A 221,905-nucleotide genomic window follows, 5' to 3' on the forward strand; every position below is an offset into this window, starting at 1 on the left:
ATGAATTTTCATTTACAGACATTATCTTTCCTTTAGAGATTGTTCTAAAACTTTGGTAATAGGTTCAAAGAAATAGGAAATGAGACGCCGTTTTGAGGTAATGACATCCGTTGCCACAGTCATGCCAGGGATAAATTTAAGATGTTTGTTATTCAAAGTGATGTGATCTTGGTCAATTTTGATTAAAACAGCATAGACACCATTAATTTCTTTATTATAGCGCGCTGTAGCGCCTACATTAACGACTGTACCGTGGATAACACCGAAACGTTCAGGTGGAAAGGCAGAAAATTTGATGTAAGCACGTTGACCCTTTTCTAAAAAACCAATATCTCGATTATCAAAAAACGCTTCAACAATGAGACCACCTGCATCAGGGACAATACGCATAAGCGTTTTACCAGCTTCTACAAAGCCGCCCAAAGTATGGATACTTAAATCATCGATACGTCCATCAACAGGCGCATAGAGTGATAAGTGGTCAAGATGGTATTGAGTACTATCAAGCTTTGCTTTTAATCCTTGAAGATTCAGTTCTGTTTCACGCGAAAGTTGCCGATAGCGGGCGATTTCATCGGAAATGAGACTTTTCCGTTGTTGGCGGAGGGTGTTTATTTCGGCGGCATTTTCTTCCAAACGTCTTTGATTGGTTAAAATTTCATGCTCGACATTTTTAAAATCATGTAAACGCTCTAAATAAACCGCTTGGCTGATGACTTTTGTTTCCATTAGGCTTTTTGCAGCCTTTAATTTTCCTTGGCTTAATTGACGATCATCTTCCAACCTATCTAATTGCGCATGTTGTGTTGCACCGCTGCGCTCGACGCGGTCCGCTTGTGCTTTTAGCGCTCTTAATTTATCTTGGAGAGATTGAAGGGTAGCGCTAATGAGTTTTTCCCCTTCTATTCTTGCAGTCGCGTTGCCAGAAGGAGGAGCTGGCAGATAGGCAAGCCCTTTGGTCACAAAATCTTTATCCAAAGGATCACTTTCATGCAAAGCTGTTAAAATAGCTGTTGCGATTTGTGCTTGAAGGGTTTGTTGCGCGATATCTGCTTGAACACGTGCGCACTCATTGAGGGCTTCACGGGGATCTAATTGAATAAGGAGATCCCCTTGATGAACAAATTGCCCTTCTTTTACAAGGATTTTCTCAATGCGTCCTGTATTTTGCGCTTGGACCAGCTGAACGTAAGCGGTGGGAATAACACTTCCTTGCCCCCGTGCAACAATCTCTGTTTTTGCGATAAAGCTGCCGATCACAATAAAGAGAAATAAAGCAATCAAAACAGCAAGCACCATATGAAGCGTTGGTGACAAAGGGCGCAAATAAGGAGTTTTATCTGCCATTTTTTGCCTCCAAATCAGTAAAGTTTAAGACGGTTGCATGTTGAGGAAAGAGGTCACTTTTGTGGGTAATAACAAGAACAATACGATCTTGCGAAAGTTTATATAAATGCTCAACAATTTGTGCACTGACAGCGTCATCTAATGCGGAAGTAGGTTCATCTAAAATAAGCAGGCTTGGGTTTATCAGAAAGAAACAAGCCAAAGCCAAGCGTTGGCGCTGACCACCCGATAAAAAACCACCTTGCTCTCCTACTTGAGTATGGAGTCCTAGAGGCAACTGAGCAATCAAATCATGGCAAGCACTAACATATAGTGCAGCGTCAATTTCATCTTTAGTGGCATCTGGTTTAGCAAGAAGCATATTCTCAAGAATGGTTCCGGAAAAAAGGCAAGGATTTTGAGGAAAGTACGCGATTGTTTCACGCACGCTACGGACATCAAAATTCTGTAAAGGTTGGGCGTTAATCAATATCTTCCCGCTTGTTGGGGGGTAGAGTCCACAAAGGAGCTTCGCCAAGGTTGTTTTTCCGCACCCTGAAGGACCAAGTAACATAATTGGTTGCCCAGGTTGTAAACAGACATCAAGATGATTGATAATGGATTTATCTCCATAAGAAAAACAGAGATCGTTGGCTTCAAGATGAGGAGGAGCGCTGAGTTGAAGAGGCGGCTTTTCTTCTTCCCATTCTGAAGGGGAGTTAAGAATATCGCCCAAACGAAGACGAGAGATTTTCAAATGCTGCCATTCTTCCCATAGGGATGCAAGGCTTAAGATAGGACCAGAAACATTTCCAGCGAGGAGATGAAAGGCAATAAGTTGCCCTAGCGTAATCTGGTTTTGAAGAACTGCCTGAGCACCAAAAAAGATAATAAAAATAGTGAAAAGATCACCAAAAATATGGCTCATGGCTCCATTGAGAAGATGCAATTTACTGGTTGTAAGGCTTTGATCTAAACTACGAGCTAAAGTTTCTTGCATGCGTATCGTATGAGCAGATTCTTTTACATGTGCTTTAATGGCTTCAAGATTGGTAAAACTTTCAATAAGGCGCGATTTATGGACAGCTTGCAGAGTGAAAGAACGGCGTAATTGGCGGCGCAAGAAGGGACCGACCAACGCTAAAGAACCCATTTGTAAAGGTAAAATGATAAGGACAATGAAGGTCAGTTTCGGACTAATGGAAAAGAGTGCAACAATATAAATAATGGCAAAGAGAACATTTAGCACAGTTGTGGCGATGGTTCCTGTTAAAAAACCGCGAATTGTATCAACTTCTCCAATACGTGAAAACAATTCTCCTACTTGCCAACGGCGTAAAGTGGGCAAGGAAAGACTTAACAGATGGCTGTAAATACGCCGCCCAAATTCTAATGTAAGCCGATTGGCTAAATAAGCACCTAAGTAGCCTGATAGAGTGCTAAGAGCCGTGCTAAACAGCATAATAGCAACCATCAAGACAACGATAGCATAGAGACTTTCAATACGTTGAAAAGGGAGAATACGGTCGATAATCGCTTGAAAAATAAAAGGATTCACCAAGCCAAGTAAGCGCAAAACAACAGCAACGCAACTGAGTTCGATGACATAATAAATATATTTCTTTGTTGTTCTTGTAAACCAAGAGAATGATACAGGTTTTTCTTGTGAATGACTCATTTGAATTTATGATTTTGTTTAAGAGAAAGAGCGATGGATGTCGCATATTTAAACAGTATTGTAAATAGTATTATATTTATACAAAATATACATTTTGTATGTATGCAATACAAACAAAATGTATATTTTATTTATACAGTATTTTTATTGTTATTTATACAAATTATATTTGATATTTGCTAAAATGAACAATAATGAAATTCCCACTGTATCGTTATGATACAGTTATTTTTAATAATAAAAGGAGGATTTAAATGGGTAGTTCAAGCTCATCAAATGATTCAAGTAGTAACTCACATCCAAAAAGTTGGCTTTTTCCAGAAGAAGATGATTGTAGCGCAGGCGCTCATGCCCAAGCAGCAGGTGCAGGTGGCATCGTAGGAGAATTAATAGGAGGTATTGCTGGTGCAGTTGGAGGTCTTTTTTCTGGACCGGGAGGTGTCGGTTCTGGCTTTGTCAATGGAGCAATAGGAGGTGGACTAGCAGGAGCTGGTGACGCTGTGGTAGATAAATACAATGCATGCTATACGGCACCAAGTTGTGAAACAAGCGATTATGTTGAAGCAGCTGCCATACACGGAGGCATAGGACTAGCATCTGGTGCATTATTTGGTCCGGAAGGAGCAGCAATAGGCGGATTAGGAGGAGCGGCTGACGGTTTTATAGATAAGTACAATGAATGCCATCCGAATCCAAGTTGTGAAGTAAGCGATTATGTCGAAACAGCGGCCATAAAGGGAGGCGCAGGAGCATTAATTGGTTTATTAGGTGGTCCGGAAACAGCAGTAGCAGGCGGATTAGGAGGAGCTATTAGTGGTTTTATAGATAAGTACAATCAATGTCATCCGTAAAGTGGAGGGACACTGTTTCTAATTTATTTAGAAAATAGCTAGTAAGATATTTCTGAGATCAGTGATATTGTAAACATACTTTAAAGCTACGGCTAAACTGATTTCAGGGATATTTTTGTGTGTGATAATAGATATTTTATTTTGGATTTTTTGTTATGGATACTTTTACTGGCTCCTTAGTAACAGCAATTGGATTTGGATTTTGCATGTTTTTTTACAATAGATTTAAAGGTAAGAACTGGAGTATAAAAAGGACAATATTATCAACAATTATGTTTTTTATATTATATTATGCTGGAAATTCATTAGTTAAATATATGGGAATTTTATAAAGATTGCTTATATATAAAATTATAATTATTTGAATTATAATCTATTGCTCTCTCTTAAATCATTCATAAAGTAGATGAAATTTCAGTCTGGATTTTTTGTTATGCATACTTTTACTGGCTCCTTATTGGCAACGTTTATATATGGATTTTTAATGTTTTCTTACAATAGATTTAAAGGTAAGAACTGGAGTATAAAAATGGAAATATTATCAACAATTAGGTTTTTTATACTATATTATGCTGCAAATTTATTAATTGAATATACGGGAATTTTAAAATAATATAGAATTACGTTATTATCAGCATTTTATTATTTATCATAATTTATACATTTTACAAATTATATTTGATTTTTTTGCTAAATAGCATGCATCATCAGATGATTAAAGTAGTAACTCACATCCCAAAAGTTGGCTTTTTCCAGAATAAGATGGTTGTAGCGCAGGCTCTTATGCTCAAACAGTAGGCACAGGCGGTCTCGTGGGAGCCCTTTATTAGGAGGAGGGGCTGGGTGCAGTAGCTGGTCTACCTAGAGTAGTAGGAGGCGGATTATTAGGAGCTGCCTATCGGTTTGATAGATAAGTACAATCAATGCCATCCGTAAAGTGGAAGAACACTGTTTCTAATTTATTTAGAAAATAACGATAAAGATATTTCTGAGATCAGTGATATCGTAAACATACTTTAAAGCTATGGCTAAACTGATTTCAGGGATATTTTTGTTTAAGACAATAGATATTTTATTTTGGATTTTTTTGTTATGAATAATTTTACTGGCGCCTTATTGGTAACGTTTATATATGGATTTTCAATTTTTTTTTTACAATAGATCTAAAGGTAAGAACTGGAGTATAAAAAGGAAAATATTATCAACAATTATGTTTTTTATATTATATTATTTTGGAATTTTATTAGTTAAATATATGGGAATTTTATAAAGATTGTTTATATATAAAATTATATTTAATTAAGTTAAGTTTATTATTTGAATTATACTCTATTGCTCTCTCTCTTAAATCATTCATAAAGTAGATGAAATTTCAGTCTGGATTTTTTGTTATGCATACTTTTACTAGCTCCTTAATGACAGCAATTGGATTTGGACTTTGCATGTTTTTTTACAATAGATTTAAAGGTAAGAACTGGAGTATAAAAAGGACAATATTAACAACAATTAGGTTTTTTATATTATATTATGCTGCAAATTTATTAATTGAATATATGGGAATTTTTAAATAATATAAAATCAAGTTGTTATATTATTTTAAAAATATAATTATAAGGTGTTATTTGTAGAGTTATTTATAAAAAATAAGTTATTATTTTTATATAATATTAAACTTTAAAAAATATTTACTGATTACAGTTAGACAGAGACTTTAATATTATTATCAATATTTCTGTTTTTTATTTCCTATTTTTTTAATCTTTTTCATTATTTCAAGCATGGGTTGTTTTGAGATTATTATCTTTTGTATAAGGATTATCAATTTATAGTTTTTGAAAAGTGATTGTTTGCTTATGTATCATGATTTATTGAAAAATAGGCAACTTTTATGAAATAAAATGCCTTATTTCTCTTAGATTGTTATTCATCGTCTTGTGAGAGAGGAAGTGAGGCGATTTCTGTATCAAGGGCATCCATAAAATCGATAATAAAAGCAGCATTTGTCCCCAAATCTCTTGGCAAATAACGAGAAGCAGAACGCATATCAACAAAAGTTGTATCCCCTTCATTGGTTAAGCGTATCACAATGTCTGAAATAAAACCAAGGTAAAAAGTTTTTGCCATTGTTTCAATATAAAGCGCATTTTCTTCACCTTTAAACTCTCGTTGAGCCACAACAGGCCAATCATAGGCTGCTAAAACATTAAGAACGGATTCGCGAATACGGTCAGGTGAGCCATCATAACGGCGCCCCGATATTTCTGGCCATTGTGACATCTGTATTGCTGCTTGTTCAGTCAAAACACTTTTGAGCGGTAAAGCATCGCTGGGACGTATTGTGCGAAAAAAAGCCGGCGGGCTTTGTGTATCGGTAGAAACGTCGTAAAGAGCCGGTAAGGTAAACCAAAGTCCAAAAAAGAGCATCAATGGTGTGGCTGTTATCAACGAATAAATTATCCCTTTTAAAGCTTTCATTCCCCCTAGAGCACCATAGACCCACAAACTATGAAGTGCTTTAATAGCCAGAAAAAGAGAAATAATTACACAGCCAGTAGAGATACCTATCAAAATTATGAAGTCGCTTATGTTAATGACGGAAAAACGTTGTAAAATGACTGAAAATAATAAAATAAAGAAGGCTAAACCACCAAATCGAGGGGACCATACTGCTGCTCTTGAAATTAACCGAACATATCTCTTCTTCATGAAGTTTTTCCCCTCAATTGTAAACTATAAGCCAAGTTTTTTCAGAGTGCTATCTTACAAAAAGCTTATGCTCATAAAACAAAAATAAAGCACTTATTTTTGAGGTCAAGGATGCGTAATGTCTTATAAGTTTCCAGCGATTGTTTTGGCACTTCATTGAAGGTAAACAGTATTTCTTCTATAGTTTATCATGTTATTGATGCGAATTTTATGGGAATGTTTGTAAATAAAAAGAAATAAACTCAAATAACAAGTTTTACAATTGTTAGCAGCATATTTTTTAGAGCTTTACTCTTGATTTTTCTCTTCTGATTGCGGGGAGTTTTTTCTGTCAGATAATGCGTATCAAATAGGATATGATGATGTGCAATAGAGATTTCATTATATCTCAATAAAAAATTGAGGGATTTATAATCAGATAAATTTGAATATTCAATTAATAGAGAAAAAAGATAACCATTTTGATAGGCTTCATGTATTTTGTATAGAAAGGAAGGTGTTGTACAAATGAGAGGTTAGTCGGTTTTTATTCATAAAATATACGGCAGGTCGCAGATGAAAGGAAAGCTTCACTTTCTTTTCCCGCAAGGGAAGAAGGGACAAAAGTACGTAAAATAACAAACCCTTCATTCAAATTTTTAGCAACCAAAACTGAATTGGTATTTTTTTTAGGTTTTGATTTTTTGAGTTCTATGATTTGTATTGGTTTTCCAATGATAAGATCGAGTGTCGCATCAGGGGCTGTTCGGTCATTAAGGCTATAGAAAATAATTCCGTTGTGTGTGTAGGCTGCTAGTGACCAAAATTGTCGTGTTTTCAAAGCTTTTAAATGAACAGGTCCATTTTCAAGGTTAAATCTGCAGACTTTAAGAAGAAAGAGGGGATCAGCAGATTGTTGAATAGGATTATCGGGAGTAAAATCGACAAATTGATAAGAGGTTCCAGATTTTTTTAGTGCTGTCCATATATTATCTTGTGCCCAATAGGGGATGAGAAAGAGAACGCAAATATGAACGATAATAGCGCCAATGATTGCAAGAAGTGCGATATAAATAAATCTAGTCACAATTTATTTGTCCTGATGGGATTTGTTCTATTGATGGCATTGTAAGCGTTTGTAATGCCGTTGCTGAGATGATTGGGGTATCGTATAAAGTAAGAATAAGCCCGAATTCTTTTTGACTAACTGTTGCAAGCCAATTGCCGGTTTGCGGTGTGGGTGAAATATTAATGCGCAATGAGCCATCATGCTCATAGATAATATTGTCAGTGTGGAGTTCAAAAGGTATTTCTTTGGATGAAGTATAGGGTTTTAGGGATTTGTCAGCTGTATAAAGGGTAAAAAGACGGGTTTCAGGGATGGTGCCTTTGAGTAAATAATGACAGTGATGATGAAGTGGACGCCCTTGGTTATCTTGCCAAATCTGGAATTGAATACCTTCAGTTCGTCCGATTGAAACAATGCCTCGTTTGGTCGTGCGGGCGCGGGTATAAGGATCCATATTGGCGGTTCCCATTTTTGGATAAGCACTCCATTTTCCAATTCTAAAGCGTTCAAAATGAGGAAAGGAATTGAGCACATAATCGACACTCAGTGTTCCACATAAAATGGAAAAAGCGAAGATAAAAAAGAAAATGGTGATATTAAAAAACATCAGTGAATATCTTGAATTCAAAATGTTGAATCTCCAGTTGTTTTCATCTTCAAAGAAATTGCAGATGGTTTTTTCAGATCTTTGTTAATCAATCGCACAATATTTAATGTTTCAGGAGAAAGCGTAGAGGGTATTGGAGGAGGAACTTCAGAATCTGCATGGGAAGAAAGTACTGGGGGCTGATAAGGAAGGAGAGAATCTTTAACACCATAGAGCTGTTTGAGCATGATATTTTGATGTGCAGCAAGCATGATGCGATGCCATATCATGGCAGGAACGCCACCCCCAAAAGCACGATTCATCGGTGAAAAGTTATCATTTCCCATCCATACGGCTCCCGTATAATTGCCTGTAAAGCCAACAAACCAAGCATCACGATAAGATTGTGATGTTCCAGTTTTCCCTGAGACGAGAGTCATGGGCAGAGCAGCACGCTTACCAGATCCTCGTGTCGTGACACCCACCATCATTTGGTTCATATAAGCTGTTGATTGTTCACTCAGAACTCGGTGTAGTTTTTTTCCGTTATGTTCGAAATTCCACACGACACGACCATCAATTGTTTTGATTTGCGTAAACCCATGACGATTACCCGCTATTCCTCCATTGGCAAAGACATTAAAGCCTGTAGCTTGATCCATGGGGGTCATATTGGAAGTGCCAAGAACCATTGTTTTGTGTGATAAAATATGCGCGTTAATCCCCATATTTTTAATGAGATCTATGATAGGTTGGGTATCGCGGTGAAGATATTGGTAGGTGAGATAAACAGGGACTGTATTAATAGAAAAAGCTAAAGCTGTTGCTAAATCAATTTTCCCCAAATAACGGCCAGAATTATTTTTTGGTGTCCAACCTCCCCAATTGATCGGAGCATCTAAAACGATTGTCGAGGGAGAAAGTCCGTGTTCCAGTGCGGTTGCGTAAACATAAGGTTTGAATGAAGAACCAGTTTGCCGTCCGCCTTGTGTTGCTCTGTTAAATTGACTCTTTTTATAATCTAGTCCTCCAACAATTGCACATACGGCACCATTATTATCGAGTATAACGGTGGCAGCTTGGGTTACGCGATATTGTTGACCATATTGATGTAAATGATATGCGATTGATTCTTCTGCTGCTTTTTGAATATTCGGATCAAGGGTTGTTTGAATAATTAAACTATGGCTTGGAAGTTGATTGCGCATTTTTTTGACTTCCTCGAATGCCCAATCAAGAAAATAATCTGGCTGATTATTTTCTATTTGGGGAAGTGCCTTAGCAGGGTGGCGATGCGCATTGATAATTTGGCTCTTTGTCATAAAGCCACTATTAACAAGATTAGAAAGGACGACATTGGCACGTGTTTGAGCAGCAAAGAGATGACTATGAGGAGCATATTTTGTTGGAGCTTTAAAGAGTCCTGCTAACATAGCAGATTCACTTAAAGATACATGACGTATGTTTTTTCCAAAATAAAATTTTGCCGCTGCGGCAATACCAAAATTGTTTCCTCCCATATAGGCTCGGTCAAGATAAAGTTGTAAAATCTGCTTTTTGCTAAAATTTGCTTCTAGCCAAAGAGCAAGATAAGCTTCTTTGATTTTACGTGTTATGGTTCTCTCGTTTGTTAAGAATAAATTTTTAGCCAATTGTTGTGTGAGAGTTGAACCACCTTGCACCACACCTTTAGCTTGCATATTTTGTGAAATTGCCCGTGTAAGTCCTTGAAAATCAATACCCCAATGATCAAAAAAACGACGGTCTTCTGTAGCGAGAACCGCTTTAATGACAGTGTCAGGCATTTCTTCAACGGGGACAGAGATTGCCGGCAGTGCACCACGGTGCCCAATGGAATTTCCATAGCGATCTAGAAAAAGAATGGAAAAGTTTTTAGGAGAAGACCAATCTGTTTTGGTCAGTTCAAAAACAGAAATGCCAAAAATGGTAAAAAGAGTAAATCCCATCAACCCTAATGTTAGTATTTCATCGAGAACTTCAACGATAAAACGTTTCCATCCTTGAAGATGAAAATTTTGTGAGACGATTTTTGCCTTTTTCCAGAAAAAACTGTTAGCAGAACGAATGTGATAAAGCGCTGTGTCTAATCGTGCGTCTAATTCAATGAGAGCAGGACTGTGAAATGGCTTACGATGTTGCCTTTTCTTTTTTTTAAAAAAATCAAACATTTAAAGAGAGCCTATGGCAAAGAAATACAACCAAACAAATCTACAATAATTATATGGAGTAGAAGTATTTTTTTGCTATAGTGCTAACAGAGAAAGAGTTTATTTTAGAATTATTCATTTTTCATAAGATAGTGTATTAAGATTTTATTATTTTATTGAATAAATTTTATTCTCATTATTAAAAATATTTTATTTTGAGTTTTTAAAAATTTGGAATAATATTAATGTGTTCTTCTGTAAGATAGAGGATAAATTATTTCCATTTGTGATTTTTAAGTCGACCCAAAAAAACCATTATTTCTTTTATCCTTTATCAAGGAAAAGAAGAGATGGGTTATTGAAATATTTATGATGAAAAAAAAATTCTTGTTCGTAATAATAGCAGCTTTTTTAGGAGCAGATTCTGTTCTAGCTTCTGGGTGTGCTGAAGTAGGTAAGAAGGCTGCCGCACAAGAGAGCGGGGTTCTCGTCCGTTCAAAACCGGTTGTTCAGGATGGAAAGAACATGTGTGCAATTGTGGTTGTTGTACCAGCCCGTAATGGTGAAAAGTTACGTCGTGTTGAATTTTTTGTTCCTGCTGATTAGTTTTTGGCAGATGGTGTTGTGATGCGTATCTTAATCGTTGAAGATGATCGGAATCTTCACCATCAATTAGCAGAAGCTGTAAGACGTGCAGGATATGTTTCCGATAGTGCTTTCGATGGTGAAGAGGCTTATTTTTTAGGGAGCACAGAGTCTTACGACGCGGTGATACTTGATATAGGTTTACCGCAGATTGATGGTATTAGTGTTGTTGAAAAGTGGCGTCAAGAAGGGCTCTCCATGCCTGTTTTAATGCTAACGGCGCGAGACCGTTGGTCTGATAAGGTGCAAGGTATTGATGCTGGAGCTGACGATTATGTTGTGAAGCCATTTCATTTGGAGGAAGTGATGGCGCGCTTGCGAGCATTAATTCGTCGCACTACGGGACATGCGACAAGTGCATTATGTTGCGGAAATGTTTTGTTGGATACAAAGACGTCTCGTGTTTTTGTAGATGGTCAATTGATTAAACTAACATCTTATGAATTCAGACTGCTTTCGTATCTCATGCATCATTGTGACAGGGTCATTTCAAGAACAGAGCTTACAGAACATCTTTATGATCAGGATTTTGATAAGGACTCGAATACGGTGGAAGTCTTTGTAGGTCGGTTACGGAAAAAGCTTGGAGTGGATTTGATTGAAACTATTCGAGGAATGGGGTATCGCGTGAGAATGCTAGGTGATTAATGAATGTTTTTGAAGAGAATAATTGGTGTAGGAGGTTCTTTTTTGTAATTACTCGATCTCTCAGTTTACGTGTTATGATCTTATCAACATTATGGGTTGTTATTTCTCTTTTATCGATTTCTGCAGTAAGTATTTTATTTTATAAGCGTTCAACTGAACAAAGCCTAGAGCGTATCCTTTCTGCTCAACTCTACAGTCTTATTGCAACAGTGACGGTGTCATCGGAAGGTACTTTGATAGGAGGGGCTGGGATTGATGATATTCGTTATTCTGATCCAACAACAGGATGGTATTGGGAAGTTGTTGCGATATCCCATAATTTAAAAGGAAGATTGACATCTCCCTCATTGGGAACAGGCGAGATATTTACACCAAGTGATGTTGATATACCTTTTGACAATAAATTCTTTCGCTCTTATCGGATAACGGGGAACAATGGTCAAAAGCTACAAGTGATTGAGAGTGATGTTGTTCTTGATAATAAAAATCATATTGCACGTTTTCGGCTTGTTGGGAATATCGATGAAGCTCATGCCCAGGTAAAGGAATTTAAGCGAACTTTGCAAATTTTTCTTTGGAGTTTCGGTATCGGGAGTGTTCTTATTAATATTGCTATTATTTTCTTTAGTTTTCAACCGTTGAAGCTTATTCGATGTGCATTGAATGATATTCGCGAAGGAAGAGTTCATTATGTGAATACGGATTTAGTAAGCGAAGTGATGCCGCTTGTACAAGAGATGAATGCTCTCATTAATAATAATCAGCGTATTATCGAGCGATTTCGCACACAGGTTGGTAATCTCGCGCATTCATTGAAGACGCCTCTATCCGTGATTATGAATGAGACAGATAAGATGCGCGGAGAAAAGGCTAGTTTGTTGAGAGAGCAAACGCAAATAATGCAAGCTCAAATCAATCATTATCTTCAGCGTGCGCGGATTGCAGCACAATGCGATAGTGTTGTCTATCATACGTCTGTTCGCAGTGTGCTTGAACGCTTGGTGCGGGTTATGAAAAAGCTTAATCCTGAAAAACAAATTCAATTTATTATGGATGTTGATGATATTGTTTTTTCTGGAGAGAAGGAAGATTTAGAAGAAATTATAGGGAATTTGATTGAAAATGCTACTCAGTGGTCTCGCGCAAAGGTTTTGATCTCTTGTTGTTTAGAAGAAAATGCTGAAGAAACAGAATATTTTAGCATCTTTGTAGAAGATGATGGTCCTGGTTTAACAGAAGACAAAATTGATGAAGCATTAAAAAGAGGGCGGCGGTTTAATGAAAGTAAACTAGGGTCAGGCTTAGGGTTAGCAATTGTTTCAGATATGGTCAGTGAATATGGTGGCAATCTCTTTTTATCACGTTCTGATTTGGGTGGGTTGTATGCAAAAGTTTTATTACCTAAGATGGGAGAATAACATATTTTCTCCTTAAGCAAGAAATGTCTATAAAGTTTGTAAAGCAGTATTTTCAGATAATACATCAAAGAGTAGGGAAACATTGTTTTTAGTTTCTTTGTTTAATTGATATATATAATAGATTTTATAATATTCTCCATGAAAAAATGAATTTTTATTAATTCACATCACTTTTCTCATGAAGAGGATAAAATGTAAGCGAGTTATTCTCTGTTCGTATTGGAAAAAAACGATATGCTCTTATTGATTTTTGCAGCATTTTTTCTGATTTTTCTGGCAAGTGTTCTTTTTCTTTCACTACGTTTTGACGATGAGATAAAAAAAGAATGGAAAGTTCAAACCGTGGGTGGTTATAGAAGCCATAAGCGTATGATTGAGTTTAACAAGCTTTATATGCATTATAAAAAAAGAAATATTCTTAAGGCTTTAAGTATCTTGTTTGTTCTCCTTATGACATGGAATATTTATGGGCTGACAGGCAATCCAGAAGTGAAAAGTTATTTTTTTAGCGAATTAATGGATAAGGATCCTCAAACTCTTAGTAAGCAAGAAAAGCTTATTCGTTTACAAGTGCTTTTTTTCCGTGCACCTCATGATGGCAAGCTAGCAGATGCGTTAGCGGTAGGGTATCTCGAAGAAAGCCTTTTTCAAGAAGCAGTGAATACTTATTTAGATGCACTTCGTTTGAATGGAGAAACAGCTCCAAGGCTTGTAGGATACGGTTTAGCATTGGTTGGTTATGAAGGGGGAGTGATAACGCAAGAAGCGCAAAATGCTTTTCAAAAAGCAGCAGATTTAGCGCCAACAGATTTTTATCCACGTTTATTGTTAGCCGATGCATTGCATCAAGCAGGAAAAACTGCACAGGCAGTGCAATTTTTACAAAGCTTTCTTGATACAATGCCTGAAAATTTTTCAGGACAATCACGTGTTAAAAAAATGATGATTCAGTTACGTGATTTATCGAGTAAGCATACAAAGAAAAGAAATCTTGCACCTATGTAGAAGATGTGCAAAGCTCTTAAAAAATAAAATATTGATACTTAATTATAACGTATTTAAAATTTTTTCGCAGAGTGTCTATGAACAGTCAATCTTTAAAGAATTCTGCCTCATGGAAGGTTATTTTAGAGCAGCGAAAAAAAAAGCGCTTACTGATCATATTATTATGTTGTTTGGTTATGACAATTGCAGCAAGTCTCATAGTGTATGCAATGCGTCATGCGGTCAGTTTTTTTAGAATGCCCTCTGAAATTACAAGAGAAGATATTTTAACGGAGCGCCCTTTGCGTTTGGGTGGCTTTGTTGAAAAGGGAACTGTTCAATATGTTGGAGAGAGAGGCGTTGTTTTTTTTGTAACGGATAACAAAAAACATGAAAAAGTAGTTTTCAATGGTGCCTTACCGGATCTTTTTCGTGAAGGTCAGGGGGTGATCGTAGAAGGGCATTTCGATAAACAGGGCTTTTTTATAGGGATGCGTATTTTAGCAAAACATGATGAAACTTATATGCCTAAAGAAACAGCTGATCGTTTGAAAAAACATTACATTATGGAGAAATAATTCGATTGTGCTTGTCGAACTGGGTCATATTTTTTTAGCTGCAGCATTTTCAGTAAGCTTATTAGGGGCATTTTTACCTGCTTTAGGTTTTTGGTGGAGAGAGCGTTTGTTAATGCAAACAGTTGTTCCTCTAACATATATCACTTTTACATTACTGCTTTTATCTTTTTTAGTGATAATTTATGCTTATGTCGTATCTGATTTTTCTGTTTTGAACGTTGTTGAGAATTCTCATTCAGAAAAACCGATGCTCTATAAAATTACAGGTGTTTGGGGCAACCACGAAGGCTCTATGTTGTTATGGGTTTTAAGTCTTGCTTTTTTTAGCGCATTGATGGCTTTTTTTAGCCAACATTTGCCAGAAGATTTTAAGACGCTTGTTTTAATTTGCCAAAGTTGGATTACAACTGCTTTTCTTTTATTTATTCTTTTTGTATCCAATCCATTTTTACGCGTGAATCCACCAGCATTGCAGGGAAATGGTCTCAATCCTCTTTTACAAGATATCGCATTAGCAATTCATCCACCGCTACTTTATTTAGGTTATGTCGGTTTTTCACTTTGTTTTTCTTTTGCCGTTGCGGCATTGATTATGGGACAGGTTGATAGAATTTGGGCGCGTGGGATTCGTCCGTGGCTTTTACTTGCTTGGTGTTTTTTGACATTGGGTATTATGGTTGGCTCTTATTGGGCTTATTATGAGCTAGGATGGGGGGGGTATTGGTTTTGGGATCCTGTTGAAAATGTTTCGTTTATGCCGTGGCTTTCAGGAACGGCTCTTTTACATTCTGCTCTTGTTCTCGAAAAACGAGAAATATTGAAAAGTTGGACTCTGTTTTTAGCGCTGCTTACTTTTTCCCTTTCTCTGATGGGAACTTTTCTTGTGCGTTCTGGGCTTTTAGTTTCTGTTCATAGTTTTGCTGTTGATCCAGCACGCGGGCAAGCAATTCTTGCTCTTTTATTTTTTTTTACGGGAGCTGCTTTTCTTCTTTTTGCTTTGCGTACCCCTATTTTAAAAACAGAAAGATTTTTTCAACCAATTTCACGTGAAGGGTTTATTGTTTTAAATAACTTGTTACTGACAACAATAACAGCAACAGTATTGATTGGTACGCTTTATCCTTATTTTATTGAGATATTAACAGGGCAAAAAATTTCTGTAGGGGCTGCTTTTTTTAATCTTACCTGTGGACCGCTAATGGTTTTGCTGTTGTTGTTTGTTCCATTTGGGACAATGATGGCATGGAAACGCGGTGATTTTCTTGCAGTTTTTGAACGCTTGTGGTTTGTTTTTGTATTGGTTGGTATCGTCTGTTTTATAATATTCTATGCGACATCTGTGCGTGATATTTTTGCAGTTTTAGGGATTGGGCTTTCAGCGTTTGTTTTTTTAGGCAGTTTAGCGGATCTATGGGGAAAGAGTGGATATGGCAAGAGAGCTTTTTCAGTACGCGTTAAGAGATTTCTTGGATTGCCATGGTCTACTTTTGGTGCAGCAATAGCACATATGGGATTAGGCGTTACATTATTTGGTATTGTTTGCGTAGCAAGTTTTGGGCAAGAACGTATTTTAATCATGAACGTAGGGGATAGGGTGACGATAGCGGATAAAACGCTTCATTTTGATGCAGTGTATGATGGTGTTGGTTCGAATTATTCGACAATGGAGTTTTATTTTAAAATATATGAAAATAAAAACATTGTAGGTCATGTAACAGCCTCAAAGCGATTTTATTCAAGCCAAAATACATCAATAACAGAAGTTGGTCTTAAAAATCATGGCTTATCACAGCTATATATTGTACCGGGACATATTGATAATCGGGGTCTCGTTGTGCACGTATGGTGGAAGCCTTATGTAATATGTATTTGGTTAGGGGCATTCATGATGGCTATGGGGGGATGTCTTTCTCTTTTGGGGTATTGGTTTCGCATTGGCATGTACAATAGGGTAGTGCTTGCTTTAAATTTTTGGAAAAGACATTGAGATGAAAAAAATTCTTTGGATTGTATTTTTTTTAATTGCAACGTTTCCTTTTCGATTAGCAATAGCAGTAGAGCCGGATGAGATTTTAAAGAATAAGATTCTTGAAGCGCGAGCACGCCATATTTCATCGCATTTACGTTGTCCTGTTTGTCAAAATCAATCAATTGATGATTCAGATTCTGCTTTAGCACGTGATTTACGGCTTTTAATTCGGGAAAGGCTAAAAATGGGCTATAGTAATCAGCAAGTCACTGACTTTCTTGTTGAGCGATATGGTGAATTTATTCTCTTGAAACCACCATTGAATAAGATAACTTGGTTTTTATGGTTCTCGCCTTTGATCATTATTATCATTGGCGTAAGTATCATATTTTTCCACTTCAAACGGAATAATCATGCGTTATGTGAATGAAAAAGAACAGTCAAAAATGTCATTGCATTAAAAAAATGTTACATAAAAGAAAAAATCAGATCATCTGCAATGAGCAGACAATCTTATTGTAATTATATTAGGGAATACTGAAACCTTACAAAACTTTAATAATTTAGACAGAAAATGGTAAGGTCTGGTATTTTATAAGTGATCGGAATTGAAATAAAGGTATGATTGAATAGGAGCATAGAATAAATGGTTAAAAAGGCTTTCTTTAAAACATTTGTCGCAGTGAGTTTTTCTGCGATATTGGAAAGTGCACTGTTTTTTAGTGGATGTACATCAAGCTTGTGGATGACAAAGGCTCATGCAAGTTCTGTATTTACTTCGTTAATGCAACAACAGGGATTTGCCGATATTGTTGCTCAAGTGAAACCAGCCGTTGTGGCAGTACAAGTAAAGAGCAATAAAAAGAAAGAAGATAGGTTCTTTAGCAACTTTTTTAGTGGTCCAGGACTTGATCAATTACCAGATCAGCATCCTTTAAAAAGATTTTTTAAAGAGTTTTATGATTTTGATAAACCTAAAAATAAATTTCCGCACCAATCGCAGAGACTCCGTCCTGTTGCTTTTGGATCGGGTTTTTTTATTTCATCTGATGGTTACATTGTGACCAATGATCATGTGATTTCTGACGGAACAAGTTATACTGTTGTTCTTGATGATGGTACAGAATTGAACGCAAAGCTCATTGGGAAAGACCCCAAAACCGACCTTGCCGTATTAAAAGTGAATGATAAAAGAAAATTTTCTTATGTTGATTTTGGTGATGATTCAAAGCTTCGTGTTGGGGATTGGGTTGTTGCCATTGGGAATCCATTTGGTCTTGGTGGAACTGTGACAGCAGGTATTGTTTCTGCACGTGGACGTGATATTGGCACTGGTGTGTACGATGATTTTATTCAGATTGATGCTGCTGTTAATAGAGGAAACTCTGGTGGTCCAACGTTTGATCTTAATGGAAAGGTTGTTGGGGTTAATACAGCAATTTTTTCTCCTTCTGGAGGAAATGTTGGGATTGCTTTTGCTATTCCAGCAGCGACTGTAAAACAGGTTGTACAACAACTTATTGAAAAAGGTTCAGTTCAACGTGGTTGGTTAGGTGTTCAGATTCAGCCGGTAACAAAGGAGATTTCCGATTCAATAGGATTGAAAGAAGCCAAAGGTGCTTTGGTTACTGATCCGTTAAAAGGACCGGCAGAAAAGGCTGGTATTAAAGCGGGTGATGTAATTATTTCAGTGAATAATGAAAAAGTTGCTGATGCGCGTGAGCTGGCGAAACGTATTGCAAATATTAAACCAGGAGAAATGGTAACCATAGGGATTTGGAGATCAGGTAAGGAGGAGAGTATAAAGGTTAAACTCGCTTCAATGTCTGAAGATGAAAGTAAGAAAGAGACTTCAAAATATTCAAATGGACAGAGTGATTTAGATGAAACATTGGAAGATTATGGTTTGATTGTTATGCCTTCTGATGATGGTGTAGGGGTTGTCGTAACGGATGTCGATACCGATTCAGATGCTGCAGATAAAGGGATACGCCCTGGTGATATCATTGTGACAGTAAATAATAAACCAGTTAAACGAGTCTCTGATATTATTAACACAATCAAAAATGCTCAGCAGTTAGGACGAAAGGCTATACTCTTACAAGTGCGAACAAATGATCAAAATCGTTTTGTTGCTCTTCCAATTTTCAAAAAATAAGGCTTTAGTTGTAGGACAAATGTTTATTAAACATTTGTCCTACAACATAATAAAATAATGGAGATACGTTTTATGAAGATACTCGTTATTGAAGATGATCATGAGACGGGGCATTATCTCGAAAAAGCATTTTTGGAAGTAGGGCATTCTGTTGATGTTGCTTATGATGGAGATACGGGATACGCTTTAGCAACCACGGAAAATTATGACGTTATGGTTGTTGACCGAATGCTTTTGCATCGTGATGGTCTTTCTATTATTGCTGAATTGCGCGCTAAAGGCAATGAAACACCGGTTCTTATTCTGTCTGCTTTAGGGCAAGTTAATGATCGTGTAACGGGGCTGCGTGCAGGGGGAGATGATTATTTAACAAAGCCTTATGCTTTTTCTGAACTTCTTGCGCGTGTTGAAGTTTTACAACGGCGGAAAAATCCTAAAGAAGCAGAAACTGTTTACTGTGTAGGTAATCTTGAGCTTGATCGGTTAGCACATACGGTAAAACGAGGTGATAGAAACATTCTATTGCAACCACGAGAGTTTCGTTTACTTGAATATTTGATGCGTTATGCGGGGCAGGTTGTTACACGCACTATGCTTTTGGAAAACGTTTGGAATTACCATTTTGATCCACAAACGAATGTCATTGATGTCCATATCTCTCGTTTGAGAGCCAAAATTGAAAAAGATTTTGATGTTCCCCTTCTCCATACAGTGCGTGGAGCTGGATATATGCTGAAAGCACCAGATAACAAAGCATGAATCGTTTGATTAATATAATGCGCACGACGGCGCTAAGGCTTTCAGCACTTTACATTTTATTGTTTGGATTGGTGGCAACAGGACTTTCTATTTATATGACGGCATTTTCTGCTTCATTGTTAACAGAGCAAACTGAACAGGCTTTACATGAAGAATTAAAGTATATTGAAAATGCTTATAATTATGGGGGATTATCCTTATTAATGCGCACTATTGATTATCGTTCAAGACAACCAGGAGCATTTCTTTATCTTGTTACAGATTCTATGGGGCGTATTTTAGCTGGAAATGTAGCACGTATTGAATTAGGTCTTTTGAATCAGAGTGGTTTTATTTCTACCTCTTTTTTGTATTCCCGTTTTGGAGAACATGGCAAAACAAGTGAACATCGCGCTTTGGCGGTTATTGTTGATTTACCTAATGCTATGAAGATTCTTATAGGACGTGATTTGGATGAGCCAGAACGTTTTGCTGTTGTTATTCGCAAAGCTGTGATCATTGCACTTGCTGCAATGGTTGGAGGCGCTTTACTCATATGGTTTTTTGTTGGCAGGAGAGCTTTACAAAGGATTGATCATGTAACGGCTGCATCACAGCGCTTGATGGATGGTGATTTCAGTGGGCGTTTACCTGTTTCTGGAGTAGGGGATGAGTTTGATCGATTGTCAACCAATCTTAATGTTATGTTAGACCGCATTGAAGAGTTAAATATTGGTTTACGTCAAGTATCAGATAATATTGCTCATGATCTGAAAACGCCGTTAACGCGTCTTAGAAATCGCGCTGAAGAAGCGCTTTCAGGAAATAAGACAAAGCTTGAATATCGTCAGGTCCTTGATAGGGTTATTGCAGAATCAGATCAACTTATTTGTACGTTCAATGCGATTTTAATGATTTCACGTATTGAGGCCAGCAGTGCAATTGAACATCTTGAAATGATTAATATGAAACTGATCCTTGAGGATGCTGTTGAGCTTTACGAACCTTTTGCTGAAGAGTCAGGTGTTTTACTTCAGTTGGGAGATATATTTGATAAAGAGCTAAAATTGAATCGTGAGCTTGTTGCGCAATCAATTTTTAATCTTATAGATAATGCAATTAAATATGCGCCTAAAGGTGGAAGGCAAGCGAAGGTTTGCTTATCAATGGAATATCGTGATGAACATTTATTAGTTGTTGTGAGCGATAATGGACCAGGAATAGCAGAGGATAAACGTGAAAAAGTGACAGAACGATTTGTTCGTCTTGAAGAAAGCCGCACACAACCTGGGTTTGGGATTGGTTTAAGTATAGCAAAAGCGGTTATGAAGCTTCACGGGGGTGAATTGTTACTTGAAAATGCAAATCCAGGGCTTAGGGCTGTTTTGTTATTTCCTTAAAGATATTTTTCTTCACTTTTCACTTTTCATACGTAACAACTATTTTAAAAGTATAAAGCAATAGAAAGGAAAGCAAAATGCTTTTCAAGGGAGCACAGATGAAACAAGCTTTTTTAAAAACACAGCTTCTCCCTTTATGTCCTCTCGATAAAAGTGGTTCCCAATGGTTAAAAGATATGGAAGAACAAGCAAGGAAAGAAGGTTTAGAATCGCTTGTTTCCATCATTTCAGAGAGTGGAACGCAGATTGATTTTATCAGTTCGGTTATGACCTTATCTCCTTTTTTGCGTGAGGTTTTAATTGCCAACCCATCATATCTTAGTGCTTTATTAAATGTTGATATAGAAACAAGGCTGAGCGAAATTATAGATGATATTACAGCTATTGATAAGGATGAAGCTATAAATGAAACTTCATTGATGGCTGCTTTAAGGCGCAAAAAACGAGAAGCGCATGTTCTTATTGCTTTAGCTGATTTGGGTGGTGTTTTTACTTACGAAGTTTCATGTGCTTGGTTGACACGTTTGGGCGAAGCAGCATTAAGTGTAGCACTACGTTTTCTATTAAGAGAAGCGCATGATCATGGTAAGATCAATTTATTAAGCCGTGAGAATCCAGAAAAAGACTGTGGTTTAATTATTTTAGGGATGGGAAAGTTAGGAGCAGGGGAACTTAATTATTCTTCTGATATTGATCTTATTGTTTTCATTGATGAAACATCACCTCATATTGGTAATCTTTCTGAAAGTGTTGACGTATTTTCTAAAATGGTACGCCGATTAATCCGTATCATTCAAGAACGCACTGCGGAAGGATATGTTTTTCGTCTTGATTTTCGTCTTCGTCCAGATCCAGGTTCAACCCCTTTGGCCTTACCAGTAAGGACTGCATTGCGTTATTACGAAGGGCGTGGGCAAAATTGGGAACGAGCAGCCATGATTAAAGCACGTCCAGTTGCTGGTGATAAGAGGGCAGGTTTTAACTTTCTCAAAGAGCTTTTTCCCTATGTGTGGCGGAAATATTTAGATTATGCTGCTATTGCTGATATTCATTCGATCAAACGTCAAATTCATGCGCATAAAAATTACGGTCAAATTGCAGCTTATGGGCATAATATAAAGTTAGGTCGTGGTGGTATTCGTGAGATTGAGTTTTTTGTTCAGACACAGCAGCTCATTGCTGGTGGACGTTTTCCTCAATTACGTGGACGTCAGACAGTTGCAATGTTAGCAGAACTTCACACGCTTGGTTGGATCAGTGAGAAAACGAGAAATAGCCTTATAAAAAGTTATGCTTTTCTTCGAAATGTGGAACATCGTATTCAAATGCTTTTCGATGAACAAACACATCTTCTTCCAAATGATACTGCTCAATTCACAAGTGTTGCCTATTTAATGGGTTATCAAGACAGTAGCAGTTTTATCCGTGATTTATTAAAAACACTTCAGGTTGTTGAAAAACATTATGCAGCACTGTTTGAGAATGAGCAAGAACTTGGTTTAGAAATTGGTAATTTAGTTTTTACCGGTGAAGAAGATGATCCGGAGACATTAATAACGTTAAGCCGTTTAGGCTTCGAAAGAGCAAGTGATATTTGTCGTATTATGCGCACGCTCCATTTTGGTCGTTATAAAGCAACGCAATCAGCCGAAGCACGCGAGAGATTAACGGAATTAACACCAGCTCTTTTGAAAGCTTTTGGTGGGACAAAACGAGCTGATGAGGCGATGTTGCGTTTTGATGGTTTTTTACAGGGCTTACCTTCAGGAATTCAGCTTTTTAGTCTTTTGCAGTCTAATCCCTCTCTTTTGGATATGCTTGTCCTTATTATGGGTGCTGCTCCACGTCTTGCAGAAATTATTACACGCAGATCCCATGTTTTTGATGGAATGTTAGATCCGAATATTCTTTCAGAATTACCGACCAAAACGTACTTAGAAAAACGGCTTGAATATTTTCTTGAAAATGTTCTTTCTTATGAGGAAATTCTTGACCATTTAAGGATTTTTGCAGATGAACAACGTTTTTTGATTGGTATTCGAATTTTAAACGGTACAATTACAGGAGAAAGAGCGGGTTTTGCTTTTACTGCGCTTGCTGATCTTATGATTACAAAAACATTTGCTACCGTTCAAGAGGAATTTTCTCGTCTTCATGGTCGTATTAAAGGGGGGCGTGTTGGCATATTGGGTATGGGGAAGCTTGGAAGTCGCGAATTAACAGCAGATTCCGATGTTGACCTCGTTTTGCTTTATGAACACGATGATGATGCAGAAATATCTGATGGAGAAAAGCCTCTTTATATCTCTCAATATTATACGCGTTTAGCACAACGCCTCGTTTCTGCTTTATCCACTCTTACAAGCCAAGGTATTCTTTATGTCGTTGATTTAAGGTTACGGCCATTAGGCAATAAAGGACCTATTGCTGTTTCTTTTCCATTTTTTAAAAAGTATTATCGCCAAGAAGCATGGATATGGGAATATCTTGCTTTAACAAGGGCTCGAGGCATTGCAGGAGACCCTGATTTTTTACAAAAACTAGAAAATGAAGTGTGTGCAATTATTGCTATTTCTCGTGATAAGAAGGAAGTTGCAAAAGAAGTATGTGAAATGCGTGCCTTGATTGCAAAAGAAAAGCCGCCAAAAAATCAATGGGATTTAAAAACGATGTCTGGTGGCATTATGGATTTGGAGTTTATTGCTCAATTTTCTCTTATTACGCATGTCATGGAGTTTCAAATTGGAGCGACGACAGCGGATATTTTAGATCACTTACCAAACAGTTTTCTTAATCAGTCATGTATTGCTGATTTACATTATGCCTATCGTCTTTATACAAATTTGAGTCAAATTATACGGCTTTGCTTAAATGATTCTCTTGATCCCAATGACATGCCACCTGGATTAAGTGATCTTTTGTTGAATAGTGTTGGGGAACCTGATTTGCTTCGTGTGGAAAAATTAATTGCAGAAACTGGGCAATTGGTCTGTTCAGTTTTTACAAAAATCATGAAATATTAAAATAATTCTATAAGAATAAATAAAAATTATTAATTCCATTTTTATATATTAATTTTTGTCTTTCATTTCATAGACGCTTGAGAGGGTTAGAGTGAAGTTCTCTACTGTTTTTTCAAGTGTGATGAAAAAATTCTCCATTCTAGGTATCATTCTTTATACAAAAAGCGATGAGTGATTAATTTAGTGAATCATATTTTTTATGAGCGTTATCTCATTTTTTCAAAAAATTGACATTATAATTATTTATATAATTTCAGATAATAATGATCAATATGAAGCTATAAAAGATGCTATAGATTAATAGCTTCTGGAAATTATAAATAATATTTAAGCTTTATTTAAAACTAATTTTAATTTTTTAACTGTGTCATTTTTGCTATAGATTTTTTCAAAAAATTGTGAAACGATTTACCATTATTTATGTATCACATTAGCTTTTAGGGGAGCAATTATGATTACAAAGTATTTAGCCTCAACATCTATATTTTCTTTAATTTTAATTTCTGTAGTACAGGCGTCGGATATCGTTATTCCTGAACAACCTGTTCCTGTTATTCCAGCACCTGCTTTGTCTTGGACAGGATTTTATCTTGGAGGACAGATTGGTAACTTTTCAGGTAAAACGACTGCAAGTTATTTAAAACATGAGACAGGGATATGGAATCCAATTGGAAAGGAGAATTTACCTAAACTTTCTGGTTTTATCGGGGGAGTTTATGCAGGTTCCAATATTGATATCGATAATAGTTTTATTATAGGTATTGATACAGATATTATGTGGTTTGGTAAAAAGGATTCTAAAGATGTCAATCTACCGAAAAAAAGTCCAACTGAAGAAACACCAAAACTTGTAGAAAAAACAAGTCTAACAAGAGATTTGCATGAGGAGGATTCGACAACACCTATTAAAGCTGTACGTCATACTTTAAAACAAAAATGGGCTGGTGCTACACGGGTGAGAGTTGGTTTTGCGATTGAGCGTATGATGCCTTATATTTCTGGAGGGATTGCTTATACGCAGCTTCAGAATATTTTTGCGGCAGTAGCTGATAGCAAAAATGGAGAAGTTGATTTTTCTGATTGGTTGCATGATGAAAAAAAGACCATGATTGGTTATACCCTTGGAGGTGGTATTGATTTTGCAATGACTGATAATATTATTGTACGTGCAGAATATCGTTATTCAGATTTTGGCAAAAAGAAGTTCATACAGGATAAATTTGAAATGGGTTACAAGACAAATGATTTTCGTGTGGGTGTAGCTTATAAATTTTAATTTTTGCAGAATTAAACACTTCAAAAGTCTCATTTTCGAATGAGGCTTTTATTTTTCAGATATGTTCTAGTAAATATCCTTACTCAAAAGAGCTACTATTTTATTCGAACAATACTTTGATTTGTAAACATAAATTACTTTTTGTCATGTTGAGTGAGAGACCCAAGTGTCATAAGATTTTCTCATTTTAAACCTATACCATATTGAACCGATCAAAACCATGTCTTTTGCACGTCAAAAAGAGGGGGCGTCGTGAGATAAAAACATTAAAGAAAGAATAAAAATGCTTCTTATGAACCATTTTAAGTGCTAAAGGCTGTCGCTACATTAGGGGGTGGCAAAGTGTGAGATTTTGATACTAGCTTGCTTTTCCATAAACGTGAAGATGGTGTTGCTAAATGGACTTAACATTACATCATTCATAGGTACCGTCGGGAAATGGGTTTGGGTGCTTTAAAAGATGCTTTTTAAAACCAACATGTGAATTGGCAAGCTAATGGCATTTTATTTTATTTAAAAGATCTTTCATACAATCAACTTTTCTGTTTTGCGGTATCGTAAAATATTTTATTTAATAACAAAAAGCTCGCAAAAAATTCTAAAGAACGTAAAATTACATCCGCAATATAACTCAATAATAAAATAATTATAAAGAGTATTATAAAGTTATTTATAGGAAAAAATAGAGAGAAAATTAGGAATTTATTGAGACATAAAAAACATTATTACCTATGTCTGTTATCGAAATATAATCTATTATTCTCCTAATTTTTTAATGTACGATAATAAATTTTGAGTGAAATAGTAATGGTCATTTCAAATCTATTTACGATAAATCAATCAACATCATTTGTTTATGAATCACAAGTAGGTTGGGTTATTTAAATTATATACTTTAGTTATTATTTGGCTTTTTTAGCCATTGATTTTCAGGTATAGAAGCTGAATGAGCGTCTCTATTATTCTATAAAATATCATCATTGTAATAATATAAAGATTTTACGCATTAGATGCTTTTGGAGGAGTGGATGATGAAATTCAAAGCAGGGTTTATGTGTAGAGCTTTGTGAAGTAAATCACATGCGCAATTAGCAGCTGGAACCCGTGAGACAAGAATCCGAATTATTTATAAATCAGATGTGGTAGAATTTTCGTCCTTTAGAGCGGGAAGGAAGAAAACCGATAAGTTTGTAAAAAGCTAGTCACATAAGTGGGGCAGCAGATGGAACTGTCTGAGAAAAATTGATCTATTGACAGAGAAGGTGAAACTTTATCTTTTAAGGAGAAAAAGGGAAATAAGAATTATGATTTCCAAAGGGATATGAAATAAAAATATTTTTATTTTTTGTTGTTTGGGCAACTATGAAGGTGTTTAAAGATTAATTGTTTCAGTACATGCAATCTCGTTTTTGGGGTTGATAATGCTATAACGTTTTAATTGGCAATGCCATTGATTTTGTAAGCGTTCAATGGAAAATAAATTAAAGCCTGCGGGCGGTTTTTTATCACCAAAAGCTTGTGATGCGGAAGGAACACCAACAATAGGAATTTTTTTAATTGGTCCTTCAATGTAATTCAATGTGGGTAAATGAGTATGTCCGTGAAGAATAAGCTCACAACCGTGGTATTTGATAACGTCTAGAAAACGTTTTATATCCCGTAGTTTTTTATGCCAAGACGTGGCCTTTGGAAAGGGGGGGTGGTGAATCATGACGACACGAAAAAGGTTGCGCTGTGCTGCTTCCTTTAAAAAGAGCGGTAAAGTTTGCGCTTGCATTTTACCAAAATAGCCAGAAGCTTGAAAAGGCAATGTCGCAATGGCTGAAGAAGCTGCTATGATGGCAACATCTTTGCGAATGCGCATATAAGGAAAGGCACTTTTTTGAGGGATGTCACCTGTAATCCAAGGTTTAAAGAGAGTGCATGCTTTTTGTAAAGCGCCGCGGACATAGGCATCGTGATTTCCAAATGTCAAAGAAATATCTTGAGGTTTTCCTAGATTAAGTAGCCAACGATGAGCTTGTATAAATTCTTTATCGAGAGCAAGATTTACAAGATCACCAGAGATCACAAGGTGATCAGGTTTTGTTTTGTTCAAGGCATCTATTAAAATTTCTAGGACATCTGTTGCCATCTGACTCTTACGTTTTTTTTGCCAGTTCAGATAACCGGTAAGACGTTTCCCAGAAAGTTCAAAAAGGGAAGGTTGCGGGAGAGGGGAAAGATGTACATCCGATATATGGGCAAGATAAAACATAAAAGCTCGTAAAGTATTAAAAACGATTTAAAGAATAAACATAAGATAAGTTAGTGCTTAAAGGCAAGAAAGATTGTAAAATGAAAATTAGCTTGCAAAAAAGAATGTCTCAAGCGGAATGTTCCAAATAGAATATCCCTAATAAAATATCATTGTGTTGTAGATTCACATATTTGTAAAAAAAAAACATTTCTCAATGCGTTTGAGCTAATTTCACGATGGTACTCGATATTATAATGGAAAGCTTCTGTGAACTATATAGGGCTTACTGTACACTACCATCTCTACACTTATACAAGGTGCAAATAAAAAACATCATACTATTTTCCCCCAATTTTATGAAAATCCTTGCTTTGCTTTAAGAGGATTCATAAGAGGTATTTCACTCTTTTCTTCAATGGTTTCTATCCATACAGCATCTCTTTAATAATACGCAAGAGAATGTTTTTTATTGTTTTAATATGAGGATATTGGAAATAAGAAGAATTCCACTGTATTTTGAGTTATAAATCAATACGTTATCTAATTACAAAAGACAAGTAAATACGTAAAAAGATAAGCTGAATTTTAAAACTATTAGACGAAATCTCAGACTTTTTAACGGCCTTCATAATACCACATGCTGCTCAACAGTAAAAGGCAAGCAAGCAGTGCAAAAAAACCAGAAAATATCGAAAAATAAAAGGTATTGATTAAACGGGTTTCTGTTGCTTCTTTCAGAACAATTGAATGTGCTGGGGAAGAGGACGGACTTGTTTTTGATTGAATCAGCTTAAATGGAGGAAGATGAATGTTTTCTTTTCCTTCAGGGTGTAAACGTCCGATGTAGCCACCAGTGTGCTTAATAATGGGGGCTAGTTTTTCTTGTGTTGAAATCAAGTCAAACAACTCAAGATTATCGAGCATCCCTACAGAAGAAAGTATTGTTAAACCGCCATTTTTAATGTTAAAAATTCCTGTCTCATCAGTGGTCACAGTTGCAGTAAAAAGGCCTTCTTTCTCTTTGGTCAGAGTAATATTTTCTTTTTTTCCAGAGGGAAAGATTATTTCAGCGGGCTCTGGATGCTCTTTAAGGGTTTGGCGGCGAATTGTTAAATGATGATGGCTGCTGGTCGCACTTAATTTTTCTTCCTCAAGTTCTGGTTCTTTCATGAGCCAATGGGCAATACGACGATAAAGAGCAGCATAAGGACCACCGCCTTCGAAACCTCGTGCCCAAAGCCAACTTTCATCAGAGAGCAACATGCCTACACGTCCTTTATCAACATGCGAGAGAAGTAAAAGTGGTTGTTCATCCGCTCCTTTCATGAGGGCGATTCCGTTATTTATGTTTTGAATAGCAATTTGTCGCAACCATTGCCCCCATTGAGAAGCGGGAAGGTTAAGTGTTGCAAGACCCCTTGTGACAGGATGGCGCTCACCTTCTTTGGTTAATGTGGGGCGAAAAGGTTTTTCAATAATAGTTCCATTGGGCAATGCCGGTAGAATGCTTATTAAAGGTGTTTTCGCAAGTGAGTTTTTTTGGGTAAACTCAGGTCCTGTTACCATCAACAATGCACCCCCCTTTTGTACATATTGGGCGATATAATCATAATAGATTAAGGGGAGAACAGTAGAGTGCTGGTAGCCATCAAGGATGATGAGATCAAAGTTATTAATTTCTTCAACAAAGAGTTTTCTTGTGGGAAAGACCACTAGGGATAATTGGCTTGAGGGCGTATTATCTGCTTTGGTGGGGGGACGCAAAATAGTAAAGTGAACAAGATCAATATTGGAGTCACCTTTCAAAAGGTCTCGCCATGTCCGTTCTCCATTATAAGGAGCACCTGAAATAAGAAGAACGCGTAAATTTTCTCTGATTCCTTCAATAATTGTTATGGCGCGGTTGTTTTCAAAGCTTAGTTCACCTTTGTGTGGATCAGTTATAACTTGGATAATATTTTTTTCAGCATGAGGAAGGGTAATTTCAGTTTGAAAAATCACGCCAGGAGTTACAGAATAATGGCCAATGTCTTGTCCATTGACGCTTAGTGTAATATTTGCTTTCTGTGATATTATTTTTTTGGCGGGGACTTTATCTTCTACCAAAATGGAGAGCGTTTGTGGTTTGTTGACAAGGGCAAAGCGTGGAGGAGAAATAAACTTGATTTGGCGATCAAATTCATCTGAGTATCCTGTAATCAGGGCATTGAGAGGTGCTTCATGATGAAGGTCTGATAGGTCAGGGATGTCATGTACTTGTCCATCGGTGATAAAAATGGTTCCTGCATAACGAGAGAGCGGTACATCAGATACTGCTTGTGTTAAAGTCTCAAACAAATTCGTTGAGGGTGCATATTGATTATCAGCAAGTTTCCCAGCTTCAATAAAGCGTGGTTCAAATTGTGGATAATGCGCCAGTGTTTCGACTAATTGCCTGCGCGCTTCATCACTATCATTTGTACGTGTTCCAAATGATTGGCTTTTGCTGCGGTCAATGACAATGCCTACTGTGCTTTTCAGTGGTTCGCGCTGTTCTTTTATGATCATTGGATTGAGCAAAGCAAGGATAAGGGCGCTTAATGCCATCAGACGAAATAAAGAACCTTGCCGTTGCGTAACAAGACCAACAACGACAAAAAGAATCGATATTCCGCTTAAGAGCAGAATCCAAAAGAGTGGTAAAAAAGGCTGAAAAGTGAAAAATGATATCATTGCCTTCTTTCTCTTTTAAAGCGTTCCAAGAGTGCTGGAACATGCACTTGATCCGCTTTATAGTTTCCTGTAAGCACATAAAGGACAATATTTAAACCTGCACGAAATGCCCATAGACGTTGCATTGGATCATTGGGAACAAGGGGATATTTCCATGCCCCTTTTTCATCGAGTGCCCAAGCCCCAGCAAAGTTATTTGCGGTGATGAGAAGGGAGCTTACGTTATCGCCGTTGGCAAGAGAGTTTTTATTTTTTTTGTTTGTTGATGAGGATTCAACCCATAAAGGTGAACCACGGTAGAGACCAGGAAAATCTGGCATAATATAAAAAGAACGTGCAACAACATGATCTGTTGATGCTGGCTCAATGGATGGAATATTTAACTCTTTTAAGATATCTCGTAATCTTTGCGTTTCTGGAGTAGCGTCTCCTTCAAGATTAAGATTGCTCTTTATCTGATCGCGCGTGTCAAATAAAATTGTTCCCCCATGTTTCATAAAGTTATTTATTTTTTCAAGGCTTTTGGGGGTTGGTATAGGACTCTTAACATCAATTGGCCAGTAAATAAGAGGATAAAAAGAGAGTTCATCTTTATCGAGATCAAGTGCTGTAACAGAGCCAAGGGTAAGCATTGTGCGCTCTGCAATAAATTGACTTAACGCTTCTAGACCACTTTTACTCGTTGTATCAATTTCATGATTATTGGTTATAACATAGGCAAGATGTGTTGCGCCAGCAGCTTGTACACTATCATGATGATTTTCTTTCGTTTGTGCATGAAGAGTTGGATCATATGAAAACAAGGCAATAAGACTTATAAAGGGGACGAGAAACATATTACGCCGTTTCATGAAAGAAAAAATATCTCCCATCCATAAAATGAGAAAATTGTCAAAGGCGAATAATAAGATGGCTAATCCTAAAAGTGGACCGATAAGATTTTTTTCTTTTGTATCGTAAGATAAAGGGCTTTTATTAAGAGAAGTTGGCAATGATGATTGTTTCATCAAGTGCGACGAATGAGTTAAGAGATTGAGTGCATAAAAATTGTTTTTGGCACCATAAAGTCCTGGGGGAGTATGGTAGGAAGGATGGGGTGGATTTTGAGAGTCAAAGATCAAAGGAACAACATCAGAGGGTGGTACTTGTAATTGTCCGTCAACGGCTATAGTTCGCCAAGGGTTTTGTATCACTGTTCTTTTTTCTCTGTGTGTTAGGTTTGTGTTTTCGTTAGAACCTAATGTGATTAATTTTTGCAGCATTTGTGCAAAAAAGCCAGAAAGAGGAAGGTTAGACCATGTTGGGTCAGGAGCAACATGAATGAGAATGAGGGTTCCTTTACCACGTTTTGCTGCGGTAATAAGAGGAGTTCCATCCGAAAGGCTAAGCCACGTTTTTTCGAAAAGATCTGGGGTTGGTTCTGCGAGGATTTGGCGCGAGACAGTAACATCTCCTGGAAAGGGAAGACCAAAGAAAAAGCTATTTTTTGCAAAAGGGGCAAGCTTTTGTGGTTTTGTCCAAGACATAATACTTCCAAGGGAACGTTGACCTGGGCGCAGTGGTATCGGAAGAAGGTTATCGTAATGTTCTGCGCTACTGAGTTTTTCTCCTGCAAAGCGGATGAGTGTTCCCCCTTTATTCACAAAATCAGAAAGTTTTTTTTCTGCTTTTGGGGGTATGTTAACAATGTCACCCATAATCAAAACAGATGGATTTTGTTTAAGCAAATGATCAATATCCGTTGAAAGTTCTCTTCCACCGGCTGTTATAAGCTGTGTATGACCTTGTAAGGCTTTGATAATGTAATAAAATGGAGCAAGTAAAGGCTGTGCCATTTCATTAGTATCGGGTGAGAGAAGAGCAACACGGCTTATCCTGTTATGGCTGTCTACCAAGAAGGTTGCAGCAGCATGGTTTTGATTGTTTATTTTTATCCAAGCGATATCATTGCGTAGTTCAAGTGGTACATTAAAAGGAACAAGTGCTGTTGTTTCTCCTTCAGAGAAATTGTTCGTAAATTGACCGAGAAGTTGATTATTTGAATCGTAAAGGCTGAGTATAGCGGGAGTATTACTGTGTGTTGTTGAGCGGATAATACGCGCGCCCATGTTTCCATTGTTATTTTCTATGGATGTTATGCCGGTTAAATCGGAAATATCAGTCAAATACCACAAGAAGTTTCTAGGTTTTAATTCTTCAAGAAGAGCAAAAGCTTGCTCATCTTCATTTGTTTGTAATCCATCACTTAAATAAGCAATATCAAGAGGTTTTCCTTTGGTTATTTCGCTGAGTTTTTTGAAGGCATGCACACGGTTGACAGGCCAAGGACGCGGTTGCAAATGCATTAAATGCTGTTTTATAATCTTGGCTGGTTGGGGCTCTATATTGGAGATATTATTTTCAGCCGTTGCAACAAGATAAATATTTTTTTGCTGTTTTTCTGCCTGTGCAAGGAGCATTTCAGCGATAGAGATGCGCTGTTTCCATTCTTTTACAGAAACCCAACCATTATCAATAATGAGTGCAAGGGGTTGAGACCCAGAAAAGCTTATTGGTTTTTGATTCCAAGTGGGGCGTGCTAGAGCTATGATAACAAGTGCCGCTATGGTTAAACGCAACAAGAGCAACCACCAAGGTGTATGTTTTGCTGTTTCTTGTTGATGAGTTGGTTTGGGTAAGAAGCGAAAAGGGGGAAAAAGCTCTTTACGCGGAGATGGAGGAGTTATCCGCAACAGCCACCAAATGACCGGTAGGAACAAAAGCCCTAGTAACAGAAAGGGAGCAGCAAAACTCAAAGTGCCCTCCTTTTTTGCAATGGAGAGTCGCTCATTGTATTTGCGAGATGAAAAATGGTCTCTGTTAAAGGTTGATCCGTTGTACTAACGTGATAAGACCATCCTTGGCGTGCGCAAAAATTTACCAATTCTTGTCGCCTTGCGTGATATAGTTTACAATAGCTCTTACGAAGATCTTCTGCTTTAGTGGAAACATGTTTCTCTTTCGTTTCAGGATCCAAAAATGCTGTGTGACCTGTATAGGGGAAGCTTTCTTCTGCGGGATCAGAAATTTCAATTAAATGCGCTGTTACCTGTTTTGTAGTTAAAACGGTTAAATGTTGGATGACTTTTTCAGGATAGTCGAGAAAATCACTCATTATAACGACATGTGAAAAGCGTGTAATCGTTGAAAAATCCGGAAATGAATTTTCATCTGAATGATTTTCTAAAGCAAAGGCTATTCGTTCTACGACATTGGATGTCATTGTGGGGGACATTAAGTTGGGAATAGCAATATGTTCGCCACTGCGTTCAAGAAGGGATGCCAAGGTAAGGGTAAGAAGAGTGGCATGATTACCTTTAGAGATTTTAGAAAAGCGCGAACAGTAATGCATTGATGCGCTCTGATCAGGACAAAGCCAAACGGTTTGTGTCATTTGCCATTCATGTTCACGGAGATATGTATTTTCATCACGCGCTGAGCGACGCCAGTCAATGCGGCTAATGGATTCTCCTTCCATATAGGGACGAAATTGCCAAAAGTTTTCCCCATTACCGCTTTTACGTTGTCTATGCCATCCGGTTATCAATGTATTAGCGATATGACGCGCTTGTAAAAGGAAATATGGCATTTTGCCAGTATCCTTATGCAGTTCATTTGCCAGCGACAATGGAGGCTTTTGTAAAACTTTTTTGCCAAGAGCCATTCAAAGAGCATCTTTCACAAGGTTATTAATAATATCTTTTACGGTTATATCTTCAGCACGGGCAGAAAAATTAAGAGCCATGCGGTGTTGTAATACGGGATAGGCCAATGCTTCAACATCATCAAGTGAAGGAGCTAAGCGTCCATAATAAAGAGCACGAGCGCGAACACAAAGTGAAAGGGCTTGTGATGCCCGTGGACCAGGTCCCCAAGAAACATAAGTATTAGCAAGGCTATTGTCTTTATGAGGGCGAGATGAGCGGACAATTTTTAAAATAGCTTCAATCACATTTTCTGAAAGAGGCATTTTGCGAACGATATTTTGAATTTTTTGCAATTTTTTGCCGGATAAAATTGGTTTTGCATTTGATTTTTTTTCTTTTGTTGTTTCTAAAATAATCCGTCGCTCTGTTGTGAGGTCAGGATAGTCAATATCGATTTGCATCAAAAAGCGATCCAGTTGTGCTTCAGGAAGTGGATAGGTCCCTTCTTGTTCGAGAGGATTTTGCGTTGCAAGAACATGAAAAGGTTGTGGCAAATCATAACGGGTACCTGCAACAGTAACATGATATTCTTGCATAGCTTGTAAAAGGGCTGACTGTGTCCGTGGGGAAGCACGATTGATTTCATCGGCCATGAGAAGTTGCGTGAAAATAGGACCTTGAATGTATCGAAAAGAACGTTTACCGTCTTTATCGGAATCCATAATTTCAGAACCAATAATATCCGATGGCATTAAGTCAGGAGTGAATTGGATGCGTTTTTCATCAAGCCCTAAGACTGTTCCCAATGTTTCAACAAGACGTGTTTTTGCAAGTCCTGGAGCACCGACAAGAAGGGCGTGACCACCAGCAAAAATAGCGATTAAAGCATATTCGATTACCTGATTTTGCCCAAAAATAACTTTGTCAATTTCTTTTTGTAAAATATCCAACTCTTTGTGTGCCGTATCAATATCATCAATAATGACTTGAGCTTCATGATTGATATTGACCTTTTTTATAGAATTGGATGATGGATCATGTTGACTCATATTTCTTCCTTAAGGCGTTTGTCGCAAAAATGGTAATTTTCTCTGCATGATAATGGATATCTTATTGTTTGTAACAGAAAATGAGAAGAAATGAAGTATCATATGCCGTTTTTTTTCATATTCATATAGAAGAGAAAAGTTTCTTTGGAAGAATAGACGTGCTTTATAAGGGATGTCTTAAAAAATTTGTTTTATGAAGAGAATTTTTTAAAGCAATGAAGACAACTTTTTTGAAAGGTTGAAGGGTGAATATAAGACAGAACTTCAAACAGGTTGCGTGGTTACAACAAAGTGATATCCAAACACTTCTTCGTGTTTTGTCTGTGGAGGGGGAAGAGGCGCGTATTGTAGGGGGAGCAGTACGCAATCAACTGCTAGGGCAGCCTATTAGTGATATTGATATTGCCACAACCTGCTTGCCGCAACAGATTATCGCACGTGTAGAAGCAGCAGGATTTAAAGCTATTCCTACAGGGATTGCGTTTGGTACAATAACAGTAGTTGCTCATTCATGTTCTTATGAGGTTACAACGCTTCGCTGCGATATTGAAACGGATGGTCGTCATGCAAAAGTGGCATTTGGTCGTGATTGGAAAAAAGATGCTGAACGGCGAGATTTTACGATAAATGCGCTTTATTGTGATGCTGCTGGCAACCTTTATGATGATGTGGGAGGTTTGAGTGATATTGCTAGCCGAACAGTTCGTTTTATTGGGGTTGCAGAAGATCGTATTGGCGAAGATTATTTGCGTATTTTACGGTTTTTTCGCTTTTTTGCGTGGTATGGAGCAGGGCGACCTGATGTGCAAGGATTGAAGGCATGTGTTCGTTTAAAACACGGTTTAAAAAAACTTTCTTCTGAACGTATTTGGGCAGAAATGAAAAAGCTTCTTGCGGCGTTTGATCCAACGCGTGCTCTTTTATGGATGCGACAAAGCAGAATTTTGGCACTCATTTTTCCTGAAACAGAACGATGGGGCATTGATGCAATTCACGCATTGGTGAAGACAGAACAGGCTCTTGGTTGGAAAGTTGATCCATTGTTACGGCTAGAAAGCCTTCTTCCTCCTGATCCCATGCGTCTTCATGAAATGGCACAGCGCTTGCGTTTTTCTCTTAAGGAAACAACGCGATTAAAAGAATGGGCGGAGTTAGAAATAATAAACCAAAACTGTTCTGATCATTTTGTGCAAAAACTGATTTATTTTCATGGACGACAGCCAGTTTTAGATCAATTATCGTTGTCTGTCGCTGCATCACATCTTGATCATCTGGAAAAAAGTGATGCTTTGCAAAAAGCAGAGGGTTATGTCAAGCTTTATCAATTTGCCAAAAAATGGCAAATTCCAACTTTTCCCATTAATGGTAACGATTTAATAAAGAAAGGTTTTACGAAAGGTGTACTTTTAGGAAAAAAGCTTAAAGAGCTAGAAATGATATGGATTGAAAGCGGATTTTTAATGGATCGTCATGCACTATTAGAAAAAATTGATTTATAATATTTCTGTTTATAAACTCACTGTTGTTTATATTTTTTAAGTCAACATATTAATTTATAATAATCATTATTCATGTGAAAGAAGAGTCCCCAATATTGTAAGGTTATTTCAAACCTGTTCATATTACATCAATCAAAATTATTGCCTTACGTGTCACGAGGGGGAAGCTGTACGAGTAAAAACGATTACAGAGAGGAAAAATGTCTCTTATAAACCATCTCAAAGATAAGGATTCTCGAAAATGAGAACGAATAAAGAGAATAGTGATAGCGGTTTGCACCTTGTATGACCATAAAGAGGGGGATGTTCACTGGATTTTTACTATGAGGTGATATGAAATGGATGTGATGGGTACTAAGAAATGTTTATTTTACAAGCACTTAATTGTTTGAAAATGATAGGCATTATACGCTCTAACTGTTCTTTATATGTTGTATTATTGTTTTTCGTGATAATTTATATTTTTATAAAATACATTTTCTTTCATAATAACCAATTTGGCGCAATGCTTCTCCTGTTGTTATAGCCACGCTCATGGCGAGATTGAGAGAGCGTGCCTGTGGTTGCATGGGAATTTTCAGTGTGTAATCGGCCGTTTCATGAACATAATCGGGAACGCCAGCTGATTCCCGACCAAAAAGTAAAACATCATTTCTTTGATAGCATATCTGCGTATAGCATGTTTTTGCTTTTGTACTTAAAAGCAACAGGCGGCGGTTAAAGTGTTTCATGGAGCTTATAAAATGTTGCCAATCAATGTGTCGTTCTAAGGAAGCATATTCGAGATAATCCAATCCTGCGCGTTTGAGATTACGATCCGACAGATTAAAGCCTGCAGGTTCAATAATGTGCACATGTAAACCAAAGCAAGCGCTAAGACGTAAAATCGTTCCAGTATTACCAGCAATATCAGGTTGGAAAAGAGCTATATGAAGTGTCATGTTCTCTGTAATATGATTTTTCTTTCGACTTTGTAAAGAAGCACCACAATTTATTCGAAAAATATGCTTTGAGAAATACATGTTTTTTACGGTTCATTTTTATTCCCTTTAAATTTCAGGGAAAAAGTTATGTATACAGGTCTGTTTGGGATCAGAGAGAAGCTCCCTATTAGGGACTTCCTTTTATTGAGCAATCCATGAAATGAATTGGCTCATTATGTTGAAAAGTGGGATATTTAATGAGGTTAGATCATCAATTTTAATTAAAATCAACAAAATATGCTTTTTATGCAAAAACAGAAGCGAAAAAAATACTCATGCAACCAGTTGGAATTGAGGGAGGGAGAGATGCTGTAAATGTGTTAAAGAAATAACCGATAAGCTCAACTTGTTTACTGAGATATGGTCATAACAAGACTATGTTTCTTTCTTTAGAAGTGTTTATTTACATGCTATCTCTGATTTTCACGGGCGGGGGAGTAATTTTGATTGATTAATATGAATAGGTTTGAAATGAAAAAACCTTACGGTGTTTAGGGATTTCATTCACTCTGTAAAACGATGAATTATCATTATAAAACAGTTTTTTGTATAAACCATACAAATGGCAGGAGTTTTTTACGGGGATGTTTTTATGGTTGAGGTAACGGAGTGATCGAGCATTGTACAATGGGAGAGGGTATGGTAAAAGAATATTTTAGCAAAGTGTCTCTTTAAGTTAAGTCCATGAGTGAGCAAACGAGGCGGGATTTTCTGTTTTTGGTAACAGCTGTTGCAGGAGCAGTTGGAATGGGAGCGGTTGTGTGGCCTTTTATCCGTCAGTTGCGTCCAGATGAAGCTGTTTTGGCATCTTCCTCTGTTGAGGTTGATCTTTCTGGTATTGAAGAGGGGATGTCAGTAACGGTAAAGTGGCGAGGACAGCCTGTTGTTATTCGAAATCGTACGGCAAAAGAAATTGCTGATGCGCGCGCTACTGAATTGAGACTTCTAAAAGATCGTCAAGCGCGCAATCCTAATCTTGAAGGTGAAAAGGAAGCAACAGATTTTGCGCGTTCAGCAGGTAAAGGACGTGAAAATTGGCTTATTGTTATTAATCTTTGTACGCATCTAGGCTGTGTAACACTTGGGCAATCGGGTAAATTTGGAGGATGGTTGTGCCCCTGTCATGGGTCTGTTTATGATACTGCTGGAAGAGTGCGGTCAGGTCCAGCTAACTATAATTTGACTATTCCACCTTACCAATTTCTTTCTGATACTTTGCTCAAAATAGGATAAAGTCATGATAAGGTTTCCTCCTTATTGTCCTAAAAGTGCTCTTGCCCGTTGGTTTGATAAGCGTTTTCCTCTTCCTCGTTTTTTTTATAATGCATTTGTGATTTTTCCTGTTCCGCGTAATCTTAATTACTTTTACACATTTGGCGGTATTTTAACCATTATGCTTTTATCACAGCTCTTGACTGGTATTGTCTTGGCTATGCATTATGTTCCGGATATTCATTTGGCTTTTGAAACCAGTGAACGATTTCGGCGTGAAGGGCAGTTTGGTTGGCTTTTTCGTCCATGGCACAGTGTAGGCTCTTCATTTTTTTTTATTGCTGTTTATATCCATTTGGCGCGCGGACTTTATTATGGTTCTTATAAAAATATGCGAGAAATGGTATGGGTTACAGGTATTTTTATTTATATCATCATGATGGCAATAGCATTTTTTGGTTATGTGCTTGTTTGGGGGATGATGTCTATTTCAGCGGCTTCAGTGATTGCAGGGCTTTTAAAAACGATACCTTTGGTGGGGACATGGTTGCATGAGACACTTCTGGGTGGTTATGTCGTAGGACAACCAACGTTGAATCGTTTTTATGTTTTCCATTATGTTTTATCATTTGTTTTGCTTCTTTTTGTGGGGCTGCATATTTGGGCAATTCATTGTGTTGGGCAAGGCAATCCAACAGGTCTTGCTATACAATCAGATAAGGAAACGGTTCCATTTTCGCCTTATGCGCTTATCAAAGATATTCTTGCTATTACTGTTTTTCTCATCTTCTTTGCCTGGTTTTTGTTTTATATGCCCGATTATATGGGGCAGGCTGAAAATTATAGTGTGGCAGATCCTTTAAAGGCACCTCTTCGTGTGGTTCCAGAATGGTATTTTTTGCCTTTTTATGCGATGCTTCGTGCTATAACTTTTGATATCGGTATTTTCTCTTCAAACTTTGTTGGCTTTGTTTTATTCGTCAGTTCGATTTGCGTTTTAATTTTTGTGCCATGGTTAGACCGCTCTAAAATATGTTCAGCAAGATATCGACCTATTTATAAAATTTTCTTTTGGGCGTTGGTTATTGATGTCGTTTTTCTTGGTTGGTTGGGGTCAAGAGAAATAAGTGACAAAATTCTTTTATGGACACAATTGGCTACGGTTTATTATTTTATATTTTTTTTGGTTATTTTGCCGATTTTGCCAGCGTTTGAAAAAAATTATTCTCTTCCTTCTTCAATTATGCAAGATTTAAAACAGAAAAAAAAGAGACTATGGTAAATGTTTTTGTTGGGTTGGTTGTTATTGTTGCTATGAGTTTTTCTGCTCAGAGTTTAGCGAGTGATGCCTCTGATCAGGAAGAGGGATTTATTTCCTTTCCTTTACAGATTCCTAAAAAACAAGCATGGAGTTTTTCAGGTCCATTTGGGCTTTATGATAAGGCGCAATTGAGGCGTGGATTAAAGGTTTATAAACAAGTTTGTTCCAGCTGCCATGGGCTAAAATATGTGGCTTTTCGTAATTTAAAAGATCTTGGGTATGATCAAGAACAGATAAAAGCTTTGGCGGGGCAATATGAAGTGTGCGATGGTCCTAATCGAGAAGGAAAATTTTTTAAACGTGCTGGGGTTGCAACGGATTATTTTCCTTCTCCCTTTTCACATGAAGAAGAAGCAAGATTTATTTTGAATAGTGCTTATCCTCCAGATTTGACATTGATGGCACGTGCACGTGGGGTATCTTTGCCGTTTCCTGCTTTAATTACTGATGCATTGACTCATTATGATACAGCTGGTCCAGATTATATTACAGCTCTTTTAACAGGATATCAGAAGGCACCGAAGGAGATAAAAATTTTGAATGGTTATTGGTACAATCCTTATTTTATTGCCGGTAATTCTTTAACTATGGCTCCTCCTTTGAGTGATGGTATGGTTACTTATGAAGATGGAACCCCAGAAATCATTGAACATTATGCGCGCGATGTTTCTGCTTTTTTGATGTGGGCTGCCGATCCTCATATGGAAATTCGTAAAAAAACCGGTTTTCGTGTTATTTTATTTTTAATCATTTTTGCAGGGTTTGTTTATATTTTAAAAAATCGTATTTGGTGTCGTTTAGAAGAAGAATTAGAGAAAGAAATAAAAGACGAAATAAAGAGAAAAGGGTAAAGTGATAAGGCTCAAAAGAGTATAGAGTATAAAGAGCATAAGGAACAAATCTTTTTATGATGCATTGAGGTTTTATAAAGTAAAAGCAAAGTAAAAATGGAGATGTTAAAATGAAAAAAATTGCATGTACTACTCTTATGTCAATTTTGATGGTTTCTAGTACTTATGCTCAGTCTTTTGAAGTGCCTTCAAAACCTGAAATGATCTCTTCGACGGGTATTGTACAGGTGGGGATAGATAAGTCTGTGCGTTATGTGACACCTTTAGCAACGGATTTTGTTGCTTCCAGTCTTATAGGCGCCAATGTATATAATATAGAAGATGAAAATATTGGTGAAGTAAAAGATATTATTTTGCGTGAAAATAATATTGCAGGATTTGTTATTGCTGTTGGTGGTTTTCTTGGCATAGGCGAGAGTTATGTGGTCGTTTCTCCAGAAACAATCCAGATGACAAATGATTATGGTAAATGGAAACTCATTACAAATGCAACAAAAGATTCTTTAAAGAACGCTCCAACATTTAAATACGAAGGGCGTTGGACACGCTAATTTTATATTTCTATTCTTTAATGGATCAAGCTGTTGCTATCACAATCATATGCTAGCAACAGTTTTTTTGTTCTAAAAACTCTTGAGAATTTTTGCGACAAGATTCCAAGGAGCGATTACCAAAGTTTTCAAGATAAACTATTAAGACAGAGTGAAGATTTAAGTATTATGTTTAAATAACATGATATCGCCATCTTGCACAATGTATTCCTTTCCTTCATCGCGGGCTTTTCCTGCTTCCTTTGCACCGCTTTCTCCACCCAGAGCAATATAGTCATTATAGCTAATGGTTTGGGCACGAATGAAACCGCGCTCAAAATCTGAATGAATAACACCAGCTGCTTGGGGAGCTTTTGTACCACGCGTAATTGTCCATGCTCGCGTTTCCTTAGGCCCACAGGTGAAGTAAGTAATGAGATCAAGTAAATGGTAACCAGCGCGAATGAGGCGATTGAGACTCGGTTCAAAGAGTCCTAGCGCATTGAGATATTCTGATGCTTCAGCATCACTCAGTTGTGTAATTTCCGCTTCGATAGAAGCAGAAATGATAATGCTTTGCGCATTTTGCTCTGTTGCCATTTTTTCAACTGTTTGGGTAAAGCTATTTCCACGAGCGGCGTCATTTTCGCTTACATTACAAACATAAAGTACAGGCTTGGAGGTTAAAAGATTCAAACTCTTAAGAATGTGGTGTTCATCGGAAGAAATATCTTTGAGTAATAACCGGACAGGGTTTCCCTGTTGCAGTATGTTTAATGCTTTTTCCATAATAGGTAAAATTGTGAGAGCTTCTTTGTCTTTTCCGGTTGCTCGTTTACGGATTTGTATGATTCGTCTCTCAAGACTTTCAAGATCCGCAAGCATGAGTTCGGTTTCAACCGTTGTCGCATCACAAAAAGGATCAATACGTCCCTCTACATGGGTAATATCTTCATTTTGAAAACAGCGTAAAACGTGGACAATGGCATCGACTTCGCGAATATTGGCTAAAAACTTGTTTCCTAAACCTTCGCCTTTTGAAGCTCCTCGCACAAGCCCCGCAATATCGACGAAGTTAATGCGTGTAGGAATCATTTCTTTTGAACCAGCGATTGATGCAATTTTTTCCATTCGTAAATCTGGAACAGCAACTTCTCCGGTATTGGGTTCAATGGTACAAAAAGGATAATTGGCAGCCTGTGCAGTGGCTGTTTTTGTTAATGCATTAAAAAGAGTTGATTTCCCGACATTAGGTAATCCGACAATACCGCATTTAAAGCCCATGAGAGTCTTTCTTTTCTATTAATTTTATGGTCAAGATAAAGCTTCCTTTTTATAGCATATTTTCAGAAGAGTTATAGTCCTGGTCTTGCGATAAGTGAGAAAAAAGTCTAAAGTAATAGGTATCTACTTTTTTACCTTAGTTCTTCTTATCTTATTGTTCTCCTTAGTTACAAGGATAAGAAAACTTCGAATTAATGTTAATATTGTGCTAAGTTTTTCATGGTATGCAAATCTGCATAAATAATTAATCGGAGAAAATAGAAGAGTGTTATCTCGTTGTGCCTTTTTAATTGCAGCACTTTTGGCTTTGGCTGGATGTGCTACACGTCAGTCAGATATGTCATCGGTACCTTTTCAACAAGTTCGATACATTCCACCAGAAATACAGGCTTTGTATGGTCCTGTAACGAATGAGACCTATTCGTTACCTGCTGTTGATCTTGCGACAATTGATCCAAAATATTGGCGACAAGAGGTGATTTATTATACATCTTATGCGCCTGGAACATTGGTTATAGATACGCAAGAGTGTTTTCTTTACCTTATTGGTGAAAATGGAAAAGCTTTGCGTTATGGGATTGGTGTCGGTAAAGAAGGCCTAGCATTTGAAGGTGAGGGGGTTATACAGCGCAAGCGTCGGTGGCCAAATTGGGCTCCTACTGCAGCTATGATGGCTCGAGAACCAGAACGTTATGGTCATCTTGGGAAAGGAATGCCACCAGGGCCCGATAATCCATTAGGTGCGCGGGCACTTTATTTGTTCAAAAATGGGAAAGATACACTTTTCCGTATTCATGGCTCACACGAATCGTGGTCAATTGGGCGTGCTATTTCAAGTGGGTGTATCCGTTTGCTTAATCAAGATATTATCGATCTTTATGATCGTGTTCCTATTGGTTCGCGTGTTGTGGTATTGCAAAACAATAGGAGTATTCCTACAGTTTATAGTCAACAATCAAATGGTTACGATCCGCTACAGTCGACCATTCAGCCAAATGATTTTTTTTAATTTAGGGGAGAAGATTGGAGAGAGCTGTGTTTGCTGTTCAATCTTCTCTTTCTCTCAAAAGAGAATATAAGCCTTTCTTTTTCAAAGGTGTATACAAGCTTGTATTCTGTTCTATTTTCTAGCTTCTCACGTTGCCAACAGATTTTGCCTTTGAGAAAGTTTATAAGAGGATTTTTTTAAGAGTTCTTATCCATATTCTTCACGCGACTGGGACACGCAAGCCAATGGTTCTGATTGTATTTTATCGTTTGTGAAACTTCATTCATAAAGAGGGATTTATCATCTTTTATAAGGAGAGCGATATTTTTTGCGATTGTCTCTAAGAGAGGGGATAACCATTCTTGATCAGATTTGGTAAAATTTCCTAGGACATGCTGATGAACAAGTTCTTTGCTTCCAGGATGACCAATTCCTATGCGTATACGACAATAGTCAGTACCACAATGGGCATCAATAGACTTAATGCCATTATGCCCATTATTTCCTCCACCAATTTTTATACGAACTTTCCCCGGTGACAGGTCTAGCTCATCATAAATGATGATCAAATTCTTTAAATCTAATTTATAAAATCGCAAAGCTTCACCGATAGCTTGACCAGAAAGATTCATGAAAGTTTGTGGTTTTATAAGAAAAATTTTCTCATTATTTATGAAACCATTGGAGATTTCTGCTTGAAACTTCTTTGACCATGGAGAAAAAGAGAAGGACTGATAAATGGCATCAACAGCCATAAAACCGATATTATGGCGGTTATTTTGATATTGTAAACCAGGATTGCCAAGACCAGCAATAAGCCACATGTGTATCTTCAGTCAAAGTATGAGTAAGGGTAGTGTCTCATAAATTAAGGCGGAAAAAATTCCCGCCTTTTGAGTTTTATGAAGTTTCCGTGTCTTCTTCATCATTTTCTTGTTCAGAAGTTTCATCGCTGACATCCATGCCAGCAGGAGCTGCAATGGTTGCAATGGTAAAGTCTCGATCTTGGATGATGGGAGTCACATCTTTTGGCAGTTGCACTGCTGAAATGTGAATAGAATCACCAATAGAGTAGCTGGAGAGATCAATTTCAATAGCTTCAGGAATAGCACTTGCTGGAGCTGTACATTCAATTTCGTGCCGAACAATATTGAGGACACCACCCTTTTTAAGTCCAGGTGCCGTATCTTCATTGAGGAAGTGGACAGGAATATTCACTTCTACAACGGATTTTGCTGAAATGCGCAAAAAGTCTACATGGAGGGGAAAGTCACGCACGGGATCTAATTGATAATCTTTTGGCAAAACCATAATTTTTTGCTTGTCAAGAATAATCGTTGCAATGGTGGTGCGAAAGCCACCAGCGTGAATTTTGTAGAAAATTTCTTTATAGGGAACTGTTATTGCCAAAGGAGGTTGTTTTTCACCATAAATGACAGCAGGAATAAGACCGTTGCGGCGAAGTTCACGGGAGGACCCCTTACCAACCCGCTCGCGTTTTTCGGCCTTAAGAGTGTAGCTTTTGCTCATAATTTAAGTCCTTTTTACATGATTGGAGATCCTTCAAAAACAGTAATAGTTTTTGCATGGATATGAAGATATGCGCTAACCAACAGCGATCACTCCATTCTGCGTTGCCTCCAAGGGTGTCTACGCAGAAGTTTGTTCTATAGTTCAAACTATTCATAGATGCAAGAGTTGTGGGAAAAATCGATGATTTCTACCGTTAAAAAGGAGGAAATGTTACAAATTACGGTGTGGATGGAGAATCAACCAATATGTGCTGGCGCTGATATGTTCAAAATCAAACACTGGAGATGTTATGAAGGTTGAGATTGCCTTGGGTGAGATGTCAGAGAGTCGTGCTTTGCATAAATCGATGCCAGCACTTCTTGATTTGGAAGAATTATTGGCGACACGTCTTCTTGTACAAGGTAATTCTGGTTCAGGGAAATCACATCTTTTACGCCGTCTTCTGGAGCAAAGTGCTAAGTGGGTGCAGCATTGTGTAATTGATCCAGAAGGCGATTTTGTAACTTTGGCAGATAAATTTGGTCATGTTATTGTAGAGGCTCAACGTAGTGAATTAGAGTTGACTCGTATTGCCCATCGCATTCGACAACATCGAGTTTCAGTGGTATTTAATCTTGAAGGCTTGGATACTGAACAACAGATGCGTGCTGTTGGGGCTTTTCTTGGGGCACTGTTTGATGTGGAACGTGATTATTGGTATCCTATGCTTGTCGTTGTCGATGAAGCACAATTGTTTGCTCCAACTGCGGCAGGAGAAGTTTCTGATGAAGCGCGTAAAATTTCTTTGAGCGCTATGACCAATCTTATGTGTCGAGGACGTAAACGTGGTCTTGCTGGTGTTATTGCGACACAACGTTTGGCTAAGCTTGCCAAAAATGTTGCTGCGGAAGCTTCAAACTTTTTAATAGGGCGGACTTTTTTAGATATTGATATGGTGCGCGCTGCTGATCTTTTGGGAATGGAGCGTCGCCAAGCGGAAATGTTTAGAGATCTTGAACGGGGAAATTTTATAGCTTTAGGCCCTGCTTTGTCACGACGCCCTTTACCAATTATCATTGGTTCTGTTGAAACTTTAGCACGCTCTTCTAGTCCTAAATTAATGCCACTTCCAACAGAGCGGGATGATGTGCAAGAGCTCGTTTTTACTGCTTCACCAGAGGAAATTTTAACGCCATTTAAACAAACACGAGAGCCGATGAGGGAAAAGTCAATGCACGAGATGTTAGAGGAGGTCGTGCATAAAAAACAAGAGTTGTTGGAAGAAAACCCAAGTTTATTTCCTGAACTTTCTGATGTTGAGCGTGACGGGAAAGCAGAACATATTATTCGGGAAATTCTTGAGGATTCTGAAGCTTTTTATCGTTCAACAGCGGTGCTTTATCAAGATTTTTCAGTTCGTTGCCGTATCCATGGGATGTCAAAGGTTCCTTTTAATCTTTCACAATTTCGGCGTAAATTGGCTATTGCTCAGGCTTTTGTTGATGAACAAACGGCTGTCAGTGAACATTGGAAACATATTTTGCAGATATCAGAAAGTTTGGAAGAAGATGTTCAAGGAGTCTTCTTGAACGTGGCACAGTCCGCATTAGGGGGAAAGCCATGTCCATCTGATGCATTTTTAGCACGTCTTTATGGGACTCATTCTTTAAGCCGTGCACGCCGACTTTTAACCTACTTTGAAGAGCGTGGACTTATTGTTATTCACACGCATTTTAGTGGTCAACGTATTGTTGCCTTTCCTGATCTTGGTGTTGAAACAGCACCGGGAGACCCCAAGGAACCACTTTAACCAAATAAGCTGGAAACCGATTGTTCTGCTGCTGTCCTTGCTATTGCTTCTCCCATAAGGTCGGCAATGGGCAAAACACGAATATTATGGGTTTTCTCAATAGCTTGTGTTGGCATAATTGAATCTGTAATAACCAATTCTTTCATCTCTGAATTGGCAATTCGCTCGATTGCATTACCAGAAAGAACACCGTGCGTGATATAAGCCGTGACACTATTGGCACCATGTTTAAGCAGAGCACTTGCTGCATTGCATAAAGTTCCACCTGAATCAACAATATCATCAAGCAAAAGGCAATCTTTTCCCGATACATCTCCAATGATATTCATAACTTCTGATTCACCGGGGCTTTCGCGACGTTTATCCACAATAGCGAGCAAACTGTTCAAGCGCTTGGCGAGCGCGCGCGCGCGCACCACACCACCCACATCAGGTGAAACAACGATAACATTTTCAAGAGAATAATGCACTTTGACATCGCGAGAAATGACAGGAACAGCATAGAGATTATCCGTAGGGATATCAAAAAAACCTTGAATTTGTCCTGCATGAAGGTCCAATGTTAAAACACGATGGGCCCCTGCTTCAGTAATTAGGTTGGCAACAAGTTTTGCAGAAATAGGAGTTCGTGGTCCTGGTTTTCTATCTTGGCGGGCATAGCCAAAATAGGGGATAACAGCTGTAATACGACGCGCAGAAGAACGACGAAGGGCATCAATCATGATGAGTAATTCCATCAAATGATCATTTGCGGGATAGGATGTAGATTGCAAAACAAAAACATCTTGTCCACGTACATTTTCATGCAGTTCTACGAAAATTTCTTGATCAGCAAAGCGCTTTACAGTCGCTTTGCCTAAGGGGATGTTCAAATAATTTGCAACATCTTCAGCTAGGCGTGGATTAGAATTTCCGCAGAAAAGTTTCATAGTAGAACCTCTGAATCATCATGGTGGGAATGCGACACGGTTTTTAATTTCTTTTTATTAAATTGCAAGAGAACAATTACAAAAGCCTTACAATTTTATCGATTATTATTAAAGAGCTATGCAGTATGTTTTCTCTTTTTCCAAAAGTTTATTACTTTTAGAGCAAAGTTTTTTCTCCATGCGGCAAAGAAATACATATTGATTAAGCTTTTTGGTTATTACTTTATAAAAATACTTTCAATATGGGGAATGCTTCATATTTAAGATGAATGAAGGGGAGTAATAAAAAGAAGTATCATCTTGCCTTCAATCATTATAACCAAACATTGAAAATGATCATAGCGAAGGCTATCATATTTTATGGGCTGGTAGATAATTTCGTGAAAAAAGCAAAGTACAATGGGATTTATTTTTACATTTGGGTAAAAAGCTTAGTTTTGCAGTTTTGGTATTGTTCTCAAGCATAAAGAGGCTCATCTTTTGTTTTTCAGCATAACAGCAGAAATCTGCCGTCCGTAATCGGGTTCGTTGCGGTGTATTGCACGGCGATAGGAGAAAAAACGCTGTTCATCTTGATAGGTACAAAGCTCTACACAAGAAGCATTAACACCTGCTTCTTTGAGTTGGTTTATAATAAATGCCCATAGATTAAAATAAAAGCGATTTATTTTGTCTGTTTTTAAAAAATATTTTTGGTATTTGCTGTGGTAATCAATAAATTGGTCGTAAAATTCATTTGTTACTTCATAGTGATAAGGGCCAATACAAGGTCCAAGGACTGCTGTTATTGATTGTCTTTTGGCTCCTTGTTTTTCCATAACAGCAATTGTTTTCTCGATAATTCCATTTAAGCTTCCACGCCAGCCAGCATGAGTTGCAGCGATGACTCCAGCTTGTGGATCAGCAAACAGAATGGGTCCGCAATCTGCTGTAAGAACCCCAATAACGAGTTCTGGGGTGGTCGTAACCAGAGCATCAGCTTGAGGAGGTGCACCGATAATTGCTTGATGAGCTACGACAACGTTACAGGAGTGTATTTGATTAACTGTGACTAAATTTTGCGCTTCAATAGAAAAATAATTGGCAATCAAAAGACGATTCTGTACAATATATTCAAGTTGATCATTTGAACCTTTCCCAACATTAAGACTATGATAAAGATTTTTTGAAACACCACCTTGACGTGTAAAAAATCCATGTTTTATTCCATGGGAGTGTAAAGTAGAAAGATTTTTTGCAAGAATGGGATGAGGGATAGATTTCATAAAAGTTCCTTATGGAGATTATTTAAAGTGAGGATGGAGATGTTCATATTTGTCAATGAATATTTCAGATAATGATGTGCTTATTGACAAAAGCGCCGATCATTAAAATTGGGGAGGTATGGAGATATTTTTATCACTGAAATGTAAAACTTTAAATAATTTTCCCATCTGATCTGGACTAGCGAGCCGTTCGATGTCTTGGCGGATTTTGTCTTGCAAAGGAGCACTTTTGCCAACTCCAAGCTGGTTTGCGCGCTCCAGTAGCCCCATTTTAAAAAGAAAATCTCCTTGCTCGAAGATTTCAGCAAAACAGCCCTGTTCAAGAGCTATGTTTTTTAAAAAAGAAAAATCAACATGGGATGTTAAATCATGTTCACCAGGGGCATCAAAAACATCACGAAATCTATGTTTTGAGAGTGCTTGCAAGGTATCGCCAAAGGCAAGCTCACAAGCACCATAGTCGATAAGTAAAGCAGAACCTGTCACTTGCACTAAATGGTGGCTGATTTGTTGCATGAATTGATGCCGTAAGGGGGCATGTTCAAAAATTGTTCCGTCAGGCACTTTAGAACAATAGGTTTGTAGACAAGAAGAGGGAAGTTTATGCGGAGCAGCAATAAAGATGAAATCTCCATTTTGATTGACTGTAATGCGGCGCTCTTTCCATTCTCCATTGACTTTAATATATTGGTTGATAGGGAGTGTATCGAGAAATTCATTAGCAATGAGGAAGAGAGGTTTTGAAGGAATTTGATTAAAATTTTCAATGCTATGGATTTGTTTTTGATAAGAGAAAAGGCATTTTTTTTGTTCTTTTGCAAGTTTTTTGCTTATTTCGATCAGAAAAATTTCAGCAGCATTAAATGCCGTTTGAGAGAGCTTTTGGATAGTTCGCAAAATGTCATCCATCAAAGTTCCTCGTCCTGGACCTATTTCAGCGAGAATAAAAGGGTGAGGGCACCCTTGAGCTTTCCAGCTTGCAAGAGTCCAAATGCCAATCATCTCTCCAAATAATTGGCTTATTTCAGGTGCTGTAATGAAATCACCAGCATGTCCAAAAGGGGTTTGTGTGTGATAATAACCAAATTGGGGATCGGTGAGTGCCAACGTCATATATTGGCTAACAGTGATTGGTCCATTAAGGACAATAATTTCTTTAATTTTTTCTTTGAGATTGGCCATTTTCTGTCGGTTTATATTTAAAGGCGTGGAGAAGAAGATAAAACCCTACAAGAAGCATGGGAAGAGATAAAGCCATGCCATAGGTAAAACCAGTAGAATGGAAAAGAGTCGAAAACCATTCTGGATCTTCTTGAGGCGCACGGTAAATTTCAGAAATGCTGCGTGTTACTGCGTAGCCTATAATAAATGTTCCTGATACAGTACTGGGACGCTTTAATGCTTTGAACCCAAAAATAAGAAGACACAGGATGATGAAGAGAAGAAATCCTTCCATAAATGCTTCGTAAAGCTGGCTTGGATGGCGCGGTAAATAGTAAGGATCGAGAGGAAAACAAACAGCCCAAGGATGTGTAGTGATATTGCCCCATAACTCTTGGTTGATGAAGTTGCAGATTCGTACAATGCCGATACCAATAGGCGCACCTGCAGCAATGATATCAAACATGGCTCGTATGTTAATATAATTTTTACGGGCAAACCAAATCATAGCAATGATAATACCAATAAGTCCGCCATGAAAGGACATTCCCCCATCCCATACGGCAATAATAGCACTTGGATGGTTAAAATAGTAAATGGGATCCCATACAAGAACTTGTCCTAAACGCCCTCCGATAACAACACTTATGGCAGACCAGACAACAAAATCTCCGATCTTTTCTTTATCCATAGGAGGGTGGTCTCTATACCATAGAGATGTTTTTTTTAATAATTTTTGCGCATACCACCAAGCAAAAAGAATACCCAGTACGTAACCAAGTCCATACCAATGAAGTGCTATGGGACCTAGCTGGATAATGACAGGATCAAGGAAAGACGGAAAAGCAATGGCTGGACAAGACAGATTGTTCATGAGTTAAGCATTTTACATTATACGAGATGAATATGAAGTGACTCTGATGGTCAGAAATGACAGATGAATGCACAATGGTCAAGTCAGTAGGGAGGCTAGTCAGAAAGGGAGATAGATTTCCACTGATTTATCGCGGTAAAAAATATGGTGATAAAGGAATATTAAAAAATCTTAAACAAAATCGTTATGATAAAGTCTACATAGTATGTAAAATATAGAGTAAAAGGAACAAATTACAGTATCTAAATGTTATGAGAATACGCTATAATGCGTGCGTCAATAATTAAAATTTAAGGAAAAATGTTATGCGTAATGGATCAAATCGTATTCTTGATGAATTAGCAAAATTAGCAACGGATGCTGCTGACGTTGCGCAAGGCATACGACGTGAAGCTGGAACAGCTTTTCGTGTGCAGGCTGAAAAGATAGCAAACAAACTTGATCTTGTTTCTCGCGAAGAGTTTGAGACTTTTAAGGAGATGGTGCTGAAAATCCATGCTGATAATGCTGATTTGAAAAGGCGCCTTGATGATTTAAAAAAAGATGATTAAAAAAACGCAGACACAAAAAAGTAAAATAGTTTCTTAAAAAAAGAATCTTCAAAAAATATCCCCAATTTTTCAATGTGATGCGTGAAACTAAAAAATGCTTAATCTTGAGTCTGTTAGAGCGGATCATTTGTTTATTTTTGATTTTTTTTTTGGGTAAAATACATTTTTTTGAATCAGGGGGGCTGGCGCTATGAAATTGTATCAATACACTGAAAAGACTTGATGATTCGTTTTATGACTATCAGGTTGCCCTAAACAGCGCGATTGTGTTCTGGGTGTTTGTGTACTGTCGATGTTTTTATGTGTATTTGTTTGGTGTAAAGGTTCTGATTGTAGCAAAATATTGTTACAGTTTAGACGGTTTATATTCTGTTGACAATGTTTTAAGATGATTGAGGATTGTGATGAGGCTTGCATTTTGCGCCACAGAAAGAAAAGAGCACCCTGTTGACTTTATCGAACAGATTGCCTGTGAATATGATTGGTCGTTTGAGCGGGATGCACAAGATGAAATTAGCGTTTGTGTGGAAGGAAAACGCGCAAACTATCGTCTTGCTTTTTCATGGATGGAAGAGCATGAAGCACTTCATTTAGCTTGTTCGTTTGATCTCTCTACTAAAAATGCTCGAACAGCTGAAATACAGCGCTTATTGCTAGCAATTAATGAAAAGTTGTTGTTGGGACATTTTGATTACTGGCAAAGGAATAATTCAGTCATTTATCGACAAGGTCTTCTTTTGGCTGGTGGGATGCATCCATCTCATATACAGGTTGAAACATTGTTGATACATGCACTTAAAGCTTGTGAAAGCCATTATGTTGCATTTCAGATGGTTGCTTTGTCGGGAGAAAGTGCTTACAAAGCACTGCAATACACTTTGTTTGAAACTGTAGGGAATGCCTAAAATATACAGTCTGTTATTTTTACAGACGGTTTGCGGAAATATTGCTCATAGGGGGACATCAAGAATAGCGCGCACTCCCCCGAGTGGGCTTTCATCTAATTGTATATTGCCACCATGGCTGCGTGCTATGTCTTGAGCAATAGAAAGACCAAGTCCTGTTCCACTTGCATCTTGATTTCGCGCTTTATCAAGTCGAAAGAATGGCTTAAAAACTTCTGTGCGCATATTTTTATGAATTCCAGGTCCATTATCATCGATTATCAATATAAAAGATTCTTGTTGAGAGTTAGCGGTTAGTTTAACAGTCGTGCCGTAACAAAATGCATTTGTTACAAGATTGCTGACTAAGCGTGTGAAAGCACGGGGACGTACTTGTATTTCTTTAGGACCTTCAATGGTGTAAGAAAATTGACGTTTGTGAAGACGAGCATCGGTGGAGAATTTTTGCATAAGAGCATTTAAATCAAAAGTCTTGATACTTTCACTTCCTTCACCACGAGCAAAAGAAAGATAATCTTCTAACATATTTTGCATGTCACTTACATCTTGCTCAAGCGGTTTAATATCAAAGTCAGTATTTACTAATGCCAGCTGAAGTTTAAAGCGTGTAAGAATGGTTCTTAAATCATGACTTACTCCTGAGAGCATCATGGTACGTTGTTCAATTTGGCGTTCAATACGTTCACGCATGCGTAAAAAAGCGATGCCTGCACGACGGACTTCATCAGCTCCTTGTGGTTGAAATCCTTTTGGTAAAGGACGACCGCGTCCAAAGCTTTCTGCTGCTTCAGCCAATTGTTGAATCGGTTTGATTTGATTGCGTAAAAAGTAAATTGCTATCAGCAATAAAACAAGAGCTGTTCCTACCATCCAGCTTAAAAAAATAGCAGTATTGGAAGCATAGGCTTGGCTGCGTGGAGCAAAGACGCGTAAAATGTTGTGACCAAGGTGGATACGGATTTCAACAAGATCAGAATCTCCTACGGTATCGATCCAGAAGGGACGGTTAATTTGACGGGTGATTTCTTCACTTAAAAAATAGTCAAGAATTGCAAAAAATGGCTTAGGTCCTGGAGGGGGTAAGGAGGTAGGAGATAGAATAGAAATATTTAATCCCATACGTTGTTGTGCAATACGCTTGATATCTTCATAGTTATCTTGTTGGGGATATGTTTCAAGAATATCAATAATGGCTGAAATATCATGCACGACAGCCGTTGAAAGACGCTCCGTTACCATTTGCCAATGGCGTTCCATAAAGACATAAGCAATGACCGTTTGCAGAAGCACCATGGGAGCAATGATAATGATCAAAGAGCGAGCATAAAGCCGTTTAGGCATTTTTTTCGTTAACCATCGAAGAAAAAATCTTAAAGGTTTGATCATTCTTGTGCCTATTCAATAGAGAGTTTATACCCTATTCCTCGCACGGTTTGGAGCCATATAGGCAGTGCTGGGTTTTTTTCGATCTTACGACGAAGGCGGTTGATCTGCACATCAATGGCACGTTCACTTATATTGCTGTCATCGGTCGCGAATTTATGGCGCGGAATTGTATCGCCTGCATTTTCGGCAAACATGACCATCATTTCTTGTTCTTTATCTGTTAATTTAATAATTTCTCCTCCTTTTTTGAGTTCGCGTCGTGAAATTGAAAATATATAAGGACCAAAAACTATTTGCTCAATTTTGGGTTGGTGAGGGGGAAAACCACGTCGTAAAATGGCGTTGATGCGAAGGAGAAGTTCACGAGGGTCAAACGGCTTAGCCAGATAATCATCTGCCCCTGCTTCTAATCCACGGATACGATTGTCTATTTCTGATAAAGCTGTTAACATAAAGATAGGGACATCTTTTGTTTGGCGGAGTGAATGAGTGAGATCAATACCGTTTTCGCTAGGCATCATGACATCAACAATAAGAAGATCAAAATCTAAACTTGCTAACAGTCGTCTTGCTTCATTCGCATTAGCTGAAACTGAAACACGAAATCCATTTTTAATGAGAAACTGAAATAAAAGATTGCGAATACGTGTATCGTCATCAATCACAAGAAGGTGAGGGGCATCGTCACACAAAACTTGAACGTGATTGCTCATTCTTAAAAAACCTTGATAAAAATTTAGTTTACACAAAATGCAAGTTTACATAAGTTGTATAAAGCTGTCGAGCAGCACCTTTACCTTAAAGGAAAGAAAGTTTTATTTATAAATTTAAAAAAGTTATTTTTGAAAAGGATATTATGGGTAGTCTTAATATACATATTATTCCAGTTACGACATTTCAACAAAATTGCACTTTGCTTTTTGATAGTGAATGTAAAACGGGGGTTCTCGTTGATCCTGGTGGTGATTGGCCGCGGATTCAAGACGTAATCGAAAAGAATGGTGTTATCGTTGAGGCTATTTGGATAACACATGGTCATTTTGATCATGTAGGAGCAGCAATGCAAGTAAAAGAAGCGCTTAATGTAAAAATTATCGGTTCACATCGCGATGATAAGCCTGTGATGGATGCCGTGAGCGAAAGCGCAAAAAATTATGGCATCACTGATGCTTGCATTTGTATTCCTGATCGATGGTTAGAAGATGGTGAGTGCGTTCATTTTGCTGGACATGTGTTTAAGGTTTTTCATACACCAGGGCATTCTCCTGGTCATGTTATTTATTTCAATGAAAAAGAGCGCTTAGCCCTCTTGGGTGATGTTCTTTTTCGTGGCTCTATTGGACGTACGGACTTCCCCTTCTGTTCCCATGAAAAATTGATGCAATCTCTTCGAGAAAAAGTTTTACCTTTAGGCAACGATGTTCGTTTCATCTGTGGGCATGGTCCCAAAAGTAGCATAGGCTATGAGCGCCAAAATAATCCTTTTCTTCAAGATTTTAATATATGAGCAAATAAAAAAAAACGCTTTGAAGCGTTTTTTTTTGCCATTTAAGACTTTTTAATAGGGCAGAACAGAAGTTAATTTATTGGGGCATAACAAACGTGTTCCAAACCATTACGGTCTCGGAAAGTTCCTGTTTTAGGGTTGAAGGAACGGTATTTTTTCTTGCAATAGTTAAGCCAATCAGATTCTAATGATTGTTGTACTGGCTCATATTCCACCGTTTGCGGAGCTTCATAAATTATCTGTTCTTGTGGAGCCTGTTGATATACAATTTGATGCTGTGGTGCGGTTTGATAAACAACTTGTGGCTGTTCTGGTTTTTTTAAAATTTTGCCGAGAAGTGCACCTGCTGCAAGAGCAAGAATGCCCATTGCTAAAGCTTCTCCTGAGTTATTTATATTAATACTACTGTGTTTTGTCTTTTTGCGCTCGACATAATGATATGTCTTGTGTTCAACATGATGGTGTTGTTGTGCTCCCCATTTATGGCTAACATAATGACGCGTGTGGGGGTTATCAAAAGAGTGATGTTCACTATGAGAAAAATGGGAGCTAAAATTGTGAGACGGTAAACCAGCCTCCCTTCTCATATCATAGTTATGATACCATGCCATATCCGCAAGCGTTGGATCTAATGGCATCAAAATGGTTACAGTAGACATTGCTGATAATACCGCTAACCTGATCACTTTTTTCATAATGATGCTCCTTGTGTCAATTCGTATTTTTCACATCCTACACGTTTCAAACTGAATAGAGACTGAACAATTTTGGACTTTATTGTGACAAAAAAATAAAAATTCATTTAGTTAAAACTATTATCAATACAATAAAATAAAATCATGACAGAATTTTGATTTCAATTAATGTACTCTTCTTAAGATTAATTAAGCAGCTTGTATTTAGAGCACCAGATTTTTTACTATTGGTTATAAATTATTTATTGATGAGTAATTTTTTATTGCTTGATACAATATGAATTGAACAATAGGTGTATGAACAAAAGTTATCGTTTTTTATTATAGGCTTATGGTGCTAAGATAGAACCTTATTTGTGTGATTGAATACAGTCCTGTTTGACTACTCTCTTGTGAGGCTAAATATTGAGTTCGATATCATATTATAACTGTATAAATATAATATATTGCGGGAACTTTTTTTGATATATGGGAAACATTCTTGTTGGGATATGGCTGTTAGTTTGACAGTATTGGCATGACAAAATGCATTTGACACAATATTGCTGATGAGACGCGTGAAGGCACGTGGGTGTGCTTGTATTTGTGTAGGGCTTTCAATGGTGTAGGAAAATTGACGTTTGTGAAGATGCGCATCGGTGGAGAATTTTTGCATAAGAGCATTTAAATCAAAAGTTTTAACACATTCACTTTCTTCACTACGGGCAAAAGCAAGGTAATCTTCTAACATGTTTTGCGTGTCGCTCACATCTTGCTCAAGCGGCTTGATATCAAAGTCATTATTTGCTAATGTTAGCTGAAGTTTGAAACGGGTGAGAATGGTTCTTAAATCATGGCTTACATCCGCAAGCATCATGGGGCGTTGTTCGATATAGTTAGAAGATGGTGAGTGTGTGTATTTTGCTGGACATGAGTTTAAGGTTTTGCATACACTAGGGCATTCTCTTGGTCATGTTATTTATTTCAATGAAAAAGAGCGCTTAACCTTCTTGGGTGTTGTTCTCTTTCGTGGTTCTATTGGACGTACGGACTTCCCCTTCTGTTCTTATGAAAAATTGATGAAATCCCTTCGAGAAAAAGTTTTACCCTTAGGCGATGATGTTTGTTTTATCTGTGGGCATGATCCCAAAAGTAGTATAGGCTATGAGCACCAAAATAATCCTTTTCTTCAAGATTTTAATATATGAGAAAACAAAAAAACGCTTTGAAGCGTTTTTTTTTGCCATTTAAAACTTTTTAGTAGGGCAGAACAGAAGTTAATTTATTGGGGCATAACAAATGTGTTCCAAACCATTACGGTCTCGAAAGGTCCCTGTTTTAGGGTTAAAGGAACGGTATTTTTTCTTGCAATAGTTAAGCCAATCAGATTCTAATGATTGCTGGAATGGCTCATATGCCACTGTTTGCTGCACTTGATAAACTCTTTGATTTTGCGGAACTTTTTGATAAATTACCTGATTTTGTGGTACTATTTGATAAACCACTTGTGGCTGTTCTGGTTTTTTTAAAATTGTACCAAGAATCGTACCTGTTGCAAGACCAAGAATACCCACCGCTAAAGCATCTCCTGAGTTATCTATATGAATATTACTGTGTTTTGTCTTTTTGCGCTCGACGTAATGATATGTTTTGTTTTCAACATGATGATAATGGTGGTGGTGATGATGATGTTGTTGTTCCGTCTTACTCTGTTTGGCTACAGACCTTTCATGTTTGGCTTTAAATCTTCTCTTGTTGTCATCAGAACTCTTGTGGAAATCATCAACAAACTTTTGGAAATCATCAGATAAAAAGCTACGTTTTTTATCAGAACAATGGGAGCGAGAAAAACCACAAGGCAGAATATCAGCTTTCTTCCTCATTTCCCTTATCGCATCATCTGTTTCTTTACGCATCTTCCTCATCATATCATCTATTTCTCTCGAGATAGAGTCACTACGATTCCATGCCATATCCGCAAGCGTTGCATTTAGCGGCATCAAAACGGTCACAGTTGACATTGCTGATAATACCGCTAGCCTGATCACTTTTTTCATAATGATGCTCCTTGTGTAAATTCGTATTTTTCACATCCTATACGTTTCAAACTGAATAGAGCCTGAACAATTTTGGGCTTTATTGTGACAAAAAAAATAAAAATTTATTTAGTTAAATCTATCGCGGAGACAGTAAATTGAAATCATAACAGAATTTTGATTTCAATTAATGTACTCTGCTTGAGGTTAATTAATAAGTTTGTATTGAGAGTCCACGATTTTTTACTATGGAATATAAACTCTTTATTTAGGGATAATTTTTTATTGTTTGGTACAATATGAATTGAACAATAGGGATATGAATAAAAGTTATCATTTTTTATCATAGGCTTATGGTGCTATGATAAAGTCTTATTTTACTTTATTTGTGTTATAGGACAGTGCCCTATTTGAATATTTTCTTGTAAGGATAAATAATATTGAGTTAGATATCAGAGTATAACTTTATAAAGATAATATATTTTAGAAATTTTTTATAAAATGTTCTCTCTCATGTTGTTTTAGACAAATTGAAGCACCGTTGATGTTGGAGGTTGTCTATTTTTCGGATAACGCTGTTTGCTTTTGAGCTTTCGTCTTTTTTAGAAGAGCTGAAGATTATTTTATGCGGTTTGAAATTTTTTGCTCCTTCATTGATTGCGTTTTTTTCGTTTTATTGTTGCTTGATTAGGGGTGTTTTTACGAGATTTTCCTTTTTGATTTTCCAAAATACCAGTGTCCATGGTTGGTCCCATGTGTGCAAGGTCTGGTTTGGAGAAAAGACTTGGTTGTAATACGCGCTCATGGGTGGATTGTTCGCTATGATGTGTTAAGGGATTTTCCGCGAGTTCTAGTTCTATCTTTTGTAATTGTTTGATTTCATCGCGAAGGCGTGCTGCTTCTTCAAAATTAAGATCAGCAGCTGCTTCATGCATTAATTTTTCGAGGTGTTTAATATGAGATGCTAAATTGTTGCCAACCATATTTTTTTTCTCGATGACATCAGGGATATTTGTATGAATATGGTTGGTTTCATAGCCTGAATTAAGAATATCTCCGATATTTTTTTTGATACTTTTCGGTGTGATATGGTGTTCTTCATTATAGGCTATTTGTTTTTGTCGACGTCTTTGTGTCTCCTGTAAGGCTCGTTCTATGGAACCAGTGATCGTATCTGCATAGAGGACAACACGGCCATCTACGTTACGTGCAGCACGTCCGATTGTTTGTATGAGGGAAGTTTCAGAGCGCAAAAAGCCCTCTTTATCGGCATCTAGAATGGCAACAAAACCACATTCTGGAATATCTAAGCCTTCTCGGAGCAAGTTAATACCGATGAGGACATCAAAGGTGCCAAGCCGAAGATCGCGTAGAATTTCAATGCGCTCTAATGTATCAATGTCAGAATGCATATAGCGTACACGAATGTCTTGTTCGTGGAGATATTCAGTTAAGTCTTCGGCCATACGCTTTGTGAGAACTGTCACCAATGTACGGTAGCCTTTTTGAATTGTTTTACGAATTTCATTCACAACATCATCGACTTGATTTTTGGCTGGACGAACCTCTGTTGGTGGGTCAACAAGCCCTGTGGGGCGAATAACTTGTTCTGCAAAAGTGCCGTGAGATTGTTCTATTTCCCACCGTCCAGGTGTTGCGGAGACAGCAATCGTTTGTGGGCGCATAGCATCCCATTCTTCAAAGCGCAAAGGACGGTTATCCATACAAGAAGGGAGGCGAAAACCATATTCTGCTAAGGTTGCTTTTCTACGAAAGTCACCTCGGTACATGCCACCAATTTGGGGAATGGTTACGTGGCTTTCATCGATAAAAACAAGAGCATTATTTGGAATGTATTCGAACAAGGTTGGTGGTGGTTCTCCGGGTTTTCGTCCCGTTAAATAGCGTGAATAATTCTCGATTCCAGAGCATGAGCCGGTAGTTTCCAACATTTCTAAATCAAAAATTGTACGTTGTTCTAAACGTTGTGCTTCTAAAAGACGTCCAGCCGCATTTAATTCATCGAGGCGTTGAACGAGTTCCATTTTGATCGATTTCATCGCTTGGTTAAGTGTTGGGCGTGGTGTTACGTAGTGTGAGTTGGCATAAATTTTAATCGATTGAAGATCGCCTGTTTTTTGACCCGTTAGAGGATCAAATTCCGTAATTGTTTCCACTTCATCACCAAAGAGCGAAATACGCCAAGCACGATCTTCGAGGTGGGCAGGGAAAATTTCGATTGTATCCCCTCGAACACGAAAGGAACCACGAATGAAATTGATATCTTGTCGATAATACTGTTGAGAGACTAAATCAGCCAAGAGTTTTCGTTGATTGAGTTTGTCCCCTTTTGCTATTTGGAAGGTCATAGCAGTATAAGTTTCTACTGAACCAATTCCGTAGATACAGGATACAGATGCGACAATAATGACGTCATCACGCTCTAAGACAGCACGTGTTGCAGCATGGCGCATACGGTCGATTTGTTCATTAATTGAGGATTCCTTTTCAATATAAGTGTCTGAGCGTGCAACATAGGCTTCTGGTTGATAATAGTCATAATAGGAAACAAAATATTCGACGGCATTATGGGGAAAAAAACTTTTAAATTCCCCATAAAGCTGCGCTGCTAGAGTTTTATTGGGAGCTAATATTAAAGCTGGACGCTGTGTTTTTTCAATGATATTGGCCATTGTATAGGTTTTCCCTGAGCCGGTAACACCCAAAAGCACTTGTGTACGTTCATTTTTTTGAATTCCCTCGACCAGAGTTTTAATGGCTTGAGGTTGATCTCCCGCTGGTTTAAAAGATGTTTCGAGTTGAAATGGAATACCACCTTCAGATTTTTCAGGACGAATGGGGCGGTGAGGTGTCCATAATGCACCATTCTTAAAAAGAGGATTACCTGAAGCAATAAGAGCAGAAAGAGCTTCTACTGTTGCAGTAACACCATTTTTCATTGTTGTATCCTTTGATAGAAAAGTGCTGGTGATTTTAAAGAAAATACTAATTTTTACAAATTTATTACGACAACAGCAAAACGTTATTGAACAGATTTATTTTGGTTTATTAGAGCTTTCATTAGGATATTGATCAAGTTTTTATGAGACAAATTCTTCGAAGTATTTCTTTGGAAGGAGCATATTTGTGGTTGTTCGTGAACACTATTGCATTTTTGCCATGATGATATTCAAGAGGGCATAAGTTATTATGGCTGTTATGGAGAATAATCGGTACGTTTGGGCATTAAAGACATTGTATATGTGTGATAAAGATCATTTCCATCTTTAAATGAAAGATAACGAGATGACACCCAACCTATTTGAGTGTTATATCGGATATGGCACCAATTTCCTTCACAGTTTTTAACAAAAACTAATTCTCCAGCAGAGATTAAGCCGCAAAGTGCATATTGAGTGCTGGGACCTGTTCTAAAATTAAGATTTCTCGTAACAAAAGCATCTGCTGCCTCTGATATTGTTGTGGCTAAAAAGAAAGAGCCAAACATAAAAAAAATGACGATTTTTTTCATTTTTCTGTAAAGAATTTCTTTAGAGATTTTCTATCCTTCTCTCTTCATATTCTATATAATTTCTTTTACTAGATTATGATAAAACAGAAAAAAATACAATTCTTTCTTCTTTAGGACACTTTAAAGAGAAGAGTGAAGTTTAACGTTTTAAACACCAAAATGAGATGTTTTAATCACTATTTGTGCATGTTTTGTTTCCTTTATTTATTTTTATATGGAAAACAGCGATACTGTACTATATAATAAAAAAGATCGTAGTTTTCGGATTCCAAAAGTAATTTTGGAAGCCGTTTTTTGTATTTTTATTAAACCTTCCGTGTAATAGAAAGGGACGGATTATGGAAAAAGTTCCGATGACTACAGCTGGTTTTGAGAGTCTTAAAGAAGAGTTGCGTTGGCGTCAACAACAGGAGCGTCCGCGAATTATTGAAGCAATTTCTGAGGCGCGTGCGCATGGTGATTTATCTGAAAATGCTGAGTATCATGCAGCTAAAGAAGCGCAAAGTCATAATGAGGGGCGTATAAATGAGCTTGAAGATTATATCGCACGAGCAGAAGTTATAGATGTCTCGCGTCTTTCAGGTGACAAAATAAAATTTGGCGCAACCATTAAACTCTTGGATGAGGACACTGAAGAAAAAAAAGTGTATCAGATCGTAGGAGATCAAGAAGCTGATGTAAAGGTTGGTAAAATCTCTATTTCTTCGCCTATCGCACGTGCACTTATTGGCAAGCAAGAAGGTGATGTGATTGAGGTGAATGCACCAGGTGGTGCGCATAATTACGAGATCATTAAGGTTCAGTACATCTAAATAACATATGGATTATTATGCGTGTATCTTTGGACGAAACTGAAATTATTGCGCCTCACTTTAAAAGGCGTTTGTCGGGAGTAACATCTACGATTATTCAGCTTATTCCACTGCAACGCGAACAGGGTGTGCGTATATCCACTTTGGGGTTTGGTTTACCACGAACTTTACCAACTCTTGCCTTTAGGGACCTTTTCGGACTTTGGAAAAGTCCGAAAGGGAAGCCGTTTCGTATTTGGCATGCACGACGCAATATTGAGATGCTTTGCGGGGTGTTTTTACGCGATGTTTTGCGAATGAAGCTTAAACTCATCTTTACTTCGGCATCTCGACGCGAACACAAGCCTTTTACCAAATGGTTGCTTCGTCGTATGGATAAAGTTATCGCTACTAGTGTATGTACGGGAACCTATCTAGAAGTGCCTCATAAGGTTATTATGCATGGAGTGGATATTAGGCGTTTTTCACCCCCCAAAATTCCTGATGATTACTTTCCAGCAACTGGGGTGCCAGGAAAATATGCGGTAGGATGTTTTGGGCGCGTGCGCTATTTAAAGGGTACTGATTTGTTTGTGGACGCGATGATAGCATTATTGCCTGACTATCCCGAATGGACAGCACTTATCGCTGGTCGGACTACAGAACAGCATTATGGTTTTGAAAAGAAATTACGACAGAAGATTGCTGAAGCTGGTTTAAACGACCGCATTATTTTTCTTGGTGAAAGGCTTGATATACCTGTGTGGTATCGCCGTTTATCACTTTATGTAACTCCTTCTCGTTTGGAAGGTTTTGGTCTGACACCATTGGAGGCAATGGCATCACAGACGGCTGTAGTGGCGAGTGATGTAGGAATTTTTAAAGAATTGGTGGTCGAGGGAACAGGAACAGTTGTAAAAGCAGGAGATGGAGCGGCTTTAACAGCAGCAATTGAACCTTATTTTGCTGATGTAGAAAAAACATTGGCAGCCGGAAAGAAAGCTTTAACCCATGTTCGTACTCACTTTCCTTTGGAAAAAGAGGCAAGCAAGATTGGAAGTGTTTACAAAGAACTGTTTGCAGAAAAAACACTTTGATTATTATATCAAAAATCTTTTTGAGGAATGATAAAAAGTATTTTTCTTAAAGGTTTTTCATAGTCATTAAGAAAACAGCTCAATGATATAAATGTTATTTTACAAAATTTATATTGTCTTTAGTAGCACGCTATAAAAAGTTCTCAAAATTTTGGATAAAATATTAAAAATGTATACGCTTGAGAGCGATATGTAGTTTATGATAAAGCATACTAGGAGAGAAGAAAGCTACTTTTATTCATTGATATTTTAGAATAAGAAAATAATGCTTTAACTCAAGTCTGGGGATTTATGCACTATCTTATACGGTGTCGTGCTGATATTGTTCGTTTTGTAAGACTTAAATAGATAGCAAAAAAAACGTTTTCTTGTCTTAAAAAGATAATGATGGTATCTTCATGGATAAAATAGTCGTACATATTTTCAATAAATTCATAATAAGATGGATTTAAGATCAATATATATATGATTTTTATAAATAAATTACCTTTTCAATTTAAATAAGAGCTTTGAGTACCGTAAGATTTTCTCATGTAAAATCTGTTGATATTAACAATGAGAGCTATCTTCTTGTACATCACAATTGGAAGAAGGCATGTGGTGGATAAAAACTATTGAAGACAGGGTGTAAAGAGATTTCTTATAAATTGTCTGAAATGCAGGCTGTTACGACATTAATAGAAAGAAAATAATATGGTGGTACTAATTTATATCTTATTTTTTTGTACCGACTTGCACCTTATTGTTATTTAAGTAAAAATGATGGTGCCCATTTTATATCTTTCATGAGGGCTGTCGTGAAATGGGGGTGATGAGTATTGTGAGATGTTTTTTATAAGCTTGTGAGTTCGTAATATAATAGCATTTTTTTTCTATAAGGAGGTAACTCTATTAAAGAGAAAAAACACTTTTATCAGCAAATATTCATATTTTTTGCATGAGAGATTATTCGTAAAAAAGAATGTTCTATGCGTCCACTTTATTTGATAAAGAAGATCAATAAAGTGAAGTTTTATATGTTATGGCTTTGAGAATATTGGTATTTGATTGTTTTTGTTGAATTATTTTTATATCATTGATATGATGATTTGTATGGAAATTTTAGAAAATCTTCAGTGGATTGAGTAAGGGGTGAATATTATGACGCATACTGTTCTCGCCTTTTTATCTTGTCAATTTTTTATCATGGTAGAATAAAATACTCTATACATTAGAATTGTTCACGCCAGAAAGCGGGAATAAAAAGGACGAATATTGTTATGATTTCAAGGCGTCCAGCTAACATTAGAAAACTTAAAATCCATAAAGCATGGTCGTTGATTGTAGAGAAATTACCAGTGGGGCCAATAATATCTCCAAAGCCTGGACCAACATTTGAAAGTGCGGTTAAGACCCCGGTAAAGGCAGAGGTAAAGTCAAGACCGGTTGTAAGCAAAAGTGCAGTGCCGATAACAAGGCAAAACATATAAAGACAGACAAAAAACAAAACGGCTTGAGCAACATCATTTGATATATTTGAGTGATCGTAGCGCGCTTTTACAACGACATTAGGAGAAAGAAGTTTTTCTATATTTGTTTGTGTAATACGCCAAAGAATAATGAGGCGATTGATTTTCATGCCACCAGAAGTAGAACCAGCACATCCGCCTGTAAAAGAAACAATGAAGAAAATTCCAAGCGCAAACGGTCCCCAAAGTTGATAATCTTCAGCGCTATAACCTGTGGTGCTAATAATGGATGAAAGGTGAAAAATGACATCAAGAAAAATTAAGTGGAACGCGCGATGATCATAAAACCGTAGCCATGCCGCTAAAGCAAAGCTGAAAAGGAGAACGATATGGAGAAAAACAATCACTTGTGGGTCAAGGAAGCGTTTGGAGTGTCCAGGAAGGACTAATTTAACATAAAGTACGAAAGGTAAAGCAGAAAGCAACATGAAGATTGTTGAAATAATTAAGATGGCTGGTGTATCAGAAAAATAGCCAAAAGAAGCATCATGCGTTGAAAAACCAGCTGTTGCTACTGTACTCATTGCATGGTTAATGGCATCAAATAAATTCATGCCTGCAGCAAAATAAGAAAGCATACAAGCCAATGTTAACCCAACATAAGCGATGATAATTCCGTTAGCAATTTGGTTGATGCGAGGCAATATTTTTTCAGATTTATCAGATGATTCCATATGAAAAAGTCGCACGCCACCCACACGCAGTGAAGGCAAAATTAAGAGGGCTAAACCGATAAAACCAATGCCCCCAATCCAGCATATAAGAGAACGCCATAATAAAATACTTCGCGATAAATTATCAAGATCAGAAAGGACTGTGGAGCCTGTTGTTGTAATTCCAGAAACAGATTCAAAAATGGCTCCTGCTAGAGAAATGGGAAGAGGAGAAAGATAAAGAGGTAAGGCACCTACGATGCTTCCTGTAAGCCAAAGACAAACAGTGAGCATAAAGCCAAGCCGTGCTGAAAAGCGACAAGTAGCTCCCTTAGTTGCTAAAAGAATCAGCGTTGCTAACATGGTGGTTATGGCACAAGAATAGAGAAAGCTTATCCAATTACGATTGTTGTCGTGCAAATCCACAAAAATTGGCAAAAGCATTGCTCCTCCCATGATTAAGGCAAAACGTGCACAGACATTGATAATAAATTGAAAAATGATCGTTCCCTATCTTTGTATCTCTTTTTATTATGGTTTTGTGCTCATAAGAAGTTACATTGTTCTCTTTATAGGATAAGGATTAATTCTTAACATTAGCGTGCCTTGATGAATTAGTAATCAGACCTTTTCATAAAACTTGAAAAGAAGTATACATAACATAATTAGGGCTCTTGAAAAATATTTTTTTAAAAGGCTGCATTCCGTTATCATTTATAGAATAATTAATTTATAATAAAGTGAAGGGGATTTAATGGTACAATCGCATATTCGTCTGCTGATTATTGGCTCAGGTCCGGCTGGTTATACAGCGGCGATCTATGCAGCAAGAGCAATGCTTAAGCCGGTTTTGGTGACGGGCTTGCAGCAGGGTGGACAATTAACAATTACAACTGATGTTGAGAATTATCCAGGTTTTGCAGATCCCATTCAAGGACCATGGTTGATGGAACAAATGGCAAAACAAGCTGAGAATATGGGGACAAAAATTGTCTATGATACAATTATAAAGGCTGATTTGTTGAAGTATCCTTTTGTCTTATATGGGGATTCAGGAACACAATATTCTTGTGATGCACTGATTATTGCAACAGGAGCTCAAGCGCGCTGGCTTGGTTTAGAAAGTGAACAGACCTTTATGGGCGGAGGTGTTTCCGCTTGTGCTACATGTGATGGCTTTTTTTATCGTGATAAGGACGTTATTGTCGTGGGAGGAGGAAATACGGCTGTTGAAGAAGCACTTTATTTATCGCATTTGGCTAAAAGTGTAAGCGTGGTTCACAGGCGGGGGCAGTTTCGGGCAGAAAAAATTTTACAAGATAGGTTGCTGGCTTGTAATAATGTGCGTGTTCTTTGGGATCATGTGGTTGAAGAAATTGTGGGGCTGCCAGCTCAAGATTCAAAGGGCGCTGTTGTAACAGGGGCACGTCTGAAAAATGTTAAGACAGGTCACGAGATGAAAGTGAATGCAGAGGGCATATTTATTGCCATTGGGCATGATCCTGCTGTTTCTCTGTTTGAAGGACAGCTGAAACAAAAACGAGGCGGCTATTTATGGACAGCACCCGACTCAACAGCAACAAGCATTGCTGGTGTTTTTGCTGCTGGGGATGTGACAGATGAAACATTCCGCCAAGCTGTAACAGCTGCGGGAAGAGGATGTATGGCAGCGTTGGAAGCAGAACGGTTTTTGGATATACCCAGGCGTTAGTCACTCATTGAGAACATAGAGAATATAGAGGTAGAATTAATTGTGGCGCCACCGTTGGATTGGGATAAGTTAAGGGTTTTTCACGCTGCAGCAGAAGCGGGATCTTTTACGCATGCTGCTCAAAAACTTCATTTATCTCAATCAGCCGTTTCACGACAGGTTTCGGCTTTAGAACAAGAGGTTGGGGTATCCTTATTTCAACGTCATGCGCGTGGTTTGATTCTTACAGAACAGGGAGAAACTCTTTATCGTACAGCTCATGATGTTTTGATGAAGCTTGAAAGTGTGCGTTTGCAATTAAGTGAAAGCTATGCAAAACCAACGGGGCACTTGCGTGTGACCTCGACCTTTGGAATGGGGGCAGGGTGGATTGCAGAGCGTATGCCAGAATTTCTTAGTCTTTATCCTGATATGCAGGTTCAGCTTTTGCTTTCCGATGAAGAGCTTGATTTGACAATGTGTCATGCGGATTGTGCTGTTCGCTTACATCAACCCAAACAACCTGATCTTATACAAAGAAAACTCTTTACAATTCATATGCATGTTTATGCTTCGGAAAAGTATATTGCAAATTATGGAAAGCCGGAAAAATTGTCTGATCTCGATGAGCATCGTATTATTTCGTTCGGTGAACCTGTTCCACCTTATTTGTCTGGTTTAAATTGGTTGGAAAAGGCTGGTAGAAGTGATGGATCATTGCGCGTTTCAGTTTTACAAATCAACAATATCATCTCAATAAAGAATGCGCTTATGCGTGATCTTGGGATTGCTGTGCTTCCTGATTATATCGTCAATAATGATGAGCATTTAGTGCGTCTTTTTCCTGATATGGTTGATATTCCCTCTTTTGATACTTTTTTTTGTTATCCTTATAATTTAAAGAATTTGGCAAGGTTAAATGCTTTTCGAGATTATATTTTTTTAAAAGCTCGCCAGTGGTCTTTTTAATATTAATATCTTAATTTATAAGGAATAATTAGCTGTTTTGCAACTTGAGACTCCCGTAATATTCTTTCGTTTCAAATTTGCCTATATTGAATCAATTAAAATTATTTGTTGCACATTAAAAGTGGAGGGAGTCCGTACGGGTAAATATTTTTGAAAAGAGGGATGAATGTTTTTTTACAAATGCTAGCAAACGTGAGAGCTATTATATATTGAAAAATGGACAATCGTGTGATGGTGTAGTTAACATTTTTACTATTTAATTAAAGAGAGTGGTACATGATGGAGACAAATTTAAAGCTATGTGTTTATTGCATAGCAGATACGCTTAAGTCTTTGTTGTGCTTTTCCTTATAAAATGACATAGAATACTATCTCTTGATTATGTTGCCTCCCAGTTTCGTTTTCTTGAGTGTTCCCTTACGAAGATCTATCAGATTGATTTTATCTCTGAGGATTTTCCAAATTTGCCGGACATATGTCCGGCTTTTTTTTTAATTTTTGAAAGAGTCCCTAGAAATTGCAATATATGGGAAGATGATAAAGAAAAAATTTCGAAACTGGTGGATATCCAACAATTTTTTTAAGAATACTAAAATTCAATGAGGAGTTTGAGAGGGGATATTCTATTGTACTGTAAAAGTCTGTCTTTTAGGGGTGTGATATAAAATATTTAAAACCTTATACATGAAGTGCTTTTTATTAGAATGTGAGGTGAATATTTAAGGCAGGTCTTGTTCATAAAGCCTATGAAGTAAATCAAGTAGTTATTAAATAGAACTTAAAGAAAACTGGATTGCTTACACAACGATGGGAGGTGGCTTCTTCTTCGTTTTAGGACGAAGAAGAAGCTGAGAAATAGAAGAGATTTTATTGTAAGGGCCTTTGATTATAAGGGCAATTGTGTTTAAAAGTGCTCGGTCTTTTTTAGAGTTATAAATTGAATGGAGAAAGTAGAATAGGCTTGTCATCTCTTATGATAATAGACCGATTCATTTATTTGATAGCTAAATTTTTTTGATCTTTATCTACAGCATCTATTTTTGTGTTTATTCATAGATATTTTTGCTGAATCGATAGATTTAGACCATGACACAGTTTCAGATATTTTCTCGGATATACTAACATTCGGCAAAAAACAATCACAAGAGATGATATTAAAAATTTTAAATTAAACTGTTGCAAAAACGCTGTATACGTATACAAGCTTTTTCAAGTAATTCTTCTGATGTTGCATAAGAAATACGAAAAGTTGATCCAAGTCCAAAAGCAGATCCTTGGACGACAGCAACAGCTTCTGTTTCTAGAAGCGCTATGGCAAAGTCTTCATCATTCGTAATACGTTGACCATTGGGTGTTTTCTTTCCAATAAGTCCGGTGCAAGAAGGATAAACATAAAAAGCACCCTCAGGCGTTGGACAGTGAATGCCAGGAGCTTGATTTAGCATGGAGACAACGAGATCACGGCGTGCTTGAAAAATACTTTTATTTTTAGCAATAAAGTCTTGTGGCCCGTTGAGTGCTTCAACCGCAGCCCATTGTGAAATGACACTTGTTCCAGATGTTTGCTGTCCTTGAATGGTATCCATGGCTTTAATTAATTCTTGTGGTCCGCCTGCATAACCGATTCTCCATCCCGTCATCGCATAGGCTTTAGAAACACCATTCATTGTGAGTGTACGCTCATAAAGCGCTGGTTCTACTTGAGCTGGAGTCACAAAGGTAAAACCCTCATACGTGAGATGTTCATATATATCATCGGAAAGGATATAAACATGAGGATATTTTACTAAAACATCTGTAAGTTTTTTCAATTCATTATGTGTATAAGCGGCACCTGATGGATTTGAAGGAGAGTTAAAGATGAACCATTTGGTTTTGGGGGTAATGGCAGCTTCTAGCTTTTGTGGTTGGAGTTTATAAGAAAATTCGGCTTTTGTTTCTAAAAAGACAGGCGTACCATCGTTGAGTGCGACCATTTCTGGATAACTAACCCAATAAGGGGATGGAATGATGACCTCATCTCCTTTATTCAAAGTTGCCATGAATGCATTAAAGAGAATTTGTTTTCCACCGGTACCAACAATAATTTGTTCTGGTTGGTAAAGAAGGTTATTTTCTCTTTTAAACTTTGCAGAAATTGCTTGGCGCAATTCTGGAATTCCAGATATGGGAGGGTATTTTGTTTCTCCCCTTCGAATAGCTTCAATAGCCGCGTTTTTGATGTTGTCTGGGGTATCAAAGTCTGGCTCTCCAGCACTTAAAGCAATAACATTTCGCCCTAATGCTTTTAAATGACGGGCCTTTTGAGAAGCAGCAATTGTTGCAGAAGGTTTGATACGAGACAGTTTGTCGGCAATAAAAGCCATAATTTTAAATCCTTATATTATATCAACAAATGGTTATTGCTTTAAGGATATTCTATAAGAGATTATATTGTATGCAATAAAAAACTTCCAAAATACTCTTACACGGGCTTTATATTCTTCTTTTTTGAGATCTTTTACAAGATAATCTCTTCGTAGATTTTATGAAAGTTTTTGAGGAAGTATAAGAGAGGTTTGATAAATTGTGCAAAGGAGATAAGCAGTCTTTTATTTTAACAAGGTAAAATAATGCTTTATACAAAATAAAAAATCTTCGTCTTTACAGACGAAGATTTCTAAATAAAATATTGCAGAATTTAAACTTTAAAGTGCTGCAAGGTTACCAGCGGCAAATTTTCCTGAACGACGATCTTGAAGAACATCATAAGAGATTTTTTGCCCTTCATTAAGACTGTTTAGACCTGAACGCTCGACGGCAGAAATGTGTACAAATACATCTGCACTACCATCGCTAGGCTGAATGAATCCGAAACCTTTTGTTGTATTAAACCACTTAACTGTTCCTGTAGACATAGGAAACTCCTTAGAATATATAATTATATTGAGCATTGAAGCTTTCATTTCTTCAATACGGTTGTAGATCGAAATTAGGTGGGAGAAGTTTCGCCGAAAGTGCAGATTGCACAGGAAAGAAAGTCACGTAACCGAAAATTCGATGAAACCTCTATAAAAGTTTTTAGAACAAAAAGCAAGTCTTAATCAATTTTTATATAAAGAAAAAATAAGAAAACAGTGTACATTTTGCTAAGTGGAAAAAAATTCAACTAAAATAACTTTGTAGTGAACGTACCTCAAGGTGCCTTTTTTTGAGTGCTTTGATCGCTTCTACGACGGCTTCGGCTCCAGCTATTGTTGTATAATAGGGAACATTTTGCATGAGTGCTGCATAACGTAATGATTTTGAGTCTGAGATGGCACTGGCAGTGCTAGTTGTATTAAAAATTAATTGAATTTGGCGATTACGAATAGCGTCTTCAATATGGGGATGTCCCTCTAGAACTTTGTTGATTTTTTTTGCTTCAACGTGGTGTTCGGTGAGAAATTTTTGTGTTCCACTTGTGGCGACAACAGAAAAGCCAAGCTCAGTTAAACGTTTTACAGGATTTAAGATGCGTTTTTTATCTTCATCCCTTACAGAAACGAACAAAGTTCCCTCTTTAGGGAGTTTTACACCAGCTCCAAGTTGGGCTTTAGCAAAAGCAAGCGAAAATTCATAGTCAAGTCCCATAACTTCACCGGTTGAGCGCATTTCTGGACCAAGAAGTGTATCAACACCTGAAAAACGAGCAAAAGGAAATACTGCTTCCTTGACGGCAATATGTTGTTTTTTTTGCAAAGAAGGTAATCCACCATAAGCTTGAAGAGCATCATGAAGCGTTTCTCCTGCCATAATACGTGCAGCCATTTTAGCAATAGGGCGACCAATCGTTTTTGCAACAAATGGGACAGTACGTGAAGCACGGGGATTGACTTCTAAGACATAAATGGTGTCATCTTTTATAGCATATTGTACATTCATTAAGCCGCGAACATGAAGTGCTTGTGCTAATGCTTTGGTTTGGCGCTCTAATTCAGTAACTATTTTATTTGAGAGCGTATGGACTGGTAAAGAACATGCTGAATCACCAGAGTGGATACCAGCTTCTTCAATGTGTTCCATAATACCAACGATTAGTGTTTCTTTGCCATCACATAGACAATCGACGTCTACTTCAATTGCTTCTGTTAAATAGGTATCAAAGAGAAGCGGATTTTTACCAAGCAATATATTGATTTGTCCTGTTGTGTCGTTAGGATAACGGACTTTGATATCTTCTGAAATTAATTCGGGGACACTCTCAAGTAAATAATTTTGTAAGCTACGTTCATCACGGATAATTTGCATAGCACGTCCTCCTAAAACATAAGAGGGACGTACAACCAAGGGGAAGCCTAGTTCGTGGGCAATGAGGCGTGCTTGTTCAATGGAGTGGGCAATACCATTTTGAGGTTGTGTTAAATTAAGTTTAAATAACAGTTTTTGAAAGCGATCTCTATCTTCTGCTAAGTCGATAGCGTCAGGTGAAGTACCTAGGATGGGGATGTTGTGTTTTTCTAGAGCGCTTGCCAATTTCAAGGGTGTTTGTCCGCCAAATTGGACGATGACTCCAACCAAATCTCCTTTTTCCTGTTCTGCTTCTAAAATAGCGATAACGTCTTCTGTTGTTAAAGATTCAAAGTAAAGGCGATCAGAGGTATCATAGTCGGTTGAAACTGTTTCAGGATTACAGTTAATCATAATCGCTTCAAATCCTGCATCACGCAGTGCAAAAGCAGCGTGGCAGCAACAGTAATCAAATTCAATACCTTGCCCAATGCGGTTTGGTCCACCGCCTAAAATAGCAATTTTTTTGCGTTCAGAAACGTGTGCTTCCGAGTGCTCTACACCTGCAAAGGGAACTTCATATGTTGAATACATATAGGCTGTAGGAGAAGAAAATTCAGCGGCACAAGTATCAATCCGTTTGAAGACGTGTTTAACATTCAGTGATTTACGTAAAGCTGCGATATAATCGGGTTCTTTCCCTGTAAGGGAGGCTAATCGCGCATCTGAAAAGCCCATAGCTTTTAACATACGTAAATTATCTGCATCTTGGGGTAATCCATGAATGCGGATACGCTGCTCCATTTCAATGATGGAGGCTATTTGTTCTAAAAACCACGGATCAATTTTGCTAATTTGGTGAATCTCATTTAAGGGTAAGCCTGTGCGCATGGCTTGAGCAATATAGCGTAGACGATCAGGGCTTGGTATGGCAATGGCTGAGCGTATAGAACTTTTTTCATCACCTTCAGCATGCTCTGGAATCACAATTTCATCAAGACCCGTAAGCCCTATTTCAAGTCCACGGAGTGCTTTTTGTAACGATTCTTGAAAAGTGCGTCCAATTGCCATGACTTCTCCTACAGATTTCATCGCAGTTGTGAGGACGGGTGATGAACCGGGAAATTTTTCAAACGCAAAACGAGGAATTTTTGTCACAATATAGTCAATAGAAGGTTCAAATGATGCTGGTGTTGCACCACCCGTGATATCATTTTTTAATTCATCAAGAGTATAACCAACAGCCAGTTTAGCCGCTACTTTAGCAATGGGAAACCCCGTTGCTTTTGAGGCAAGCGCTGAAGAGCGAGAAACACGCGGATTCATTTCAATAACAATGAGGCGCCCATTTTCAGGATTGACAGCAAACTGTACATTGGATCCCCCCGTTTCAACACCAATTTCACGCAAAACAGCAATCGAGGCATTGCGCATACATTGATATTCTTTATCGGTTAAGGTGAGAGCAGGTGCTACAGTGATCGAATCACCGGTATGAATCCCCATCGGATCAATGTTTTCAATAGAACAAACGATGATACAATTGTCGTTCTTATCACGAACAACTTCCATCTCATATTCTTTCCACCCTAAAACACTTTCTTCAATTAATACTTCTGTTGTTGGTGAAGCTTCAAGCCCACGTTCAATAATTTCATAGAATTCAGAGCGGTTATAAGCGATTCCACCACCAGTTCCACCAAGGGTGAATGAAGGACGAATAATAGCTGGAAGCCCAACAACATCAAGAGCTTGAACTGCTTTTGCTGTTGCATGAGCGATATAATGTTGTTTGCGATCAGCTTCGGTATGTCGCCAGTTGCGCTCAAGTTCTTCGAGTGCTTTGTCAAGCGCAGCACCAGAAAGCTTTGCTTTAAGTTCAGCACACGTTTTTGCGTGTTGTTGGCGATTTTCTTCTTTCAGTTCTGTTGCATTGGCTAACATAGAGCGTGGCGTTTCCAAACCGATTTTTGCCATCGCTTGGCGGAATAAAGCACGATCTTCAGCTTTATCAATAGCATCAGCATTGGCTCCTATCATTTCAACATGATAGCGGTCTAAAATACCCATACGCTTTAATGATAAAGCAGTATTGAGGGCTGTTTGTCCTCCCATAGTGGGTAAAAGGGCATCGGGACGCTCGTGGGCAATAATTTTGGCAACTATTTCAGGAGTAATGGGCTCTATATAAGTTGCATCAGCTAGATCTGGATCTGTCATAATCGTGGCAGGATTAGAATTTACCAAAATAATTCGGTAACCTTCTTCTTTTAATGCTTTACAGGCTTGAGTGCCTGAATAATCAAATTCACATGCCTGACCAATGATAATAGGTCCTGCTCCGATGATAAGAATAGATTTTATATCTGTGCGTTTGGGCATGACTTTTTCCTATGACAAATATCTATGTGCGATTGTTGCGGGCAAAATATTTCAGTTCTGAGGCTACAATCATTTTATAAGTTAAGTGACAAAGAAAGTAAGCATTAAAATACCTTTTCCATGCTTTTTTTCATAAAATTGAAGATAAATTTCCTTTTTGAGTTGAGTCATCTCGTCAGTCTATCAAAAGTATGACCTTTGATAAAAAAATAATAACAGTGCTCTAACAAATTAGAATATTCAAGCATACGTGGAGCATAAAAAGCCGGAACATCTTTCCAATCCATTGCCGGTATATTTTGTGTTTTATGACATTTTTTGCCTAAGAGAGCACGCGCTTTTTCTATTGCTTGTAAAACATAAGCCATTATTTATGGTTCAATGGGATTTCGTAAAATGAAGTGGAAAGCTTATCGTGTTGTTCTGTAAAATACTGCCGTTTAGAGCTGTGATATAAGGTATGAAAATTTACCACATTAAGGTATTTTTTGTTAGTATATGATAAAATTCAGGACAAGATTTGTCTGTAGAGAGCTTATGAAATAAACTATATCAAATGGTTTCAGTTGGAATCTGTTAGATAAATAGCAAGATTGTTGATAAATCAGCTCTGGTCGAAGTTTCTGTTTTAGGGTAGGGAACGTCAATCTATAGATGTGTCCGTTTCATAAAAGGATGAGAGTGTATTTTAATACAATGGCTAAGGAGATCATTTCAGAATAATTTTATTTGTTTTTAAAAGAGAGTGAATACTCTCCTTTTACTTTATGGATGATGTTCAAGACTTATTTAAAATATAAAGAAGGCTAAAATGCTAAACATTTCCCAAACAAGAGTATTCTGTTTGAAAGATGTATCAATAGGGAAACTTTTGGTGGCTAGGTCTCAAAAAGGGATTTGTCATATAGCGTTAGGAGATACTATAGAGCAATTATTACAGGAGTTTACGATACGCTTTGGTGATGCACAACAAGTTGTAGGTGATAATACATTTAAGAGAGAAGTTGCCCATATTATAGCCATGATAGAAACACCTAAGCTGGTAAAAAAATATAATTTTCCCTTAGATATAAATGGTACAGTTTTTCAACGACAAGTATGGGCAGTATTATGTGATATACCATGTGGTGAAACAATTTCCTATGAGATCTTAGCGTGCCGTATTGGTATGCCGAAAGCTTTTCGTGCCGTTGCTAATGCCTGTGCACGTAACGAATTGGCTGTTATCATTCCTTGTCATCGTGTTGTGCGTAAAAATGGTTTTATTTCAGGGTATCGTTGGGGGGACAAACGGAAACAGATTTTACTACAACGAGAACAAAATGGAGAAATTTAACTTTGTGTGATGGGCATTATAATCGTTACAGTTGTTCCTTTCATTTCTTTTGAAGTAATTTCAAGTTTTCCTTTGTGGAGTTCTAGCAAGGAGCGTGAAATGGCTAATCCAAGACCTGAGCCCGTATGAGATTTAGTGAGCTGATTTTCGACTTGTTCAAAAGGTTGCCCAAGTTTTTTAATTGCTGATTGGGGAATACCAACGCCTGTATCTGTAATTTTAAAAATAAGGTTATTTTTTTTCTTGAAAGCGCAGACATCAATATTTCCGCCAGAAGGCGTAAATTTAACGGCATTAGAGATGAGATTAAGGAAAATCTGTTTCATTGCACGACCATCAACTTCAGCATGAAGTTCTGGGGTAATGTTTGTTGTAACAACAATATTTTTTTCTTGAGCTTGGGGCGTTAGTGTTCGTACTGCTTCACTAATGATGGGCTCAAGATCGGTATTTTTACAATCAAGCGTAAATCTTCCTGCTTCGATTTTTGACATATCAAGAATGTCATTGATAAGGGTTAGAAGATGGGTTCCTGAATTGTAAATATCATGCATATATTCCTTATAGCGTTGTGAGCCAAGAGGGCCAAAAGTTGATTGCAACATGATGTCTGAAAAACCAAGAATAGCATTCAGAGGCGTGCGCAATTCATGAGACATATTGGCTAAAAATTCTGATTTAGCCTTATTAGCACTTTCGGCGCGTTCTTTTTCTGCTTTCAAACTTTTATTAAGTTTTTCAACTTCTGTTGCGCGTTGTTGAGCACTCCCTCGTGCGCGCTTGAGTTCTTGAATGAAAGAAAAAAGACGCCTTTCACTGTCTTCAAATTTTTCCTGTTGTTGTTTAAGCTCAGAAATGTCAGTACCAATACAAACCAATCCTCCATCTTGGGTTCGTCGTTCGTTAATTTTGAGCCAACAACCATCTGCCGTTTGGCGAATACTGGTTAAGTTACCAGTACCATCATCTTTAAGGGGATATTCACTGAGTGCAGGGCGTGCCATGGCTTCGACTGTTGCACGTTGGATACCTGATTGGAGAATTTGTTTAGGAATAGCGGCATATTCGCAAAATTTGCTGTTGGACATGACTAAACGTCCTTCAGCATCCCACAAGACGAAAGATTCTGAAATGTTTTCAATCGCATCACGGATACGAAGGTCGGCTTGCGCCGTTTGTTCAGCCAATTGTTGCTGTTCACTAATATCGAAGGAAATACCAACCAAATGGGGGTCTTCTTCTTCAGTCACTTCGGCACGAATGCGCATCCATACATAATGACCATCAGCATGACGCATAGGAACGTTAATATCGATATGCTTTTTTTTACCGCTCATTAATTCCTGAGCAAGGTCAAAAAAATTCGCATCATTTGGATTGATAATGGCGCTAATTTGGGAAATTGAGAGCAATGCATCTTGAGGGACATAGCCGAGCATTTCGTACATTGCTCGTGACCAGTAGACGCGTCCACTTGCCATATTCCAATCCCATAGTCCACAGCGTCCACGCATCATTGCCATATCAATACGGTTTTGAATTTTTTCTGAAACAAGATCTGTTTTGCGTGCTCGTACAATTTGGTTATAATAAGCATAAAGAAGAGCGAGGATAACGCCACTAGTTCCAATGAACATGGTTATATTTAACGAGAGAGCTTTCCGCCATTCCATGTAAATATGTTGCATTTTTTCACTGATGAATACCCCATATTGTCCATTTTCTGTTTGCTGAAAGGAAGCAAGAGCAGGAATATCTTTTCCTATTGTAATTTTCATGATTCCAGCATGTTTTCCTAGAGCTTGTAAAGTAATGCTTTCAGAGGTAAAATCCTGTAAGGGTTTTCCTAAGACAATCTCGGAACTTGATGAAGCTAGGACATTGCCTTTTTGATCGACAATAGCAATAACAGCGCTGGTTTTTATAAAACCTTTGTTACGAAAATTGGTCAGGATATTTTGTAAATGATTATGAGAAAGAGCAGCAGCTTTTCCTTGTCGAGTGGCGGCAAGTAAGTCACGGTCGATTATATTGGTAATATGAGAAGCTAAGAGAGCGATGGTAGAATGCGTGTTTTTATCAATTGTGTTGCGCCAATCATAGATTGATAAGGAACGGATTGCTGCTAGTATAACAAGAAATGCAAGAATTACAAATGGGAGTGAACGTCGCAGCCAAGGTTCAATAAAAAGAAGTTTTTTATAGGCAGAACCAGAAAACAGATTGGTACGCTCTGTCCGCTCCTTGCGACTTTGAGCGCTTGATTTTGAATCAGCATACACCTCCCTTGGCGCATTATATGCGTCCAATTTAGCCATCTCGCGTTCCTTTAATTCTGGAATAATGTGATTTAAAAACTGCTTCGATATTCATAGTAACCCCATCGAGTGCAATGAATCAAAACAGGAGTCTTCTGTCCAGTCTTTTTTTAAAAAAAATAATTTTACTTTTATGATTTTGGAATATGAAAAGAAAAAAGTACTTTAAACGTGATCTATAAACAGGCTTAGATTGCCTGTTTATAGATTTAATGATGATCGAATAGTTTATAGAATTTATTTTAAAAAATATCATAGCATATTGATTTAAAATAATTTTTTGTTTCAAGTAAGCAGACGGTTGATGATATCAGCAACATCGCTTGATAATTTTGGCGCAGCAGCAATCATTTTTAATTCAGTTTCAAGTTTTTGTTGTCGAATAGGTTCTAATTGTCGCCAAGAGCGCATCATTGTTAATAATCGTGAAGCAAGCTGTGGATTTTTTTTGTCAATTTCCAAAATGACTTGGCAAAGAAAATGATAAGATGCCCCATCCATCCTGTTAAAGCCCGTGAGATTGTTAGAGGCAAAAACACCGATTAGAGAACGTACACGATTAGGATTATCTTGTGAAAACAGCGGATGTTGCATGAGCTTTTGAACATTCTCGAGTGTTGATGTGCCAGCAACCATTGCTTGAATAGAAAACCATTTATCCATAACCAAAGGGTCATGTCGATAGCGGTTTTCAAAATCATTTAAGGCATTTTGTGCCTGCTCACTTTCATTAAAACGCTTCACGAGAACAGCGATACTGGCCATACGGTCAGTCATATTATCAGCTGTTGCATATTGTATAGCAGCTCGATTTGGATTGGCTTCAGCAATGGAAAGGTAATCCAGTATGATATTCTTTAATGCTCGCTTTCCGGCTTGTACAGTGTCTGGTGAATAGGGTTCTTGGGTTTGCATTTGTTCATAAAATTTTGTTAAGAGTGTTTGATGTGTTTGTGCAAGTGAAGCGAGAAACTGATTGCGCACGTAATGAATACGATCTGGATCAATATTTTTACCGATTGTATGAGCAAGCTCAACTTCACTAGGTAAATTTAAACAGAAGGCACGAAATTCAGGCTCTAAGGTTTCATCTGTTATGATTGTTTCAATCAGCTTTAGCAAAGCAGAAGGGAGAGTTGCTTTTTCTTGTGTTTTATCTTGAATGCTTTGAAGCAAAGCTTGCGTCATTAAATGATTAAGAGATTGCCAGCGATTAAGGTGATTGTCATCATGTTGTGCAAGAAAAATAAGTTCATTTTCATTAAATGGCGTGTGTAGAATAATTGGTGCTGAGAAGTCTCGCAGCAGTGATAAAACGGGTTTTTCACGCAGTCCTTTTAATGTAAACGTTTGGCTTTCCTTGGATAAAAGCATAACATCTGATTGAATATCTGTATCCGCTTCATAGGTGAGGTTTTCTCCGTTAGGTCCTAACAAGCCAAATACGATAGGGATAAGCATAGGCTTTTTTGTATTTTGTTGTGGGGTTGCGGGAATATGTTGCTTTGCATGAATTGTTAAAACACCATCGCTATAATGACTATCGATTTCTACATTGGGTGTTCCTGCCTGTTCATACCATAGCATGAATTGGGAGAAGTCTTGACCAGACACTTTAGCAAAACAGGTAATAAAATCTTCAATTGTACAAGCTTGTCCATCATGACGTTGAAAATAAAGATCAGTGCCTTTACGAAAAAGAGTAGGACCTAAAATAGTCCGTATCATGCGAACAACTTCAGCACCTTTTTCATAAACAGTTGTTGTGTAAAAATTATTAATTTGGCTATATTGACGAGGACGCACAGGATGCGCAAGAGGTCCTGCATCTTCTGCAAATTGCGTCGCTTTTAATGCTTTTACATTTTCAATTCGCTGTAGGCTGCGTACATTTTGATCTGATGAAAATTCCTGATCACGATAAACAGTGAATCCTTCTTTTAAACAGAGTTGAAACCAATCGCGACAGGTAACACGATTACCGCTCCAATTATGGAAATATTCATGTGCAATGACACGTTCAACATTTCTATAATCCTGATCGGTTGCTGTTTCAGGATCGACAAGAACATATTTATCATTAAAAACGTTAAGGCCTTTGTTTTCCATTGCTCCCATATTAAAGTCGGAAACAGCAACAATATTGAAAACATCAAGATCATATTCGCGCCCAAAACATTGTTCATCCCAATGCATGGAACGTTTAAGAGCATCCATTGCATAGGTTGCGCGTTCGGTTTTTCCTTTTTCTACATAGATACCAAGCTCAATACGTCGTCCAGATACAGTTGTAAAATGGTCTTCTAACTTATCAAGATCTCCACCTACTAAAGCAAAGAGATAAGATGGTTTGGGATAAGGATCTTCCCAAATGGCAAAATGGCGATTATTTTCTAAAGTTCCTGTTTCCACCAGATTACCATTTGAAAGCAAGATTGGGATTGTTTGGGTATCTGCTTCAATTTTCACTCTATATGTAGAAAGAACATCTGGGCGGTCGTAAAAATAAGTAATACGACGAAAACCTTCCGATTCGCATTGTGAGCAATAAACACCATTTGAAAGATAAAGCCCCATAAGTTGGCGGTTGCTTTCAGGATTCAGTTCCGTAACCAATTTCAATGTAAAAGGAACCGTTGGTGGCGTTGTAATTTCTAAACGTGAAGGCGTCACTTTATAAGTGTTTGGGGCTAATATCTCATCATTAATAGAAACGGAAATTAAAGTAAGATCATCACCAGAAAGAACAAGAGGTGTTAATTCTTTTGTATCGTGACGAGGCTCAATAGACAATATGGCTATAACATAGGTTTTTGTCGGTGCTAATTGGAAAGAAAGTTGTGTTTTAGGGATAACGTAAGGGGTTGGTTGGTAGTCTTCCAAACGATAAATAGATGTTATTGGCTGTTTCATAGTTTTTTCCCATTTGTATTTTAAGAGTTAAAGAAGGGTGTGTTAATTTTAGAAGCAATATAGGATTAAAGAATTACAAAAGGCTGTCGAGGCGATTTTTTACTTCTAAGAAGTCTATCCATGTAAGCTTCTTTTGACTAGGGGTTCTAAGAAGGTAAGCTGGGTGGAAAGTTGGCATAACAGGTATTTTTATATTATCCTCGCTTTCATAGATATGCCATTTCCCTCTTGTTCGGATAATCCCATTTTGAGATCCAGTAAGAAACTGTGCAGCAACGCCTCCTAGTGCTATAAGAACACGAGGACGCGCTAAATAAATGTGTCGTTCAATAAAAGGGCGGCACAAGGCAACTTCTCTTGGTGTTGGTGTACGATTTCCTGGCGGACGCCAAGGAATAGTGTTGGCAATGTAAACATTATTTCTTGTTAAGCCAATTGATGCGAGGATTTTATTAAGCAACATCCCAGCTTTTCCCACAAAAGGAATTCCTTGTATATCCTCGTCTCGTCCTGGTGCTTCGCCTATAAGCATCAGGGGGCTTCCTGCTGTTCCATCTGAAAAACAGGTATTTTTTGCTGTCAATTTTAATGAACAGCCATTAAATGCAAGGAGAGCAGATTTTAATTCATCAAGTGTCTTTGCATTTTTTGCACTCTCTATAGCTGTGGATTCATTTTGTATAGTCCTAGAGTTATGCAGCTGATGATGATCTAATTTTACGGTTGGAGATGTTTTGGGAGATGCTTGTTGATTATGAGAAATGTTCACGACAGATATTAATTTTCTCTCTGAACAAGCAGACTGCTTAAAACGATCAATAGGAAAATCTGTCAGAACGGCATCCGCACCACTTTCTTTATAAAAGTTTAAGAGTTCTTCATAGGAAATTGAGCACGGCGTTTGATTTAACATTTTATTTTTTCTAATGATCTAGCGATTATAGATCAAACAAAATTATCCTTCAAGTTTTATTAAATGTATTCGCTAGCCATTAATGTATAAGAACGTTGATAGGATTCTCTCTTTTCACAAAAAAGGCAAATCGTAAAATGCGAATGTTCGCGATTATGTGCATCTTTAAATGTATAATTTGTTTAAATTGCGTTATTTCAACTTTTTAAACAGAATAAACTCACTCATACCAAAAGAATTTTTTACTAAATGCAAGTGGTGTTATAATATTTTTATCATTATATTCTATATTTAATACTTAATTAAAGTGAATTTTGTAGTATTTTATTTATAAAATTAATTATAAATTTCATATTATTATATTTTTTAATAACTTTTATTAAAAAATATTAAATATATTAATTTAAATATATAAATATTACTTTTATATGAGAAAATACTAAGACGTTATAAACTATTTTTACAATGGGTTAAAAGCAATGTGTGGATATATGCTTTTGCTTTTTTTACAGCTGAAATGAGAGGTTCATTTAATGCTAAATGCGCTGCAATAGCGCTTGAGAGAATGCAACCTGTTCCTCGCATTGTTCCTTTTAAACGTGGAGTAGAGATATTTATGACTTCAGTTTTGTCAATGAAGCTATCAATTGCAAGAGGCCCCTCTGCATGTCCCCCTTTTACTAAAATAGAGCGAGCTCCCAATGACAAAAGTTTTTTTGCTTGTTGTATTGCTTGCTTATCATGAGATGCCAATGGACTTTTGCTAAGAAGAGCGAGTTCTTCTCTATTCGGTGTTAAAAGATCAACATGAGGAAGCAGTTTATCGATCATCGTGTCGATGATTGTTTCCGTTATTAGTTTTCCTCCTGATGAAGCGACAAGTACAGGGTCCAAAATAACTGGAACATGGGGATAGTCTTTGAGTACGTTACAGATTGCTGCTATAATTGCTTTTGTCCCCGTCATACCGATTTTTATTGCGCTTATTGGATTTGCTTCTAGGGCAGCACGCATTTGCGCAGCGACGAGGTCTCCACGCATTGGAATGATTTCGACAACGCGATTATCATCTTGTACGTTAACACAAGTAATTGCTAAATTTGCTTTTATTTGAAAATGTGCAGAGGTTTCTATATCACGAACAATACCAGCACCTCCTGTTGGATCAGTGCCCGCAACAATAAGAATAGAAGGTATCAACGCCATGTTTGTGTTACTTTTATCCACTGCTGTACACGCTCTTCTGGTTTTTTATGGAGGATAATATCAGTCACAACAGCAGCACTATTTGCTCCTGCTTTTAAAACACCCACTGCGCGTTCTGGTGTTAAACCACCAATACCCACCAAAGGTAAAGCACCAATCCGCTTTCTCCATTGTTTGATTTTTTCTAGTCCTTGCGGCATCCATTTCATTTTTTTTAAGATTGTCGGATAAATAGGACCAAGTGCAATATACTCAGGATTAGCAGAGAGTGCGATATCCAATTCATGTTCATCATGTGTACTAAGACCAACTTTTATACCACTTTTACGAATTGCGTGAAGATCAGCATTGCTTAGGTCTTCTTGTCCCAGATGAATAAAATTACACTTTTCATCAATTGCTATTTCCCAATGATCATTAATAATTAATTGTGCTCCCAATTTATTGCATATGTTTTTTGCACGCTTAATATGTTGACGGATTATTTGTTGATTTTCATGTTTCATACGCAATTGTACGAGCTTGATACCAAGAGGAAGCAAACGTTCAATCCAATCAGCGTTATCAACGATGAGGTAAAATGGATCCAGTTTCATGAAAATACCGCTTTTCCAATGATTGGTGTTGAAGGGACTGCTACATTGCGTGCTTCGATCATGCCAGCTTTATATCCCATACGTCCTGCTTGAACAGCTTTAGAAAATGCTTCAGCCATTAAGACAGGATCACCTGCTTTAGCAACTGCGGTATTAAGCAGTACTGCATCATAACCGAGTTCCATCGCAATGGCGGCATGTGATGGGCGTCCAATGCCGGCATCAATAACAAGAGTAGCATCAGGAAGGTAAGCACGGATAGAACGCAATCCATCAGTATTATGAGGTCCTTTGGCAGAACCAATAGGAGCACACCAAGGCATAATAACACGGCAACCAATGTCAAAAAGTTTTTCAGCAACAATGAGATCATCCGTTGTATAGGCAAAAATTTTGAAACCTTCATTGTTTAAAATTTGAGCAGCTTCGATTAAGGAAAAAATATTTGGCTGTAAGGTATCTGAATTACCGATAATTTCGAGTTTAATCCAAGCCGTTTTAAAAAGATCTCTTGCTAATTGGGCTGTGGTTACGGCCTCTTTAACAGTATAACAACCAGCAGTATTAGGAAGTACTGTTACCCCAAGTTCTTGAAGAAATTTCCAAAATTGTCCACCTTGTTTTCCACCTGCAGTTTCACGGCGCAAGGAAACAGTTACAATTTCCGTATTCGATTTATGAATAGCATCACGAAGGATTGCTGGTGAAGGATATTGCGCTGTACCTAATAGAAGACGGGAAGAGAATTGTCGTCCATAAAGATTCAGCATAATTTTAGCCTCCTTGCATTGGGCTTAAAATTTCAATTTTATCTCCTTCATGCAAGACAAATTGGCTTCGTGCATCTATGGGAACAACTTCAGCGTTAACAGCAGTTGCAAGCCAATTTCCTTCATATCCCAATTCTTCAAGCAAGAGACCGAGAGTCATAACTTCTGTTTGGACTGTTTCACCATTAACAAATATTTGCATGTTTTATTCCAATGCCAATTCCATTGCTCGTTTTGCCATTTCTGGAGACAACAGAAAACCATGTCTATAAAATCCATTAATAGAAATAAAGTTACCATCTTTATGCACAGAAGGGAAGTTATTAGGATAACATGGACGAACACCAACGCCAGATTCAATAATTTCTGCTTCAGCAAAAGCAGGATGTAAAGTATAAGCCGCGTTGAGCAGTTCCATCATTGATCTTACAGAGATTGCACCATCAAAGTCACTTTCAATCATCGTTGCACCAATCATAAAAATATTATCTTGTCGAGGTACAATGTAAAGAGGAAACCGTGGGTGAAGAAGACGAATTGGACGCGAAATTTTAATATCGGTGCAGCGCACGAGAAGCATTTCACCGCGTACGCCCCGTATATTTTTATCTTTTCCTAAACGTGCTATTCCTGTCGCATCAATAACAATATCAAATTTTTTTTCAGTCTTCTCTACATCAACAAAACAGGCTCCATTGTTGAGAAGCTTTTCTTTTAAAGCCATAAGTGCTTTGCGAGGATCAATATGGGCTTCATTTTCATAAAAGAGTGCACAGTTAAAACGTTCAGCAAGATCTGGTTCAAGATGAGCTATTTCTGTATTATCTACGGTTTTGTGATTATGCGTACGTACAGAAAATCGTTCAAGTTCTCCTCTATCTCGTGTAGGTGCAACCACTAAAGTGCCTTTTTGTATGACAAGGTTGGGGAGCGTTTTACGCCACCATTGTATAGCTTGTACACCAAGATCTTCAACAATTTGTTCTGCACTTTCCCTTTCACAGTAAGGTGCGAGCATTCCTCCTGCATACCAACTAGCACTTCCTATAGGTGAATGAGGGGGGGCTGATACAGTAACAGAAGCACCTTTTTGCTGTAACATAAAGGCAGCTGTTAAGCCGCCTACACCTGCACCTTTGATAAGAATGTTCTTCAACTATTTACTTTCTTTTTTTGAGGAGGAACAATTTCCATATAAAGGTCACCATTTTTCTGATATTTTTCGGCCATGGCGATCATACCTTCCCCTTTTGTTTTTCTTATTGCAGCTGCCTCACGAATATCATGGGAAATACGCATAGAACAGAATTTTGGTCCACACATGGAACAAAAATGCACTAATTTATGGGCTTCTTTAGGCATTGTCTCATCGTGAAAGGCACAGGCTGTTTCTGGATCAAGAGAAAGGTTAAATTGATCATGCCATCTAAAATCAAATCGTGCACGCGAAAGAGCATTATCGCGCAATTGTGCTCTAGGTAAACCTTTAGCAAGGTCAGCGGCATGAGCAGCAATTTTATAAGTGATCACACCAGTTTTTACGTCATTCCTATCGGGGAGTCCTAGGTGTTCTTTAGGTGTTACATAACACAACATAGCAGTTCCAAACCATCCAATCATAGCGGCACCAATTGCTGATGTAATATGGTCATAACCAGGAGCAATATCCGTTGTAAGAGGTCCCAAAGTATAAAAAGGCGCCTCATGACAAAGATCTAATTGTTGCTCCATATTTTCTTTAATTTTGTGCATTGGGACATGTCCTGGTCCTTCAATCATAACCTGTACATCCTTTTTCCAAGCAATTTTTGTCAATTCTCCCAAGGTTTTAAGCTCTGCAAATTGGGCTTCATCATTGGCATCGGCAATAGAGCCAGGGCGTAATCCATCCCCCAATGAAAGAGAGATGTCATACGTGCGTGCAATATCACAAATTTCATCAAAATGTTCATAGAGAAAGCTTTCTTTGTGATGATGGAGACACCATTTTGCCATAATAGAACCGCCTCGTGAAACAATACCTGTTACACGATCAATGGTCATAGGAATAAATGGTAATCTTAATCCTGCGTGAATGGTAAAATAATCAACACCTTGCTCTGCTTGCTCAATAAGGGTATCACGGAAAATATCCCATGTTAAGTTTTCGGCAATACCCTGTACTTTTTCGAGTGCTTGATACAGAGGAACAGTCCCGATGGGCACAGGAGAATTTCGAATAATCCATTCACGAATATTATGAATATTTCGACCTGTTGAGAGATCCATAACTGTATCTGCTCCCCAGCGAATGGCCCAAACCATTTTATCAACTTCTTCTTCCATAGATGACGTTACTGCTGAATTGCCAATATTGGCATTAATTTTAACACGAAAATTACGCCCAATAATCATGGGTTCGCATTCTGGATGATTAATGTTTTGTGGAATAATGGCGCGTCCACAAGCAATTTCATTGCGAACAAATTCCGCAGTATAAATTTCTGGTATTGATCCAGCAAATGTTTCATTTGATGGTACATTCTGCCGTTCTTTTACTACTAATCCTTCATTTTCTCGTATAGCCACATATTCCATTTCTTCGGTAATAATGCCTGCGCGTGCGTAAGCCATTTGTGTAATTGCTTTGCCATTTTTTGCTCGTAAAATAGAACGTTTTTGCTTAAAGGCTGGTGTAAGGTTTTTATCAGAAGTCAATCCATTATCTTCAGGTTTAACTAATCGTGCAGGATAAGTTTCAGTATCATCCCGCTTAGAGAGCCAAGGCGAGCTAATTGCCGGCAAGCCTTTTGTAATATCAATGATCATATCTTTATCTGTGTAGGGGCCAGAAGTATCGTAGACGTTTAAAGGTTTTTTACCACTGCCATCAGTCAGTGAAATTTCACGCAATGGTACGCGCACATCAGAAAAGAGAAGGCTCTGTTGATAAATTTTGCGTGAAGCGGGAAAGGGGCTACAACTGATTGATGGAGTATTTTTCTGCACAAACTTTTTCCTTATAGACACGGAGTTTAAAAATAGGTTGCGATGTTAATGGAGTTACGATGTTAATGGAGATGTATTCAAATTATCAATCACGAGCATTCAGATGAATAGGGATAGTATTGCTTTGTAGCAAAGAAAACCCAATACAGCTCAAGAAAAGTTATTTTGAAAAACTGATACAATATCTATTCTAATATTTGCATGCCTCCTCCCACTTGAAGTATTTTTGTTAATACGAATATGGTTGGCTTAAATATCTATATTGTCAATCATAAAAATATATTTTAAACGATTTTGGTGTGTTTTTAAGAGTGAAAATAGATATTATGAAGTGATAAACTATGATATTGAAGCTTTTATAAACCAGAATAAAGTTAAAAACGGATTATCAGGGAAAAGTAGATAGTTTATGGCTTTGATTGAGATTTTTTTCATATTAAAATAATAACTCAGAATACCATAAGATCCTCTCATCATATATCTTTTCGTATAAAAACACTTCCTTGCACGTCATAAGTGGGAGCGTATGGGGCAAAGCACTTGAAGAAAGGAAGCCAAATGTCATTTAATGAACATTCTAAGAGTGAGGCTGTCAAAACGTGGGAGCCAACAAAATGTATGATGGATTCCACTTGTATCTTCAAAAGCTTAAAGCTGATGATCTATAATGGCTTGCTATTGTATCATTGACGTGCGCTGTCGTAAAATGAAAGGAGTATATTTTGAGCAATATTTCTTAAAAAGTGCGTAATATGCAATATCATTATATTTTGTTTGGGGCATTCTATTCTTCATGAGGGGGATGTTCGCATTAAGAATGCGATAAATAAAAGCGAGAAACAATACCTAATCTTTATTATAAAAATAATATTGCCTTGAATTAAGAAGAACACCAATAATTGCAAGATGTTGTTTAGAATGATTTATTGTTCTTGCAAAAAAAATATACATATAATAATATATAGAGGGGGATGTGCTAAGTGTGGGAGGGGGAAAGTTGGTTATGGGGCGTTTCATAAACAAGGATATTGTTCATAAAAATTGGGGGAGGGGCTGGGTTATGCTTTTTAATTTTTTCCGGATCGGATACAACCTTCAAATTTTGTGAAGGTGTGTGATATTTAATATTTCAAAGTATTTTATTTCCAGTTTAATGAAAGTGTGGAGCAAATGTCCATATTGAATATATTCTCTGTGATACATTTAGATTGAACAAAAGCTTATTCAAAAAAACATTGGTGCTAATCTTGTGACACAATTTCAGAAATCAATTGAATAAAATAGAACAAAGTATCTGCATGTGAATAAAAACATAATGAAGCATGCAAAAAATTTGAAGCTAATTTTTAAAGTTTTAATACAAATGATAGCCAAAAGATAGAATTTCTTTGTTTAAAATATATGGTATAAAATATCGACGAGATAGATTTAAACTATTGAAAAAAAATAAAAAAAGATAATGTTTAAGTCAGAAACTTTCTATGTGGATGATAAGTTATTACATTCAGTAATGGTTATATGAAATCCATAATAAGAAAAATTTTGGAAGTATTTATAAATTTTGCAACAAGATGCAAGATTGAAAAAATAATTATATAACAACAGCAAAGCAACAAAACAAGATATTAAGTAACATCAGATGAGGTGGTTACATTATACATTAGAAGAGAAAGCATTAATACTAATGTTATGAAAAGCGTCTGGTGAATTTAGGTTATAAAATTGGAAGGAGTGAAGAGAGATAAAATGCGTAAATAAGGATGGTGCAGTGGTTATGATGTACCAATAAACAGCGACAGCACATTTTAGTGCACAGAACGAGAAGTTATTAGAAAAACTATGAAAATAATGGGGGATTTAAAATGTCTAATATCTATGATTGGTCTCTAAAGGCTGATGAAAATGCTTATTCAGATAGTATCATTAATTGGGCAGAAGGACAGCCGCCTAGTTCTGTTAATGATAGTGCAAGGGCGATGATGCAGCGCGTGCGCGAATATCTTGCAGATAATGGTGGATCTATTAATTCAAGCTTTATAGTAAATTTGGAAGATAAAACAACATTAATTACCTTAAAGACAGTTTCGCCTATAAAGAAATACAACAATGATATCGTCATACGTTTTAAAGCTTGTGGTGTAAATATTGGCGTGACAACAATAACTGTTAATAATATAGGAGAAAAGCTTATCTATAAAGCCACTGATACGGGGATTATACCATTAGAAGGTGGAGAATTTCAAACAGATGGCATTTATGAAATGGTATACAATAATGGTGTTTTAATAAAAGAGCATGAGGGTTGGTATTTATTAAACCCTACACCACCAAAGATAGAAAGTTTCCCCTCTGGATTCATTGCAACATTTGCTATGCAAAATGTGCCAAATGGTTGGCTTTTATGTGATGGTAAGGCCTATAAGCGTGAAGATTATCCGCAGTTATTCGAGGCAATAGGTGATAAATGGGGAAAAGACAGCAATAAAACTTTTAAAGTTCCCGATTTTAGAGGCATGTTTTTACGCGGCTTTGATAATGGTCGGGGTTTAGATGGTGGTAGAAAGTTTGCAGATGAACAACAAGATAGCATAAAATCACATACACATATTGGGAGTATTGAAAACGCAGGCGAGCATGCGCATAATTTTGAGTATCAAGGGGTAGGATGGCCCGTTGGTGATATTGGGAGACTCCCGAATCATTATACTTATAATGCAACCCTGAAAGGGAGAACAGCTTCTGCTGGTGCACATACACACAAGGTAACTCTTTCCCATACGGGTGAGGCAGAAACGCGCCCTGTTAATACAACCGTTGTCTATGCTATAAAATCATGAGTATGTTTAAGTAATAATAATCTATACACCTTGATAATTTTGTTAACGCGGAGCAATTCCGCGTTATTTTCTATGCATATGAAAAGGAAATCTATATTGTTAATAGAATACTTGAGAGAGTCAAAAAACAATTTTAAAATGATTGAAAGAAAGAGCTAAGGATATAATTTATTATAAAAAAAGAAAATCATAACTTTTTTATAATTGTATGATAACATAGGGAAAATGTGTAAAAATCATTTAAACTGTGCCGTGAAGAGATCTGGAGATATATTTTTTCATAAGGTGTTTTGATAGGGGAAGGTAATAAAATTATTCAACCTGAGGCATAAAAAAGTACAATATTTTTAGCGTTTTTTTTGTGCAAAAATAGCATACCCCTGTATGAGTTAATTCATCTTATAAAGATATTTCTCACCTTGTTGTCAATTTCATTTCTTTGCATTGCCATGGTAGGAGGCTTTATCTGTAAATGATAGTTCCCCTTTGAGTGGAATCATCATTATGCTTATGAAGCAGAAGACAAACGCTATTTCTATACTCTCTCCTCATCCCTATATTCCGCATTGTTTTTGCATTAGGGGGCTTACAAAAAGCGTTATTGAGTTTATTTTAAAGTTTTTATTCAATAGGTTAATTCTTTGTGATATGCCAATAAACAATTTTTTAATAGAGAGAGAAAAGTAAAAATATCATTGTAAATCAATATTTATTTATACAAATAAGCTAAAGTATATGTATTATAAAGAAAACATTACCATTAAAGTTACAAATAAATCTTTTATGCAGGGGAGAAAGGTACTTGATTTCTATATGGTCCTTAGAAGATATAATAATACACCCGTTATTATAACAAAGGCATTTATACGCATTTCTTGAATCATTTTTATAAAGATAAAAGTGATAGAAAGAGTGGGAAAACGCATGTTTATGTTGTATAAATTTGTATGATATAACAGTTTGATAGCAAATAAAATTTCACATGTTTTTAGTTACGTAAAATCTTAAAAGATTTTAAACTGGTATTTTTTTCCAAAAATATCTTTAGGGTAATTGGTCTTCTTTTTTAATGACAGATGACAAAAAGGAGTTCATATGAAAATAAAAAAGATTCTTGAATATTTGCGTGTTTTATTTTGCTACGGACTTTAGTTTTTAGATTGAAGCCGATAGCCTAGAGATCTAATTTCATAGGAGGATGTCGTTTGAGGGAGTATAAAAGGGATATCTTCTTTAGGTAATTCAGAAACGTTTAAAGAACAATGATAAACATTGCGGAGATTTTGTGTTGTCAACACATTAGTTGCATTTCCTTCGCAATAAATCTCACCTTCCTTGAGCAAGATCATGTTATCTGCATAATGTGCCGCGAGATTGAGGTCATGAAGAACAGCAAGAACGCCGCCACCAGAATGAGCAAATTGTTTAGCAATATCCATAACGATGATTTGATGTTGAATATCGAGGCTAGCAATAGGTTCATCTAATATCATCCAGCGAGGAATCCCATTATGAACAGGTTTCCAGACTTGGCAAAGTACACGGGCAAGTTGTACTCTAGCTTGTTCTCCACCTGATAATTGGTGATAATACAGGTTGCCATAATCAGAAAGGTCAACGCACTCTAAAGCTTTCTGGATAAGATTTTGCAATTCGGCTTTGGCAATGCTAAATTGGTTTACAGAAAGGCCAAGCCCTACAACTTCACGGACTAAGAATGGAAATACGAGCGTTGTTGATTGTGGTAGTACAGCGCGCATTTTTGCCATTACATGAGTTTTTGTTTGGCATACATTATAACCATTTAAGGTTATTTTTCCACTGTAAGGAATTTCACCACTCAGAGCTTTGATAAAAGTACTTTTTCCTGATCCATTAGGACCAATAATAATGGTAAAAGCACCACTTTTAGCTTGAAGATTAATGTGTTTAAGAATCTGCTTCTTTCCGCGCTGAACACAAATATTTGTCGCTTCAATCATGAAAAGTCTGTTCCTCGTTTGCATATAAGGATCCATAGAAAGAAAGGTGCACCAAAAAGTGCTGTTACAATCCCAATCGGCAATTCTGCGGGGGCAACAATTAAGCGTGCAAACATATCAGCAAAAATAAGTAATGCTGCTCCCAAGAGAGCAGAGCAAGGAATGAGATAGCGATGATCAGGACCTATGAGTTGACGTAAAATATGAGGAACAATAATACCAATAAAACCAATACCACCACTGACAGCAACAGCACTACCGCACATAAGAGCAACAAGGGGAATAGCAATGTTTTTGACGCGTTGAATATGGAAACCAATATGGCCAGCAACAGCTTCTCCAAGAGCAAGGGCATTAAGTGCTCGTGATAAAAAGGGAGAGAAAAGAAGACCAATAACGATAAAAGGGAGAACGAGCCATACTTTCAACCACGTAGCGCCCGCAAGAGAGCCCAGACTCCAAAAAGTGATATCACGCAGTTGTTGGTCATTTGCGACAAAAATCAATGTTCCGACAACTGCACTGCTTAATGCACCAAGAGCAATACCAGCAAGCAGCATGGTTGCAATAGAGGTAAAGCTGTTATGCGTTGCTATTATGTAGAGAATAATCGTTGATAAAAGTCCACCAAAAAAAGCACCTATGATAACTTTATAAGGCTCTAGAAAAGGTGCAAAAGAAACAGGAAAAGCAATGCCGACAACAATTGCTAAGACTGCTCCAAGTCCAGCACCTGCTGATACACCTACAATTCCGGGATCTGCAAGAGGATTACGAAAAAGCCCTTGCATAAGAACACCGGAGACAGCTAAGGCTGCTCCAATCAATAATCCCAAGATAACACGGGGAAGCCTTATGTCGATGAGCACGAGGTAATCACGCGTTTTACTACTTACCGAAAAATCTTGTGTAAGTATCACATGGAGGAGATCAACGAAAGAAACCTTTGCTGCACCATTCAAGAGCCCACCAAAAATACTGAAAATAAGGAATATTATTAAGCTTAATAATAAAATTTTTCCCTGCTTTGAACGGTTTATTTTTTTACCTTCTTTTTCTTTAGGTAAATGCATCCTGGATGTACCGTCTACCATTTTTATCAGCTCTTACCGTTTTGATGTGCACCATAAAGTATCTCAATAAGCTCTCTTGATGCGTCTGCAGTACGTGGACCAAATCCCAAAAAATACATAGCATCCATCTGTTTTATGGCATGATTTTTCGCTGCAGTTGTTGCTTGAACTGCCGGTATGGCTAAAATCTTATCAATGCTGGTTGATCTTGCACCATGTTTTATAAGCAAAATAACATCAGGATCTGATTTCAATAATGCTTCGCCGTTGAGAAGTTTATATCCTTTATAATCGGTGATAGCATTGATAGCGCCTGAAAGTTTGATCATACTATCAGCTGCAGTACCTGTCCCAGATGCCATGACGCGTCCATTTTGCACAGAGAAAACAAAAAGAACACGCTTTGGTGTTGTTACTTTCGCCAAAAGCGCATCGTTGTCTAAAAAATTACGCTTCAATTTCTCAATTAACGCCGCGGCTTGCACTTCCCGATGAATGGCTTGACCAACGAGGCGAATCTTTTCTATCACATTTTCACGGGAGTAGTCTTCTGGTATGATCACCAGAGGTATTGATGTTTTTTTGAGAATATCAATTGTTGAAGCGGGACCACTTCCTTCAACAAGCAATATACCCTCTGGAGCAAGCGATAAAACCCCCTCAGGTGAAAGAGCACGCATATATCCAAGCACAGGAAGCTTGAGCGCTTCTTGTGGGTAGACGCTTGTACTATCACGGGCGACAAGTTGATCTTGGGCTCCCAATGCATAGACAATTTCTGTAAGTGCTCCGCCGATAGAAACAATTCGAGCATTTTCAGGAAAACGCGTTGCAGGTTCAGCAATTACTTGTTTAGAAAAACAAGTAAGAGAGAGCAGTAAACACGTAAGAAAAAGGTTTGATAACCTATGTAAAAGAGATATGAACATGTCTAACCTTATCTTATCTTAGTTACTGCTGTTTTCTTGGCATGATGGCAAACTATTCAATAAAGAACGCCAATCTTCACGTTCTTTTTGACCCTCCTTGCGTACGCCAAAAAATTGAATAACCATCTCATCATCTTTATCGAAAACTTCAAGTGAACTGACATAACCATCACGGGTAGGTTTGCGAACATGCCATACTCTAGCAATCCCAGACGTGAGTAAATGAAGGTCAAATCTTGGATCAAGAACATTAAGCCAAGGTCCCATTTGCTTAATATTTTTTACAGTCCCACTAAAAATTTGAATACACCCTTTATTCCCAACAAAACACATGATTGGCAGTTCTTGTTGTGCGACTTGGTTAAGCATCATTTCAACAGCATTTACCTGTAATTCATCGGCAAATTCATTACCAACATATTTTACAGCATGATGTCGATTAATTTTAAATTCGGAAATAATTTTGTGAAGTTGGTGTACATCTGTCATTTTCCGCCAACGATCCCGAAAACTCTCAATATCCAATTCTGTTATGTCACATTGGGCTGGGAGAGAAACGGGAAGAATGTTAAGAACAGGAGACTGATCTTCAAGAAGGAGCTTTTCAACAAGTTTATTCCACTCTTCCATATTTGTCATATCTTTAGAATAGACCTTTAAAATAGCAACGCCATGTTGATCAAAGAATTGCAGACTTTTTGTAGGTTTTCCAAGAATAACGACATCATATTCAAAACCGAACTTCCATTGTTTTGTAAAAATACGCAAATCAATTTCACCAAGTGTGATAGGAATATGTTCGTTTTGAACAATTTTTTCAAAGCGTCCCGTTATTTCGTGAACAGCATATTCATTGCGAGTTAAGACCATGACGGTTCCAAGTCGAGGTGCATTTTCCAAGAGAGTAGCAACATCAGTTTGTAGCCTTTTTGCTTTTCCAATGGTACAATAAGCCGCAATAAGCTCCGCTTCAGATATACCAATCGAAACCGCAAAATCGCGGTTTCGCATTTCTTTTTTTTCTTCACGCAAACGAAGAATCATTTCAGCTGTATGTGCCATGAATTTACCTTATGTTACTTAACTCAAAAACTAACTTTCAAATTTTACAATTCCAAGGCAATAAATTAAATTCTTTTAAGAGTTCAATCTATCACAAAATAACACTCTATCGTCAACAGCTGAGCAATCAAAAAACGATAAAACAGAAAGAATTAAAACTTTTCTACCAAATCTTTGTAATTTTAAAGATGTTGAAAATAGAAACACAATAATTAATCCTTTTATCAATACGATTTTATTGACCGAATAATTAACAGAAGTGACTAAAACTTTTGTACAAACGACACCTTAAAGTTACGACCAGGCTGGCTATAATAATCTTTTGGTGTTGAACTTTTACCTGAAGGAAGTTCAGATACATTCCAATATTTTGTATTGAAAAGATTATAAACACCGGCTCTTAGAATAGGTCCCGTTTCACCGAATGGTTTCCACCACCCTGTCATATCAACGACATGATATCCTGGAATTTTTTGGTAATCAGATTCTCCGGCTACTTTGTCACGTTTAGCTGCCAAAGTAAGGATAATATCGCTTCCCCAAACTTCTTTTGCATATCCTAATCCGATAACTGCTTTCAAAGGAGGAATTGAGTTAAGATACTCCTTTTTATCAAGATCTTTTCCTTGTGAATAAGCAAGAGCAACATTGCTATGAAAACCATTTTTAAGAACTAAATGAGCTTTTGTCTCAACACCAAAAATTTGCACGTGAAAACGATTCATGTAATGCCGACGCGCAAATCTAAATTCCTCTGATGGCCCTCTATCCTCAGTATCTATGAAATTCTTATATTGATTGAAAAAGGCATTGAAGGAACCACCGAAATTTACATTTCCATACCGTAGACCAACATCATACCCATTGCTTGTTTCTGGTTGAAGATCAGGATTCCCTTTCACGTAATAAGCAGAAGGTTTGATATAAGAGACGTAAAGTTCTGAAATACGTGGTGCACGAAAAGCCTGTGCCCACTGAGCATAGAGCGTTACTTGATTACGAACATCCCACTCCACGCGTAATTTAGGAGAAAAGCGTGAACCACTTCTTTCTGGAGGGAATTTATCAGAAATCAGTGCTTTCTCATAAGAAGGTGTTTTCTGAGGAACATATTTGTACCAATCATACCGGATTCCCGGTGTTACACGAAAACGATCATCAACCAACCCAATTTCATCTTCAAAAACAAAACCTAAATTGTAACCATTTGTGTCTGGTGAATCTGATCGATTAGCAGGAACAAAAAGACATCCCCGAGCGTATTCTTTTATATGACAATTGTCTTTACCTAACAAATAGTGATGAAATTTAGATGACGAAACATTCATTACAAACTTTAACGTATGGTTTATAGTGCCAAAATCCACTTTTTTAAGGGCATCAGCATTGAAACCATAATTGATATTACGCAAGAAATTATCTCTCAAATAATCCCCTTTGGGAGCTGAAACACGAACGCCTGTCATAACGTAACGACTTGATTGCCTTTGCCAATAAAGCTGCCCATTAAACGCATCAAGAACTGCATCACCATTACCATTATAATTATAAGAAAGAGAAAAGCGCTCACGAAGTTTATTATCCTGCTCATAAACGGAACCTGGAGCGTATCTTTTAGACGAATTTAATTCATGTGTGTTACTATTATGACCAAAACGCTCTGCGGTAAAACCAAGGCGGTGATTATCACTCAAATATTGATGAATTTTAAAAAGCAAGTTATTTTTATCAAAGTGAGAAGGGTTTTTGCGCGTGCGTTCCTCATACCCTTCTACTGTTCCCATATTTTTGCGCTCATGACCTTCTACATAAGATCCTTGAAAAAGTAAAAATGTCCGGTAATTACGCACAGCAAAAGCTTGATCGATGCGCCAGCTGTTATCAACAGAATTATAACCACCTTTTATAAGGCTTCCCCAATTCTTTTCTTCCACGATCAGGTCTTCAGGATCAAGGGTACGCAACGCAATGATTCCCCCTAAGGCGCCAGAACCATAAAGACTAGAATCTGATCCTTGAATAGTATCAAACGTAGAAAGAGCATTGAAATCAAAAGTCGTGTTTCCACCTCCACCACGGAATATATCATTAAACCATGGAAGAGAAATACCATCCATTGTCGTAAGAACACGGTTTGCATCTAAACCCCGAATAACGAAACTGTTATTTTCTGAGTTATAGGATACGGAAGGATTAAGACGACTCACATCATAAACATCAGTTATTTGTCTTTCATCAATATTCTTGTTGGTCTTACGATCAGTCAGAATGGTTATTGAATTTGAAGCATCTTCTATTTTTTTTCCTTTAATAAGGATTGGTTTGAGTTCAGTGACAGCACTTCCATCTTTATTTTGTGCAAAAACAAATGAAGGTATACAGACCGATAATGCACTTAAAATTACACAGCTTTTATAGATATTTTTTCGTCTTATTTGCATAACACATCATAACCCTTTTAAACATCCCCTCTCTGTTTTGAAATTTTTTAATACAAAAAGGCTGGACTCACTGATTAAAACTTGCCAGCCAAGTAGGAATGATTTTGACAACGGCACAAAATCATTAGAAGACCATATTAAACATGACAAAATCAGTCAAGAAAAAAGTTGCAATTTCAAAATAGCCTGTTTTAATGAGATTGAACACCAATATTAAGCTTAAAATAGTGGCAGAAGAAACGATGATTTTTGCAAATACGAAACAATTATTAACTCTTTGGATTGGTGCATTTATTGGGGCTTTCTTTTTGCATGTATTATTGGCAGCACAGTTTTATTTTCAAAGTACTGGTGTAAGTAATGGTTTGCTCTCGTCGGAGATTATGCTGACTTTTATGCAAGAAACTGTATATCCGGATGTTGATACAGACTTGCCAGATATTCATAGAGAGTCGGATATTAATACAGAGCAAGAAGTATTACAGTCTGATCTCCTAGAGCAGGAGTCAGAAGGATTGGAATCCGTGGATGAAGTTCAATCGGAAGAACCTCAGCATATAGTAGAACAAGATGACTTAAAGCCTTTGGAAGAACCCCTACCTCAAAAAGTGGAGCATAAAGCGTTTATCAAAAAAACAATACCGATGCCAAAGGCTGTAGTAAAGCGCTCCAATGCAAAGGCGGTACGTTCTTCTTCTATCAACAAGGGTGGCGGTACAGCAGGGCTTGAAGATATGTTGTTAATGGAGTGGTTAGCAAAGGTACAGTCACAATTAGAAAGGCAAAAAAATTATATTGTGGGACAGCGCACCAATCGTACAAAAGGAACGGTGAAGTTAGAATTTATGGTGCATGAGCAGGGGAGTATTTTTTCTAGTCGTGTAGCAGTCTCTGCTGGTGACCCGGAACTTGATCGATTAGCGATGGCAGCCCTTCGACGCGTTGGTTCTTTTCCACCACCACCACCATCAAAAGTGAATAAAACAATTAGAGTATCCCTAATATTTAGCTGATTTTTTATGCGGGGCGCTTTTCTTATAATATATTGATTTATAATGACTATTTATAATTTTAATGAAAGTTCAAATACAATTTATTCGAATTTTTTTGATGTTGAATCAATCAAAACCATCCGCTTACGTATGATACAAGTTGAGGAGGAGCATGGATAAAAAACTTCTAAGAAGCAGTGAATATACTTCTTATGAGTGCTCTAAATGAAAGGGCTTTTGCATCATTGGGAGTTAAGGGATGATAGAGCTATAGCTTTTATTAATTAAAGGTCTAATCGATTTTTATACCATTCGTGAGAGGATTTTCGTAAGTACTTTTCAGATACACCGTTGTGAAATGGACTTAGAAACATTAAAATAAAACAATAATATAAATAAGAAAAACATACTATTTGGGGATACTCTGTTTTGTGTGAAGGATGTGAGCTTATATGTAAAAATAAGAAAAAAAGCAAAGCTTCATCATTAAAAGATATTGACATATTTAAAAGTCGTAGAACCGAATGAAAAGGGAAGGGGCAGAAGAGAATTGTTTGTCTTTAAGGCTTTCTAACTCAATGAGTCTGTCTTTCTGTTATCAGAGATAATCCAAACGATATATATAATAACGTACTCTTATTTGTTATAGAAATGTTATAAGCAGGAAAAAATAGTCTTAAAAGATGCTGTTTCACAAGATTTGAATATTGACTAATAAGCAACAGTAAAAGGATGAGCTATTTGTTTCACTCTTCTCTATATATTTGTAATCTCTATGATATTGTCGTCTATGTTGAGAAGAAATGAATTATTTGTACTACCTGTTGATTTATAATGATAATTCATCATTTTGTATTTAAAATAAAAGACCCAAATAGCGTAGGGTTTCCTCATTTCGAATTTATTAATACTGAATCAATTAAAATTACTTTCTTATACGTCCTAAGAAAGTGGGTATGGTACTATTTAAAAAGGAATAAAAACACTTCTTATCAACGCTTTCAAATGCTATTTGGGAAGTTAAGGCATATTATTTCCGTCGACCAGAAAGCAAGTCGGTTTTTATATCTATTTTCCCAGTGAGTCTTGCTTTGTAGACACCATAATTTTCCATGACACGCATCACGTAATTACGTGTTTCTGTATAAGGAATACGTTCAATCCAATCAATGACGTTATCGAGAGATTGACCTCGAGGATCGCCATAACGTTTTATCCATTCATTGACTCGACGGGGACCCGCATTATAGCCAATAAGAGTTAGTATATAGGATCCATTAAAACGTTCTAATTGTTCATTGAGAAAATGAGCACCTAATGTTGCATTATAATGAGCATCACTGCTAAATTTTTTAGGAGACCATGCGATTGAGTATTTTTTTGCCAGTGCTTTTGCTGTTGTAGGAAGCAATTGGAGTATACCTTGTGCACCTGCTTTTGATATGGCTGTTGGATTAAATTCGCTTTCTTGGCGTGCAATGGCATAGATAAGCGATTTTTCTTCTACAGAAATATTAGCAGAAGCTGGTATAGCTCCCAGAGGATGAGAGAGTGCACCGACATTTTTCCCCTGAAAAACAGCCATTTTTCCAATTTTGAGGCTGGTATAATAGTCTCCATTTTTTTCTGCCATAACAGCCAGAAGAGCTAATTCACCGGGGCTTTCTATTTTTTTTCCGAGCTCTCTATAAAAAATTTTAGCAAAATCAGCATAGCCGGCTGCTTCAAGACGTTGAATTGCTTTGATCGCTTTTCGTGCACTAAAATGTTGTCGCTCAGCGGTTGTTGGTTTGGGAAAGAAAACTTTAAGCTTTTTTTGGTTGAGTCGTGCAGCGGCTAATTGACCATAGTAAGTTGCACCAAAATGAGCTGCGCGATGAAAGTATTGCTGGGCATTTTGATGTTCTTTTAGCGCTTCTGCTGTTCGTCCCATCCAGTAATATCCACGTGATGCATAAAAAGGTAAAGAAGAGAGTTGAGGAATACGTGAAAAATGCTGCATTGCTAATTTAGGGTTATGAAGAAACCGTAGTGCATACCATCCTGCATGAAACTCAGCATCGATGGCTAATGCAGATGTTATACCAGTGTGCATTGCAACGAGTTGATAAGCAATTTTTGGTTTGTTTAAATCGAGCATTTCACGAGAAAGGGCGCGTTGTTCTTTCCACAATGAATGAGGGTTCATAAGGCGAAATGCATCTTTTGATGTTTTCATCATGAGTGCTGCGGCCGCATCATATTGCTCTGTTCGTCGAAGATGGCGTATTCGAGCAAACTGAAAAAGAGGATCTTTTTGCCATGATCTCTCTACAGCTTTTAATTTTTGTGTAGCTCTAGGATCATTTTTTTCAACGGCCACAAAAGCATTAAAAAGAGATTGAGCATGGGCTAATTTTGCAACGCGTGCTGCTGAATCAAAACGATGTGCATACAGCATAAACTGCATGCGTTTCAAATGATCAATAGGTTTTAATGTAGCGCTTGCATTTTTAAGAACAAATACTTCTTCTTTTGCATTAAGCTGTGTTTTATGCCACCATGGCGCAATAACGTGTTGAGCACGAGTGGTTTGTCCCGTTGCGATAAGTGCTTTAGCGAAAAGAGCCATCCCTTGTGCTGTTTGGGGCGGGTGATGAGAAAATTTTTGGATGATTGCGCGTGTGACGTTGGTTTCGTTAAGAAAAGCACGTTCAGCATTGCGTTGCATCGTTTCTATACCTGGCCATCCTTTTAGCATGTTGATTGCATTAAATATTTCAGAACTGGATATATTAGCTTGGTTTGACACCCCCAGCGCCCATGTCAAAATATGACGATCAAGGCTATGTTTTTCCATTGAATTACGAAGATTTATTGTTTTTGCAATATTGTTGTTTGCTAGTGCATCTAGCCCAGTTTTCAGTTGCTGAAGTGTAGCAGTATTGTGTGATGTTGTGTGTGTCTGTTGAAGAGATTCTTGAGCTTCTTTTGCGGTAAAGGGAGTAGGGCGAACCAAAGGGATTGGTACTTTCCCTTGCAAAAGGGGTGTTTGCGCGTATGCACTTGAAAATAAAATTCTTATTGCCAGTATAAGTGCAGTAAAGGTTGATACGAAAAGAGAGGTGGAAAATACACGCATAGAGAAAAGACCTTGAGACCTTGCTTTTTGTAAAAACTTAAGGATTTATAGAACACAAGCATGAAAAACGCGTTAATATAGACGGCTTATTTTAAAGAAATGTTCAACATTTAAGGAGGGACATTTTCATCTTATGGGGGCTTTTTTTGAAATTCATCTTGCTTCAATGATAGAGCAAGATTATGCTCTATTTAAAATTTATAAAAGGCGATTATTAAAAAAATAAAAGCAAACATTATAGGGAGTTTGTCATGCTCAAGGGAGCTATAACTGCGCTTATCACACCGTTTGATAACAAGGGCGCAATTGATGAGAAGGCGTTTTGTGATTTTGTTGAATGGCAGATCACACAAGGGATTAACGGTGTAAGCCCTGTTGGGACAACAGGTGAATCAGCAACGTTAAGTCATGAAGAACATAAGCGGATTATAGAATTGTGTGTTGAGCAGGTTGCAAAGCGTGTTCCTGTTGTTGCTGGAGCGGGATCAAATAGCACAAGCGAGGCTGTAGAGCTTGCACAATACGCGCAAAAAGCTGGCGCAGATGCAGTTTTGGTTGTCACTCCCTATTATAATAGACCAAATCAATCTGGCTTATATAAGCATTTTTCTTCCATTGCCAAAGCTGTTTCTATTCCGATTATAATTTATAATATTCCTGGTCGTTCTATTATCGATATGGCTGTAGAAACGATGAAAGACCTTTATCAAGATTTTAACAATATCATTGGTGTTAAGGATGCAACGAGCAGAATTGAGCGCGTTAGTGAACAAAGTGAAAAGTGTGGAAAAGATTTTGTGCAGCTTTCCGGTGATGATTGTACGGCGTTAGGTTTTAATGCACATGGAGGTATGGGGTGTATTTCAGTTTCCTCCAATGTTGCTCCAAAGCTTTGTGCTGAACTTCAAGCCTCTTGTTTTCGTGGTGATTATAAAACAGCACGAGAATTAAATGATCGCTTGATGCCTCTTAATCGTGCTGTGTTTATTGAACCTAGTCCAGCAGGTATTAAATATGCTGCTGCAAAATTAGGATTTTGTGGTGATACTGTGCGTTCTCCTATTGTTCCATTAACAGAAAGAACAAAGAAGATTATTGATGCAGCCCTCAGTCATGCTGGTCTTTTAAAAGCATAAAATGATATTGACAAAGCCATGAATAAAAAAAAGAACGCGCCCGTACGGAAAATAATTGCTGACAATCGTAAAGCACGTTTTAATTTTGAAATCCTTAATAATCTTGAGGCTGGTCTTGTCCTTCAGGGAGCGGAAGTGAAGTCCTTACGTTCTAATCATGCCAATATTGCTGAAAGCTATGCGAGTTTTGAGAATGGGGAATTGTGGTTAGTAAACAGCTATATTCCTGAATATACGCAGGCTAATCGTTTTAATCATGAACCACGACGTTTGCGCAAATTATTACTTTCAAAACGTGAGATGGCACGTTTTTTTAATGCAACGTCTCGTGAAGGAATGACACTTGTTCCTCTCAAACTTTATTTTAATGAACGAGGGCGCGTTAAGTTGGAGATCGCTCTAGCGCGGGGGAAAAAGCTTCATGATAAGCGCGAAACGGAAAAAAAACGTGATTGGGGACGTGAGAAAGCAAGACTTTTAAAAAGGTATGGCTAATGGATGCGATCTAGATATTCTTTATTCATAGCGCTGTTTAAAACAGTTTTAGCATTGATCTAAGTATGTTTTTGCTGCTTGAAAGATTTGATGAAACATGGCGTCTGTCAAACGTCCAGTATTTGTATTATAACGAGAACAGTGATAGCTCGAAAAGATGCGTAATCTGCCGATGTTATTGATTTCGCCGTGTCCAAAAGGGTGAGCTAAAACTTTTGCATTAAGGGCACGTATCGTTGAATGGTGCGCAATGGTGCCTAAGGTAATAACGGCTTTAAGTTTGGGAAGATTTGTTAAAAGAGGTGAGAAGAAATAGCGGCACGTGTTAATTTCTGCACCGGTGGGTTTATTTTCTGGTGGAACACAACGAACAGAGTTAACAATTGCTGCATCAATAAGTTCAAGAGTATCGTCTGCTCTTTCTTCAAAGGTTCCTTGGGCAAAACCAAACTTTTTTAAAGTTGAATAAAGTAAGTGCCCAGCATAATCACCAGTAAATGGACGTCCAGTTCGATTTGCTCCGCGTAATCCAGGAGCAAGCCCAACAATAAGAAGGCGTGTTGTATCTGGCCCTTTATAAGGAAAGAATGGGCGCACCGGTGCGTTATACCAACTTGGTTCTTTTACACGCCAGCCAGCGATAAATTGATGAAGCCTCGGACATAAATTGCAATTTTGGGGTGGTTCTGGGCACAGTGATGTTAATTGGCTATTCATGGTGTTAGGCATCAATCGTTTTTCTATTTTGTGAGTCTTTATATAGCGTATATGACGGGTTATGTTTTGATAAACAATCTATAATGAATATAAATAAACTTTTTTAGAAGAAAGTTTAATATAAACTTATTGCTCATTATTGTGTAAAGAGAGGTCATCTTTCAGTAATTTATTCGATGAATAAGAGTGCGATACACATGATGTTCAAAGAAAAAAGTTTTCTCTTTAGATAAAGATATTATCATAAAAAGTATGTATAAGACTGCTGTTATTGCAAAGGGTTTAAACAGCAGGTATTCCTTTTAAAAGGATAAGGACTCCAGACAAGTCTTTTGTCAAGAAAGACCTCCCTTTGTTTGAAGTCAATCTATTGGAATGCTTTTAAAAGAAATTTTGATAACGAGCATGAATAGGTTATACATTTTTAAATTTTCCAAGAATTTTTTTAAATAAGTTCTTTAATCAAAAAATATAAAAGTTTGTGTTGTTTTTCTTGTGTTTTATTTTGATTATTGTATATACTCCTTTATCCGCTATTAAATTTTTTTATTTGAGAAAGAGGCATAAATGGCCCGCGTAACGGTAGAAGATTGTATTGATAAAGTTGACAACCGCTTTGAATTGGTACTTTTAGCAGGTCATCGGGCGCGTCAGATTTCACAAGGAGCGCAGATTACGGTTGATCGTGATAATGATAAAAATCCAGTTGTTGCTTTGCGTGAAATAGCAGAAGAAACATTGTCGCCTGCTGATTTAAAGGAAGACCTTATTCATTCGTTGCAAAAGCATGTGGAAGTAGATGAGCCAGAAATGGCAAGTGAATTTATTACCCATTCAGGTGAAGCTGAAAGTGTTTTTAATACGTCGTCGCAAGAAGAAGGTACTTCATTTGATCATATGTCAGAAGAAGAGCTTTTAGCGGGTATTGAAGGTTTGGTTGTTCCAGAAAAAAGTGACGATTATTAATTGCAGCAATTTATGTTACAGGAGTAAAGATACCTTGTCATGTAAGGAGCAATTATTTTTCTTGTCTTTTATTGATAGGACATGTTCAATAAAGATTAGAGGTGTGAAAAGATAAAGGATATGCTCGTATGATGCGTCAGTGTGAGCTTGTTGGACGTGTTCAACGTTACAAGTCTGACGTAGATGAGGCTCTTTTAAACAGGGCCTATGATTATGCAATGAAAAAGCATGCACATCAAAAGCGTGCATCAGGTGATCTTTATTTTTCTCATCCTTTAGAAGTTGCTGCTATTTTGACAGATATGCGGTTGGACGAGGCAACGATTGCTGTTGCTCTTTTGCATGATACAATTGAAGATACAAGCGCTACACGAGCAGAAATTGATCAGCTTTTTGGTTCTGAAATTGGGAAGTTGGTTGAAGGGCTTACAAAGCTTAATAAGCTTGATCTTGTATCAAAGAAAGCCGTACAAGCAGAAAATCTTCGTAAACTTCTTATTGCTATTTCTGATGATGTTCGTGTTCTTTTAGTCAAACTTGCTGATCGTCTTCATAATATGCGTACCCTTGGTGTTATGCGTGATGATAAACGTCGGCGAATTGCTGAAGAGACGATGGATATCTATGCGCCACTTGCAGGTCGTATGGGTATGCAGGATATGCGTGAGGAATTAGAGGATCTCTCTTTCTTTTATTTAAATCCAGAAGGTTATCGTACGATTACCAATCGACTTTCTGAATTATTGAAACACAACCGTGATTTGCTTTCCACAATTGAAAATGAATTGACAAAACTTTTTTTGGAAAATGGCATTAAAGCAGATGTTAAAAGCCGTCAGAAAAAATCTTATTCAGTTTTTCGCAAAATGGAAAGTAAAGCATTATCTTTTGAACAATTATCGGATATTTTTGGATTTCGTGTGATTGTTGAGTCTGTGAATGATTGTTATCGTGCTCTTGGTGTCATTCATACGACATGGCCAATGGTTCCTGGTCGTTTCAAAGATTATATCTCTATACCAAAGCAAAATGATTATCGTTCTATTCATACAACAATTGTTGGCCCTTCAAGACAACGTGTTGAGTTGCAAATTAGAACGGCTGCTATGGATGAAGTTGCTGAATATGGGGTTGCTGCTCATTCCATCTATAAAGAGCATGGTTCCAATTATTCGACTGTGAAGTTATCAAGTGAAACGAATGCCTATGCATGGTTGCGTCAAACGATACAATCTTTGTCTGATGGAGATAATCCAGAAGAGTTTTTAGAACATACAAAACTTGAGCTTTTTCAAGACCAAGTTTTTTGTTTTACGCCGAAAGGTCGATTAATTGCTTTTCCTAAAGGAGCTACGCCTATTGATTTTGCTTATGCCGTCCATACAGACATCGGTGATTCTTGTGTGGGTGTAAAAATCAATGGTCGTATTATGCCTTTAATGACCAAATTAAAAAATGGTGATGAGGTTGATATTATTCGCTCACACGCTCAAATTCCGCCAGCAGCATGGGAATTTCTTGTTGTCACGGGTAAAGCACGTTCAGCTATTCGACGAGCAAGTCGTGCAGCGGTACGTAAACAATATTCGGGTTTAGGATATCGTATTCTCGAGCGTTCATTTGAATATATGGGAAAGCAATTTTCAAAAGACCTTTTGAAGAAAGTTTTGCCACGTTTAGCACGTAAAGATGTAGAGGATGTATTGGCTGCTGTTGGGCGTGGAGAGCTGTTTTCCGCTGATGTGATTAAAGCGGTTTATCCTGATTATCAAGATCACCGTGTGGTACAAAAGTCATCTTTTAGGCCTGGGGAAGAAGGTTGGTTTAATATTGAAAATGCTCAAGGTATGATTTTTAAAGTTCCAGAAAATGAGAAGAATGCAAAGGTCGAGAATCATCAATCTAAAGCATTGCCTATTAGAGGAACCCGTGGAGATATACCCGTACGTTTTTCACCGGAAGGAGCAGTACCTGGAGATCGGATTGTTGGTATTATGCAGCCAGGAGCTGGGATCGTTATTTATCCAATACAGTCTTCAGCTTTGATGGCGTATGATGATCAGCCAGAACGATGGATTGATGTCCGCTGGGATATTGATGCCCAAATGAATGAACGTTTTCCTGCACGGATGGATATTTTAGTTGTAAATAGTCCAGGTTCTCTGGCTGAAATTACACAAATAATTTCTGCTAACGATGCCAATATCCAAAATTTATCTTTTATCCGTACAGCACCAGATTTTACAGAAATTATGATTGATTTGGAAGTGTGGGATTTAAAACATTTGAATCGTATTTTTTCTCAGTTAAAAAAGGCAGGTTCAGTAAGTACAGTACGGCGGGTTCATGGATAAAAAGAAAGATTTTGCAATGAAGACACAAGATGTCATTGATATTTTTAAACAAGCAGATGCTATTCTAGAAGGGCATTTTATTTTAACATCGGGGCGCCATAGTGCGACTTATATGCAAAAAGCGAAAGTATTCATGCATGCTGACTTGACGGAAAAGTTATGTCGTGGATTGGCTGAAAAAATCAAAAAATCTATCGAGGGAAAAATTGACTATGTTGTTGGTCCCGCAATTGGCGGTCTTATTCCTTCCTATGAAACTTCACGTCACCTTGGTGTTCCTTCTCTTTGGGTAGAGCGTGTAAATGGCATCTTTGAATTGCGTCGTTTTGAAATCAAGAAGGGTGCACGGATTGTTATTGTTGAAGATATTGTAACAACGGGTCTTTCCATTCGTGAGACTGTTGAAGCGCTTGTTGCAGCAGGAGCAGAGGTATTGGCTAGTGCATGTATCCTTGATCGTTCTGGTGGTAAGGTCAATGTTGGAGTTCCATTGATTGCGCTTGCTGAATACGAGATAACCTCTTATGCTAGTGATGCACTTCCTGCAGAGCTTTCTGTTCTTCCCGCGATTAAACCAGGCAGTCGAAATATTTAATTGTCGTTATATTTTTTTTGTGCAAAAGCTTAAAAAGATTAATTTGGATGATATAGATTATTTCATCATCAAAAGATGTATATTGAGAGTCATATGCTTTTTCGTCGTCGAGAACCAATAGATTTTGTAACGCGTATTCGACTTTGGTTATGGCCACGTCGTTCATTTTCTCGCTCATTTTGCTACATACATAAACGTATTTTGCGTATATCAGCAACACCGCATGAAGTAGCATTAGGGGTTGCTGTTGGCGTTTTTTTAGCTTGTTCACCTTTCTTTGGGCTGCATATTATTTTGGCAATATTTTTTTCTTGGCTTTTGCGTGCAAACTTTGCTGCCGCAATCATTGGGACAATTTTTTCTAATCCACTCACATTTTTATTGATTGTCATGGCTGATTATAAAGTAGGGTATTTTTGTTTATCACTTTTTAGCGATGTCAAAGAGATTTCTCTTTCGCAAATTCGTGCTCTATTTAATGGTTTGACATTGTCAAATCTCTCTCTCCTCTTTAAAGGCGCATGGGACACAATTATGAGTCCTATGATTTTAGGGGGAACTCTTTTAGGTATTGTTTTTGGTGGTTTATCTTATATAGGTGTTTACAGAGCAACGGTTCGTTTTAAACAAAAGCGATACCAAAAGATTATAAAAAAAAGGCGTTTAAAGAAGCGCTCATCGCCTGTATTAAAACAGAAATAAATTTAAGAAAGATCGGGTAATATCTTATGATTATTGGTCTTGGAAATGATCTGGTTGATATACGACGTATTGAGAAAATGTTGGTTCGTTATGGTGAGCATTTTATCGAACGTATTTTTACGGATATTGAAAGAAATAGATCTGAAAATCTCAAAAAAAGCTCCTCTTCTTATGCAAAAAGATTTGCTGCTAAAGAAGCATGTGCTAAAGCCTTAGGAACGGGAATCGCTTGTGGTATCAATTGGAAAGACATGGGGGTAGTTAATTTGCCGTCTGGTAAACCAATAATGCAATTAACAAATCGTGCGCAAATACAACTTCAAAAGTTATTACCTCCTCATCATGATGCAGTTATTCATCTTAGTATAACAGATGATTTTCCTTGGGCGCAGGCATTTATTATTATCGAAGCACTTCCACGTGGATAGATGGCATGAGAGATTGTGCTTTTGTTATTTGAATATTATGATGAAAAAAATTATATCTGTGATGAGAAGGCAGTTGGTGATGATCCAAAAAGATAAAGTGCATAAAAAAGAAAAAAAAGGTGGGCTTCGTGAATTTATTTCTGTTTTAATACAGGCTTTGCTTTTAGCAGCGTTTATTCGGACACTTTTTTTCCAGCCGTTTAGTATTCCTTCCGGTTCAATGCGTCCTACTTTGTTGGTGGGAGATTATCTGTTTGTTTCTAAGTATGCATATGGGTATTCTCGTTTTTCCATCCCCTTTTCTCCTCCTCTTTTTTCTGGACGGATTTGGGCATCTCAACCTCAACGTGGAGATGTGGTCGTTTTTCGCTTACCAAGTAATCCGAAGATTGATTATATAAAACGCGTTGTTGGGCTACCAGGTGATCGTATACAAGTCCGTCAAAGTGTCCTTTATATTAATGATGAGGCTGTTTCACGTCACTTTATGGGGGAGATTGATAATTCTGATATAACAGAGGTTAACTATCCTGTTGAGGTTTATCGCGAGACAATGCCTAACGGTGTCAGTTATGATACACTTGATTTAGCTTTCATCCCGAAAGTTGATGATACAGAAGTCTTTGAAGTTCCTCAAGGACATTACTTTATGATGGGAGATAACCGCGACAATTCAGATGATAGTCGTTTAGATGTAGGCTATGTTCCAGAAGAAAATCTTATTGGTCGCGCGAGCGTGATTTTCTTTTCTATCAGTAATGGTTCAAGTGCTTGGCAGATTTGGCGCTGGCCATTTGATGTGCGTTGGAAACGTTTGTTTTCTTTCATAAATACGGTTCATGATTTGCCGCTTATCAAGCAAGGAAGCAACGATGAAACGTCTCATGATTGATCAGCTTTTCAAGCTGACGGGGCATCGTTTTAAAGATGAAGAGAGGTTAAAGAAGGCATTAACACACTCGAGTGTACAAGATTCGGAACAGGGGAATTATGAACGACTAGAGTTTCTAGGGGATCGGGTTTTAGGGCTTTTGATTGCAGAGATGCTGTATCAACTTTTTCCTCAGGCAAGTGAAGGTGAATTATCAGTTCGTTTAAATCATCTGGTCAATGCACAGACATGTGCTGATATTGCGCGTGAAATGAGGCTTCCTGATATGATCCGTGTTGGTTTTGAGATGAAAAATTTTGAGGGACGTCGACTTATCAACATGCATGCAGATGTCGTGGAAGCTTTGATTGCAGTAATATATCTCGATGGAGGATTGGAAAGCGTTCGCCCTTTTATTCAAAAATATTGGCAAAGTCGGGCAAAGAAAATGGATGCTGGTCGACGTGATGCCAAGACAGAATTACAGGAATGGGCGCATATCCAAGGCAATGCACAACCACATTATCAGGTTATAAAACGTTCAGGTCCAGATCACGATCCTGTTTTTATGGTAGAGGTCAGTATTTCTGGGTTTGCTTCAGAGATTGGGCAGGGAAGCTCCAAAAGATATGCTGAAAGAATGGCAGCTGAAAAAATTTTGCGACGAGAGGGTGTATGGAAAACAGTAGGAAAAAATGATCATGAGTGACGTTATGAAAACGCGTTCTGGGTTTGTTGTGCTTATTGGGATGCCTAATGCCGGTAAATCGACATTGGTTAATCAATTGGTTGGAACAAAGGTTTCAATTGTAACACATAAGGTACAAACAACACGAACTTTAATCCGCGGTATTGTCATTCATGATGATGTGCAAATTGTGTTGGTCGATACACCGGGTGTTTTTCGTCCCCATAAGCGCTTAGAACGAGCCATGGTCTCTGCTGCTTGGGGAGGGGCTAAGAGCGCTGATGTTCTACTCGTTTTAATTGACGCTCAAAGTGGTCTTTCGGATGAAGTTGATATGATGTTAGATATTGTAAACAATATGAAACAAGAAAAAGTTCTTGTTCTTAATAAGGTTGATACAGTTGTTAAATCATCTCTTCTAGCGTTAACCACTAAAATAAATGAACGTGTAAAGTTTGCGCAAACATTTATGATTTCTGCTCTAAACGGTTCTGGTTGCAAGGATTTACTTCATGCGTTGAGTAACATGATGCAGGAAGGGCCATGGTATTATCCGGAAGATCAAATTTCTGATATGCCTATGCGTCATCTTGCTGCTGAAGTTACGCGTGAAAAACTTTTTCTTCGTCTTCATGATGAACTTCCTTATTCCTCAACGGTTGAAACAGAAAACTGGGAAGAGCGTTCAGATGGTTCCGTTAAAATTAATCAAGTTATTTATGTCGAGCGTGAGAGTCAGAAAAAAATTGTCTTAGGAGCAAAAGGCGATACAATTAAAGCGATTGGTCAAGCAGCACGTAAAGAACTCATGGAAATTATGGATCAAAAGGTTCATCTTTTTCTCTTTGTGAAAGTGCGCGATAATTGGGATACTGATCCAGAACGTTATCGCGAAATGGGATTGGATTTTTTAAAATAAGATTTTTAAAAATAATTAAAGTAAAATGAAGTGGAAAGAACAAGCCGTTATTCTTGGTACACGCCAATATGGTGAAACAAGTGTTATTCTTGAGATTATGACACGTGAACATGGTCGTTATATGGGAGTGGTAAAAGGGGGGCGGTCGCGTCGTATGGCAGCTCTTCTTCAACCTGGAAATTTTGTGGAGGCTGAATGGTGGGCTCGTTTAGACGAACATTTGGGACTTTTTCGGCTTGAAGCTCTTGATTTACATGCGGCACGATTAATCTGTCTACCAGAAGCACTTTATGCTTTGCAATTGATAGCTTTTCATTTGCGGCTTCTTCCCGAACGTGATCCGCACCCCATTTTATATGATATTTTACACCTTTTTATGCAGAATTTTGATGAACCATTTGTAAATGCAGAATTGCTTGTACGTTTTGAAATGCTGCTTCTTGAAGAACTTGGTTTTGGTCTTGATTTATCTTGTTGTGCTGCAACAGGTCGTCAGGAAAGGCTTCATTACGTATCACCAAAATCTGGTCGGGCTGTCTGTGAAGAAGCAGGAGAACCTTGGAAAAAAAAGCTTCTCATTCTACCACAGTTTCTTGTACAAAGAACGACTCGTCCTGCTGATTTTAGTGATATAATAAATGGTTTTATACTGACGGGTTTTTTTCTTATGCGTCATGTCTGGGAGCCACGAGATATAAAGCAGCCGTCAGTGCGCATGAATTTGATACAATTGTTTGAGCGCCAATTTGGTGTACAGGCATTAATTTGTTGATCTGATGATAATTGAATGGGAAAATGAGAATTTTAAAGACAATTGCTGAAGTTCGCCAATATACTTCAGAGGAACGACGTTTAGGTTTTTCGATTGGTTTTGTTCCAACAATGGGGGCATTGCATGATGGTCATCTTGCATTAGTACAGTATGCAAGAGCAATGTGTGATCGCGTAGTGGTTTCTATTTTTGTCAATCCAAAGCAATTTGGACCTCATGAAGATTTTTCTCAATATCCAAGAGATTTGAAAGGCGATTGTGCTTTGTTAAAAGAAGCAGGTGTTGAATGTGTTTTTGCTCCTTCTGTCGATGAAATGTGGCCACTAGGAAATGATACAATTGTGCAAGTGAAAAAATTATCACGTATTTTGATGGGAAAATTACGTCCGGGGCACTTTTGTGGTGTAACAAGCGTTGTTGCTAAACTTTTTAACATTGTCCAAGCAGATAAGGCTTTTTTTGGGGAAAAAGATTTTCAACAAATTTTAATTATTCGGCGTATGGTTGAAGATTTGGCTTTTCCTATTGAAATCGTTGGAGTTCCTATTCTACGGGAGTCAGATGGTGTAGCTTGTTCTTCACGCAATCAGCTTTTAACATTAGAAGATCGTAAAGCTGCCAAAATTATTCCTGAAAGTGGAAAAGCTGCTGAAAAGCTTTATCATGAAGGTGAACGGTCGGTTGATAAATTATGCAAAACTGTTCGTGATATTTTACAACAAGAAACGCGTGCAATCATTGAAGCGATAGATTTACGGGATATGGAAACTTTATGCGTGGTTAAAGGAACATTGAATAAACCGGCGGTTTTACTCCTTACTGTCCGCTTTGGTGAGGTAAGGCTGATTGATCAATATATATTGCAAGAGAAGGGTGGAAAATGAGTGTACATAAAACCGTAAAGCGTATAACATCTTCCGAAATACGTGCACGAAAGGGACAACAGCCAATTGTTTCTTTAACAGCTTATCAAGCTTATACTGCGCGGATTGCTGATCCATATTGCGATATCCTTTTGGTTGGTGATAGCGTTGGGATGGTTGTGTATGGGTTTGAGACAACGCTTCCTGTTAATTTAGATATGATGATTTTACACGGGAAAGCCGTGGTGCGTGGATCTCAAAAAGCTCTTGTTGTTATTGATATGCCTTTTGGATCTTATGAGGAAAGTCCAGAACAAGCTTTTTTAAATGCATCGCGCATTCTTGCACAAACGGGGTGTGGTGCAGTTAAGCTTGAAGGTGGCGTTTATATAGCCCAAACAATAGATTTTTTGTGTAAACGTGGCATTCCAGTGATGGGGCACATTGGTCTTACACCCCAAGCAATGAATCGTTTTGGTGGTTTTAAAACACAAGGACGCAAGGAGAATGATTGGCAAAGAATTGAAGCAGATGGAGCAGCGATTGAAGAGGCAGGTGCTTTTGCTGTTGTTTTAGAAGCAATGGTTGAACCTTTAGCGGTGAAACTGACAGATAAGCTTTCTATCCCTACGATCGGTATAGGGGCGTCCAATCAATGTGATGGGCAAGTATTGGTTATGGAAGATATGTTGGGCTATGGTTCTCATGTGCCAAAATTTGTACGCCGTTATGGAGACCTTGAACAAGCGATGGAAACTGCAATAAAGAATTATGCAGAGGATGTCACATCTCGCGCTTTCCCAGCGGATAATGAAGTTTATAAACTAAAATAAACTTCAGTTTAAGATGAAAGGTTTGACAAGAGAACATTTTTTATTTTGATAATGAATGTGCATTATTTAATATATTTTGTATGCAATTTGAACTGTGCTTTTTTAAAGAAAGCTTTCTTAAGGTACCCAACCTATTTCGCGACGGCGTTCGTGAATAGTATAGTGGTAAGTCCCTTATAAAGTTTATAAAATTTATAGAGTACTCCCGTCTTTACGCTTCATAAGAGAGCAAGCCGGCATCATCACACACTTTGCCAATTTTCAATGCTGCGACAGCGCTTAGCACTTGAGATGGTTCATAAGGAGCATTTTAACTCTTTCTTTAAAAAAATTTTACCCACACGCCAGACCCGCTTGTGGTGTGCAAGAGAATGATTTTGATTGATTCAATATAAACAGATTTGAAATGAGTGAAGCTTACGATATTAGGAGCTCTCATTCAAAATGAAAAAACAATGAATTATTATTATAAGTCAGTGTGATGATTCTGTAATGACAAGGAATCAACAATGCGAAGAGTCTATAATCTTTGGGCATCCAAGTCATTAAAGCGCGTTAAAAATGCGTTTTCAATGTGTTGTGTAGAATAGGGGGATAAATTAAGATCATCGGGTAGAATATTATTGGGAGAGCCAAAATAGCGAAAGGCTTCTTCTGTATTAAATCCAGCAAGCGTAATCGCTTCATAATAGGCAGCGATACGGTCGGCTTGTTTAATTTTTTTTAAAAGTTTTTGAGAAAGATCAACGGGAAGAGAAAAGCGCATGTGGATAGCATCTTGGATGCGCTTTTCAACGCGTTCATATTGTTTTCCTATGACAGCTTTAAAAGGGGAAATCATATCGCCGATGACATATTCTGGAGCATCATGAAGAAGGGCATAAAGACATTCGTTGCTTTCCGATTGTGGAAAAAGTTTTTGAAATATTTGTTCAACCAAAAGTGAATGTTGTGCAACAGAATAGGCATGCTCTCCTCGTGTTTGACCGTTCCAACGTGCCACGCGAGAAAGTCCATGGGCAATATCTTCAATTTCAACATCAAAAGGAGAAGGGTTGAGAAGATCAAGTCGCCTTCCAGAGAGCATTCTTTGCCAAGCGCGGGCTTCTCCATTTTTTAATAATTCAGCTTTAGCCATGAGTATTTTCTATAGTATTTTCAGGAAAGGTAAAATTCATATTTTCAGCAATGCTTATAGTGACAGGAATGTTTTTTACAGTAAAGGGGATGTTATAATCCATAGCATCTTTGACGTGGTCAATACGCATTAAAGCAAGAGCCTCATTTCCTATACATGTTCCCAAGTAGCCAAGCACTTTTGTTCCTGCTTCAATGTTAGATTGAGGGGTTAATTTACACTGGCCTTTTACAATAAAAATACGGCGACGTACTGCACGGCGGTGGTGCATTCGTGAAACAATTTCTTGTCCAATATAACATCCTTTATTGAATGCAAGTCCATTGATTTGATCGTAATTAATATCATGAGGAAAGACTTTGCCAATTTCATAGTCTTGAGCACTTTCCGCAATTGCATAACGGATACGCAATTGATTCCATGTGTCATGATATTCTGAAGTCAAAAAAGGTTTTTTGCCATAGATTCGTATTATTTTTTCTTGTTGTGGGAAGCGTTTATCAACAAAACTTGAATCAAAATTTAAAGCATCTGATTCATTATTCAAAAAAACTGTAACAAGCTCTTGAAATGGTTGTGTAATTTCTACTTTTTTGCGCAGCTTATAGAGCAACAGACGCTTATGGAGCGTATCAGCTAAAGGCATCCTGATATCAATCAGGTAACCATCTTCTTTTTTTCCGATAAGAAAATCAGCAAGAACCTTTCCTTGTGGGGATAAAAGGGCTCCAGGGAAAAGTTCCTGTGGACTGATTTTTTTTACATCTGTCGTGATCAGGGATTGTAGAAAATCTGTTGCTTCTTCGCCTGTAATTTGAATAAGCCCGCGGTTTTTTAAGCAAATGGCATTTTGTTTTTTAATCATGGTTCTTGCCTTTCTGCTCAAAGTTACATAATCGATAAGTGAGCAATATGTAAGGAGCGTGGTTATGTTTAAAACATTTGATACAATTTTTAAAGGTGCAACACTTGTGAATCATGATGGAAGAAGCAAGCGTGATATTGGTATTACAAATGGTCGTATTGCTGAAATAGGCGACCTTACATGTGCATCGGCTAGTGAGGTCATTGATTGTACGGGGCTTCATATTTTACCAGGAATTATTGATAGCCAAGTGCATTTTCGTGAGCCAGGAAATGAATATAAAGAGGATTTGGAAAGTGGCTCGTATTCTGCTGTGTTAGGGGGTGTTACGGCAATTTTTGAAATGCCTAACACCAATCCATTGACAACATCAGAAGAAACATTAAGCGATAAGGTTAAACGCGCATTTCATCGAATGCATTGTGATTTTGCATTTTGGGTTGGAGGAACGCGTGAAAATGCTCATGAACTATCTGAATTAGAAAGACTTCCTGGTGCGGCTGGAATTAAAGTCTTTATGGGGTCCTCTACCGGTGATCTTTTGGTTGATGATGATGAAAGTGTACGCCTTATTTTGAAGAATACACGCCGTCGTGCGGCTTTTCATTCTGAAGATGAGGCGAGGCTCAAAGAGCGTAAAATATTGCGTATTGAAGGGGATGCATCGTCACATCCGATTTGGCGTGATGAAGTTGCGGCATTAAAATGTACGCAGCGTTTGGTAAAAATTGCTCATGAGACGAAGGCTCGGATTCATGTGTTACATCTTTCGACAGAAGAAGAAATTGATTTTCTAAAAAAACATAAGGATGTTGCAACAATTGAAGTGACACAACATCATTTGACGCTCACGGCTGATGATTATAAGAAGTTTGGTACATTAATTCAGATGAATCCGCCTATTCGTGAGCCGCGCCACCGTGACGCTCTTTGGTACGGTGTTCAACAAGGAATTATTGATGTCTTAGGTTCAGATCATGCGCCTCATACTCTTGAAGAAAAACTTCAACCTTATCCCTCTTCACCTTCAGGTATGACAGGCGTGCAAACAACAGCAGCAATTATGTTGACACATGTGAATGCAGGAAAAATATCTCTTGAACGTTTTGTTGATCTCACTTCACATGGCCCTAGTCGTATTTTTGGTATAAGTTGTAAAGGGCGCATTGCTGTTGGGTTTGATGCTGATTTAACCATTGTTGATCTTAAGCGAGAGGAAATTATTACGAATAGCTTAATTGGTTCTCGCGCCGGTTGGACACCTTATGATGGTCAAAAAGTTAAAGGTTGGCCTGTTGGGACTATTATCCGTGGTATGCGCGTTATGTGGGAAGGTGAAATTGTCACACCTTCACAAGGAGAGCCTGTTAAATTTATGGAAACTTTGGTGTAAACAGATTAAAATTATAAGTATGCCGTAAAATACCATCCTTTAGAGTGGTGATATAGGGTATGTCAGCCTCTTTGATACATAAGTGTTTTTTTAATGCGTGGTGAATATTCTTAGGCTTGTTTGTAGAAACTATGCAGCAAATTACATGCGTTAGAAGCCAAGAGGAACCTTGTTCAACAAGAACCTAGATTGTTTACAGAGCAAATTTAGTTAAAAATCTTCGTCCTTTGAGGTGTGGGGAGGAAGCCAAAGAGCGATTTTGTATGGGGAAAAAGACGCTCATACGAATAAAAGCGTATCGAGACATTATTCTTTAAACGTCTCTCTATTTTCAGAGCTGGTTTATTGCTCCCCGCATTTGTGAAAGGAGTATCATTGATACCGCTAAAATTGAGAGAGATACTTTTTGTATAGATTAATTATTTATAATGCATGAGGAGGTTTTCAGATAAAATTCTTCCTTCCTCAATGTATCTTTGATTGGCTTCAATGGCTGCTTGTGTACAATGATGATAATTTTCTGAGAAAGCACGATACGCTTCATTAAACGCTTCATAAAAATAAGCACGTCTTTGTGGAATGGGGTGTTCTGCTTCAATCAGTGCATTCATATAGTCATACCATTGGTTTGTTGGAGGCTCGCAAAGATTTTGGAGAGAATGCAATGATCCCAAAATTTCTGCTAGTCGGAGTAAATTTTTTTCATAAGGTGGAGATTGTTGTGCAAAGGCTGGTATTGAAATGACAAGAAATATTAAAATAATGATGTTCATCAATCTATTACGCATTATTTTTATTGCTTTCTTTGAATAAAACTCTGTAAAGATAAAATAATTTTGTCATGAGAACGGTGTAAAAAAATAAAGTTAATTGCTACATCATTCTCAATTATTGATTATAAAATATAGGGCGTAAGAGGCAGTAAGGAAACCATTGTGGAATATTGAAAATACTGACGAAGCTTTGTGTGGTTAAAAATTTAAGATTTTCTGCCTGCAAGCTATCTATTTTTCACATAGATTTATATTGTATTGCCTATAGATTTTTTTCTAAGCTCATTTTTTTTAAAGAGAGAAAGCATCTCTAATGATAGAACGCTTTTGTCCAATCAAATAAAATAGATTGTTTTTATGATAAACGATGAATACAGCCGTAAATACAATGGGAAAATGGTAAGAAGAATTTACTATAAAAGATACAAGTTTTTAGCTTAAACCGCGTAATACAATGATTTGAGATAAGATACATCTAAAAGGATCGGTGCATAATATCGTCCATGGAGTCAATAAATGAAAGAGTTGCGATTTTATAATACGCTAACACGTAAAAAAGAAAAATTTACACCAATAGATGCGACAAGAGTACGTCTTTATGTTTGTGGACCGACAATTTATGATTATGCGCATATAGGAAATGCACGTCCTGTTATTGTTTTTGATATTTTATTTCGCTTATTGCGTCATGTTTATGGCAATGAGCATGTTCTATATGCACGTAATATCACAGATGTCGATGATAAAATTAATGCACGAGCAGCTAGCGAATATCCAAACGTATCATTGAATGAGGCTATTCGTCACTTAACAGAACGTACATATTCTCAGTTTCAACAAGATACCATAGCACTTGGTTGTCTGTTGCCAACCAGTCAGCCACGCGCCACTGAGCATTTAGAGGAGATGCGCTCTTTAATTGAAAGGTTGCTTGAAAAGGGGCACGCTTATGAAGCCGAAAATCATATATTATTTTCTGTAAGTAGCATAAAAAATCCTCCCCATTATGGGGCATTTGCAAATCGTTCTTTAGATGAAATGAGGGCGGGGGCGCGTATCGATGTTGCTGCTTATAAAAGGGAAGAGATGGATTTTGTTTTGTGGAAGCCTTCTGTGGAAGGAGAACCAGGTTGGAAATCACCGGGCGGAATTCCTGTTTTAGGTCGTCCAGGTTGGCATATTGAATGTTCTGCAATGTCAATGGCAAAGTTATTAGCGCCCTATGGCGGTGGTTTAACCTGTGATGATCCGACCGCCAATGTTTTTGATATCCATGGTGGTGGAATTGATTTAATTTTTCCTCATCATGAAAATGAGATTGCACAAAGTTGTTCAGCTTTTGGGACGGAGCGAATGGCTAATTTTTGGATGCATAATGGTTTTTTACAAGTTGAAGGCAAAAAGATGTCGAAAAGCTTTGGCAATTTCATAACTATTCGTTCTGTTTTAGAGAATAATTTGGGGGAGTTTAATGGTATTTTAACCGATGAAATGAAGCAAAATTGGGCTGGTTTGTCTGCGCGTTTTTCGATGTTGCAAACGCATTATCGTGAACCATTAAATTGGACAGCACAGCGTTTAATACAATCGAGCAGCGAACTGTATCGTTGGTATGAATGGCTTCGCAGCAAAAAGAGTGAGATGAAAAACAATGAAGCAATTGATGATACTTTGATAGATGCACTTAGTGATGATCTTAATACTCCAAAAGCACTGACTCTTTTGCGAAAATTTTATAAAGAAGGAAATGCTTTGGCTCTTCTGAATGGGATGAATTTATTAGGACTGTTAAGACAAGAATGGATTAAAGAAATAGATTGCCCATTATTTATGAGAAAAACTTTCCTTGATACAAAATTTATTGATCAGCGCATTGCCGAAAGACTAAGACTTATCCATAATAAAGAGTGGAAAGCTGCGGATACAATTCGTGATGAGCTTGCAGCCGAGGGGGTTCTTTTAAAAGACAGTAAGGATCCGCAGAGTGGTGAGCGCATAACTGTGTGGGAAATAAAGTGACACTAAAGCGCACTAATGTCTCTATTCCAGCAGCTCCATAAAAAAGGAGAATATGATGGAATTTTTATATCATTATGGATATATCGCGCTTAAACTAGCTGTAGGTCTTGTTGCCTTCTTATTTATTTTAAGAACGACGGGGCGGGGTAGTCTTAGTCAGATGACACCAGTTGATTTGGTCAGTAATTTTGTCATGGGAGGTATTATTGGAGGCGTTATTTATAATCAGAATATTAGTAGCCTTCAATTATTGCTTGTTTTATTCATCTGGCAAACCTTGATTACATCTTTTAATTTTTTTGCACGCTATTCAGTTTTTTTTCGTCGTCTTATTGCAGGGCGGAATGTCACATTAGTTTTAGATGGAGTTTTCCAAATGGATAAGATTAAGAACTTAGGGATCAATATTAATGATCTCATTACGATGTTACGTCTTAAAGGGTGTCACTTACATGAAGCTGCTTTTGTTCGTTTGGAAACCAATGGTGATTGCACTGTCATTAAAAAGGAAGAGGGAAAGAAATCGACGATTTTAATAGAAAATGGTGAAGTTATTGATGATGGACTTAAAGAGATTGGTAAAACAAAAAAATGGCTTCAGGCAGAATTGAAAAAAAAACATGTAAAAGTTGAAAATTTATTTGCAGCAGAGTGGTATGAAAATACAGATCAAAATAATAAATTGTATAGTGGATTATTTCTTGTTCCTTTTTCAAAAACAGTCTAACTTCAAAAAACGGGTAGGTATAGCTTATTGAAAGCCGTAATGAAGAGATAAATCTATAAATAACCACAGAGGGTATTTTGCCTGTTTGTGCGGATGATAGAGAAGTAAGGACTTTATGAAACGCAATGAAATGACAAAAACTGTATCATCAGATACAGGGAAGACTCTGCACACACTTTACAATTTATGGCCCTATATGTGGCCGGTAGGGCGGCGTGATCTAAAAATGCGTGTGCTATGGGCAATATTTTATCTTGTTTTGGCTAAGCTCGTTCTCATATCTGTACCGTATTTATTTAAATATTCTACGAATGTGCTTGATTCAAGCTTTCAGCTACCTGAATGGTTCCCATCCAGTTGGATTATTCCCATCATGCTTGTTTTGGCATACAATGTCGCGCGTATTATGCAGGCTGGATTAAATCAATTACGCGATTCCCTGTTTGCCACTGTTGGTCAATACGCTGTTCGTCAATTAGCTTATAAAACCTTTGTACATATGCATGAGTTATCCTTGCGATTTCATTTGGAACGCCGAACAGGTGGGCTTTCTCGTGTGATTGAGCGTGGAACAAAAGGAATCGAAGCGATCGTAAGATTTTCAATTCTTAGTACAGTACCAACAGTTTTAGAATTTATATTAACGGCACTGGTATTTTATATAAGTTATGGGTGGCATTATCTTCTCATTGTTGTTGTAACGGTTGGATTATATATTTTGTTTACCATTAAGGCGAGTGATTGGCGTATTCGTATTCGGCAAAAAATGAATACAGCGGATACTGAGGCGAATACTCGCGCTGTTGATTCTCTTTTGAATTTTGAAACGGTCAAATATTTCGGTAATGAAACTCTAGAAGCCGATCGATTTGATGCTTCTATGGTAGGTTATGAAAAAGCCGCAACAAAGATTTGGACATCTTTAAGCTGGCTTAATTTTGGTCAGACTCTTATCTTTGGTATTGGAATGACGATCATGATGCTGATGTCAGCTTATGAAGTTTTTTATAAGACACAAACTTTAGGAGATTTTGTTTTTATTAATGCGCTTTTAATGCAACTTTCCATTCCACTAAATTTTATTGGTTCAATGTATCGTGATATTCGACAAGGTTTAACGGATATTGAAGCAATGTTTGATCTTTTAGATGTTCAGAAAGAGATCGTTGATAAATCGGATGCTAAACCGTTAGAGATAAGCGATGGGACCATTTGTTTTCATCAGGTAAAGTTTTCCTATGATTCGAGACGTCAGATTCTCAGAGATATTGATTTTGAAGTTCCTGGAGGAAAAACAGTCGCTATTGTCGGTCCATCGGGTGCCGGTAAATCTACTATTTCTCGGTTGCTTTTTCGGTTTTATGATGTTGATGCAGGATCTATCACAATTGATGGGCAGGATATTCGTGACGTAACACAAAAGAGTTTGCGTGAAGCGATTGGCATGGTCCCACAAGATACGGTGTTATTTAATGATACAATTGCCTATAATATTTGCTATGGGCGTCCAAGTGCTACAGATGAAGAGATGCGCAAAGCTGCTGAAATGGCACAAATATCAAAATTTATTGAAATTTTACCGGAAGGTTTTCAGTCTATGGTAGGAGAGCGAGGTCTCAAATTATCAGGTGGTGAAAAACAACGCGTGGCTATTGCACGGACACTTTTAAAAGCTCCTCCACTTCTTATTCTAGATGAAGCAACGGCGGCTCTTGATACGGCGACGGAACAGGAAATTCAACAAGCATTGGATATTGTAAGCCGTGGACGTACAACATTGATTATTGCGCACCGTCTTTCTACTGTTATCAATGCGGATGAAATTTTAGTTCTTAAAAGTGGTCGTATTATTGAAAATGGGACGCATACAGAGCTTTTACGCAAGAAAGGTCTTTATGCTTCAATGTGGAATAAGCAGCTTGAAGCATCGCAAGCGGAAGAAAAATTACGTAAAATGCGTGAAGAAGATGAGACGAGTGTTGTTAATCGTAAAAAATAAATAGAGCAAAATGTAATCTATATCTTTATATGGAGTGATTGATTAAATACATAAAAAGACACAAGAGGAACAAAAAGCTTTGTTGCTTGTTTAAGTTTACGATGAATAGGAAATTATATGAGTATTCTGCAATCTTTCCATAATAGCTTTGTACCGGTTCATAAAGAAGGTTATCCTTTTATTGTAGCGTTTTTTGTTATTTCGCTCATTCTTGGTTGGATATGGAGTCCGTTGTTTTGGTTTGGTCTCGTTCTCACGGTGTGGTGTGTATACTTTTTCCGTGATCCAGATCGTGTGATCCCTTTGAATTCAAATTGGGTTATGTCGCCTGCAGATGGGCGTATTTCATTTGTGGAATCATGTGTTCCACCTGAAGAATTAGGATTAGGGAAAGATGAAATGATCCGTATTTCCATTTTTATGGATGTTTTTTCATGCCATATTAATCGTATTCCTATCAGTGGTACAGTAGAGTCTATCGTTTATCATCCAGGTCGATTTACCAATGCTGACTTTGATAAAGCTAGTCAGTTTAATGAGCGTAATGGGGTGGTAATTGATAGCAAACATGGTAAAATTGGTGTCGTACAAATAGCGGGAATGGTTGCACGCCGGATTGTTTGCTGGTCAAAAGAAAACGATGCCGTTATGACTGGTGAGCGATTTGGATTGATTCGTTTTGGTTCTCGCCTTGATGTTTATATACCAACTGAAATGAAATTGCGTGTTGCAGTTGGACAGACAGCAATTGCTGGAGAAACAGTTTTGGGTTCTTTTGATGATAAGAGTGCCACAACGGGCTTCAGATACGATTAGGACTCACAATGAAAAATTTTTCGCCATTTTCTTCATTCAACCCTGAGGGGCAGCATGATGATGTTGCAAATCGGCGGCGTTCACCTACATCAATGCGGTATGTTATTCCTAATATTATTACTATTTTAGCAATTTGTGCAGGGATGAGCAGCATTCGTTTGGCTTTTGAACATCGCTATGAAGCTGCTATTTTAATGGTGCTTTTGGCTGCAGTTTTAGATGGTGCTGATGGTCGCATTGCCCGTTTAATAGATGGTAGTTCATCTTTTGGGGCACAGATGGATTCTCTTGCTGATGTTATAAATTTTGGTGTTACCCCTGCACTCATTGTTTATTCATTTATCTTGAATCAAGCGAATCATATTGGGTGGGTTGCTGCCCTTGTTTATTGTGTTGCTTGTTGTTTGCGATTAGCACGTTTTAATGTGATGTTAGATAACCCCAATATACCTAAGTGGCAGAGAAGTTATTTTGTTGGTGTTCCAGCACCAGCAGGAGCATTATTACTTTTATTGCCTACCTATTTAGGCACTCTTGGTTTGGTCCCCAATTGGGGGTGGGCATTATTTTTTAGTCTTTATACTGTAATTATTGCTTTTCTTTTGATTAGTCGTTTACCGGTATGGAATGCAAAAACAATTGATCAAAATTTAAGGCGCGATATCGTTATACCGTGCATGTTGGTCATTGTTATTTATGTCGGTTTTCTTGCGACTTACACATGGGAAACTTTATTGATTACAGCTGTTAGCTATATGATTTTTCTCCCTTGTAGTTTTATCGCTTATAATAAACGTGCTACTTTAGAAGAGAAAAAGGCTGATGCTAAAGCTATCCAAGAATTATAAAGCGCTTCATTCTTCTGTCGAAAAGCACAGGGAAAAGAGAGAGTCAAACGATTTACTTCTCATATGATGATCAATCAGGTACATGATAATCTACAAACCGATTTTTATGGACATTAAAAAGTTTTCCAGTTTCCTTTAAATCAGGTGATAACAAATGGACTATCTTTTTTGCAACCTCTTGTGGTGAAGGAAGAGTTTGTGGATCTTCACCGGGCATAGCTTCAGCGCGCATGGCAGTGCGTGTGGCACCAGGGTTGACACAATTAATCTTAATAGGGGTTTGTTTGAGTTCTTCTGCCCAACAGCGGGCAATCACCTCTAAAGCCGCTTTAGAGGCTGCATAAGCTCCCCAGAAAGGGCGCGCAGCATGCGCAACGCTTGAGGATAACAGGATGGCTCGTCCAGCATCAGATTCACGTAATAAAGGCTCAACGGCTTTCATTAAGCGCCATTGGCTGAAAAGATTTATTTGAAAAACATCTTCAAATACCGTGTTTTCTATATGCGCTATTGGTGAGAGTGTTCCAAGAATTCCTGCGTTTGCAACGATAATATCAAGTTTTTTCCAGCGTTTGGCAATTGAGATAGCAAGGGTATCGATGTTTTCCATATGATGCAAGTCAAGGGGAACAAGGGTTGCATGAGCTCCTTTTTCTCGGATTTGATTATCTAATTCAGTAAGTCCACTGACTGTTCGTGCAAGAGCAATAATATGAGCACCGCGTGCAGCAAGCTCGAGTGCCAAATAATAGCCAATCCCTCTTGATGCGCCAGTAACAAGTGCAACACGCCCATGGAGACTAAAGTCACGTTTTGTCATCATTAATCTCTTGTTTTAAGAACAGATGATTGATGAATTTTGGAGAGATTTTCTTGATCAACCAGATGCGTAGGATAATATCCAGTAAAATAATGGTCAGTAAATTGTGGATCGGCGTTATTCCGTTTTTCCCCTGCTACAGCAAGATATAATCCATCCGTTGAAAGAAATTCTAATGAATCCGCTCCAATAAAATCACACATAGATTTTAAATCTGGATATTGATTTGCTAAAAGGTTTTCAGCTTTAGGTGTATCAATACCATAAAAGTCAGGATAAAAAATCATAGGGCTAGAAATGCGCATATGAACTTCTTTTGCTCCTGCATCGCGAAGCATTCGTACAATTTTAAGGGATGTTGTTCCACGCACAATGGAGTCATCAACCAGAATAACACGTTTTCCTTCAATCACAGGACGGTTTGCCGAATGTTTTAACTTGACGCCAAAAGCGCGAATTTGTTGTGTTGGTTCGATAAAAGTGCGGCCAACATAGTGATTACGAATAATACCAAGCTCGAAGGGAATTCCAATTTCTTGTGCATAGCCAATTGCGGCAGGCGTTCCTCCATCAGGAACAGGAACCACAACATCACCCTCACAAGGGGCTTCCTGTGCTAAACGGATTCCCATATTTTTGCGTGTTGTATAAACACTACGTCCTCCAACGATTGAGTCTGGGCGGGCAAAATAAACATATTCAAACAAGCAAAGTTTTTCTGGTTTTGTATTTTCTGGTTTTATAATTTTTTTTGTAATTTCCCCATTTTTTTGTATTTCACATATGATGATTTCTCCATTTTTAACATCACGGACATATTTTGCTCCAATAATATCAAGAGCACAAGTTTCAGAACAAAAGATAGGCTTACCATCAAGTTCCCCCATCACGAGAGGTCTAATTCCTGTTGGATCGCGTGCCGCAATAAGTTTTGTACGTGTGAGCGCTAACATAGCATACCCACCTTCTACTTGCCGAATCGCATCAACAAAACGATCAGAGGACGACTCATAACGTGAGCGGGCAATAAGATGGAGAAAAACTTCTGAATCCGACGTTGATTGACAGATAGCACCAGAAGCGATGAGTTCACGGCGTAATGTGAGACCATTGGTAAGATTACCATTATGCGCAATAGCAATACCTCCAACTTTCAATTCAGCAAAAAGGGGTTGAACATTGCGTAATGCCACTTCTCCAGTTGTTGAATAACGGGTATGTCCAATAGCACGATTTCCTGGTAAGCGCGCAAGTGTTGCAGGGTTTGTATAGTGATCTCCAACAAGACCTAAATGCTTTTCTTGATGAAATATTTTATTATGGTAAGAAACAATCCCAGCTGCTTCTTGCCCACGATGCTGAAGTGCGTGGAGTCCAAGAGCTGTTAATGTTGCGGCATCTTCATGCCCAAGAATACCAAAAACTCCACATTCTTCATGAAGGGTATCATCATCTAATGAAAATTCTTGACAGAAAACATCGCTTTTTATCATCATATTCTTTCAGTTGTGATATGGAGGAATCATTAATATCACATTTTACATCATTTAGTTCTCTTTCCTCATGAAAAACTATTCTCTATTTTTTGAAAATTATCTTTTCATGAGAGTGTTACTCATACGTATGTTTATTGCTGTCTTTAAACAAATTTTCCGTCTTTTCGAGAACAGATCCAATATCTTTGGGGAGTATTTCCCAAACTTTTTGTCCCAATGAATCTAAAATAGGCCTTGTTTTTGCATTTTTTAACCAATTCGCTTGAAGCTCGGGTTTAATCAGTGCATTAAGCAGCAACATACCGATGACCATGATAAGTAAACCACGAAGTGCTCCAAAAATAAAACCAATAGCACGGTCAAGGATACCAATTCGACTATCAATAATAAAATCAGAGATCTTCATTGTAATAATTGAAGTAATAATGAGAACAATAATAAAAATTGTGACCAATGTTGTGATCAATGCAATCATTTTATTAGAGAGATATTGTTCAAAGAAAGGTAAGACAGGTTTGAATAAAAACAGTGTCGTAACAGCTGCAACTGTCCAAGAAATCAACGATAACACTTCACGTGAAAATCCTCGAAGCATAGCAAGAAAAGCGGACAACAGGATGATTACTACGACAATTCCATCAAGGATTGTTATGATCATTTGTTTGTTCCTTATACATAAAGTTGTGTTCTTTTAAGTCTGTGTGCAAATATATTTTTTGTTATGCCATTTTTTGTTCTTATAGCAAGGATCTTTTGTATTTTATAGAGATTTTTCTATATTATCATATCTGTGGTGCAGATCATTTTTTACTTACGGTAAGAGTAGCAACGAGTTCGGGAAGGTCGGAGAAAGTTTTTTGTTGAAAGTTGAGCGACTTCATCATTTCGGTTGTTGTTGTGGGGTGAAAGGCTCCTTGAAAGCCGAGTTTTTTTGCTTCATTGATGCGCTGTGCTGAATGTGCAACAGCGCGGGTAGCTCCTGAAAGACTGACTTCACCAAAATATACATAATCCGTTGGCAATGCGATATTGGCAAGAGAAGATACCAAAGCAGCGGCTACAGCTAAATCAGCAGCGGGTTCTGATATGCGATATCCACCTGCTACGTTCAGATAGACATCATGCTGTCCAAAACGAATACCACAATGGGCTTCTAAAACGGCAAGAATCATAGAAAGGCGATTTCCATCCCATCCGACAACCGCACGTCTTGGTGTCCCAAGGGAAGAAGGAGCAACAAGCGCTTGAATTTCTACGAGTATCGGGCGTGTCCCTTCCATTCCTGCAAAAACAGCAGCGCCTGGTGCTTTTTCATTACGTTCCCCTAAAAATAATTCAGATGGATTTATCACTTCGCGTAATCCTTTATCAGACATTTCAAAGACACCAATCTCATCTGTTGGTCCGAAGCGATTTTTTACAGTTCTAAGAATGCGATAATGATGTCCTCCTTCACCCTCAAAATAGAGAACGCCATCAACCATATGTTCAACGACTCGAGGACCAGCAATTTGTCCATCTTTTGTAACATGCCCAACAAGAACAACGGCGGTTCCTGTTTTCTTGGCAAAGCGGATCATTGCCTGAGCACCGATACGTACTTGTGTGACAGTGCCAGGTGCTGAATCTGCTGTATCTGACCATAGGGTTTGAATCGAATCGATAATCACCATATCAAGGTTTTTATGTTCGCTTAAGGTTGCCAGAATATCTTCAACATTGGTTTCAGCAGCAAGTTTCACTTCTGTATTGTTAGCTTCAAGCCTTTGTGCGCGCAGACAAATTTGCGCAATAGCCTCTTCACCTGAAACATAGATGACATTATATCCTTTACGTGATAAAGCAGCGGCTGTTTGTGTCAGCAATGTTGATTTACCAATACCCGGATCACCTCCAACAAGGAGTGCCGATCCACGGACAAAGCCCCCACCGGTAACACGATCAAGTTCAGCAATACCAGAATGAATACGTGGAGCATCTTCAATATTTCCAGAAAGAGATGTGAGTGTGACAATGCGTCCTTTACGAGCATTCTGCTTAGGACCACTTCCTATGCCGCTATTTATAGTTTCTTCGATAAGGGAATTCCATTCCCCACAAGCGCTACATTTTCCTGCCCAACGGGAATGGATGGTTCCGCAATTTTGACAGATAAATTGAATACGATTACGCGCCATGTCGATTTAACCAATTTGCTCTGGAAGGTAATTGCTATCGGCCAGATCACTAAAGCGTGTGAAATCAGATTGAAAGGCAAGGGGCACGATTCCTGTCGGCCCATGGCGCTGTTTTGCAATAATAACGTCAGCTTTTCCAAAAGCTTTATCCATTATTTCTTGCCATTTCATATGTTCAAGGCTACCGAACTTTGGTTCTTCATTTTTGAGGTAATATTCTTCACGATAGACAAATAAAACGATATCGGCATCTTGCTCAATAGAACCAAATCCACCTAAATCTGAAAGTTTTGGGCGTTTATCTGTTCTGTTTTCAACTTGATGTGAAAGTTGTGAAAGAGCAATAATAGGGATATTTAATTCTTTCGCTAAGGCTTTTAATTCTGCAGTGATTTCTTGAATACGATATTCAGATGTGTATTTTAAATCACTTGTCATGAGTTGGATATAATCAATAATTAAGACATCCAAACCATGTTTTTGCTTGAGACGTCGAGCACGGGCAGCCAGTTGTGAAACTGATATTCCTCCAGTTTGATCAATATAAAGGGGTGCCTTTTGGAGATGATTTACCGTACGAATAATTTTTGAAAATTGTTCATCTGAAATATGACCACGTCGAATATCAGAAGAAGAGACTTCCGTTTGTTCAGAAATAATACGTGTTGCAAGCTGCTCTGAGGACATTTCAAGTGAGAAGAATCCCACAATGCCGCCTTCATTTTCTTGGATATTACCATTATAATTATAAGCATTGGCAATATTAAAGGCAATATTGGTAGCAAGTGAAGTTTTACCCATACCAGGGCGTCCCGCAAGGATAATTAAGTCGGATGGTTGTAATCCTCCCATTTTTTCATCAAGTGTTTGAATATGAGTCGCTATCCCTGATATTTGCGAAGAGCGCTTTTTTGCAGCACTTGCTATATCAACAACTCTTTTGATAGCGTCATCAAGACTGTCAAATCTACTATCGCAGTCTTCTTTTTTTTCTAGCATAATTATACACTTTCCTTTTGTTAGATATCAGTTTTTATGCAATTTTATATCAAGAATATTTTGCATGTTGTAGAATTTTCTCTGTGCTGTATTATTTAAAACACTGCTTGTTTTTTATATTGCGGTAATTAGGGTAATTTTTCAGATAGATTAGAAAATATTTTTGTTAAAAGGTTAGAGGTTGTCCTATAAAGAGGAAAGTTTCTGATATTCTACATAATAGTCAGCCTTGCACAACAGCAGCAATTATTTTTGAATTTAAAAACAAGAAAATGAGTGTATTGTGAGAAGGAGTTTTTTAAAAGAAGGAACAATATAGAAAGATTTAGATTAGCTATGGATTTTAATATATGTACCCCACTTACAACATTAAGAGATGTGTTATCATTTCATGCAAGAAGAATGTTATTAAATAGCAAATAACGGCGGCTAGAATCATTGAAAAATGATTCTTTGTAAGAAATTATCATTCTTGATAAGAACTACATTTTTTAATGAGAAGGATGGTTTCACAATTTTGACAGATAAATTGAATACGATTACGCGCCGTGTCGATTTAACCAATTTGCTCTGGAAGGTAATTGCTATCGGCCAGATCACTAAAGCGTGTGAAATCAGATTGAAAGGCAAGGGGCACGATTCCTGTCGGCCCATGGCGCTGTTTTGCAATAATAACGTCAGCTTTTCCAAAAGCTTTATCCATTATTTCTTGCCATTTCGTATGTTCCAAGCTACCTAGTTTTGGTTCTTCATTTTTGAGATAATATTCTTCGCGATAGACAAACAGAACGATATCGGCATCTTGCTCAATTGAACCAGATTCACGTAAATCTGAGAGCTGTGGACGTTTATCTGTTCTATTTTCTACTTGACGTGAAAGTTGAGAGAGAGCGATAATAGGAATATTCAATTCTTTCGCTAATGCTTTTAATCCTGTGGTAATTTCTGTGATCTCTTGAACACGATTTTCTGATGAACGCTTTGAACTGCTTGTCATGAGTTGGATATAGTCAATAAACAAGATATCTAAACCATGTTGCCGCTTGAGACGCCGCGCACGAGCAGCTAATTGCGTAATTGATATTCCCCCAGTTTGATCAATATAAAGTGGTGCCTTTTGTAGTTGGTTCACCGCACGAATAATTTTTGAAAATTGTTCATCTGAAATATTGCCACGCCGAATATCAGAAGAAGAGACTTCTGTTTGTTCAGAAATAATACGGGTTGCAAGCTGTTCGGATGACATCTCAAGTGAGAAGAATCCCACAATGCCGCCTTCATTTTCTTGGATATTGGCATTACGATTATAAGCATTAGCAATATTAAAGGCAATATTGGTAGCCAGTGAGGTTTTACCCATACCAGGGCGGCCCGCAAGGATAATTAAGTCAGATGCTTGTAATCCTCCCATTTTTTCATCAAGTGTTTTAATATGGGTGGCTATCCCTGATAATTGTGAAGAGCGCTTTTTCGCAGCACTTGCCATATCGATAGCTTTTTTAATAGCCTCATTAAAATTTTCAAATCCACCTCCATATTTCCCTTTTTCTGCTAGCTCAAATAACTGATTTTCAACAGTTTCAATTTGTTGGGTAGGCGTGAGTTCTACAGGAGCATCAAAGGCTGTATTGACAACTTGAGTTCCAAGGTTAATCAAAGACCGTCGGATAAACAGATCGTAAATGACGCGTCCATAATCTTCAGCGTTAATAATAGTGACTGCCTCTGTGGCTAAGCGAACAACATATTGGTATACAGTAATATCTCCAATTTTTTCTTCCATTTGGATATAGGGCTTGATTGTAACTGGATCTACACGTTTTCCTGTTTTAATAAGGTGAGATAAAACATGATAAATTTTTTGATGCAATGGTTCAAAAAAATGTTCTGGTTTTAGAAAATCTGAAACGCGGTCAAGAGAATCATTGTTGATAAAGATAGCACCAAGCAATGCCTGTTCAGCTTCAATATTATGCGGAAGTTGCCGAAAAGAAGGAGAATCCTCTTTCTTTGAAGAGCTGACATTAACAACGTTAGTTTCTTCCATAATATTTTTCCACTAAAATTCTAAGTCTAGCTACTTTAGGCGATAAATTGAAAATCGTATAATTAAAAGAATAGAGCTACAAACCTTCATTTTAAGTTAAAATTATATAATTTTTTAAAACTCTCTTTTCGTTCCTCATTTATCATTTGTGTATTATTTATATAACGTCTATCTATTTATTTTATAATATGTGATTTTAAAGTGGAAGTTTTGCTACTCTAAATTTAAGTATTTTTAAGTTACTTAACCTTAAAATTCCAATATCTGTGTAAGTAGAATTATTTTTTATAACTGAAATTATTTCAGATCATGTGAGGATATAATCAAATTAACGCTCATACAAACTTTAGTCTTAAGGGTAGAACTTTAAATTATTTTTGCTTTATATGCTGGAAAACAAAAGACATTTCCTCTTAGTGATACTACCATTCTCGGCATGTAATGCCTTTAAATAGTATATTTCTAATTCTTTCATAAAAATTAGGTTCTTTATGTACGATAGCCATAAAATACTCACTTTTAAAGTGTGAGTATTTTATGATCGATATTTAAAATGGAATAAAAAATATAAAATAGAAAGAAAAAATAGAAATTAAGCTTCTTGATGAGAACTGTTTATATCGTTGTCATTAATTTCTTCTGCCAATAATTCTTCCTGACTTTCTTCTAATAATTCTTCTTGAATATTATATATTTCTTTAGCCGAAGTGAGAGTTTCACCTTCTGCTTGGCGTTGTGCTTCACTAGTAGAACGCGCAACATTAATAATCACAGAAATTTGAACCTCTGGATGTAAACTAAGAGTGATAGTGTGAAGACCGATCATTTTTATTGGATGATTAAGTTCGATTTGATTTCTCCCAATAGAAAAGCCTTCATCTGTTATCATTTCAGCAATATCACGTGTTGACACAGAACCATAAAGTTGTCCTGTTTCACCAGCAGAACGAACAACAATGAATGATTGTCTATCAAGTTTTTCAGCAATTTTTTGCGCTTCGCTTTTGCGTTCAAGATTACGTGCTTCAAGTTGTGCACGTTGCATCTCAAAGTGTTTTTTATTAGCTTCATTTGCGCGTAAAGCTTTACCTTGAGGCAAGAGAAAATTACGCGCATAACCATCTTTAACTGAGACAATATCACCCATCTGACCAAGACGAGGAATGCGCTCAAGTAAAATAATATCCATAGTTTTTCCTTTCGAACAAATAAATTTAGTGGAGTTTTTTGCGTGATTGAAAATTGTATTGAATAGCAGCCCAAATTCCCATCAAAAGCATCATGAAAACAATAGGTGGAGTAAAAACGACTGTTAAAATAGCAATATAAACAAGAGAAAGTATAATAATCCGACCGTTTACCCCTTTTGTAATATTGTGAAGATATGCTAGACCGCTAATTAATATGATGACAATGTATGCAGTACTAAAGACACGGGTACTCAAGTTAAGAGAAGCGCTCAGCTCAACCATCGATGCTATGCAAACAATAATAAAAATAATAATTCCAGAAATTGGAAGGCGGAGAGTTTGGCTCCAATCATCACGGGGTCTTTTCAGCCATTTCATATGTTGTGCTGCTATCATGGAAAAGTAAAGGTTACCAATGAGAAAAACCAAACTATAAATAGTCAAAGAAAAAGCAGTAAAAGTTGCTGTATGCGTCATTAAAAGCTCATTAAAAGCGCGTATATCGGCTTCTTTTATTGACTGTGTTTGTTGCAGAGTTTGTGCTATGTTTTCGGTGATTTTTTTTGCAACGATGGGTGTGGAAGGACGTGTTTGAACATAGAGCCCAATGAAAGTTGCTATAAGAGCGATAAAATTAGTTAAATGAAAAATAACCGATGACAATGGATACCATATCAGTTCGTTTTCTTTTTGCGCTGGTCGTGCAAGCCCAAGAAGCCAAGAAGCATAGACAGCAGGAAGGAAAAATAAGAACATAAAGCCAAGAGCAATATAGGTATTAGTGGTTATGATAAGAACAACAGTGGCACTTATGAGGGCGATGAGACTGGCTAATGTTCCTTGACCGAACGCAACAATAAAAATTGGCAATGAAAGAAAGCAGCCAAGAAGAAGAGAAAAAAAGGGCGCGATATTTGCAACACTGATGATTGCCAGTCCTATCACGACAGCAAATAATCCTGCCAAAATACCGGTTAATATCTCATAAGTACGATTTTTTTTCATTTATTGCTGTCCTGCTTTCTGCAGTTAGAGGCGTGTCAATACCCCAACTTTGACATTTAATAGCTTAACATAGGATACAACAAGCTATTTTTTAACCATATAAGAAATGCAACTGGAGAAACTCTCCAGTTGCATAGTGTATTGATTGCTTACTTTATAACGTACGGAAGTAAGCCTAAAAAGCGAGCACGTTTGATAGCATTAGCTAATTCACGCTGTTTTTTCTGACTAACAGCAGTAATCCGTGAAGGAACAATTTTCCCACGTTCGGAAATATAACGTTGTAACAACTTGATGTCTTTATAATCAATTTTGGGAGCATTGGTCGCTGAAAAAGGACATGTTTTACGACGACGATGAAAGGGGCGACGTGCAGAGTTTTGATTAGTATCAGTCATCATTCTACCCCTTCTATAGTATTTTCACGTTGACGACGTGGAAAACGAGGACGCTCTTCATCATGTCCAATGTGACTATTGCGATCAAGGTGTGAGAGCATAGCAGATTTTTCTTTTTCGTGTTTTTCTACGCGAATGGTCATATAACGCAAAATATCCTCATTGATGCGCATCTGACGCTCCACTTCAGCAATTGCTGAAGCTGGTGCATCAATATTGACTAAGACATAATAAGCTTTACGGTTTTTACGAATACGGTAAGCAAGAGGACGAAGTCCCCAATTTTCTATACGCCCAACTTTTCCACCATGCGCTTCAATGACACCTTTGTAGAGACTCAAAAGTTCATCAACTTGCTGCGGTGCAATGTCTTGTCGGGCAAGGAACATATGTTCATAAAGAGCCATTGTTTTGCCTTTCTTCAATTAAATTTCACCGGTTTTAGCGCAAAGCCTCTGCGACTTGTCTTTTTTGGAAATCCAAAGAAGAAAGGACGCGTTTACAATTCGAGACATCTCAGAGCGGAGATACGGGAGGCCGGAAACATTGTATTTCCTACTGATATTTTACAGCCCTCCGTTCAACCTCCAGCTAAAGTGCCGGCAACGAATATTTCATATCTACAGGTTATCTTTTAAAATAGCAAGTTTATGCACATAAAAAAATTGATTTGTTAAATCTTAATATATTTCCTTCTTCTACAAAAAGATAATACTGTAATATAAAGGCAAAGGAGGGAAAAATGGACTTTTTAAACCAGATTGATGTTACACTCTTTGAAATGTTTGTCGGCAATCATCAAGCTTGGTCGATTGTAGTTTTGTTTAGTATTTTTTGTGCAAAGTTTTTAATTTATATTATTCCTCTCCATCTTTGTGCGTTGTGGTTTTGTGGTGGGGAGAGGGAGCGGTGTGTTGTGCTAAGCATTTGCATGAGTATTTGTGCATCTCTTTTCATAGGTTATCTCATTTCTCTTTTTTATTTTCATCCTCGCCCATTCGTGGTAGGGCTGACGACACCGCTTATTCAACATCGTGCAACAGCTTCTTTTCCTAGTAATCATGCCTTGACCATTGCATCTTATGCAGCTAACTTTTATTTTTACCGATACAAAGTTACTTTTAAATTTGCCGTAGTGTTTTTATGCTTAATCTGTTGGGCGCGCATCTTTGTGGGTGTACATTATCCCTTTGATATTTTAGCAGGTGCACTTTTAGGAAGTCTCATAAGTTTCGGTGTTATTCAGTTTATAGCACCCTATTTCCCTAAGTTTTTATATCAAATTCCGCCTTTAAAATATAATTTTAAGTGTGGTATTCGTTTTAAATAAAGGGCTTTATCTTGATTTGTGCGGATGAATAAGGTCAAAAGAAAATAATTTAATTGTACAGTTTTAGGAGTTGATAAATGGGTGCAGCTTTTATTTTTCCAGGGCAGGGGAGTCAACTTGTTGGTATGGGGAAAGCGCTTGCAGAGCAATTTATTGTCGCACGGATGGTTTTCGAGGAAGTTGATGATGCTTTGGGTGAGAAATTATCAAAGATCATTTTTGAAGGACCTGCAGATGTTTTAACGTTAACAGCAAATGCACAACCGGCATTAATGGCTGTATCTATGGCTGTCATTCGTGTGATGAAACAATTAGGGCTTCGTATAGAAGAAAAGGTAAGGTTTGTTGCTGGTCATTCTTTAGGCGAATATTCGGCTCTTTGTGCTGTTGGTACATTTACTCTCACAGATACGGCAAGACTTTTGCGTATTCGTGGCAATGCTATGCAGGCTGCTGTCGCGGTTGGTGAAGGTTCTATGGCTGCATTAATTGGTTTAGAAGAGCACATTGTGGAAGAAATTTGTGAAACTGTTTCTGGAGAAGGACTATGTCAGATTGCTAATGATAATGGTGGTGGGCAAATTGTTATTTCCGGTAAAGCAAAAGCAGTTGAGGCAGCGGTAGAGATTGCATCAAAAAAAGGTGCAAAACGTGCACTTCTTCTTCCTGTTTCTGCACCTTTTCATTCATCTTTAATGCAACCTGCTGCTGATGCCATGAAGAAAGCACTTTTGACTGTTAACAAAATGTCCCCTATTGTTCCTTTGATTGCCAATGTTTCTGTTGCACCTGAGAGCAATCCAGAGCGTATTACTACTCTTCTTGTCCAACAAGTGACTGGGAGGGTGCGATGGCGTGAAACAATAGAATGGATCGCTGCTAATGGAGTTGATACGCTTTTTGAAGTTGGTTCTGGAAAAGTATTAACAGGTTTAACGCGTCGTATTAACAAAGATATAAAGGGGGTAACCATTGGAACAGTTGATGAAATAGAATCAGCGCTAGGTATGCTCGGCGTTTAATCTATAAGGAGTTAAAAAATGTTTAGATTAACAGGACGTAAAGCTCTTGTAACGGGGGCTTCGGGAGGAATTGGTGAGGCAATTGCACGCTGCTTTCATGCACAAGGAGCCATTGTTGGACTTCATGGAACACGCGAAGAAAAGCTTAGAGAAGTGGCGGCAGAATTAGGGCAGAATGTTTTTGTATTTCCCGCTAATCTTTCTGAACGCCAATCGATTAAACAATTGGCTGAAGTTGCAGAAAGAGAAATGGATGGCGTCGATATTTTGGTTAACAATGCGGGAATCACTAGGGATGGTCTTTTTGTGCGTATGCAAGATAAAGACTGGGATGATGTTTTAGAAGTTAACCTAACAGCTGCTTCTCTTTTGACGCGTGAATTAATACATTCTATGATGCGCCGCCGTTATGGAAGGATTATTAACATTACATCTGTTGTTGGTGTTGTGGGAAACCCTGGACAAACGAATTATTGTGCTGCAAAAGCAGGCTTGATAGGTTTTTCTAAAGCATTGGCACAAGAAATTGCTTCGCGAAACATCACGGTCAATTGTATTGCTCCAGGATTTATTAAATCCGCAATGACAGACAAGCTTAATGAAAAGCAAAAAGAAGCCATTATGGCTGCGATTCCGGTGAAGCGTATGGGAAGTGGGCAAGAAATAGCCGCTGCTGCTGTTTATTTAGCAAGCGATGAAGCAGCCTATATGACAGGTCAAACACTCCATATCAATGGTGGAATGGCAATGATTTGAGTATTTATTTTATTCCACATTGATTTATGAGTTGTATTATTTTAGATAGTAACGATTGAAATGGATAGATGCATCTATTTCTTTAATATGGTCGTTGATCAATTGATGTCGGAATGTCAGATTGGTTCATTTTGTAGGGGATATCCACAGGATGTTTTAAATCATTACTAAAATCTTTTAAAGTAATGCATCTATTGCTTGATTAGATGAACCGATATAGTTAACCAAATTATAGGAAAATATAAATTCGAGGATTTCAACATGAGTGATACAGTAGAGCGCGTTAAGAAAATTATCGTGGAACATCTTGGGGTTAATGCTGATAAAGTTGTAGAAAATGCAAGCTTTATCGATGATCTAGGGGCTGATAGCCTTGATACGGTTGAACTCGTTATGGCTTTTGAAGAAGAGTTTGGGGTAGAAATTCCAGATGAAGCTGCTGAAACGATTTTCACAGTTGGCGATGCAGTCAAGTTCATTGATAAAGCTTCTGCGTGATTACTAAAGGGCAAAGGCATGAATTGCTTTTGCCTATATTCTTCGGAGCTCTTTTGAAAAGAGAGCTTTGAGAGGTGAAGTTTAGTTCAAGGTTAGAAGTTATGAGACGTGTTGTTGTTACTGGTTTAGGGTTGGTATCTCCATTAGCTGGTAATACTGAATATAGTTGGAAACGACTTCTTGAAGGAAGAAGTGGTGTCCGACGTATCACAGAGTTTGATGTGTCAGATTTGCCATGCCAGATTGCTGCGCGTATCCCCTTAGGGGATGGAACAGAGGGGACTTATAATGCTGATTTGTATATGGAACCTAAAGAGCAACGTAAAGTTGATGCATTTATTGTTTATGCAATGGCTGCTGCTAACCAAGCGCTTGCAGATGCCGAATGGTTTCCTAAGAGTGATGAAGATCAGATTTGTACAGGTGTGTTAATTGGTTCGGGAATTGGGGGAGTTGAGGGTATTGTTGAAGCTGGTTATACGCTTCGTGATAAGGGCCCACGTCGTGTTTCTCCTTTTTTTATTCCAGGTCGTTTGATTAATCTTGCTTCTGGTTATGTGTCTATTCAATATGGTTTACGGGGGCCTAATCATTCTGTTGTAACGGCTTGTTCAACAGGGGCGCATGCGATTGGTGATGCGGCACGTTTGATTATGTTTGGTGATGCAGATGTCATGGTGGCAGGGGGAACCGAATCTCCAATAAATCGGATATCTCTTGCAGGTTTTGCAGCTTGTAGAGCTCTTTCTACTTGTCGCAATGATGATCCTGAACGGGCGTCACGTCCTTATGATACTGATCGTGATGGTTTTGTGATGGGGGAAGGAGCGGCAGTTGTTGTTTTAGAAGAGCTGGAACATGCCAAAAAACGAGGAGCGCGTATTTATGCTGAGGTTATTGGCTATGGTTTATCTGGTGACGCTTACCACATTACAGCGCCTTCAGAAAGTGGTGAAGGGGCTCAGCGTAGTATGATAGCTGCTCTTAAGCGTGCACAAGTGAATGTGAGTGAACTTGATTATATTAATGCTCATGGTACATCTACGATGGCTGATTCCATAGAGCTAGCGGCTGTTGAGCGTGTTTTAGGGAGTTATGCACCACAAGTTTCTATGTCATCAACGAAATCATCTATCGGGCATTTACTTGGTGCAGCCGGTGCTGCTGAGGCTATTTTTTCTATTTTAGCTATACGGGATAATATAGCCCCAGCGACACTTAATCTTGACAATCCATCGATTGAAACAAAAATCGATCTTGTACCACACAAACCGCGTGAACGAAAGATTGATACGATTCTTTCTAATTCTTTTGGATTTGGTGGGACAAATGCATCGTTGGTGATGCGACGTTTTAGGGGATAATAAGTATTTTTATTTAATTTTTGCTTTTGAGTTTTCTACTTTATTATAAGGTGAATGAGAAATTATAATATTATCCTTAATCGCTATTGAGGGGTTATGTCCGATGTGAAAAATGGAAATCATTAAAGGACGTAAGTGATTCCTCTTCGAATCATTTAGCAGATAGTTATGACATGTTAATACATAAAAAACGAAAGAAATCATCTATCGTCCGTAATCCGTTGGTCATTCTCGGTCATTTTTTTCTTATGCTGATTGTGATTATTCTTTTTGCCATAAGTATTCCTCTTTATATTGGAAAAAGTATTTTTGAAGAAAAGGGAAAAATTGAGGAAGAACAAATTGTTCTTATCCATCCTGGTACCGGAATTCGTGAAATTGCTTCATTGCTAGAAAAACATGGTTTCATTCGATCATCAGATATTTTTGTTTATGGGGTTGGTTATCACCAAAAAACAACGCATCTGAAGGCTGGTGAATATTTAATTCCAGCTCATGCTTCGATGCAGGATATTATGGATATTCTTGTGAAAGGAAAATCTATAGAGTATACATTTACAGTACCTGAAGGTTTAACGGTTCAGCAAGTTTTCGATCGATTAGCTGCGAATGAAATTTTGATTGGAGACCTTCCAAAAATTTTGCCTCCAGAAGGTTATTTAATGACGGATACTGTTCGTTTTATTCGGGGAACAACGCGTAAAGAGATTGTAAACAGGTTGCGTGAAGGACAGACAAAATTAATTCATGCTATATGGGCTACGCGTTCACCTGATTTACCCATTAAATCAATTGATGAATTTGTTATATTAGCCTCAATTGTTGAGAAAGAAACGGGAATTGCAGCAGAAAGACCAATGGTTGCTGCGGTATTTTATAACCGCCTTACAAAGCATATGCGTCTTCAATCGGATCCAACAGTAATTTATGGTCTCTTCGGAGGAAAAGGAAAACCATCCGGTCGTGCAATTTATCGTTCAGATCTTGAGAAGGAAACACCATATAATACTTATAAAATTAATGGTTTGCCCCCAACGGCTATTGCAAATCCAGGTCGAGATTCTTTAAAAGCGGTGGCACATCCACCAATCAGTGATGCACTTTATTTTGTTGCTGATGGTTCAGGAGGGCATGTTTTTTCTCGAACTTTAGAGGAACATAATATGAATGTTCGCAAGTGGCGAGAATTAAAGGCAAAACATTGAATTTATAGTGATAACACATCTTTTTGCATCGTAAATGAGAATCCCAAATATAGTAAAATTTTTCTATTTAAATTTTTTATGAGAATGATAAAAAATCATTTTCTTGTCTGTCACAAGTGGGTTGGCGTATGGATAAAAATATTTAAGAAAAAAGTGAATATACTGCTAATACCTTATCTCAAAAAAGAGCAAAATAACATTGAGAATTGCTAAGAAAACACATTGATTAGGGGAGAGGTTGAGATAATGTATAATTCAAATTTTGGAGAAACATTTATGAACAAAGTAGAGTGATGTAATGACAGTCTTTGAAAGTAAATTGAGTGCTATAAAAATAAATCAACGCCGCGGTTTTTTATTTATTCTCTCTTCGCCTTCAGGTGCTGGTAAATCAACAATTTCTCGATTACTTCTAAAAGAGGGACAATTAGAGCTTTCCGTAAGTATGACCACAAGGAAAAGGCGTCCTAGTGAAGTAGATGGGCTGCATTATTACTTTATTTCAAAGGAAGAGTTTGAATATAAGCGTGATAGGGATGAATTTATTGAGTGGGCAGAAGTTCACGGAAATTATTATGGCACTTTACGTGAAACTGTTGAAAACGCATTGAATGCTGGCCAAGATATGTTATTTGATATCGATTATCAAGGTACCGAGCAGCTGCAAAAAAAGATGCTAGGAGACACTGTATCTGTTTTTATTCTTCCACCATCAATGAAAGAGCTTGTTTCGCGTTTACATCGTCGAGCAGAAGATAGTCAAGATATCATCAATTTGCGATTGGAAAATGCACGAACGGAGTTAAAGCATTGGCTTTCTTATGATTATGTTGTGATTAACGAAGATTTAGATCAGTCTTTATCTTTTATTAAATCAATTTATTTAGCTGAAACCGTAAAACGTGAGCGTTGTTCTTATCTTGGCTCTTTTGTTGATGGGCTTATTGCTGAAAAAATCGATAAATGTTGTGATTAAAAAAGGTTTTATAACACAAAGTGCATTTTTTAGAGCACTAGATGCGCTAAAGTTACAAATTCAGAAATCGAGAGCGTTTCAGCACGGCGCGTTCCATCAATTCCAGCTTTTTCTAATAGCTCTTCACCTCCAAGTATTTTGAGATTTTGACGAAGCATTTTTCGTCTTTGTCCAAAGGCGGTTTTTGTGACGAGGCTTAGTTTTTGTGCAGAGCAGGCAAGAGGTTGTGTTCGCGGAATAATATGAACAACAGAAGACGTTACTTTAGGTATTGGTATGAAGGCTTGAGGGGGGACATCAAAAGCAATTTTAGCAGTGGTACGCCAGCCAGTTAGGACACTAAGACGTCCATAATGAGTAGATTGAGGTTTAGCTGTAATCCGTTTGGCAACTTCACGTTGAAACATCAATGTCATTGATTCATAAAAAGGAGGCCATGGTTCAGTTAAAAGCCAATTTAATAAGAGTTGTGTCCCAATATTATAGGGAAGATTTGCAATAATGCGCGGTTTTACAGGGCTTGTTTCAAAGAGTTTTGAGAAGTCTTGCTTCAGTGCATCATTACAAATAACTTTTAATTTTTTAGGATAGTGTTTTTCTATTTCTAAGAGAGCCGGTATGCAGCGCTCATCGCGTTCTATTGCTGTTACAATGGCACCCTTTGCTAGCAAGGCACGTGTGAGACCTCCAGGACCAGGACCAATTTCAAGAACAGGTTTTCCTTCTATATTGCCTGCTTGATGAGCAATTTTAGATGTTAAATTAAGATCAAAAAGAAAATTCTGCCCCAAAGATTTATGCGCTTGTAATCCATATATATCAATGACCTCACGCAGAGGAGGGAGATTATCTATTGGCATGGGTTTAAACTATTTTTTGCAAGTTGATTTGCAAGTTTAAGAGCAGCAATAAAGCTTTCGGGAGAGGCTATCCCTTTATCAGCAATGTCAAAAGCAGTTCCGTGATCTGGAGACGTGCGAATAAAAGGTAGACCTAACGTGACATTAACAGTGCTATCAAAGTCTAATGTCTTAACAGGGATAAGGGCTTGATCATGATACATACAAATGGCAACGTCATATGCTTTTCTTGCGCATTCATGGAACATTGTGTCGGCAGGCAGCGGGCCTGCAATATTGAGTCCTTTCTTTTTAAGATATTCAATAGCAGGAGTGATAATTTCAATATCTTCTTTTCCCATTGCACCTCCTTCTCCAGCATGAGGATTAAGACCAGCAACAGCTAGTCGGGGTGACGTTATTTTAAACCTTGTTTTTAAGTCATATTCAGTAATAAGTACCGTTTGAATAATTAAATCACGGGTAAGCTGTGAAGGAACATTTTTAAATGGAATATGAACAGTTATTGGTACTGTTTTTAATCGAGGTCCTGCTAACATCATAACTGGATGATAACATTTATGAAAAGCTTTATGGGCTAAATCGGCTAAAAATTCTGTATGACCTGGAAATCGAAAACCGGCATCATAAAGACTCTTTTTTGCAATAGGACAAGTGATAAGTGCACATGCATGGCCATTTTGAATCAATTGAACACAGCGTTTAATTGCTTCAATAATTCCAGCTGTATTTTTCGATGAAGGTATACCTAATTGATCACTTTGTTTGTTTTTTAACGGTATGATAGGAAGAGCTTTTTGAAAATTTTTTGCAGGATTATTGATTAAAACAGATTGCACCTCAACATCAATCTGTAAAAAACGAGCGCGCGAACGAATAACATCTGGATCAGCAAGAAGTACAAAAGGTGGAATTTGGCGCGTAACACGCAAATTCCACGCTTTTAGTACTATTTCAGGACCAATTCCGGCAGGATCACCACCGCTAACAATAAGAGCAGCCATTATGAATTTTGAATGCGTGCCACTCGGCGCAGTTCTCCTAAATATTTGTCGCTTAATTCTTCAAGTTTTTGCGGGCTTCTTTTTTTACTATCTTGAAGAGAAAATATCAGTCGAGCGACATAATCATCAGAAACTCTTTTTATTTTGCAGACAGCAATTGCTTCGATTCCATCAGATGTTTCTTGTAATTTTGTCATTTTTCCAGCAGGCGTTTCAAGAATAGCTTGTTCCCATGCATTAGGAAGTTGTGGCTCCAGAAACTTTCCTAAGTGGCGGATAGTAACGTCTAAAATACCTCTTGCTTGATTGTGAGCATTGGCACATCCACGGAAATGTGCGCGAAAATTACTTGCTTCTCTTTGACGTCTTTCAAAGATCTCTGAACGACGATGTGCAGGAATGACAAAAACAATTCGCTGTAATGTATATTCGTTGGTTGAAGGTTTTACACCACCATTTTTTAATATTCTGCGTACAGCTTCTTGTTCGCTAATCATACCTGTTTCAGCTTGATAGCGTGCGCTAACAAGACGCCCCCATCCTATTTGTCCACGGATGTAATCTTTAAAGTGTTGCACTGTGATCTCAGTTTGGATCAGAATCTGGTTGAGCTGATCAATCGTCATATTATTTTGTGTCGCAAAATTCTCAAAAGCTCTATCAACTTCATCATTGCTTACTTCAATATTACGACGTTTTATTTCAATATTTTTTAGCTTTTCATCAATAAGCTCTTTTTTAGCCTGTGCCACCAAATTGCCTTGCTTTTGTTGTAGCCTGAGAAAAGCAAGGCGTCTTTGTATATCATAATTTGTGATGGGGTTGCCATTAACTGTAACAACAATAGAGGTCTGCGCAAAGACTGTCGGAATCAAAAATCCATTTATTAGCAGGCTACTTACGCTCAAAGATGCAATATAAAATAAAGCAAGAAAACGCTTTTTCAATTTATTCATGTAAATAGGCTTTCGCATTGTTTATTAATTCTCATCAACAACTTAAAATACACGCTTTCTTTCATAAAAACAATGATAAGTTAAATGACTGATACATTCCCTTTATAAATTAATCTATCTTTTTTCCGATATCTGCAATCGTACGCAATGAAAGAGAGAAATTAAAGTTTTGCAAGGGTGCTTTCCTGCCTGGATTCGTTACCTGTTGATAACCGAATGTTAACCCGAAACATTCATCCATATAACTCAAGCTAATTCCTCGCTTTATAAATGTACCAGATACTAAATCATAACCGGCGTTGCTATTAATGGACCAATAATCTGCTAATTTAAGTCCTGTTTGAAAAGAAATTTCTTGGCGCTCTTGAGAATATTCATAATCTGGTTGCTTTGCGATATAGGCATATTGTAGAGCCGCCCAAAAATTTTGCCATTTTTGTGATGCTTCGATTTCACTACGGCGGATTTTTCCTGTTTTTTTGTCAAAGCGTCCACGCGTTTCTAAGGAAAAACCACTTTTATGGGTTGTACCAAACATTGCAACATAGTCTGAACGTTTTGCCTCTAAGCTAGAATGAGTACCGACATTGATAAAGTCCTTGTCTGCAAAAGAATTCTTTCCTGCTAGATGGAAGGATTGTCCAATGAGACCATAAAGAGACCAATTATCATTAAGGCTTCCAGAATATCTTATACCTATATTGGCTCTTGTACCACCTTCTACACGATCATAACCAGAAAATTTGTCTCGTTGAAAGAGAGTGGTTGCATCAAAGACAAAGCTTTGAGCATCTTCATTAGGAATTTGTCCAATATATTGTTCATTATTGCGTATAAAAATTTGTGCAGTTGGTTCTATAATATGTGTAGAATGATCAGCTGTAATGAGGAAGGGATAGCGTAGTTCCAATCCTGCTGTTGCCATGCCACGAATTGCTGAACCATGAATTGCGGATAAGGCATTGTTTTCTATAGAATCTGTGTGATTTTCGCTTGCATTGGTTGTAATGATATCAGCTCGTAGAGAGAGAAGAGGGGTTAAGATGAGTCCGTTGTGCGTGTTGAAGCGCTTTTTCCACTGAAGCTCGTTTGTTAAACGCAAACTATTTCCAGCCATACCAGAAAGTTTTACTGTGTTGAGAGGGTTTCCGTTCTGGTCGGGTGAACTGAAGTCAGCATGGCGACGATAAACTGATTGCATATTACTATGGAAGGTAAGCTCTCCATTATAAATGGGTTCATCTGGTGTGAAAAAATAATCGATGCGTGGTAAGACCCACGCTTGCCGAGAGTGACGTTCATAATGAGGATCATTCAATATTGAATCTTGAACTTTAAAATGATAAAAACGCATATCAAAATAATTTTTTCCTGCAAGACCATTCAGATAGATCTGAGAAAGTTGTGTAGGATTGTTATAGTTTTCAAGTTTATAGGCACGACTAAAATGCCGATCTGATTGTGCAAGAATATCCCATCCATAAGTCCAGTGTGAATTAATACGAAAATTCCCCTTTGTCGCCAGCATATAACGGTTTTTATGTTGGGCATCAATCGTATCATTATCAAATCTATGCGGTTTCATTTGATATATATGAGCAAAGCGAATGTTATAACGTCCCGTTTTTAAACGCTGACGCCATTCCCCTTCGGTTAAAAGCCCTTGTTGGGTATAAACCGTAGAAGAAAGGGTAAAATCATAATGGGGGGCGAGATTCCAGAAATAAGAATTCTTTATCCCCATACCGAGATAATCAGTATAAAAAAAATGAGGAGTAAGCAGACCGCTAGCACGCCTGACAGTTGGATCATAGATCTCAAAATTTGGAAATTTTATAATCGGTACACCAAAAACTTCAAAACTGCTATTTTCAAACCGAATTTTTTTGACGCTATTATTCCATATGATCTTTCTTGCTTTAATTTTCCATAGGACGTCTCTATCTGGTTTATAAGAGCAAGGTTCACAGGCTGTATAGGTTGCATTTTCAAAGACTGTTATGTGATTGTGTTTGCGTGTAGCATTTTGGGCTGAAAAGTGAACATTGTTGGCTGTATCAATACGTAGGGCGTTTACAAAACCCTCGCCAAGATCTTTGGTCATATCAATTTGGTTGGAATAAATTTTATTACCATCCTTTTGAGTAATTTCAACGTTCCCTTGTGCTATAAGCCGTCCTGTTTTTTGATTGTAAATAATTTTTTGAGCGACAACTTTATTGCCATCATATTTGATTTGGACATTACCGTGTGCAGAAACAGTGTTTTCATCACGATTGTAGATGAGTTCATCCGCAGAGAGCAAAAGAGGAGGTTCCAGATTTTGAATGCGACTTTGAGAAGGAGATTGAAGGCTTTGAGCGTGCGCACAATAAGACAAAGCACTTCCTAAAATAACCCCCACAACACTTTTAAAAGCGAGAGCACTTAATTTTGTTAAAATAGTTTTTTTAAGTGTTAATGCTTTCACTTAGCCATCCTCTTTATGAAGTAAAAAAGAGATTCCTAAGAATAACGCAATAACAACGGGTGTCCAAGCTGCAATAATTGGTGGAATATATCCAGCATTACCGAAAGCTTGAACAAGTACGGAAATAACATAAAGCATAAACCCAGCTATTACGCCACCAAGAATCAACATTCTAGATTGCCCAAAACGTGTAAAATTTAAAGATACAGTTGCTGCAATGAGGGTCATTGCCACAAGCAATGCCGGTAATGCAATCAAAGATTGGAAATACATATCAAAATTATTAGCAGAATAGCCAAATGAACGTGCAATCATAATTTTTTTTGGCAATTGGTAAAATGGAATAGTTGCGGGATTCACTAAACGTTCCGTTAAAAATTCAGGTTTTAGATTGGTTTTTATTTGCAACACGGTAAATTTTTCAGGAGGATGCCCTATTTTATAGATTGTTCCATTTGTTAATAGCCAAAATCCATTAGTCAAGGTTGCTTTTGGGGCGTTAATCCAATTTTTAACGGTTGCATTGTCATTGTATTGTACAAAGGTTGCATCGAGAAGAGAAAGTCCTTGATCGGTGATAGATTTGGCACCAATGGTTGTTCTGGCTAAATTTGTACGTTGTGTTAACCAGTGGATACTTGTATTGTGAAGAGGTGTTAGTACATTGTGATTGCGCCATTCAGTCATCTTTTTTTCTGCTTGAGAAAATCCCCATGCAGCAAGTGGATTAATGAGAAGAATTGAAAATAATCCCAAAAGAAAAGCTCCAAAACAAGCTGGCATAAGAAATTGCCATGCAGAAACACCGATTGAACGAGTTACTACAAGTTCAAGTTTTTTGTTGAGCGAGATAAGCGTTGCCATTGCAGAAAAGAGTGCAATGAAAGGGATAAGTTGTTGCATGATAAAAGGGATGCGTAAAGCAGAGAGGAAAAATGCATCTTTTGCTGTATAATGCGGAAGGGAAGATAGCCTACCAGAATTCTCTGTGAAATCGATTAAAAGAGCAAGAACAAAAATGCTTCCCCAGAAATAACAAGTTATTTTAAGATACCGTATAAAAAAATATCGTCCAAGTGTCCACCCAATCATGATATTTCATCCGAGGAATCTTGAGATTTTCGATGTTCAAATTTGTTCATTATTTTTTGAAAAGCGATTTGAAGTATCTCATTAACTTTTGTGGGAAGCCCAATTTTATGATTCGTTAAAAGCATAAAAAAGACAAATGCACTTGTTCCTATAGGTATAATATAAAGGAGAGGAACGTATGCAAGATCGCTTTTTGCCTTTTCTGCGAAAAAATATCCTATCCAATACACCAGAAAAGAAAGGGCAATTGCCGAGAGATTTGCGGAATGACGAGCTTGTCGATGGGAGCGTACATCCCCTGCCGCTGCTAATGCAATAAGTGAAAAAACAATAGGGTAGAGCCATTGTGTTAGTCTGCGGTGAAATTCAGCTTTATATTGGAGTGGTTTTCGTTGATAGTAGGGATCTTTTGGGTCAGGGTTTTGTAAATAAGAAAGAGACCGATCTTTTGGATAAAGAGTAGGTGTTTTATCACCGGGGATAAACTCTCCTAGGCTAAAAGTATATGAGCTAAATTGCACGATTGAAACACTGTTATTTTGATGATTGACTCTTTCTATTTCACCGTTATTGAGAACCAGAAAACTGCCGTTTTTATTGCTCACAATGGATGCGTCTGTTGCATAATAAAAAAGATCAGTCTTAGGATCACGCTGGTCGGCAATGAAAAGGCGTTCAAGTGTTCCATTTGGATTTCGTTCGCCAATTTCTATGTAAAGGTTATTGGCGAGTTTTTGGAAGCTCCCTTCACTAATGAATAGATTAATAAGATCAAAATGAGCGCTTGCTAGCATTTGTCGCATATGAAGACGCGCTTGAGGAACAACAAAATTAGCTATAGAAAAGGAGATACAGGATGCAACAATAGCAAGAAGAAGGATAGGTTTCCAAACAGTACTTTTAGGAAAACCAGAGGCATTGATGACAGCAAGTTCTGAGTCTTGATGCATTGCTGAGAGGATGGTTGTAATTGCGATGACTAATGCAAACGGAATGACAACAAAAATAACAGAAGGAACCAATGAGAGTGAAAATTGTAAGACTGTGAGGAGTGTTTGTTTACTTGTTGTGAGAAAGTTTATCCGTGCAAGAATTTGTATAGTCCAACTAACGCCCACTGCTGCAATCATGACAGAACTAAACAAAACAAGGACACGTTTCAGGATGTAGAACTCAATAATACGCATAAATTGGGGAAAATCCTCAGTTTTTAATTCGATAGCAAATATTCTTACTGCTTTCGGTTAAAATGTAATAAAGTTTGAAAAAATATCCTTTCATGAATTGGATATTTTTACCAAATAAATAATATAAAATTGCCTATGAGGTCCTCTTTAAATTTTCCGTACATTATATTTTATTTTCAACTATAGTCTACAAAGAATCTAGAAGAATCTAGAAAATAACTTAAAAAACTTTTTTATTAACGTTGAAGATAAAAATTTTTGTCTTTTAAAGACACGTGCAAAAAGATAATGCATCTCAATCAAAAAAGAGGATTTATATCTTGAACCGTTTCCTTTGTATTAGGGATATAGAAGTTTTTTTAAAAAGATGTTAGCTTTTTTATAAAGAATGATGAAGGCTTAAGAGATTGGATATTTTATTCTATCATTTGACGCAGTCAACGCTGAAGGATATTTTGCCGACGCTTGTGGAGCGTGCATTGGCTCGTTTTGGTAAAGTAACAATACAGTGTGTGAGTAAAGAACAACGCGATTCTATAGATATACATTTATGGGTTTATACTGATGAATCATTTATTGGACATGGAACGGAGTGTGATCAATATCCAAACGTTCAGCCTGTATTTCTTACGACAGGACAAGAAAATCCGAATGATTCAAAGATTCGTTTTCTCATAGAGGGAGCTGTTTGTTCGGATATTGATGCTTATCAACGGCTTGTCGTGATATTTGATGGTAGAAGTGAAGAGCAGTTGAATCTCGTTCGTGCACAGTGGAAAAAATATAAAATGGAAAATCATAATTTAACGTATTGGCAACAGACTGAAGATCGTCGCTGGGAAAAACAGGTTTAATGCGTCTTGTATCTATTGTTCTGATTTTTATAGGATTACTGGGAATAGTAAATCCTGCACTTTTTATTACGGAAGGCTCAGGGGGAGGGCGTTGGGTTTTTATTGTGATTTTTCTTTTAGGCATGTTAAATATATGGACTATAATTAAAAAAACGAAACGCCATAATGATAATTATTGATCGAATTTTGCTTGTTTTATGGGCTGTGATGTTGGCCTTCTTTTGCGTTTCATGGTTGGGGACAACGCATATCTTATCAGAAATGTTTGCTGTTTCTTATATAAGCAATATTGCAGATTTTTTATTTTTCTTTTTGAGTGCTTTGTTTGCAGGAATATTGTGGTGGAAAATACCTCAACCCCTGTCTTTAAAAACGAAACTGGCAGCATTTTTGCCGCCAGTCCTTATTTTATTCTTCATTATTATATTTTAGTTGGATATTTCATCATCTGTAAATCCGACGAAGCAAATCAGTGAAATAAAAGAAGCAAGAAGCAAATAATAACCGATATAAGATGTATCGAAATGTTGCACCAGATATTCTGCAATATAAGGCGCGAGAGATGCTCCTATAATAGCAGATAAATTGAAAGTAATAGAAGAACCGGTATATCGAATTGCTGTTGGGTATGGTGAAGCCAAAACAGCACCAAGAGGACTGTATATCATTCCCATGAGAGACAAACCGATAACAGACATTGCAAGGACTCCTATAACTCCAGAATTTAAGAAATAAGGAATTGCGAAAGAATAAATACCGGTGATGATTGTAATCCAAATCATCAAAGTTCTACGTCTAATACGGTCAGCGAGTCTTCCCGTGATGACAGTAAAAATCCCACAAAAAATAGCACCGACAATTTCGATTTGAAGAGCTTGATGAAATGGCAATTGCAAATGGTTTGTTGAATAGCTTAGCAAATATGTAGTAACCAAGTAAAACAAAACAAAAGTTGCCATACCAGAAAATATTCCAAGAAATAGGATTCGTGGACATTTTAAAAAGACATCTATGATAGGAACTTTGACATGTTTTTTACTTTCAAGAGTTTTTTTGAATTGAACAGTTTCATTGATTGAAAGACGGACCCATAATCCTATAATCATAAAAACAACTGAAGCAATAAAAGGAATACGCCATCCCCAGGCTAAAAGTTCTTCACGATCAAGGAAATGCAGCAGACCCAAATAAACAGCAATAGATAAAAACAAACCTATTGAAACGCCTAATTGGGGGAACATTGCATACCAGCCGCGCTTTTCTGGAGGGGCATTTTCTGTAGCGAGCAAAACAGCTCCTCCCCATTCTCCTCCTAATCCAATTCCCTGTCCAATACGGCACAAGGTTAAGAGGAAAGGGGCAAACCACCCAGCTATTTCATAAGTAGGAAGAAAACCAATAATGACTGTTGAAAGACCCATTGTGAGAAGAGAAGCGATAAGTGTTGCTTTTCTTCCAATTTTATCTCCAAAATGTCCAAAAACAACTGATCCAAAAGGGCGGGCAAAAAAGGCTGCTCCAAATATTAGGAAAGATTGTAAAATGGCAATTTGATCATTTTGTGTTGGAAAAAACACATGAGGAAATATAAGAGCTGCGGCAGTGCCAAAGACATAAAAATCAAAGAATTCAATTGTTGGGCCAATAAGGCTTGCAAATAAAATCCGACGAGGGGAGTTTCTGTTGCTTGTAGCTTTCATTTCTGAGTTTATAGACATGAATAGAATGTCCCTTTCAGTATATGACAAATCAAATGACGAGTTAACTGACTATAACTATAGAAATTTCAAATCAGTGTCGAGTCAATATTATGACACTTCGTTATATATTAGAACAATGATTATGGGCTGATGAGTATGAATAAGTGCTCTATATATTATCCAAATTGAATAAGATAAAGACACTGCTTTAAATGCTGTAGAAGATGGCAATAGATGGCTATAAACGCAGCTCTCATTCACATTGCTGTGTCCTTTAAAGTTTAATGCCATTTTTATCTATTAAGGGATCAATCTTATTCGTAGATCAGTGTTTAGTGTCTCAAAATATTAAAAATATTTTTCATGGATGCAATTATAACACTTTTAAAGTGTATCTAAAAAATTAAATCTTTTAGTTGTGCATGCATTTTAAAACACATGGTGTATATTTGATCTGTCAAAGCTTAATCCATCGAATGCTTTGCTGTCTTAAAAGACATGAGGTTGAGCAATTACGTTGTGTTGTTTTGGTCTATGCACTTTTTTCTAAATGGGAGAATTTAAATTTAAAATTATGGAGTGTAAATAATGCAACGCAAATTGAAATTAAGTTTTTGTGCGTTAATGGTCAGTGGTTTTTTTGTCAAGATTGCGAGTGCATATGGAGTAGCTACACCAAGAGAAAAGTTATTAACACCAGTAAGTATCAGTGAACACCTAGAAGAGACAAGAAAGTTGTTATCGGAAGTGAGGGGACTAAAAGAAAAAAAGGGGGGATCAAAAAAGATAGAGAATAAACAGACAGCAGAAGGAAGTGATCTTTCAGAAGAGGAAAGGAAGAGATTAGAAAAGCTATTCTTTGAAGTACTCCCAAATTCAATAATAAGCGATGGTGCTACGATCTATATTACTAACCGTGACTCTGAAGGTTCTGAAATAAATAGCTTTAACTATAAAGATGCAGCTTATTCCATTAATAATACGGTTAGAGAAGGGGGAAAACTCTACATTGATGCAGCAAGTGTTAGCAGGGATACGACAATTGAGCATGGTGGGATTGAGTTTGTCCAAAACTTGAGCAGTTCGGAATATGCCGCTGTTAAAAAAGGGGGAAAACAAATTGTTGAGAGTGGTGCAAATGCAGAAGGGGCTCAAATCCATGGCGGTGAGCAGATTATTTTTGGTAAGGGGTTTCTTGGGGATGGTTTGTCGCGTGAAGATAAGGCAAGTAGTGCTTATGGCACTGAAATTCATGCTGCAGATGGAATGCTAGGAATACAAAGTGTCTATAGTGGGGGGATGGCTGTTGACACAAAGATTATGAAAGGTGGTGTCCAGAATCTTGATGGTAAAGAGAATTTTCATAACGGTTTCTCAGAAGATGCTGATACAGCCGATATAAAAGATGAAGATTTTACAATTAATGAGGGGGCTTTTGCACTGAGTACCGAACTTTTTAAAAATGGTATGCAGAATATCTTTGCAGGAGGGAATGCGAGCGAAGTTACTTTATACGATAGAGCTACTCAGAAGATATATGATTCTGGATACGTGGATAATCTAACAATTAATCATCAAGCACAATCATGGGTTTTTGCCGGTGCGATATTAGATAAGGATACAAATGTTAATGATTTTGGCAACCTCTATCTCTATGCTGGAAATGGTGAAGCTGTTACGGAAGTAGAAAATCTTAATTTAAATGGAGAAGATAGCAAACTATACATTATTGCGTCTGAAGATAACGGCAAAAAAACTGAGATTAATGTTAAGAATTTAAAAGGAAATGGGAGAGTTATTTTTACGTCTTTAGGGACTAATAAGCATTATTCACAGCTTAATATCGATGATCTTTCAGGTTCTTTACATTTCGATTTTAATGTCAATTTTGCCAAGCAGCTTAGTGATTATCTTGTGATTAAAAAAAGGGGCTCTGGTTCTCACACAATAAGTGTGGCTGATTCTGGGCGTGAAATTACAAATTCTTCTTACAAAAAGCTTAAATTAATTACTGATCGCAGCGGAAATGCCCATTTTACTCTGACAAACACTTTTGGTGAAAAAATCGGAACTGTTGATGCCGGAACCTATCGGTACAGTTTGAAACATAGAAACAATAAGGGTACTGGTAAAATTTGGTACTTAGATGCAAACCACACCATTGATGAGACAACTTCTCAAGTTTTTGATAGTGTATTGAAACCATATACTGGTTCATCAAGTGATTTACTTACAGAACTCACAATTGATCAAGGAACAACTATTTCTATTGCAGATCCTAGCTTTGACACGAGTAGCAAGGAAGTTGATAGCAATGGAGAAACTTCAATTAGTAATACAGTTAAAGATGGTGGAAAGCTTTCCGTTTATAGCGGTGGTTTTAGCTTGTATACGACAATTCAAAGAGGTGGCACTGAGCTTATTAAAACACAGGGTCTTTCACAGGATACTATTGTTCATAAAGGTGGGCAACAAAAGGTTAAAGAGGGGGGAAAAGCTGAAGGGGCTAAAATTTACGGAGGTGAGCAATTTGTTTCAGGAAAGTCTGATATTAAAGGTGCGACGGTGAGGAGCAGCGCCTATGACACTATCGTTTCTGGTGAGAATGGAGTGCGAGGATATCAGAATGTGTATGGTGATGGAGAGGTTTTTAACACACAGATCATGGAAGGAGGGATACAAAATCTTTATGGAGAAGAGGATCTAGACGAGTATAGCAGTTTTGCCTTTGATACGAAGGTCTTTTCTGGTGGACAGCAACATGTTTTAGCGGGAGGAATCGCGATTGGCGTTCTTTTAGAAGGGACTGCTTTTCAGGCAATAGATTTAGGAGGTTATGTAAAAGATTTAACCGTTAAGGATCAAGCACAATCATGGTTACATGGTGGCGCAACATTGGAAGGAAAGACAACGGTTAATGATTCTGGACGGATTTATCTTTATGCTGGTGCAGAGCAATCTCGTACTGAAGTAGAAAAAATTGTCTTAAATGGCAGAGATACAAAATTGTACGCGATTGCCTCTAATATAGATGGTGAAAGTTCTTTGATTGAGAATCTGAGTGGGAATGGTCGTGTTATTTTTACTTCTACCGTGTTTAATCCACATTACTCTAAACTTGAGATCAATGATCTTTCAGGGAGTTTACATTTTAGGTTGCATACTAATTTTGCAGAACAGCGCGGTGATTATCTTCTGATAAAACAAGGATCAGGTAATCACACCATAAGTGTTATCGATTCTGGTGTTGAAATTACCAATTCTCCTCTACAAGATCAGAATTTAGTTTTGGAGCTTGATTTAATTCATGTTCAAAGCGGAAATGCGCATTTTACTCTGACAGATTTTTCTGGTGAAGAGACGAGTACGATTGATGGTGGAGCTTACATGTATGGCTTAAAGACAAAAGATGATAATGGGGGAAAGACTTGGTCTTTGGCTACATCACAAATAACTTCTGCTCCTGTAATTCCTTCACCTCATGTGGAGTCGCCTATAGATAAGCTTCCTGAAAAAGAAGAAAATATGACATCGTCAAAAGATTTTAGTATCTCTGATGTAATTCATTACAGCATTGGGGAAGGAGGAGGAATTCTACAAAGCTCTTGGCTCGGTGATGATAACGTAGTTTATGTCTCTGATGATGGAGAGCAAGGTGTTCTTAAGAAGTCTATTAATAATACAATTCAGGGATCAGGAAGACTTTATGTTGAAGCTGGTGGTTTCAGTAAAAATACAACCATTGAAAATGGTGGTGTTGAGATTGTAGGGGAACAAGGGATTTCAGAATTTACGATTATTTACGAGGATGGAAAACAAAGAGTGGAGGGAGGAGGAACCGCATTGAGAGCTGAAATTTATGGTGGGGAGCAGCTTGTTTTCGGAGATGGTTATGTAAATGGTGGAATTGTGGGGAGCAGCGCTTATAACACGATACTGTATGGTCAAGGTGATACGCCAGGACAGCAGAATGTATATGATGATGGGATGGCTGTGGGAACAAAAGTGATGAGTGGAGGAATACAAACTCTTGCTAAATGGTTTCCTAATGATGATAACTTTGCAGAAAAAGCCGGCGGTTTAGCTGTAAATGCTGAAATCTTTTCAGAGGGTGTGCAGCGTGTTTTAGCAGGAGGTGAAGCAAATACAGTCATTTTACGCACTGGTGGTGTTCAAGAAGTCTATGCAGGTGGAATTGTAAAGAATCTAACGATTGAAGGTAATGCTAATTCATGGATTTCTCCTGGTGCAATATTAGGAGGAGAAATAAAAGTTCAGGATTTTGGTGGGCTCCATCTTGATGCTGGAGATAATGGTCAACAAACTATAGTAGAAAACATTGAATTAAACGGAGAAGACGCTCAATTATACTCCGTTGCTCGTGGGTTTGACGATAAAAGTACACGCATTCAGCAGTTAAGCGGTGTAGGAAAAGTCATTTTTACTTCTTCTGAAGATGATTTATATTACTCTCAGCTTTATATTGATAATCTAGCAGGGAGTCTACATTTTGACCTTAATGTTAGCCTTGCAGAAGGAAAAGGTGATTACCTCTTTATTGAGAATGGGAGTGGTTTTCATACAATAAGTGTCGTAGATTCTGGTATTGAAATTGTTGATCCTTCTTCAACAGAACTTGATTTAATTTTTGATCAAAGTGGAGGAGCACATTTTACCCTGAGAAGCTTTTCTGGTGCAAATGTTAAAACTATTGATGGCGGAACCTATACGTATGGTTTAAAACAGAGAATTGATGAGGGTGGGGGCGAAAAAGTTTGGTATTTATCTGCAGCATTTATTGATAATGTTTCATTTCTCAACAGTTTACCACGTAGTAGAAGCAGATCTGTGCGGCATTTAAATCAAAATCAATCGGTTTCTTCTCTTTCAACGATTGCAGCACCACAAGCGCATGTTATAAAATTGCCACGTCGAAGAGAGAACTGCCAAAACTTAAGGCAAAAATCTCAGGCTTCTGTATCTCCAACTGTTTTCTCTCTTGGAAGTCACGTTATTGAAGTTTTAGGTTCAGGAAGTTCTCATCCTCTTTCTGATGAAAAACAACAAACTGCTGTTTCAACCTCTTCTCAATCTTTAGCCGATCAAATGATTTTACGTCCAGTTCATAAAGAACAACCTTTGCCACAATTTAGTGAGAAACTTTCAGTTTCTCACTTTTTGACCACTCCCTCTACAGATGCGGTATTGTCTATGTCTGTGGCTCCAGTGATGGTTTTTCACAATGAAATGCAAACCGTACGTGCGGGAAGAGGAGTTCTAGATAAAAGTAAAAAGAATGCAGCTTTATGGACTTATGCGATTAAATCTAAAGAGAGCATTGCGACAGAGCATATAGATTTTAAACTGGATCAGACCGGTATCGTTTTGGGGATCAATGGTTTAGGCGAGTGGGAAAATGGAGAGTTTTATATAGGTGGTTTTGGCAGTTATGATCGTGCCCGTGTTGCGCATGCACGGGGGGGTAACAGTGGAATCAATACTTATGGTATTGGCGCTTATGTCACTTATTTTGATCATAGTGGATGGTATCTCGATGGTATTTTAAAATACAATCATTATCAAAATACTCTAAAAGCCGTATCAACGAATGGTTTAGAGATTGAAGGAACATATACTCAAAGGGCATTGGGAACTTCCTTTGAAGCTGGTTATCGACTTAAGACGTCAAAGAACAGTTGGTTACAGCCTTATGGACAATTTACATGGTTACAAGTTGAGGGTAAAGAAATCAAGTTATCGAATGATATGACAGGTGACATGCGTCCATTCACTTCATTACGCAGTGAGGTTGGCTTATCTTTAGGGTATGAATTTGGTTCACACATGGATTCCTCATCGCTTGCGTATATTACAGCAGCATGGTTGCGTGAGAATAAAGATGACAATCAAACGTTAATTAATCAACGTCATCCATTTACCACGGACTTATCGGGCAATGCAGGTAAGTTAGGATTAGGTTTAAGCAGTTTTGTGAGTGAGAAGTTAAAGTTATATGGTGAGGCCCATTATGTTAAAGGACATAAAACAAAACAGTCCTTTCAGGGTATTTTAGGTGTACGCTATAGTTTCTAACGATATGGTTATTTTTTAGTTATCTTTAAATGTATGATTAGTTTTTTTAAGTTTTTAATGCAGCATCAGAGAACAATTTTTCAGAGCACGCAGCTTCGTTGTTCATGATAAACTGTATACCCTTATATACTTGATTATGCATTACTTTTTTTTGATAAGAAAATTCTGAGGAAATGCTAAAGAAGCACTATAAAAACGCCCTTATATTCTTGATCAAAAAAGTATTAAAAAAACTGTAAAGAACGGTTTTTTATGAAATAAGGAGGATTTTTAAGAAGGATTGTTGCAATCTAAGGTTGAAAATATGTTTTGTAGAGCTAATTACGTTCAGTGTCTATGCAGGCGTGAAGGGGGGAGGATATGGCTCTACAATATAAATGGAAACGACATTGTTGGATACTCATGTTGAGCAGCTGTTTTGTGCAAGCTGCTGCTGCAAATGAGGGAAGAGCAGCACTTTTTTGTCAATCTTCAAGTTATGAAAATGATAAGGTATTTCACGATCAATACAATGAGGATATGAAAACAGGCAGATGCATACTTGGAGCCTCTCATGATGTCATGATAAGAACGCGCAATGAATTAGACTTTTTGAAAAAGCCTAGCGATTTTATCATGGATAAGGGTGCTAGAGTGTTTGCGAGTCAACAGGAGCTTGACAGCAGTCATCGTGACAATGCTGGATATAATGCACAAGAACAAAATACTGCGTTTCTTAAAAAGCCTGAACTTATTTCCATTAAAGATGGGGCAATATTAGAAAATTATATCCTTGATAATGAAGGTAAAGCATACATTTCAAATGATGGTGAGATTGATAGTCCAGGGCGATCCATTAATAACACTGTAAGGAATGGTGCAGAGCTTTATGTGTATGCAGGAGGACTCAGTGAGAATAGTAAAATTGAACATGGTGGAATTGAAAATGTTCAGGCTTTAAAGGGAAAACAAGGTTTTTCGAAAAATGCTGTTGTTAAAGAAGGCGGGCACCAAAGTGTTGGAAATGGAGGGAAAGTAGAGGGGACTAAAATTTATGGCGGTGAGCAGCTTGTTTTCGGCGAGGGGGATATTGGAGGAGAGATTAAAGGCAGTAGTGCTTCTCATACTATCATTTATGGTCAAGATGAAACACTAGGCCAACAAAAAGTATATGATGGCGGAAAAGTTTGGAATACAAAAGTTATGCAAGGGGGTGTCCAAGAGGTTGGACAAAAGTCTCAAAGTGCAAAAAATGGTGGTTTTGCATTTGACACAGAAGTTTTTGGTGGTGGTAAACAACGTATCTTAAAAGGCGGTCAGGCTATTGGAGTCACTTTAAATGAGAGTGCTATTCAGGAAATATATACTGATGGATCTGTAAAAAATCTAACAATGAATGATCAAACAAAATCATGGGTGTATGCTGGAGCAACATTAGAAGGCAAGACACAGGTAAACCATTCTGGGCAGATCCATCTTTATGCTGGAAATGATCAACAACGCACCACAGTAGAAGATATTATTTTAAATGGAAAAGATACAAAACTATACTCTATTACTGATGAGTTTGATGGAAAAAGTTCTTTGATACAAAAATTAAGTGGTGAAGGGAGTGTTATTTTTTCGTTTACAGGTTCTGATCCATATTATTCTCAGCTTCATGTGAATAATCTTTCAGGAAATTTACATTTCGCGTTCAATACTACGATTGCCCATAACCGTGGTGATTATCTCTTGGTTGAGAAAGGCGCTGGGAAACATACAATAAGTGTTGCTGATTCTGGAGTTGAAATCACGGATCCTTTTTCAAATAAGCGTGATTTAATTACGGATCAAAGTGGTGGAGCGCATTTTACGCTGACAGATCTTAAGGGTGAAAAAATTAACGCCATTGATGGTGGAACTTATATGTATGATTTGAAAGAAAGAAAGGATGAAAATGGAAAAGTTTGGTTTTTATCGGCAGACCGCCTCAATGGACCAGAACCTTCTATACCAGATCCGACAAATCCTTTTTTTCCTGGAGAAACATCAACAACCCCCTCTACAGATGCAGTGTTAACGTTGTCCGTAGTTCCTGGGCTTATTTTTAATAATGAGTTGCAAATTATACGGAATGGTAGAAAAATTTGGGACAGAAATAAGAAGGATATCGAACTATGGACTTATGGGATTAAGAGCAGAGAACGTGTTGCGACAGGCCATACACACTTTAAGCTTGGGCAGACAGGTTTAGTCTTTGGTGCTGATCAGTTGAGTGAATTAAGGCATGGAGAGTTGTATGTTGGTGGTTTCGGGAGTTATGATCAAGTACGTATTTCTCATGCACGAGGTGGTGATAGTGATCTGAGCTCTTATAGCATTGGAACTTACGCAACTTATTTTGATCATCGTGGATGGTATATGGATGGTGTTTTGAAATATAATTATTACCAGGATGATTTGAAAGCCATCTCAACGAATGGTTTAGCCATTCAAAGTCATTACAATCAGTGGGCGATAGGTGGATCATTTGAGATTGGCTGTTATTTTGAACCGGCACAGAATACTTGGATGCAGCCTTATATCAAGCTAACAGGTTTGCAGGTTGAAGGTAAAAGAATAAAACTTTCCAATGGAATGATAGGTGATCTAAGCCCGTTAACTTCATTCCGCAGTGAAGTTGGATTGACTGCAGGACATGAATTTTTTGTGAGTTCAGAAACTTCATTAACAGCTTACATTATGGCAGCTTGGTTGCGTGAGAATATAAATAATAATTATACGACAATTAATAACCAGTATAAATTTATTACAGATTTATCAGGCAGTGCGGGTAAATTGGGAATTGGTTTAAACGGTTCGGTCAATGATAAACTAACACTTTATGCGGAAGCACATTATCTAAAAGGACATAAGATTAAGAATGCTCTTCAAGGTATTTTAGGATTACGCTATAGTTTCTAAATATGTGTGCATGGCTGATTAACTTTACAAATGTAATTGTTTTGCAAACTTAAACAGATAACGTTCGGCTATGTCTTCTCGAGAGTTTAAGGACTTTCTCAAATAGTAGAAATGTCTTTATACTCTCTCTTTTAAAGGCAACATACTGAATTTATAATAATAATTCATTTTTATGCATGTTGAATGAGAGTCGCGAAAATCATAGGATTCTCTCATTCCAAATCTGTTTATGTTGAATCAATCAAAACCATTTTCTTGCACGTCACAAGCAGGCAAGCCTGCGTGGATAAAAATTGTACAAGAAAGAACTAAAAATACCTCTTATTAAACTGCCTCAAGTACCAAAGGGTGTCGCGTTGCAACATTTTAGGGCTGGAAAAGTGTGTGATGGTACCGGTTTGCTTACGCCATAAGCGTATGGGGGTTCAATGGCTTTACCGGTATACCATTCATGGATGACGTCGCGAAATGGGCTTGGGTGCGTTGAGAGATATCTCTTTAAAACAAGTGTGTGAATGTACAACCCAATGGCGTTTTGTTTTACGTGAAGAGGGGCCCCATTAAAGGGCACGAGCATTTTTTTCATCTATAATTCCAGATATGCAAATTATTCCTTGAATTTAAGTGAACATTTTGAATTTTATTCAATTTTTCTGCCTTAAGTTAGAGTTTTTTAGTGGCTCATAGATAAACAACTTAAAGTTGCTTAAATTAAAAAAATACACTAAAAAATTGTATTTAGACATAAATAAAACACATTATGATACAATCTAAAACGAGCTACCTATGTAGCCGCGGGGTATTTTTCTAAATAATTGAGAGTGGAGTGTGGATAATGCGGTATAGATACAAATTAAGTTTTTCAGTATTGATGATCAGTAGTTGTCTTGTGCAATCTGCAAGTGCAGTTGAGAGTAGGAATAGAGTGCTAACAAGAGCAACACATGTGGTAAATAGAGAAGAGGAAGAAAAAAAAATAGCACTGATGTCTAATTTTTTTCGCAATAATACTATTCTCAAAGATGGTGATGTAGAGCTTGTTGATAATGGAAAATCCTCCGTAGGATCTAATATTAAAAAAGGTGGGATGCAGATAGTTGTACGCGGAGGAACTGCAATTAATGCTGAAGTTAGAGGTGGTAAGCAGTTTATTCATGAAGAGCCCAATATTGATCTTACACGCGTGTTGAGACGGAGTAGTGCATATAATTCCACAGTTACTGGTGTAGATGGAGCAATAGGGCAGCAGAATGTGTATGATGGGGGAGGTGCTTGGTATGCGAAAGTGGGAAATGATGGAGAACAAAATATTTATGCGGGGCAAAGAAAGGAAGGGGGGAGAGCAATGTTTACAGAAGTTTCTGGGAATGGGAGACAGCATGTCTTAGCACTAGGGGAGTCTGTGAAAACTACTTTGAAGGATCAAGCTATTCAAGTTGTATATCCTATGGGATTTGTAGATACTTTAACAATTACCGATTTTGCTAAATCGTGGTTCCATGTTGGTGTACAAGAAGTCGTTGGAGAAGTAAGGATCAATGGTGGCGGAGAACTTTATTTATTCGCTGGCGATAGGACAAATCATATAACTAAGAAAAAAATTCCTATAGAAGAGAGCGTGGATGAGATAATATTTGAGGTTGGTGAACGGAAGATAGGAGAAAAACCACAGATTAAAATTAAAGATTTAGGGGGGCAGGGTGGGACTGTTATTTTTTCTTCTATTCCGTATGATCCACGTCATATTTCACTTTATGTTGAGAGACTTTCAGGGGATTTACATTTTCGATTCAATATTAGCGCTACGTGGGATGCGAGTGATTATTTGTTGATTGGTGAGGGCTCAGGGAATCACAAAATAAATATTGCAGATTCTGGACGTGAAATTACAGGTCCTCTCTCACAAAGGAATAGTTTGGTTACTGAGCTTCCGTTAATTACCGATAGAAGCCACAATGGCGGAGCTAATTTTACTCTGGCAGATCTTTTGGGCAAGGACATTACAGCTGTTGATGGTGGAACCTATCAGTATCGCTTAGTGAAGAGAGGAAGATGTGCTGATTCTAGTGGTAGTGCTACAATTTGGTATTTAAGTAGAGCTTCTGGAGATACGGAAGGTTCTAATTCTGAAGTAGAGTGTGTGAATAAGAAAGCGAAGATTCCTCTTGCATTGTCTGCTGATACGGGTATACAGTCTGATCAAGGGGCTTCTTCTGAAGGAAAAAATACCGGTCCTCGTCCACTTACTAAAAAACAGCCATCTAAACCACGACCTCCACGTCATTTAAGAGGGGCACAGAATGTCTCTAGTGTTTCTGTATCTCCCTCTCAAGAAAATCAGACTCTTGTAGCGTTTCCTCTATCAGGTCTTCATCCTTTTTCTGATGAAAAACAACAAACTGCTGTTTCAACCTCTTCTCAATCTTTAGCCGATCAAATGACTTTGCGTCCAGTTCATAAAGAACAACCTTTTCCACAATTGAGTGAGAAACTTTCAGTTTCTCACTTTTTGACCACTCCCTCTACAGATGCGGTATTGTCTATGTCTGCGGCTCCAGCGATGATTTTTCACAATGAAATGCAAACCGTACGTGCGGGAAGAGGAATTCTAGATAAAAGTAAAAAGAATGCAGCTTTATGGACCTATGCGATTAAATCTAAAGAGAGCATTGCGACAGAGCATATAGATTTTAAACTGGATCAGACCGGTATCGTTTTGGGGATCAATGGTTTAGGCGAGTGGGAAAATGGAGAGTTTTATATAGGTGGTTTTGGCAGTTATGATCGTGCCCGTGTTGCGCATGCACGGGGGGGTAACAGTGGAATCAATACTTATGGTATTGGCGCTTATGTCACTTATTTTGATCATAGTGGATGGTATCTCGATGGTATTTTAAAATACAATCATTATCAAAATACTCTAAAAGCCGTATCAACGAATGGTTTAGAGATTGAAGGAACATATACTCAAAGGGCATTGGGAACTTCCTTTGAAGCTGGTTATCGACTTAAGACGTCAAAGAACAGTTGGTTACAGCCTTATGGACAATTTACATGGTTACAAGTTGAGGGTAAAGAAATCAAGTTATCGAATGATATGACAGGTGACATGCGTCCATTCACTTCATTACGCAGTGAGGTTGGCTTATCTTTAGGGTATGAATTTGGTTCACACATGGATTCCTCATCGCTTGCGTATATTACAGCAGCATGGTTGCGTGAGAATAAAGATGACAATCAAACGTTAATTAATCAACGTCATCCATTTACCACTGACTTATCGGGGAATGCAGGTAAATTAGGAATAGGTTTAAGCAGTTTAGTGAGTGAGAAGTTAAAGTTATATGGTGAGGCACATTATATTAAAGGGCGTAAAACAAAACAGTCCCTTCAGGGTGTTTTAGGTGTACGCTATAGTTTCTAACGATATGGTTATTTTTTAATTGATCTCAATGATAATTTTGATGGAAAGCGTTGAGGAATATAAAAGAAGTTCAACCTTTGCTAAGGAGCGGTAGCGCATCTTTATGATGGGATGAGCAATTGCAGGTGTTTTTATTAAAGTCTTCTTTATAATTCATTCTATATTTTTGAGAATTTGTATAGAATTTTGCAGAGTCACTTGGCAAAGGGCTCCTTGCTCGCTATAGAAATGGCTAGAGAATATTATAAATGAAATAAAGGTGGTTAAATGGCTTTAGAGCGTACTTTTTCGATGATTAAACCAGACGCAACCCGTCGTAATTTGACTGGCGCAATTACTAAAATGCTTGAGGATGCGGAGCTACGTGTTATTGCGTCTAAACGTGTCTGGATGAGCAAACGTGAGGCTGAAAAATTTTATGCTGTTCATAAAGAATGTCCTTTTTTTAGTGAATTGGTTGAATTCATGTCTTCTGGTCCAACCGTTGTACAAGTTTTGGAAGGTGAAAATGCAATAGCTAAAAACCGTGAAGTAATGGGGGCTACGAATCCTAGTGATGCAGAAGAAGGGACAATTCGTAAGGTTCATGCTTTATCGATTGGCGAAAATTCTGTCCATGGATCCGATAGTGCTGAAACGGCAAAAACAGAAATCGCCTTTTGGTTTCCTGAGGTAGAAATTGTTGGTTAATAAAGCGTTTATAATAATAAAGCGCATATAAGAAGCAAAAATCCGAAACACTATGTTTCGGTTTTTTGCTTATAAGATTATAGATTTTTTTGAAAGCATATAGAGCATTAATCGTTTTTTTAGCTTTTAATATTGCAGCTGCTTTTACGAAAATATAAAGGCTATTTACTCTTTTCTGAAGAGTTTTTATCTACACGCTACCCTTACTTGTAATGTGCAAAAAAGCATTTTATTGATCTATCATTAATAGATTTAAAATAAATCAATCTTATGCTATTCTCATCTCTTATTTAAGTACAAAAAGATAAATCATCATTATAAAATTCCATACTATTCATAGGATAACGTGTTTTAAACCTGCACGAAAATAATCCCACCCTGTCCACAATGTAAGGAGGGCAGAAATCCACAGCATAGTAATGCCAAACTCTACTGTGTAAGGGAAAATTTTATTACCGGCTGGTCCAGCTAAAAGAAATACAATAGCGATCATCTGTACAAAAGTTTTCCATTTTGCAAGACGAGAGACAGGAACACTAACTTTTAACTCAGCCAAATATTCACGTAATCCTGATACAAGAATTTCTCTGCAAAGAATGATAATAGCTGCCCATAGTGTCCACCCAGCGATGGTACTGTCTGCGGCAAGCAAGAGCAAACAAGCAGAGACGAGAAGTTTATCGGCAATTGGATCTAACATGCGACCAATATTGGATGTTTGTTCCCAAATACGAGCAAGGTAACCGTCAAGAAAGTCAGTAATGGATGCAACGATAAAAATAGAAACAGCAATCCAGCGAGTAATATCACTTGATTGTAGTCGCCCTTCTAAAAAAAAGCATGCAACAACCATTGGGACTGCAACAATTCGTGCATAAGTTAAAATATTTGGAAAAGAAAAAGTATGATTTTTCATGGAGCCATTTTTAATTCTTTTGAAAGAGAATATATTTCCTAAACGTAACAAGGCGAAGGTTATGAAACAAGCCTATTTTTCATGAAAATGGTTATAAATTTTTTGTGCAATTGTCATAGAGATTCCCGTAACTTTTTTTAAATCTTCAAATGAGGCACTAGCAACAGCTTTGGCACTTCCAAAATGATGAAGCAATGCACGCTTTCTTGTCGGACCGATATTTTCGATTTCATCAAGTGGGTTTTTGAATGTTGCTTTTTTTCGTTTTATCCTATGAGTTCCAATCGCAAAACGGTGTGCTTCATCACGCAGACGTTGCAAAAAATAGAGGATAGGATCACGTGGAGGAAGTGTAAAGGGGGGAATACCTTTTATAAAAAATCGTTCACGTCCCGCATGACGGTCAACACCTTTGGCGATTCCAACAACTGTGAAGAGATCATTTAATTGTAATTCAGCAAGTATTGCATGTACGCTGTTGATTTGTCCTTCACCACCATCGATTAAGATAAGGTCAGGCCAAATGGGAAAAAGATCATCATCTTTTATGTCATGACTTCTATTTGGCAGATCATACTCTTTGATAAGGCGTGAAAATCTTCGTTTAATCACTTCTTTCATCATGCCAAAATCATCGCCAGGCGTGATATCTGTTGAGCGAATGTTGAATTTTCGATATTGATTTTTAATAAATCCCATTTGACCAGCAACAATCATAGCTCCTACAGCATTTGTTCCCATGATATGAGAATTGTCATAGACTTCTATCCGGCGTGGAGGAAAAGGTAGTTGGAATGTTTTAGCAAGACCTTGAAGCAATTTTGTATGGGTGGCTGTTTCAGAAAGCTTATGTTCAAGTGCTTCATGAGCATTGAGATAGGCACGATTAACAAGAGTTTTTCGTTCACCTTGTTTAGGTAAAGAGAGGGACACTTTGTGATTTGCTTTAAGACTAAATGCCTCTGTAAGAAGTGCCTTTTCTTCAATTTCTTCAGATAAAAGGATGCTTTTAGGAAGTGGTTTATCATCGTAAAATTGGGCAAGAAAACTCGCTAAAATTTCAGTGCGGGAAAAAGAGGGATCTGCTTTAGGAAAATAGGCACGGTTTCCCCAATTTTGCCCCATGCGAAAAAAGAACACTTGAATACAGGTCATTCCTTCTTTTTGCGCAATTGCAAATACATCCGCTTCTTTTATCGTTTGAGGATTAATACTTTGATGGCTTTGTATGTGAGAAAGGGCTGATAAGCGGTCACGATAGGAAGCTGCTTGTTCAAAATCAAGATTTTCTGCGGCTTTATGCATAGCTTGAACCATATCGCTTTTAATAGATTGATCTTTTCCCGAAAGGAACGCTTTTGCTCCTTTCACCAGTTCTTTATAATCACTGTCACTAATTTCATGAGTACAAGGTGCAGAACATCGCTTAATTTGATAAAGCAAACAGGGGCGTGTACGGTTTTCAAAAACTGAATCAGTACAGGTTCGTAATAAAAAGGCGCGTTGTAAAATATGAACTGTTTGTGTCACTGCACCAGCAGAAGCAAAAGGACCAAAATAGTGAGCTTTTCGTGTTCGAGCACCACGATGTTTGTAAAGTGCAGGCACTTGATGATCATCTGTAATCATAATATAAGGAAAACTTTTATCATCACGTAGGAGTACATTAAAATGTGGATGCAATCTTTTGATGAGATTGGCTTCTAAAAGGAGTGCTTCTGTTTCTGTATGGGTGACGATAAATTCCATATGATATGTTGCACGAATCATGCGGGTAATACGATTATTGTGTCCTTGTTCACGTGTATAGCTTGAAACACGTTTTTTGAGATTACGGGCTTTGCCAACATAAAGAATATCACCATTTTCACCAATCATCCGGTAAACCCCTGGCTTATGCGGAAGGTGTCTAACAAACTCTTGTATGAACTTGATACCTTGGAATTGATTTTTCTCATTGCTTTGATTAGCATTATGCCATGTAATATTAGAGAGAAAAGAAAGATTTTCCCGTTCATTTTGCGGACAATTTGTATTATTTTTCAGGACCATTCCGTTTATTACGAATATGTTGTTTGTTTAATATATGAAATATTCTTTTTTGTTAAATAATGATTATTTATGTCTTTATATTTTTTTCTATAAATAATATCTTATAACATAAGAGTATGATTTTAGAGAGCCGATCTTTCATAAAAAATATGAGAGTTGTTATTCTAAGACAGCTTTATGAATTTGCCCAATTTATCCATTAAAATGATTGAAATAAGAAATCCATGATGATTAAGAGGATAGGCTTTCTAAAAAAAATAATTCACGCTGATCGTTATTAGCTTACCATTATAATATGTTGATATTATCCAAAGAATCAAAGAACTTTATCATTTAATGCCTTTGTATTTTACAACATGATATTTGATTTAGGAAAAATATTAGAGAAAGATCTAAAATAATAGATGTTCTTTTTGAAGCCACTTATGCGTTATTTTGGCATTTTCATCTTGTCCAAGACGGTTGATAAGAAAGGGGCTGAGTTTTTTCATTTCTTCTTCCAAAAGGTAGGGAGGGTTAATAATAATCATACCACTTCCATTCATTGTCGGTGGACTTGAATTTTTTCGGATACGCATTTCAAGCTGTAGAATCTTAGGAATTCCGGTTTGATAAAGCGCTTGAAGAAAACTTTCAATTTCTTTGTCATATTTAACAGGATACCATAAAGCGTAGATTCCTCCAGAAAAGCGACGATAGGCTTTCGTTAATCCATCAATAAGGCGGGAAAACTCTCCAGCTTTTTCAAAGGGAGGGTCAACAAGGATAAAACCACGTTTTTCTTTTGGTGGTACATGAGCATTTAAGGAAAGCCAACCATCTAAATGCAGAACTTTTGTTTGATAATCTCCTGCAAAGTTTTTTGCTAAAATATGATAATCTTCATTGTGCAATTCTATTGCGGTGAGGCGATCTTGTTTCCGTAATAATTGACGAATAAGAACAGGAGATCCAGGATAAAATACAATTTCTTTTTCCCCTTTATTGAGGGCATCAATGATATCACACCATGGACAAAGGAGTGTTCTTAAATCTTCTGGGATAGGAGTTGAAAAAAGTCGTTGGACACCTTCGCGCCACTCTCCTGTTTTACGTGCTTCTAAAGAAGAAAGGTCATAAATACCGATTCCAGCATGCGTATCTATAACGCGAAAAGCTTTTTCTTTGCGTTTGAGATATTCTACAATGCGAGTGACAATAATGTGTTTAAAAACATCAGCAAAATTGCCAGCATGATAAATATGCCGATAATTCATGGAGTAAACTCTATCATATGTATAACTGTACCGGATTATTAGCATAGAATAATAGAATTGATATCCATAAAAATACTCTTGTAGAAATCAAACAATACCCTCACTCCCAAATTATACACTACAGAAAAAATATTAATGTCATTAGAGCATTTATTCACAAGGCTATTTTTATATTATGAGATTAATCGTTAAAATTTTAATTTTTTTATATGAAAGATAGACAAGAAGAGACCAAACATTTCAATAGAGATATTTATGTTGTAAGAGAATTTTTTTATGACCGCGGACTCTTTCAGGAAAACTATAAAAAAACTCAATTAACGAGAATATTAGTGAAGTTTGTTGAAAAATTGAAGGGTATCTTTCAAATTCATTCATCAATTTTCTTGTTTAAAGATTAAAGAATTTCAAATGCTTGATAAAAACATTGTTACATTTATAAGTTTTTTAGCAAGCGTAAAATTATGGATAGAGCAATAAAGTGCTGGTGTTATAGTGATAGATTTTTGTAAAAGTGTGAATGAATTTCATTGCTTTAAGCGGAGCCAAAGCTTTACATTATACACGCTAAATAGCTAGGTTATTGTGTATGATGCTAAAATAAAACTTTTGAAAATTGATATGTGCTCTGCAAGCTATCTCAATCAAAATGAGGAATTTTAAACTAAAGTAAATAGGTTTATCTATATCTAACACTGTATTATCGAGCGACTTTATGAGGTAATCTTATAAAAAAGGCTAGGATAAGAAATTCTTTTTATATGGATTATGCTTCGATACCATGCTTTTGATTGAATGTAATTTTCTATTCATGCCCATTCTGTTTTCAATACTGAGATAGGTTAAACACATGATATTATGAGAACGCATGCCCAGAATCCGGAGACTTGTAATAGTTAGAGCATACAGTGGTTTAGAGAGCTGGTTATATGGAGGTATTTTACTGAATAAAGGCACAAGCTGGTACCTTTTTTATTTTTTAGCAGTATTGCCATACCTCTTGGCACTTGAGTTGGTTCATAAAGTACATTTTTACTCTTTCCGCTAATAGTTTTATTTACACGCCAGATATTTAATTGAATGCTATGATGGCTCATATTTCGTATTGTATATGGAATAATGGATGATAAAATTTCCACCCCAACGCAAAGAATAAATGTTGTGCGTAAGATGATCGTTTTTGAAGAGACTGATGATGTGTTAAGAAAGTTTTTTAGAGATTTTTCTTTCTGATTTTTTTAATTGAATACGTAAAATGTTTTACAGCATGTTATGATTTTTATCAGTAAAGGATAATTTGGCGGAAATGTTTGTAATGATATGTAAAGCATTGTTTAAAAGGAAAGACATTGGCTATAGTATTTACAGGAAGATGAGTAACCTAAGAGATCAGATGAAGTTATTTTAGAAAAGTTTTTAAGTGTTTTGAACTTTGTATGAAGTGGTTTATCATTTTTGAATGGTTTGTGTTATAATACGCTAAAAAAGGATGAGAGGATAAAAAGTTCTTTTTGCAATAAAAGCGTGTAATTGCTTTTAAGTTAAGAAGAAAATATATAAGTAAGATATTATATTTGATACATTCTTCAGAGGAAGCATGGATAAATGAAATCAAATTTAAAAGCATAAAGTTAGAGAGAATAATGGGTAATATTTTTTCACCAACGCATTTAATTATAATTTTATTGATTATCTTTGTGCTTTTCGGTCGCGGTAAAATTTCTGAATTAATGGGCGATGTTGCTAAAGGAATTAAAGCCTTCAAAAAAAATATGAAAGAAGAAGATGACGGCATTGAGGATAAAGTTGAAATGGCTCCTACTTCCCAAATGATTGATGTAGAATCTCAACAATCTCAACAATCTCAACCGTTATCGGTAAAACATGCAACAGCGCGCAGAAAGGTTTCTTCTGTTTCTAAAAAAAGCAAAACATCTGTTGCTAAAAAACAGTAACAAAAACGCAATCATCATTGTGCAATATTTTTTGATGAGAAAGTCGAATTAAGAGATGTTTGGGATTGACGGACCAGAGTTTATCGTAATCTTACTTGTTCTCATCATTGTCGTTGGACCAAAAGATTTACCTAAAATATTAAAGACAGTAGCAAAGATAAGAGCGTATGTGTATTCAACAGCAAATGAATTTCGTCATCAGTTTGATGATGTAATAAAACAAATCGAGCGCGATGATTTGCAAAAAGTATGTTCGGATATTAGCAATTCAAGCAAGAAGTTGGCAGAAACTTTTGATCCCACTCAAAATATATTAGAGGATATCCACGATAATTGGGATGTTAAGGAAACGCATCATAAATCAAAAAAAGATAAAGAAATTTTGGAATGTGATCAAAAGGTAATCAAGAAAGATATGACAGTTTCTATAGCTTCTCATCATTCTGAAAACATTTTTGTTTCTCCTAAAGATAAAGAAAAAGAAGATGTGTCATGAATGTAAAAAAAAAATGAAGTTGATGCTAATATGGCTCCACTTTTAGAACATTTAATTGAACTTCGTCAGCGAATTATTTCTGCCTTGGTTGCATTTATGATCGCTTTTATGATGTGTTTTCTTGTTAAAGATTATATCTTAAATTTTTTACTATGGCCATATCAGTGGGCAATGAAAATAGCAGGGGGTAACCCTGAGGGTATTCGTTTGCAATCAACGCAAGTATGGGAAACTTTTTTAACGAAGATGAAGCTTTCTGCTTTTGGGGGAATTATTTTATCTTTTCCCTATACGGCTTTTCAGTTTTATAGTTTTATTGCACCAGGGCTTTATAAAAATGAGCGGATGGCTTTTTTACCATTTCTCATTGGGGGGCCTATTTTATTTTGTATTGGGGGAGCGTTTGTTTATGGTCTATTAGCGCCAATAATACTATGGTTTAGCCTTTCTCAACAATTTCTTCCAGATGTTCATTTAAAAATAGAGTTTATAGTGCGTATTTCTGATTATTTGGGCTTTATGACATCATTTATCCTAATTTTTGGTTTGATTTTTCAATTACCTCTTGTCATCAGTCTTTTAACAAAAATTGGATTTTTAACGTCTCATGATTTGGTGTCTAAACGAAAATGGGCTATTTTGCTCTCTTTTATCATTGCGGCAATCATAACGCCGTCGGATTTTTTTACGATGTTTGCAGTGGCTTTACCAACGATAGCACTTTACGAGATTTCAATTTTAATTGCTTACAGTATAGAAAAGAGAAGAAAATCCGCTTAAGAAAAGTGTATAATCTTATGCGATAAGGAATGAATAAAAACAATATAAATGAGGAATTTTTATGCTTGATATTAAGTGGATTCGTGACAATCCTGAGAAATTAGATAAAGCACTCGTAAGTAGAGGTCTTGAGCCACAAGCTGAAAGGTTAATACAACTTGATCTTGCACGTCGGTCGCATATTGCTAAGGTGCAATTGGCGCAGGAACGTCGCAATGCTGTTTCAAAGGAAATAGGACAGGCTTTAGCGGTATCGGATCAGCAAATGGCTGAACGTCTTAAAGCTGAAGTTGAAGAGATTAAAGCTTTTCTTTCCTCTGCAACAGTGGAAGAAAAACAGCTGACGGAGAGTCTTGAGAAACTTCTTTCAGCACTTCCAAATATTCCATTAGATGATGTTCCAGAAGGTAAAGATGAAAGTGATAATGTCGTCATTCGACATTTTGGTACACCTCCAACATTTAATTTTACACCAAAGGAACATTTTGATCTTGGTCAAGATCTCAAACAAATGAACTTTGAGCGAGCTAGTCGTTTGTCTGGAACACGTTTTACAGTGCTTTCAGGGGCGTTAGCTCGGCTAGAACGAGCATTAGGACAATTTATGCTTGATGTGCATGTGAATGAGCATGGTTATACAGAAGTCTCAGTACCTCTTCTTGTTCGTGATGAGATTGTTTACGGAGCAGCACAATTGCCGAAGTTTGCAGAGGATCTTTTTCAGACAACAGATGGTCGATGGCTTATTTCTACTGCAGAAGTACCATTAACTAATTTGGTTAACGATGAAATTCTTGAAATATCAGATTTACCACTGCGATTTTCTTCTTTATCTCCTTGTTTTCGTTCAGAGGCTGGAGCAGCCGGTCGTGATACGCGCGGTATGTTGCGTCAGCATCAATTTTGGAAAGTTGAAATGGTCTCGATTACCAGTGAAGAGCAGTCTTTAATTGAATTGGAACGTATGACTGAATGTGCAGAAGATATATTAAAACGGCTTGATTTGCCTTTTCGCACAGTGGTTCTTTCTACGGGTGATATGGGGTTTGCAGCGCGTAAAACCTATGACATCGAGGTTTGGCTTCCTGGTCAAGAATGTTATCGTGAAATTTCTAGCTGTTCAGTTTGTGGAGATTTTCAAGGTCGTCGTATGAATGCGCGCTATCGTAAAGACGGCGATAAAAAATTGCATTTTGTTCATAGCCTTAATGGTTCTGGTACGGCTGTTGGACGTTGTCTTATTGCCGTACTTGAAAATTATCAACAGGCTGATGGATCAATTATTATTCCAGATGTTTTACAACCTTATATGGGAGGCATGCGCTGTATTACTGCTTAATTTTACGAAAGGAGAGACAATATGCGTTTATTGCCAAGAGGTGATGATACACAGGCGCAAGTTTTTGCCATTTTAAAAGAAGCAGTTTGTCAGTATGATAAAAGTGCACCTTCATTGGAGATTGAATGATACTATGGGGCAAAAGGGTATTTTACAATTTCGTGAGGAGTTAGCCGCTCTTGTACTGAAAATGCGTAGCAAAGGCATTGATGACGTGCGATTTTTTTCTGCATTAGAGAAAATTCCGCGTCAACAGTTTGTTGCTGCTCCTTGGTTCAATAGTGCTTATGATAATAAAGTTATTCCCCTTGAGTGTGGTGAATATATGGAACGTTTGGAAGAACAACTCTTAATTCTTTCGGCATTATCGTTGAAAAAAAGGCATCGTGTCTTAGAAATTGGTACAGGATCTGGTTTTTGTACTGCTCTTATAGCATGTCTGAGTGACCGTGTGACAACGATTGATCGTTATAAAACGCTTGTTGATTTAGCACGACAAAAATTTCAAACTTTAGGAATTGAAAATATTGTTATACGGCAAATTGATGGAAGTCATAGTGTGACAGGCTTAGGATCATTTGATCGCATTCTTATTTGGCCATCACGTTTTGATGAACCCAAGGAATTTTTAGAACTTTTAGCTGAAAATGGAATTCTCATTCAGGCGATAGGACCTGACGAAGGGGTACAAACGGTGACGCGCTATACAAAAATCGGTAGTCGATTTGAGTGTTTAGAACTGTTCCAAGTGCGTTACCAACCTTTTATTAAAGGCATTGCGGAGATACTTTAATTTTTAAAAGCTAAGAAATTTCTGCAAATTGCCTACGTTAAATTCATTTTGATCTTATATAAAGATATTTATGAATAAAACATCTCATTTTAACTCTTCGGTAATTTAAAAAAGCTTTAATGGAGTGAGTTGATTATTGATGAGTGAGCAAAACGATGTGTCTAAAAGCTTTGGATAATATTTTCCAGCATAATTTTCAGAGAATAACTTTGTTAGCGGTGGTAACTATTGTTGCTGGTTGTAGTTCTGGTACACAGCGTTTTTCCAATACGTTCTCTCATCGTACGGTATCATCTCAATCAAATATATCAAGTACTATGTATACAGATCCGCGAATGCTATCATACGGTAGTGGTATGATACAAAGCACTGAATTGCCACCTGTGGAATCAAGCGATGATTCGTGGGGAGATGATAATTCCCCCTATAATTTTCCACATCAAGATAGGATAACTTCTTCTGATGGTCGCGTTATGGGCGCCCCTCCACGTAATCTTGGAACACTTTCTCGTTCAGAAATGGATAAATCTCCTATTTTTCGGCGGAATTCTTATATTGTTCAGAGTGGAGATACACTGCTCAGTATTGCACGACAAGTAGGGGTTAGTGTTGAGGCATTAAAATTAGCAAATGGTATAAACGGCAATTCCATTTATATCGGTCAGGTCCTTGTTGTTCCAAGCAGGCGTACATTAGCAGCTTCAAATGCACACAATAATAACGATTGGGCAGTGTCAACAACAGAATCTGCATCCCAATCTCAAGTGATGTCCTCTATAAAAAACAAGAAGTCCTCTCCTATATATAAAGCTCCTGTAACAACGCCACCCTCTGCAAAGATGAACAAATCAAGTTCTGAGAAAAAAATTTCTAAACAGATGACGCAATTGAAACATGAGACTGGTTTGTCAAGTACTGTTACGAATACAGATAATATGACGACTCCGCAAGCCACAGGAATTTCTAAGATGCGTTGGCCAGTACGAGGGCGTTTATTAAGCCAGTTCGGTCAAAAAAAGGGAACAGTAATGAATCGAGGAATAGATATTGCAGTGCCTGAAGGGTCTTCGGTAAAGGCGGCAGAAAATGGTGTGGTTATTTACGCGGGAGATGGATTAAAAGAGCTTGGTAATGTTGTGATGATTCGACATGAAAATGATATTATCACTATTTATGGATGTAATAGTAAGCTTGTTGTTAACAAAGGACAAAGGATAAGGCGCGGTGATGAGATTGCTAAATCTGGTGTTTCAGGAAATGTTAAAACGCCACGTGTCTATTTTGAGATGCGTAAGAATTCATTACCTGTTGATCCCCTTAAATATTTAGAAAACTAATTTATTGATGACTTTTACATTTGAATAGTCTTACAGTTTATAGAAAATTCATGAAAAATAATTGATTTTCTTAAATCAATAACATTGCAGCAAAAAATCATTGGTTTCAGGAAAGTAGTTCGTTGGGGTCGTTAGGTATTACCATCTTTGTATTTATGAAAGTGTAAGACAATAGTATCATACTATTTGTCAGCTTTGAGTGTTCCAATTTCTCTTGCATTTGAGAGAAGCATGAAAAAAATATTTCACGCCTTTCTTAAAAAGTTTTTATCTACAGGCTCATTTCATATGTGTGACGTGCAAGAAAATCGTTTTGATTAATTCAGAAAGTTTGAAATGAGAGCGTTTTATTGTATTTAGATCTGTCATTTGATATCAAAAACGATAAATTATCTATATAAATTAAGTTTGTTCATTAGAAAAATTATCTTGTATAATTTATTGAGTTAGTGAAAAGATTTGTATTGTAGGATATACAATAGGGGAAAGTGAATCTATTTTTTAAGATTTTTCTCATTGTATTTTGGTATTCTGCCTCTTAAGGATTTATTGTATTTTTGTAAAGCTGTGATTAGATTATGTAGTTATTGCTTTTTATGATAAATTCTTTAGGAATTTTTTCTGTATCGGAATTTCATTTTAATAGAGTGGGAAATACCTGAGGTTTAACTATAGGAGATAAAAATGTTTATTACGAACGCTTATGCTCAAGTTGCAGGCGATGTTTCCGGTGGAATTTCATTTGCTAACGCTGTCCCATTCATTTTACTTTTTGCAATTATGTATTTTTTTATCATTCGTCCACAGCGTGCCCAAATGAAAAAACGCCAAGAAATGCTTAATGCAGTACGTCGTGGTGATACAGTTATAACGGGTGGTGGTATTATCGGCAAGGTTACGAAGGTTCACGATGAGAGTGGTGAATTAGAGGTTGAAATTGGTGAGAGTATGAATATTCGTGTTATTCGCTCAACATTAGCTGATGTGCGCGTTAAAGGTGAGCCGATTGCAGAAAAAAAGTCAAAACTTAATGCTAAAGCAAAAACACCACAAAAGTCTAAATCTAAAAAGACAACGAAAGAAGATATGAGTATCTCTGAAGAGAAAAAAGCTGTATCAAAGGAAAATGCATCTTAAGGTGTAATGGCAGTTTATTACATTTTTTAAGCATTTTTATAAAAAGCTTGGCAAGATCAAGACAATTTCATTGAAAAAGAGGCTTTTATAGTGGCTACAGAAAATGGAGTTTTTGTTTTCTTTAGATTATTAAAATAGTTGTTTTATTTATAGAATGTTACGCAATTTTTTTCTGTTTTTTAAACAAGATCATTGTGTTTATAAAAAGCAATTTGTGAGTAAATAAGCTGAGGAAACTTTTTAAAAGATAGATTTATTTAAGCAGGTATAGCATTTTACCGCAGTTTATTTGCAAATTTTCATATATTTCTTGTATGAGAAGATTAGGGCATTATATAAAAATTTTCACTTCAATACTAGGCTATGTTTAACATATCAATGTTTATATTAGCCTTACTTTAATTTTTATGATGAGAAGAAGCAAAGACAATTGGATTATTCAAAAATAAAAGGTGCATATTTATGTTCGATGCAATTCAAATTCGTGAAGCACATTTTCCAAGTCGCGCACCTATTGATGCTTATGGAAATGGTGGGTTTCGTTTTGCTGATATGTCTCATAGAGGTTCTATTATTTGTGTACCATCAGGTATTTATGGCATTGAGATGGCAGGGCCTGTTCCCACTCAAAGGGATATATCTCGTATTTTAGAAGAAGCTTCTGAAATCGAAGTTTTATTAATAGGTACTGGAATTGAATTATTACGATTACCTGAAGAGTTACGGGTGCTTTTATGGGAAAAACGTATTTCATCAGATACAATGAGTACGGGAGCGGCGGTGCGTACATTTAATGTTTTATTGGCTGAAGATCGCGCTGTTGCGGCGTTATTATTTGCGGTAGAATAGAGTATTGTTTAATAAAACAAAGGCTCTGGTCTAGCATGAAAGACTTGTGTGATTATTTTCTGCGCTGTAAAATACTGTCGTTTAAGGCGGTGATATAAGGGTATAGAATATACATAACTTAACACATTAAGTGTTTTTTAAATACAGCAGCAAGTATTCAGGACAAAGTTTGCTCATAGTTCCTAATGAATCACATGAGTGATCAGCTCTTGGGACTTAAGATAGTTCATAAGAGGCATTTTAATTCTTTCTTATACAGTTTTTACCTACAAGCCAGTTCCGCTTATGACGTGCAAGGGAATAGTTTTTATTGATGTAACATGGAATTGGTTTGAAATGAAAGCATATCTACGATATTTGGGATTCTAATTTAATATACAAAACACAAAATTATGATTATAAATCAATGCGTTTATAGTAACAGAAACGCACCGAGAGCAATTGGATTTTTTACAAATTGGTGTTGGTAAGAACCTTTGTCTTTTAGGATGGGGAGGAGGTCAATGATTGATGAAGTTTTTGTGATCAGTGCATTTTTTATAAAATAACATTGTCATCTATCCACTGAAAAAGTGTTTTGCGTTGCTTGTTGTTCAAGTTTTACTATGCATGTTACGATTGGTTTTTAGCTTTTTTATTGCAAATGAAAACTTGAAGTCCGATAAGATAAGTTTTATCAGAAAAATTATTTATTTAATTTTTTTCTTTCTAAAACGAAAAGGGATTAGAAAAGAAATTTTAATTCATAATACAGTTAAGAGACACATTTAAAAATCTTATTTTCTGAACTGTATTTGCTTATCCTTCATTTTTTAATATGAATAAAAAGAGGGTATTAATTTAATTGCTAAAAAAGGGACGTTAATAGGTTCATAGAATGATAGGCTCTCTTCCTTATTGTCTTGATATTTTACGTACCATAGATCGTGATCGCTATATATCGGTTTTATTTGCACCTAAAAAAAAGCGCCAAGCATTGGCTGCTCTTTATGTATTTAATGCTGAAGTTTCTCGTATCCGCGAAAGTGTACATGACCCACTCATAGGAGAAATACGGTTACGTTGGTGGTATGATGCTATTGCTCATGGTGAAATGCAAACGAGTGGAAACAATCCGATTTTGAATGATTTATTAAAAGCAATCACTCTTTTTAATTTACCTAAGACAGCTTTTTTACGTTATTGTGATGCGCAAATTTTAGATCTTTATCACAATCCAATAGAAACACTTCATGATCTAGAGCATTATTGTGGTGAGACAGCAGGCATAATTTTACAGCTTTCTTGTCAGATATTAGATCCTGAAACTGCACAAGAGTTTACAGATATCTATGAACATGGAGGGATTTCTCAAGGATTAAGCGGTGTATTGCGTCTTTTATCATTCATGCAATCACGATATCAATATTATTTACCCACTGATATATTAAAGGCTGTAGGAGTGAATAGGGAAGATTTGGAATCTCATCGTCTCAGCGATCAACAAAAGGGTTGTATTGTTGAAGCTATGGTAGCATTATCGCGCGATCATTATACCCAATTTTACGAGTATTCTTGTACTTTACCTAGAGTTCTTAAGCCAGCTTTTCTTCCATTGGTCATTGTACCAGCTTCTCTTCAAAAAGCTATACAGCTGGGGGCAGCAATTTTTCAAGAGAGTGCAACTTTGCCATTGATGTATCGCTATTGGTTGATAACAAGGGCAGCAATAAGCGGCAATTTTCCAAAGATATTGTAAAAAAATATTACTACGTTGGAATGCGTAACATGTAGACTGATTTTTTCATATGAAGATAAAAGGAGCTATTGTGATTCCAAACCATTTTTTTGTTATAAAAAATGTTGATGTTTTGGTTGTTATGAACGCAAAAGAATAAGAAATTTTATGATCTTGAAAATACGCTGTATTTCTTCATCAGTAATATGTTTTATTCAGTGTATTGGATGGGTGAGATGCAGAGAAAGAAAAACATGAGATAAATCTTAATACATTGGTTTGTTTGAAGAAGAACTTTTAAGTACTCTGAATGTATTGATTGTATCTCATTTGCAAATGAAATGAAATTTCTATTTTATGAGAGAAGTTATCTTAGCAGTCTATAAGTCTATAAAAAACTCTTATTTTTGAGAAATTATAACATCATAATTGATGATTGTTATGATTGATGAATATATTGATTTATAATGATAATACGTTTTTTCTCATATTGAATGAGAGTCTTGAATAGAAAAAGATTTCTCCATTTTTATAATGAATTTTAAAAATAGTTTTTTTATCTATTATAAGTTGGATGTGTAAATGAAATCATTTAAGGAAGAAGCAATACGCTCCCTATGAATGAATATTAAGAGTAGCAATATAATGAGCTATGAATGAATGACGATAGGGATGATATTTATAGCTTAATGGGCGGCAACCTTTACGACCTTTGGATGGATAATGTTTTTTAATGCATTGCAAAAACGATTCTACATTCCATTGACTATTTTCTCGCAAATCCATACATGCACTGTTTTGCGAGAAAATGAATCATTATACAAACGCTGATCCTAAGATATGCAGACAAGAAATCCGTCTTACCTCTTCAACTATAAACGAAGAGCTGATGAAAACTTTATCAATAAGTTCTTAAAATTATGCACAATCTTTTTATTGGAGAGCGTTAAAGATCTGATTATAATTTGTGCTATTAATTTCCAAAGGATGTTCTTTATTGGCAACTTGTAGCATTTCTAGCTTGAGATCTTCTCTTATCATCATATCTATATTGGCGCGGACCTCAGTTGAAAGAGTATGAGACGTGATATCTTTAGGCATGGTTACAGTCTTTATTTGATAAATGATACGGTTTGTTGCAACCGGACCTTTTATGATGCCATAATGACCTTTGGGAGCAGCAAATAATGCTTTAATCCCTTCAACGCCAAGGATTTCAGATGAGTCTTGACGCCGGAGGGCGGGTGTTGTTTGTTTTGTAACACCAAGGGTATGAGCAAGAGCAACAAGACTTTTTCCTTCCGTGAGCTGTTTGAGAGCATTTTGGGCTTTTTCATCAAGAAGACGTTGGATTTCCTCATTTTTCCATTGAGAAAGAACATCTAGCTTAGCCTCTTCAAGTGTCTTATCGCGGGCAGGAATAATTTTATCGACCTTGTACCAGAGATATCCACCATTTTGAAAAGAGAGAGGATCAAGATCGACTCCTTCGTTTGATTGATAGATGGCATTCAGTAAAATATCTTTTTGAGGTAAATCCGTGAGTATTGCACCTTCAAGCGTTTTTCCCGTTTTATCAATAGTAATTGTGCGCAAAGATAACTTGTATTGGTCAGCTAACTCTTTGAGAGAAGCACCCTCAAAACGAGCATTTTCAATGGCAGCATAATTGTTACGGATATCATCAGTAGCACGATTTTTGGCAAGTGTTTGGCGAATATTTTCTTCTACACTTTCAAAAGGAAGAGAGCTTGAAGGTTCAATATGCGTAACGCGAATGAGAACAGGTCCCTGTAAGTCATTCATCACAGGACTGACTTGCCCTTGTTGGAGTTCAAAAATTTCAGATGCCAGATGATTAGGAAGTTCATTTTCTGCGAGAGGCCCTTTTTTTATGTCATTAAGAGTCTTTTTTTCAGCTTTTACCAGTTCATCAAAACTCAATCCGTCAGCTATTTTTTTTGCTGCATTATCGGCTTTTTCGCGTGAGGGGAATCGCAGTTTTTCGAATGTACGCTTTTCAGGCGTTACAAAACGTGAAGCATTTTGTGTATAATAGGCTTTCGCCTCATCTGTTGAGATATCTTTAGGTTTTACAAAATCATTAAGTTCCATAGATAGCAAAGAGACAGTACGGTATTCTGGAGCACGAAATTGACTTTGATGTGTTTCAAACCATTTTTGTAATGTTTCGTAATCAGGATCAGCAATTGTTTTCTTTTCTTTTAGATCAATAACGAGATAATCAGCAATACGCATTTCTCCTTGATAAAGAGCAAGTGCTTTATAAAAGAGATTTGGTGCCTTCATATCAGAAAGTAAAGCAGCAATAAGCTGATTACGCTTTTCTTGTTTGGTGTAATAATTAAGAAAAGCACTTTCACTAATACGTAAATGCTGAAGATAGTTATAAAACAAGTTTTTATCAAAAGTGCCATTTACCTGGAACATCTTATCAGAACCAATCGTATGAGCTATTGTATCTTTTGAAAGACTTATTTTCATTTTACGTGCTTGTTCATCAAGCAGTACATTTTGTTGTAATTGATTAAATACAAAAGCAGGAATTTGGTATTGCTGCATTTCATTTGTTGTAAACATTCGTCCAAGATGAGCAGCATATGCTAAACGTGCTCTTTGATCGGCGAGTGCAAGACGATAATCATCGACAGTTACTGTGGACTTTCCAGAAGTAATAAGATCTCTTTCACTTTTTTTGTGTAACTGCGGTACCCCCCATAAAAGAATGAAGCATAAGAGTAAAATAGCAAGGAAAATTCTAAAAATCCAAGAATTTGTAGCATTTCTTATGATGTCAAGCATTGTTCAAGTCCATTTTTAATGTGAGTTATTATCAAAGCTGTAATGGAATTTGCAATAAAGAGATGAAAGATGCAAGCTTTAAAGACTTGCTTTCATTTTATAATTTGGTAACTACAGATAAACAATGTATTGTAAAAGCTCTTGAGGTGAAAATATGTCTCCAAATATTGGGCCTTTTCTTGCTGGAAATTGGAAAATGAATGGAACGAGTGAATCGCTTGGAGAGTTGCGTGCTATTGCTACAGGCGTTAGCTCTGATCTAGGTCATCTTTTTGAGGCGCTTATTTGTGTTCCAGCAACGCTTTTATCGCGTGCTTCTAATACGCTGAATGGTGAAAATCTCCTTTTGGGAGGACAAAATTGTCACTTTGATGATCATGGTCCTTATACTGGAGATATTTCAGCTTTTATGCTTAAAGAAGCGGGAGCAAGTCATGTTATTATTGGGCATTCAGAACGTCGTACAGTGTACCAGGAAAATGATGCGATTGTCTGTGCCAAAGTGCAAGCTGCGTGGCGAGCAGGTCTTGTGGCTCTTGTATGTATTGGTGAAACATTGGAGGGGCGTAATAATAATAAAGTACTGGATATTCTCACGCAGCAGCTTGAAGAATCTCTCCCAGATGATGCAACAGCAGAGAATACCATTATCGCTTATGAACCAGTTTGGGCGATAGGCACCGGCAATACAGCGACTCCAGAAGATATTGCAAAAGTACATCATTTCATTCGTGATAGGGTGCGCTCTCGTTTTGGTGATGAAGGCAATAAGATACGTTTGCTTTATGGTGGATCCGTAAAGCCATCCAATGCATTTGAGCTTTTAAGCATTGCTCATGTTAATGGTGCTTTGATAGGTGGAGCAAGCTTAAAAGCGATTGATTTTTTAACTATTTGCGATGTTTGTCGTAAACTATAGCAGAGAAATTTGAGTTTCCCCTTGGATTGTGCGTTATTTATGTGTAAATAGCTATTAAAGAGTTATTTAAAGAGCAGGGTTTATGCAAACAGTACTTATAGTTATTCATTTTTTGATTGTGATTACTTTGGTTGGTATTATATTAATTCAACCTTCAGAAGGTGGTGGGTTAGGTGTGAGTAATAGCTCAGGGTTGATGAAAACTCGTGGATCTCGAAACCCTTTAACACGTTTGACTGCTATTTTAGCCTGTTGTTTTTTTGTTGTATCTATTGGACTTACCGTGGTGAGTAATATATCAAATTCTAGTTCTGATATTTTAAAGCGTATACCGGTTAATTCAGAGCAGAATTCTACCAATAAAGACTCAGGATCAGTCCCATCATCAGATGGTGAGTCTCCCCCTTCTATTCTTGAACAGCTAGGAGGCACTTCGAATTCTTCGCAGGAACAGAAACAGTTCACAAATCCTGAAGTAGAAAGTCCAGTTCCTCAGGTTCTTGAAAATACAGTTCCCGATAACAGTACAAAATAGTTTTTTAAGAAAACATAGACTTTTTAAAAAAGGTGATTTTTTCGCCTTTTTTATTTTAGAAGGAAAATTGTTTCTTTTTGCATTTTTTGCTGGAAAAATCATTATAAATTGCTTATCACCATAAGCCCATGGCACGTTATGTTTTTATTACTGGTGGTGTGGTTTCTTCCCTTGGAAAAGGCATCGCAGCGGCGGCGTTAGCAGCGTTATTACAGGCTCGTGGCTATCGCGTACGTCTTCGCAAACTTGATCCTTATTTAAATGTTGATCCAGGTACGATGTCACCTTATCAACATGGTGAAGTATTTGTAACCGATGATGGTGCAGAAACGGATCTTGATCTTGGTCATTATGAGCGTTTTACTGGGCGTTCTGCAAATAGCCAAGATAATATTACAACAGGGCGTATTTATCGCAATATCATTGAACGAGAGCGGCGTGGTGATTATTTGGGGGCAACAGTCCAAGTTATTCCTCATGTTACGGATGAAATTAAGAGATTCATTACGATGGGAAATGAAGAATTTGATTTTGTTTTGTGTGAGATAGGTGGAACGGTTGGTGATATTGAAGCAATGCCTTTTCTAGAAGCGATTCGTCAGCTTCGCAATGAGCTACCGAGACAAAATGTCGTTTATGTCCATCTCACATTAATGCCTTATATTCCTTCAGCAGGTGAATTAAAAACGAAACCAACACAACATTCTGTCAAAGAATTGCAAGCAGTTGGTATTTCTCCTGATATTTTGCTTGTACGTGCAGATCGATCTATTCCAGAAACAGAACGGTGCAAATTATCACTTTTTTGCAATGTTCGCTCCAATGCAGTCATTCAGGCATTAGATATGCCAACAATTTATGATGTTCCTATGGCATACCATAAGGAGGGTTTGGACTCTGAAGTTCTTTGCGCTTTTGGAATCGATTCGGCACCTTCCCCCAAGATGGATCGTTGGGAAGATATTACGCATCGTATTCACCATCCTGAAGGAGAAGTTACGATTGCTGTTGTGGGAAAATATACGGGCTTAAAGGATGCTTATAAATCTCTTATTGAAGCGATTGCGCATGGTGGTTTAGCGAATAGAGTGAAGGTTAATATTGAGTGGATTGATTCGGAGCTTTTTGAAAAAGAAGATTCTGTTTCAGCTTTACAAAAAGCCCATGGAATTTTGGTTCCAGGTGCTTTTGGGGCACGAGGGGCAGAAGGGAAGATTCGAGCAATTCAATTTGCGCGAGAGCGTAAAGTTCCATTTTTAGGGATTTGTTTTGGGATGCAATTAGCTTGTATAGAAGCTGCGCGCAATATTGCACAGATTGAGAATGCTTCATCGAGTGAGTTTTGCGAAACAGACAATCCAATTGTAGGTTTAATGACAGAATGGCTTAAAGGAGACGTCCTTGAAAAACGTACAAGAAATGGTGATCTCGGCGGTTCGATGCGCCTTGGTGCTTTTGCTGCTGAATTAAAAGAAGAGAGTCATATTGCTCAAATTTATGGGGTGACCAAGATTGTCGAGCGACATCGTCATCGTTATGAGGTCAATATTGATTATAAGGATAAGTTAGAACAGTGTGGTTTGATTTTTTCTGGGATGTCTCCTGATGGTATTTTACCAGAAACGATAGAATATGTAGATCATCCATGGTTTATTGGTGTTCAATATCATCCAGAATTAAAATCCCGTCCTTTTGATCCACATCCGCTTTTTTCTTCTTTTATTGAAGCTGCTGTAGAACAAAGTCGATTAGTTTAATGCATAAATTGGGTTACTTTGCTTTTGAGGGATAAAATGACTAAACCAAATGCCCGTGTGAAAGTTGGAAATATGATTTTTTCAAATGAAATGCCTCTTTCATTAATTGCAGGGCCGTGTCAGATGGAAAGTCGTGATCATGCTTTTGAAATGGCTGGTCGTATTAAAACAATTACCGATCAGCTTGGTATCGGGTTTGTTTATAAATCAAGTTACGATAAAGCCAACAGAACCTCTTTGGGGGCGGCACGTGGTATTGGTCTTGAAAAAGCAATGTCCATTTTTTCTGATTTAAAAAAAGAGTTTAATTGTCCTATATTAACTGATGTGCATACAGAAGAGCAATGTACAATTGTTTCTTCTACAGTTGATATTTTACAAATACCGGCTTTTTTATGTCGTCAAACAGATCTTTTGGTAGCAGCCGCCAAAACAGAATGTGTTATTAACATTAAAAAAGGTCAGTTTTTAGCGCCGTGGGACATGGAGAATGTTTTAAAAAAGGTTGTTTACAGTGGTAATCCGAATGTTATGCTTTGTGAGCGAGGCACGTCATTTGGTTACAACCGACTTATTTCTGATATGCGTTCGTTGCCTATTTTACGTTCATTTGGTGCTCCTGTTATTTTTGATGCAACGCATTCTGTTCAAGAACCTGGGGGGCAAGGGGCTTCATCTGGTGGGCAGCGTCAATTTGTTGAAATTTTAGCGCGTGCAGCTGTCTCTGTTGGGGTAGCTGGTATTTTTTTAGAAACACATCAAGATCCAGATAATGCACCTTCTGATGGACCTAATATGGTTAAAGTTGATGATTTACAAAGATTGCTTGAGACTTTAATGGAATTTGATTATCTGTCAAAAAAGTTGAGCTGAGAAGAGAAAAAATATTTCATTAATAGGGCATTATAAATGAATCGAGACTTTTATTGGATAAGGAAACACATATGACTATAATTGTCGATATCATTGGGCGTGAAGTTCTTGATAGCCGTGGTAATCCAACGGTAGAAGTTGATGTTCATTTGGAGAATGGAGCTTTTGGTCGCGCTCTGGTTCCTTCGGGAGCTTCAACAGGAGCACACGAGGCTATAGAGCTTCGTGATGGTGGTTTGCGCTATCAAGGGAAAGGTGTTGAAAAAGCGGTTGCTGCAGTTAATGGCGAAATTCTTGAAGAACTTGGTGGGCGGGATGCAACAAATCAAATTGCTATTGATCAAGCAATGATTGCTTTGGATGGAACGCCAAACAAAGCCCGTCTTGGTGCCAATGCACTTCTTGGTGTTTCATTAGCTGTTGCAAAAGCAGCTGCGGATTCATTAAATTTACCTTTGTATCGTTATATTGGTGGTACACAAGCGCATATTCTTCCAACCCCCATGATGAATATTATTAATGGTGGCGTTCATGCTGATAATTTGATTGATTTTCAAGAGTTTATGATTATCCCTATAGGAGCTCCTACTGTAAGAGAAGCTATCCGTTATGGCGCTGAGATTTTCCATGCATTGAAAAAGCGTTTAAAAGATGCGGGTTATAATACCAATGTTGGTGATGAAGGTGGTTTTGCTCCTCAATTTAAAAGTGCTGATCAAGCAATTGATTTTATTATGGAATCTATCATGATATGTGGTTATAAACCAGGTGAACAAATTGCCATTGGTTTAGACTGTGCTTCAACCGAATTTTATAAAAATGGTTCGTATTTTTATAAAGGTGAGGGGAAATGCCGAGACATCCAAGAGCAGGTAGATTATTTAGCGCATCTTGTGAAAAATTATCCTATTATTACAATTGAAGATGGAATGGCAGAGGATGATTGGGAAGGTTGGAAGCTACTTACTGACACAATTGGAGAAAAATGTCAGCTTGTTGGCGATGATTTGTTTGTAACGAATTCAGCACGTTTGCGTGATGGTATCAAAATGGGGGTAGGCAATTCTATTCTCATAAAAGTTAATCAAATTGGTACATTGAGTGAAACACTCGATGCTGTAGAAGTAGCACATAAAGCAGGTTATCGTGCCATTATATCTCATCGTTCAGGCGAGACAGAGGATTCTTTCATTGCAGATCTTGCTGTTGCAACGAATTGTGGACAAATTAAAACAGGTTCTCTTGCACGTTCGGATAGATTAGCAAAATACAATCAACTTATTCGTATTGAAGAAATGCTAGGAGCCCAAGCGCATTATGCTGGTGATTTATATCGTGTATAGTTGTGAGCAAAAAATATGAAAATATAAGATCATTTAGATTATGAAATTGAGATTTCTTATCAAAGGCATATGCATAGTAATTTTATAGGTATTTAAATTTATAGGGATTAAGATGAGAGGTGTGATTATTACTCAAGATCAAGGAATGTATCTCGTTTCGGGTGATGACGGTAAGCGTTATCAGTTTGCGACTTGGGATTGGTTGGGAAAGAAACCACCAAGGATTGGTGATGCGGTTGATTTTGTCTATGAAGGGGGTGTTGTCAGTTCTGTTTTTCCATTGTTGAGATCAGGTACAGATAACACAAAGATAATGTTCGCACTGCTTTGTTGGGTTGCAGGTATCTTTGGTGTTCATCGCTTTATGGTTGGGAGAGTTCGGACGGGTACTTTAATGCTCGTTTTATCTTTATCATTGTTTGGATTGATAATTACCGGTATTTGGGCAATTGTTGATTTTATACTCATTGTTGCTGGAAAATTTACTGATAAAGATGGGAATCAGATTACAGATTTGTGAAAATCTTATAATAAAAAAGGTAATTTAGCCCGCTTTTTATTTTTATAAATATATTAAGTTGATTAATGCCGAACTATGTCTCTATACCTTTTTAAGGAGAGATTAAAAAACTGTGCACAGTTGAATAAAAATATTGAAAAGGACAGTGCTATTTTATACGGGTAATACAAAGGCGCAAATCAATTACGGCGTACTTTAGGTTGCAGCTTATAGCAGCGGGAAACATTGGATTATTGGGGGGCTTCAAACTTATTTCAATTACACGTTCATCATAGTTTTTATGCGTTTTATTTATACCGTGAGGTTAATTCGCATATTATTGAATTTAGAAATAATCTCTTTATGAATAACACATAAGGAGCAGCTTTATAGGTGGGCAAGGATGAAAGGTAAGATTATTGGTCGTGATCGAGAGGCTTATCTCGTTTCGGGAGATGATGGCAAGCGTTACCAATTTTTGCGTGAGGATTGGTTAGGGAAAAAAGCGCCTAATATAGATGATGCGATTGATTTTGTATGTGAAGGAGATAGCATTAAGTCTGTTATCCCTATTTTTCATCGAAAAATATTAGAACAATCAAGATTGGCTTTGGCAATCTTAAGCTTTTTTTTCGGGGCTTTTGGGATTCACCGCTTTATGGCAAATAAACTGGGAACGGCTCTTGCTATGTTTCTTATAACTATAATGTCTCTGGGATTAGGGGGGCTTATAACTGTACCTTGGGCATTGATTGATTTTATCGTTATTTTATCTGGGCATTTTAGGGATGCAAATGGCAATAAAATTACAAAGTGGTAGCAATCATATAAAAGTATAATATCAATAAATATTTTAATAAAAATATTGAAAATTAAGATAATATTTCTTATAAAAAAATAAAAGTGCAAATCGAACAGCGTGCTTTATATTGTCACTTAATAATTGCGGGAATTTTGAGTTGTTGGGGGATTTTTAGCTTTTTAAATTGTCATATATCACGGTGAGTACAGATCGTATTCATGCAGTGAGATTTATTTAACATATTATCATATTAGAAGAAAAACTTTCTTATGAATAACAATTTTAGAGGTGGTGAAGATGAAAGGTAAGATTATTGGTCAGGATCAAGGAAATTATTTCGTTTCAGGTGCTGATGGTAAGCGCTATCAATTTACGAATAGGAATTGGTCAGGAAAAAAGCCGCCGAAGGTTGGTGATATGGTTGATTTTGTCTGTGAAGGAGATGCCATTAAATCTGTTTTTCCTATCTTGACTAAAGGTCGGTCACAAAAATCGAAAGTGCTGCTAGCAATTGTTTGCTTATGTTTAGGTGCATTTGGAATTCATCGTTTTATGGTTGGTAAAGTTGGAACGGGTATCGTAATGCTTTTTATAAGTTTAATAGCAATGTTATTTTTTATAGGGTTGATATTTTTTGGACTCGGCTTTTTTATAACCATACCTTGGGCATTGATTGATTTTATCTTTATTTTAACAGGAAATTTTGGGAAAAAATCTACAAATTAGAGGATATCCAATATTTATAATATAAAAAGTGAGGCATTCAACTTACTTTGATCGTATTAAGGGGGGGATAAATTGAAATAACAAATTATTTTGGTGTAGATTTGGTAATGAGGTATTAATCAAAATCATGCATAGTTGGGCAAAATATCAAGAAATTTTGCTGTAAAGACTGTGCTATTTTATGTGGACAAAGCAGAAACGTCGATCAATCAAAGTACGCTTTGTACTACCTCTTATGACGGTGGGAGTCTTAAGCTATTTCAGTTATCACATTTATCATGGTGAGTATGGATTGTATTCACGCAGTGAAGTTAATCAGCATATTAGCGAATTAGAAAAGGAGCTTCATAAAATAGAAGCTGAGCGGATATTCATGGAAAAGCGTATTTCTCTTTTACGCAACGGGCATATAGAAAAAGATATGTTGGATGAGTATGTCCGAAAGAATTTGAACTTTTCTAAGCCAAATGAACTGACAATCTTAATACCTTGAAATTGATACTAAAGGTAAATGAAAAATCACTTAATTTAAACAACAATCAGCAATGATATTGTTTAAGCCGGATTGATAAGGCTTGTAACTTTTGTTCGTAAAGGTTATTCCTAAATAATCATAAAAGGGAGTTTAATATGGCAGAACGACTTAAAAAAAATTCTGCGTCGGTGGCGCGCACTGCATTATCAAGCACCACAAAGAAAGCACCAATAGCAGATTTTACAAAAGAAGAAGAACTTGATGCTTATCGTGAAATGCTTTTAATTCGCCGTTTTGAAGAAAAAGCAGGACAACTTTATGGTATGGGGCTTATTGGGGGATTTTGTCACCTTTATATTGGTCAGGAAGCCGTTGTTATAGGAACATTGAAAGCGGCAAAAGAAGGTGATCAGGTTATTACGTCTTACCGTGATCATGGTCATATGTTAGCGGTTGGGATGAGTCCGCGTGGTGTTATGGCAGAATTAACGGGACGTCAAGGTGGCTTTTCCAAAGGGAAAGGTGGCTCGATGCATATGTTCTCTAAAGAAAAGAACTTTTATGGGGGACATGGTATTGTTGGTGCGCAGGTTCCCATTGGTTCAGGTTTGGCATTTTCGAATCAGTACCTTGGTAAAGATAATGTGACATTAGTTTATTTTGGTGATGGTGCTGCAAATCAGGGGCAGGTTTACGAGAGTTTTAATATGGCTTCACTTTGGAAGCTTCCCGTTGTTTATATTATTGAAAACAATCAGTATGCTATGGGAACGTCAGTTTCACGTGCATCTGCAGAAACTGATTTTTCACGACGTGGTCTTTCTTTTGAAATTCCAGGTATTGTTGTTGACGGTATGGATGTTCGATCAGTAAAAGGAGCTGCTGATGAAGCAATTTCTTGGGCACGCTCAGGTAAAGGACCGATCATTCTTGATATGCAGACCTATCGCTATCGTGGTCATTCCATGTCTGATCCAGCAAAATATCGTTCAAAGGAAGAAGTCCAAAAAATAAAAGAGGAGCACGATCCGATTGATCAAGTAAAAAGTCGGATTCTTAAAAAAAATTGGGCGAGCGAAGACGATTTAAAATCTATTGAGAAAGAGGTCCGTGCAATTGTTGCTGATGCGGTAGATTTTGCACAAAGTGATCAAGAGCCAGATGCTTCTGAGCTCTATACTGATATTTTAGTTTGATGCGAGGGAAGCAAGTATGTCTATTGATATTTTGATGCCGACGCTTTCACCAACTATGGAAGAAGGTAAACTGTCTAAATGGCTCAAGAAAGAAGGTGATAAGGTTAGCTCTGGCGATGTTATTGCTGAAATTGAAACGGATAAGGCTACAATGGAAGTAGAGGCCGTTGATGAAGGTACTCTTGGTAAAATTTTTGTGCCTGAAGGTTCAGAAGGCGTAAGGGTTAACACTGTTATTGCAATTTTGTTAGAAGAAGGTGAGCGTGCTGAGGATATTTCGCAACCTACTGATACAGCACAAAAAACTAAGGAATCTGCTCTTTCTCTGCCTTTGTCAGTTCCGCAGGCTGCTCCTACTTTTGATACATCTCTTAATTTTGATATTCCAGCGGGAACACAAATGGTTACAATGACAGTTCGTGAAGCGCTTAATCAGGCTTTGGCTGAAGAAATGCGGCGTGATGAAACAGTTTTTCTTATGGGGGAAGAAGTCGCGCAATATCAAGGTGCCTATAAGGTTAGTCAAGGTTTGTTGGAAGAATTCGGAGAACGCCGAGTTATTGATACCCCAATTACAGAACACGGCTTTGCTGGGCTGGCTGTCGGGGCTGCTTTTGGTGGGTTACGTCCTATTGTCGAGTTTATGACCTTTAATTTTGCGATGCAGGCGATGGACCAAATTATTAACTCAGCAGCCAAAACACGTTATATGTCTGGTGGACAAATGACCGCTCCTATGGTTTTCCGAGGTCCCAATGGCGCGGCTGCCCGTGTTGGTGCTCAACATTCTCAATGTTATGCTGCATGGTATAGTCATGTACCAGGTTTGAAAGTTGTCATGCCTTATAGTGCTGCAGATGCAAAAGGTTTGCTGAAATCTGCTATTCGTGATGATAATCCTGTTATTTTCCTTGAAAATGAGATTTTGTATGGGCATCAATTTGATGTTCCTCAACTGGATGATTTTCTTTTGCCTATTGGTAAGGCACGTATTCATAAGTCTGGACAAGATGTGACGATTGTTGCATGTGGAATTGGGATGCATTATGCTGTTCAAGCGTTACCAGAAATTGAAAAACTTGGTATTGATGTTGAATTGATTGATTTACGAACCATTCGCCCGATGGATCTTCCAACAATTCTTTCGTCAGTTAAAAAAACAGGTCGTTTGGTAACAATTGAAGAGGGATTTCCTCAGTCATCTGTGGGAACTGAAATAGCAACGCGTGTTATGCAGCAGGCTTTTGACTATCTTGATGCACCAATTGCTACGATTTCTGGTAAAGATGTTCCGATGCCTTATGCCGCTAATCTTGAGAAGTTGGCTTTGCCTAATACTGCTGAAATTATTGAGGCCGTTAAGGCTGTGACATACAGAGCATAACGGAGGAAAGCATAATGCCCATTAAAATTACAATGCCAGCGCTTTCCCCTACGATGGAAGAGGGAAATTTAACAAAATGGAATATTAAGGAGGGAGATAAGGTTTCCTCTGGTGATGTTATTGCTGAAATTGAGACGGATAAAGCGACAATGGAAGTCGAAGCCGTTGATGAAGGTAGGGTTGCTAAAATTGTTGTTCCTGCTGGAACACAAGGCGTTAAAGTAAATGCTTTAATTGTTGTTTTAGCAGAAGAAGGTGAAGATTTAGCTGAAGCTGCAAAAGTTGCAGAAGAAATCTCTTCTTCTACAAGACAAAAACCAGAGGGCATCAAACAGACAGATTCTCTGAAACAGACGGACTCAAAGGGAATAAAAATGTCTCACGAATCATCAACTGGGCAATTAATACAGCAAGATAAAAAGGAAGCTCGTCTTTTTGCCTCTCCCTTAGCGCGGCGATTAGCATCTCAGGCAGGTCTTGATTTATCCCTTATTTCTGGAAGTGGTCCGCATGGGCGTATTATTAAGCGCGATGTAGAAAAAGCTGTGAGCAGCGATATGTCTAAAGTGTCTTATTCATCATCGATAGGGGAGCTAATAGCTACAGGTGCTTCGGACAAACAGATATTGAAACTCTTCAAAGAGGATGAATATAGCTTCGCTCCCCATAATAATATGCGTAAAACAATCGCGACACGTTTGGTGGAATCAAAACAGAGAGTCCCACATTTCTATGTAACGGTAGATTGTGAACTTGATGCGCTATTAGCACTGCGTACACAACTAAATGCTGCTGCTCCAATGGTTAAGGGGCAGGAAGAAACTCAGCCTACTTATAAGCTTTCTGTTAATGATATGGTGATCAAAGCTGTCGCACTTTCTTTGAAAGCGGTTCCTGATGCGAATGTTTCTTGGCTTGAAGGCGGGATGCTTCATCATAAACATTGTGATGTTGGGGTTGCTGTTTCTATTCCCAATGGATTAATTACACCAATTATTCGCCATGCAGAGAAAAAGCCGTTATCACTTATTTCCAAAGAGATGAAGGATTTTGCAAAGCGTGCGCGCGAGGGCAAGTTAAAAATGGAAGAATATCAGGGTGGAACAACAGCTGTATCAAATATGGGGATGTATGGTATAAAAAGTTTTTCGGCTATTCTTAATCCACCGCATGCGACGATTTTTGCGATTGGTGCAGGGGAGCAACGCGCCGTTGTTAAAAATGGTGCATTAGTTGTTGCGACAGTTATGTCAGTTACGCTTTCTGCGGATCATCGTGCTGTCGATGGTGCTTTAGCAGCAGAGCTCGCGCGGACTTTTAAGAAGATGATTGAAAATCCATTAGCAATGTTGGTTTGAACTGTTTAACAGTTCTTCACGTAAATTGTGAGAAAGCGTGTTAGGAGAATAGAAACAAATTTAAAGAGTTTAAAGAGCAATGTTATTGCTATTTCTGGTTTGGGTAAAGCATTTACGTGAAGCTTAAAGCAAAGACATAAGATAATTCTCTCATGTTGTTTTACAGTCTTAAGTTCAAAAAATGCATATCCGTTTTTTATATATCCATGGAGGAATTACTGTGGCAAATCTTTATGATGTAATTGTGATTGGATCAGGTCCAGGCGGATATGTAACCGCAATTCGTGCAGCACAATGTGGCTTTAAGACTGCGATTGTTGAACGTGAACATTTGGGAGGGATCTGTTTAAATTGGGGATGTATTCCAACAAAGACCCTTCTACGTTCAGCGGAAATGAAACATTTTGCTGAACATGCGACAAATTATGGATTAAAAATTAATGGTTCAATTGAGGCAAACATCAAAGATGTTGTGGCACGTTCACGGGGTGTTTCAGCACGTTTAAATGCTGGTGTTGGTTTTTTAATGAAAAAAAACAAAATTGATATTATCTGGGGTGAAGCAAAGCTTACTAAAGAAGCAAAGGGAAGCCTTCCTGCGGAAATTATGGTTTCTTCATCCTCCAAACCGATTATGCAACCGCAAAATCCAGTCCCTAAAGGGACGTTAGGGGAGGGAACTTATCAAGCAAAGCATATCATTATTGCAACGGGCGCACGTCCTCGTGTCCTTCCTGGTATTGAGCCAGATGGAAAACTCATTTGGACTTATTTTGAAGCTATGATACCGCCAGCAATGCCAAAATCGCTTTTGGTTATAGGGTCTGGGGCTATTGGCATTGAATTTGCTTCTTTTTATCATGATATGGGGGCGACAGTAACTGTTGTTGAAATGATGCCCCATATCATGCCTGCTGAAGATATTGAAATTTCAACGTTTGCTCGTAAACAGTTAGAGAAAAAAGGTTTACGTATTCTTCGTCAAGCAAAAGTAACAAAGGTTGAAAAATCTTCCGATTCTGTAAGTGTACATATTGATGTTCAAGGTAAAATAGAGTCAATGACTGTTGACCGGTTGATTTCCGCTGTTGGGGTGCAAGGTAATATTGAGAATCTTGGTTTAGAAGCTTTGGGAATAAAAACCGATCGCGGCTGCATTGTAACTGATGAATGGAGTTGGACGGGGGTGGAAGGTATTTATGCTATTGGTGATGTAGCAGGCCCTCCTATGTTGGCCCATAAAGCAGAAGAAGAAGGTGTGATATGTATTGAGCATCTTGCAGGTTTGAAAAGAGCTCATCCACTTGATAAAAGAAAAATTCCAGGGTGTACATATTGTACACCACAGGTTGCCTCTGTAGGGCTTTCAGAAGCGGCAGCAAAAGAAGCAGGTTATGATATACGTATTGGTCGTTATTCTTTTGCTGCGAATGGTAAGGCGATTGCTTTGGGTGAAGATCAGGGGTTAGTAAAAACGATTTTTGATAAAAAAACAGGACAGCTTCTCGGGGCCCATATGGTAGGGGCTGAGGTAACAGAATTGATACAGGGTTTTGTTATTGCTATGAATCTTGAAACAACAGAAGAAGAATTAATGCATACTGTCTTTCCACATCCGACCTTATCGGAAATGATGAAAGAAAGTGTATTAGATGCTTATGGTCAAGTTTTAAACGCTTGATGACTGGATTGTATGAAAAGTTTTATATTTTTGATTGTTACTTCGTATTTATAAGGCAAAGGCTTAAATGGTTACGGTTGTTGATAGAGTTGCAAATAGACGATTGCGTCATCCTGAAAAGGCACATCGTCCTGATACAAGCGTTCAAAAAAAGCCAGATTGGATTCGTGTAAAAGCGCCAACATCACCAATTTATAAGGAAACACATGGTATTGTACGTACGCATAAGCTAGTGACTGTATGTGAAGAAGCTGGTTGTCCTAATATTGGCGAATGTTGGAGCCAGAGGCATGCTAGCTTTATGATTTTAGGTGAAATATGTACGCGTGCTTGTGCTTTTTGTAACGTTGCAACAGGTATTCCACTTGCCGTTGATGATAATGAGCCAGAACGTGTCGCTGATGCTGTTGCAAGGATGGAATTAAAACATGTTGTCATTACATCTGTTGATCGTGATGATCTTGCTGATGGTGGTGCTGAGCATTTTGCAAAAGTTATTTATGCGATTCGTCAAAAAACTCCTAAAACAACAATTGAAGTTCTTACACCTGATTTTCGTCATAAGGATGGCGCTTTAGAAGTTGTTGTTGCTGCTAAGCCTGATGTTTTTAATCATAACTTAGAAACAGTTCCTTCTAAATATTTGAAGGTCCGTCCAGGGGCACGTTATTTTCATTCAATTCGTTTGTTACAACGTGTTAAAGAACTTGATCCAACAATTTTTACAAAATCGGGAATTATGGTTGGCCTCGGGGAGGAGCGAAATGAAGTTTTGCAATTGATGGATGATTTGCGCGCTGCTGATGTTGACTTTATGACAATTGGACAATATTTGCAGCCTACACGAAAACATCATCCAGTTGTTCGTTTTGTGCCTCCTGAAGAATTTGAGTCTTTTGCCAAGATTGGTAAAGTAAAAGGATTTTTACATATGGCCTCCAATCCTCTAACGCGTTCATCTCATCATGCTGGAGATGATTTTGCCATTTTGCAAAAAGCGCGTGATGAAAAATTTTCCTTACAGAGATAATTATGCCGATTTTTACAATACATCGGCAGATCACCCATAGTGCCAGTGAAATGTTTGATCTGGTTTCAGATATTGAGCGTTATCCTGAATTTTTACCAATGTGTGAGTCTTTAATAATACGTTCTCGAAAAGAATATGGAAAAAAAATATTGCTTCTTGCGGATATGACCGTTGGCTATAAGATTATTCGTGAAACTTTTACGACTCAAGTATTTCTTCAGCCGGAAAAAAGTCTTATAGAAGTTAAATATATTGATGGTCCATTCAAATATCTTGAAAATCGTTGGGCCTTTCATGATATTGAAAATACCAATGCATGTAATGTAGAGTTTTTTATTGATTATGAGTTTAAAAGTAAAACGCTTGGATTAGTGATGGGCTCAATGTTTGATATTGCGTTTCGTAAATTTACCGAGGCTTTTGAGAAGCGTGCGCATCAGATTTATGGCTCTACGGTAACATAGTCTATTCTGTTATTTTTTAACAATACCTATTGCTTAAACAGCGTGAAGGTGAAAACCGGTTTCCATCTTTACTATTTGTTTTTAATTCAGCTTTCAAAAGTATATTGAAGGAATATCATTTTAAATGATGAAGATGATGCACAGCTTCATGCTTTTGTTTCTCTCTTTTTTAATGGATGCACACTCATTAAACAAAACGCCCAAATAGAACCTGCTTGCGTCATACCCATTTCATAATAGTGCTCATAATAAATAGTATAGATTCTCGTAAAAGTATATAAAATCTACATCTGTACACTTATGAAGAATTCCTCCTGTATCATTTATTTGCTATCTCTCAAGATGTTGTGCCAGCTCTTAGCACTTGAGAGAAGTACAAGTGTCTCTTTCTTTAATCATTTTATTTATACAGTTTTTTCTCTTGTGGCGTGCAAGTGAATAAATTTGATTAATTCAACCTACACAGGACTGAAGTGAGATAACTTTACGCTATTCAGATCTTTCATTTTCAAGTTGTGATACAATAAAATTTTTTCAAGATGTTGACGATTATAGACACGATGGGGAATAAAGAATTTTGAAATTAGTATGGGGAATTCAGTGAAGCAATTCCAGAATCATTTTAAAAGCATTTTCAACAGTTGCGTGGCGGATAGCATTGCGATTAAGATGAGCAAAGTGCATTTCTTTGTGCAGGGGAGAGTGGTTTTTGTAAGCAACTGCGCAATGCACAAGTCCTACAGGTTTATCAAGACTTGCACCTCCTGGACCAGCAATTCCTGTTACAGAAACTGCAATGTCAGCTTGTGAATGTTTTAATCCACCCTCAGCCATTGCAAGAGCAACTTCTTTTGAAACGGCACCATAGGTTCTTATAAGTTCAGCACAAACGCCAACAAGGCGTATTTTAGATTCATTTGAATAAACAACAAATCCACAATCGAGAACATCTGACGATCCAGCAATATTTGTGAGGCATGCAGCAATGAGTCCCCCTGTACAAGACTCTACAGTTGTTAACAGCAAACCTTTTTGGCGAAAGGTATTAAGGACTTCATGTGCGTGTTTTTCACAAAGATATGTCATTGGGGAATTTCTCCTGAATAAAGGACGCTCACTGTTGCAAGAGCAGCAATTCCCTCACCACGACCAATAAATCCAAGCCTTTCATTTGTTGTTGCTTTGATAGAGATTCGATCAGGTGTTATTGCAAGTATTGTTATAAGATTTTCTGTCATGGCATGACGATATGGACTAATTTTAGGATTTTCAGCGATAATTGTGATATCAACATTGGCGATACGACCACCTGCTTGTTTTATAATATCAAGAGCATGACGGAGAAAAATTTCTGATGATACATTTTTCCATTGAGGATCAGAGGGAGGAAAATGTGTACCGATATCTCCAGCACCTTGAGTTGCAAGAAGGGCATCTGTTAATGCATGAAGAGCAACATCCGCATCGGAGTGTCCATTTAATTTTTTATGAAAAGGGATTTTTATACCACATAATATAAGAAAATCACCATCCTCAAAAGAGTGAACATCATAACCATTGCCGGTACGAATATCAGGAAATATTTGCATTTTCTTTTGGAGATATAAATGTGCAGTATTAAAATCTTCATGCCATGTAATTTTTATGTTGTTAGGATCCCCAGGAATGGTACGCATAGGAATTCCAAACCATTCGGCAATTGCAGAATCGTCAGTGAATTCTTGTTTGCAAGCTTGTTTTGCTTGTTTATGGGCCGCTAAGATATGTTCAAAGGGAAAACACTGTGGAGTTTGTGCACTATAAAGATGGGTACGGGGAATTGTTTCTAAAACATGCTGATTATTTATACGTTTAAGGGTATCAGAGATGGGCAGAACAGGAAGAACACCTTCTTGAGGCGTGATAGTGTTGTGAATGTTATTAAGAAGCTTGTTTTCGATAAAAGGGCGTGCACCATCATGAATATGCACATATTGGGGGGCAAATTTTTTGAGTGCCTGAAGTCCATATAAGGTAGAGATTTGACGTGTATTGCCTCCTTCAACGATAATAAGGCGCTCTTTAAAATCGTCAATAGCTTGTTCACAGATTTGACGATCTTCTGGATGAATAACAAGAATAATTGTTGTGATAGCTGGATGCTGCAAAAAACAATGCACGGTATGATAAATAATTGGCTTTTGTCCTAGAAGCCGATATTGTTTTGGAATTTTATGGGGAGATCCTGCTCTTTCACCCCGTCCAGCGGCTAATATTATTGCTGCAATAGAAATACTTAATCTCCTTGTATTATAATCTTAGTTTGCTTTTTTGTCATTAATTTTAAAATGATTTTGAAAGGATGGTTGTTGTAGATCAGCAAGGGATATCACGGATAACACCTCAAAAAAAGCATTTAATGCTTTTTGAAGTGCGGTATTTAAACCACAAAAATCAAACAAGGGGCAAGTTGGTTCTGCAGTATCGAAACATTCTGCGAGGGAAAAGTTGTCTTCTGTTACTTTCACAACATCAGCGACTGAAATCTCTGCTGCGGGTTTAGCCAATCTAACTCCACCATTGCGTCCACGCACTGTTTGTATAAAACCTGCTTGAACAAGCAGCTGAAGGATTTTAAATAAAAAAAGCTCTGAAACGGCATATGCTTTAGCAATTTCTGGAACACGACTGAGAGTTCCCTGATTATCTGCACAATACATGAGCATTCGAAGAGCATAATTTGTTTGTTTTGTTAATCGCATCTCATTTCCTTCGTAAAGTATCGTCGAACACAGTCTATTTTAAAGATATTTTGCAAAATGTAGAAGTTTTTTCTCGTTGACTATATTTGCCTATTTTAAATGTAGTATTAGTATTGTCAATTTTTGCTACAAAAGGTTATATGAGAATAATGGGATAAGGGTATGTAAGCTCATGACGAATATAACATCTGTGACGAATCTTCAAGACATAGATAAAAATACTTATAACGATGAGTTGTATCGTTTAAGTAAGGTATATATTTTTTTAGGGATTACAATTATTGTATTGGCTTTACTTACGGCTTCTGTTTCATTTATTATTCTTATTGGATTAACTCCTGTTGTTCCCAGTAGAACAGTAACCCTTATTCTTATAGGAATTAATAGTTTTTGGGTTTTAGGGCTTATTGTCATCGTTTTTTATGAGATGATACCGATCATTCGTGCTTGGCGTTCAAGGCGTGCAGGATCGCGTCTTCATGTGCGCCTTATTTCATTGTTTGCACTTGTTGCGACAATGCCAGCTGTTGCTGTAGCTCTTGTATCGGGTCCAGCACTAAATTTGGGACTTGATCGATGGTTTGATACAACAACGCGGCAAATTGTGGGCTCTTCTATTGATTTAGCAAATGCTTATGCAGATGAAATGCTCCAAAATTTAAAAAATTTATCCTACGCGATGGCATTTGCACTTGATAACAAAAAACTCTTAGAACGTAATCCAGCTGAATATAGGATGCAATTGACGCGTCATGCTCTAGGACGCAATTTGCGTGGTGCATTTTTGTTAAGTTCTAGTGGAGCTATTTTTGTATCGAGTGCTCTTGGTGATGAAGATAAACTGCCAATTCCTCCTTCTCATCTTATTGAACGTGCAACCAGTGCGAGACCTTTTTCTTTTCAACCAGGCGTTCATGATTATTTTGGTATTATTTTAAAATTTACCAATATTCCAAACACATTTTTATATTTGGTGCGTGACGTTGATAAAGGTGTTTTATCTGCTTTGCGTTTGACGGAAGTTAATACAGATCGTTATCGTGATTTAAATGAGAATCGCCTGCTGACACAGATTGCATTTGGTATGCTTTATTTGTGTCTTTTTTTTAGTTTATTCTTATCAGCCATTTGGGCTGCTATTGCTGTTGCTGATCGCTTAGTACGTCCTATTCGTCTTCTCATTAGTGCTGCCGATGATGTTGCTTCTGGAAATATGGAAATTTTCGTGCCAGTACGAGCAAAAGATGGAGATATTGGGCAATTATCCAAAACTTTTAATTACATGGTCAGTGAATTGAAAAGTCGGCGTAATGAATTGATTGCAGTGCGTGATCAAATTGATGAAAGACGGCGTTTTTCTGAAGCTGTGTTATCGGGTGTAACAGCGGGAGTAGCAGGTATAGATGATAATGGTGATATCACCATTATCAATCGGTCTATTGAAGCGATGTTTGATATTCGCTCAGAGCGCGTTGTTGGAAAAAGTCTTTTATCTTTAAGCGCTGAAATTTGGCAGGTTTTTCAGTTTGTGCGTTCATTGGATCGTAAAAACCATCGTGAGCAGGTCACTTTAAACGTTGCAGGAAAAGAGCGTGTCTGTAATGTCCAAGTTACGATGGAGGAGGATGATGGACAAGGGCAATCTTGGGTTCTAACAATTGATGATATTACAGATCTTGTTGCAGCGCAACGTACAGCGGCGTGGGCGGATATTGCGCGGCGTATTGCACACGAAATTAAAAATCCTCTTACACCTATTCAGTTATCCGCTGAACGCATTCGTAAACGTTATAACAAAGCTATTACACAAGATAGAGAGGTCTTTGAGCGGTGTATTGACACAATTATTCGGCAGGTTGGAGATATTGGGCGTATGGTTGATGAGTTTTCCTCTTTTGCACGTATGCCCAAACCCAAAATGCATATTTTAGATATACGAGAATTGTTGCGCGAAGCATGTTTCTTGATAGAGGTGACGCGACATGATATTCATTTTGAGCAAGATTTAGGAACTCTACCACTTATGGGTGCATTTGATAACCGTCTCATTGTACAGGCTTTTTGCAATGTTATCAAAAACGCGAGCGAATCCATAGATTCAGTTATGCGAGAGGAAAATATTCACGGTCATATTCTTATCCGTTCTTATCGTCAGGGAGAATGGGTGGTTGTGGATGTTGTTGATAACGGGAAAGGACTTCCTAAAGAGCAAAGACAAAAGTTATTAGAACCCTATATAACAACGCGGGAAAAAGGAACAGGGCTGGGGTTAGCTATTGTGCGCAAAGTTATTGAAGATCACGGTGGTTTCATGGAGCTTCATGATGCACCGGAGAGTTTTTATGAAGGTCGTGGTGCGATGATCCGTTTGATATTTCCAGCGGATGGGGGTAAGCAGGGTAATATTATACAAGCCATAAATCATAAGATAGGGGAATAGTATGGTATCAGATATCTTGATTGTTGATGATGAAGCAGATATTCGTGAGCTTGTTGCTGGTATTTTAGATGATGAAGGTTATGAAACGCGTGTTGCTTGTAACTCTGATGAAGCATTGGCTCAAATTAGTGAGCGTATTCCAAAGCTCATTTTTTTGGATATTTGGCTACAGGGTAGTCGTCTCGATGGTTTAGCACTGCTTGATGAAATTAAAACACAATATCCGGCTCTTCCGGTTGTTATGATCTCTGGTCATGGTAATATTGAGACGGCTGTTTCCGCTATAAAGCGAGGGGCATATGATTTCATTGAAAAACCTTTTAAAGCTGATAGACTTGTATTGGTTGCAGAGAGAACACTTGAAAATTCAAATTTAAAACGTGAGCTTTTAGAATTGCGAAAGCGTTCGAACGAGACATTAGAGTTGCTCGGAAAATCGACAGTTATAAAAAATTTGCGTCAAATCATAGAAAAAGTAGCACCAACCAATAGTCGCATCATGATAACAGGTCCTTCAGGGGCAGGAAAAGAGACTGTTGCACGAGCTATTCATGCGCTCTCAACGCGTTCGAATGGGCCATTTGTTACAATAAATGCTGCAACGATTACTCCGGAAAGAATGGAAATAGAGCTGTTTGGCAGCGAAATGGAGGGAAGAGAGCGTAAAATTGGTGCCTTAGAGGAAGCTCATGGCGGTATCTTATATCTTGATGAAATTGCTGACATGCCGCGTGAGACTCAAGGGAAGATTCTTCGGGTTTTAACGGGGCAAACATTTGAGAGAATTGGCGGCACAAAACGTGTTAAGGTGGATGTCCGTATCATTTCTTCGACAGCGCAAAATCTTGAAAACCTCATTTCTGATGGGCGCTTTAGGGAGGATCTTTTTCACCGTCTTTCCGTTGTTCCTATTGTTGTTCCGCCCCTTTCAGCGCGTCGTGAAGATATTCCAGAACTTGTACATCATTTTGTAAAAACAATATCACAGCAGGTTGGGATTAAACCGCGTGCAATCAGTGATGATGTGATTGCTATTTTGCAAACGCACGCTTGGCCGGGTAATGTGCGGCAATTACGTAATAATATTGAGCGTCTTCTTATTCTTGTGCGGGATGGTGATGGTCCTATAACAGCGGACTTTCTTCCCAGTGAAGTAAGTGATTCTTTGCCACGTCTTCAAATGGATTCAGATGAAAGTATAATGGATTTGCCGTTACGTGAAGCTCGAGAATTATTTGAAAAGAGATATTTAGTGGCGCAGATTGGGCGTTTGGGTGGAAATATATCACGTACTGCTGAATTTATAGGCATGGAGCGTTCAGCTTTGCACCGTAAACTTAAAGCGCTTGGAGTTTCTTAAAGCGATGCGTATTATTATTTGTGGAGCAGGACAGGTTGGTTATGGGATAGCAGAGCGTCTTGCTGCTGAAAATCACGATGTTACTGTTATTGATATTGAAACGAGATTAATTGAAAAGATTCGCGATACATTGGATGTGAGAGGTTTTGTTGGTCACGGTTCACGGCCTGAAGTTCTTTTGGCTGCAGATGCAGACAAAGCTGATATGTTGATTGCTGTCACTTTGTTTGATGAAGTTAATATGGTAGCTTGCCAAGTAGCACATTCATTATTTAATGTGCCCACAAAAATTGCTCGTATTCGCTCACAATCTTATTTAGAACCACGTTATAAGACGCTTTTTTCCAGAGAGAATATTCCCATTGATGTGGTTATTTCGCCAGAAGTTGAAGTTGGGGAAATGGTTTTGCGCCGTATTGCTTTACCTGGTGCAATAGATGTTCTTTATTTTTGTAATGATGATATTGTGGCACTAGCTTTGGAATGCATGGAAGATTGTCCCGTTATTAATACACCTTTGCGTCAATTAACAGAGCTTTTTCCCGATCTTCATACGACGGTTACTGCTATTAAACGTGGCGCGGAATTATTGGTTGCACATTCAGAAACGCAATTACGCGTTGGTGATATAACCTATCTTGTTGTTTCTCGTGAACAGATGCGTCGTGCTGTTGGGCTTTTTGGTCATAAAGAACAAGATGCCCACCGCATGATTATTGCAGGGGGTGGTCACATTGGCCTTTATGTTGCACAGGCTATTGAAAAGCGTTTTCATAAATTAAAATTGAAGATTATAGAAGCGCATAGAGAAAGAGCCCTCACAATTGCTGATCAGCTTGAAAAAACAACAGTTTTATACGGTAACGTGTTAGATCCAGTGATTCTTCAAGATGCGGGAATTGATCAGTCCGATTTAATGATTACATTGACCAATCAAGATCAGGTTAATCTCTTAAGCGCTATTATTGCTAAAAGATTGGGCTGCAAAGCCAATATGGTATTGATTAATAATGTTGCCTATCAAGAATTTAGTCGTGCTGTTGGTGTGGATGCATATCTTAATCCCCATAGTGTTACAATATCGAGAATTTTGCAACAAATGCGCCGTGGGCGTATTCGTTCTGTTCATTCAGTTTTTAATGGCCGAGCAGAAATTATTGAAGCTGAAGTGATGCAAACATCTTCATTGGTTGGTAAGTCATTATCAGAGCTCAATTTATCAGATGGTTTGAGAATTGGTGCAATTTATCGCAATAAGACAATAATACAGCTTTCGGCAGATACGCGTATTTTGTCTGGTGATAGAATAGTGATTTTTGCTCTTGCTGATAGGGTTCGTGATGTTGAACAACTCTTTCGCGTAAGTTTAGAATATTTTTGATGTATTATCTATGGATATTTGTACTTTTTGGTATAGTGGACAATTAAGATTGGTAGATAGGCTTTGTTTGTCTTCAATGGTTAAAACTGGACAGCGCGTTAAGCTTTTTAGTTATGATAAAAAAATAGATAATCTCCCTGCTGGTGTTGAGCTGTATGAAGCCGAATCAATTTTACCACGCTCAGCAATTTATCGCCTTGATCCCGATTTTTCTGATGATAAACTAGGGTGTACAATTGTTCAGTTCTCGGATTTTTTTCGTGTTATGCTGATGAAATATCAACAAGGTGTTTGGTTAGATACAGATGTTTACCTTGTTAAACAATTTCATCCAGATGCGGATAAGGTTTGGTTGGCAAGAGAAAATAATACAAGAGTAGGCGTTTCTGCACTTTATTTTCCGCCCAATAACCCTATTATAAAAATATTTGAGGATTATTGGGCAGGTGCAGAAATTATTCCTCATTGGCTTGGGTTTAAGCGTCGTGTTTGGAGACCGTTCTGGTTAAAGAGGAAAAAAATGCCGATTTTACCGGGAAATCTTGGCGTTACAATATTTGGCAATGATGGTATTTCACGATTAGCAAAACGATATGGTTTTTTTCATGAAGCAAAGGAAAAGGAAACTTTTTATTATTGGACTGGGCGAAAAACTGAACGTATTTTTGAACCAGCTTTTGGCGTAAAGCCGCTTACAGATTCACGCTTGATAGGTTTTCATATTCACAGAAAGACAAAGACTACGAAAAGACCTCAGGAAGGAAGTTTTTACCATTGGGCGGTATCTCGCATTCCGGATGTTCATCATTTGTTTAGGTAGAGTTATTATTGCTATTTTAACTATTGAGATTTTAATCTATCTTATACAATCTCTTGATTGTAGCTTGCACAAGAGAGTAATGTTAACATATGGACAAAAACATTGAATGTGTAAAGAGCGGTTGTTATATGAACGGAAAGTAAAAATATGAGTGATCCAATGAAAACAGCATTAAGCCTTGTTCCTATGGTTATTGAACAAACAAATCGTGGTGAACGGGCCTATGATATTTTTTCCCGTCTTTTAAAGGAACGGATTATTTTTATTAATGGACCTGTTGAAGATGGTATGGCAATGCTTGTTTGTGCACAATTGCTTTTTTTGGAAGCGGAAAATCCTAAAAAAGAAATTAGTCTTTATATTAATTCTCCAGGTGGTGTCGTAACATCTGGTATGGCTATTTATGATACTATGCAGTTTATTCGCCCTCCTGTTTCTACGCTTTGCATGGGGCAAGCGGCATCTATGGGGTCTTTATTATTAACGGCTGGAGCAAAAGGTCATCGTTTTACATTGCCAAACGCACGTATTATGGTGCATCAACCATCTGGTGGTTTTCAAGGTCAAGCTTCAGATATTGAGCGACATGCGCAAGATATTATAAAGATGAAACGGCGTTTAAATGAAATTTATGTTCAACATACGAGTCAAGATTATGAGGTTATAGAGAGAACTCTCGATCGCGATCATTTTATGACAGCAGAAGAAGCCAAAGCGTTTGGCTTAGTTGATGATGTTATACAATACCGTGCAGAAACTGAAAAAGAAGAAAAAGATTAAGAGTTTTTATAGAAAAAACAGCTACTTTAAATCAAAGAGTTTTATAAAAAATATCGCAAAATAAGAGAAACACCTAAAAGTATTGAGACATGCATGGTTTTCTATATGTCTTTTAGTTTTCATGATGAAAAGCTTCCTTTGAAAAGGCAAAGTGTTCATATATTGTGGTGAAAGGAAAGAAAAATGAGCAAAATTAGCAATAGCGGGAACGAATCAAAAAATACTCTCTATTGCTCGTTCTGCGGCAAGAGTCAGCATGAGGTGCGTAAGCTCATTGCGGGGCCTACTGTATTTATCTGTGATGAATGTGTAGAGCTTTGCATGGATATTATTCGGGAAGAAAATAAGTCTTCTGGGGTTAAGGTGCGTGATGGTGTTCCTACGCCAAAGGAAATTATAACAGTTCTTGATGACTATGTTATTGGTCAGCAGCATGCAAAGCGTGTTCTTTCTGTTGCTGTTCATAATCATTATAAACGGTTGGCGCATCAGTCTAAAAGCAATGATATTGAGTTGGCTAAATCAAATATTCTTCTTGTTGGTCCAACGGGTTGTGGTAAAACTTATCTTGCACAAACATTAGCACGTATTATTGATGTGCCTTTTACGATGGCGGATGCGACCACTTTGACTGAAGCAGGTTATGTGGGGGAAGATGTTGAAAATATTATTCTTAAGCTCCTTCAAGCAGCAGATTATAATGTTGAACGTGCACAGCGTGGTATTGTTTATATCGATGAGGTTGATAAGATTTCTCGTAAAGCAGATAATCCTTCTATTACAAGAGATGTTTCGGGGGAAGGAGTTCAGCAAGCGTTATTAAAAATTATGGAAGGAACGATTGCTTCTGTTCCTCCTCAAGGTGGACGTAAGCATCCGCAACAAGAGTTTCTTCAGGTTGACACCACAAACATCTTATTCATTTGTGGGGGAGCTTTTGCAGGTTTAGAACGGATTATTTCAGGGCGTGGTGAAAAAACTTCTATTGGTTTTTCTGCAACCGTTAAGGCTCCTGATGAGCGTTGTGTCGGTGAAATTTTTCGTGATTTAGAGCCTGAAGATCTTATAAAATTTGGTTTAATACCAGAATTTATTGGACGCCTTCCTATAGTCGCTACCTTAGAGGATTTAGATGTTAACGCCCTCATGCAAATTTTATCACAACCTAAAAATGCGTTAGTAAAGCAATATCAGCGTCTTTTTGAAATGGAGAATGTCGAGTTAGCATTTCATGAAGATGCTTTACGTGTTATTGCAAAGAAAGCAATTGAACGTAAAACTGGTGCTCGTGGTTTACGTTCAATTATGGAGAAGATCCTTCTTGAGACGATGTTTGAGCTACCGGCTCTTGAAGGCGTTCAAAAAGTGGTTATTTCGAGTGATGTCGTTGATGGGAAAGCGCGTCCTCTTTATATTTACTCAGAACGTGCAGAAGATAAAGAAAATGTATCAGCATGACATTGTGCTATGCACAATATAAAAGGTGGTAATGAATGGTATTTGATGGGTGTTTCTAATAATATCATTATAATGCTTGATTTATCTATGAGTAATTACCACTTCATGTACAGTGAAGAGCTGAGATTTTCTAAAGGTGGGCTGATTGTTGTAGATAGCTCATAGGCTCCAGAAAGGAGAGTTATGCAATATATTGATGAAAAGATAGATGAAGTAAGAGATGGGGTTTATGCTGTTTTACCTCTTCGTGATATTGTTGTCTTCCCCCATATGATTGTTCCACTTTTTGTGGGCCGCGAAAAATCAATTCGTGCTCTTGAAGAAACGATGGCGGTTGATAAGCAAATACTATTGGTGACACAAAAAAATGCTTCTGATGACGATCCAAAATCAGAGGATATTTATCATATTGGTACATTTGCTAATATTCTTCAACTTTTAAAGCTTCCTGATGGTACTGTAAAGGTTTTGGTTGAAGGAACTGCACGTGCAAAAATTAGTCAATTTGCTTTAAGTGAAGGTTATCATCAGGCTTTTGCAACTGTTACAGAAGAACCTAGAGAGAGTGATGTTGAGATTGAAGCTCTTTCAAGGTCAGTGATTACTTATTTTGAAAACTATGTAAAGCTTAATAAAAAAATCTCTCCTGAAGTTGTGAATGCGATTGGCCAGCTTGATAATCCTTCTAAGCTTGCCGATACGATTGCTTCTCATTTGATGATTAAACTTGCAGAAAAACAGGAAATATTAGAGCTCTTACCTGTGCGGGCCCGTCTTGAACGTGTTTTGTCCTTCATGGAAGGAGAAATTTCTGTTTTGCAGGTTGAAAAACGTATTCGTTCGCATGTTAAAAGGCAAATGGAAAAAAACCAACGAGAATATTATCTCAATGAGCAGATGAAGGCTATCCAAAAAGAGTTAGGAGCAGGTGATGATAGCCGAGATGAACTCTCTGAATTAGAAGAGCGTATCAAGAATACAAAACTATCCAAGGAAGCGCAGGAAAAAGCTGGAGCAGAATTGAGGAAATTACGGAATATGTCTCCGATGTCTGCAGAAGCGACAGTTGTACGTAACTATCTTGATTGGTTATTAGCAATGCCTTGGGGTAAAAAATCTAAGATTAAAAACAATTTAGATTTTGCTGAAAAGGTCATGAATAATGAACATTTTGGTCTTGAAAAAGTTAAGGAGCGAATTATTGAATATTTGGCCGTACAAAGTCGCGCGTCAAAGATAAAAGGTCCCATTATTTGTTTGTTAGGTCCTCCAGGTGTAGGGAAAACATCATTAGCGCGCTCTATTGCAAAGGCAACGGGACGTGAGTATGTTCGTATCTCATTGGGAGGTGTCCGAGATGAAGCAGAAATTCGTGGACATCGCCGAACATATATTGGCTCGATGCCTGGAAAAATTATCCAGTCTATGAAAAAAGCAAAAAAATCTAATCCGCTTTTCTTGCTTGATGAAATTGATAAAATGGGCCAAGATTTTCGTGGCGATCCTTCATCCGCTTTATTAGAAGTTCTTGATCCTGAACAAAATGGTACATTCATTGATCACTATTTGGAAGTTGAATATGATCTTTCTGATGTCATGTTTATCACAACTGCCAATACGCTTAATATTCCAGGTCCGTTAATGGATCGTATGGAAATTATTCGTATCGCTGGTTATACTGAATGTGAGAAAATGGAAATTGTTAAACAGCATCTTTTACCAAAGGCACTAAAAGATCACTGTTTGTCTAAAAAAGAACTCAGTATTTCTGATGGAGCACTAAGGTCAATTATTCAGTTTTATACACGTGAGGCAGGCGTTCGTAACCTTGAACGTGAACTCATGAAAATTTCCCGCAAATCCGTTACAAAAATTCTCAAAACACATCAAAAATCTGTAAAAGTTACAGAAAGTAATATTCATGATTTCTTGGGTGTTAAACGTTATCATTACAATCAGATTGAAGGAGAAAATCAAGTTGGTGTTGTAACAGGTCTTGCGTGGACAGAAGTCGGTGGAGAGTTATTGACCATTGAAGGAGTTATGATGCCCGGCAAAGGGAAGATGACTGTAACTGGAAATTTACGTGATATTATGAAAGAGTCCATTTCAGCGGCAGCATCTTATGTACGTTCTCGTGCTGTTGATTTTGGTATTGAACCTCCACTTTTTGAAAAACGCGATATCCATGTTCATGTTCCAGAGGGTGCGACACCAAAAGATGGCCCATCGGCTGGGATTGCAATGGTGACAGCAATTGTTTCGGTCCTTACAGGAGTAGCTGTGCATAAAGATATTGCAATGACTGGTGAAATTACTTTACGTGGACGCGTTTTACCCATTGGTGGATTAAAAGAAAAACTCTTAGCAGCTCTTCGAGGAGGGATAAAAAAAGTACTTATTCCTGAAGAAAATGCAAAAGATTTGGTTGATATTCCTGATGATGTCAAAAATAATATGGAAATTATTCCGGTAAATCATGTGAGTGAAGTTTTGAAACACGCTTTGGTTCGTTTTCCAGACACTATTGAATGGAAAGAGCCCTCTGCAGGGGCTGTGCCAATCCGGTCAGAGAGCAGTGATAGTGAAGGAATACAGATTGCGCACTGATTCACTTATCTCATTTATAACGGCATTTTTTAGGTGGTAGAAGGTGTTGTTGAGGTTATTATTCTGTTTTTTGTTGGAAAAAGTGAAAAATTCCGTGAATAACTGTGATTATTGCTAAAAAAACAATGTTTTGGATAAAAATAAGACTTCTGTTTGCTGTACTTTTCAATAAACTGACCAATAACATGATTAAGTCATGTTCAGGTAATATAGGGAAAGGAAATATTTTATGAATAAAAGTGAATTCGTTAGCTCCGTTGCTGAAAAGGCAGGTGTTTCGAAAGCGCAAGCTGGTGCTGTTGTTGATGCTTTTATGGCTTCTGTAACAGAAGCTTTGGCTTCAGGGGGGGATGTTCGTCTTCCAGGTTTTGGCACTTTTGAAGTTTCTCATCGTGCTGCAACAAAGGGGCGTAATCCTTCAACTGGTGCTGAAATCGATATTCCAGCACGTTCTGTACCCAAATTTTCTGCAGGAAAAAGCCTTAAAGAAGCAGTTAATAAAAAATAATTTAAGCTACATTAAAAAAACCCGATTTATTTATAAGCGGGTTTTTTTAACACATGTGTTATGCTTGTTTTTCACATAAAACTTTGAGATCCTTGCGATATTTTTATTTTCATGTATTGCTGGAAATATATTGTTTTTAGTCATTAAATCATATTAAATTATTGATAGCGGTAAAGTTTTTTATAGCCAAAAGTTATTTTACAGCATCTACATAATTGAATAAATGATGAAACGTAGGGTAGTATTTATTGATTGGGGGAGACAGTCTTTAAAAGGCTTTAGAATGATTTTTTCACGAGAGTCATAAAGATCTATTCAGTAGGAAAGAGGCGAATCGTGTGTTTTTTATAAACAGGAGCTCTTTGATTCTTTATTTGCTAACCACTGAGTACAATCATTGAGAGCTCTCGCTGTTATGGCTTGTTTTTTTACTAATTTTTTTTCTTTACTTGGTAAACGTTTCCCTGAATGTTTAATAGAAGCAATAGGGGGAAAAAGTCCGAAATTGATATTCATTGGCTGAAAAGACTGTGTTTCTGCTTTTTCATCTATGATGTGTCCCCCCGTAATATGATTCAAAAGGGCTCCGAATGCTGTAGTTTGTGGGGGTAGGCAAGGGGAAATATGATGATATTCGGCAGCAGCAAAACGTCCAGCAAGAAGCCCTATTGCCGCTGATTCTACATAACCTTCACATCCGGTAATTTGCCCTGCAAAGCGTAGTTGTTTTTTTTGTTTTAAACGAAGGGTTTGATCAAGAATAATTGGCGAGTTGAGGTAGGTATTGCGGTGAAGACCACCAAGACGCGCAAACTCTGCTTTTTCAAGACCGGGAATCATTCTAAAAATGCGAATTTGTTCACCATATTTCAATTTTGTCTGAAAGCCGACCATATTATAAAGCGTTCCAAGTTTATTATCTTGGCGTAATTGAACGACAGCATAGGGTTTAACTGTAGGGTTATGGGCATTAGTTAAGCCCATAGGTTTCATAGGACCATGTCTTAACGTTTCAAGTCCGCGCTCAGCCATAATTTCAATGGGGAGGCATCCATCAAAATAGGGCGTTTTTTCAAAGTCACGAAACTCTGTTTTTTCAGCATTTTTTAACGTTTCAACGAATGTTTCATATTGTTCTTTGTTGAGGGGACAATTAAGATAGTCTTTTCCTGTTCCCTCAGGACCAATTTTATCATAGCGAGACTGATACCAACAAATGTTGATATCAATACTGTCGGTATGGATAATAGGTGCAATTGCATCAAAAAAAGAAAGAGCTTTTATACCGGTTATTGCTTGTAATTTTTGAGCAAGTGCAGGCGATGTAAGGGGGCCTGTTGCAATGACAACATGTTTCCAAGCTTTAGGAATTTCTTGAACTTCTTCACGTTTGATTGTTATAAGAGGGTGGTTTTCAAGTGCTGTCGTAACGGTTTTTGAAAATCCATCACGGTCAACAGCAAGAGCACTACCTGCGGGAACTTTGTTGGTATCAGCAGCTTTCATAATTAACGATTTTGCTAATCGCATTTCAGCATGTAAAAGCCCTACGGCATTTGTTAATGAATCATCGCAACGAAACGAATTTGAACAAACCAGTTCTGCCAATTTATCGGTTTTATGGGCATCTGATTTTTTTTCGGGTCGCATTTCATGCAAAACAACAGAAATTCCTGACTGAGCGATTTGCCAGCTTGCTTCACACCCCGCAAGACCGCCACCGATGATATGAATTGGGATATCAAATGTCTTTAACATAATTGACTTTTAGCGTAAGCAGTTATGTATGAAAAGCATAGATTTTGTTTTTTTTAATATATTTGTTTGCTTTTTTTCTGTAATTAATGGTATAGAAACGCCGCTTGTATAAGGTTATTAGCTTGTAAGTTTGAGCGGATGTGGCGAAATTGGTAGACGCACCAGATTTAGGTTCTGGCGGGAGACCGTGGGGGTTCGAGTCCCTCCATCCGCACCAAAGCAATCCCTTAAGTGCTACGGATTTCTACGTGTCTGAAATTCCGCTTCATGGTAAATGTAACACTCGAAGTGTTAGAATGTAATGATTATTAGAGTGGGTTGATCCCTCTCCTTAGAAAAATGAAGGTGTTTAATGCAGGTTACCGAGACGCTTAATGAAGGACTGAAGCGCGAAATTAAGATCGTGGTTCCAGCGAAAGATTTAGAAGAAAAGTTGAATGAACGATTGGATGATACCAAGGGAAAAATCAAGCTTAATGGTTTTCGTCCCGGTAAAGTGCCTAGTGGGCATTTGCGAAAAATGTATGGTAAATCCTTTATGGCGGAGATTCTCAATGAGATACTCAGTGATGCACCCCGTTCTATTTTAGCGGACCGCAATGAACGTGCAGCGATGCAGCCAAAAATTGATATAGATGAAGATGAAAAAATTCTAGATGGCAAAGCTGATTTTACTTTTAGTTTAAAGTATGAAGTTTTACCAAAAATTGACATTAAAGATTTTGAACATATTACGGTTATCCGTGAAATTGCAATTATTCCTGAACAGGATATTGATGATCAAGTCAATCGCGTCCTTTCTTCTACGCGTAATTATTCTCTAAAAGAGGGGAATTCTGAAGAAGGTGATCGCATTACCATAGATTATCAAGGTAAGCTTGAAGGCGTTCCATTTGAAGGTGGGGCAGATAGTGATGCACAACTGATTCTTGGGTCAAAACAATTTATTCCTGGTTTTGAAGAGCAATTGGTTGGTGTGAAAGCTGGGGATGTAAAAACGATTTTTGTTAAATTTCCTGATAATTACAGTGCGGCACATTTGGCGGGACGGGAAGCAGAGTTTGACATTACTGTCAAAGCTGTCTTTAAACCAGATGAATTAAAAATTGATGATGAAGCAGCGCAAAAAGTTGGTTTAGAGTCTCTAGATCGCTTACGTGAGGTCGTTCGTGGGCAGATTGAAAGCCAATATGGTTCAGTGACACGTCAAAAAGTTAAGCGTCAAATTCTTGATGCTTTAGATGCTGATTATAATTTTGAGATTCCTGAAGAACTTTTAGAGGTTGAGTTTAACAATATATGGGCTCAGGTTAATGATGATTTGAAAAAGGCTGGGCGCAGTTTTGAAGATGAAGGTATTACAGAAGAAAAGGCACGTGAGGAATATCGTGTCCTTGCGCAGCGTCGTGTTCGTCTTGGTTTGGTGCTTTCTGAAATTGGAATGAAGGTTGGTGTTAAAGTTAGTGAGGATGAGCTAAAAGCAGCAGTTTTTGATCAGGTTCGCCAATATCCAGGACAAGAGAAAGAGATTATGGATTTTTTCCGTAAGACTCCGGAAGCTGTTGAAAATCTACGTGCTCCGATTTTTGAAGAAAAGGTCATTGATCATTTATTAGCACAGATAAAAGTCACAGATAAAGAAGTGACGGTTGAAGAGTTGATGAAAGAATATGACGAATTAGATGTCCCTGAAGAAAAGCCGGCAAAGAAAAAGTCTGCAGTGAAAGAAACGTCTACAGAGAAAAAACCCGCTAAGAAAAAGGCTCCTAAAAAAGCTTAATATTTATGCAAACAACACAAGCCCGATAAAATCGGGCTTGTGTTGTAAGATTTATATCCTAGGATTGCACTGAGAGAATGGTTTTAGATAAGCCATGAGTGAATTTTAAAATATTGGTAGTGGATTGGCAATGAGCATCATTGATACGCGTACTCCTGATTCTAAGCGTTTTATTTCTGGAGTTACAGGTGATTGGGAAGTCATCATTGGCATGGAAGTTCATGCGCAAATCATATCAAATTCGAAACTTTTTTCAGGAGCATCAACCAAATTTGGTGCAGAGCCGAACAATCATGTATCACTTATTGATGCAGCCATGCCAGGTATGTTGCCTGTTCTTAATCAAGAATGTGTTCGTCAAGCGGTTCGAACGGGGTTAGGATTAAAGGCGCATATTAATTTAAAATCTGTTTTTGATCGCAAAAACTATTTTTATCCAGATTTACCGCAGGGGTATCAGATTTCTCAATTTCGCTATCCCATTGTAGGAGAGGGAAAGATTATTATATCTGTTGGTCCAGATTCAAATGGCCAATTTGAGGATATTGAAGTGGGAATTGAGAGGTTGCACCTTGAACAGGATGCTGGAAAATCGATGCACGATCAACATCCAACGATGTCTTTTGTAGATCTTAATCGTTCTGGTGTTGCTCTTATGGAAATTGTTTCCAAGCCTGATATGCGCTCATCAGATGAAGCTAAAGCCTATATGACAAAATTGCGTACGATTGTTCGTTATTTGGGCACTTGCGATGGCAATATGGATGAAGGTTCTATGCGTGCAGATGTCAATGTATCTGTTCGTCGTCCTGGTGAAGGTTTTGGAACGCGCTGTGAAATTAAAAACGTTAATTCTATTCGCTTTATTGGTCAAGCAATTGAATATGAAGCGCGTCGTCAGATCGCAATTTTAGAAGATGGAGGCGTCATAGATCAAGAGACTCGGCTTTTTGATGCCGCTAAAGGTGAAACGCGCTCTATGCGCTCAAAGGAAGAAGCGCATGACTATCGTTATTTTCCTGATCCTGATCTTTTACCATTAGAATTTGATCAAGCATTTGTGGATGCTTTGGCAGCGGACTTACCAGAATTGCCTGACGCTATAAAAGCACGTTTTGTTAAGGAAATGGGATTGACAGTGTATGATGCTTCCATTCTTGTGACAGAAAAGGCTATTGCTGATTATTTTGAAGAAGTAGCACGTGGGCGTGATGGAAAAATAGTTGCCAATTGGGTGATTAACGACCTTTTAGGGGCTTTAAATAAAGATAATCGTGAGATTGAAGAGTCACCAGTATCGCCAAATCAATTGGGAAGCATTATTGATCTTATAAAAGAAGGAGTTATTTCTGGAAAAATTGCCAAAGATCTTTTTGAGATTATTTGGAATGAGGGGGGAGATGCACGCCAAATTGTAGAAGAACGAAATATGAAGCAGGTAACGGATACAAAGGCTATTGAAAGAGCTGTTGATGAGATCGTTGCCAATAATTCTGATAAAGTTGCGCAAGCAAAGCACAAACCTGCTTTAGCTGGTTGGTTTGTTGGACAGGTAATGAAAGTAACAGGTGGTAAGGCAAATCCCCAAGCTGTTAATGAATTGGTTAAGATGAAACTTGGCATAGATTAAATTTTATGGGGTGGAGAAGAAGCCATACATATGATATCTTCTTGAAATTAAAGGATAGCACGTTAACCTATCAATTGGAATTGTAGTTGAATTTACTAGTAACTTTTTCGATAATTTCAATCGTTAATAATTTTATTCCAACGATTAATTTCATGAGCGCACTAAATGAATGGAATAGCAGATGGTTCGTTTTTTTAAGCAAATCTTCACATGGTGGAATGGCAATACCATTGGTACGCGTTTTTTCACATGGCGCAAAGGTAAGCGGATAGGGGAAGATCAATTTGGAAATATATATTATGAAGGAGGACTTCATAAGGATGGTTATCCGCACCGTTGGGTTATCTATAAAGACTATTCTGAGGCCTCTACTATTCCACCAGGTTGGCATGGCTGGATTCATCATCGCTGTGAGTGTCCACCAACACAAGAGGATTATCATCCTTATGAATGGGAAAAGCCTCATGTTGCAAATATGACAGGAACAAGTGAGGGCTATCGACCAAAGGGAGCTATCACCTCCAATGGAGAGCGTTCTTGTGTGCATGAAGATTATGATGCGTGGTCACCTAAAAAATAACATGTTTTAATGTGCGTGTGTATTTTTGTCTTATTTGACTCTATGTTATGAAAAGAATTATTTTTTAAGGTGCGATTGATTTTGATATGATGAGATTTTTTTTATTGTTAGGGGCGAGGCATTTTTTTTATATTTTTTTTATGGAAATTTTAGTGTTTTTATCCTTAAATAATGGGGTGCGGGCTGAGCGTATTAGCAATGGAATTGCTGTTTTTGCAGGTCTTGACAAAATCACGGGACGGACCACACGTTTTGAAGTTACTCTTGGTAAAATTTATCAGTACGGCGCATTACAGGTAACACCACGTGCGTGTTATACGAGCTCTAAAGATGAACCCACGCGTACAACTGGTTTTGTTGAAGTCAATGAAGTAACATTAGATAAAAAAATACGGCGTATTTTTACAGGATGGATGTTTGCAGATAGTCCTGGTTTGAACGCTGTTGAGCATCCTATTTATGATGTGTGGTTAAAGGATTGCAAGCAGAATTCTCAAGATCGTTCTCTTCAATAATTAGTGTGTTATCTATTTATAATACATTGATTTATAATGGTCCTTTATCATTTTACAACTTAATAGCAAATTCCTATGATTACCTCATTTAATTTTTTTTATATTGAATAATCCAAATTATTCTCTTGCGCGTTACAAGTGTCGGATGTGTCAATACGACTGTCTAAAAAAGGAATAAAAAATTCCGTCATGAACTGTTTAAATTCAAAGATGCATTATTAGAATCAACATATTTTTTCAGTGTTTCATAAGAGACAGTTCTTGAATTATATCTGTTAAAGGTTGAAATGAAAGGCTTGTTTATATTTGTTAAAGAGATGAACTGACGCTTTTGCATGTATGAGGGAAACAGATTATCAAGTAAGTAATTCATCATGAAACACTAATTATTATATCTAGAGAACACTGTATTGGTATTTTTCTCATAGAGATGTCGTTTTTCGTTCAAAGCATAGAAGCAATGCAGGCCATATTAATGGAAAAATTGAGATTTAAGATTCTTTAAAGTTTATCAATCGAAGTATAGCTTGGTTAAAAAATGCAATAATCAATATATTTCTAGTAAGAAAATAATGTTTATATATTTTTATTATACACCACCTCATAAGTGAGTTTGTCTATTCGTAAGTTCTTGTATATTGCATGGTAACTTCACATTTAAGTAAGTAGGATACCACTAAGTTTGTAAATCATATTCTTGATATCCATGCTTTTTAAAATCTTTTGTATAAAATACACGTGTTTTCATATAGAGCTATTGAAAATTTAAAAAGGGGCTTCGAAGAGGCGTTGAAAAGATTCTGCATCACTGGGAATGGTATATTTATTTTGTATAAAAGAATAACCCATTTTCTAAAAAATACGAGATTTTATACAATGAAAGTTTCTAGTCACCAACATAATGATGTTTCCCGATTGCCAAAACAACCTAAAGAACCCTTATTGAATGTTCCATTTATTATAGTTGTTTTGATAGCATTTTGTTTTTGTCTTTATTGCATTTCTCAGTATTTTTTTTCTCATCATGTTTATGTTGAAAGTCTTGAGCTTTTTTCATTTATACCAGCATTGTTTAAGAGGGATCCTGTAGCATTTTGTTATACCATGGTGAGTTATTCATTTATGCATAGTAGTTTTAAACATGTTGCTCTTAATATGGTTTGGCTTTTGGTTTTCGGCTCTCCTTTAGCAAGGCATTTTGGTGTTTTACGTTTTTTAATTTTTTGGGTGTTAACGGCAGTTATTTCTGTTTTGACTTATTTTACATTTCATCAAGAAAGTACCATATCACTTATTGGGGCGTCAGGTGCCGTATCTGGAATGATGGGTGCTATTGCACGTTACGGTTTTCCTAGTGGTAATCTAGCTGTCAATGCGCAGAACGAAAAACTTTTAGGACCTTTATTATCTGTCAAAAAAGCTCTGTGTTCTAAGGGGGTTCTTGTTTATATGAGTGTATGGCTGACGACTGATTTGATCATAGGTATTTCTTCTATTTTGTTTGAAGAAAATGGCATCTCAATAGCATGGGAAGCTCATATTGGCGGGTTTTTTGCGGGTTTTTTGTTGGTTGGTTTTTTTGATGTTTCACAAAAAATTAAAAACTAGAATCTAAGATATTGATGTGCCACATAAAGAGCTATTGTTGCTGCATTTGAAACATTTAATGATTTAATATTTCCAGGCATGTCAAGGCGTGTTAAAGCGCAAACGGTTTCGCGTGTTTTTTTACGTAAACCTTTACCTTCTGCTCCTAAAACAAGAGCAATTTTATTCCCTGTTAATGCTGTTTCTAGAGGTTGGTCACCTTCTGAATCGAGACCAAAGCTTGTAAAACCTGTTTGATGAAGTTCTTGAAGAGCTTCAGCAAGGTTTCGTACGGTAATATAATGAATCATCTCCAGAGCTCCAGATGCCGCTTTCGCAAGAACACCGCTTTCGTGGGGAGAGTGACGGCAAGTTGTAATAAGTGCTTTAGCTTTCAATGCAACTGCAGAGCGCATAATAGCGCCAACATTATGTGGATCGGTAATTTGATCCATGACAATGACCAGATCAGTATTGGTTAGTTCCGACAGTTTGCATGGTTTGAGGGGGAGAGTTTCCAAAACAATACCTTGATGAACAGCCTCACTTCCAACAAGCGAATCAAGATATTTGGGGGTGCATAATATAACAGAGCAAGGATAATCTGATTCGGATATATTTAATCGTTTTAAGGCATTTTGTGTAACGTAAAGACATTTTAAAATTCTTTTTGGGTTTTCTAAAGCAGCCTGAACAGAATGAATGCCATAAAGATGGATGATCTCTTGCTGTAAAGAAGCAGCTTTCTTCTTTGGGTGTGTAAAAGATCGAGAAGGAGAGCCTTTTGTATCGCGATATCGGCGACGCAAACGAGCATAATGAGAATTTTGTGATGTTTTTTCTTTCATAGCTTCTTTATAACGTGTTAATAAGAAAAATAGAGAGAAAAAATCTATGATTTAAAATTATGAGCAGGAAATTTGTACAGAATTGTATTTATTCTGTTGACAGATACAATAGTAATCGTCATAACCACTTCGCAATCAGATTGAATTGAATGGGTATTCAAGGTGGTTGTCGTGATGTCTCATTGCGCGACTTTATCGGTGTAATGGAGGGGTGCCCGAGTGGTTAAAGGGGGCGGACTGTAAATCCGTTGCGTATGCTACGTTGGTTCGAATCCAACCCCCTCCACCATTCATCGAAGGAGAGTTAGTACGTGGGTCATGCGGGTATAGCTCAATGGTAGAGCAGCAGCCTTCCAAGCTGAATATGCGGGTTCGATTCCCGCTACCCGCTCCAAGTGGTTGTTGGTGATTGGGCAAATAGGTATGATGGAGGATATTCCATTTATAGATTTGGTGGGGTTTTCCGTCTAAGAGTTGTGGTGATTGGGCTGTTTACAGTCTGGTCAGACTTAAATTTTGCAGAATTGTCCCTAGGTGCTAATAAAAATAGGGAATAAAACAAGAGATTAATAGCAATGGCGAAGAGCAAGTTTGAACGAACAAAACCGCATGTTAATATTGGTACGATTGGTCACGTTGATCATGGGAAGA

General features: G+C 37.4%; 173 protein-coding genes, 3 tRNA genes and 7 pseudogenes (1 of these 183 running past the window's edge). 106 read left to right on the plus strand and 77 right to left on the minus strand.

The genetic code is table 11. The features are described from left to right. The 3 genes in view from ACFIQC_RS01500 to ACFIQC_RS01510 are tightly spaced (each overlapping or abutting the next) and all read right to left on the minus strand, a layout consistent with a single transcriptional unit that may run on beyond the window. Nucleotides 1–22 carry the 5' portion of a toxin-activating lysine-acyltransferase gene (locus tag ACFIQC_RS01500; RefSeq protein WP_375629481.1) on the minus strand. The gene continues 443 nt to the left of window position 1, outside the view, so the window shows 22 of its 465 coding nt (coding positions 1–22); the start codon lies at nucleotides 20–22; the stop codon falls past the left edge of the window. Continuing rightward, on the minus strand, nucleotides 22–1,347 hold the full coding sequence (locus tag ACFIQC_RS01505; RefSeq protein WP_375706641.1) for an HlyD family type I secretion periplasmic adaptor subunit: 1,326 nt from the start codon (nucleotides 1,345–1,347) through the stop codon (nucleotides 22–24). The genes ACFIQC_RS01500 and ACFIQC_RS01505 overlap by 1 nt, the downstream gene beginning before the upstream one ends. Beyond that, nucleotides 1,337–3,004 (minus strand): peptidase domain-containing ABC transporter, encoded by a 1,668-nt coding sequence (locus ACFIQC_RS01510; protein WP_375706642.1) that lies wholly within the window; start codon nucleotides 3,002–3,004, stop codon nucleotides 1,337–1,339. Before ACFIQC_RS01510 ends, ACFIQC_RS01505 begins: the two co-directional genes overlap by 11 nt. A gap of 254 nt (nucleotides 3,005–3,258) precedes the next feature. Between ACFIQC_RS01510 and ACFIQC_RS01515 the strand changes: the two genes are divergently transcribed. Then, nucleotides 3,259–3,855, plus strand: a complete 597-nt coding sequence (locus tag ACFIQC_RS01515; RefSeq protein ID WP_375673721.1) for a hypothetical protein — start codon at nucleotides 3,259–3,261, stop codon at nucleotides 3,853–3,855. Nucleotides 3,856–5,775: 1,920 nt separating this feature from the next. Here ACFIQC_RS01515 and ACFIQC_RS01520 read toward each other — a convergent pair. The 4 genes from ACFIQC_RS01520 to ACFIQC_RS01535 form a co-directional block, all read right to left on the minus strand. Continuing rightward, nucleotides 5,776–6,561: a DUF1499 domain-containing protein gene (locus tag ACFIQC_RS01520; RefSeq protein WP_375706643.1), complete on the minus strand. Its 786-nt coding sequence runs from the start codon at nucleotides 6,559–6,561 to the stop codon at nucleotides 5,776–5,778. 526 nt (nucleotides 6,562–7,087) lie between these two features. Continuing rightward, entirely contained in the window at nucleotides 7,088–7,627 is a 540-nt protein-coding gene (locus ACFIQC_RS01525) for a hypothetical protein (RefSeq protein WP_375706644.1), read from the minus strand. Continuing rightward, on the minus strand, nucleotides 7,620–8,216 hold the full coding sequence (locus ACFIQC_RS01530) for a DUF1214 domain-containing protein (RefSeq protein ID WP_375706645.1): 597 nt from the start codon (nucleotides 8,214–8,216) through the stop codon (nucleotides 7,620–7,622). Before ACFIQC_RS01530 ends, ACFIQC_RS01525 begins: the two co-directional genes overlap by 8 nt. Before the next feature lie 17 nt (nucleotides 8,217–8,233). Beyond that, the gene (locus ACFIQC_RS01535) at nucleotides 8,234–10,384 is read right to left on the minus strand and encodes a transglycosylase domain-containing protein (protein WP_375706646.1); all 2,151 of its coding nucleotides are present in this window, start codon (nucleotides 10,382–10,384) and stop codon (nucleotides 8,234–8,236) included. Nucleotides 10,385–10,732: 348 nt separating this feature from the next. Between ACFIQC_RS01535 and ACFIQC_RS01540 the strand changes: the two genes are divergently transcribed. The 12 genes from ACFIQC_RS01540 (at nucleotide 10,733) to ACFIQC_RS01595 (ending at nucleotide 25,200) form a co-directional block, all read left to right on the plus strand. Further along, the gene (locus tag ACFIQC_RS01540) at nucleotides 10,733–10,969 is read left to right on the plus strand and encodes a hypothetical protein (RefSeq protein ID WP_375611157.1); all 237 of its coding nucleotides are present in this window, start codon (nucleotides 10,733–10,735) and stop codon (nucleotides 10,967–10,969) included. Between the two features lie 21 nt (nucleotides 10,970–10,990). Further along, nucleotides 10,991–11,656 carry a response regulator transcription factor gene (locus tag ACFIQC_RS01545; RefSeq protein ID WP_375612999.1) on the plus strand — a complete coding sequence of 222 codons (666 nt, stop codon included), beginning with the start codon at nucleotides 10,991–10,993 and terminating at the stop codon, nucleotides 11,654–11,656. Continuing rightward, nucleotides 11,656–13,074 (plus strand): ATP-binding protein, encoded by a 1,419-nt coding sequence (locus tag ACFIQC_RS01550; RefSeq protein ID WP_375612998.1) that lies wholly within the window; start codon nucleotides 11,656–11,658, stop codon nucleotides 13,072–13,074. Before ACFIQC_RS01545 ends, ACFIQC_RS01550 begins: the two co-directional genes overlap by 1 nt. A 234-nt stretch (nucleotides 13,075–13,308) precedes the next feature. After that, the gene (locus ACFIQC_RS01555) at nucleotides 13,309–14,079 is read left to right on the plus strand and encodes a tetratricopeptide repeat protein (RefSeq protein WP_375640259.1); all 771 of its coding nucleotides are present in this window, start codon (nucleotides 13,309–13,311) and stop codon (nucleotides 14,077–14,079) included. Nucleotides 14,080–14,156: 77 nt separating this feature from the next. Continuing rightward, nucleotides 14,157–14,636, plus strand: a complete 480-nt coding sequence (gene ccmE, locus ACFIQC_RS01560; protein WP_375611160.1) for a cytochrome c maturation protein CcmE — start codon at nucleotides 14,157–14,159, stop codon at nucleotides 14,634–14,636. Nucleotides 14,637–14,643: 7 nt separating this feature from the next. Continuing rightward, nucleotides 14,644–16,623 carry a heme lyase CcmF/NrfE family subunit gene (locus ACFIQC_RS01565; protein ID WP_375640254.1) on the plus strand — a complete coding sequence of 660 codons (1,980 nt, stop codon included), beginning with the start codon at nucleotides 14,644–14,646 and terminating at the stop codon, nucleotides 16,621–16,623. A 1-nt stretch (nucleotide 16,624) separates the two neighbouring features. Then, nucleotides 16,625–17,035 carry a cytochrome c-type biogenesis protein CcmH gene (locus ACFIQC_RS01570; RefSeq protein ID WP_375706647.1) on the plus strand — a complete coding sequence of 137 codons (411 nt, stop codon included), beginning with the start codon at nucleotides 16,625–16,627 and terminating at the stop codon, nucleotides 17,033–17,035. 216 nt (nucleotides 17,036–17,251) lie between these two features. After that, a complete protein-coding gene (locus ACFIQC_RS01575; RefSeq protein ID WP_375611163.1) occupies nucleotides 17,252–18,763 on the plus strand; it encodes a Do family serine endopeptidase in 1,512 nt (503 codons plus the stop codon). A 72-nt stretch (nucleotides 18,764–18,835) separates the two neighbouring features. Continuing rightward, nucleotides 18,836–19,522: a winged helix-turn-helix domain-containing protein gene (locus tag ACFIQC_RS01580; protein WP_375706648.1), complete on the plus strand. Its 687-nt coding sequence runs from the start codon at nucleotides 18,836–18,838 to the stop codon at nucleotides 19,520–19,522. Then, nucleotides 19,519–20,901 (plus strand): ATP-binding protein, encoded by a 1,383-nt coding sequence (locus ACFIQC_RS01585; protein WP_375620682.1) that lies wholly within the window; start codon nucleotides 19,519–19,521, stop codon nucleotides 20,899–20,901. The genes ACFIQC_RS01580 and ACFIQC_RS01585 overlap by 4 nt, the downstream gene beginning before the upstream one ends. A 98-nt stretch (nucleotides 20,902–20,999) precedes the next feature. Beyond that, nucleotides 21,000–23,924: a bifunctional [glutamine synthetase] adenylyltransferase/[glutamine synthetase]-adenylyl-L-tyrosine phosphorylase gene (locus ACFIQC_RS01590; RefSeq protein WP_375706649.1), complete on the plus strand. Its 2,925-nt coding sequence runs from the start codon at nucleotides 21,000–21,002 to the stop codon at nucleotides 23,922–23,924. A gap of 451 nt (nucleotides 23,925–24,375) precedes the next feature. Continuing rightward, nucleotides 24,376–25,200, plus strand: a complete 825-nt coding sequence (locus tag ACFIQC_RS01595; RefSeq protein WP_375629445.1) for an outer membrane protein — start codon at nucleotides 24,376–24,378, stop codon at nucleotides 25,198–25,200. 1,372 nt (nucleotides 25,201–26,572) lie between these two features. Here ACFIQC_RS01595 and ACFIQC_RS01600 read toward each other — a convergent pair. The 5 genes from ACFIQC_RS01600 to ACFIQC_RS01620 form a co-directional block, all read right to left on the minus strand. Further along, nucleotides 26,573–27,457: a metallophosphoesterase family protein gene (locus tag ACFIQC_RS01600; protein ID WP_375629442.1), complete on the minus strand. Its 885-nt coding sequence runs from the start codon at nucleotides 27,455–27,457 to the stop codon at nucleotides 26,573–26,575. A gap of 597 nt (nucleotides 27,458–28,054) precedes the next feature. Then, nucleotides 28,055–30,151, minus strand: a complete 2,097-nt coding sequence (locus ACFIQC_RS01605; protein ID WP_375706650.1) for a glutamine amidotransferase — start codon at nucleotides 30,149–30,151, stop codon at nucleotides 28,055–28,057. Then, nucleotides 30,148–32,946, minus strand: a complete 2,799-nt coding sequence (locus tag ACFIQC_RS01610; RefSeq protein ID WP_375645505.1) for a DUF4159 domain-containing protein — start codon at nucleotides 32,944–32,946, stop codon at nucleotides 30,148–30,150. Before ACFIQC_RS01610 ends, ACFIQC_RS01605 begins: the two co-directional genes overlap by 4 nt. Continuing rightward, nucleotides 32,943–33,854, minus strand: coding sequence for a DUF58 domain-containing protein (locus ACFIQC_RS01615; protein WP_375706651.1), 912 nt, complete (start codon nucleotides 33,852–33,854; stop codon nucleotides 32,943–32,945). Before ACFIQC_RS01615 ends, ACFIQC_RS01610 begins: the two co-directional genes overlap by 4 nt. Then, entirely contained in the window at nucleotides 33,855–34,886 is a 1,032-nt protein-coding gene (locus ACFIQC_RS01620; protein WP_375606357.1) for an AAA family ATPase, read from the minus strand. Nucleotides 34,887–35,131: 245 nt separating this feature from the next. Here ACFIQC_RS01620 and ACFIQC_RS01625 point away from each other — a divergent pair, with 245 nt between their 5' ends. Then, nucleotides 35,132–36,385 carry a CCA tRNA nucleotidyltransferase gene (locus ACFIQC_RS01625; protein WP_375706652.1) on the plus strand — a complete coding sequence of 418 codons (1,254 nt, stop codon included), beginning with the start codon at nucleotides 35,132–35,134 and terminating at the stop codon, nucleotides 36,383–36,385. A 464-nt stretch (nucleotides 36,386–36,849) separates the two neighbouring features. Here ACFIQC_RS01625 and ACFIQC_RS01630 read toward each other — a convergent pair whose 3' ends face one another. Then, on the minus strand, nucleotides 36,850–37,326 hold the full coding sequence (locus ACFIQC_RS01630; protein ID WP_375606355.1) for a tRNA (cytidine(34)-2'-O)-methyltransferase: 477 nt from the start codon (nucleotides 37,324–37,326) through the stop codon (nucleotides 36,850–36,852). 726 nt (nucleotides 37,327–38,052) lie between these two features. Between ACFIQC_RS01630 and petA the strand changes: the two genes are divergently transcribed. From petA to ACFIQC_RS01650, 4 genes are all read left to right on the plus strand, one after another. Beyond that, a complete protein-coding gene (gene petA / locus ACFIQC_RS01635; protein WP_375706653.1) occupies nucleotides 38,053–38,601 on the plus strand; it encodes a ubiquinol-cytochrome c reductase iron-sulfur subunit in 549 nt (182 codons plus the stop codon). A 4-nt stretch (nucleotides 38,602–38,605) separates the two neighbouring features. Then, nucleotides 38,606–39,862, plus strand: a complete 1,257-nt coding sequence (locus ACFIQC_RS01640) for a cytochrome bc complex cytochrome b subunit (protein ID WP_375706654.1) — start codon at nucleotides 38,606–38,608, stop codon at nucleotides 39,860–39,862. Further along, nucleotides 39,856–40,752 carry a cytochrome c1 gene (locus ACFIQC_RS01645; protein ID WP_375706655.1) on the plus strand — a complete coding sequence of 299 codons (897 nt, stop codon included), beginning with the start codon at nucleotides 39,856–39,858 and terminating at the stop codon, nucleotides 40,750–40,752. Before ACFIQC_RS01640 ends, ACFIQC_RS01645 begins: the two co-directional genes overlap by 7 nt. A 110-nt stretch (nucleotides 40,753–40,862) precedes the next feature. After that, nucleotides 40,863–41,303, plus strand: a complete 441-nt coding sequence (locus ACFIQC_RS01650) for a PRC-barrel domain-containing protein (RefSeq protein ID WP_375611176.1) — start codon at nucleotides 40,863–40,865, stop codon at nucleotides 41,301–41,303. A gap of 159 nt (nucleotides 41,304–41,462) precedes the next feature. Here ACFIQC_RS01650 and ychF read toward each other — a convergent pair whose 3' ends face one another. Then, the gene (gene ychF, locus ACFIQC_RS01655; protein ID WP_375636229.1) at nucleotides 41,463–42,566 is read right to left on the minus strand and encodes a redox-regulated ATPase YchF; all 1,104 of its coding nucleotides are present in this window, start codon (nucleotides 42,564–42,566) and stop codon (nucleotides 41,463–41,465) included. Between the two features lie 265 nt (nucleotides 42,567–42,831). Here ychF and ACFIQC_RS01660 point away from each other — a divergent pair, with 265 nt between their 5' ends. Beyond that, nucleotides 42,832–43,575 (plus strand): L,D-transpeptidase, encoded by a 744-nt coding sequence (locus ACFIQC_RS01660; RefSeq protein ID WP_375611178.1) that lies wholly within the window; start codon nucleotides 42,832–42,834, stop codon nucleotides 43,573–43,575. A gap of 176 nt (nucleotides 43,576–43,751) precedes the next feature. Here the strand turns inward: ACFIQC_RS01660 and pth are convergent, their stop codons facing one another. Continuing rightward, nucleotides 43,752–44,378 carry an aminoacyl-tRNA hydrolase gene (gene pth / locus ACFIQC_RS01665; protein WP_375629423.1) on the minus strand — a complete coding sequence of 209 codons (627 nt, stop codon included), beginning with the start codon at nucleotides 44,376–44,378 and terminating at the stop codon, nucleotides 43,752–43,754. A 76-nt stretch (nucleotides 44,379–44,454) separates the two neighbouring features. Continuing rightward, nucleotides 44,455–45,084: a 50S ribosomal protein L25/general stress protein Ctc gene (locus ACFIQC_RS01670; RefSeq protein ID WP_375610123.1), complete on the minus strand. Its 630-nt coding sequence runs from the start codon at nucleotides 45,082–45,084 to the stop codon at nucleotides 44,455–44,457. Between the two features lie 292 nt (nucleotides 45,085–45,376). On the opposite strand from ACFIQC_RS01670, the gene ACFIQC_RS01675 reads away from it, so the two are divergent. Continuing rightward, entirely contained in the window at nucleotides 45,377–46,876 is a 1,500-nt protein-coding gene (locus tag ACFIQC_RS01675; RefSeq protein WP_375706656.1) for a helicase HerA domain-containing protein, read from the plus strand. On the opposite strand, the gene ACFIQC_RS01680 is transcribed toward ACFIQC_RS01675, so the two are convergent. The 4 genes from ACFIQC_RS01680 to lgt all read right to left on the minus strand — a co-directional run bounded on the left by ACFIQC_RS01680 (nucleotide 46,873) and on the right by lgt (nucleotide 51,105). After that, on the minus strand, nucleotides 46,873–47,805 hold the full coding sequence (locus tag ACFIQC_RS01680) for a ribose-phosphate pyrophosphokinase (protein ID WP_375606345.1): 933 nt from the start codon (nucleotides 47,803–47,805) through the stop codon (nucleotides 46,873–46,875). The genes ACFIQC_RS01675 and ACFIQC_RS01680 overlap by 4 nt on opposite strands. 473 nt (nucleotides 47,806–48,278) lie before the next feature. Next, a complete protein-coding gene (gene pgeF / locus ACFIQC_RS01685; protein ID WP_375640214.1) occupies nucleotides 48,279–49,070 on the minus strand; it encodes a peptidoglycan editing factor PgeF in 792 nt (263 codons plus the stop codon). A 102-nt stretch (nucleotides 49,071–49,172) separates the two neighbouring features. Next, nucleotides 49,173–50,252, minus strand: a complete 1,080-nt coding sequence (locus tag ACFIQC_RS01690) for a class I SAM-dependent methyltransferase (RefSeq protein WP_375673736.1) — start codon at nucleotides 50,250–50,252, stop codon at nucleotides 49,173–49,175. Beyond that, entirely contained in the window at nucleotides 50,227–51,105 is an 879-nt protein-coding gene (gene lgt, locus ACFIQC_RS01695; RefSeq protein ID WP_375629411.1) for a prolipoprotein diacylglyceryl transferase, read from the minus strand. Before lgt ends, ACFIQC_RS01690 begins: the two co-directional genes overlap by 26 nt. Nucleotides 51,106–51,410: 305 nt before the next feature. Here lgt and ACFIQC_RS01700 point away from each other — a divergent pair, with 305 nt between their 5' ends. Next, complete coding sequence (locus ACFIQC_RS01700; protein WP_273791228.1) at nucleotides 51,411–51,656, plus strand: accessory factor UbiK family protein; 246 nt, start codon at nucleotides 51,411–51,413, stop codon at nucleotides 51,654–51,656. A gap of 404 nt (nucleotides 51,657–52,060) precedes the next feature. After that, entirely contained in the window at nucleotides 52,061–52,561 is a 501-nt protein-coding gene (locus tag ACFIQC_RS01705; protein ID WP_375629408.1) for a YbjN domain-containing protein, read from the plus strand. Between the two features lie 45 nt (nucleotides 52,562–52,606). Here ACFIQC_RS01705 and ACFIQC_RS01710 read toward each other — a convergent pair whose 3' ends face one another. Both ACFIQC_RS01710 and ACFIQC_RS01715 read right to left on the minus strand, forming a co-directional pair. After that, nucleotides 52,607–53,947 (minus strand): ATP-binding protein, encoded by a 1,341-nt coding sequence (locus tag ACFIQC_RS01710; protein WP_375629405.1) that lies wholly within the window; start codon nucleotides 53,945–53,947, stop codon nucleotides 52,607–52,609. Nucleotides 53,948–53,955: 8 nt separating this feature from the next. After that, on the minus strand, nucleotides 53,956–54,660 hold the full coding sequence (locus ACFIQC_RS01715) for a response regulator (protein WP_375705063.1): 705 nt from the start codon (nucleotides 54,658–54,660) through the stop codon (nucleotides 53,956–53,958). A 143-nt stretch (nucleotides 54,661–54,803) separates the two neighbouring features. Between ACFIQC_RS01715 and ACFIQC_RS01720 the strand changes: the two genes are divergently transcribed. Next, on the plus strand, nucleotides 54,804–55,454 hold the full coding sequence (locus ACFIQC_RS01720; protein WP_375606477.1) for an MBL fold metallo-hydrolase: 651 nt from the start codon (nucleotides 54,804–54,806) through the stop codon (nucleotides 55,452–55,454). A 71-nt stretch (nucleotides 55,455–55,525) separates the two neighbouring features. On the opposite strand, the gene ACFIQC_RS01725 is transcribed toward ACFIQC_RS01720, so the two are convergent. Both ACFIQC_RS01725 and ACFIQC_RS01730 read right to left on the minus strand, forming a co-directional pair. Continuing rightward, on the minus strand, nucleotides 55,526–56,149 hold the full coding sequence (locus ACFIQC_RS01725; protein ID WP_375706657.1) for a BA14K family protein: 624 nt from the start codon (nucleotides 56,147–56,149) through the stop codon (nucleotides 55,526–55,528). 472 nt (nucleotides 56,150–56,621) lie between these two features. Beyond that, nucleotides 56,622–57,020: pseudogene (locus tag ACFIQC_RS01730) on the minus strand (sensor histidine kinase); the annotation flags it as partial. 4 nt (nucleotides 57,021–57,024) lie between these two features. Here ACFIQC_RS01730 and ACFIQC_RS01735 point away from each other — a divergent pair. Further along, nucleotides 57,025–57,336 (plus strand): annotated as a pseudogene (locus tag ACFIQC_RS01735) (MBL fold metallo-hydrolase); the annotation flags it as partial. 69 nt (nucleotides 57,337–57,405) lie between these two features. Here ACFIQC_RS01735 and ACFIQC_RS01740 read toward each other — a convergent pair. The 3 genes from ACFIQC_RS01740 to ACFIQC_RS01750 all read right to left on the minus strand — a co-directional run bounded on the left by ACFIQC_RS01740 (nucleotide 57,406) and on the right by ACFIQC_RS01750 (nucleotide 61,696). Further along, the gene (locus ACFIQC_RS01740) at nucleotides 57,406–58,185 is read right to left on the minus strand and encodes a BA14K family protein (RefSeq protein WP_375673745.1); all 780 of its coding nucleotides are present in this window, start codon (nucleotides 58,183–58,185) and stop codon (nucleotides 57,406–57,408) included. Nucleotides 58,186–58,814: 629 nt separating this feature from the next. Next, nucleotides 58,815–61,124 (minus strand): excinuclease ABC subunit UvrB, encoded by a 2,310-nt coding sequence (uvrB, locus tag ACFIQC_RS01745; protein WP_375631658.1) that lies wholly within the window; start codon nucleotides 61,122–61,124, stop codon nucleotides 58,815–58,817. A gap of 257 nt (nucleotides 61,125–61,381) precedes the next feature. Continuing rightward, nucleotides 61,382–61,696 (minus strand): SH3 domain-containing protein, encoded by a 315-nt coding sequence (locus ACFIQC_RS01750; RefSeq protein WP_375612971.1) that lies wholly within the window; start codon nucleotides 61,694–61,696, stop codon nucleotides 61,382–61,384. A gap of 338 nt (nucleotides 61,697–62,034) precedes the next feature. Between ACFIQC_RS01750 and greA the strand changes: the two genes are divergently transcribed. Together greA and ACFIQC_RS01760 are read left to right on the plus strand one after the other, a co-directional pair. Further along, entirely contained in the window at nucleotides 62,035–62,508 is a 474-nt protein-coding gene (gene greA / locus ACFIQC_RS01755; protein ID WP_007347010.1) for a transcription elongation factor GreA, read from the plus strand. A gap of 17 nt (nucleotides 62,509–62,525) precedes the next feature. Continuing rightward, a complete protein-coding gene (locus ACFIQC_RS01760) occupies nucleotides 62,526–63,584 on the plus strand; it encodes a glycosyltransferase family 4 protein (RefSeq protein WP_375706658.1) in 1,059 nt (352 codons plus the stop codon). 1,210 nt (nucleotides 63,585–64,794) lie between these two features. Here ACFIQC_RS01760 and ACFIQC_RS01765 read toward each other — a convergent pair. Further along, on the minus strand, nucleotides 64,795–66,189 hold the full coding sequence (locus ACFIQC_RS01765) for a TrkH family potassium uptake protein (protein ID WP_375631664.1): 1,395 nt from the start codon (nucleotides 66,187–66,189) through the stop codon (nucleotides 64,795–64,797). Between the two features lie 310 nt (nucleotides 66,190–66,499). Here ACFIQC_RS01765 and trxB point away from each other — a divergent pair, with 310 nt between their 5' ends. After that, nucleotides 66,500–67,456, plus strand: coding sequence for a thioredoxin-disulfide reductase (gene trxB, locus ACFIQC_RS01770; protein WP_375631666.1), 957 nt, complete (start codon nucleotides 66,500–66,502; stop codon nucleotides 67,454–67,456). Nucleotides 67,457–67,498: 42 nt separating this feature from the next. Continuing rightward, nucleotides 67,499–68,404 carry a LysR family transcriptional regulator gene (locus tag ACFIQC_RS01775; RefSeq protein WP_273791217.1) on the plus strand — a complete coding sequence of 302 codons (906 nt, stop codon included), beginning with the start codon at nucleotides 67,499–67,501 and terminating at the stop codon, nucleotides 68,402–68,404. A gap of 1,163 nt (nucleotides 68,405–69,567) precedes the next feature. On the opposite strand, the gene ACFIQC_RS01780 is transcribed toward ACFIQC_RS01775, so the two are convergent. From ACFIQC_RS01780 to ACFIQC_RS01795, 4 genes and pseudogenes are all read right to left on the minus strand, one after another. Continuing rightward, nucleotides 69,568–70,770, minus strand: a complete 1,203-nt coding sequence (locus tag ACFIQC_RS01780; RefSeq protein ID WP_375706659.1) for a pyridoxal phosphate-dependent aminotransferase — start codon at nucleotides 70,768–70,770, stop codon at nucleotides 69,568–69,570. A gap of 321 nt (nucleotides 70,771–71,091) precedes the next feature. Then, nucleotides 71,092–71,301 (minus strand): cold-shock protein, encoded by a 210-nt coding sequence (locus ACFIQC_RS01785; protein WP_012754908.1) that lies wholly within the window; start codon nucleotides 71,299–71,301, stop codon nucleotides 71,092–71,094. A gap of 247 nt (nucleotides 71,302–71,548) precedes the next feature. After that, entirely contained in the window at nucleotides 71,549–75,034 is a 3,486-nt protein-coding gene (carB, locus tag ACFIQC_RS01790; protein ID WP_375706660.1) for a carbamoyl-phosphate synthase large subunit, read from the minus strand. 257 nt (nucleotides 75,035–75,291) lie between these two features. After that, nucleotides 75,292–75,390: pseudogene (locus ACFIQC_RS01795) on the minus strand (integrase); the annotation flags it as partial. A gap of 455 nt (nucleotides 75,391–75,845) precedes the next feature. Between ACFIQC_RS01795 and ACFIQC_RS01800 the strand changes: the two are divergent. After that, on the plus strand, nucleotides 75,846–76,370 hold the full coding sequence (locus ACFIQC_RS01800) for a methylated-DNA--[protein]-cysteine S-methyltransferase (RefSeq protein WP_375620707.1): 525 nt from the start codon (nucleotides 75,846–75,848) through the stop codon (nucleotides 76,368–76,370). Here the strand turns inward: ACFIQC_RS01800 and ACFIQC_RS01805 are convergent. The 9 genes from ACFIQC_RS01805 to thiC all read right to left on the minus strand — a co-directional run bounded on the left by ACFIQC_RS01805 (nucleotide 76,367) and on the right by thiC (nucleotide 88,074). Then, nucleotides 76,367–78,688, minus strand: a complete 2,322-nt coding sequence (locus ACFIQC_RS01805) for an ATP-binding protein (RefSeq protein WP_375706661.1) — start codon at nucleotides 78,686–78,688, stop codon at nucleotides 76,367–76,369. The genes ACFIQC_RS01800 and ACFIQC_RS01805 overlap by 4 nt on opposite strands. A 285-nt stretch (nucleotides 78,689–78,973) precedes the next feature. Next, nucleotides 78,974–81,601: an aminopeptidase N gene (gene pepN / locus ACFIQC_RS01810; RefSeq protein WP_375706662.1), complete on the minus strand. Its 2,628-nt coding sequence runs from the start codon at nucleotides 81,599–81,601 to the stop codon at nucleotides 78,974–78,976. 73 nt (nucleotides 81,602–81,674) lie between these two features. After that, a complete protein-coding gene (locus ACFIQC_RS01815) occupies nucleotides 81,675–82,514 on the minus strand; it encodes a uracil-DNA glycosylase family protein (RefSeq protein WP_375674708.1) in 840 nt (279 codons plus the stop codon). 447 nt (nucleotides 82,515–82,961) lie between these two features. Beyond that, complete coding sequence (locus ACFIQC_RS01820; protein WP_375611294.1) at nucleotides 82,962–83,720, minus strand: hydroxymethylpyrimidine/phosphomethylpyrimidine kinase; 759 nt, start codon at nucleotides 83,718–83,720, stop codon at nucleotides 82,962–82,964. Beyond that, nucleotides 83,711–84,316, minus strand: a complete 606-nt coding sequence (locus tag ACFIQC_RS01825) for a thiamine phosphate synthase (protein WP_375611199.1) — start codon at nucleotides 84,314–84,316, stop codon at nucleotides 83,711–83,713. The genes ACFIQC_RS01820 and ACFIQC_RS01825 overlap by 10 nt, the downstream gene beginning before the upstream one ends. Next, the gene (locus tag ACFIQC_RS01830) at nucleotides 84,313–85,086 is read right to left on the minus strand and encodes a thiazole synthase (protein ID WP_375629378.1); all 774 of its coding nucleotides are present in this window, start codon (nucleotides 85,084–85,086) and stop codon (nucleotides 84,313–84,315) included. The genes ACFIQC_RS01825 and ACFIQC_RS01830 overlap by 4 nt, the downstream gene beginning before the upstream one ends. Before the next feature lie 4 nt (nucleotides 85,087–85,090). Further along, nucleotides 85,091–85,288, minus strand: a complete 198-nt coding sequence (thiS, locus tag ACFIQC_RS01835; RefSeq protein ID WP_273791115.1) for a sulfur carrier protein ThiS — start codon at nucleotides 85,286–85,288, stop codon at nucleotides 85,091–85,093. Between the two features lie 3 nt (nucleotides 85,289–85,291). After that, a complete protein-coding gene (locus tag ACFIQC_RS01840; protein WP_375706663.1) occupies nucleotides 85,292–86,242 on the minus strand; it encodes an FAD-dependent oxidoreductase in 951 nt (316 codons plus the stop codon). Continuing rightward, nucleotides 86,239–88,074: a phosphomethylpyrimidine synthase ThiC gene (gene thiC / locus ACFIQC_RS01845; protein ID WP_375706664.1), complete on the minus strand. Its 1,836-nt coding sequence runs from the start codon at nucleotides 88,072–88,074 to the stop codon at nucleotides 86,239–86,241. Before thiC ends, ACFIQC_RS01840 begins: the two co-directional genes overlap by 4 nt. A 1,862-nt stretch (nucleotides 88,075–89,936) precedes the next feature. Here thiC and ACFIQC_RS01850 point away from each other — a divergent pair. After that, entirely contained in the window at nucleotides 89,937–90,911 is a 975-nt protein-coding gene (locus tag ACFIQC_RS01850) for a tail fiber protein (protein ID WP_375706665.1), read from the plus strand. 1,148 nt (nucleotides 90,912–92,059) lie between these two features. Here ACFIQC_RS01850 and ACFIQC_RS01855 read toward each other — a convergent pair. The 5 genes from ACFIQC_RS01855 to ACFIQC_RS01875 form a co-directional block, all read right to left on the minus strand. Further along, nucleotides 92,060–92,893 carry a heme ABC transporter ATP-binding protein gene (locus tag ACFIQC_RS01855; RefSeq protein WP_375706666.1) on the minus strand — a complete coding sequence of 278 codons (834 nt, stop codon included), beginning with the start codon at nucleotides 92,891–92,893 and terminating at the stop codon, nucleotides 92,060–92,062. Next, nucleotides 92,890–93,987, minus strand: a complete 1,098-nt coding sequence (locus tag ACFIQC_RS01860) for a FecCD family ABC transporter permease (protein ID WP_375612958.1) — start codon at nucleotides 93,985–93,987, stop codon at nucleotides 92,890–92,892. Before ACFIQC_RS01860 ends, ACFIQC_RS01855 begins: the two co-directional genes overlap by 4 nt. A 5-nt stretch (nucleotides 93,988–93,992) precedes the next feature. Then, complete coding sequence (locus tag ACFIQC_RS01865) at nucleotides 93,993–94,895, minus strand: hemin ABC transporter substrate-binding protein (RefSeq protein ID WP_375620711.1); 903 nt, start codon at nucleotides 94,893–94,895, stop codon at nucleotides 93,993–93,995. A gap of 18 nt (nucleotides 94,896–94,913) precedes the next feature. Beyond that, a complete protein-coding gene (locus ACFIQC_RS01870) occupies nucleotides 94,914–95,957 on the minus strand; it encodes a hemin-degrading factor (RefSeq protein ID WP_375620712.1) in 1,044 nt (347 codons plus the stop codon). A gap of 263 nt (nucleotides 95,958–96,220) precedes the next feature. Next, nucleotides 96,221–98,398, minus strand: coding sequence for a TonB-dependent hemoglobin/transferrin/lactoferrin family receptor (locus ACFIQC_RS01875; protein WP_375620713.1), 2,178 nt, complete (start codon nucleotides 98,396–98,398; stop codon nucleotides 96,221–96,223). A gap of 242 nt (nucleotides 98,399–98,640) precedes the next feature. On the opposite strand from ACFIQC_RS01875, the gene ACFIQC_RS01880 reads away from it, so the two are divergent. After that, entirely contained in the window at nucleotides 98,641–99,411 is a 771-nt protein-coding gene (locus tag ACFIQC_RS01880; protein WP_375706689.1) for an energy transducer TonB, read from the plus strand. Between the two features lie 1,009 nt (nucleotides 99,412–100,420). On the opposite strand, the gene ACFIQC_RS01885 is transcribed toward ACFIQC_RS01880, so the two are convergent. Continuing rightward, nucleotides 100,421–102,511: a lytic transglycosylase domain-containing protein gene (locus ACFIQC_RS01885; protein ID WP_375620714.1), complete on the minus strand. Its 2,091-nt coding sequence runs from the start codon at nucleotides 102,509–102,511 to the stop codon at nucleotides 100,421–100,423. Nucleotides 102,512–102,762: 251 nt separating this feature from the next. Between ACFIQC_RS01885 and dapA the strand changes: the two genes are divergently transcribed. Next, nucleotides 102,763–103,647 carry a 4-hydroxy-tetrahydrodipicolinate synthase gene (gene dapA / locus ACFIQC_RS01890; RefSeq protein WP_375629370.1) on the plus strand — a complete coding sequence of 295 codons (885 nt, stop codon included), beginning with the start codon at nucleotides 102,763–102,765 and terminating at the stop codon, nucleotides 103,645–103,647. 18 nt (nucleotides 103,648–103,665) lie between these two features. Then, nucleotides 103,666–104,142, plus strand: coding sequence for an SsrA-binding protein SmpB (gene smpB, locus ACFIQC_RS01895; protein WP_012231306.1), 477 nt, complete (start codon nucleotides 103,666–103,668; stop codon nucleotides 104,140–104,142). Nucleotides 104,143–104,190: 48 nt separating this feature from the next. On the opposite strand, the gene ACFIQC_RS01900 is transcribed toward smpB, so the two are convergent. Next, nucleotides 104,191–104,859: a uracil-DNA glycosylase gene (locus ACFIQC_RS01900; RefSeq protein WP_375620809.1), complete on the minus strand. Its 669-nt coding sequence runs from the start codon at nucleotides 104,857–104,859 to the stop codon at nucleotides 104,191–104,193. A gap of 567 nt (nucleotides 104,860–105,426) precedes the next feature. On the opposite strand from ACFIQC_RS01900, the gene rpoZ reads away from it, so the two are divergent. From rpoZ to panB, 11 genes are all read left to right on the plus strand, one after another. Then, nucleotides 105,427–105,825: a DNA-directed RNA polymerase subunit omega gene (gene rpoZ / locus ACFIQC_RS01905; RefSeq protein ID WP_273791104.1), complete on the plus strand. Its 399-nt coding sequence runs from the start codon at nucleotides 105,427–105,429 to the stop codon at nucleotides 105,823–105,825. A 128-nt stretch (nucleotides 105,826–105,953) separates the two neighbouring features. Next, complete coding sequence (locus ACFIQC_RS01910; protein ID WP_375620716.1) at nucleotides 105,954–108,179, plus strand: RelA/SpoT family protein; 2,226 nt, start codon at nucleotides 105,954–105,956, stop codon at nucleotides 108,177–108,179. Between the two features lie 16 nt (nucleotides 108,180–108,195). Further along, entirely contained in the window at nucleotides 108,196–108,774 is a 579-nt protein-coding gene (gene pyrE, locus ACFIQC_RS01915; protein WP_375620810.1) for an orotate phosphoribosyltransferase, read from the plus strand. A gap of 93 nt (nucleotides 108,775–108,867) precedes the next feature. Beyond that, a complete protein-coding gene (locus ACFIQC_RS01920; protein WP_375610146.1) occupies nucleotides 108,868–109,476 on the plus strand; it encodes a DUF2062 domain-containing protein in 609 nt (202 codons plus the stop codon). Between the two features lie 26 nt (nucleotides 109,477–109,502). Then, nucleotides 109,503–109,904 (plus strand): holo-ACP synthase, encoded by a 402-nt coding sequence (gene acpS / locus ACFIQC_RS01925; RefSeq protein WP_375620717.1) that lies wholly within the window; start codon nucleotides 109,503–109,505, stop codon nucleotides 109,902–109,904. Between the two features lie 79 nt (nucleotides 109,905–109,983). After that, nucleotides 109,984–110,796 (plus strand): signal peptidase I, encoded by an 813-nt coding sequence (lepB, locus tag ACFIQC_RS01930; protein WP_375620718.1) that lies wholly within the window; start codon nucleotides 109,984–109,986, stop codon nucleotides 110,794–110,796. Next, nucleotides 110,777–111,484, plus strand: a complete 708-nt coding sequence (rnc, locus tag ACFIQC_RS01935) for a ribonuclease III (RefSeq protein WP_375612949.1) — start codon at nucleotides 110,777–110,779, stop codon at nucleotides 111,482–111,484. Before lepB ends, rnc begins: the two co-directional genes overlap by 20 nt. Further along, nucleotides 111,477–112,382 (plus strand): GTPase Era, encoded by a 906-nt coding sequence (era, locus tag ACFIQC_RS01940; RefSeq protein WP_375620719.1) that lies wholly within the window; start codon nucleotides 111,477–111,479, stop codon nucleotides 112,380–112,382. Before rnc ends, era begins: the two co-directional genes overlap by 8 nt. Nucleotides 112,383–112,407: 25 nt before the next feature. After that, complete coding sequence (recO, locus tag ACFIQC_RS01945; protein ID WP_375620720.1) at nucleotides 112,408–113,154, plus strand: DNA repair protein RecO; 747 nt, start codon at nucleotides 112,408–112,410, stop codon at nucleotides 113,152–113,154. A 23-nt stretch (nucleotides 113,155–113,177) separates the two neighbouring features. Beyond that, the gene (gene panC, locus ACFIQC_RS01950) at nucleotides 113,178–114,038 is read left to right on the plus strand and encodes a pantoate--beta-alanine ligase (protein WP_375620721.1); all 861 of its coding nucleotides are present in this window, start codon (nucleotides 113,178–113,180) and stop codon (nucleotides 114,036–114,038) included. After that, complete coding sequence (gene panB, locus ACFIQC_RS01955; protein ID WP_375620722.1) at nucleotides 114,035–114,850, plus strand: 3-methyl-2-oxobutanoate hydroxymethyltransferase; 816 nt, start codon at nucleotides 114,035–114,037, stop codon at nucleotides 114,848–114,850. The genes panC and panB overlap by 4 nt, the downstream gene beginning before the upstream one ends. Nucleotides 114,851–115,370: 520 nt before the next feature. Here the strand turns inward: panB and ACFIQC_RS01960 are convergent. Next, a complete protein-coding gene (locus ACFIQC_RS01960; RefSeq protein ID WP_375620723.1) occupies nucleotides 115,371–115,988 on the minus strand; it encodes a YfbR-like 5'-deoxynucleotidase in 618 nt (205 codons plus the stop codon). Continuing rightward, nucleotides 115,981–116,853 carry a YgfZ/GcvT domain-containing protein gene (locus tag ACFIQC_RS01965; RefSeq protein WP_375706667.1) on the minus strand — a complete coding sequence of 291 codons (873 nt, stop codon included), beginning with the start codon at nucleotides 116,851–116,853 and terminating at the stop codon, nucleotides 115,981–115,983. The genes ACFIQC_RS01960 and ACFIQC_RS01965 overlap by 8 nt, the downstream gene beginning before the upstream one ends. A gap of 64 nt (nucleotides 116,854–116,917) precedes the next feature. Between ACFIQC_RS01965 and ACFIQC_RS01970 the strand changes: the two genes are divergently transcribed. Then, nucleotides 116,918–118,246: a dihydroorotase gene (locus ACFIQC_RS01970; protein WP_375706668.1), complete on the plus strand. Its 1,329-nt coding sequence runs from the start codon at nucleotides 116,918–116,920 to the stop codon at nucleotides 118,244–118,246. Nucleotides 118,247–118,665: 419 nt separating this feature from the next. On the opposite strand, the gene ACFIQC_RS01975 is transcribed toward ACFIQC_RS01970, so the two are convergent. Further along, nucleotides 118,666–119,034, minus strand: a complete 369-nt coding sequence (locus ACFIQC_RS01975) for a TIGR02301 family protein (protein ID WP_375673753.1) — start codon at nucleotides 119,032–119,034, stop codon at nucleotides 118,666–118,668. A 501-nt stretch (nucleotides 119,035–119,535) separates the two neighbouring features. Here ACFIQC_RS01975 and cysS point away from each other — a divergent pair. The 5 genes from cysS to pssA all read left to right on the plus strand — a co-directional run bounded on the left by cysS (nucleotide 119,536) and on the right by pssA (nucleotide 125,428). After that, nucleotides 119,536–121,038, plus strand: a complete 1,503-nt coding sequence (cysS, locus tag ACFIQC_RS01980; protein ID WP_375706669.1) for a cysteine--tRNA ligase — start codon at nucleotides 119,536–119,538, stop codon at nucleotides 121,036–121,038. Between the two features lie 55 nt (nucleotides 121,039–121,093). Continuing rightward, nucleotides 121,094–121,765: a DUF421 domain-containing protein gene (locus ACFIQC_RS01985; RefSeq protein WP_375620811.1), complete on the plus strand. Its 672-nt coding sequence runs from the start codon at nucleotides 121,094–121,096 to the stop codon at nucleotides 121,763–121,765. A gap of 115 nt (nucleotides 121,766–121,880) precedes the next feature. Beyond that, a complete protein-coding gene (locus ACFIQC_RS01990; protein WP_375620728.1) occupies nucleotides 121,881–123,764 on the plus strand; it encodes an ABCB family ABC transporter ATP-binding protein/permease in 1,884 nt (627 codons plus the stop codon). A gap of 117 nt (nucleotides 123,765–123,881) precedes the next feature. Beyond that, nucleotides 123,882–124,580 carry a phosphatidylserine decarboxylase gene (locus tag ACFIQC_RS01995; RefSeq protein WP_375611224.1) on the plus strand — a complete coding sequence of 233 codons (699 nt, stop codon included), beginning with the start codon at nucleotides 123,882–123,884 and terminating at the stop codon, nucleotides 124,578–124,580. Between the two features lie 8 nt (nucleotides 124,581–124,588). After that, nucleotides 124,589–125,428, plus strand: coding sequence for a CDP-diacylglycerol--serine O-phosphatidyltransferase (gene pssA, locus ACFIQC_RS02000; RefSeq protein WP_375611225.1), 840 nt, complete (start codon nucleotides 124,589–124,591; stop codon nucleotides 125,426–125,428). Nucleotides 125,429–125,498: 70 nt separating this feature from the next. Here the strand turns inward: pssA and ACFIQC_RS02005 are convergent, their stop codons facing one another. The 10 genes and pseudogenes from ACFIQC_RS02005 to rpsF all read right to left on the minus strand — a co-directional run bounded on the left by ACFIQC_RS02005 (nucleotide 125,499) and on the right by rpsF (nucleotide 135,967). Further along, the gene (locus tag ACFIQC_RS02005) at nucleotides 125,499–126,248 is read right to left on the minus strand and encodes an SDR family NAD(P)-dependent oxidoreductase (RefSeq protein WP_375620812.1); all 750 of its coding nucleotides are present in this window, start codon (nucleotides 126,246–126,248) and stop codon (nucleotides 125,499–125,501) included. A 2-nt stretch (nucleotides 126,249–126,250) separates the two neighbouring features. Next, nucleotides 126,251–127,744 carry an amidophosphoribosyltransferase gene (purF, locus tag ACFIQC_RS02010; protein WP_375610159.1) on the minus strand — a complete coding sequence of 498 codons (1,494 nt, stop codon included), beginning with the start codon at nucleotides 127,742–127,744 and terminating at the stop codon, nucleotides 126,251–126,253. A gap of 115 nt (nucleotides 127,745–127,859) precedes the next feature. After that, nucleotides 127,860–128,402 (minus strand): CvpA family protein, encoded by a 543-nt coding sequence (locus tag ACFIQC_RS02015; protein WP_375620729.1) that lies wholly within the window; start codon nucleotides 128,400–128,402, stop codon nucleotides 127,860–127,862. A gap of 142 nt (nucleotides 128,403–128,544) precedes the next feature. Beyond that, nucleotides 128,545–129,921: a DNA repair protein RadA gene (radA, locus tag ACFIQC_RS02020; RefSeq protein ID WP_375611228.1), complete on the minus strand. Its 1,377-nt coding sequence runs from the start codon at nucleotides 129,919–129,921 to the stop codon at nucleotides 128,545–128,547. 6 nt (nucleotides 129,922–129,927) lie between these two features. Next, nucleotides 129,928–130,863: pseudogene (locus ACFIQC_RS02025) on the minus strand (DnaB-like helicase C-terminal domain-containing protein); the annotation flags it as partial. A 613-nt stretch (nucleotides 130,864–131,476) separates the two neighbouring features. Beyond that, on the minus strand, nucleotides 131,477–132,967 hold the full coding sequence (locus ACFIQC_RS02030) for a replicative DNA helicase (RefSeq protein WP_273791081.1): 1,491 nt from the start codon (nucleotides 132,965–132,967) through the stop codon (nucleotides 131,477–131,479). A 592-nt stretch (nucleotides 132,968–133,559) separates the two neighbouring features. Further along, the gene (gene rplI, locus ACFIQC_RS02035; RefSeq protein ID WP_375629349.1) at nucleotides 133,560–134,156 is read right to left on the minus strand and encodes a 50S ribosomal protein L9; all 597 of its coding nucleotides are present in this window, start codon (nucleotides 134,154–134,156) and stop codon (nucleotides 133,560–133,562) included. Between the two features lie 25 nt (nucleotides 134,157–134,181). Continuing rightward, nucleotides 134,182–135,162 (minus strand): hypothetical protein, encoded by a 981-nt coding sequence (locus ACFIQC_RS02040; protein WP_375620731.1) that lies wholly within the window; start codon nucleotides 135,160–135,162, stop codon nucleotides 134,182–134,184. Nucleotides 135,163–135,311: 149 nt separating this feature from the next. Next, nucleotides 135,312–135,560: a 30S ribosomal protein S18 gene (rpsR, locus tag ACFIQC_RS02045; RefSeq protein ID WP_375620813.1), complete on the minus strand. Its 249-nt coding sequence runs from the start codon at nucleotides 135,558–135,560 to the stop codon at nucleotides 135,312–135,314. Continuing rightward, nucleotides 135,560–135,967: a 30S ribosomal protein S6 gene (rpsF, locus tag ACFIQC_RS02050; protein WP_375612935.1), complete on the minus strand. Its 408-nt coding sequence runs from the start codon at nucleotides 135,965–135,967 to the stop codon at nucleotides 135,560–135,562. The genes rpsR and rpsF overlap by 1 nt, the downstream gene beginning before the upstream one ends. A 335-nt stretch (nucleotides 135,968–136,302) precedes the next feature. Between rpsF and ACFIQC_RS02055 the strand changes: the two genes are divergently transcribed. The 7 genes and pseudogenes from ACFIQC_RS02055 to gmk all read left to right on the plus strand — a co-directional run bounded on the left by ACFIQC_RS02055 (nucleotide 136,303) and on the right by gmk (nucleotide 142,711). Beyond that, nucleotides 136,303–136,890, plus strand: a complete 588-nt coding sequence (locus ACFIQC_RS02055) for an undecaprenyl-diphosphatase (RefSeq protein ID WP_375620732.1) — start codon at nucleotides 136,303–136,305, stop codon at nucleotides 136,888–136,890. 77 nt (nucleotides 136,891–136,967) lie between these two features. Beyond that, a complete protein-coding gene (gene fabD / locus ACFIQC_RS02060; RefSeq protein ID WP_375645477.1) occupies nucleotides 136,968–137,912 on the plus strand; it encodes an ACP S-malonyltransferase in 945 nt (314 codons plus the stop codon). A gap of 18 nt (nucleotides 137,913–137,930) precedes the next feature. Next, on the plus strand, nucleotides 137,931–138,668 hold the full coding sequence (fabG, locus tag ACFIQC_RS02065) for a 3-oxoacyl-[acyl-carrier-protein] reductase (protein WP_375620734.1): 738 nt from the start codon (nucleotides 137,931–137,933) through the stop codon (nucleotides 138,666–138,668). A gap of 261 nt (nucleotides 138,669–138,929) precedes the next feature. Continuing rightward, nucleotides 138,930–139,166, plus strand: a complete 237-nt coding sequence (locus ACFIQC_RS02070; RefSeq protein ID WP_004860281.1) for an acyl carrier protein — start codon at nucleotides 138,930–138,932, stop codon at nucleotides 139,164–139,166. 101 nt (nucleotides 139,167–139,267) lie between these two features. Further along, entirely contained in the window at nucleotides 139,268–140,530 is a 1,263-nt protein-coding gene (gene fabF / locus ACFIQC_RS02075; protein WP_375622331.1) for a beta-ketoacyl-ACP synthase II, read from the plus strand. 96 nt (nucleotides 140,531–140,626) lie between these two features. Then, a pseudogene (gene mltG, locus ACFIQC_RS02080) lies at nucleotides 140,627–141,735 on the plus strand (endolytic transglycosylase MltG). A gap of 298 nt (nucleotides 141,736–142,033) precedes the next feature. Continuing rightward, entirely contained in the window at nucleotides 142,034–142,711 is a 678-nt protein-coding gene (gene gmk / locus ACFIQC_RS02085; RefSeq protein WP_375620736.1) for a guanylate kinase, read from the plus strand. 29 nt (nucleotides 142,712–142,740) lie between these two features. Here the strand turns inward: gmk and rsmA are convergent, their stop codons facing one another. From rsmA to lptF, 6 genes are all read right to left on the minus strand, one after another. Further along, nucleotides 142,741–143,571, minus strand: coding sequence for a 16S rRNA (adenine(1518)-N(6)/adenine(1519)-N(6))-dimethyltransferase RsmA (rsmA, locus tag ACFIQC_RS02090; RefSeq protein WP_375631726.1), 831 nt, complete (start codon nucleotides 143,569–143,571; stop codon nucleotides 142,741–142,743). Next, a complete protein-coding gene (pdxA, locus tag ACFIQC_RS02095; RefSeq protein ID WP_375620738.1) occupies nucleotides 143,562–144,575 on the minus strand; it encodes a 4-hydroxythreonine-4-phosphate dehydrogenase PdxA in 1,014 nt (337 codons plus the stop codon). Before pdxA ends, rsmA begins: the two co-directional genes overlap by 10 nt. After that, nucleotides 144,575–145,531 (minus strand): SurA N-terminal domain-containing protein, encoded by a 957-nt coding sequence (locus ACFIQC_RS02100; protein ID WP_375620739.1) that lies wholly within the window; start codon nucleotides 145,529–145,531, stop codon nucleotides 144,575–144,577. Before ACFIQC_RS02100 ends, pdxA begins: the two co-directional genes overlap by 1 nt. Nucleotides 145,532–145,640: 109 nt before the next feature. Then, entirely contained in the window at nucleotides 145,641–148,001 is a 2,361-nt protein-coding gene (locus ACFIQC_RS02105; RefSeq protein ID WP_375706670.1) for an LPS-assembly protein LptD, read from the minus strand. Then, complete coding sequence (gene lptG / locus ACFIQC_RS02110) at nucleotides 148,002–149,093, minus strand: LPS export ABC transporter permease LptG (protein ID WP_375706671.1); 1,092 nt, start codon at nucleotides 149,091–149,093, stop codon at nucleotides 148,002–148,004. It abuts the gene before it with no gap. Then, a complete protein-coding gene (lptF, locus tag ACFIQC_RS02115) occupies nucleotides 149,090–150,280 on the minus strand; it encodes an LPS export ABC transporter permease LptF (protein ID WP_375706672.1) in 1,191 nt (396 codons plus the stop codon). The genes lptG and lptF overlap by 4 nt, the downstream gene beginning before the upstream one ends. Nucleotides 150,281–150,687: 407 nt before the next feature. Between lptF and ACFIQC_RS02120 the strand changes: the two genes are divergently transcribed. The 3 genes from ACFIQC_RS02120 to ACFIQC_RS02130 are packed head-to-tail and all read left to right on the plus strand — an operon-like array spanning nucleotide 150,688 to nucleotide 151,566. Further along, on the plus strand, nucleotides 150,688–151,134 hold the full coding sequence (locus ACFIQC_RS02120) for a DNA polymerase III subunit chi (RefSeq protein WP_375620743.1): 447 nt from the start codon (nucleotides 150,688–150,690) through the stop codon (nucleotides 151,132–151,134). After that, on the plus strand, nucleotides 151,134–151,313 hold the full coding sequence (locus ACFIQC_RS02125; protein WP_375611245.1) for a hypothetical protein: 180 nt from the start codon (nucleotides 151,134–151,136) through the stop codon (nucleotides 151,311–151,313). Before ACFIQC_RS02120 ends, ACFIQC_RS02125 begins: the two co-directional genes overlap by 1 nt. Next, nucleotides 151,300–151,566, plus strand: a complete 267-nt coding sequence (locus ACFIQC_RS02130; protein WP_375620744.1) for a hypothetical protein — start codon at nucleotides 151,300–151,302, stop codon at nucleotides 151,564–151,566. Before ACFIQC_RS02125 ends, ACFIQC_RS02130 begins: the two co-directional genes overlap by 14 nt. Here the strand turns inward: ACFIQC_RS02130 and ACFIQC_RS02135 are convergent. Then, on the minus strand, nucleotides 151,563–152,852 hold the full coding sequence (locus tag ACFIQC_RS02135) for an MFS transporter (protein ID WP_375620745.1): 1,290 nt from the start codon (nucleotides 152,850–152,852) through the stop codon (nucleotides 151,563–151,565). The genes ACFIQC_RS02130 and ACFIQC_RS02135 overlap by 4 nt on opposite strands. A gap of 570 nt (nucleotides 152,853–153,422) precedes the next feature. Here ACFIQC_RS02135 and bafA (ACFIQC_RS02140) point away from each other — a divergent pair. From bafA (ACFIQC_RS02140) to ndk, 5 genes and pseudogenes are all read left to right on the plus strand, one after another. Then, nucleotides 153,423–158,927: a BafA family autotransporter gene (gene bafA / locus ACFIQC_RS02140; protein WP_375706673.1), complete on the plus strand. Its 5,505-nt coding sequence runs from the start codon at nucleotides 153,423–153,425 to the stop codon at nucleotides 158,925–158,927. Nucleotides 158,928–159,287: 360 nt separating this feature from the next. Further along, complete coding sequence (gene bafA, locus ACFIQC_RS02145) at nucleotides 159,288–161,852, plus strand: BafA family autotransporter (protein WP_375611249.1); 2,565 nt, start codon at nucleotides 159,288–159,290, stop codon at nucleotides 161,850–161,852. Between the two features lie 323 nt (nucleotides 161,853–162,175). Then, nucleotides 162,176–162,401, plus strand: a pseudogene (locus ACFIQC_RS02150) (hypothetical protein); the annotation flags it as partial. Between the two features lie 286 nt (nucleotides 162,402–162,687). Continuing rightward, entirely contained in the window at nucleotides 162,688–165,276 is a 2,589-nt protein-coding gene (gene bafA / locus ACFIQC_RS02155) for a BafA family autotransporter (protein WP_375706674.1), read from the plus strand. 267 nt (nucleotides 165,277–165,543) lie between these two features. Next, complete coding sequence (ndk, locus tag ACFIQC_RS02160) at nucleotides 165,544–165,966, plus strand: nucleoside-diphosphate kinase (RefSeq protein WP_375706675.1); 423 nt, start codon at nucleotides 165,544–165,546, stop codon at nucleotides 165,964–165,966. Nucleotides 165,967–166,300: 334 nt separating this feature from the next. Here ndk and pgsA read toward each other — a convergent pair whose 3' ends face one another. The 3 genes from pgsA to ACFIQC_RS02175 all read right to left on the minus strand — a co-directional run bounded on the left by pgsA (nucleotide 166,301) and on the right by ACFIQC_RS02175 (nucleotide 170,190). Next, complete coding sequence (pgsA, locus tag ACFIQC_RS02165) at nucleotides 166,301–166,882, minus strand: CDP-diacylglycerol--glycerol-3-phosphate 3-phosphatidyltransferase (protein WP_273723320.1); 582 nt, start codon at nucleotides 166,880–166,882, stop codon at nucleotides 166,301–166,303. 72 nt (nucleotides 166,883–166,954) lie between these two features. Continuing rightward, nucleotides 166,955–168,934, minus strand: coding sequence for an excinuclease ABC subunit UvrC (gene uvrC / locus ACFIQC_RS02170; protein ID WP_375706676.1), 1,980 nt, complete (start codon nucleotides 168,932–168,934; stop codon nucleotides 166,955–166,957). Between the two features lie 392 nt (nucleotides 168,935–169,326). Continuing rightward, nucleotides 169,327–170,190, minus strand: coding sequence for a 23S rRNA (adenine(2030)-N(6))-methyltransferase RlmJ (locus tag ACFIQC_RS02175; RefSeq protein ID WP_375706677.1), 864 nt, complete (start codon nucleotides 170,188–170,190; stop codon nucleotides 169,327–169,329). A 1,643-nt stretch (nucleotides 170,191–171,833) separates the two neighbouring features. Between ACFIQC_RS02175 and tatA the strand changes: the two genes are divergently transcribed. The 9 genes from tatA (at nucleotide 171,834) to ACFIQC_RS02220 (ending at nucleotide 180,614) form a co-directional block, all read left to right on the plus strand. Then, entirely contained in the window at nucleotides 171,834–172,145 is a 312-nt protein-coding gene (gene tatA, locus ACFIQC_RS02180; RefSeq protein ID WP_375706678.1) for a twin-arginine translocase TatA/TatE family subunit, read from the plus strand. A 55-nt stretch (nucleotides 172,146–172,200) separates the two neighbouring features. Then, nucleotides 172,201–172,641, plus strand: a complete 441-nt coding sequence (locus ACFIQC_RS02185) for a twin-arginine translocase subunit TatB (RefSeq protein WP_375620752.1) — start codon at nucleotides 172,201–172,203, stop codon at nucleotides 172,639–172,641. A 30-nt stretch (nucleotides 172,642–172,671) separates the two neighbouring features. Further along, nucleotides 172,672–173,421, plus strand: a complete 750-nt coding sequence (tatC, locus tag ACFIQC_RS02190) for a twin-arginine translocase subunit TatC (RefSeq protein WP_375706679.1) — start codon at nucleotides 172,672–172,674, stop codon at nucleotides 173,419–173,421. 61 nt (nucleotides 173,422–173,482) lie between these two features. After that, the gene (gene serS / locus ACFIQC_RS02195) at nucleotides 173,483–174,760 is read left to right on the plus strand and encodes a serine--tRNA ligase (RefSeq protein ID WP_375706680.1); all 1,278 of its coding nucleotides are present in this window, start codon (nucleotides 173,483–173,485) and stop codon (nucleotides 174,758–174,760) included. Between the two features lie 133 nt (nucleotides 174,761–174,893). Beyond that, the gene (locus ACFIQC_RS02200) at nucleotides 174,894–175,553 is read left to right on the plus strand and encodes a protein-L-isoaspartate(D-aspartate) O-methyltransferase (protein WP_375606265.1); all 660 of its coding nucleotides are present in this window, start codon (nucleotides 174,894–174,896) and stop codon (nucleotides 175,551–175,553) included. Between the two features lie 155 nt (nucleotides 175,554–175,708). Next, complete coding sequence (locus tag ACFIQC_RS02205) at nucleotides 175,709–176,890, plus strand: peptidoglycan DD-metalloendopeptidase family protein (protein WP_375706681.1); 1,182 nt, start codon at nucleotides 175,709–175,711, stop codon at nucleotides 176,888–176,890. 684 nt (nucleotides 176,891–177,574) lie between these two features. Beyond that, nucleotides 177,575–178,027 (plus strand): preprotein translocase subunit YajC, encoded by a 453-nt coding sequence (gene yajC / locus ACFIQC_RS02210; RefSeq protein ID WP_375640077.1) that lies wholly within the window; start codon nucleotides 177,575–177,577, stop codon nucleotides 178,025–178,027. A gap of 462 nt (nucleotides 178,028–178,489) precedes the next feature. After that, nucleotides 178,490–178,876: an Mth938-like domain-containing protein gene (locus ACFIQC_RS02215; protein WP_375611259.1), complete on the plus strand. Its 387-nt coding sequence runs from the start codon at nucleotides 178,490–178,492 to the stop codon at nucleotides 178,874–178,876. 877 nt (nucleotides 178,877–179,753) lie between these two features. Beyond that, a complete protein-coding gene (locus ACFIQC_RS02220) occupies nucleotides 179,754–180,614 on the plus strand; it encodes a phytoene/squalene synthase family protein (protein WP_375611260.1) in 861 nt (286 codons plus the stop codon). Between the two features lie 912 nt (nucleotides 180,615–181,526). On the opposite strand, the gene ACFIQC_RS02225 is transcribed toward ACFIQC_RS02220, so the two are convergent. Then, nucleotides 181,527–183,416: a peptidyl-prolyl cis-trans isomerase gene (locus tag ACFIQC_RS02225; RefSeq protein WP_375706682.1), complete on the minus strand. Its 1,890-nt coding sequence runs from the start codon at nucleotides 183,414–183,416 to the stop codon at nucleotides 181,527–181,529. Between the two features lie 154 nt (nucleotides 183,417–183,570). On the opposite strand from ACFIQC_RS02225, the gene tpiA reads away from it, so the two are divergent. From tpiA to ACFIQC_RS02300, 15 genes are all read left to right on the plus strand, one after another. Then, nucleotides 183,571–184,335 (plus strand): triose-phosphate isomerase, encoded by a 765-nt coding sequence (tpiA, locus tag ACFIQC_RS02230; RefSeq protein WP_375706683.1) that lies wholly within the window; start codon nucleotides 183,571–183,573, stop codon nucleotides 184,333–184,335. Nucleotides 184,336–184,417: 82 nt separating this feature from the next. Beyond that, nucleotides 184,418–184,870: a preprotein translocase subunit SecG gene (gene secG / locus ACFIQC_RS02235; RefSeq protein ID WP_375706684.1), complete on the plus strand. Its 453-nt coding sequence runs from the start codon at nucleotides 184,418–184,420 to the stop codon at nucleotides 184,868–184,870. 128 nt (nucleotides 184,871–184,998) lie between these two features. After that, nucleotides 184,999–186,627, plus strand: a complete 1,629-nt coding sequence (locus tag ACFIQC_RS02240; protein WP_375611264.1) for a CTP synthase — start codon at nucleotides 184,999–185,001, stop codon at nucleotides 186,625–186,627. A 36-nt stretch (nucleotides 186,628–186,663) separates the two neighbouring features. Next, nucleotides 186,664–187,500, plus strand: a complete 837-nt coding sequence (gene kdsA / locus ACFIQC_RS02245) for a 3-deoxy-8-phosphooctulonate synthase (protein WP_273791141.1) — start codon at nucleotides 186,664–186,666, stop codon at nucleotides 187,498–187,500. 71 nt (nucleotides 187,501–187,571) lie between these two features. Continuing rightward, on the plus strand, nucleotides 187,572–188,843 hold the full coding sequence (gene eno, locus ACFIQC_RS02250; RefSeq protein WP_375620762.1) for a phosphopyruvate hydratase: 1,272 nt from the start codon (nucleotides 187,572–187,574) through the stop codon (nucleotides 188,841–188,843). A gap of 112 nt (nucleotides 188,844–188,955) precedes the next feature. Beyond that, a complete protein-coding gene (locus tag ACFIQC_RS02255) occupies nucleotides 188,956–189,363 on the plus strand; it encodes an NINE protein (protein ID WP_375645461.1) in 408 nt (135 codons plus the stop codon). A gap of 382 nt (nucleotides 189,364–189,745) precedes the next feature. Further along, nucleotides 189,746–190,162, plus strand: a complete 417-nt coding sequence (locus tag ACFIQC_RS02260; protein ID WP_375645790.1) for a TM2 domain-containing protein — start codon at nucleotides 189,746–189,748, stop codon at nucleotides 190,160–190,162. 279 nt (nucleotides 190,163–190,441) lie between these two features. Next, nucleotides 190,442–190,870, plus strand: coding sequence for an NINE protein (locus ACFIQC_RS02265; RefSeq protein ID WP_375706685.1), 429 nt, complete (start codon nucleotides 190,442–190,444; stop codon nucleotides 190,868–190,870). Nucleotides 190,871–191,051: 181 nt separating this feature from the next. Then, nucleotides 191,052–191,363, plus strand: coding sequence for a septum formation initiator family protein (locus ACFIQC_RS02270; protein WP_012754998.1), 312 nt, complete (start codon nucleotides 191,052–191,054; stop codon nucleotides 191,361–191,363). A gap of 137 nt (nucleotides 191,364–191,500) precedes the next feature. Further along, nucleotides 191,501–192,541 (plus strand): pyruvate dehydrogenase (acetyl-transferring) E1 component subunit alpha, encoded by a 1,041-nt coding sequence (gene pdhA / locus ACFIQC_RS02275; protein ID WP_375620766.1) that lies wholly within the window; start codon nucleotides 191,501–191,503, stop codon nucleotides 192,539–192,541. 16 nt (nucleotides 192,542–192,557) lie between these two features. After that, the gene (locus ACFIQC_RS02280) at nucleotides 192,558–193,925 is read left to right on the plus strand and encodes a pyruvate dehydrogenase complex E1 component subunit beta (RefSeq protein WP_375620767.1); all 1,368 of its coding nucleotides are present in this window, start codon (nucleotides 192,558–192,560) and stop codon (nucleotides 193,923–193,925) included. A gap of 14 nt (nucleotides 193,926–193,939) precedes the next feature. Next, complete coding sequence (locus ACFIQC_RS02285; protein WP_375612899.1) at nucleotides 193,940–195,283, plus strand: pyruvate dehydrogenase complex dihydrolipoamide acetyltransferase; 1,344 nt, start codon at nucleotides 193,940–193,942, stop codon at nucleotides 195,281–195,283. A gap of 220 nt (nucleotides 195,284–195,503) precedes the next feature. Next, complete coding sequence (lpdA, locus tag ACFIQC_RS02290) at nucleotides 195,504–196,964, plus strand: dihydrolipoyl dehydrogenase (RefSeq protein ID WP_375706686.1); 1,461 nt, start codon at nucleotides 195,504–195,506, stop codon at nucleotides 196,962–196,964. A gap of 67 nt (nucleotides 196,965–197,031) precedes the next feature. After that, a complete protein-coding gene (lipA, locus tag ACFIQC_RS02295) occupies nucleotides 197,032–197,994 on the plus strand; it encodes a lipoyl synthase (RefSeq protein WP_375611273.1) in 963 nt (320 codons plus the stop codon). Nucleotides 197,995–197,996: 2 nt separating this feature from the next. Beyond that, nucleotides 197,997–198,458, plus strand: a complete 462-nt coding sequence (locus ACFIQC_RS02300) for a type II toxin-antitoxin system RatA family toxin (protein ID WP_273791149.1) — start codon at nucleotides 197,997–197,999, stop codon at nucleotides 198,456–198,458. 597 nt (nucleotides 198,459–199,055) lie between these two features. On the opposite strand, the gene ACFIQC_RS02305 is transcribed toward ACFIQC_RS02300, so the two are convergent. From ACFIQC_RS02305 to rirA, 3 genes are read right to left on the minus strand one after another with little or no spacing between them, the layout of a single operon-like run. Continuing rightward, nucleotides 199,056–199,544 (minus strand): CinA family protein, encoded by a 489-nt coding sequence (locus tag ACFIQC_RS02305; RefSeq protein ID WP_375620769.1) that lies wholly within the window; start codon nucleotides 199,542–199,544, stop codon nucleotides 199,056–199,058. After that, nucleotides 199,541–200,731, minus strand: coding sequence for a bifunctional 2-C-methyl-D-erythritol 4-phosphate cytidylyltransferase/2-C-methyl-D-erythritol 2,4-cyclodiphosphate synthase (locus tag ACFIQC_RS02310; protein ID WP_375620814.1), 1,191 nt, complete (start codon nucleotides 200,729–200,731; stop codon nucleotides 199,541–199,543). Before ACFIQC_RS02310 ends, ACFIQC_RS02305 begins: the two co-directional genes overlap by 4 nt. Before the next feature lie 24 nt (nucleotides 200,732–200,755). Then, on the minus strand, nucleotides 200,756–201,199 hold the full coding sequence (gene rirA / locus ACFIQC_RS02315) for an iron-responsive transcriptional regulator RirA (protein ID WP_375611276.1): 444 nt from the start codon (nucleotides 201,197–201,199) through the stop codon (nucleotides 200,756–200,758). A gap of 172 nt (nucleotides 201,200–201,371) precedes the next feature. Here rirA and ACFIQC_RS02320 point away from each other — a divergent pair, with 172 nt between their 5' ends. The 8 genes from ACFIQC_RS02320 (at nucleotide 201,372) to ACFIQC_RS02355 (ending at nucleotide 212,556) form a co-directional block, all read left to right on the plus strand. Continuing rightward, nucleotides 201,372–203,639, plus strand: coding sequence for an ATP-binding protein (locus ACFIQC_RS02320; RefSeq protein ID WP_375630198.1), 2,268 nt, complete (start codon nucleotides 201,372–201,374; stop codon nucleotides 203,637–203,639). Nucleotide 203,640: 1 nt separating this feature from the next. After that, nucleotides 203,641–204,999 (plus strand): sigma-54-dependent transcriptional regulator, encoded by a 1,359-nt coding sequence (locus ACFIQC_RS02325; RefSeq protein ID WP_375611278.1) that lies wholly within the window; start codon nucleotides 203,641–203,643, stop codon nucleotides 204,997–204,999. Between the two features lie 4 nt (nucleotides 205,000–205,003). Continuing rightward, nucleotides 205,004–206,380: a Trk system potassium transporter TrkA gene (gene trkA, locus ACFIQC_RS02330; RefSeq protein WP_375611279.1), complete on the plus strand. Its 1,377-nt coding sequence runs from the start codon at nucleotides 205,004–205,006 to the stop codon at nucleotides 206,378–206,380. 10 nt (nucleotides 206,381–206,390) lie between these two features. Next, a complete protein-coding gene (locus ACFIQC_RS02335) occupies nucleotides 206,391–207,200 on the plus strand; it encodes a hypothetical protein (RefSeq protein WP_375630199.1) in 810 nt (269 codons plus the stop codon). Nucleotides 207,201–207,347: 147 nt separating this feature from the next. Beyond that, nucleotides 207,348–207,980: an ATP-dependent Clp endopeptidase proteolytic subunit ClpP gene (clpP, locus tag ACFIQC_RS02340; protein WP_375611281.1), complete on the plus strand. Its 633-nt coding sequence runs from the start codon at nucleotides 207,348–207,350 to the stop codon at nucleotides 207,978–207,980. A gap of 183 nt (nucleotides 207,981–208,163) precedes the next feature. Next, nucleotides 208,164–209,438, plus strand: a complete 1,275-nt coding sequence (gene clpX / locus ACFIQC_RS02345; protein WP_375706687.1) for an ATP-dependent Clp protease ATP-binding subunit ClpX — start codon at nucleotides 208,164–208,166, stop codon at nucleotides 209,436–209,438. A gap of 183 nt (nucleotides 209,439–209,621) precedes the next feature. Then, nucleotides 209,622–212,048, plus strand: a complete 2,427-nt coding sequence (gene lon / locus ACFIQC_RS02350; RefSeq protein WP_375640064.1) for an endopeptidase La — start codon at nucleotides 209,622–209,624, stop codon at nucleotides 212,046–212,048. Nucleotides 212,049–212,277: 229 nt separating this feature from the next. Next, complete coding sequence (locus ACFIQC_RS02355) at nucleotides 212,278–212,556, plus strand: HU family DNA-binding protein (protein ID WP_375611283.1); 279 nt, start codon at nucleotides 212,278–212,280, stop codon at nucleotides 212,554–212,556. 345 nt (nucleotides 212,557–212,901) lie between these two features. On the opposite strand, the gene trmFO is transcribed toward ACFIQC_RS02355, so the two are convergent. Further along, nucleotides 212,902–214,314: a methylenetetrahydrofolate--tRNA-(uracil(54)-C(5))-methyltransferase (FADH(2)-oxidizing) TrmFO gene (trmFO, locus tag ACFIQC_RS02360; protein WP_375620771.1), complete on the minus strand. Its 1,413-nt coding sequence runs from the start codon at nucleotides 214,312–214,314 to the stop codon at nucleotides 212,902–212,904. Nucleotides 214,315–214,448: 134 nt separating this feature from the next. On the opposite strand from trmFO, the gene ACFIQC_RS02365 reads away from it, so the two are divergent. The 6 genes from ACFIQC_RS02365 to ACFIQC_RS02390 all read left to right on the plus strand — a co-directional run bounded on the left by ACFIQC_RS02365 (nucleotide 214,449) and on the right by ACFIQC_RS02390 (nucleotide 220,427). After that, a tRNA-Leu gene (locus tag ACFIQC_RS02365) sits at nucleotides 214,449–214,531 on the plus strand. A 135-nt stretch (nucleotides 214,532–214,666) separates the two neighbouring features. Further along, entirely contained in the window at nucleotides 214,667–216,094 is a 1,428-nt protein-coding gene (gene tig, locus ACFIQC_RS02370; protein WP_375620772.1) for a trigger factor, read from the plus strand. 130 nt (nucleotides 216,095–216,224) lie between these two features. Beyond that, nucleotides 216,225–217,724, plus strand: coding sequence for an Asp-tRNA(Asn)/Glu-tRNA(Gln) amidotransferase subunit GatB (gatB, locus tag ACFIQC_RS02375; protein ID WP_375620773.1), 1,500 nt, complete (start codon nucleotides 216,225–216,227; stop codon nucleotides 217,722–217,724). 181 nt (nucleotides 217,725–217,905) lie between these two features. Continuing rightward, nucleotides 217,906–218,304: an NADH:ubiquinone oxidoreductase subunit NDUFA12 gene (locus ACFIQC_RS02380; protein WP_375620774.1), complete on the plus strand. Its 399-nt coding sequence runs from the start codon at nucleotides 217,906–217,908 to the stop codon at nucleotides 218,302–218,304. An 89-nt stretch (nucleotides 218,305–218,393) separates the two neighbouring features. Further along, a complete protein-coding gene (locus tag ACFIQC_RS02385) occupies nucleotides 218,394–218,819 on the plus strand; it encodes a DUF2155 domain-containing protein (protein WP_375620815.1) in 426 nt (141 codons plus the stop codon). Between the two features lie 876 nt (nucleotides 218,820–219,695). Continuing rightward, entirely contained in the window at nucleotides 219,696–220,427 is a 732-nt protein-coding gene (locus ACFIQC_RS02390) for a rhomboid family intramembrane serine protease (protein WP_375620775.1), read from the plus strand. Here ACFIQC_RS02390 and ACFIQC_RS02395 read toward each other — a convergent pair. Beyond that, nucleotides 220,424–221,254: a TrmH family RNA methyltransferase gene (locus tag ACFIQC_RS02395; RefSeq protein ID WP_375620776.1), complete on the minus strand. Its 831-nt coding sequence runs from the start codon at nucleotides 221,252–221,254 to the stop codon at nucleotides 220,424–220,426. The genes ACFIQC_RS02390 and ACFIQC_RS02395 overlap by 4 nt on opposite strands. Before the next feature lie 205 nt (nucleotides 221,255–221,459). Between ACFIQC_RS02395 and ACFIQC_RS02400 the strand changes: the two genes are divergently transcribed. The 3 genes and pseudogenes from ACFIQC_RS02400 to ACFIQC_RS02410 form a co-directional block, all read left to right on the plus strand. Next, a tRNA-Tyr gene (locus tag ACFIQC_RS02400) sits at nucleotides 221,460–221,543 on the plus strand. Nucleotides 221,544–221,574: 31 nt separating this feature from the next. Further along, nucleotides 221,575–221,648: transfer RNA gene (locus ACFIQC_RS02405), tRNA-Gly, on the plus strand. Nucleotides 221,649–221,829: 181 nt separating this feature from the next. Continuing rightward, nucleotides 221,830–221,905, plus strand: a pseudogene (locus tag ACFIQC_RS02410) (elongation factor Tu); the annotation flags it as partial.

Source organism: Bartonella sp. AA126HLJHH, from assembly GCF_042197425.1.
In the GTDB taxonomy this organism is placed as follows: Bacteria; Pseudomonadota; Alphaproteobacteria; order Rhizobiales; family Rhizobiaceae; genus Bartonella.

Bases quoted from the DNA above. Each gene is read 5' to 3' on its own strand.
- ACFIQC_RS01505 (WP_375706641.1), bottom strand. From the start codon at position 1,347: ATGGCAGATAAAACTCCTTATTTGCGCCCTTTGTCACCAACGCTTCAT.
- ACFIQC_RS01510 (WP_375706642.1), bottom strand. From the start codon at position 3,004: ATGAGTCATTCACAAGAAAAACCTGTATCATTCTCTTGGTTTACAAGA.
- ACFIQC_RS01515 (WP_375673721.1), top strand. From the start codon at position 3,259: ATGGGTAGTTCAAGCTCATCAAATGATTCAAGTAGTAACTCACATCCA.
- ACFIQC_RS01520 (WP_375706643.1), bottom strand. From the start codon at position 6,561: ATGAAGAAGAGATATGTTCGGTTAATTTCAAGAGCAGCAGTATGGTCC.
- ACFIQC_RS01530 (WP_375706645.1), bottom strand. From the start codon at position 8,216: ATGTTTTTTAATATCACCATTTTCTTTTTTATCTTCGCTTTTTCCATT.
- ACFIQC_RS01535 (WP_375706646.1), bottom strand. From the start codon at position 10,384: ATGTTTGATTTTTTTAAAAAAAAGAAAAGGCAACATCGTAAGCCATTT.
- ACFIQC_RS01540 (WP_375611157.1), top strand. From the start codon at position 10,733: ATGATGAAAAAAAAATTCTTGTTCGTAATAATAGCAGCTTTTTTAGGA.
- ACFIQC_RS01545 (WP_375612999.1), top strand. From the start codon at position 10,991: ATGCGTATCTTAATCGTTGAAGATGATCGGAATCTTCACCATCAATTA.
- ACFIQC_RS01550 (WP_375612998.1), top strand. From the start codon at position 11,656: ATGAATGTTTTTGAAGAGAATAATTGGTGTAGGAGGTTCTTTTTTGTA.
- ACFIQC_RS01555 (WP_375640259.1), top strand. From the start codon at position 13,309: ATGCTCTTATTGATTTTTGCAGCATTTTTTCTGATTTTTCTGGCAAGT.
- ccmE (WP_375611160.1), top strand. From the start codon at position 14,157: ATGAACAGTCAATCTTTAAAGAATTCTGCCTCATGGAAGGTTATTTTA.
- ACFIQC_RS01570 (WP_375706647.1), top strand. From the start codon at position 16,625: ATGAAAAAAATTCTTTGGATTGTATTTTTTTTAATTGCAACGTTTCCT.
- ACFIQC_RS01575 (WP_375611163.1), top strand. From the start codon at position 17,252: ATGGTTAAAAAGGCTTTCTTTAAAACATTTGTCGCAGTGAGTTTTTCT.
- ACFIQC_RS01580 (WP_375706648.1), top strand. From the start codon at position 18,836: ATGAAGATACTCGTTATTGAAGATGATCATGAGACGGGGCATTATCTC.
- ACFIQC_RS01585 (WP_375620682.1), top strand. From the start codon at position 19,519: ATGAATCGTTTGATTAATATAATGCGCACGACGGCGCTAAGGCTTTCA.
- ACFIQC_RS01590 (WP_375706649.1), top strand. From the start codon at position 21,000: ATGAAACAAGCTTTTTTAAAAACACAGCTTCTCCCTTTATGTCCTCTC.
- ACFIQC_RS01595 (WP_375629445.1), top strand. From the start codon at position 24,376: ATGATTACAAAGTATTTAGCCTCAACATCTATATTTTCTTTAATTTTA.
- ACFIQC_RS01600 (WP_375629442.1), bottom strand. From the start codon at position 27,457: ATGTTTTATCTTGCCCATATATCGGATGTACATCTTTCCCCTCTCCCG.
- ACFIQC_RS01605 (WP_375706650.1), bottom strand. From the start codon at position 30,151: ATGATATCATTTTTCACTTTTCAGCCTTTTTTACCACTCTTTTGGATT.
- ACFIQC_RS01615 (WP_375706651.1), bottom strand. From the start codon at position 33,854: ATGGCTCTTGGCAAAAAAGTTTTACAAAAGCCTCCATTGTCGCTGGCA.
- ACFIQC_RS01620 (WP_375606357.1), bottom strand. From the start codon at position 34,886: ATGAGTCAACATGATCCATCATCCAATTCTATAAAAAAGGTCAATATC.
- ACFIQC_RS01630 (WP_375606355.1), bottom strand. From the start codon at position 37,326: ATGACACTTCATATAGCTCTTTTCCAACCTGATATTGCTGGTAATACT.
- petA (WP_375706653.1), top strand. From the start codon at position 38,053: ATGAGTGAGCAAACGAGGCGGGATTTTCTGTTTTTGGTAACAGCTGTT.
- ACFIQC_RS01640 (WP_375706654.1), top strand. From the start codon at position 38,606: ATGATAAGGTTTCCTCCTTATTGTCCTAAAAGTGCTCTTGCCCGTTGG.
- ACFIQC_RS01645 (WP_375706655.1), top strand. From the start codon at position 39,856: ATGGTAAATGTTTTTGTTGGGTTGGTTGTTATTGTTGCTATGAGTTTT.
- ACFIQC_RS01650 (WP_375611176.1), top strand. From the start codon at position 40,863: ATGAAAAAAATTGCATGTACTACTCTTATGTCAATTTTGATGGTTTCT.
- ychF (WP_375636229.1), bottom strand. From the start codon at position 42,566: ATGGGCTTTAAATGCGGTATTGTCGGATTACCTAATGTCGGGAAATCA.
- pth (WP_375629423.1), bottom strand. From the start codon at position 44,378: ATGTGGCTTATTGCTGGTCTTGGCAATCCTGGTTTACAATATCAAAAT.
- ACFIQC_RS01670 (WP_375610123.1), bottom strand. From the start codon at position 45,084: ATGAGCAAAAGCTACACTCTTAAGGCCGAAAAACGCGAGCGGGTTGGT.
- ACFIQC_RS01675 (WP_375706656.1), top strand. From the start codon at position 45,377: ATGAAGGTTGAGATTGCCTTGGGTGAGATGTCAGAGAGTCGTGCTTTG.
- ACFIQC_RS01680 (WP_375606345.1), bottom strand. From the start codon at position 47,805: ATGAAACTTTTCTGCGGAAATTCTAATCCACGCCTAGCTGAAGATGTT.
- pgeF (WP_375640214.1), bottom strand. From the start codon at position 49,070: ATGAAATCTATCCCTCATCCCATTCTTGCAAAAAATCTTTCTACTTTA.
- ACFIQC_RS01690 (WP_375673736.1), bottom strand. From the start codon at position 50,252: ATGGCCAATCTCAAAGAAAAAATTAAAGAAATTATTGTCCTTAATGGA.
- lgt (WP_375629411.1), bottom strand. From the start codon at position 51,105: ATGAACAATCTGTCTTGTCCAGCCATTGCTTTTCCGTCTTTCCTTGAT.
- ACFIQC_RS01700 (WP_273791228.1), top strand. From the start codon at position 51,411: ATGCGTAATGGATCAAATCGTATTCTTGATGAATTAGCAAAATTAGCA.
- ACFIQC_RS01705 (WP_375629408.1), top strand. From the start codon at position 52,061: ATGAGGCTTGCATTTTGCGCCACAGAAAGAAAAGAGCACCCTGTTGAC.
- ACFIQC_RS01710 (WP_375629405.1), bottom strand. From the start codon at position 53,947: ATGATCAAACCTTTAAGATTTTTTCTTCGATGGTTAACGAAAAAAATG.
- ACFIQC_RS01715 (WP_375705063.1), bottom strand. From the start codon at position 54,660: ATGAGCAATCACGTTCAAGTTTTGTGTGACGATGCCCCTCACCTTCTT.
- ACFIQC_RS01720 (WP_375606477.1), top strand. From the start codon at position 54,804: ATGGGTAGTCTTAATATACATATTATTCCAGTTACGACATTTCAACAA.
- ACFIQC_RS01725 (WP_375706657.1), bottom strand. From the start codon at position 56,149: ATGAAAAAAGTGATCAGGTTAGCGGTATTATCAGCAATGTCTACTGTA.
- ACFIQC_RS01740 (WP_375673745.1), bottom strand. From the start codon at position 58,185: ATGAAAAAAGTGATCAGGCTAGCGGTATTATCAGCAATGTCAACTGTG.
- uvrB (WP_375631658.1), bottom strand. From the start codon at position 61,124: ATGAAAAATGGTGTTACTGCAACAGTAGAAGCTCTTTCTGCTCTTATT.
- ACFIQC_RS01750 (WP_375612971.1), bottom strand. From the start codon at position 61,696: ATGAAAAAAATCGTCATTTTTTTTATGTTTGGCTCTTTCTTTTTAGCC.
- greA (WP_007347010.1), top strand. From the start codon at position 62,035: ATGGAAAAAGTTCCGATGACTACAGCTGGTTTTGAGAGTCTTAAAGAA.
- ACFIQC_RS01760 (WP_375706658.1), top strand. From the start codon at position 62,526: ATGCGTGTATCTTTGGACGAAACTGAAATTATTGCGCCTCACTTTAAA.
- ACFIQC_RS01765 (WP_375631664.1), bottom strand. From the start codon at position 66,189: ATGCTTTTGCCAATTTTTGTGGATTTGCACGACAACAATCGTAATTGG.
- trxB (WP_375631666.1), top strand. From the start codon at position 66,500: ATGGTACAATCGCATATTCGTCTGCTGATTATTGGCTCAGGTCCGGCT.
- ACFIQC_RS01780 (WP_375706659.1), bottom strand. From the start codon at position 70,770: ATGGCTTTTATTGCCGACAAACTGTCTCGTATCAAACCTTCTGCAACA.
- ACFIQC_RS01785 (WP_012754908.1), bottom strand. From the start codon at position 71,301: ATGTCTACAGGAACAGTTAAGTGGTTTAATACAACAAAAGGTTTCGGA.
- carB (WP_375706660.1), bottom strand. From the start codon at position 75,034: ATGCCCAAACGCACAGATATAAAATCTATTCTTATCATCGGAGCAGGA.
- ACFIQC_RS01800 (WP_375620707.1), top strand. From the start codon at position 75,846: ATGCTAAACATTTCCCAAACAAGAGTATTCTGTTTGAAAGATGTATCA.
- ACFIQC_RS01805 (WP_375706661.1), bottom strand. From the start codon at position 78,688: ATGGCTAAATTGGACGCATATAATGCGCCAAGGGAGGTGTATGCTGAT.
- pepN (WP_375706662.1), bottom strand. From the start codon at position 81,601: ATGAAACAGCCAATAACATCTATTTATCGTTTGGAAGACTACCAACCA.
- ACFIQC_RS01815 (WP_375674708.1), bottom strand. From the start codon at position 82,514: ATGTTAAATCAAACGCCGTGCTCAATTTCCTATGAAGAACTCTTAAAC.
- ACFIQC_RS01820 (WP_375611294.1), bottom strand. From the start codon at position 83,720: ATGGCGTTGATACCTTCTATTCTTATTGTTGCGGGCACTGATCCAACA.
- ACFIQC_RS01825 (WP_375611199.1), bottom strand. From the start codon at position 84,316: ATGAAACTGGATCCATTTTACCTCATCGTTGATAACGCTGATTGGATT.
- ACFIQC_RS01830 (WP_375629378.1), bottom strand. From the start codon at position 85,086: ATGCTGAATCTTTATGGACGACAATTCTCTTCCCGTCTTCTATTAGGT.
- thiS (WP_273791115.1), bottom strand. From the start codon at position 85,288: ATGCAAATATTTGTTAATGGTGAAACAGTCCAAACAGAAGTTATGACT.
- ACFIQC_RS01850 (WP_375706665.1), top strand. From the start codon at position 89,937: ATGTCTAATATCTATGATTGGTCTCTAAAGGCTGATGAAAATGCTTAT.
- ACFIQC_RS01855 (WP_375706666.1), bottom strand. From the start codon at position 92,893: ATGATTGAAGCGACAAATATTTGTGTTCAGCGCGGAAAGAAGCAGATT.
- ACFIQC_RS01860 (WP_375612958.1), bottom strand. From the start codon at position 93,987: ATGGTAGACGGTACATCCAGGATGCATTTACCTAAAGAAAAAGAAGGT.
- ACFIQC_RS01865 (WP_375620711.1), bottom strand. From the start codon at position 94,895: ATGTTCATATCTCTTTTACATAGGTTATCAAACCTTTTTCTTACGTGT.
- ACFIQC_RS01870 (WP_375620712.1), bottom strand. From the start codon at position 95,957: ATGGCACATACAGCTGAAATGATTCTTCGTTTGCGTGAAGAAAAAAAA.
- ACFIQC_RS01875 (WP_375620713.1), bottom strand. From the start codon at position 98,398: ATGCAAATAAGACGAAAAAATATCTATAAAAGCTGTGTAATTTTAAGT.
- ACFIQC_RS01880 (WP_375706689.1), top strand. From the start codon at position 98,641: ATGATTTTTGCAAATACGAAACAATTATTAACTCTTTGGATTGGTGCA.
- ACFIQC_RS01885 (WP_375620714.1), bottom strand. From the start codon at position 102,511: ATGCGTGTATTTTCCACCTCTCTTTTCGTATCAACCTTTACTGCACTT.
- dapA (WP_375629370.1), top strand. From the start codon at position 102,763: ATGCTCAAGGGAGCTATAACTGCGCTTATCACACCGTTTGATAACAAG.
- smpB (WP_012231306.1), top strand. From the start codon at position 103,666: ATGAATAAAAAAAAGAACGCGCCCGTACGGAAAATAATTGCTGACAAT.
- ACFIQC_RS01900 (WP_375620809.1), bottom strand. From the start codon at position 104,859: ATGAATAGCCAATTAACATCACTGTGCCCAGAACCACCCCAAAATTGC.
- rpoZ (WP_273791104.1), top strand. From the start codon at position 105,427: ATGGCCCGCGTAACGGTAGAAGATTGTATTGATAAAGTTGACAACCGC.
- ACFIQC_RS01910 (WP_375620716.1), top strand. From the start codon at position 105,954: ATGATGCGTCAGTGTGAGCTTGTTGGACGTGTTCAACGTTACAAGTCT.
- pyrE (WP_375620810.1), top strand. From the start codon at position 108,196: ATGAAGACACAAGATGTCATTGATATTTTTAAACAAGCAGATGCTATT.
- ACFIQC_RS01920 (WP_375610146.1), top strand. From the start codon at position 108,868: ATGCTTTTTCGTCGTCGAGAACCAATAGATTTTGTAACGCGTATTCGA.
- acpS (WP_375620717.1), top strand. From the start codon at position 109,503: ATGATTATTGGTCTTGGAAATGATCTGGTTGATATACGACGTATTGAG.
- lepB (WP_375620718.1), top strand. From the start codon at position 109,984: ATGATCCAAAAAGATAAAGTGCATAAAAAAGAAAAAAAAGGTGGGCTT.
- rnc (WP_375612949.1), top strand. From the start codon at position 110,777: ATGAAACGTCTCATGATTGATCAGCTTTTCAAGCTGACGGGGCATCGT.
- era (WP_375620719.1), top strand. From the start codon at position 111,477: ATGAGTGACGTTATGAAAACGCGTTCTGGGTTTGTTGTGCTTATTGGG.
- recO (WP_375620720.1), top strand. From the start codon at position 112,408: ATGAAGTGGAAAGAACAAGCCGTTATTCTTGGTACACGCCAATATGGT.
- panC (WP_375620721.1), top strand. From the start codon at position 113,178: ATGAGAATTTTAAAGACAATTGCTGAAGTTCGCCAATATACTTCAGAG.
- panB (WP_375620722.1), top strand. From the start codon at position 114,035: ATGAGTGTACATAAAACCGTAAAGCGTATAACATCTTCCGAAATACGT.
- ACFIQC_RS01960 (WP_375620723.1), bottom strand. From the start codon at position 115,988: ATGGCTAAAGCTGAATTATTAAAAAATGGAGAAGCCCGCGCTTGGCAA.
- ACFIQC_RS01965 (WP_375706667.1), bottom strand. From the start codon at position 116,853: ATGATTAAAAAACAAAATGCCATTTGCTTAAAAAACCGCGGGCTTATT.
- ACFIQC_RS01970 (WP_375706668.1), top strand. From the start codon at position 116,918: ATGTTTAAAACATTTGATACAATTTTTAAAGGTGCAACACTTGTGAAT.
- ACFIQC_RS01975 (WP_375673753.1), bottom strand. From the start codon at position 119,034: ATGCGTAATAGATTGATGAACATCATTATTTTAATATTTCTTGTCATT.
- cysS (WP_375706669.1), top strand. From the start codon at position 119,536: ATGAAAGAGTTGCGATTTTATAATACGCTAACACGTAAAAAAGAAAAA.
- ACFIQC_RS01985 (WP_375620811.1), top strand. From the start codon at position 121,094: ATGGAATTTTTATATCATTATGGATATATCGCGCTTAAACTAGCTGTA.
- ACFIQC_RS01990 (WP_375620728.1), top strand. From the start codon at position 121,881: ATGAAACGCAATGAAATGACAAAAACTGTATCATCAGATACAGGGAAG.
- ACFIQC_RS01995 (WP_375611224.1), top strand. From the start codon at position 123,882: ATGAGTATTCTGCAATCTTTCCATAATAGCTTTGTACCGGTTCATAAA.
- pssA (WP_375611225.1), top strand. From the start codon at position 124,589: ATGAAAAATTTTTCGCCATTTTCTTCATTCAACCCTGAGGGGCAGCAT.
- ACFIQC_RS02005 (WP_375620812.1), bottom strand. From the start codon at position 126,248: ATGACAAAACGTGACTTTAGTCTCCATGGGCGTGTTGCACTTGTTACT.
- purF (WP_375610159.1), bottom strand. From the start codon at position 127,744: ATGATGATAAAAAGCGATGTTTTCTGTCAAGAATTTTCATTAGATGAT.
- ACFIQC_RS02015 (WP_375620729.1), bottom strand. From the start codon at position 128,402: ATGATCATAACAATCCTTGATGGAATTGTCGTAGTAATCATCCTGTTG.
- radA (WP_375611228.1), bottom strand. From the start codon at position 129,921: ATGGCGCGTAATCGTATTCAATTTATCTGTCAAAATTGCGGAACCATC.
- ACFIQC_RS02030 (WP_273791081.1), bottom strand. From the start codon at position 132,967: ATGGAAGAAACTAACGTTGTTAATGTCAGCTCTTCAAAGAAAGAGGAT.
- rplI (WP_375629349.1), bottom strand. From the start codon at position 134,156: ATGGATATTATTTTACTTGAGCGCATTCCTCGTCTTGGTCAGATGGGT.
- ACFIQC_RS02040 (WP_375620731.1), bottom strand. From the start codon at position 135,162: ATGAAAAAAAATCGTACTTATGAGATATTAACCGGTATTTTGGCAGGA.
- rpsR (WP_375620813.1), bottom strand. From the start codon at position 135,560: ATGACTGATACTAATCAAAACTCTGCACGTCGCCCCTTTCATCGTCGT.
- rpsF (WP_375612935.1), bottom strand. From the start codon at position 135,967: ATGGCTCTTTATGAACATATGTTCCTTGCCCGACAAGACATTGCACCG.
- ACFIQC_RS02055 (WP_375620732.1), top strand. From the start codon at position 136,303: ATGGACTTTTTAAACCAGATTGATGTTACACTCTTTGAAATGTTTGTC.
- fabD (WP_375645477.1), top strand. From the start codon at position 136,968: ATGGGTGCAGCTTTTATTTTTCCAGGGCAGGGGAGTCAACTTGTTGGT.
- fabG (WP_375620734.1), top strand. From the start codon at position 137,931: ATGTTTAGATTAACAGGACGTAAAGCTCTTGTAACGGGGGCTTCGGGA.
- ACFIQC_RS02070 (WP_004860281.1), top strand. From the start codon at position 138,930: ATGAGTGATACAGTAGAGCGCGTTAAGAAAATTATCGTGGAACATCTT.
- fabF (WP_375622331.1), top strand. From the start codon at position 139,268: ATGAGACGTGTTGTTGTTACTGGTTTAGGGTTGGTATCTCCATTAGCT.
- gmk (WP_375620736.1), top strand. From the start codon at position 142,034: ATGACAGTCTTTGAAAGTAAATTGAGTGCTATAAAAATAAATCAACGC.
- rsmA (WP_375631726.1), bottom strand. From the start codon at position 143,571: ATGCCAATAGATAATCTCCCTCCTCTGCGTGAGGTCATTGATATATAT.
- pdxA (WP_375620738.1), bottom strand. From the start codon at position 144,575: ATGGCTGCTCTTATTGTTAGCGGTGGTGATCCTGCCGGAATTGGTCCT.
- ACFIQC_RS02100 (WP_375620739.1), bottom strand. From the start codon at position 145,531: ATGAATAAATTGAAAAAGCGTTTTCTTGCTTTATTTTATATTGCATCT.
- lptG (WP_375706671.1), bottom strand. From the start codon at position 149,093: ATGATTGGGTGGACACTTGGACGATATTTTTTTATACGGTATCTTAAA.
- lptF (WP_375706672.1), bottom strand. From the start codon at position 150,280: ATGCGTATTATTGAGTTCTACATCCTGAAACGTGTCCTTGTTTTGTTT.
- ACFIQC_RS02125 (WP_375611245.1), top strand. From the start codon at position 151,134: ATGCGTCTTGTATCTATTGTTCTGATTTTTATAGGATTACTGGGAATA.
- ACFIQC_RS02130 (WP_375620744.1), top strand. From the start codon at position 151,300: ATGATAATTATTGATCGAATTTTGCTTGTTTTATGGGCTGTGATGTTG.
- ACFIQC_RS02135 (WP_375620745.1), bottom strand. From the start codon at position 152,852: ATGTCTATAAACTCAGAAATGAAAGCTACAAGCAACAGAAACTCCCCT.
- bafA (WP_375706673.1), top strand. From the start codon at position 153,423: ATGCAACGCAAATTGAAATTAAGTTTTTGTGCGTTAATGGTCAGTGGT.
- bafA (WP_375611249.1), top strand. From the start codon at position 159,288: ATGGCTCTACAATATAAATGGAAACGACATTGTTGGATACTCATGTTG.
- bafA (WP_375706674.1), top strand. From the start codon at position 162,688: ATGCGGTATAGATACAAATTAAGTTTTTCAGTATTGATGATCAGTAGT.
- ndk (WP_375706675.1), top strand. From the start codon at position 165,544: ATGGCTTTAGAGCGTACTTTTTCGATGATTAAACCAGACGCAACCCGT.
- pgsA (WP_273723320.1), bottom strand. From the start codon at position 166,882: ATGAAAAATCATACTTTTTCTTTTCCAAATATTTTAACTTATGCACGA.
- uvrC (WP_375706676.1), bottom strand. From the start codon at position 168,934: ATGGTCCTGAAAAATAATACAAATTGTCCGCAAAATGAACGGGAAAAT.
- ACFIQC_RS02175 (WP_375706677.1), bottom strand. From the start codon at position 170,190: ATGAATTATCGGCATATTTATCATGCTGGCAATTTTGCTGATGTTTTT.
- tatA (WP_375706678.1), top strand. From the start codon at position 171,834: ATGGGTAATATTTTTTCACCAACGCATTTAATTATAATTTTATTGATT.
- ACFIQC_RS02185 (WP_375620752.1), top strand. From the start codon at position 172,201: ATGTTTGGGATTGACGGACCAGAGTTTATCGTAATCTTACTTGTTCTC.
- tatC (WP_375706679.1), top strand. From the start codon at position 172,672: ATGGCTCCACTTTTAGAACATTTAATTGAACTTCGTCAGCGAATTATT.
- serS (WP_375706680.1), top strand. From the start codon at position 173,483: ATGCTTGATATTAAGTGGATTCGTGACAATCCTGAGAAATTAGATAAA.
- ACFIQC_RS02200 (WP_375606265.1), top strand. From the start codon at position 174,894: ATGGGGCAAAAGGGTATTTTACAATTTCGTGAGGAGTTAGCCGCTCTT.
- ACFIQC_RS02205 (WP_375706681.1), top strand. From the start codon at position 175,709: ATGTGTCTAAAAGCTTTGGATAATATTTTCCAGCATAATTTTCAGAGA.
- yajC (WP_375640077.1), top strand. From the start codon at position 177,575: ATGTTTATTACGAACGCTTATGCTCAAGTTGCAGGCGATGTTTCCGGT.
- ACFIQC_RS02215 (WP_375611259.1), top strand. From the start codon at position 178,490: ATGTTCGATGCAATTCAAATTCGTGAAGCACATTTTCCAAGTCGCGCA.
- ACFIQC_RS02220 (WP_375611260.1), top strand. From the start codon at position 179,754: ATGATAGGCTCTCTTCCTTATTGTCTTGATATTTTACGTACCATAGAT.
- ACFIQC_RS02225 (WP_375706682.1), bottom strand. From the start codon at position 183,416: ATGCTTGACATCATAAGAAATGCTACAAATTCTTGGATTTTTAGAATT.
- tpiA (WP_375706683.1), top strand. From the start codon at position 183,571: ATGTCTCCAAATATTGGGCCTTTTCTTGCTGGAAATTGGAAAATGAAT.
- secG (WP_375706684.1), top strand. From the start codon at position 184,418: ATGCAAACAGTACTTATAGTTATTCATTTTTTGATTGTGATTACTTTG.
- ACFIQC_RS02240 (WP_375611264.1), top strand. From the start codon at position 184,999: ATGGCACGTTATGTTTTTATTACTGGTGGTGTGGTTTCTTCCCTTGGA.
- kdsA (WP_273791141.1), top strand. From the start codon at position 186,664: ATGACTAAACCAAATGCCCGTGTGAAAGTTGGAAATATGATTTTTTCA.
- eno (WP_375620762.1), top strand. From the start codon at position 187,572: ATGACTATAATTGTCGATATCATTGGGCGTGAAGTTCTTGATAGCCGT.
- ACFIQC_RS02255 (WP_375645461.1), top strand. From the start codon at position 188,956: ATGAGAGGTGTGATTATTACTCAAGATCAAGGAATGTATCTCGTTTCG.
- ACFIQC_RS02260 (WP_375645790.1), top strand. From the start codon at position 189,746: ATGAAAGGTAAGATTATTGGTCGTGATCGAGAGGCTTATCTCGTTTCG.
- ACFIQC_RS02265 (WP_375706685.1), top strand. From the start codon at position 190,442: ATGAAAGGTAAGATTATTGGTCAGGATCAAGGAAATTATTTCGTTTCA.
- ACFIQC_RS02270 (WP_012754998.1), top strand. From the start codon at position 191,052: ATGTGGACAAAGCAGAAACGTCGATCAATCAAAGTACGCTTTGTACTA.
- pdhA (WP_375620766.1), top strand. From the start codon at position 191,501: ATGGCAGAACGACTTAAAAAAAATTCTGCGTCGGTGGCGCGCACTGCA.
- ACFIQC_RS02280 (WP_375620767.1), top strand. From the start codon at position 192,558: ATGTCTATTGATATTTTGATGCCGACGCTTTCACCAACTATGGAAGAA.
- ACFIQC_RS02285 (WP_375612899.1), top strand. From the start codon at position 193,940: ATGCCCATTAAAATTACAATGCCAGCGCTTTCCCCTACGATGGAAGAG.
- lipA (WP_375611273.1), top strand. From the start codon at position 197,032: ATGGTTACGGTTGTTGATAGAGTTGCAAATAGACGATTGCGTCATCCT.
- ACFIQC_RS02300 (WP_273791149.1), top strand. From the start codon at position 197,997: ATGCCGATTTTTACAATACATCGGCAGATCACCCATAGTGCCAGTGAA.
- ACFIQC_RS02305 (WP_375620769.1), bottom strand. From the start codon at position 199,544: ATGACATATCTTTGTGAAAAACACGCACATGAAGTCCTTAATACCTTT.
- rirA (WP_375611276.1), bottom strand. From the start codon at position 201,199: ATGCGATTAACAAAACAAACAAATTATGCTCTTCGAATGCTCATGTAT.
- ACFIQC_RS02320 (WP_375630198.1), top strand. From the start codon at position 201,372: ATGACGAATATAACATCTGTGACGAATCTTCAAGACATAGATAAAAAT.
- ACFIQC_RS02325 (WP_375611278.1), top strand. From the start codon at position 203,641: ATGGTATCAGATATCTTGATTGTTGATGATGAAGCAGATATTCGTGAG.
- trkA (WP_375611279.1), top strand. From the start codon at position 205,004: ATGCGTATTATTATTTGTGGAGCAGGACAGGTTGGTTATGGGATAGCA.
- ACFIQC_RS02335 (WP_375630199.1), top strand. From the start codon at position 206,391: ATGGATATTTGTACTTTTTGGTATAGTGGACAATTAAGATTGGTAGAT.
- clpP (WP_375611281.1), top strand. From the start codon at position 207,348: ATGAGTGATCCAATGAAAACAGCATTAAGCCTTGTTCCTATGGTTATT.
- clpX (WP_375706687.1), top strand. From the start codon at position 208,164: ATGAGCAAAATTAGCAATAGCGGGAACGAATCAAAAAATACTCTCTAT.
- lon (WP_375640064.1), top strand. From the start codon at position 209,622: ATGCAATATATTGATGAAAAGATAGATGAAGTAAGAGATGGGGTTTAT.
- ACFIQC_RS02355 (WP_375611283.1), top strand. From the start codon at position 212,278: ATGAATAAAAGTGAATTCGTTAGCTCCGTTGCTGAAAAGGCAGGTGTT.
- trmFO (WP_375620771.1), bottom strand. From the start codon at position 214,314: ATGTTAAAGACATTTGATATCCCAATTCATATCATCGGTGGCGGTCTT.
- tig (WP_375620772.1), top strand. From the start codon at position 214,667: ATGCAGGTTACCGAGACGCTTAATGAAGGACTGAAGCGCGAAATTAAG.
- gatB (WP_375620773.1), top strand. From the start codon at position 216,225: ATGAGCATCATTGATACGCGTACTCCTGATTCTAAGCGTTTTATTTCT.
- ACFIQC_RS02380 (WP_375620774.1), top strand. From the start codon at position 217,906: ATGGTTCGTTTTTTTAAGCAAATCTTCACATGGTGGAATGGCAATACC.
- ACFIQC_RS02385 (WP_375620815.1), top strand. From the start codon at position 218,394: ATGAGATTTTTTTTATTGTTAGGGGCGAGGCATTTTTTTTATATTTTT.
- ACFIQC_RS02390 (WP_375620775.1), top strand. From the start codon at position 219,696: ATGAAAGTTTCTAGTCACCAACATAATGATGTTTCCCGATTGCCAAAA.
- ACFIQC_RS02395 (WP_375620776.1), bottom strand. From the start codon at position 221,254: ATGAAAGAAAAAACATCACAAAATTCTCATTATGCTCGTTTGCGTCGC.